This window comes from Arthrobacter sp. B2060 (genome assembly GCF_059090445.1).
In genome coordinates this window covers 1-228,005 of sequence record NZ_JBNHFR010000007.1, presented here as the reverse complement: position 1 = coordinate 228,005, position 228,005 = coordinate 1, and the positions used below count along the sequence as shown (strand labels likewise).

The window sequence follows — 228,005 nt, the reverse complement described above, 5'->3', positions numbered from 1 at the left end:
CGTCCTGGCGGAGTTCAGCGAGAAGTTCGCCAAGAAGATCTCCGAACTGCGGGTCGGCGACGGCGCGCTCGAGGGAACCGAGGTCGGGCCCCTGATCGAGCAAAAGGGCCTGGAGAAGGTCGAAAGCCTGGTCGCCGATGCCGTGTCCAAGGGCGCACGCGTCCTGACCGGCGGACGCCGCCCCGAGGGCCCGGGCTACTTCTACACCCCCACGGTGCTGACGGACGTGCCCCTGAGCGCGGACCTGATGAACACCGAGATCTTCGGACCCGTCGCGGCGATCACGGCGTTCGACAGCGAGGACGAGGTGATCCGCCTGGCCAATGACACCGAATGGGGTCTGGTGGGGTATGTGTTTACTGAGAACATGGAAAAGGCCCTGCGCTTCTCCGCAGAACTGGAAGTGGGAATGGTCGGCGTCAATACCGGCATCGTTTCCAACCCGGCAGCACCCTTTGGCGGGGTCAAGCAGTCGGGGCTGGGACGCGAAGGCGGCAAGGTCGGCATCGAGGAATTCCTCGAGATCAAATACACCGCAATAGCAATCTGAGAACTCCGATTCAGATGAGCGGATCTATAGCAGCCAAAGGCCTGTTCTCCATGGAGGGAAGGCCCACCGCACAGCTGATCGCCGATCAGCTGCGCGAACAAATCATCCAGGGAATCTTTCACCCCGGAGAGCAGATCAACGAATCCATCCTCGCCGTCCAGCTGAACACCTCCAGGAGCCCCGTCCGGGAAGCCGTGCAACGTCTGTGCCAGGAAGGCATCCTCATCAGCCGGCGCAACCGTGGCGTGTTCGTACTCGAAATCTCAGCCCGGGACAGCAAGGAAATCTACGCCGTGCGTGAGGCTGTGGAAACAAACTCCGCAGATTCCCTGCTCAACAGCACACCCAAGCACATCAAGAACACCTGCCAGGCCCTGAAAACAATCCTCAGGAACATGAAAAGACAAGTGGACGCAACCAACTGGCAATCAATTGCCCAACTGGACATGCAATTCCACACCACAATCGTCGCCGCCGCCGGCAACAGCAGAATGACCAGAATCTACGAAACCTTGGCCGCCGAATCGACAATGTGCATTCGCAAGCTGGAGATCTCCTACCCACAAGCACAGATGCTGATCCAGGAGCACGAGGACATCCTCAGCTTCCTCGAAACGGGCAACAGGGAAGAACTCCGGAGAGCCCTCAAACACCACATGCAAAAGGCTGTCGACGACCTCACCACCACAACCCCAAACCAGGAAAACAAGCCCATAGCCAGAACCTTGGCAAACTGAAAACCAGAGAAGGCCAGGTCCACAGGACCTGGCCTTCTCTGGCTTGACCAGTTTTGACGCAGCCGTAATTTCCTCTGGTGGGCAACATAAAGCCAGCAGAAGCGTCGCAATGAGGGCGTGGTCTACTGCCCTACAGTTGACGACGCTGTAGCATGAAGGCATGGCTGAGCAGATTAAGATAGTGCATTCGTCCACCGTGCAACAGGTCGCGGATGGTCTCACAGCCATGATCCTGAGCGGAGGACTCAAGCCAGGTGAACGCCTGAGGGAGAGTCTCCTCGCCGACAACCTGGGGCTTTCCAGGAACACTGTTCGTGAAGCCGTCCGCATAGTTCAAGCGGGCGGCCTCATCCGCCACCGCGCAAATCAGGGCGCTATCGTTTGGGACCCCACCGACGCGGAGATCATGGACGTCTACAACGCGCGTTACCACCTGGAGACCACAGCCGCACGGAGCATCTCCGAAAGCACCTCCATGGACGAGGTTCACGCCGCCATGGAGGAGTTCCGGGCAGTCTTGAAGAGTGGAGATCCATTCAAGATTGTCGAGAAGGACCTTGCGGTTCACAGCGCGATAGTCGGACTCCTCGGAAGCCAGAAGTTGAGGATCTTCTATCAGCAATTGGTGACCGAACTGAGGTACTTCATGTTTGTGCTTTCCATTGAGCATCACGAGTACGAGGACCCGGACACTCTCGAAGCCGAGCACCAAAACATTGTTGACGCGCTTGACTCGCGTGACCCGGTCCTGGCCGAGAAGGTCATCTCAGACACGATCATCCAGTATCGGGAATCGATCCGAGGCATTATCGCCGAGAGGCATACAGAACGCTAAGCGAGCTGCAGGAACCCCTCCCCCGACGATGACGCACCGAAGCTTTTTGGTCCTAGCCCCGTACTTTGAGGGTCGGAAGGCTTAAGCGGATTACTGCTCAGGATGCGGAACCAGAGGTCAAGGCCCCCATCAGCGCTGCGGTATCCACGAGCTCCCCGCGGCCTACGTTGATCAGGCGGGCGGACGGCTTCATGGAGGCCAGGACCTGAGCATTTACCAGTCCCCTGGTTTCGTTCGTCAAGGGCGGGGCAAGTTACCAGGTAGTCGTAGTCATGGACAATCGCGCGTGACGCGCTGCTGCCAGCGCTGGTCCTGCTGCAGCCGGAACGAACCCTGCGCGTCCTTGGCCATGCCCAGGACAAAGCCCAGCGCGAACTCGGCGATGGCGCGGCTGAGGACGCCGCGGGAGTTCGTGTAGACCACGTCGCTCTAGATCAGCTCGTCGAACAGCAGCTGGCTGACGCCGGCCGCTGAGACATAAATCCACTTCAGGGTCGAGGCCGCATCCCAGTTCTCCCGGAGCGTGGGTGAGAAGGAGTGCCACTGGTACAGCACATTCGCGCCGGCGACGACGGGCCGCTTGGACCTGTGGTGACGATCGTCATGCCGTTACTGGGGCGAGTGTGTCGATTGCCGTCAGGACGGCTGCCGTGAATTCCGACGTCGACGAGGTCCCGCCGACATCGCGGGTGCCGTGACCGTCGCGCAGGGCCGATTCGAACGCGGACTGCAGGTGCGCGGCCGCTTCTGGGTGGCCGAGGTGCTCGAGCATCATGGCTCCGGACCAGATCTGTCCTACAGGGTTCGCCAGGCCCTTCCCGGCGATGTCCGGCGCCGAACCGTGGACCGGTTCGAAGAGGGACGGGAAGGCTCCCTCCGGGTTCAGGTTGGCGCTTGGCGCAACGCCGATGGAGCCAGTAACGGCGCTGCCCAGGTCCGAGAGGATGTCACCGAGAAGGTTGGAGGCGACGATGACATCCAGCGTCCAAGGCTTCAGGACCAGGTGCGCAGCCAGGGCGTCCACCAACTCGTGGGTCACGGTTACGCCGGGATGCTGACGGGCGGATTCCTCCACCACCTCGTCCCAGAAGGGCATGGTGTGGATGATGCCGTTGCTCTTTGTCGCGGACGTCAGCCTGCCCTGGCGGGAAGCAGCAAGCGCGGCAGCGAAGTGGGCTGCCCGTGACACTCCAAGTCGGGTGAAGATGGTTTCCTGGACCGCGCTCTCGTGCGGCAGCCCACGGTACATCCGCCCGCCGACCTCGGAGTATTCACCTTCGTTGTTCTCCCGAACGATCAGGATGTCGATCGGCTTGTCCGACGCCAGCGGCGAGGTCACGCCGTCGAGCGTCTTGACGGGGCGGAGGTTGATGTACTGCTGGAACTCCCGGCGGATCGGGATCAGCAGGCCCCACAGGGACTCCACATCGGGAACCTCCGGGGAACCCACGGCGCCCAGGAAGATCGCGTCATGTTTTGCGAGCTGTTCAAGCCCGTCAACCGGCATCATCCGCCCGTGCCGGCCGTAGTAGTCCGATCCCCAGTCGAAATAGGTGAACGCCAGGTTCAGGCCATGGATCGAGGCAATCCGTTGAAGGCATGTGATGGCCGCGGGGACGACTTCTTTGCCGATGCCGTCGCCGGGGATCACGGCGATGCTGTGGGTGCTGCTCATGAGGATGTCCGTTCCGTCAGGCCGCCGAGGATCTGCCAGCGGGCGGTTGACCCGCCAAGGTTGATGATGGTGTTCTTGGGTTCGGTCATCTCGCGGACCGTGTGACGGACGCCTTCGCGTCCCACACCGGATTTCTTGAAGCCGCCAAACGGCATCGAATCGATCCGGACGTCGCTGGTCTCATTGATCACCACAGCGCCGACGTGCAGTTTCTCCGCTACGGCCAGGGCCAGATCAATGGACTGGGTGAAGACCCCGGCCTGGAGGCCGAACTCGGTGTTGTTCGCCGCAAACACCGCGTCCCGGACCTCGATGAACGGCAGGATGCTGACCACCGGACCGAACACCTCATCCCGGATTACCCGGCACTCGGAGGGCACATCGGTCAGGACGGTCGGCTCGTAGTACGCGTTCCGGCGGGCCCCGCCGGCATGGACAGTGGCGCCGGCCGCCTTGGCTTCTTCCACCCATTCCTCAACCCGCCGGGCCTCCGCCTCAGAAATCAACGGGCCGACGTCCGTGCCCCGGTCAAGCTTCGGCCCAGTCCTGAGCGCCCTGGTACGGGCCGTGACCTGCTCCAGGACCTGCTCGAACAAAGAAGTGTGGACGTACACGCGCTGCACGGACAGGCAGTTCTGCCCCGCGACACCAAACGCGCCGGCCACAATGGCCTTCGACGCGGCCTCAGGGTCGGCGTCAGCGCACACAATGGTGGCGTTGTTCCCGCCGAGCTCGGACAGGATCTTCTTCGCCCCGGCGGCTGTGGCAATACGTTCCGCCGTCGCAGGGCCGCCGGTGAAGGAAATCAAGTCCACCCGGGGATCGGTGACAACGGCCTCGGACACTCCGGGTCCGGAGACGATCGCGGCGATCCGCCCTGAGGGGACACCCGCTTCGAGCAGCAGCTGGACAAAGGCCAGCCCGGTCAGCGGGGTGCGGCCGGAAGGCTTGAGCACGACGCCGTTGCCGCCGATGAGGGCAGGGCCCAGTTTGTGCGCCACGAGGTTCAGGGGGTCGTTGAACGGAGTGATTGCCGCGACGATGCCCACCGGCTTCCGGCTGTACCAGCCGATCTTGTTGGCTCCGGCCATGCTGTCCTCGAAACCCAGGGTCTCCCCCGTGAGCTCTGCGGATGCGGCAGCCGAGAGCCGCAGTGTTTCGATGCAGCGGCGCACCTCGCGCTCCGCTTCGGTGATGGTCTTGCTGCTTTCGGACGCGATGATCTTGGCGAACCGCCCGGACTGTTCAGTGAGAAGCTGTCCGGCTTTCTCCAGCGCCTGCCTGCGGGCCCGCACCGGCCAGTCATCTACCTGCAGGTGGCGGTGGATGTGCGCGATCGCCCGCTGGACATCCACCGCCGTCGAACTGCACACCCGCCCCAACAGGAAGCCATCTTCAGGATCCCGTACTTCCACCGTCAGATCGGCGCGCTGCCACTGACCTTCAAAGAAGGCACCGCCGGGAAGGTCGGCGACCTCTGCCCGCCGGTCGGTCGTTCCGGTGGTTCCGGTTGTTTCAGGGCGCGAGTCAAGAGCGTCAATGGATGGAAGCATGGGATTTCCTTTGTGGGCCTAGCTGAAGCGGTCGATGATTTTTGCGGCTCCACCGATGAAGGGCAGGAACCACGGCGGGCCGAAATGGCCCGGCACGGGCGGATTCTTCAGGCCTTCCCACACGTTCGCTGACTTGTCGCCGGCCATGTAGTGGGCCATCCGCTTGCCCATGTGAGCTGCCATCTGCACGCCGTGTCCGCTGTAGGCCAAGGAGTAGTAGAGTCCGTCGTGGATGCCCGCGTGGACCATCTGGTCCATGGAGAGGTCCACGAGTCCGCCCCAGATGTAGTCCACCTTGGCGTTGGAGAGGTAGGGGAAGAGTTCGAGCATGGCCTTGCGCAGGATCTCGGCGCTCTTGACGTCCGAGTCCGGGCTGGACAGGGCAAAGCGGGCACGGCCGCCAAAGAGGAGCCTGTTGTCCGGGGTGATCCGGAAGTAGTAACAGAGCATCTTGCTATCCGAGGCCATGCGCCGGTTCGGCAGGATCCGGTTGACCACGTCTTCGGGCAACGGCTCGGTGCAGATAATGAAGCTGCCCACCGGAATCACGCGGCGCTGCAGCCACGGGGTTACCCCGCCTGTGTAGCCGCTGGTGGCGACCAGGACCTGCTTGGCACGGGTGATGCCGCGGGTGGTGTGCACATCGTGCACCGTACCCGAAACCTTCTTCAGCTCCGTGACACCGGATCCCTCGCAGATATCCGCCCCGGCGGCAACAGCCGCCCCGCCCAACCCATGCACAAACTTCCCCACGTGCAGCCCTGCTCCCAGCGGGTCCAGCATGGCCCCCTGGTAGAAGTCCGTGCCGATTTCACTGTGGATCTGGGACTTCGGGATCACGGTGACATGATGGTCGGCCAGGGCGGCCATCTTCTCCTGCGACCTCAGGAAGCCTTCATAGTGGGACTTGTGGAACGCCAGCGAGAGCTTCCCGAAGCGGTTGTAGTCACACTCGATGCCGTTGTCATGCACCAGCTTCTCGATGCTGTCGATGGCGTCGTTGTATTCACGGAACATCTCCACGGCACGCGCGGCGCCGTAGCGCTTCACCGCCGTGCTGAAACCGATGGCCAACCCGGTCGTCGCCATTCCCCCATTACGGCCCGACGCGCCCCACCCAACAGTGTGGCGTTCGAAAACGGCAACGCTGGCGCCCTGCTTGGCAAATTCCAGGGCCGCGGAGAGTCCGGTGAAGCCGGCGCCGATGATGGCCACATCGACGTTCTCGGGAACCGGAGTGCGCCGGTAGTCCCCGGATGGTTCGGCAGTGTCCAGCCAATAGGGGTTAAGTTTCACGGGTTGACCTTTCGCCTCGACGTCGGTTTAGAGACCGAGGTGCTTGTTGACCTCGTCCAGGGACTTAACGGTGTTGTAGTCGTAGCCCCCGGTGATGGGGTCATAGCCACGGTCCAGCACCCAGAGGTTGCGGAAGCCCATGTCGTGCATTGGATGCATGTCGTACCGTGTGTGAGAGGCGATGTGCAGGAAGTCCTCCGGCTTGGCGTTCAGGGTATCGAGCATGTACTCGAACGCCTGGTAACGCGGCTTGTAGGCCTGGGCCTGCTCAGCAGTCAACACTGCGTGGAACTCAGCGCCGAGCTTGGGAATGCTGATCTCCAGGAAGCTGTCGTCGGCGTTGGACAGAGCCACCAGCTTGTAGTTGTCGCCCATGAGCTTCAGCGGAGCCGGCACGTCATCGTGGGCACCAAAGCTGCGTACAGCGTCAGCGAACTCTGCGCCCGCACCAGGGGTCGGCCCGATGCCAAAGAACTTGCATACCCGGTCAAAGGAATTCTGAAGGATCTCCTCGTAGGGCTTGTAGTCGCCAAGGACCTCGTCGAACCGGTACCCGCGGAACACCTTCTTGAATGCAGGCCACTGCTCTTCAGGCAGACGGCCAGCGAGCAGCCGGCGGGTAGTGGAATCAGTATCCCAGTTGATCAGCGTGCCGTAGACATCAAAAGAGATGTACGTCGGTCGGGAGTTAGTCGTTGCCATGATTCATCCGTTCATAGAGATCTTCGGCCGGACGCCGGAATACCTGGCGCCCGTTTCGGTAAGTCTAGGTCGGGCATGGGGGCGCGTCGACGCATTCCCCGGCCCGTTATTGTCGACTCTAGGCTCCTCATTGTAGATTGTCAACAACTTCTCGTGGACGTTCCTCCGGCCACATTTCGCGGACGTAATGCAGGGAATATTTTCGTCGATTGTTGACAATCCGCAATTCTAGCGGTTGCATAGTGACGGGGCCGAGCGAGATTTCGATCACAGCCGATATGCAGGACGCAAGAAGTCCGCTCCACGTCGCTGCACGGCATTGTCCGACCTGAGCAACAGAGAGAGCGCGGCCTATCAGCCGCAGCCAGACACTCCTCTCTCGTTCGGCGGAATAACTTCACCTGAAACCCATTCGAAGGGAACCACCATGAAGACCATCAACAAAGTTCAGAGCGCAGCCGCAGGCATTGCAGTCCTGTTGGCCCTCACCGCCTGTGGCGGCGCTGCCACCGGCACTTCGGCCGCTGGGGATGCAAAGTCCAAGACGTCGAACACCGCTGACATCTCCGAGGGCATCCAGCCTGACGCGGCCGCGGTGAAGCTGCTGCCGCAGTCCTACAAGGACAAGGGCGAACTGACGGTCGCCATGGACCTGCACTACCCGCCAACGACCTTCCTGGCCGATGACAACGTGACCCCGATCGGCCTGAACCCCGACATCGCCCGGCTGGTGGCCAAGAAGCTCGGCCTGAAGCTGAAGTTCGAGAACACCGCGTTTGACACGATCGTCCCCGGTATCGACGGCGGCCGCTACGACTTCACCGTCACCACCATGTCCCCCACGGAAGAGCGGCTGAAGGTGATGGACATGGTGAGCTACGTCAGCACCGGTGTGTCGGTGGCCGTGGCCCATGGCAACCCGCTGAACATCAGCAATGACGACATGTGCGGCAAGAACATTGCGGTCACCAAGGGATCCAACGCCCAGCTGAAGCACCTGCCGAACGTCTCGAAGTGGACCTGTGAGGAGAAGGGCAAGCCGGCCATCAACGGCGTCACGCTGCCCAACGTCCAGGAGGCCCTGACGCAGCTGGCGTCCAAGCGCGTGGACGGCGTCCTCTATGACACCCCGGCACTGGTCTGGGCCGCGGAGCAGCAGCCCAACACCTTCACCGTTCTGGAGCCGAAGGTGGATACCCGCTCGGAGCACGTCAATGCCATTGGCCTGAAGAAGTCTTCGCCGCTGACGCCGGCCCTGCAGAAGGCCGTGCAGTCGATCCTGGAGAGCCCGGAATACAAGAAGTCCCTTGACACCTGGGGCCTCAGCGGCGCAGCCATCACTACCGCCAACCTCAAGTAGCGGGGCAGGCCATGCAGCAAACAACTATGGAAAGAAGTGGCCCCAGCATGAACGGGAAAGAGTCACATCTCAAACCACGGCTCCGGCGGCGCAGCACTTTTGAATACGTCGCCTGGGTGCTCTGCAGCCTGATCGGCATCGGCATCCTGATCTCGGTCTCGACCAACCCCAACTTCAGGTGGGGCACGGTTGCCCAGTACTTCACCCACGAATCCATCGTCCGTGGCCTGATGCTCACCATCTTCCTCACGATCGCCAGCATGGGCCTCGGAACGCTCCTGGGCCTGGGGCTGGCAATCATGAGGTCCTCGAGCATCAAACCGGTCGCGGCCACGGCCAGCGTCTACATCACCCTGTTCCGTGGCACCCCGGTGCTGGTGCAGCTGATCTTCTGGTTCAACGTTTCCGCGCTGTACCCGAACCTGACCATCGGCATCCCGTTCACCAACATCGGCACCGCCGTCGACGTGAACGCCCTGATGGCCCCCATCACCGCGGCCCTGGTCGGCCTGACGCTGAACGAGGCCGCCTACATGGCCGAGATCATCCGTGGCGGGTTCTCCTCGGTCGGCAAGGGCCAGATCGAGGCCGCCGACTCCCTGGGCATGAGCAGCGCCATGAAGATGCGCAAGGTCATCATCCCCCAGGCCATGCCCTCGATCATCCCGGCGACCGGCAACCAGGTCATCGGCATGTTCAAGGGAACCTCCCTGGTCAGTGTGCTCGGCGTTGCCGAGTTGCTCCAAAGCGCCCAGCTCATCTACGCCCGCACCTACGAGACCATCCCGCTGCTGATCGTCGCCAGCCTCTGGTACCTCGTGATGACCCTGCTGCTGAGCTACCCGCAGTCCAAGCTCGAGCAAAAATACTCCCGCACAACCTCCCGGCTCCCCCGGAAAGCGAAAAAAGTTGTGCTGACCGAACCGGAAGGGACCCTGCGATGAGCAACGACGGCACCATTCACGCCCGCGGAATCCGAAAGTCCTTCGGCCCCAAAACGGTCCTGAAAGACATCAACCTGGACATCGCCAGCGGAGAGATCTGCTGCATCATCGGCCCCAGCGGCTCCGGCAAGTCCACCGTCCTGCGCTGCATCAACGGCCTGGAGACCGTCGACACCGGAGTCCTGAAGGTCAACGGCGAGGACTTCGGCTACTACGAGACCGACAACGCTTACCACGCCCTCCCCCCGAAGAAACTCGCCACCCAGCGCACCAGGGTCGGCATGGTCTTCCAGCAGTTCAACCTCTTCCCCAACATGACCGCTCAGGAAAACGTCATGTCCGGGCCGGTCCTGGTCAAGGGCACCGACAAGAAGGAAGCCGCCAAGCGTGCCCACGAGCTGCTGGCCAGCGTCGGTCTGGCCGGGTTCGGCGACCACTACCCCGCCCAGCTCTCCGGCGGGCAGCAGCAGCGCGTCGCCATCGCACGGTCCCTGGCCATGGATCCCGAGATCATGCTCTTCGACGAGCCCACCTCGGCTCTGGACCCGGAAAAGGTCGGCGAAGTGCTCATGGTCATGCAGGACCTGGCGAAGAAGGGCATGACCATGGTGGTGGTCACCCACGAAATGGGCTTCGCCCGCGAAGTCGCGGACTCCCTGATTTTCATGGATGACGGCTACGTGGTCGAACGCGGCGACGCCCGCGAAGTCCTTCGCAACCCGAAGGAACCCCGTACCCAGGCCTTCCTGGACAAAGTGATCTGAGCATGGACGGAAAACTCGCAGTCATCGGGCTGGGCAGCATCGGCAGCATGGCCCTGTGGCAGGCCTCCCGCCTGTCCGATTCAGTGGTGGGATTCGAAGCCCAGGCACCCGCCCACGCCCGCAGCGCCGTGGGCGGAGACACCCGCCTGTTCCGTATGCTCTACCGCGGCAACCCGGACCTTTACCCCATCCTGGAACGCTCCCGCAGCCTCTGGGGCGACCTCGAAGCCGAAACCGGGCAGAACATCCTCACCCGCTGCGGGGGACTCTCCATCGGAACCAAAGATGGGCCTTACATCCCGAGCCTCCTGGAAACCACCAGGACCAACGGCGCCGAACACGAGATCCTCAGCCGCGAGGAGATGGCCGAACGCTACCCGCAGCACAACCTCCGCCCGGACGACATCGCCGTCTACGACCCCAACGGCGGTGCCCTGCGCACCGACCGTGCGGTCACAGCGGCGGTTGCAGCCGCCCAGGCCAACGGCGCAACGATGCACACCAACACCCCGATCGACAGCATCACCGAAACCGCCGACGGCGTCGTCATCACCTCCGGCGAGAAGTCGTGGACCTTCGAGAACGTCATCGTCTCCTCCGGCGGCTGGTCCCAGAAGCTCATGCCCGACTACCTGAAGGCGGCAACGGAGATCAAACGGTGCTTCCTGTCCTGGTTTGTCGCCCGCGACGCATCCCAGTTCGCTCCCGAGAAGTTTCCCATCTTCATCCGGATCTCCGGGGACCGCTCCATGTACGGCGCTCCCGCCGTCGACGGAGTAACGGTCAAGGCAACCCTTGATGGCCGGGGAGCACCAACACCGCAGGCGGATTCGGTGCCCCGGGACCTAACACCCGCGGAAATCTCCGAAACCATGGACACGGTAACTGAGTTCTTCCCCGGACTGTTCTCCAACATTGTCCGCTCGGATGCCTTTCCGGACCTCTTCACCAAGGACGGCAACCCCCTCCTTGGCCGGCTCACGGAGAACAGCAGGATCTACTGCGCCACCGGCTTCTCCGGCGGCGGCTTTAAGAATGCCACCGCATACGGCGAAATCGCCGCCCACGAAGCCCTCGGCAAGCAGACCTTCGACGGCCTCGAATTCGTGCGGCCGGAGCGTTTCAAAACCAGCTAGTTCAACTGTCAGCAACAGTGATGGACCTGACATCCCAAAATTGTTGACAATCTACAGTTCCTCAGAAAGTATGAAGCCATGGCAACTCTCAGCCCTCTCCTCAAGCAGGCCACTCCTGTCGTCGTTGAATCCGCCCTCGGAAGCTGGATCCACGCGACCGACGGCAAAAAGTACCTCGATTTCACCACCGGTATCGGTGTCACCAGCACCGGCCACTGCCACCCCGACGTCGTAGCGGCAGCACGCGAGCAGGTGGGCAAGATTGTCCATGCCCAGTACACCACCGTGATGCACAAGCCCCTGCTTGAGCTCACCGAAAAACTGGGAGAATTCCTGCCCTCGGGGCTGGACAGCGTTTTCTACGCCACGTCCGGCTCCGAGGCCGTGGAGGCCTCCGTCCGCCTGGCGCGCATGGCCACGGGCCGGCCCAACATCATCTCCTTCCACGGCGGCTTCCACGGCCGGACCGTGGGCGCCGCGTCACTGACCACGGCCGGCACGAAGTTCCGTTCGGGTTTCTCCCCCCTGATGAGCGGCGTGCACATCGCCCCCTTCCCCCACGCCTACCGCTACGGCTGGGATGAGGAAACTGCAGTCAACTTCGCCCTGAAGGAACTGGACCATCTCCTCCTGAGCATCAGCAGCCCCGCAGACACGGCAGGTTTCATCATCGAACCGGTCCTGGGCGACGGCGGGTACATCCCCACCCCCCCGGCCTTCCTGCAGGGACTGCGGGAACGTGCCGACCGCCACGGCATCGTGCTCATCGTGGACGAAGTCCAGGCCGGCGTCGGACGCACCGGCAAGTTCTGGGGCCACGACTGGGCCGGCATCACCCCCGACGTGGTCATCACCGCGAAGGGACTCGCCAGCGGCTTCCCGATCTCGGCGATTGCCGCCTCGGCAGAGCTGATGGGGAAGGCCTGGGCTGGCTCACAGGGCGGCACCTACGGCGGAAACGCCGTCGCCGCGGCCGCCGGCGTCGCCACGCTGGGCGTCATCGAACGCGAGAACCTGGTCGAGAATGCCCTGCTTCGCGGTGATGAACTGCGCGCAGGACTTGACCGGCTCAAGACAGAATTCACCGGCATCGGCAACGTCCGCGGCCGCGGCCTCATGCAGGGTGTCGAATTCACGTCTGCGGACAACACTCCTGATGCCGCTACAGCCCTCGCCGTCCAGCAGGCAGCCATCAAGGAAGAGCTTCTCCTTCTCACCTGCGGTCCGCACGGCAACGTCGTCCGCATCATTCCGGCACTGAACGTCACCAGTGACGAGATCCAGGCCGGTATCTCCAGATTTACCCAGGCGCTTAAGACGGCCACCTCCTAATACAACCCAAGGCATGGATTTCGCCGGCGGCGGACCACACACCGCCCCGGCGAAATCCCTTCCCCAGACACTGAAAGCGTGACATGAGTCTCTCATTTGATCCCACCACTCTTCATACTGACTTGTTCATCGACGGTGCCTGGCGGAAGGCCACCAATGGTGCCACGTTCCCGGTTGAGAACCCTGCCACCCATGAGATCATCGCCCACGTCGCTGACGGCGGTCCCGAAGACGCCGCCCTGGCCATCGAGACCGCCGGCCGTGCCCAGGCGCAGTGGGGAAAGTCCACGCCGCGGGAGCGGGCCGACATCCTGCGCCGGGCCTTTGAGCTGGTCATCGCCAACACGGACCGGCTCGCCGCGATCATGACCGCGGAGATGGGCAAGCCGCTGGCCGAGGCCAAGGGCGAGGTGGCCTACGGCGCCGAAATGCTCCGCTGGTTCTCCGAAGAGGCCGTCCGGATCGGCGGGGACCACACCACCTCGGTGGACGGCAAGACCCAGATCATGATCACCAGGGAACCCGTCGGTCCCTGCGTGCTGGTCACGCCGTGGAACTTCCCGCTGGCCATGGGTGCCCGCAAGATCGCCCCGGCCGTGGCCGCGGGCTGCACCATGGTGTTCAAGCCCGCGGAACTGACACCGCTGACGTCCCTGGCCCTGGTGGACATTTTCCGGCAGGCCGGTCTTCCCGACGGTGTCCTGAACGTCGTGACCACCCTGGACGCAGCCAGCGTCGTGGGGACCTGGACCGGCAGCGGCATCGCGCGCAAGATCAGCTTCACCGGCTCCACCGGGGTCGGCAAAATCCTGCTGCGCCAGGCGGCCGATAACGTCATGCGCTCCTCGATGGAGCTGGGTGGCAACGCCCCGTTCATCGTCCTGGCCGACGCGGACATCGAAAAGGCCGTCGACGGTGCCATGAAGGCCAAGATGCGGAACATGGGCGAGGCCTGCACCGCCGCGAACCGCTTCTTCGTGCACCGCTCCGTCCTGGCGGAGTTCAGCGAGAAGTTCGCCAAGAAGATCTCCGAACTGCGGGTCGGCGACGGCGCCGTGGAAGGAACCGAGGTCGGACCCCTGATCGAGCAAAAGGGCCTGGACAAGGTCGAAAGCCTGGTCGCCGATGCCGTGTCCAAGGGCGCACGCGTCCTGACCGGCGGACACCGCCCCGAGGGCCCCGGCTACTTCTACACCCCCACCGTCCTGACCGACGTGCCCCTGACCGCGGACCTGATGAACACCGAGATCTTCGGACCCGTCGCGGCGATCACGGCCTTCGACAGCGAAGACGAGGTGATCCGCCTGGCCAATGACACCGAATGGGGCCTCGTGGGGTATGTGTTTACTGAGACCATGGACAAGGCCCTGCGCTTCTCCGCAGAACTGGAAGTGGGAATGGTCGGCGTCAACACCGGCATCGTTTCCAACCCGGCAGCACCCTTTGGCGGGGTCAAGCAGTCGGGGCTGGGACGCGAAGGCGGCAAGGTCGGCATCGAGGAATTCCTCGAGATCAAATACACCGCAATAGCGGTCTAACGGGGCATGCAGTAGTCCGAAGAATGAAATGAGGGGGATGTCAATGGCGGTACCGGAGGGCTTACTAGTCCTGGAGGGAAGGCCCACGGCGCAGCTGATCGCCGATCAGCTGCGCGAACAAATCATCCAGGGGACCTTCCGTCCGGGACAACAGATCAATGAATCTGCCGTGGCCAGCCAGCTGCGCACATCAAGGGGCCCGCTCCGGGAAGCGCTGCAGCGCCTATGCCAGGAGGGGCTCCTGGTCAGCCACCGGAACCGTGGCGTCTTCGTCACGGAGCTTTCCACCGCCGACATCAGGGAAATCTATGAGGTCCGGGAATCCGTCGAAACAGCGGCTGCAAACACGCTGCTCGACGGCAGCCAGGAGCAGCTCCAAGACACCTGCGAAGTGCTGAAGGAAGTCATCAGGGACATGGCAAAGCAGGTTGCGGTGTCCGACTGGCAGGAACTTGCACGGCTGGACATGCAATTCCACACCTCCTTCGTCGCAGGCACAGGCAATACCCGCCTCATCCGGATTTACGAAACACTGGCCGCCGAATCACGGATGTGCATCCTCAACCTGGAAGTCTCCTATCCATGGGTAGACGTTCTGGTGGAGGAACACCAGAAGGTCTTGGATCTCCTGGAGGCAGGCGACAGGAAAGGCCTCCTCAAGGCCATCAAACGGCACATGCAAAAAGCCGTTGAGGACCTCACCGCCACACAGCAGGACAAATAACGGCCAGGGGTTCGCGACCCCGTAACTCTGTAGTGACCAGGTCCGGCCCATCCCAGCGGTCGTTGCAACGCCCAGAATTCTTGAGGGTTGCAACGGCCGCTTCGACGTTAAGCGGCGCCATCAGCTGCAAAGGGAGAATTTACCCTAGCAATTGTCAACAATCGACGATAAAGTAGGAGATGGAACTTCACTTTAAGTTTCCAGACACGCCCGGAAGCCTCCTGGGTAAGAGCAGGTCAGGGGCACCGGACGGCAGAAGCTTCTCAGATTTCCTCGTATCGCCTGACACCTGCACCATTGCATTCCGCCCTCAGGCACCCTTCAGCCTCAAACTCCTTGAAAGGTAGACAAAGTGCGACAGAGCAGTCACGCATCCACGTGGAACACACTCGAGCAAGGCGACCTCGTCGTCCTTAGCCAGCAGGGCGTCCCCCGCCATAAGGGCTTGATTGATGATCGGACTGAAGATGGCCGAACCATTTGGGTCACCGACGAACTTGGTCATCGACGGCTTTTCCATATTGAGGACGACTATGACCTCACGATTTCCCACAGCCCATTCCCTAACTAGGCATGCCATGAAAGCACAGCCGCACTTGCTCATTGGAGATGATGGACGGACGATCCGATGCTCAGTCTGATCGTTCTTATCACGGCAGGATTCCTGACCAGCGCAACTGCAATCAGTTACGCAAGCTCCTCCGGCGCCACGCTTGCTCAGCGGAGGGGATCCAGGGCCGGCCTCCTTTCGCAGATCTGCATCGCAGGCTTTGCCCTCGGGGCTATCCTCTTGGCCGTCCATGTTCAGCTGGGAGAGTCACTTTGAGGGAACAAGAAGCCCCGATGCCAAGAGGAATCGAGCTGCTCTTCCACGACCCCTTCTCCGACTCCTTGACCGCCCAACAACCTGCACTTGGTCGCATGCGAACTGGAGCCCTCAACAGTGCGCTTGATCGGAAACCAGCCACGACCCGCCCGGCTTCCCGATCGGATCAGCTCGATGCAGTTGTGCGCGAACTGAAGCTCCTCGCCCGGCGCAACGGGACTTCCCTGGAGTAGCACGGGACGTCATTGCCCTCCCTGCCGCCGCCAGCAGGATCTTCAGAGTTACCCAGCATTTCGAAAGGTCTTGGGACGAAGTGTATAGCTGTTATACAGTTTCATGGTGATAAATGATGCAGTGACAGTTGCGGACGCTGTTCGCACCCGACTGGAACGCAGCCTCCTCGCCGGGGACTACTCAGCGGGGGCAGTGGTCAAGGACAGCCACGTTGCCCAGCAGCTGGGGGTGGCCAGGCCCACTGCCCGCGTCGCCGTGCAGAGCCTCATTGCTGACGGCTTCCTGGAACGTGAAACCGGGCGAAGCGCCAGGGTCCGTCGTTTCTCCGTCCAAGACGTCGCCGACATCTTTCTGGTACGTCGACTCATCGAATTTGAGGCGGTCCGCTCGGTCTGTCACGGTGCCGACATGGGACCAATCCGGGAATCGCTGACAAGGTTTTCGGAGGTCACCGATGACCAGGACTGGGAAACCGCGGCACAGGCTGACATGGGCTTTCACTCGGCAGTCGTGGGAGCTGCCGACTCGCCACGGCTCAGCAGGCTATTTCAGACGATTTCCACAGAGATCCGCCTCCTGATGGCACTCCTTCGCCCCAGGTACTTGCACGTATCCACACTTCACGATGAACACACTGAGCTCCTGAATGCGCTGATCGCCGGCAACGCGGAGAAGGCATTGAAGCTTTGGGCGGCCCATTTGGACGACGCCGAAGCGTTCCTCAGCACGAGAACCCAGGAAGAACTCTCCCGGGAGCACTAGTACGGCAACACAACTCGAAACCGTTCCATGACAATCCAAGTGGAAAGCGCACCATGCATTCAAAGATCACCGCCCCGGAACGTGCACCGATCCTGGCAAAGCTTCAGGCCGCGGGCGTGCCCGTGGAAGCCTCGGGTCACCGGTTGGCCGCATACTCCTATGACGCGTCCAACTACCGGGTCCCGCCTCTCGGTGTTGTGTTCCCGCGCAGCGTCGACGACGTCCGCGCCGTCATGGCGGCATGCCGGGAAACCGGAACTGCCCTGATCAGCCGGGGCGGGGGGACGTCCATGGCTGGAAACGCGATCGGCCCGGGAGTTGTGCTGGACTTCTCGCGCCATATGAACCGGATCATAGCCGTCGATGAGGCGACAGGAACGGCGGACGTCGAGGCCGGCGTCGTGCTTGCCCAGCTCACCCGCGAAACCGAACGGGCAACCGGCGGGAACCTCACTTTCGCTCCCGACCCGTCCTCAAAAAACCGTGCCACCATCGGCGGCGCCATCGGCAACGACGCCTGCGGCAACCACTCGGTGCGTTATGGACGGACCTCCGATCACGTCCACGAGATCGACGTCGTCACCTCCGACGGTGCCCTGCTCACCGCATCGGACAACGGCGTCCGGGCCACCGACCCGTCCGACGCTTACTCCGTATCCCGCGCGTTCCAGCTGGGCGAAGACCTCAAGAAGCTCGCCCAGGACAACCTGTCTGCTTTCCGCCTTGAACTCGGCCGCATCCAGCGCCAGGTTTCCGGCTACCACCTGGCCAATCTCCTGCCGGAAAACGGCCTGAACGTTGCCAGGGCACTGGTCGGCACCGAAGGAACCTGCGCCGTCGTCGTCCGCGCGCGCATGAAACTCGTCCCCAAGCCATCCAGTGCACTGCTGGTGTGCCTCGGCTATGCCGACGTGGTCGATGCCGCAAAGGACATCGAGACCATCCTTGACTTCTCCCCGGCAGCAGTCGAAGGCATCGACGAGGCCATCGTTGACACCATGCGGCTGCGCCGCGGAGACGACTCCGTCCTGGGGCTGCCCCAGGGCAAGGCGTTCCTGTACGTGGACCTCGACGGCGACGACCCCGACGAAGTGGCCCGCCAGGCCGCCCTGCTGCTGGAACGGCTCGCCGCGAACGGCCGCCTGGTCGATGGGTGTGCCGTTCCGGACTCTGCTGAACGCGCTACATTGTGGCGGGTCAGGGAAGACGGCGCCGGCCTGTCATCGAGGCCAGCCAGTGGCGGGGAATCCCAAGCCGGCTGGGAGGACTCCGCCGTCGCCCCGCAGAACCTTGCAGCCTACCTGGCCGACTTCCGGACGCTCCTAGACGACTATGGACTGACCGGAATCATGTACGGGCACTTCGGGGCCGGCTGCATGCACATCCGGATCACCTACGACCTGCGCAGCGAAGAGGGCCGCAGCGTCTTCCGCAAGTTCACGCAGGCCGCCGCCGAACTTGTTGTCCGCCATGGAGGCTCCCTGTCCGGAGAACACGGCGACGGGCGTGCCCGCTCTGCACTGCTCTCGCACATGTATTCCGCCGGCATGCTCGCCGCGTTCGAGGAATACCGCACGATATGGGACGGGGCAGGGATCCTGAATCCGGGGTCGATTACCGATCCGGATCCGTTTGACGCCAACCTGGCCCTCGAGGGCGTCCCCGAGCGTGAGTGGAGGACGCACTTCGAGCTCCGGCCCGTCGAAGCAGCCGCTGCCGGAGCCGACCCCTGGGTGCATGCCGTCCAGGCCTGCATCGGCGTCGGCAGGTGCCGTTCGGACTCCGGCGGAGTGATGTGCCCGAGCTACCGGGCCACAGGGGACGAGAAAGACTCGACGCGCGGACGGTCCAGGGTGCTCCAGGACATGGTCCGGGGTGCCCCGACCGTCGACGAAGGCTGGAAGTCGGAAGATGTCCGCGAGGCGCTGGACCTGTGCCTGTCCTGCAAGGCCTGTTCCAACGACTGTCCCGCCGGCGTGGACATGGCGAGCTACAAGTCGGAGTTCTTCTCCCACTACTACGAGGGCAGGCTCCGGCCGATGTCGCACTTCTCGCTCGGGTGGCTGCCCAGGTGGCTGAAGCTCACGTCCCGCATCAGCCCGCTGGTCAACGCAGTCCTGGCAAGCCCGCTTGGGAAGGTGGTGGCAGCAGCAGGTGGCCTCACCACCAAGCGGGCCATGCCGAAATTCGCCTCCGGAAAGATGCTCAGCGATGCCCTCGCAGATTTCGCACAGACGCCGGCGGCCGCGGACACGGTACTCTTCGTCGACTCCTTCACCAAGGGTTTCCGACCGGAGGTGGCCGGAGCAGCTGCACGGGTTATCGAAGGGACCGGAAGGCAGGTCTCCTGCGAGACAGACGCCTGCTGCGGCCTGACCTGGATCTCAACGGGGCAGCTCGACGCTGCCAAGAAGATGCTGGGCAGGACCGTGGCCAAGCTGGATGACGGCAGCGATGCCCCCATCGTCGTCATCGAACCCAGCTGTGCCGCAGCCCTGAAAAAGGACGGCCCCGAGCTTCTCGGCACCGAAGCCGCCGAACGCGTTTCGCACAGGATCCAGAGCTTCGCCGAAGCCGTGAAGCAATGGGTGGACGGCGGCTGGACGCCCCCGGCCGTGCCGTCCGCGGTAACCGTGCAGACCCATTGCCACGAGTACTCAACCTTTGGGGCGACCGTACAGCGCAAGGCATTGGCGGCCCTGGGAGTAGCCAATGTCGCGGAGGCAACAGGTTGCTGCGGCGTAGCGGGAAACTTCGGGTTCGAAGCCAACCACTACGACATCTCCATGAAGGTGGCACAGCAGGCACTGGCTCCTGCCCTTGAAAGCACTGCGGCAGAGACACCGGTCCTTGCCGACGGCTTCAGCTGTGCAATGCAGGTCAAGCAGCTGGAACCGGAGCGCAAGAGCCTCCATCTGGCCGAACTCCTTGATCCCCGGAACACCATCCCGGAGAACACACCGGAGAACACTCAGGGACCTGAAGGACCCGCCTCACGGCGCGGGCGTCGGCAGGGCTGACCAGGGCTGCGTTACCCATAGACCGCGGACCGTGCCGGCCAACAGGACTCCATGCATGGGCCGGCACGGTCCGCATTTCCCCGGCAGATGAACCGGCAGGCATGGCGGGGTCCGTTCACGTGCACCGAACGCGCCCGGGATGATGCATTGTTTTCCCGCCTGCCCGGTCCTACCGTGAAGGGACGGTAGGGCGAAGCAGGTGCGGGCATGCGAGAAATTTCCTGGTCATCGCGCTGGATTCTGTCATGCTTCCTGGTGGCCGGCGTTCTCTGCGGGTTCACCACGCCGGCCCCTGCCGCCGTCGGCACCCAGCCGCCCACCGCCGTCGAAAAGCCTGCTGCCGGACCTGCCATCCCCGATGAGGCATTTGAGGCAGTGGACGCCTTCCTGCGGGAGCAGATTAACGCGATGGGGCTGCCGGGAGCCGCCATCGTTATCGTCAAGGACGGCGTCCAGGTGCATTCCGCCGCGTTTGGCCGCGCCGACAACTCGGGGCGGCCCATGACGCCCCAGACTCCAGTGCTGCTGGCATCAACCACCAAGTCCCTCACGGCCATTGCCGTGATGCAGCAGGTCGAGGCCGGCAGGCTCCGGCTGGATGAGCCCGTGCGGTCCTACCTGCCCTGGTTCACTCTGCGGGACAGTCGCTCATCGGAGATCACCGTCCGCCATTTGCTCCACCAGGCCAGCGGGATGGCGGCCAAGGACACGGCCTTCGAAGGCTCCGACGCGCAGGGCCCGGAGGCCATCGAAGAAGGTGTGCGCGCCCTGTCAGATTCCCCGCTGGCCGGGGTTCCGGGTGAAGCATTCGGGTACGCCAATGCCAACTTCAATATCCTGGGCGTCCTGGTGCAGACGGTCTCCGGCCAGCCGTTCGGGGACTACGTGCAGCAGCACCTGTTCGAGCCCCTGGAGATGTCCCACAGCCATCCCACCCGCGCCGCCGCCCGCACCGACAGTGCGGCCGCCGGACATTCCCTGTGGTTCGGCACGTTCTGGCAGCAGACCGAGGTGCCCGCACCCACCACCGGCATGCCGTCCACCACCATGTACGCCTCCGCGGAGGACAAGAGCCACGAACTGATCGCCCTGCTGGACAACGGCCTGTACCGTGACCGGCGCATTCTCCGGCCCGACAGCGTGAAGGCCCTGCTCGAGCCCCGGATCCGGGTGGACGAGTCCAAGGGCTACGCCATGGGCTGGTTCACCCGACCGCTCGTGGAATCTGCCGCCCCTGGCGAACCGCCAGCCCCGGATACCTTGCCGCTGCTGGTGGAGCATCAAGGGGAATGGGGGAATTCGCACACTTACCAGGCTCTGGTTCCCAGCTCCGGCCTCGGCGTCGCCATGGTCATCAACGCGAATGACACCTCGGCCCCGTCACGGCTCAAAGCCATCGACACCAACGTCCTGCGGATCCTCCACGGCCAGCCACCGGCGCCGGCGGTGGTGCAGGAGGACTGGCTTCAGCGCTACAGCTGGGCCGTCTCGCTGGCACTGCTGCTCGCGGAACTGCTGAGCCTGTGGCTGGCGCTCTCCGTACTCCGGCGAAGCCCCGCCGCGGCCGAGAAGCCGTGGACGCCATGGGCTGTGGGCCTCACAGGGCTCGCCCTCGACGGATTCGCGCTGTGGCTGTGCCTCATCTACGCCCCCGCCAAGTTCGACACCAACCTGGCCGTCATCGTCCGCCAGTTCCCCGACGTCGGCGTCTTGCTGGTGCCGGTGCTCGCGCTGGCCATCATCTGGCCGGCCCCCCGCACTGTGTGGCTGCTCGTCCGGATGCGGGCACGTCCAGACATCCACCGGTGACTTACGCCGGAAAGCCTTGTAGTGTCGTGGCCACCGGGCGGGAGGCACCGCCACAATGGCCGCTATCAAGGAGAGAACATGGCTGTCGACGACGACGAGGCACAAATCCTGGCGCAGTGGAGCAACCGGCTGGCGCAGGCCCTGCAGCTCCTGGACCTCGAATTCGACCAGGAAATGGTTCTGGACCTCGCCAGGAAATCGGCGCGGTCAGTGACCCACGCCGCCGCGCCGATCACCTCGCTCATGGTGGGCTATGCCGCGGGACTCGCAACCGGCAGCGGCAGTGAAGGCTCCAAGGCCTCAGCCGCGGCGATCGCGCAGGCCGCCGGCGTCGCGGCGCAGCTCTGTGAGGACGGGGCCTACGGCGGTCCGGCCAACCAGGGTTGGGCGGACACCGCCCAGTAAACGACGGCGCTTACGCTGCCTTGTGCCTGGCCCTGCGGCGGAGCCAGAATCCGACGCCGACCAGGACACCAAGAAGGACGGCTCCGCCGGCAACGAAGAAGCTCACTTCGGCTTTGTTGGAGCTGTCCTGAAGGGGCTCAGGTCCCGCCGCCGGTCCCGCCTGTGGCGTGGCCGATCCCGCCTTCACACCGGTTGCTTCCGGCGAGAGGACCGAAACGGAGTTGCCCGCACGGTTTGCCACGTAGACAGTGCCGTCCGGGGTCACAGCGAGACGTCCCGGCTCCTTTCCCACGGGCACGGTCCTTGTGACGTCGGATTCTCCTGGTCCGATCACCGAGACCGTGCGGTCCACATTGTTGGTGACGTAGATGGAGCCGTCGGGGCCGGCTGAGACTTCCTGCGGGGAACGGCCTACAGGAATTCGCCGTGCCACGGCCGCCGTCTTGGGTTCGATGACCACGACTTCGTCCGTGAGGACGTTGGTGACGTACACGGTGCCGTCAGGGGCGGCGGCGATTCCGTGAGGATTCGACTTGCGGCCGACGTCAATCGTTCCGGAGGCACGGCTCGAACCCGCAGGGATGACTGAGACCGTGCCGGAATACTCATTGGTGACGAATGCAGTGCCGTCCTTCGCCACTGCCACGCCACGCGGGCCAGCGCCTACCTTGATGGTCCGAGCAATCGTGGCGGCATTCGGGAGGATGACGGAAACGGTTCCCTCATTGGGGTTGGCAACGAAAATGGAGCCATCCGGTCCGGCGGCAAGCCAATGCTCCCCGGGTGAAACGGGAATGGTCCTGGCCACCTTGTCAGCTGCTTTGGGAACGACAGCGATCTCCCGCTGGTCCGAGCCGCCACTTTGCACGAAGTACAGGGTTCCGTCCGGGGCTGATGCCACCGAAGTCGGAAAGTTGCCGGTGCGGACCGTACGCGCCGGCGCGGTGGCACCGGGCGCCAGGACGAACATGCCGCCCGACCAGTCGTAACGGGTCACATATACTGTGCCGTCAGAACCAGCGGCAACACCGACGGGTGGCCCGTCGAGGCTTATCACCGTGGCTGGGTCAGCGGACGCGGGCGAAACCCCGAACGACATGAAACAGATGGCAGCGGCCGCTGCGGCCAGCTTCAAAAAACCCACGGAAAGAATCCCCCAAATGTTCACGTGTCGGTGCCGGCAGCAAGGGTCCCGACCGTTGAAGTCTACCGGCGGGCGCGTCAGGTGATCGCTGAGGTTGAGATCGCCGGCCGCGTCGACGGGATCGTTGACGCGGCCGGCGAGCGCTCAACTGATCGTGATGGAGAACTCTTTCTCTGAGAAGGCGCCCAAATCGTCGGTCACCCGCACTGTGAAGGTGAATGTGCCGGCTGTGGTCGGCGTTCCGGAGATGGTGTTCTCCCCCTTGGGCAGCTCCAGGCCGGGAGGGAGGGTCCCGGCGACTACCGACCACGTGTAGGGCTGGACGCCACCGCTGGCGAACAGGTTGCCGCAGCAGTAGAACTCGCCGACTGTTCCGCTGGAGAGCGCCTCGGTGGTGATGGTCGGCGCCTCGGGCGCGAGGATCTCGATCGTGAAGGTCTGCGTGTCGGTTGCACGGGTCTCGTCCTTGACCTGGACCGTGAACGTGAACGTACCGGCGGTCGTGGGGACTCCGTTGATCAGCCCGGAGCTGCCAGCGAAGTCAAACAGCTTTGTACCCGCGGGAAGGCGTCCGTCGACGACCTTGAACGCCGGGATCTTGTTCGACGAGGCGCAATCGGTCAAGGTGATGAAGTAACTGAGCTCGGTCCCGACCTGACCGGTCACGGGTTCAGTCGGGGACGGGGCGTCGATGGTGCACGTCGCGGCCTGTGCGGGCGGCACTCCGAGCACCAGGAACGGTAGGACAAGTAGCAATATCATCAATTTTCGCATCAGTGACTCCTTAACGTGGGCGAGGTATCTCCTCGCCTGACGCCGTCCCGGGACCGTGAGGTCACCCATGTCCTGAGGCGGAAGGGGGACACCGGACTTGGCATTGGGGAGGGTGCACTGCCGCGCCCGGCGCACTGACCGGAACCACTTACGGACGTAAACTCCCGGGCAGATAGGACATCCTGACGCCCGCACCTTACGGAAACCCGACAAACCCTATGAAGCTGAAGCGGCGCACACTGGGGGCCTTTCGGCGACGCTGACATTGCGGCAGGCCGCACCTGTTCACCTCCCATCCAACTCCCCGCACACAGCCGTCCATCTGGCCTTCCTACGGTGAACGGGTCGGCGGCTCAGCGCCGACCACCGACCACCCGGGAGGAACCATGACCATGCGCACAGTCCTGACCGCCGCGGCCGCAGCCGCGCTCATCGCCGCAATGGCGAGCCCCGCCGTCGCCGCCCCGACCACGGACGCCGGCACGCCGTCGTCGAACGCCGCCGGAACCTCACCGTCACCAGACACCAACCTGGTTAAGACCCGCGAACGCAACGGTTCCTTTGACCTGCAGTCCCACCGCGGGGGCCGCGGGGAATGGACCGAGGAATCCCTGGCCGCGTTCGCCAAGTCGCTGGAGCTGGGCGTGACGACGCTGGAGCTGGACACCCACCTGACCGAGGACGGCAGCGTCGTCGTCTGGCACGACGACTCCATCCAGGCGAACAAGTGCCGCGACACCAGCCCCGCCATCCCCGGCGACGCCGAATTCCCGTACGTCGGCGACCGCGTCGCGGACCTGACCCTCGACCAGGTCAAAACCCTGGACTGTGGCTTCGTGCAGCTGCCCGGCTACCCGGAGCAGGACGTGATCGACGGCAACAAGATCGCCGAACTCAAGGACGTCTTTGAGCTGGCAGCCAGCTTCAACGCCCGGAAGGTCCGCTTCAACGTCGAAACCAAGGTGGAGGACGGCAAGGCCGGCGGCGAAGGCATGGTGGCGCTCACCAAGGCCGTGGTCACCGAGATCTACAAGGCCGGGGTGTCCCACCGCACCACGCTGCAGTCCTTCGATTGGTCCTCGCTGAACTACACCGGGAAGATCGCCCCGCAACTCCCGCTCGTGGCCCTCTCCAGCGGCGACGCCTGGCTCGAAGTCGGCCAGCCCGGCGCCAGCCCGAACCTCGGCGGCATCGACATCGACGACTACAACGGCTCCCTCGCCAAAGCCGCCAAAGCCAAGGGGTACGACGTCATCTCCCCCGCCTTCCGCTCCGTCACCCCGCAGATGATCACCGAAGCCCACGAGTTCGGCCTGCCCGTCATCCCGTGGACGGTCAACACCACCGCGGACATGGCCCGCCTGATGGACCTTGGCGTGGACGGCATCATCACCGACTACCCCACCCGCCTGCGCACCCTTATGGACCAGCGCGGCCTCAAGCTGCCGAAGCCGTACGCGCTGAACAGCTGACCTCACCTGTAGAAAAGTACGACGGCGGCCGTCCCCATCTTGGGGGCGGCCGCCTCGCTGTGGGGCTACTACAGAAGACGGCGTAGACGATTTCGCCTCATCAACTTCTCCCGAGCCTTCCCGCAGTATTCCCCGAGTACTTCCGCAAGCGCGGTTGGGGCAGCGGAATTAGATGCAGAATTGTTTGAGTTGGGCTGTTTGCCCGGTATTGCATATCAACATCAGATCGTTTTCACGTGCTCACGGTAATAGTGACCAATAGAAATGGAAAAATGGGGGAAATGAAGAAAGCATTGGCCATCGGAGCCTTCCTGTGCCTGGTTCTCGGCGGCTGCGCGGGAGGGAGCGCAACGCAAGCCGCCCCCGCAGCCACGCACACTGTGACGCAGACGGCCACGGCAACGGTGACGGCCACAGCAAATGTGGCAGCGGCACCCATCCCCGCGGCGGCGGTTCCCGGCTCGCCTGCTCCAGTTGCTCCAGCCACCGCTGTTATTCCTGCAAACGTGGAGGGAATGAATGCCGAAGCCCTCGATGACGACCTGACCGCGCTGGGATTCAAGAAGGTCATCTACAACTCCGATACGGGCAGGACCGTTCTGTTGCTCAGAAACTGGACGGTGACTGGGATCGACGCAGCCGGTAGCAAGCAGTCGGTCGAAAAAGCAGTTGTGGTTCATGTGACGAAATAGGCACGCCGCGGGCGCACCTAAGTCCATAATTCCGGGACTGTAGTGGAAGTACGACGGCGGCCGTCCCCTTTTGGGAGCGGCCGCCCTCGATGAACAAACGCCCTGCTACATCGTCATCCCGTCGGTCGCTGCGGGCGACAGGGCAATGGCCAGCGCAATAACGGCCAGCGCCACCGCAATGGACCGATTTGCGAGCCGCTTCCACGGGAGCATCTTCTCGCCGGCGATGAATGCCCCGATCACCGCCATCCAGCCGATGCTCATCACACCGAGCGCGAACAGCGCCGTCATCAGCGCCCAGCAGCACGCAACGCACCACGCACCGTGCTCGACTCCCATCCGCAGCGCGCCGCCGTACCCGTGCCGCATGCGGTGCAGGATGAAATCCATAGGCGTCCGGCATTTCATCAGACTGACGTTCTTGGCCGGCGTCAGCTGGTAAACGGCCGCCACCATAATCACTCCTGCGGCAAGATAGCGCCCTCCCTGGTCAGGGGCGAAGAGCCCCGGAGACTGCGCCGCGACCAGCGCATACAGCGAGTAGGCCACCAGGCCGAAGGCCGTCCACGAGAGCAGGTAACCGGCCACGAAAACAGCGGTACTCCCCGGCGGGTCGTAGCGTCCCATCCGGCGGCGGTGGTGGTGTATCCGGTCGTAGGCAACGACCATCGGCGCGACGGACGGGAACATCATGGCCGCCAGCATCACCACCCAGGTGGAGACGAAGAAGCCCAGCGGGCCAGGGTCGGTCCAGCGGCCCATGTCCATCCCGCTCATCTGTGCTGAATTGAAGACCCAGCTCGCCGCCGCGAGCCCGAGCAGGACCGCGATCAGGCCGGCCTCGCGTGCATCGATCCTGGACGAGGATGGACGCGGAAGAGACGCTGCGCCCGAAGAACCGGACCGGGCGGCAGTCGAAACGGCGGCGCGCACAGGGCCGTGCGTGCCGCCTCTCGTGAAGAGCTTCCTGAGCAGCATGAGCTGCCGGCGCTCAGACCCGGCCCCTGGGGGCGTCCTCGGCCATCTCGCTGGCGAAGGTGAAGTCCGCGGTCTCGCCGTAGAAGCCATCGAACTCGATCCCGAAGAGGTCCGAGTGACCAGGCGCCTTGCCGATCCGGAATTCCGGGGCGAAGCCGAACATCGCGTTCTTAACGGTGGTCGCGCCGCTGCCCCCGATTCCGGGAAGCGGCTCGAAGGTGAAGCTCGCCTTCCCGGCTACTGAGGCGGATGGATTGTCACCGTCCGAGAACGTGACGCTGCCGCGCTCCACGCCCAGCCATTCCCCGTACAGAGCCGCAAAATCCTCGAACGGCCCACCGGCCTCGCCGTGAAGGATGCTTTCCAGGGCCTTGGCCTGCGCATCCGAGGCGCCCACGTCCACGACGACTCCCACCTTCCAGCCGCCTGCGGTGAGGTTCGAAGGGAACCAGTTGCAGAAGGCGAAGTCGACGCCCGACAGATCGGTACTGTCGAGCCGTCCGCTCGCGATGTGGAAGACATTCACGCCGCGGCACTGGCCGTCCCGTCCGGTGGGCACGCCGTCGACCGGGCACGGACAAATCAACTGGCAGTTGCAGTTGCCAACATAGGTTCCGGACATTTCCCAAGACATGAGGACTCCTCGCAGGCGCCCTCGCCAAGCAGAAGCGGCCCAGTGCTGGCGCCGAAATACTTAGAAACGGGGCGGAGAGCCCCGTTAAGGCAGACGCTATTCCCGGGTGATCGGCATGTCAATATGCCGAAATTACGCTTGAAACAGCCCCGTTTCAGCCCCCGCCTTAACGCGCGTCGCTCCGGTAGTCGACGGTGACGATCGCCGGCGGGGGTCCCTGCAACATTTCCGGTGTCAGTCCATGGATCTCTTTGATTTGGTCCCGGAACCACACGTCGTAGGGATCGTCCGACTCGGAGATCACCTGGAAGGCCCTGTCGAGATCCTTTGCCTCTTGAAAGATGCACGCGAAGTCCCCTTCCGGGGTTTGCATCAGTGATACAACTTCCCGAACCACTCCCATGCGCTTTCGGGAGCGGTCATATTCCTCCCCCTTGGTGTTCTCGGCGAGCGCCTTCCACGCCTCCAGCTTGCCGGGCAGAATCGGGAGGGACCAAACGATGCACTCCATGACAGTTCCTTCCGTGCCGTAAGTTACGGCCCGATCCTAGTTCTTTCGGGGGACGCGGTAAATGGCAGGTCTCGGTCCTCCAAAGCTGTGGCAGAAATAGAGCCGAGCAGAGCAATGTACTCGTCTGCCCGTCGCTCATACGACTGGCAGGTTTCCCGGAAGGTCATGTGTCACAGTTTCGGCTAGTTCTGCTCTGCCGGCTGCTCTTGCGCCACCCACTTAGCCACGGCCTCAGTTGGGTCGGGTTCTTGACTCGCGTGTCTGAAGGTCAAGTCGTATCTGCCCCCAGGAAGTTCTATCGGGAACTCCGATAATTCTCGAAGCTCTGACTTACTGTCCTTGTCTCCACCTTGGTAGGTTACGTGCAGCCTCATAGCCGCAACCGTAGAACAACTGCTGACTCTTAGAAAGGCCCCTCGTACTCGACGAGGAACTCTACAAAAGTGTTCAGAAGGAGCAGCGGTTATCAACCGTCGCCTTTGTCCTGGTCTTTCTTCTTCCTTTCGGCGTCCTTCTTCGCCTCCTCCTGCCGCTTCTCGTCCTCCTTCTTCGCGTCTTCTTCCTTATCATTTTGGTTCTTGGTGTCTGAAGGATCAGCCGCAGGAGTTGTTGGGAGCGGTTGGGGCGCCGGTGTCCTGGCTGCTTCAAGGTCGTCCTTGATTGTGCTGATGGCGGCCTCGATCCGGGCTTTTCGCTGCTGTGACACCTTGCCCTGCTCTGCAGCCGTTGTCACGTCCTGGCCAAGCTGTTCAAGCTCAGCCAGCGCTGCGGGGAAGTTCTGCTGCGCGGCGAGTTGTTTCGCTGCAGCCACGCGATCCTGCAGTTTCCCGGCGACTCCGGCGTCCAGCTCGGGCGCAGCGGAGCACGCAGTCATCAGTGAAAGCCCAAGGAAGGCGGCCAGAACGGAGGTAAGCAGCTGGTTCATGGTGTGACGCTTTCTTCCAGTTCTTTGAAGTGTTCGCCCATCTGCCCAGGGATAACGGGCGACGGTGTTTCCACGGGTGCCGGGGCCGGCCGCTGGATGGACGTCAGCAGTACTCCCACGAGGACCACGGCGAAAGCTGCGACGGCAACCAGGACCCAAAGCCGGCGGCTCCGGATGCTACTGAGTTTCTTCCAGGGGCGCTGCCGGGCCGGTTTTGGCTCCCTGGAGGCTGGTGCGCGTGCCGGCATCTCTGGGGCGGGATGCCACGACGTGGCGTTGGTTACCTGGCTGGCCGAGAGGGCAGGCAGCCGGGAATCACCCTGCGGCCCTGCCCTGACTTCGGCTTCAGGAATCCTGGGACCGTCCGCGCTCAGCACCCGCGTTGCCGTGGGAAGTGCTTCCGTTGCGGTTTTCGCCTCAGGTGGATATTTGGCTGGCATTGTCCATTCACCGGCTAGGCCCAGTGTTGTTGCGATACTTGCGGCGTCCGGCCGGTCTCGTGGGTCCCGGGCAGTCATCGCAGCAAGCAGGGATTTCCACTGCGGGCCCAAGGCATCCGGGATGTCCGGAACCCTGGAGAGACGGGCCACCGCGGATTCCATCGGAGGTCCGGGGAATGCCACCGTCCCGGTGAGAGCCTCCAGCAGCACCAGGCCCAGCGAATAGATGTCTGCCGGCGGTCCCACGTTCTCTCCGCTGGCCTGCTCCGGGCTCAGATAGGCCGCTGTCCCGGGAATCATGTTGGTTGCGGTGAGCCTGGCCCCATCGAGCATTCGTGCTATTCCAAAGTCCGCGAGCTTGGGCCTTAGCGGAGAATCCGCCGCATAACGGGTCAGCAGGATGTTGGCCGGCTTTACATCGCGGTGCACCACGCCGCGATCGTGGATGTAGTGCAGAGCTTCAGCCAGCTCGGCTCCCAGCCGGGCCGTTTCGGCCGAAGTCAGCGGCCCGGAGGCGAGGTGGCGGCGAAGATCAGTTCCACTGACAAGTTCCATGACCAGAAAGGGCACTTCCCTTTGGCCGCGGAGCAGAGTCCCGGTGTCGAAGAGCGTGACCAAGGCGTGGTGGTTCAGCCTGGCGAGCGTCCGGGCTTCCGTCTGCTGCCTCGCCAGTTCCTCCGGGTCGGTGATGTCGGCACGGAAGATCTTCAGGGCGACGTCCCGGCTGAGGACCAGGTCCGTTCCCCGATAGACGCTTCCCATGCCGCCATGGCCAAGCACTTCTTCGACCCTGTAACGCTCCCGCAGGACAGTTCCAGCCATCCCGGTTTCCGTGTCTTCGGTCATGGACACCTGCCTTCCACTAGATCCACTCTAGCCATGTCATTGCCGCCCCGCCCGCCCCTGCATGCCGGGACCTACCGCTCAGGCTCCCCGCGCGCAAGACTGGGCATGACCAGCCGCTGGAGAAGGAGCCATTCCGTGAGAACCGCCCCGTCCGTCATCGTCTTCGACGTCAACGAAACCCTGTCCGACATGTCCCCGCTGGCTGACCGTTTCGCGGAGACCGGTGCGCCGGCGTCGCTCGCCAGATTGTGGTTCACCACGCTGCTCCGCGACGGCTTCGCCCTCACAGCGGCCGGGGACAACAGCGCCTTTGCCGAGATCGGGGCGGAGGCACTGCGCGGGCTGCTCTCCGGCCTGGACCTGAGGATGGAGGCGGACGCGGCCGTGGAACACATCATGCAAGGCATGGCCGGGCTGGAACTCCATGCCGACGTGCCGGACGGTGTCTCTTCCCTTAAGGCGGCCGGCTACCGGCTTGCCACGCTGACGAACGGCTCCACCGACGTCGCAGAGAATCTCTTCACCACTGCCGGGATCCGGGACAGCTTTGATCTCCTGCTCTCCGTCGACGACGCCCCGGCCTGGAAGCCCGCCCGCGGGGCCTACGACTTTGCAGCCGCCGCCTGCGGAACCGACCCGGAGCAGATGCTCCTGGTGGCGGTCCACCCCTGGGACATCCACGGCGCCGCGCGTGCGGGACTCGGCACAGCCTGGATCAACCGTTCCGGAGCTCCCTACCCGGCCTATTTCGCGGAACCCGATTACACGGTGCCATCGCTGCCTGAGCTGGCGCACGCGCTTGCGGGCGCCCGACCGGACTGAAGCACGTAAACAGACGGCCCCGCCGGACGCTACGTCCGGCGGGGCCGTCTGTCAGTCAGTGCGGTAGCCACCCCAGGCAACCTCCCACCGAAGGCTCCTACTTCGCGGTCAGCGTCCAGTCACCGTCGGACTTGATCTGCACAAAGCCGGGCGTCAGCTGGACCGTACCGCTGTAGGTGCCCTCCTCGTCGACGGGCAGTTCCGGAATCTCGGACCCGAAGCCCTCCACGAGGAACTGCCCCTCGCCCTTGTTGGTGATGGCAGCCTTGTCGCTCGGAGCATCCCAGTAAATAACGGCGTCGCCATGCCCGCGGGCCTTGCCGGCCGCCGTGGGTACAGCGTCAACATCCTCCACCTTCAGGGTCCACGCCGCATCGGCACTGATGCTGAACTGGGATGTGACAGAACCGGTGCTGGTGTCCACCAGGTGGGAGCCGGCGTAGCCGCCAACGGCGTTGACCAGCATGATCTCTGCACCGTCGGTCTCCAGCACCGTTTCGCCGCTGCACGCCTTGCAGGTGAAGGTCACCAGCGCAGGCAGGCCCTGCAGGTCCACCGATTTGATCGCGTCGCCGGTTCCTGTGAAGGACCGGGTGGCCAGGCGCGGGCGGTCGTCACCGGCTATCGCTTCCTGAGACGCGGCAGGTGACGATTCGGACGGTTCCGAAGCAACGGGCTCCTCCGTGAGCGGTGCGGCCGAGACAATCGGCGACGTGGCCGCGCTTTGGATGGCCAAGGCAGCCGCGGCCCCGGTGACCGCGCCAACAATCATTCCGCCCACCACGAGCACGGCCGAGACCGCTATCGCGAGCACCTTGTGCTGCGCATACCCCGCCAGCGGCCGGCCGCCCTTGTCCGTCTGCTTTCCCGCCAGGGTGATGATCAGATCCACAAGCGCCCAGACGCCGACGCCGCCGAGAGTAAGCAGCTTGGCGATGCCCGTACCGATCTTGCCGAGGTAGAAGCGGTCCACGCCGAGGCTTCCGAGAAACAGTGAGAACAGCCAGGTGGCGAGGAAGGACTTTTGTGGAGCCATGCCGAACTGCCAGCCCGAGTCATATTGCTGGCCTGAGCCATAAGGGCTCGCGCCATATTGCGGGCCTGAGCCATACTGCTGCCCGGGAAACCCTGGCGCGCCGTAGGTGGTGTAGTCGGCCGGCGGGAATGGTGGCGGGGTTTGGCCGGGCTGGCTCATGGCGGTCCTTTCGGGCTGGTGACGGCAGGGGTCACCGAGGAGGGCTGGGATGGCGGGGGTGCATCGATTGACGCGGGTGGGTGCAGGGCCGTTGGGGCGACCAATGGCTCGTCGGGAAGGGCAGGCTACAGGTAGCGCTGGGAAACTGTCCGGTTTCCGGCCTTGAGGGCTGGCGATTCCGGAGGGCACGGTACGTTCACACGAGTGGTCTCACAGAGCGATCCCACATGAGTGATTCATGGCTGATTTCACACAGCTTTTATCGCTTGCACATGCCTGATATCCCCCAGTTTGACGCTGCGGCGTCGCCGCCTCCTGAAGGGATAGTACACGTGCCCGGACAGTCAAAACAGCACTGTCCATCCCGGTGCGGCGAAGGTCACCGCCGGCTAGGATGTGATCTTCGCCACCGTCATCAGAAAGGCCGAATCCTCCTCGGCATCCAGGCTGTGCAGTCCGTCTGGAATGATCAGCAAATCTCCGGATTTGCCCTGCCAGGATTCCCCTCCGGCCCGGAGCCAGAGCGAGCCGCGGAGCACAAAGATGGTTGCCTCCCCCGGGTTTCGGTGCTCGCTGAGACTGGTGCCGGCTTTCAGCGCCATAACTGTTTGGCGCATCACCTTCTCGTGCCCACCGAACACTGTGTCGGCAGCGCGCCCGCTGCCGACCGAACGCGCAGCTTCAAGTTGCTGCGTTGCCAGTGCCTCAATCGAAATCTTCTGCATGTGGTCACCGTACCCATCCGCGGGGCGCAACGAAACGGGGCGGGGAAAACCTCTGTCACCGGACCGGCACCGCGCCTGCCTGGCGGGTGTGGGGCCCTCACGACGACGCCCGATTCCAGCAGCCCGCGAGGCGACCACATCATGGCTGAAAAGGCGCAAAATAGAATTGGGATACATGAGATAACGCATCACGAACGGAGGGATTTGTCATGGCTGGACACTTTGAACTCATCGACGCTGCGGAGGGTGGCTTCCGCGTTCGGCTCCTGGACGGGACGGGACGCCTGGTGGCGACCTCGGTGACCTACCCGACGAAGCAGGCAGCCGTCGCGGGAATTTCCGTCACCAGGGAGATTGCCGGGACCGGCCTCATCCGCGACATGAGCCGTGGAGGCCACGGGGAAGTCATCATCCCCAAGTCCAGGCCCGCCCAGGCCACCATGAGGATTCACACCCCCACGCGGTTCCCGGGCGCAGACCGGGGCCTGCACTCCATCTGACCGGCAGGTAGGGTAGGTTCCACGGCTGAAGACACCCGGCCATCGGACCGCCCCACGGAGCTGCCCCATGACCGAGGCCCTCGCCCCATCAGCCGCCGACAACAGCACAGATCCCGACGCCGGCCTCCGCCGGCTCGCAGCCGGAACCTTGGGGCTCTCTCACCTCCGGGACGGCCAGCTTTCCGGCATGCGGGCCCTGGTGCAGGGCCGCGACGTGTTAGCGGTCATGCCCACGGGCTACGGCAAATCGGCCATCTACCAGGTGGCCGCCCTGTACCTGCACCGGCACGCTGACAGCGCACGGCGCGGTCCCGCCGTCGTCGTTTCCCCGCTGATAGCACTGCAGGAGGACCAGCTCGACGGTCTGCTGGAGGACCTCGGCGGGGAGGCCGCCGTCGCCATCAACTCCGGCCGCAGTGATGCGGATGTGGACGACGCGTGGGAAGCGGCAGAACGCGGTGACGCCGACTTCCTCTTCCTGGCGCCCGAGCAGCTGGCCAAGACCGAGACCGTGGAGCGGCTCGCTGCCTTGGACGTCGCGCTGTTCGTGGTGGATGAAGCCCACTGCGTCTCCTCGTGGGGCCACGACTTCCGCCCTGACTATCTCCGCCTCGGCGAGGTCCGCGGGCAGCTGGGAAACCCGCCGGTCGTCGGCCTCACCGCGACGGCCTCTCCCCCGGTCCGCGATGAAATCCAGCAGCGCCTGCGCATGCGGGACCCGCTGGTCCAGGTCCACGGCTTCGACCGTGCCAACATCCGGCTCGACGTGCTCCGCCACATCGAGGACAGGGACAAGCGCCGCGCCGTGGTGGAGCAGGTGGCCGGGCTCAAAGGCCCCGGCCTGCTCTACGCCGCCACCCGCAAGGACACCGAAACATATGCCGCGGAACTCGCCGAACGCGGCCTGCGGGCCGAGGCGTACCACGCCGGCCGGAAGCAGGCCGAGCGGGACAGCGTCCACGACCGGTTCCTCGACGACGAGCTCGACGTCGTCGTCGCCACCACCGCGTTCGGCATGGGCATCGACAAACCCAACGTCCGCTTCGTCATCCACGCCGACATCCCCGAGTCCCTGGACGCCTACTACCAGGAGATCGGCCGCTCAGGGCGCGACGGCCAGCCTGCCGCAGCCGTGCTCCACTACCGGCCCGAGGACCTTGGGCTGCGCAGGTTCTTCGGCACGCACACCCCGGACGAGGAGTCGCTGCTGGCCGTGCTCACAGCCCTGCGTGCTGCCGAGGGCCCGCTCACGCAGAAAGCGCTCGCCGCGCAGACCGGCATGTCCCCGCGCAGGCTGACCGGGCTGCTGAACCAGCTGCAGGAAACCCGCGCGGTCAAGGCGAGCAAGCGCGGCATCCGGCTGGAAGCCGGCGCAGAACTGCCCGCTGTGGTGGAACGCGCCGTCGAACTCGCCGCAGCACGACAGCGCGTGGACCGCTCCCGCATCGAAATGATGCGCGGCTACGCCGAGACGGACGCCTGCCGCCGGCAGTTCCTGCTCGGCTACTTCGGCGAGGACATGCCCGAGCCGTGCGGCAACTGCGATACCTGCGCCGACGGTTCGGCCCAGGAGGAGGATTACGACGGCGGCGCCGCGGCCGCCGCGGGCGGGGAACCTTTCCCGCTCCAGGCCGCCGTGATGCACAAGGAATGGGGTCCCGGCATCGTGATGCGGCACGAGGAGGACGTGATCACCGTGCTCTTCGAACAGGAGGGCTACAAGACGCTGTCCCGCCAGGCCGTAACCGAGGGAAAGCTGCTTACGCTCGCGACGTGACCGGGCGGCCGGCCAGCCGTAACACGTTGACAGGGCGAGTGACCCATGTCATATTAACTGCATGGACAACCTGTTGGACAGCTGGACAGCTGGACAAGATAAAGTGGTACGGGTCGGCGCCGCCGAAGCCGTTTTCGCGTCCCTTCGGAACGCCATCGAGGCAGGCAAGATCCCCATGGGTGCACGGCTGGATTCGGAGGCATCACTGGCCCAGCAGTACGGCGTCAGCCGGTCCATGGTCCGGGAAGCGCTGAAATCGTGCAACGCCCTTGGCCTGACGGCTACCTTCACCGGCAAGGGAACCTTCGTCATCGCGGACCGTGTTGCCCAGGATCTGAAGCTCGGCAAGTATTCGGCCCGTGACCTGGTGGAGGCGCGGCCGCACATCGAAGTGCCTGCCGCTGCCCTTGCCGCCGAGCGCCGGACTGTTGAAGACGTGGAGGCCCTGCGCGAAATTCTTGAGGCGATGTCCGATGAAGATGACCTCCAGCAGTGGATCCTTCTGAATGCTGAATTCCACGCGACCATCGCCCGGTGCAGCGGCAACGGGGTGTTTGTGGGGGTCCTGACGGACATCCGCGAGGCCATGGGTGATCAGTCGAACACCCTGAACCTCGTAGCTGATCGTCGGAAGGAATCCGATCGGGAGCATGCCCGCATTTTCGCTGCCATTGAACGCGGGTCCGCTCAAGAAGCGTCCAGAGCCATGACACGCCACCTGCACGGGGTGGAGTGTGCCTTGGGCAGCCTCGTGCCAGGAGGAGGGAACTGACCACGGTCCTGCCTCTCTGATACATCCCGGCTGCCCAACCGGATCCCAGCCGTAGCCCCCGGTTCACCATACCCACCAAGGACCGCCCAACTGTCGCCGCCCCCATGCCCGGCCACCCTGCAACGCGAACAATGGTGTTCGCCTCGCCCCCTTGCACACGGCAGGCATCAGGCCGGCCGCCTGACCCACTCCCGTCAACGAGCCGTGAGGACCCCCTTTGACCATCATCAGCACAGACCCGGACGTCCGGTCCGAGCGCCTGGCCCACCTCAGCAAGTAAATCCCACCGCGGGTTGAGCCTGCCCAAACCAGGCCTCTACAACCCGACCGGCACCGCCGCCCTGTCCGCAACGTGTTCAGGGCTGCACCGTCATGCCCCTGGCCGCTCGCCCCAGAGCACCCGCTTCACTAGAGGCTGCCCGGGAGCAGGACGGGCAGGAGGCCAGCGGACCGCCTCATTGCCGTCCCGATTGAAAGGAAACTATTGTGACTGAAGTAGTTAGCCCAAACAGACAAGTGGCGAGCGCCGCCGGTAATCGCCGGCACAAAGTTCGGCCCAACCAGATCAGATCGCGGATCGTTGAGTTTCTGGCGTCCAACGGGGCAAGCAAGGTGGCCGACATCAGCACCGCTCTTGGCTTTTCCAGAGACGTCGTCCGCTACCACCTCACGTCGCTTGAGGCCGCGTCGATCGTCCGGTCCGATATGTCCCCCGGGATGAGGGCCAGGTTCACCCCCTTTTATTCGCTCGTCCCTGCAGACACGCGCCGCATGCAGCTCGTCACGGCTAAGTAGCAGCCCGCCGCGCCCGGAGTCCGTAAACGAGCTCGGTCAGCCCTTGGTCATACGTTGTTGCGCTGAGAAGGTTCAGCACGGTCGGATCCTGCCCTGCGGGAAACACTCCCCGCCCCTCACCCAGGGCGATGGGCATCACGACCAGCCTCACCTGGTCCACCTCGCCCGCGGCCAGGAGCGTCCCGGCCAGGGTGAGGCTGCCCCAGAGCACTATGTCGCCGTCGGTCTCCCGCTTGATCCTCCGGATCGCCTCGGTGGCGTCACCGGCTTCGATGGCCGCCTCCGGCAGGTCTCCCCAGGGTGCCGTCGTGAGGTGGCGGGAGAAAACGACGCGGCGGAGTCCGTTGAGTGCGGGCGCAATAACTTCATCCTTTGATGCCGGCGTTGGCCAGTACTCGACGAACATCCTGTAGGTGTTTGCCCCGAGGACCATCGTGTCGATGGTGTCCAGCCACCTCAACTGGCTGCGGTCGAACTCGGCCGTGCCCCCGTCCAGGAGTTCATAGAAGGTGAATTCGTTGTTGGCGTCCGCCGCGAACCCGTCGGCGCTTACGAACTCCTGGACCACCAGTTGCCCCATGGTGTGCTCCTCGCTCCCTGTGATTTCGAGGACTCGAGGCCCTCCCGCTTACCGAAACTTTCCCACTCAGGACCCTGCAGAACCAGGGCCGCCCGTGGACGCCGTCTCTTCGGCCCGCTGCAGGAAGTCCCGGAGCACCTGCAGGTAGGACTCAGGTTCCTCAAGGTGCGGCACGTGGCTGCTTCCTTCGAAGATCACCAGTTCCGATCCCGGTGTCATGGAGTGGTAGAGCGTGGTTTCCTCGGGCCGCGTTTCGCCGTGGCGGCCGCAGAGGAAGAGCGTCGGAACGTTGATTTCTCCAAGGCGGCCGGTGATGTCGTAGTCCTTGTGGATGCCGGTGATCACGAACTCGTTGGGGCCTTGCATCCGCTCGTAGATGGTCCCATTCAGCTGGCCGAAGGAGCGCATCAGTGGCTCGGGCCACGGGTCCAGGCGGCAGACGTAACGTCTGTAGAACTCCATCGCAGCGTCCTGGTACTCCTCGGAGTCCAAGGTGCCGGCCTCCTCATGGCGATCCAGGAGCTCACGAACCCCTTCGGGAAGTGCGGCGCGCAGGGCGGCGGTGCCAGCGGCGAAGAGTGGCATGCTGAGCAGTGGGTCCGACAGAACGAGGCTGGCCACCCGCCCAGGCGCCCGCAGGGCGAACTCCGCGGCAATCATGGTTCCCCAGGACTGGCCGAGCAGATGGACCCGGTCAAGCCCAGCGGCGTCGAGGACACGTTGCAGCTCGTCGACCAAGCGGTCATTCGTCCAAAGCCCTATGTCATCGGGGGCGTCCGACTTGCCGGCACCGAGCTGGTCGTAAAAGAGGACCGGCCGGTCGGTGGCCAGCGCTTCCAGCGGCTCCAGATAGTCGTGCGTGGCGCCGGGGCCGCCGTGGACGATGGCAAGCGGCATCCCAGGTCCATTGCCGACGGTCCGGTACCAGACCCGCCCGCCAGTGACGTCCGCATGGCCCTCGTTCACTGCTAAATCCGCCATTGCCATCCTTCGGTCTGTTCGTCGAGAGGAGACATCGATGTTCCGATTACACTGCGGGGACCGTGAGGGGTCAATGCCGGTTGAACGCGGCCCCTTCCAGGCCCTTTACATGTGACCAAATGGTCACCTATCCTGAACGTGTGGACGCCGTCTTCAAGGCCCTGGCCGACCCTATCCGCAGGGAACTGCTGGACGGGCTTTTCCGCGAAGACGGCCAGACCCTCAGCGCCCTCGAGGCACGCTTCGACATCACCCGCTTCGGCGTCATGAAGCACCTGAAAATCCTGGAAGAGGCAGGCCTCGTGGTCACACGGCGCCGCGGCCGCGAGAAGCTGCATTTCCTGAATCCGGTGCCCATCAGGCTCGTCCACGACCGCTGGGTGAGCAAATACGCAGAACCATGGGCCGCTGCGCTCAGCGACCTCAAATCCCGATTGGAAAGCCCCATGGAAAAGATCTTCGAAATCTACATCAAGACCACGCCGGAACGGCTCTGGGAAGCCATCACGGACAGCGAGATCCGCAGCAAATACCAGTTCGGCGTGCGCATCACCTCGGACTGGACGCCGGGGTCGCGGTTCGAGATGGCCCCCGACGGCGGGGCTCCCCTCGGCGAAGGCGAGAACCTGGAAGTCGATCCGCCCCGCCGCCTCGTCCAGACCATGCGAGCGCTCTGGGGCGACGACGTCAAGGCCGAGGGCACATCCCGGGTCACGTGGGAGATTGAACCGGTGGCCGATTCCTGCCGGCTGACCATCACGCACGACCAGCTCCGCGAAGGCGCCAACGAGCAGCTCTACGGCGGCTGGCCGATGATCCTCTCCGGCCTGAAGACCTGGCTGGAGACCGGTCAGACCCTCACCACGCCCGGCTCCCTGATGTACACCTGAACGGGCCCCGGTCCCGAGGCTCGGGCTTCATGGTGAGACGGACCCGCACACCCTTCGGTAGGGTGATTCCTAGACCGATGCGGCGTTGCGGGTTCGTCAAACCGGCTGAGCCCTCTCACTGCATGCGACTTCGTTCACTTGGAAAGAGGCACGCAGCATGGAAGTCCCCCTAATCGTCTGGATCGCGACCGTAGCCGGAATCCTGGGCCTGCTGGCCTTCGACTTCTTCTTCCACGTCCGGAAGGCCCACACCCCCAAGCTCAAAGAATCCGCCTTCTGGTCCGCCCTCTATGTCGGCATCGCGCTCCTGTTCGGCGTGGCCGTCTGGATGTTCGGCGGCTCGACCATGGGCACGGAGTACTTCGCCGGCTACGTGACCGAAAAGGCGCTGTCGGTGGACAACCTGTTTGTCTTCCTGATCATCATGGCCAGCTTCAGGGTGCCGCGCAAAGACCAGCAAAAGGTGCTGCTGTTCGGCATCGTTTTCTCGCTCATCGCCCGCACCGGCTTCATCTTCCTCGGCGCTGCCCTCATCAACAGCTTCGCCTGGGTGTTCTACATCTTCGGTCTCATCCTGCTGATCACAGCCGGCAACCTGCTCCGGCCCGATTCGCACGACGAGGAGAGAGAGGGACTGGTGGTCCGGCTGGCCAGGAAGTTCCTGCCGGCCACCGAGCACTACGACGGCGACAAGCTCTTCACGACTGTGGACGGCAAGCGGGTTCTCACCCCGATGCTCCTGGTGATGGTGGCCATCGGCGGCACTGACATCCTGTTCGCCCTCGACTCTATTCCGGCCATCTTCGGCCTGACCCAGAACGTGTACATCGTCTTCACCGCCACGGTCTTCTCACTCCTGGGTCTGCGCCAACTGTTCTTCCTCATCGACGAACTGCTTGACCGCCTCATTTACCTCTCCTTCGGCCTTGCCGCCATTCTGGGCTTCATCGGCGTCAAGCTGATCCTGCACGCCCTGCACGAGAACACCCTGCCGTTCATCAACGACGGCGAGCACGTGAACGTTGTCGAAATCAGCACCGGAACCTCGCTTACGGTCATCCTCGGCGTCCTGCTCGTCACGGTCCTTGGCTCGATCTACAGCCCCAAGGGCAAGGCCAAGAACATGGTCTCCGGCGCCAAGCGCCACGCCACCGAATACGTGGACCTCAACTACGAAACGGACATCGCCGAGCGCGAGGTGATCTTCAACAAGATGCTCCGCGAAGAAGCCGAACTCAGGAAACTGCCGGAAAAGTACAAGCGGCTCATCCGCAATGAAACCGAGTTCATGAACCTCCTCCGGCAGGCCCACGCCGAGCACGACGAGGCTCTCCAGCGGGCCAACGGGCACTGATCCCGGGACGCCGCCCTGCGGGCTGCGCCGTTCCCTATGTGACCCGTTGGGTCAGCTCATTCAGCAGTCTGAACCCCTGCCGGTCCATCATCACCGCTGTTGCGGACAGGAGTACGACGCCGGTCCCCGCCTCCCGGTCCAGGCCCGCCCAGGCGCGGAAACCGCCCGTTGCGCCGTTGTGCCAGGTAATGTCCCGGCCCTTCACGCGGAGGGTCATCCAGGCAGCGCCGATACGCGCCGCAGGTCCCGCGAAGTTCGCGACGGGGTCGAGGGCAGCCATGCCCTGGGCCGAGCCGTCGAGGAGTGCCTGCATGAGGCGGGCCATGTCTCCGATTGCGGACCGGATGCCGCCGGCCGGGGCACGGGCCTCCCCGGTCCACGGCTGGCGGGGCCGTCCGGAGCGGCTCCTGCCGATGACCGCGCGGGGCCCCAGTTCCGCTGCGGTGGCAGGCATGTAGATGGAGTCCAGGCCCAAAGGCAGCGCAAGGCGTTCGCGGACAAGCGTGCGGTAGCTCATCCCTGCCGCGGCCGCGACGGCGTGCCCCAGCAGCTGGAACCCGAAGTTTGAGTACCGCGGGCGCGGCGCGGACAGCCGCACCGTGCGTGCCTGTGCCAGGAGTTCCTCCAGGGTTTCGCCGTAGGGGTTGGTCCCGTGCAGCAGGAAAGCGGCAGTCCGCCGCAGCGGCATGGCTGACCTGGGCAGCCCGGGCAGACCGGAGGTGTGCCTGCTGACAGTGGCCAGGGTAACGCGCGCGGCAGGACAGTCCCCCAAAGGCAGCACGTCGCCGAGCGTTGTGTCCGGGCCCAGTTCGCCGCGGTTGCAGGCGTCCGCATACAGCAGCCCGGTGATCCCTTTCGAGACGGATCCAATCTCATAATCAGCGTCGAGTGGCGCGCCGATGCTGGCCACTGAAAGCTCCCCCGGCAAAAGGGTGGCGGCGGCAACCAATGGTTGCCGCCGCCCTAGACCGCTCTGCAGCAGAGATCCCAGCGCTGCGTCGCCGTGAACCTCCGCGTACAGGTCAGTGCCTCCTGAGCAGGTTGCGGAGCCTGTCACCCAAGTGGGCGCCAGCACCGTGGCTCATGCCGGTTCCTGCTCCAGTAGCCCTCGGACGGGCAGGGCGCGCAGCGCCGCCAGCGGCACCGGTCCGCCCACTAAGACGTTCTGCGGCATTCCTGATCTTGTGTCCCAAATTCATGGTGAACTCCTCAGTTCAGATTGCGGCTATTCAGTCGATGACCGTGGATGGTCCGGTCCTTCTCGACTCTACGCGCGTCTGAGGGCCACGGCTACGGGGTTCTGCGCCATTGCGTTCAAGCAGCGAGCGCGGGTCAGGCAGCGAGCGCTGCCGCTTCCCGTGCAAGCCGGGTGATCTGCGCCCAGTCCCGGTCTTCCACCGCGCTTCGGGGAGTGAGCCAGCTGCCGCCGATGCACGAGACGTTCGGGAGCTTCAGGTAATCCGGGGCTGTTGCGAGGCTGATGCCGCCGGTGGGGCAGAAGTGTACGTTCGGGATGGGGGCGCCGATGGCCGCCAGGTACGCGGGGCCGCCGGCAGGACCTGCAGGGAAGAATTTCATCGCTTCCAGTCCGTTTTCCAGGACCGCCATCACCTCCCCCACGCTAGCCACGCCCGGCAGGACCGGGACGTGGAGCGCCAGCATGTGGCCCAGCAGGGACGGCGTCACGCCGGGGCTGACCAGGAACTGGGCGCCGGCCGTCACGGCGGCATCGGCCTGGCCGGGCGTGAGGACGGTACCGGCGCCCACCAGGATGTCCGGCACCTCGTTGGCGATGAGCTTCAGGGAGGTGAGGGCAGTCTCGGTCCGCAGCGTGAGCTCGATGATCCGGATGCCGCCGTCGGCCAGTGCCTGAGCCACCGGAACCGCATCCTGCGGGTCCTCGATGGTGACCACCGGGATGACCGGGGAAACGTTCAGGACGCTCGTTGCGTCAGCCATGGTTGATCTCTTTTCTCAGGCCGTCCAGCCCGTTGGTGTCGATGATGCGGTACCAGTGCGTGAGCAGCCCGGCAAAGCGGGCGTCCGCCGCCAGCCCGGCGTCGAAGATGCTGCGACAGCCCAGCAGCGCCGGAACCACGGTGTCCGCGGTGCGAGCCGCGGGAAGCGCCGCGTGGAGCTCCCCGGCAAGGGGATCGTTCAGCTCTGCGGCGGGCGTGGAGGCAACGTGGCGCATCCAGGCGGCCACCGCCAGAGAGGCCCAGCGCGGCTCGCGGCCGGCGTCCAGGGTGCTGCGGACCGTGCTCAGCAGCCGCAGCCCGATTTTCTGCGATCCGTCGCTTCCCACCTTGGCCGTGGTGTGGCCCAGTGCGGGATTCGCGAACCGGCTGAGTACCTGGGCGCAATATGCTTCCCCGTCCAGCCCCTCGGGCAGGCTGATGGTGGGCAGGGCGTCCTCGGCCATCATGCGCCGGCACGCGGTGAGGAATGCGCCCTCCCCCACGGCGGCGCTGATGGTCGCCTTGCCCGCGGCCAGCCCCAGATACGCCAGCATGGAGTGGCTCGCGTTGAGCAGGCGCAGCTTGGCAGCCTCCCACGCGGCGACGTCGGTGCTGAACAGCGCCCCGGCCTCCTCCCAGCGCGGCCGGTCCGCGGCGAAATTGTCCTCGATGACCCACTGCATGAACGGTTCGGCCACCACGGCGGCCTCGTCACGCAGCCCCAGCTCACGTTCGACGGCGTCCAGGTCACCTGGCGCGGTGGCCGGCACCATCCGGTCCACCATCGTGTTGGGGAACGTAACATTCGCAGCGAGCCAGGCCAGCAGCGGCTCGGCCTCCCCGGCCGGCAGCGCGGCGGCGAAGGCGCGCACGAGTTCCCCGGTCAGTTCGCCGTTGCCCGGCAGGTTGTCGCACGAAACCACGGTGATGGGCCCGGCGTCGGTTTGTGACCGCTGCTGAAGGCCCCGGGCGATCTGCCCGATCGCCGTCTGCGGCGCCTGCCCGGCAAGGTCGGCCCGCACCTGTTCGTCGCCCATGTTGAGCGACCCGGTGCGCGGATCGATCCGGTACCCCTTCTCCGTGACGGTGAGCGTCACCACCTTGGTCGCGTCTGCTGCGATCCGGTCCACCACCGCCGCGGGGTTGTCCCGTCCCGAGATGGCCTCCACGATGATGGAGACCACACGCAGCGGCGCGGCGCCCTCGCCCCGTTCCGCCACCGTGAACAGGCCGTCCTGGGGCGCGAGCTGCCGGGCTACCGTGTCCGAACGCTGCGTGACTCCGACGATCCCCCAATTTGAATCGCCGGAGGCCAGCATCGCGTTTTCGGTGAACACGGCGGTGTGTGCCCGGGCGAAGGCACCCAGGCCCAGGTGGACAATTCCGGGCTGCAGCCTGCTCCGCTGCAGCAGGGCTTGGTGGTCTCCGCTGGCAGCCAGCGAAGCTTCGTTTAGGCGTGCGATGACACTGCTCCTTCCGGTTCGGCGTGCGCCCGTGTCTGTTCGAAGCTGGGGATGAAGCCGGTCCCGCCTTTACCGCCGACCACCAGCGATGCCGCGGCCGCGCCGTACCGGGCAGCCACAGGAAGGCTGTCACCCAGGACCATCCGGGCGGTCAGCGTCCCGACGAAGGCGTCGCCGGCGCCCGTCTGGTCCACCACCGAGGGCGCCGGGATCGAGTCGATCCAGGCGAGATCCGGGTCCAGCCCTTCTCCGTCGAGCTGGATTCCGTCCGCCCCGCATGTCACGGCGACGTTCACTGCACCGAGGCCGCGTAGCTTCGCGGCGGCTTCCTTGGGAGTCGGGCATCCGAGGAGGGCGGATGTTTCGCCGGGGAAGGATGGGGTGACCAGGAAGGTCTGCGGCGCCAGTTCGGCGAGGACCGCCGTCGCGTACTCCACCGAGGTGAGCCGGGGCCGGAAGTTGGGATCGAATACAAAGCGTCCGGCGAGCGCACCCGCCTTGAGGACGGCGGCCCGGGACGAGTCGGAGACCGCGCAGGCGATCCCGCCGGCAACGACGGCACCGGCCGCCGAGAAGACGGCGGGGTCGACGTCGTCCGGTCCGAGCGTGGAGCCCACGCTGCCGCTGCGGGCGTAGGAAAATTCGCGCTGCCCGTCGGGGTCGCAGTGCACCAGGTAGACGCCCTGCTGCCCGGTCCGGAACTTCAGCAGGTCGGTGGATATGCCGAGTTCCCGGATCCTGGCGGCGATCGCTTTGCCCAGGTCATCGTCAGTCAGGACGGACAGCAGCCCCACGCGGGCACCGGCCGCCGCGGCAGCCGCCGCGACGTTTAGCGCGTCGCCGGAGATCCCCAGCTGGGCCGGCACGCCGTGCCCGAACGCGACGTCGGTGGCCACCTCAACGAGGATCTCCCCCATCACGACGACGTCGAAAGGGGTCTGGTTGTGTTCGGTCGGGTTGCTCACCAGTCATGCACCGATCCGTCGAGCCGCCGGTTGATGGGCAGGTACTTCGGGTCGAACGGGAACGCGGCGGCCGCCTCCTCGTTGAACTCCACGCCGAGGCCGGGGGCATCGCCGGGATGCATGTACCCGTCTGTGAAGGTGTACGACGTCGTGAAGACCTCGCCGGCAGGTTCACGGTGGCCCATGTACTCCTGGACCCCGAAGTTGGGGATGCTCATGTCCACATGCAGCGCCGCCGCGAAGGACACCGGGGAAAGATCACCCGCGCCGTGCGAGCCGGACCGGACCCCGTACAGATCCGCCAGCGAGAAGATGCGGCGCAGGTGCGTGATGCCGCCCGAGTGCGATACGGAGGTGCGGATGTAGTCGATCAGGCGCTCGGTGATCAGCTGCTGGCAGTCCCAGATCGAGTTGAACACCTCCCCCACCGCAATGGGCGTGGTGGTGTGCTGCCGAATCAGGCGGAACGCGGACTGGTCCTCCGCTGGCGTCGGGTCCTCGATCCAGAACGGCCGGAAGGGTTCGAGGGACGCGCCCAGCCGGCCCGCTTCGATCGGGGTCAACCGGTGGTGGACGTCGTGGAGGACGTGAACGCCATAGCCGAACTGTTCGCGCACATGCGACATCATCTTCGGTGCGAAGTCCAGGTAGGACGTGGTCTCCCACATGTCCTCCTGCGGGACGTTGCCGCTGGCCGGCTCATACGTCCGGCCGTCCACCGGCCCGATCCCGTAGGTCTTCTCGAGCCCCGGAACAGCCGCCTGCGCCCGGATGGCCTTGTAGCCGAGGTCCAGGTGGTGCTGGAAGTCTGCGCTGAGGTCCTCGAGAGTGGAGCCGCTCGCGTGGCCGTAGACCATGACGCCCTCTCGGGCTGCGCCGCCCAGGAGCTCGTACACCGGCATGCCGGCCGCCTTGCCTTTAATATCCCAAAGCGCGACGTCGATCGCGGCGATCGCGGTCATCGTCACCGGCCCGCGGCGCCAGTACGCTCCCTTGTAGAAGTACTGCCAGGTGTCCTCGATCCGGCGGGCATCGCGGCCGATCAGCAGCGGGCACAGGTGCTCGGACAGGTAGGACGCCACGGCCAGCTCGCGGCCGTTGAGGGTGGCGTCGCCGATGCCGGTAATGCCGTCCTCGGTTTCAATAACGAGCGTCACGTAATTCCGTCCGGGCGACGAAACCACTACCCGTGCGTCGGTGATCTTCACTGGTGGTCCTTTGGATGTTGAATGTCTTGAAAGGGGGTGCGGGGCTTGGTGGTTTGACGTGCCTCAGCTGAGGCGGAGCATGACCTTGCTGCTGCCGGAGGCGGGATCAGCCGCGACGCTCATGGCTTCCACAGCCTCGTCGATGCCGAACTTGTGGGTGATGACCGGGGAAACGTCAAGGCCTTCGGCCATGGCGCGGAGGGCGTCGGTGATCTCGTCCGCGAACCGGTACGAGCCGATCCACGTAATCTCCCGGGTCACCAGGTCACCCAGCGCTGCCGGAGCCGGAGCGCCGGGCAGGTTCCCCACCTGGACGATGGTTCCGCCGCGTGCCGTCGCCCGCAGGACGCCGCCGAGTACCGCAGGGATGCCGGTGGCTTCAAACACCAGTTCCATGTCCTCCGGGAGGCTGCCGCCGTTGGAGACGTTCACAAGCTCGTCGGCGCCCATGGCCCTGGCGATCCGCAGCGACGCGTCGTTGATGTCCGTGGCGATGACGGTCCTGGCGCCGGCGTACTTTGCCGCCGCGACCACCAGCGAGCCGATAGGACCAGCGCCGTTGACCAGCACGTCCCGGCCGGCGAGCGATCCCGCCCGGCTCACGGCGTGCATGGCGACGGCGAGCGGTTCGGCGAGCGCGCCGTGAAGCGTGTCCACTCCTGCGGGCAGCGGCCGGATCTGCGAGGCTCTGGCGAGCTTGCGCTCGCTGAAGCCGCCGTCCGTGTGGGGATCGAAGGCTGCCGAACCGAAGTACCGGATCTGAGGGTAGAGGTTCGTCCTCCCCTTGAGCCGTTCCGGCATCACGCCGTCCCCCACCAGTTCCGCAGGGTGCACGGTCACCGGCTGGCCGACGTCGAGGTTTTCGACGCCGGCACCCAACTGGGCGATCCGACCGGCAACCTCGTGGCCGAGGACGAGCGGCGACTTCAGCGCCGCCGTCCCCGAGGCGCCGTGGCGCCAGTACGAAAGGTCGGATCCGCAGATGCCGCCCCATTCGACGTCGAGCACTACCTCGCCGGGGCCGGCAACGGGCTCGGGCCGTTCGTCAATGCGCAGGTCGTTGGCGCCATGGACAACTACGGCTTTCATACTGCGTCCTCCAGGCGGACCATGTCGCGGCCACGGACCTCGGGGCCCACAGCGGCAGAGATGAGCGTGATCAGCGAGTAGCCGATGAGCATGGCGGCCAGCGGCCACCAGTGGCCGGTGACTGCCGTGAGCGTCGCGGCGAGGAGCGGGCCGATTGCGGTGGCAAGGATGCCGCCGATTTCCTTGGCCAGGGCCAGTTGGGTGAAGCGGGTACGGGCTCCGAAGAACTCGGCCATGGTGACGCTTTCCATCGAGAAGAGGCTCAGCACGCCCAGGTTTAGGCCGACGACGACGGCGATGGTGACGAGCGTCGGGTTCCCGCTGGTGACCATCAACATCATGGGGATCGCAAACAGGGCCGTCAGGGTGCTCAGCGCGAGGTAAAGGGGCTTGCGGCCGAAGCGGTCACCCAGGATGCCGATGAGCGGGATGGTGACGAAGCCCAGGATGGAGCCGTACATGATAGCCGTGGTGCCAACGGTCTTGTCCATGAGCAGGACCGTGGCCAGGTAACCGACAAGGAAGGTCTGGATGAGTCCGGAGTTTCCGGCCTGTCCGAAGCGCAGGCCAAGGGCGATCAGGAAGGCCTTGCCCTTGCGCTGGTGCAGCGCGGCTTCGATGGTGCTGGTGCCGGCGGCAGCGGCCGCAGCGGCCGCACGCTTGGCGGCGTCCTTCTTGGCAATCTCCTCTTTGGACAGCGCGACGCCGTCAACAACGTCCGCGCGCTGTTCGAAGACAGGGCTTTCCTTGAGCGAGCGGCGGATCCACACGGCGAAGATCATCAGCAGGAAGCTTGCCAGGAACGGAATGCGCCAGCCCCAGCTGAGCAGCTGTTCCTCGGACAGCACGGCCACGAGAATGGCCCACAGCGCCGACGCGGCAAGGGTGCCCGAGTTTGTACCGAGGCAGACAAGCGAGGAGATCAGGCCGCGGCGGCGGGCCGGGGCGTATTCCGCGAGCATGACGGTGGCTCCGGCGATTTCGGCGCCGGCGCCGAACCCCTGGATGAGACGCAGGGCAACGAGCAGGATCGGAGCCCAGATGCCGATCATGGCGTACGTGGGAAGGATGCCGATGAGGGTGGTTGAGGCACCCATCAGGGCGATCGTGATGAAGAGGACCTTCTTGCGGCCGATCCTGTCACCCATGCGGCCAAAGTAGACGGCGCCCACGAGGCGGGCGACGTACCCGACGCCGTAGGTGGCCATGGCGGCGATGAGGCCGATCACCGGGCTGACATCGGGGAAAAAGATCTTGTTGAAGACGATGGCCGCGGCCAGCGAGTAGAGCTGGAAGTCCATGAATTCCATGGCGGTTCCGAGCCAGCCGGACACGGCAACCTTGGCCAGGTCTCGGGTGGTCCGGGACTCCGCCTTGGTGGTGGGCGGCGCGATGCTCTCGGTCATCAGTTGCTCCTTTGCAGGCGATGAAAAAGGGAGGGTGAGGAAAGCGTGCGGTGCGAGGGTGACCGCTCTTTGGATTTAGCAGGCGATGAAGCCGCTAACCATTGGGCTTTCCCGTGGCGTTCTGACTACCATACAAGCACTACCATTCTAGTTTGTCAACGGTGACTACACTGGATGCATGGCAACCGGCAAACCCGTCAAAGTACAGTCACCACGGCTCTCCGTGCGTGACCAGACCCTGGAAACCCTCCGGCGCAGGATCATCTCCCTGCAGCTCCCGCCCGGAGAGCCGCTGTCCGAAAATGAGCTCGCCCAGGAACTGGGAGTCAGCCGAACACCGGTGCGCGAAAGCCTGATCCTGCTCCGCGAGGAGGGCCTGGTTCAGGTATTCCCCCAGATCGGCTCGTTCGTGTCCTTGGTGGACCTGGGCCGGGTGGCGGAGGCGCAGTTCGTCCGGGAGGCCATCGAATGCGCATCCCTCAACGACCTCGCCGTTGATACTGCGGGAATCGCCGGCCTTCGGGACATTCTGGCGAGCCAACAGGATGCGGAAGCCAAGGGGGACGTGGAGGAGTTCTTCCGGCTGGACGAGGATTTCCACCGTGAACTCCTCCGGCTGGCGGGCCACGAATCGGCGTGGACGGCCGTCAACTCAGCCAAGGCGCACCTGGACCGGGCGCGGCGGCTAAGCCTCATCGACACCCGGCCCGTGTCCACGCTGATTGAGCAGCACACGGCCGTGGTGGACGCCCTGGAAGCCCACAATCTCGCCGACGCCGACAACTCCCTGCGCGTCCACCTCCGGGGCGTTTTCGAAGACGTCAAGCGGATCCAGGCGTCGTCGCCGGACCTGTTTTCGGACGGCACGGCTTCCCGCCCCATCAGGCGAAGCATCGCGCGGCTGTCCTAAACCCGCTGGCTCTCCTAAATCCGCTGGTTGCTCTAAATCTGCTGCCCGGAGCGGTGCCCCTAACTAGGGCGCGGCAGTTTCGGTTGCGCCCTGCTGCCCCGGTTCCTGGTGCCCCTGATCCACCTTGACGAGTGCGGCCTCGAGGTTGATTTTCACCTTGTCGCTGACCAGGAACCCGCCGGTCTCCAAGGCAGCGTTCCAGGTGAGCCCGAATTCTTTGCGGCTGATTTCCGTCTCCGCCGAGAATCCGGCGCGGGTGGCACCGAATGGATCCACGGCTACACCGGTGAACTCGACTTCCAGTTCCACCGGCTTGGTGATTCCCCGGATGGTGAGGTCGCCCGTGAGCGTATAGTCGTCGCCCTCGCCCTCCACGCCCGTGGCGCGGAAGGTCATCTCGGGATACTCCGCGACATCGAAGAAGTCGGCTCCTTTCACGTGGGCGTCGCGGTTGGCGTCCCCCGAGTCGAAGCTGGCAGTTTGCACGGTCGCGTGCAGCGAGGACTCGGCGAGGGAGTCCCGGACCCGGGCTTCGGCAGACGCCTCCCGGAACCGGCCCCGGACCTTGCTGATGCCGGCATGCCGGACAGTAAAACCGATCTCGCTGTGGGACATATCCAGGGTCCAGATGCCCGGGGTCAGGCCTGCGGGAAGCGTCATCGCACATCTCCTAAAGGGGGAAAATCCATCTGAAACGGTGCGTTTTCCACACTCGTTCAGCCTGCGGGTGAAGTCAAGAACCCCCGGAGACGTCCTTCCCCTTGGACCGATTTACCGGCCTTTCCGAACCTCCTCTGAGGCACCTCGAAAAAAAATATTAAGGTGTGGCTAAAACTCCTAGCTATTCTTCAAGAATCACCCTTATCGTTGTTCTTAGGCCCGCCGCATCCCCCAGTTGCGGTGGTCCTGCCGCTAGGAGGAGCCCCGCACACCGCAAGGTGGGCGGGGCCCTCTGCGTATTGGGCTGTGTCGCAGCCTTCGCCGAGTATTGGCTCAAGTTCCGCGGGGCGGTCCCCCTTCACCGGTAGGCTCGTTGAACGCACAACCAACGCCACGGGGGCATAAAGAAGTTGAAGAGAGTACGTCCGCTGCCGGGCCGGCAGAACCCAGGATTGCCCGGCATTGTCGACTGGATGGGCCGGGTGGCGCGTGCCAGGTTGATCAGAGGCGGCATCGTCGCCACCATCGTGCTGGCAACCACCGCCTGCGGCGGCACCATCAGCGCAACGCAAGAACCGCCGTCGGACGTTCACCCCAGCGTCTCAGGGGACGTGCGAGAATCCGCACCGCCACCCGCATTGCCAACCGCACCGCCAATTCCCGCGGCCCGGCCTGGGGTGCCGACCACTGCGCAGCCTCCCGCCGCCACCAAAGCCCTGGACCTGCTCGGCACCCTGGCTATCAAGGGGCGCGCCCCGAAGACCGGCTATGACCGGGCCGAGTTCGGCCAGGCCTGGGCCGACACGGACCACAACGGCTGCGACACCCGCAACGACATCCTGTTCAGGGATCTGACGGCAAAATCGCTGAAACCGGGAACCCAGGGCTGCGTGGTCCTCTCCGGAACGCTGGCGGACCCGTACACCGCCACCTCCATCGCGTTCAAGCGCGGAGCCAGCACCAGCAGCGCCGTCCAGATCGACCACGTCGTGGCCCTGAGCGACGCCTGGCAGAAGGGCGCCCAGCAGCTGACCGAGGCGCAGCGCGCCGGTTTCGCCAACGACCCCCTGAACCTCCTCGCCGTTTCCGGCCCGGCCAACCAGCAAAAGAGCGACGGCGACGCCGCCACCTGGCTGCCCGGCAACAAGGCCTATCGCTGTGCCTATGTCGCCCGGCAGATTTCGGTCAAAGCCAAGTACAAGCTCTGGGTCACCCGGGCAGAACATGACGCGATGGCCACTGTCCTTGGCACGTGCGTCGGCACGCCGGCTCCGACGACGCAGAGCGCCCCGGCGACGGCTGCCGCCGCGGCGAGGCAGACCGCTCCGGCGACGGCTGCCGCCGCGGCAGCACCGGCAATGGCCCCCTACGCCAACTGCGCGGAGGTCCGGGCCGCAGGCGCCGCGCCTATCTTCGCGGGCCAGCCCGGCTACAGCGGGAAACTGGACCGCGACGGCGACGGCGTGGGCTGCGAGTAACCAGTCCCGCCGCCCTACTCGGGCACCTCACCCGCGAACGGGTAGTCCTCCTCATCGATTCCGGGGGTTCCCGCCGCCTGCTCTATGGCATCCGCTTCGGCAGCTTCCTCGGCCGAGAGGTCAGGGGCCGTCAGGTCGGCCGGATCCCCGGACACCAGAGGGGTCCGTTGCTCCAACACGTCCGCTTCGGGGGCGTCCTCGGGCAGCGGATCCTCCTCGTGCGTCTCCGAGCCCGGCACGGCCGGCAGCCGCTGCTCAAAGGCGTCGGCTTCCGGGACTTCCATCGGAGTTTCTTCAGGCTGACTGTTCATCATCTACCTCGGCTCCAGGTCAGAGTTCGTCGGTGCAACAATTCTCCCACCTGCCACGGTCGCTCAACAGGAGGCGGGACTAGGAACGCGGGGCCAGGAACGGGGTCTGAACGGCCCGGCCCGCCGGCCTCAGCCGACGGGCCTCAGTGCGCGTTCTGACCCCGCGTTGCTGTTCAGATAATGCGTTCCAGGCATGCGGCTGAGGCAGCCCTCAGCTCAGGTAGCCGTTCGGGTTGAGCACGTACTTGGTGGCCGCGCCGGCGTCGAACTCCGCGTAGCCCGTCGGCGCATCATCCAGCAGAATAGGCTTCGCATTGACGTTCTTGGCGATGTTCACCTTGTCATGCAGGATAGCCATCATCAGTTGCCGGTTGTACTTCATCACCGGGCACTGCCCCGTGGTGAAGGCCAGAGACTTCGCCCATCCGGTACCCAGGCTCAGGCTCAGCGACCCCTTCTTGGCCGCTTCGTCGATCCCACCCGGGTCGCCCGTCACGTACAGCCCGGGAATGCCGAGCGCACCACCCGCAGCGGTGATGTCCATGAGCGAGTTCAGCACGGTGGCCGGTGCTTCCTGGGCGCCCGCGCCGTGGCCCTTCGCCTCAAAGCCCACGGCGTCCACGCCGCAGTCCACCTCCGGGACGCCCAGTAGCTGTTCAATTTGTTCGGCGGGTCCGCCCTTGGTCAGATCCACAGTCTCGCACCCGAAGCTGCGAGCCTGCGCCAGCCGCCCCTCGTTAAGGTCACCGACAATCACGACGGCGGCCCCCAGCAGCTGCGCGCTGGTCGCCGCTGCGAGGCCAACAGGACCGGCGCCGGCGATGTACACAGTCGATCCGACGCCCACCCCTGCACTCACGGCACCGTGGTATCCCGTGGGGAAGATGTCCGACAACATGGCCAGGTCAAGGATCTTCTCCATGGCCCGGTCCTTGTCCGGGAACTTCAGCAGGTTCCAGTCGGCGTACGGCACCAGGACGTAGTTGGCCTGGCCGCCCACCCAGCCGCCCATGTCCACGTAGCCGTAGGCGCTGCCCGGGCGGTCTGGGTTGACGTTAAGGCAAATGCCGGTCTTGCGCTCCTTGCAGTTCCGGCAGCGGCCGCAGGCGATGTTGAACGGCACCGAGCAGACGTCGCCCACCTTGATGAATTCAACGTCCTGGCCCACTTCCACCACCTCGCCGGTGATCTCGTGGCCCAGGACGAGGTCCGGCGGCGCCGTGGTCCGTCCCCGCACCATATGCTGGTCCGACCCGCAGATGTTTGTGGCGACCGTTTTGAGTATTGCGCCGTGGGGAACCTTGCGTCCCACGTTGGCCGGATTGACGCCCGGCCCGTCCTTGAGTTCGAAACTGGGGTAGTCGATATCAATGACTTCCACCTTGCCGGGCCCTTTGTAGGCAACGGCCTTGTTCCCTTCCATCTCTTCCTCCTGGCGTCACCGGCCCTCCCCAAGAAGGGTCGGATTGTGATTCATGAAGCAATCTGATGTGCCCTCCAAGGGCAGGTACGGGCAGGCCGGACGGCGTGGTCCGTGCGTGTGTGGTGGAGGGTGCCGCCAGTCTAAATCCCGCGGGACGGTGAGGTCTATAACGTTCCGTTAGCTGTGCAGGAGGGTTCTGGCTGCGAGAAGCTGGGACCGGGTGCCAGGTAAATACGCAACAGTATTGGGTCTTTTTGATTCGGCCGGACGGGCCTAGGTTTGGAACAAGCGGGCGTCCAGCCGGGACGGCCACGACCATGGAGGAACCTCATATGAGCACGCAAGTCGCAGACTGCAGCGTCACTAATTGCTCCTTCAACGATCACACCCACTGCAACGCCGCGGCCATCACGGTTGGCGGGAGCACGGACCATGCCTCCTGCGCCACGTTCATCGAGACTGGCATCCACGGCGGGCTGCCGAAGGTCCTCGCCAACATTGGTGCCTGCCAGCGCTCCGAGTGCGTCCATAATGACCACCTGATGTGCAACGCCCCGGAAGTCCACGTAGGCCCGGGCGCGGACAACGCCGATTGCCTCACCTACTCCCACACGTAGGAACAGCGGCTTCGCACACGTAGCACGACGGCCGGGCGGCATTGCCGCCCGGCCGTCGTGCCGTCGGCTCCGGGTTCTGACGCTGCATCCGGCTCCCCGCGCTGCGCCGCCCTTCTTTGTCATAGCCTCTTGCTAGATTCGAATCAGCGCACCGGGAGCCCTCCCGGCGCGAGGCTGCCGATGGGGAGGCCCCATGTTCCTGCTCGATCCACTGACGCCGGAAGCGCCCGCCGACCTGGTGTTCTCGGCCAGCGACCTTGTGGCAGCGAGCGAGTGTGAATACCGCACGCTCCGTGCCCTGGACGAGAAGCTCGGCCGATCGCCCAAGGCCGACTTTCCGCCTGACGAGATGCAGGCGCGCGCCGGGAAACTCGGCGACGTCCATGAACACAAGGTCCTCGATAAGCTCATCGCCGAGTACGGTACGTGGGATGCCTCCCGCGGCACAGGCGTCTACAGCGTGGAGCGCGGAACCACAGACCGTGCGGACCTGACCAGCAAGCATCTCGAAACCACCTTGGCCCTCCAGTCCGGTGCGGACGTCGTATTCCAGGCCACCTTTTTCGACGGCGAATTCCTCGGCTATGCGGACTTCCTGGTTAAGGAGGGCGCGTCCGGTGAAGCCCCCGGACGCTACGCGGTGTGGGACACGAAGCTGGCCCGGCACGCCAAGGTTGGCGCTTTGCTGCAGCTCGCTGCGTACGGGGACCAGCTGATCAAACTCGGACTCGATCCTGCGCCCCGCGTCACGCTGGTACTGGGCAACCTCGAACGCAGCATCCACTCCCTCGCCGATCTGCTGCCCGTGTACCGCGAGCGCCGCGACCGTTTCCGCGAACTGACCGCAGCCCACCGGGCTGCCGGTTCGCCTGTCCGGTGGCAGCAGCCCGGCATTGGACACTGCGGGAGGTGCGACTACTGCGCCGAGCAGGTGACCATGCACCGCGATCTGCTGATGGTGGGAGGCATGACCTCCGTCCAGCGGAAAAAGCTGATTGCCGAGGGCATCACCACGATTGATGCCCTGGCGGAACTGCCGCCGGAGAAAGCAACAGGGTCACGGCGCCGCCTGCGCGAGCAGGCCAGGATGCAGACCGGGCGCGAGCGTCCGGACGGATCGCGTACGTTCGTCAAGGAGGGCGAGGACCACACCATCACCTTCAAGGTACTGACGGAGAATGCACTTGCCAGCATCCCGGCCCCCTCTGACGGCGATATCTTTTTCGACTTCGAGGGCGATCCCCTATGGCAGGATCCCGCCACAGGCACGTGGGGGCTGGAATACCTCTTCGGGGTTATCGAGGCGCCGCTGCCCGGGGATCCGCCCGGCGCCGCACCGGTGTTCCGGCCCTTCTGGGCCCATTCCCGCGCGGGTGAGCGGCAGGCATTCCTGGACTTCCTCTCCTATGTCGAGGAACGCCGCAGCCGGTATCCGGACATGCATGTCTACCACTACGCACCGTATGAAAAAACCGCCCTCCGGAACCTCTCCCTGACGCACGTCGCGGGCGAGGATACGGTTGATTCCTGGCTCCGCGAGGGCGTGCTGGTGGATCTCTACGCCACGGTGCGGCATTCCCTCAGGATCTCCGAGCCGTCCTACTCCATCAAGAAACTCGAGCCCCTGTACATGGGCGATAACCTGCGGTCCGGAGACGTCAAGGACGCCGGGGCCTCCGTGGTGGCTTACGCTGCCTACTGCACGGCGCGCGACGGCGGGCCAGAGACCCAGGCCGAGGCCGCTGCCATCCTCGCCTCCATCTCCGACTACAACCAATACGACTGCCTCTCCACCCTGCGACTCCGTGACTGGCTGCTGCAGTTGGGCAACGGTCCCGCGGCTCCAAGGCTGCCCCAGCCGGCCTCCCCGGATGCCCGTGAACCCGAAGACACGACGGCGGGTGCAGAACCGACGGCGGAGGAGAAAACCCTTCGCGGGTTCCTGGATTCCATTCCCGACACCCGGGGGTTCACGCCCGACGAACAGGCCGTGGCCATGGTCGCCGCAGCCACGGGCTACCACCGCCGGGAAGCCAAGCAGTTCTGGTGGGAACATTTCGACCGCCTTGAATCCGAAGTGGACAGCTGGTCGGACCAGCGCAATGTCTTCGTGGTCGACGACGCCTCCGTCGTATCCGACTGGGCACCACCCACCCGCCGCGCCCGCACCGAATCGCGGACCCTGCGCCTCACCGGAACCATGAGCGAAGGCTCGGAGTTCCGTGCCGGCTCCACGTGGTTTCGGATGTTCGAGGACCCCCTCCCGGACGGTCTCGGAGAGGTCGACGGCGGACGCACCCCGCGGCCGCCGCAGACAGGCCAGGCCCCGCACGCGGCCGCAACAGAGTCCGTGTCCCGGGACGGCATCTTCGGCACGCTGGTTGAAGCCGTTGAAGACCACCCCGACCAGCCCGGCAAGACCATCATCACCATCACCGAGAAGTCCACCGGCAAGGTTCCCCCGTACTTTCAGCTGCCGATGGCGCTCACGTCAGACCGTCCCATTCCCACGGCAGGCATCGAGGCATCCCTGACCGAGCTGGCCCGGCTCGTGGCGTCCGCCCTGCCGGATCTGCCGAAGCACCCCGGTCTCGACGTACTGCGCCGTGTGCCTCCACGGCTGGCCACGCGAGAGTCACTTCCTGCGGTCACCCACGACGATTCGGGCGCCGCGGACTACGTTTCCGCCATCGCGGAAGCCATCGAAGACCTGGAGCGGTCGTACATCGCCGTCCAGGGACCCCCGGGTACGGGAAAGACGTACGTCGGCTCCCACGTCATCGCCCGCCTGGTGCAGCGCGGCTGGAAAGTTGGCGTCGTTGCCCAGTCGCACGCCGTCGTAGAGAACATGCTCTGCACGGCCATCTCGAAGGCAGGAGTGGACCCCCGGGTCGTGGCCAAGGACGTCAAAGCTCCCCGCACCGGCTCCGATGTCCCGTGGGCTCTGACCACGGACAATGACGTGGCGCGGGTCCTTGACGCCGAAGGCGGCTGCCTGGTCGGAGGGACGGCCTGGACCATGACCGGAAAGTGTGTGCCACCCGGATCACTCGACCTGCTGGTTATCGATGAGGCAGGGCAGTACTCGCTGGCCAACACCTTGGCCGTCGCCCGCTCCGCAAAGCGTCTGCTGCTGCTCGGCGACCCTCAGCAACTGCCCCAGGTCACCCAAGGGTCCCATCCCCAGCCCGTCGATGAATCAGCCCTCGGCTGGCTGTCCGCCGGACACGCCACCATGCCTGCCGAGCTCGGCTACTTCCTTGCGGATTCCTGGCGCATGCACCCGCAGCTCTGCCAGGCCGTGTCCGTGCTGAGTTACGACGGCAAGCTCGACGCAGCCCCCGCTGCCACGTACCGCCACCTCGACGGCGTTCCCGCCGGAGTACAGACGGTAGCTGTGGAGCACAGCGGCAACACCACGAGCTCCAAAGAGGAAGCGGCAAGGATCGTCCAACTTGCCAACGACCATGTCGGGCTGAAATGGACGCCTGGCCGGGATGAGCCCCTTCGGAGGCTGGAGGCCAACGACATCCTGGTAGTGGCCGCATACAACGCCCAGGTCCAAACCATCCGGCGGGCCCTCGTCCAGGCGGGGCTGTCCGGAGTGCGGGTGGGAACGGTCGACAAGTTCCAGGGCCAGGAGGCCCCTGTGGTGCTCGTATCCATGGCATGCTCAGCCATCTCCGAAGCACCCCGCGGCGCCGAGTTCCTCTTGAACCGCAACCGACTCAACGTCGCCGTATCCCGTGGGCAGTGGCGCGCAGTGATCGTCCGGTCCCCCGAGCTGACCAACTACATGCCCCACAAACCGTCCGCCCTTGAAGAACTGGGGGCATTCATCGGACTCAGTCCGCGCCCTCCCCGCGAAGGATCGACGGCCGAGGATGAGAACCGCCGAGGATAAACGGCCGCCGTCAGACCACCACGTCGAAGCTGCTGAACCCGCCCTCGGCCGGCGAGAGCTTCTCGTCAACGTGGGACACCAGGCCTGGCGCTTCGCCGGATCCCAGCCACCGCCGGAACTCCACGATCACCGGCTGCGGGCCCTCCGCCACAACCGTGACCGAGCCGTCGTCGTCGTTCCTTACCGAGCCGGTGATTCCCAACTCGTCGGCCTTCCGCGCCGTCCAGTAGCGGAACCCGACGCCTTGGACGGCGCCGGTCACGCGGGCAGTGAGGCGTACGCTGTCGGCGTCGGCGGCATTCACGTCAGTCATGAGTCCAATGTAGCGCCGGGGCCGAGTGCCCCGACAGACTCGGCAATCGCGGACACGCCGGCCCGGCACATACCGTCGTGGGGTCAGCGAACCTGTCAGGCCGCCGGGCGGAGGGACGTGATCATCCTGCGGATGTTCTTGTACTCGGCCGTCTCCTTGTACGCCTCGGGCGTATCCACGTGCGGCTCGTTCCCCGGCGATGTGTCGAAGGGGTTGTAGACGCCTCCGAAGGCCGCGCCACTGGGCGGCCAGGTGAAGAAGTGGGCGATGGGGCACGCCTCCGGCCCACTGGGTTCGGGCGCGGATGTGATGCCGTAGGCCAGGACAGTCGCCTTCATCGGGTCTGTTGCTGCCGGGTCTGTCCGGGACTCGAAGGTGAACCGGGGCGTCGTTCCGGCCTGGGCAAGGGCGGGCAGGGGCTGGGAGTCCAGCATTCCATAAGGCTGCTTCTTGGTGCATTCAGCGCCGGTGACCACGTTGGTGCGCAGGGTGGCCATGGACTTACCGTCGGCCTTGGCCACTTCCACGAAGACGCCGCCTCCCGCGGGCACCTGCCCGGCCGGATCCTTGATGGTCCAGTCGGCCGGATAGTCGAATGCAAGCGACCCGTCCTTTGCGGTGAAGGTCTTCCAGCCTTCAGCCGGAGTGGCGGGGACGGTGGTGGCCGGCGATCCTGTTGCCGTGCCGCTGGCCGAAGCTGTCGGGGCGTCGGCCGGGGAACTCGTACTTGGCGAACTCGTGGTTGGCGAACTGGTGACCGGGGCCGAGCCCGGCGACCCACAGGACGCGAGCATCAGTGCCATGACCATTCCCGAGATTACCGTAACTGCTGGTGATGCTGATCGGCGCATCAAGCCCTCCCTCTGCAGGTTAAGAAAAGACGATGGACTAATAGTGCATCGTCGGACCTTGGGAATTCCTTGGGAAGGCTCGAACAGCGAAGCCCCGCTGCCGGGTTGCGGCAGCGGGGCTTCGTAGCTGGATGACTGGCTTATTGGCAGCCGGTACGGCTTAGTTGACGGTGATGTCCCTGGTGCGGTGGTCATAGCGGATGGTGAGCTGGCCGCCGTCGTGGTGCAGTTCGTGGTTGGGGCCGTCGAATGCACCGAAAGCGCCGTAGTTCTCGTCCCACGAGCGGTTCAGCGCGATCTTGAAGGTGTAGTAGCCAGCCGGAATGTCGGCGGTCAGCTTCCACAGCTGGTCGATGGCGTCGAGCTCCATCTGGGCTTCGTCGTACTGCGGCGCCCAGTTCTCCGGAGCGCCCAGCAGGGTGTTGAAATCACCCGCGACGGCCACCGCTCCCGGCTGCGGTACGGATTCGACGGCGGGAGCTTCAGTATCCGCCTTCCTGCTACGCACCGCGTCGACCACCGGGGCCACGGCATCCTCGATCAGCTTTGCGGCTTTGTCCACAACCTTCGCAGCCTTGGATGGAGCCTTTTCCGCCTTGGATGCTGCTTTCTCAGCCTTGGCAGCAGGCGCCTTCTTGGCGGCCGGCTTGGCAGGAGCCGCGACCGGAAGGGGCGTGTCCGCAGGAACGGGAGTTCCGGCGTCGAGCGCTGCCGCGAAGCTCGCAGGATCCGCGAAAGCGACCGTGGCCTTCAGGCCGTCTTCAGTGATGGTCCAGCCGGAGCGGCCCTTGACCAGCCAGCCGGCCTTGACGAGCTTCGCCGTGGCAGTGGTGAGCGACTTGTGGCCGCGCGGAATGCCTCCGCTGAGGAGCTCCGCCTCGTAGGCGTTCAGCGGAACCCGCACGAGAGCCTCGGCCAGCACCTCGCCGGCGTTCTGAGACTCGCCAGTCAACACCCCCTCTGCCAGCACGTCCAGCACGGCCTTAAGCCGGAAGTTGGTGTTTTCTGCGGCAGTCTTGCGCATGGTTCCCCTTTTAGAGCGATTGTTCCCTCAGTAGTTTGCCGTGTGGAGGTTAAATCTGGCCACTTGAAACGGTTAATACTGCGTGTCGTGGCTGACTATGACGGCAATTACACCGGAAGTGAGCCTGGAGTCCCAGATGTAGGCAGCGGGGTTGACTTGAGAACCAGTATGTCCCGCCGTCCATAATAGAAAGTAGGCTTACCATACGCGCCCGAGAATCACGCCGAGAACCAAGGGCGCCCGGCATGTAGTGGAAAGGATGAACCGATGAGCGAACAGAACCTGAGTGAGCAGAATTCCCAGGACGACGGCTTCATAGCTCCGGACCCTTCAAAGCTCCGCGACGACACCCCCGGCGACGCCGGTGACGACGCCAACGCCATCCGCTTCAGCGAAGAACAGGCACTCATCGAGGAGCAGTCCCACGGCATCCGGCCCGAGCGCTACGACGTCCCGTCCGGCGGGCCAACCATGGCCGAAGCCCGCGGAAACATGGACCTTTCCGACGACACCGGCGAGGCAGCCTCGGGCGACAGCAGCGACGACGGACTCCACGGCGGCGCCGAACAGTAGTCCGGCATCCGCAAACCGAGGACCAACAGCCGAACAGCAGCACTGTGACCCTGTCCGTGTTCAAGCCCGATCATCAGGAGGAGCACCATGACCGATCAGTACACCTTCAAGAATCCCGTCACGGCATACGAGCACATCGAGCCGCCAAAGCAGCACCAGCCCGAACCGGGCCTCGACGCGAAGCTGACTCCCAAGGCTGACCTGGGCGAGGACAGTTACCGCGGGACCGGCCGGCTCGACGGGCGCAAAGCCATCGTTACCGGAGCAGACTCAGGGATCGGCGCCGCCACGGCGATCGCGTTCGCACGTGAGGGGGCCGACGTCGTCATGTCCTACCTTCCCGAAGAGGAAGAGGACGCAGCCAGGATCGCCAATCTCATCGAGAAAGCCGGCCGCAAGGCCGTGAAGGTTCCGGGCGACCTCAAGGACTCGGACACCTGCCGCGAGCTTGTGGACACAGCCATCCGCGAGCTGGGTGGCCTGGACATCCTGGTGAACAACGCGGGCAAGCAGGTAGCCCAGGAGGACATCGGGGAAATTAGCGACGAACAGTTCGACCACACCCTGAAGACCAACGTCTACGCCATGTTTTGGCTGACCAGGGCCGCGGTGCCGCATCTGCCGGCTGGTTCCACCATTATCAATACGACGTCGATCCAGGCGTACAACCCGTCGCCCACCTTGCTGGATTACGCCACGACAAAGGCCAGCATCAACAACTTCACGAAGGGGCTCGCCCAGCAACTGGCGCCCAAGGGAATCCGGGTCAATGCCGTGGCGCCCGGGCCCATCTGGACGCCACTGCAGGTCAGCAGCGGCCAGCCGAAGGAAGCCCTCCCCGAGTTCGGCAAGAGCACGCCGCTGGGCCGGGCCGGGCAGCCCGCGGAACTGGCACCGGCTTACGTGTTCCTGGCCTCGGCAGAGTCGAGCTTCGTCGTGGGGGAAACGCTGAACGTCAACGGCGGCAGCCCGACACCGTAGCAACCCACGAACCGGTGCCGCGCGCTCCGGACTACCGGAGCGCGCGTTCTCACGCCGTGCTGGGCTCCAGCCTCACGATCACAGCTTTCGACGCCGGCGTGTTGCTGCCCTCCGCCACGCTTCCCAGCGGTACCAGCACGTTGGCTTCGGGATAGTACGTGGCGGCGCAGCCCGGGGCCGTGGGGTAGGAGACCACGCGCAGCTTGCGCATCACCCGCTCCACGTTGTCCTCATAGACGCCGTGAAGGTCGACGAACTGGCCGTCGCGCAGGCCCAGCTCCGCGATGTCCTGGGGGCTGACGAAGACCACGTCCCGGCCCTTCTTGATGCCGCGGTACCGGTCGTTGTAGCCGTAAATGGTGGTGTTGAACTGGTCGTGGGAGCGCACGGACTGCAGGATCAGGGTTCCCTCCGGCCGTTCCACGTGTTCCAGCCGGTTGACCGTCAGCATGGCCTTGCCCGTTGGCGTGGGGAAGGTGCGCGAGTCCCGTGGGCCGTTCGGGAGGACGAAGCCGCCCTTCTGCCGGATCTTGTCGTTGTAGTTTTCGCATCCGGCCACCACATGGGAGATGTGGTCGCGGATGAGGTCGTAGTTCTTTTCGAAGCCTTCCCAGTCGGCACTCGTCCTTCCAGCCACCGTTTCCCGTGCGAGGCGGCACACGATGGCCACTTCGGACAGCAGGTCCGGCGCCACCGGCTTCACCTGGCCCTCGGAGGCGTGCACGGCGCAGACGGTGTCTTCCACGGACACGAATTGCGGCCCCGAGGCCTGCATGTCGATCTCCGTCCGCCCCATGGTGGGCAGGATGAGTGCCTCCTTGCCGGTCACGGTGTGTGAGCGGTTGAGCTTGGTGGAGATCTGCACCGTGAGATCAGTGTTCTCCATGGCTGCGGCGGCGGCATGGGTGTCTGAGATGGCGCCTACCAGGTTGCCTCCCAGTGCCACGAAAACCTTGATCCCGCCGTCGCGCATTTTTTCGATGGTCTGCACGGCGTCCCCACCGGGCTCGCGGGGCGGATCGAAGTCGAACTCCCTGCCGAGGGCGTCCAGGAAGGCCGGGGGCATCTGCTCCCAAATGCCCATGGTGCGGTCCCCTTGGACGTTGCTGTGGCCGCGGATGGGCGAGGCGCCGGCGCCCGGTTTGCCGATATTGCCGCGCAGCAACAGCAGGTTGATGATCTCCTTGATGGTGGCGACAGCTTTTTTGTGCTGGGTGATGCCCATGGCCCAGGTGATGATGACCTTGTCCGCCTTCAAATAGCGGGCAGCCAGTTCGTCGATCTCATCACTGCGCAGACCCGTTGCTTCGAGGACGGTTTCCTCGTCTAGCTCCGCCAAATGCGCCTTCAATTCCTCCAGCCCCTGGCAGTGTGCCTCCAGGAACTCGTGATCCAGCACTGTTCCGGGGTTCTTGGCCTCGGCTTCGAAGACCCGCTTGGAGATGGCTTGCAGCAGGGCCATGTCCCCGCCGACGCGGATCTGCAGGTACTGGTCCGCCAATTCCGTGCCGTGCCCGATGATTCCCTTGACCTTCTGCGGATTCTTGTACCGCATGAGTCCGGCTTCCGGAAGCGGATTAACCGCCGCGATCGTGCACCCGGCTTCTTTGGCTTCCTCCAGTGCGGTGAGCATCCGCGGATGGTTGGTGCCCGGATTCTGGCCCATGATGATGATCAGCTGCGCCTTGGCGAAATCGTCGTAGGAGATCGTGGCCTTGCCGATGCCGATGGTCTGCCCCATGGCCCATCCCGACGATTCGTGGCACATATTGGAGCAGTCCGGCAGGTTGTTGGTGCCGAACGCCCGCACGAACAGCTGGTAGATGAAGGCGGCTTCATTGGACGTCCGGCCGCTCGTGTAAAAGGCGGCCTCATCCGGGCTCGCCAGGCCGTTCAGCTTGTCGCCGAGGATCCTGAACGCCTCGTCCCAGCTGACCGGCCGGTAGTGGTCCTCGCCCGCCGGCTTGTAGACCGGTTCCGTGAGGCGGCCCTGCATCCCCAGCCAGTACTCGGGCATTTGCCGCAGTTCACTGACAGGATGCTCTGCCCAGAATTCCGAGGCCACGACCACCGGTGTGGCTTCCCAGGTGACCGCCTTGGCTCCGTTCTCACAAAACTCGAAGGTCTTGCGGTGCCCGGGGTCCGGCCAGGCACAGCTCATGCAGTCAAAGCCGTCCTTCTGGTTCAGTGCCAGAAGCGTTTTCTCGGTCCGGCCTACACCCATGTGCTTCAGTGCAGGCTGGATGGAGTGGAGGACGCCGGGAATGCCCGCTGCCCAGTCCTTCGGCTTGCCCACCTCAAGGTCTTTTTCGTCAGCCTCTTCCACCCGCGGGTTCTTGCGCGGCATGCTGCACTCTCCTCGACTCGCTCATTAGTCTGGGTCCTGCTGCTTAGGGCCCGGCACTACACCTTCGTGTTGCCTCTGTCACAGGACTAGCAGGTATGGGAGGTGGCTGCAAGCATTCTGCCGCCGGCCCTCCACGCCGCTGGCGCCCCGGCGGAGAACGGGCAGAAAATGGAGCACCACGCACTATTCGTTTGGAGCCGCCATGCGTCGTTCCAACACCTGGCTCAAGAACCACAGGCTGTCAGCTTTCTTCATCCTGGCCTACGCGATCGCGTGGTCCTCGTGGCCGCTGTACGCGGCGGGCCTGATGGCCCGCGTGGAGTTCCTGGCCGTGGCACCGCTAGCGGCTGCGGTCATTGTGATTGCCCTGACCGAGGGCCGGCAAGGCTTCCGCGTGTGGTCCCGCCGACTCGTCCGGTGGCGCGTCGGCTGGGTCTGGTACGCCGTGGCGCTTCTGCTTCCCGCGCTGCTGGTCCTCGTCACCGGGTACCTCAACATTGCGCTCGGCGCGTCCGCGCCTCGTCTCACGGACCTGTCCTGGAGTGGTCTGCTGGCGGTGTTCGCGGTCCGTCTCGTGAATCCACTGGACGGGCCGCTGGGTGAAGAACCTGGCTTCCGCGGCTACGCCCTTCCCCTGCTGCAGGCCACCCGGCCACCGCTCGTCTCGGCGGCGATCCTGGGCGTCCTGGTGGCGTTGTGGCACCTGCCGCTCGTCCTCTTCAACGGCGTGAGCCCCATGGGACTGCCGACGACGTTCATCATCACCTCCCTCTACGTCTGGCTCTTCAACCGCACGGGCGGCAGCGTCCTGCTGACGTACCTATTCCACAACAGCCAGGGCACCTTCACAGTCGGTTCCTTCGGCTTCACCGGTGCGGCCGCGGGCCGCGCAGAACTGATCTATTTCGCGGTGGTACTGGCAGCGGTCCTAGCCACCGTTTTCTTCGATCGCACAGCCTGGCGCAAGGCACCCCGCTCGGCCACCGCCGTCGGGCGCTTTTCGCGCAAGATCCGCCCCATGTGAGGGTGCCCAACGCCAAGGAGGAAAGATGTCCTCACCACTCGCTTCAGCCGCCGGCCCGATCGCCCTGGTGGCCGGGCTCGCTTTCGCTGCCGTGGACGTGGCCCGGCTGCTCACCGCCGACCGCAGCCTGGAGCGGATCGACATGATGCGCCAGACGCCGTTCGTGGTGGCCAACGCGCTGTATTGGGTGGTCTTCGTCGGGCTCGTCCTCGCCCTCGTGTCCGTCTACCTCCGCTACGCAGCGCACACCGGCGGCCTGGGCGCCGTCGGCTTCTGCTTCGCGCTCGTCGGCACTCTGGACATGGCCGGCAACATGTGGTTCGACGGGTTCGCCGGGCCCTGGATTGCGGACGTCGCGCCCGGCGCAATTCTCGCGGGCGGCTCCGGGATGCTGGCGGTCGGCGGCCTGTCCAGCTACGTGCTGTTTGCCCTCGGCTGGATAGTTTTCGGCATCGCAGGCTGGCGGGCACGCATGTTCCCGGCGTGGGCAGGCATTGCGTTCATCGTGGCCGGCGTTCTGGGCTTCAACGCGGGCCTGCCGCCCTACGGAATCCCGATTGGGCTCGCTATGGCCGCCTGTGGCTGGTGGATCTGGCGCGGAACGGCGCGCCGGCTGCCCTCAGCCCGATAGTTCCGCCAGCAGCTCCGCCTTGCGCTGCTCCGAGGCGCATGAGGAACCGATCAGTTGGCAGTCATCGACGTTCGGCGCTCAAGAAATGCGGAACAGACCTGCCAAAACGGAGCTGGGAACGGTAGGGGTTACCTTCCGCAGATTGGGAACCGTAGGGGTTACCTCCGGCAGATTAGGAACCGTAGGGGTTACCTCCGGCAGATTAGGAACCGTAGGGGTTACCTCCGGCAAATTAGGAACCGTAGGGGTTACCTCCCCCAGCTTCGGAACCGTAGGGGTTACACCCGGCAGCTTCGGAACCGTAGGGGTTACACGCGGAGGCTTCGGAACCGTCACGGGCGCCTTGCCTGCTCCCGGCTTCCTGGCTGCAGCCTCCCCAGCCGCCTTCTTGGCTGCGGCTTTCTTCTTGTCTGCGGCAGCTTTGGCCTTCTCCGCCGCCGCTTGCTTCTTGACTGCGGCAACCTTGGCCTTCTCCGCTGGCGTGCCCTTTCCGGCCGCGTCAACCGTAACCTTCGTCGCCGCAGCTTCCTTAGCCTTGGCGGCAATTTTGGCCTTCTCGGCTGCCGCCCTCTGGGAAACGCCTACCCCCGACGATATGTCGGTGTACGTGGAACCGGAATTGGCCTGCGCGCGGGTGCTGGCCTCGCCCGATGATCGTGAGGATAAGTCTTGAGCATCGGCCCCGGCGCTGCATGCCGGCGTGGCGAGTAGGACCGAGAGCATGCTGATGGCCAGCAGATTTTTCCTAGGCATGGTGATAAAAGCCTCTGTGGGGAGTGCGGAAACGGCAGTCCGATGGGGGACAAAGTCCTGCCGACGTCAGTTACGGTCTGCGGTTACGCCTCGCAATGCCGCCTGGAGACTTACCACACAAGACGGCATTCGGTACGCTCTGAAGGGCGTGCCGCCAACCGGTGACCTAAACGTAACATTGCCCGACGCGGGGAGGCCAATTCAGTGCGGGCTGCTTCAATTGGGGGCGTCATGTGCGGGATTAAGTCCGCTCATGCAGAGACCTCAGCCCGAGAGTTCCGCCAGCAGCTCCGCCTTGCGCTCATCGCTGGCAAACGAAGAACCGATCGAGTTGGCAGCCAGCCGGACACGGTCGAATTCAGAGAGCCCCAGCACCGACTCCAGCTGGGCAAAGTTGTCATCGACATAACCACCGAAATATGCCGGATCATCCGAGTTCACGGACACGTTCAGCCCGGCAGCAAGCATCGCCGGCAGCGGGTGGTCGGCCAGCACGTCCACAGCCCGGAGCCGGACGTTGGACAGCGGGCAGACCGTCAGCGGCACGCGGTCCTCCACCAGCCGCTCCACCAGCTCGGGGTCCTCCATGCACCGGATGCCGTGGTCAACGCGTTCCACGCCCAGGACGTCGAGCGCTTCAATGATGTACGACGGCGGTCCCTCCTCGCCTGCGTGGGCGATCTTCCGCAGGCCTGCTTCGCCGGCCCGCGCAAACAGCCGCGCGAACTTGGCCGGCGGATGGCCCACCTCCGCGGAATCCAGTCCGATGCCGGCAATCGGCGCGTTCATCGCCAACAGCGCTTCGAGAACCTCCAGCGCCGATTCCTCGGACAGGTCCCGGAGGAAGGCCGCGATCAGCAGCGTGGAAATCCCGAACTCGTCCTGAGAGGAGGCGAGGACGGAGGCCACGCCGTTGACGCAGGTCTCCAACGAAACCCCGCGGGACAAATGGGCCTGGGGATCCAGCATGATTTCCGCGTGCCGCACCCCGGCCGCAGCCGCACGGCTCAGGTAGGCACGGGTCATGTCCGCGAAGTCCTCCTCCGTCCGCAACACCGCCATGTTGGCGTAGTACAGGTCCAGGAACGACTGCAGATCCGTAAATTCGTACCGCGCCCGCAGCTCGTCCAGATCTGCATAGGGAAGCTCAATGCCGTTGCGCTCGGCGAGCGCGAAGATCAGTTCAGGTTCCAGGGTCCCCTCAATGTGCAGGTGCAACTCAGCCACGGGGAGGAGCGGCGATGCTGCCTGGACGTCCGGTTCGCTGGAAAGTGGGGCTTGATCGGCCGGTTCGGCGGCGCCGTCGTAAGTGTTCACACCGCCAGAATAGTCCCCGGGCCAGCCATCACCGCTAGAGTCGATTGGATGCGAAGTGACCAGCACGCTGATCCGCTGCCGGATCTGGCGACAGAGCTCATGCCCGACCACCCGACGGACGGCTTTGTCCGGGTACGCGGCGCCCGCGAAAACAACCTGCGCAATGTGGACGTGGACGTGCCGCGCGATGCCATCGTCGCCTTCACCGGCGTTTCCGGCTCCGGCAAGTCCTCACTGGCGTTCGGGACCATTTACGCCGAAGCCCAGCGCCGCTACTTCGAATCCGTGGCGCCGTACGCCCGCCGCCTCATCCAGCAGGGGCACAACCCCAAGGTGGAGATGATCACCGGGCTGCCGCCCGCCGTCGCACTTCAGCAGCGCCGCGGCACTCCCAGCAGCCGTTCGACGGTGGGCACCGTCACGACCCTTTCGAACTCCCTGCGCATGCTGTTCTCCCGCGCCGGGACGTATCCGGCAGGGGCGGCCCAGCTGGACTCGGACGCCTTCTCCCCCAATACGGCCGCTGGCGCCTGCCCCGAATGCCACGGCCTGGGAATCGCCCACACCGTCAGCGAGGCCTCCCTCGTTCCGGACACCTCGCTCAGCATCCGTGACGGCGCTGTCGCCGCGTGGCCCGGAGCGTGGCAGGGCAAGAACCTGCGCGACATCCTCACGCACCTCGGCTATGACGTTGACACGCCCTGGCGGAAACTCCCCAAGAAACACCGCGACTGGATCCTCTTCACCGAGGAACAGCCCGTGGTGGAAGTGACGCCGCAGCGCGACCGCGTGGCCAAGCCGTACAAGGGACGGTTCTGGAGCGCGAGGAGCTACGTCCTGCACACCCTGGCCGATTCCAAGAGCAACACCATGCGCGAACGGGTCCTCGCCTACATGGAAACCGGGCCGTGTCCCCGCTGCGGCGGCACCGGCCTGACCCCGGACGCGCTGGCCGTCACCTTTGCCGGGCACACGATTGCCGACCTGAACGCCGTGCCCATGGCCGAACTCGCGGAAATCATCAGGCCCACCACTGAACTGACAGAGTCAGCCACCGCATCGCGCACGCAGACGTCCGGCGAAAACAATGAGGTGGCGGTCGCGATCACCCGTGACTTGCTGCAGCGAATCACGGTGCTGCTGGACCTCGGCCTCGGCTACCTGGCGCTCGGACGCTCCACGCCAACCCTCTCCCCCGGCGAAATGCAGCGGCTCCGCATCGCGACGCAACTGCGCTCCGGGCTGTTCGGCGTGATCTACGTTCTGGATGAACCTTCCGCCGGACTGCACCCTGCCGACGCCGAACCGTTGCTTGCCGTCCTCGATCAGCTCAAGTCCTCCGGCAACTCGGTGTTCGTGGTGGAGCACAACATGGACGTGGTGCGCCGTGCCGACTGGCTGGTGGATGTGGGCCCGCGCGCCGGCGAGGGCGGCGGCGAAGTGCTTTACAGCGGCCCCGTGGCCGGTCTGGCCGACGTCGAGGAGTCCGTCACCCGGCCCTTCCTGTTCGGCACCGGTTTCGAGGGGGCCCGATCAGTGGGGATGGGGGTCGACGGCGGCACTGACGACGGCGGCCCGCGCGGCGGGGGCACTGCTGACGGCGGGGGCACTGCTGACGGCGGGGCTCGCCGCGAGCCGGAAGGCTGGCTGGAACTGCGCGACATCAGCCGCCATAACCTGCGCGGACTCGACGCCGACTTCCCGCTGGGCGTCTTGACCGCCGTTACTGGGGTCTCCGGCTCGGGCAAGTCGACCTTGGTCAGCCACGTGCTCGCCGAGGTGGTCGGAGCCCGGCTGCACCCGGACACCGCGGCTGCAGCCGGCGCGGGCTCCGGCGCTGCAGCCGTCACCGGTACCGGCTCCGACTCCGGCGCGGGGCGGCCGGACCTGGGTGAAGACGCCGCCGAGCTCACAGGACCGCTGACGGTGGGGCCGGTCTCCGGCCTGGACCAGGTGGACCGGCTGGTGAAGGTGGACCAGAAACCGATCGGCCGCACACCACGCTCCAACCTCGCCACGTACACCGGACTCTTCGACGCGGTCCGCAAGGAGTTCGCCGCGACGGACGAGGCCAAGTCCCGCGGTTTCGGCGCCGGACGATTCTCCTTCAACGTGGCCGGAGGACGCTGCGAAACCTGCCAGGGCGAGGGGTTTGTGGCCGTGGAACTGCTGTTCCTGCCCGGCAGCTACGGCCCCTGCCCGGAATGCCACGGTTCGCGCTACAACCCCGAAACCCTGGAGGTGACGTACCGCGGCAAGAACGTCGCGGAGGTCCTGGGCATGACGGTGAATGCAGCCTCCGAGTTCCTGAACGACGTTCCGGCCGCCGCTCGCAGCCTGCAGACCTTGCGGGAGGTCGGCTTGGGTTACCTCCGGCTCGGCCAGCCGGCCACCGAGCTCTCGGGTGGCGAGGCGCAGCGCATCAAGCTCGCCACCGAACTGCAGCGGGCACGCCGGGGACACACACTCTATGTGCTGGACGAACCCACCACCGGACTGCACCCGGCGGATGTCCAACTGCTCATGGCCCAGCTCCACCGCCTGGTCGATGCGGGCAACACCGTCGTCGTCGTGGAACACGAAATGGACGTCGTGGCAGCCGCCGACTGGGTGATCGATCTGGGCCCGGCCGGAGGCGACGCCGGCGGTGAGATCGTCGCGGCCGGAACGGCGGCCGCCGTCGCGAGCGCACAAGGCAGCCGCACGGCGCCATATCTTGCTTCAGCCCTGAAATCCTGAGCGAGGCGGGACGCATTTGCCCGGCCTCACTTCTGGCGGCTGGACGGTCAAGAATTATCTCGATTTGATAACGGAGCCCGGCTGCCTTACCGTTGAACACATGCCCGCGCCAAGCGGGCCCATGAATGCCCGGTGCCGCCTCCACCAATTACTGCCCGGCCGGCGGACACCGAAATGACCTCTAGTTTGTCAGGGGCGGGTGGTAGCGCGACAACGTCCGGGGACGGACCGAGCGCGGGTGGCCTCAGGAGCATCCCACAATGAAGAAATCCACTTTCGCTACTGCCGCGCGCCGCGGCGCAACTCTTGTGGCCGTTTCCGCTGCTGGCCTGGCTCTTTCCGCCACCGCTGCCAACGCCGCAACCCCCACCGCCACCAGCGGCTCCACCTGGGACGCACTTGCCCAGTGTGAGAGCGGCGGCAACTGGGCCATCAACACCGGCAACGGCTTCTCCGGCGGCCTGCAGTTCACCCCGCAGACCTGGGCCGGCTTCGGCGGCACGGGTGCGCCCGAAAACGCCTCCCGCGCCCAGCAGATCGCTGTAGCCGAGAAGGTCCAGGCCACGCAGGGCTGGGGCGCCTGGCCCGCCTGCGCCGCCAAGTTGGGCCTGACCGGTGGCGGCGGCGCCCCTGCTCCGCAGCTCCAGCCGCAGAGCGCGCCGGTTCAGGCCGCGCCCGTTCAGGCTGCTGCTCCCGTTGCCCAGGCCCCGGTAGCCACCCAGGTCCCGGTCCAGGCCCCTGTGCAGGCACCGGCTCCGGTGGAGACCCAGGCCAAGCACGTGGCTCCCGTCGCCCTGAGCGGCGCGACCTACACGATTCAGGCCGGCGACACCCTGAGCAAGATCGCCGAAAAGCTCGGCGTGAAGGGCGGCTGGCAGAGCCTTGCCGACGCAAACGCCGACTCGATCTCCGATCCCGACCTGGTGTTCGTTGGCCAGGTTCTGCAGCTCCCCGCCTAGTCAGCAGGCCTGCTGACAGCAACTGGCTGTCTGTAGCGCAACGCCGGCGCCCCGTTTATGGGGCGCCGGCGTTGTTCTTTAACTTGTCCTCAAGCAGTACGACGGCGGGGAACTTACCCGTTCGAGGTGGGGTTCCGGCGTCGTCGGTTGATCAGTACCGGTCTACCAGTTGCCGGCTAAATCAGTTTCGTCTAATCAGTTGCCGTCTTCAGAGCCGTCGCGCTAGCGCCAGCGCTTAAAGCAGTACGGACCGCTTAAAGCAGTACGACGCCGGGACGCCCCCTTCGCGGAGGACGTCCCGGCGTCGCTGTATTTAAGTCGGTGTACTTTGAGCCGGCGCTCAGGCGGCCGCCGGCAGTTCGCGGACGATGCGGACCTTCCATGCGGCGTCGTCGCTCGTGTCGAGCAGGGCAACGGTGCCTGAGGCCAGGTGAAGGGCGACGCGCTTGGCGTGGAGCAGTTCGAGGTAGAGGTGCTCGTTCATGCGGGACGGCGTGTCAATGACGAACTTCACGGCGTCGCGGACTTTGCGGTAATTGGTGCTGCGCTCACGGTGCCGGTGGAGTTCCAGTTCGTGGCGCTGCTTCACGCGCGGCTCGTGGCGGTTCAGCCAGTTCACGGCCAAGTGCACTCCGATGACCACCGACAGCGATACAGCGTAGATCCACCAGCCCGTCGACATCAGGAACAGCGGCAGATTAGCGATGGCCACGATGGCGATCACGAGGCGGAGAGCGATCAGCCGGCGCAGGGTCAAGGAGACGGAGGCAAGTGCGGCACGGAAGCCGTGCTGCTCCTTGCGAGCGGCGGCCGGATCCAGCGTGAACTCGTCCAGAACCAGGATGCCGTTCGCTTCGGGGCCGAGCATCTTGCCGTACTTCGGAACGAACGGCTGGGGTGCCTGTGACGCGTGTGATTCAGGTGCTGATGGCGCGGTTTCTAACGGCGCAGGGGAGGTAAGAGTCATGTGAAGGCTTCCAGACGCTATTTGGGTTTCGGCTATCTTAGTGGTCGACCGCCCCGCCTGTATGCATAGGTCCACATTGTGAACATGCTGGGGGGCCATGGCGCGCGAATCGATGTGGGCCGTGACACCGTAATTGGCACATCAGGCGCGGGGCCTCAGACTGAAAGAATGCAGACCTTCCTTCCGTATCCCGATTTCCAGCAAAGCGCCGCTGTGCTGGACCCTGCCAGGCTCGGCAAGCAGCGCGTCGAGGCGCTGCAAACACTCCGTGCGCTGGTGATCCCGGAGTACGGCTGGCAGTCGCATCCGGCCATCCGCATGTGGATGGGCTATGTCCCCGCCCTGACCATGTATGGCCTGGCCATGGCCGATGAATGGGAAAAGCGCGGCTTCGCGGACAACACCCGCGACAACATCCGCGAATTCGCACCGCAGGCCGCCCACCCCGCGTACGCAGCCAAGATCCCCATGCCGCCGTGGCTGGGCGACCCGGAGCTGCACCTGAGTCATCGTTCCAACCTCATCAGGAAAGACCCGCGCTTCTACACGCCGGTTTTCCCCGACACGGAATCCGATCTTGAGTATGTCTGGCCTGAGCCGCGCCACGAGTTCCTTCCCGAGGATCCGGAAGGCGACGTCCTGTGGATCCTGCGCGAACACGTTGGCGACATCGACCCGGAGCGCCTGGACAAAGTCGGGCTGCCGGCCGTGGGCCGTGCAGCCGCAGTCATTGCGGAGAACCCGGAGGACGATTACCAGCCCGTCTACGCGGAGTCAGGCTCCCGCCGGCCGCTGAAGGTCGCCCGCAAGTTGCCTCCCAAGCAGCAAGTCAAAAAGCCGTCGCGGAAACGCCAGCGCCAAGAGGCCGCATTCTCCACACTTCCCGGCAAGTCCCCCGTGGCCGTTCCTCTTGAGGGTGGCAGCAGGTTCGCCGTCGGAATGGTGCTTGGGCGCCCCATCACGCTCGACGACGGCCGCTTCGGCCGGAACTTCAAAGTCACCGAAATCATTGACCGTTCCGCGTTCGACTACCCGGCCCTATTGCAGGACCCGCGGGTGTTCTTCCCGGTCCCTGCGCTCTAAGCCGGCAGCCTGACTGACGTCCGAGGAGGCCTGTCCGTTCACGGCCACCGCGGGTGGACTGGCAGACTGGAGGTATGACTATCCTTGTGGCCGGCTGCGGCGATCTGGGCACCGAAGCCGGTCTGCGGTTCGCCGCAGACGGGCACCGCGTTGTGGGCTGGCGGCGGTCGCCGGAGAAACTCCCGGCACTGATCGAAGGAGTCGCGGCTGACCTGAGCTCCCCTGAACTTCCACCGGTCCCGGCGGACACTACCGCCGTCGTCGTGGCTGTTGCCGCTGATTCGCCCACCGAGGAGGCGTATCGCACCGCATATGTGGACGGACTCTCCCATGTTCTCAACGCCCTCGAACGTGACGGCGTGACGCCGCGCCGCGTTCTGTTCATCTCCTCTACCGCTGTCTACGGCGATGCGGGCGGCGGTTGGATCGACGAAAGCATGACGCCGGTGCCGGGCAGTTTCTCCGGCCGCATCATCCGCGAGGCAGAGGATCTGCTCCATGAGCGCCTGCGCGAAACGCCAACAGCCGCAGTGGTTCTCCGTCTCGGAGGCATCTACGGCCCCGGGCGCACCAGGCTAATCGATCAGGTCCGCAACGGCACGGCCGTAGTCCCGAATGCACCGCGCTATACAAACCGCATCCACCGGGACGATGCGGCCGGCGCCATCGTTCAGTTGTGCACAATGGACGACGCACCCTCTCCCTTCTACGTGGGCGTGGACGACGACCCAGCCGAACTCGGCGACGTGTTGCGTTTCCTGGCGTCAGAGCTGGGGCTGCAGGATCCGCCGTCGGGCAATATCGGCGACGGGCGCGGCGGCAACAAGCGGTGCAGCAACAAACTGCTGCGCGGAACGGGCTACTCCTTTATCTATCCGACGTTCCGCGAGGGATATCGCGCGATCCTGGCGGGTGTTGGCGTGCGCCACCCGTAGGCTGTGCTCAGGCGGCAGGCGGGGGCTGAGCGGGCGGGGCTGAGCGGGGACGGCCGCAACCGTAAGCGCGGACGGATACGACCAAGACATTCGACGGGGGCACGGCGTGGATTTTCAGCACATCATTGAAGCAGTCGGCAAGTTCGTTGACTTCGCGGGCGTGGCCGTGATGGTGGTCGGCGCCGTCGTCTCGATCCCCATGGCATTGCGCGGCTACCAGCCCCGCCGCCTGCCCGCAGACGCCGAGCGGATGTCCGTTTACCGCGCCTACCGCCAACTGCTCGGCCGCTCCATTCTGCTCGGGCTGGAACTCCTCGTCGCGGCAGACATCATCCGTACCGTAGCCGTGGCGCCGACGTATGAAAGCGTCGGCGTGCTGGCGCTCATCGTGCTCATCCGTACCTTCCTGAGTTTCTCACTGGAGCTGGAGATCACTGGTCGCTGGCCTTGGCAGAAAGAACCGTTATCGTCCCGCTCCGGTCCACAGAGCGGCTCCGTGAACCCCGACTCCAGAGTCCCCGAGACGTAAGCAGGCTCCGCGTTTCCATCCCGATTCCTCCTTCCATCCGGGTTTGCCTGCCGCACTAAAATGTCACACCCCTCTGACAAAGTTTTCCTATGGAAGCCTTGGGGGCAACGCAGCGGATCACACCGCAGGCCGGACGGTAACGTCCGGATTCAGCGCGGCTTCCCTGCTGTGGAGCCGCCGGCTCCGCAGCGTTCCCGTTTCCATGCCAGCTTCCGGGCGTGTGGGCGGCGTGGTGTTCGACGGCGGTGCTTCGGTTAATCTGCAGGCCTGCCTCGCGCTGGTGGAATCGGTGGTGGAGTCCGCACCGGGAGACCTAGCCCTGGCCGGTTTCGGGGATGCTGCGGATTTCGCCGACCTGGCGGAGGAGCTGTCCCGCCGGGTCGAGCACCTGCAGCTGCTCGCGGCCGCCGCGGTCGAGCGGACCCGCACGGCAGCGATCAACACTGCTGCGATCAATACCGCCGGCCCGGCCAGCAAAGCCGCGGGCTGGACCACGGGCTGGGGTACCGAACCCGGCACCGAACCCGCGGCAGCGGCTTCCGCTCTCCCGACCGCAGCGGCCGGGCTTGGGGCGGTGGATCCGGCCGATGACGGGTGCCGGAACGCCGCGGAGTTCCTGCGGATCCGGCTCCGGATCAGCATCGGCGAGGCCCGCCGCCGCCTCGCCCTCGCCGGCTCCGTTCTCCCCCGCACCGGCATCGGCGGAACGCCCCTGCCCCCGGCCTGCGAACGCATCGCCACGGTCCTGGCCGCCGGGACCATCGCCTCCCGCGCCGGGACCATCATCACCACGGCCTTGGACAAAGCCCGCCCCATCGCCGAGCCCGCCGTCCTGGAGCACATGGAAACCATCCTGATCCGCACCGCCGTAGAGAACGACCACGACTTCCTGACCCGCATCGCCCACCGCTGGACCGACGCCATCGACCAGGACGGCACCGAACCCACCGAAGAAGAACTCCGCCACCGCCAAGGCGCCTTCCTCCGCCGCCCCCGCCGCGGCCTGCACCACCTCGAAATCTTCGCCACCACAGACCAATACGAACACCTCCTCACCGTCATGAACACCGCCACCAACCCCCGCACCCCCGACGACCACCCCGGGCCGGGGTTCGGGGACGCGGCCGAAACCGCAGCAAACGACGCCCACCTCGAACGCCGCACCCGCCCCCAGCAACTCCTCGACGGCCTCATCGGCGCCTGCAAAACCGCCCTCGCCACCAACACCCTGCCCACCACCGGAGGCCTCCGCCCCCAAGTCATGGTCACCATCAACCACCAAGACCTACTGAACCGCCTCGAAACCACTGCCACCAACGGCCCCCGCTACCCCCACACCACACCAACAAACCAACCCGCCGACTCACGCACAGCCACCGGAACCGGCCCAGCCGGCACCGGGACGTTCACATTCACCGGACCCGTCAACGCCGCCACCATCCGCAAAATCGCCTGCGACGCGGACATCATCCCCATCCTCCTCGGCGCCGAAGGCCGCATCCTCGACGTCGGCCGCACCACCCGGATCTTCCCGCCCCACATCCGCAAAGCCCTCACCGCGCGCGACCAAGGCTGCGCCTTCCCCAACTGCACCATCCCCGCCCCCTGGTGCGAAGCCCACCACACCACCTACTGGTCACACGGCGGACCCACCAACACCGACAACGGCGTCCTCCTCTGCAGTCATCACCACCACCTGATCCACAAAGAACACTGGCAGATCCAGGTCAACACCGGAGTCCCCTGGTTCATCCCCCCACCCCACATCGACCCCCACCAAAAACCCCGCCGCAACCACCACCACCGAACATGAGCTGAGCGTTCGGGGTCTACGCGAGTGTGCAAACTGCAACGCCGCCGAGCCGTGCTGCAGGCCCCACTAAACAGCAGGACGCCCGGACCCTCAGGGAGTCCGGGCGTCCGGTATCTTGTGTTCGTGCTGCTGGCTAGGCGTCCTGCCAGCCGCGACCTTCCACGAATGTGGCAATCAGCGTGCCGATGCCCGACTGGAGCGAGTTGGACGGATCCTCATAGAGAGAAGCCTCCGTGGCCCGGCTGTGGATGATGAGCTGCTCGGCTTCGAGCTTGGCTTCCGGGACGGTTGCACCGACGATGCCGGTCCGTGCAGCAAGCTCGGGCGTGTGCACCATTTCGGCGTCCGTCTCCGAGAGCGGAATGGTGGTCCCCGTCTGGATCTCGTCGTGCGGGAACTCGAATTCGGCGTCGTCAGGGCCAGCAGGAACCGTATATTCCAGGAAGTAAGTCATGGTCCCAGCCTTTCAGAAAGCCCGGATACCGGAAACCCCGACGTGCCGAAGGCAACCAAAGAACCCGCACCGAAGCGGGAAGGCCTTGCGAGGTCCCCTATGCAGCATTACCGCCCCGCAGCGTAACCCTGCGCACCCCGCGGATTGGCGGCCGCCTGCAGGACTCCGGTCACCGGATCACGCACGACGGCGGACAGCCGTCCCAGCGTCCAGTCACCGGCGCGCGTGATGCGGTGGCCTCTTCGCTCGAGGCCCTCAATGACATTGTTCCCCAGCCGATCCTCGACGACGGCACCGCCTGGTTCCCAAGTTCGGGGCCAGAACGAGCCTGGCATCGACGTCGTATGGAAGGCCGGCGCATCGATGGCCTGCTGAGGCGAGTATCCCCCGACAATTGTCCGAAGCAAGTAAAGGAGCTGCCACTGGTCCTGCTGGTCCCCGCCCGGTGAGCCAAGCGCCGAGACTGCGGTGCCGTCGCGCAACACCAGTGTCGGCGTCAGCGTGGTTCGGGGCCGCTTACCGGGAGCCAGCGTCGAAGGGGTTCCCGACTCGAGCCACGTCATCTGCAGCCGGGTCCCCAGGCAAAAGCCCAGTTCCGGAATTGCCGGCGACGACTGCAGCCAGCCCCCTGACGGCGTCGCCGAGATCATGTTCCCCCAGCGGTCCACGACGTCGATGTGGCAGGTGTCGCCGCGGGTCTCCCCCGTCGGTTCGACAGTGGGCTCCCCTACGCCGCCGGCAGCACCCGCGTGTGCCGGCGGAGCATACTCCGTCCGCAGGACCGGAGTGTACGGTACCAGCCCGGGGACCCGGCCAGGACGGAACTCGTGGGACGCCTGCTCGGTGATGAGTTGGCGGCGCTCAGCCGCATAGTCTGCCGACAGCAGGTGGTCCAGAGGCACATCGGCGTCGCCGTAGTACACCTCGCGGTCAGCCAGCGCGAGCTTCTGGGCCTCGAGTATGGTGTGGGCGCCGAGCTCAGTAGACGGATCGAGGTGTTCGTCATCGAAGCCGTCCAGAATGGCAAGGGTCTGCAGCAGCGCCGGACCCTGACCCCACGGTCCGGTCTTGGCAATCGTATAGCCCCGGAATTCCAGAGTGGCGGCCTCTTCATAGCTCGCCCGGAACCCGGCCATGTCGGCCATGGTCAGCACGCCCCGGTGGTCCGTCCCGGACGAGTGGCGGTGTGGCGTCTGCACAGCCTTGGCGACGGCCCGGGCCACGAAGCCCTCACTCCATTCGCGGCGGGCAGCGTCGATCCGCGACTCACGCGTGTGGGCAGCGGCAGCACCCGCAGCCTCCCCTATGCCTGCGCCGGCCTGGACCAGTCGCTGCAAGGTGCGCGCATGGGCGGGATTCCGCATCAGCTCTCCCTCCTGCGGAATCCGTCCGTCCGGCATCCACAGGTCGGCTGACGTCGGCCAGTGATCGCTGAACAACGCCGAAACCGCGGAGATGGTGCTGCCGACGCGTGCAAGAACAGGGTGTCCGTCCCGCGCATACCCGATCGCGAAGTCCAGCACCTCCGCGAGCTCCCAGGTTCCGTGATCCCGCAGGAGCAATAGCCAGGCGTCGACGGCACCAGGCACCGCGGCGGCCAGCGCACCGGAGCCCGGCACCAGATCCAGACCCTCGCCCCGGAGGTGCTGCACGGTAGCTCCGGCCGGCGCCGGGCCCTGCCCCATGAGCACGACGGGCTTACCCGGATCCTCTGCCGTAGTGAACACGCCGGTCATGTCTCCGCCCGGACCGTTGAGGTGGGGTTCCACCACGTGCAGCACGAAGGCAGCGGCGGCGGCCGCGTCGAACGCGTTGCCTCCCCGCTCGAGCACAGACTGCGCCGTTGCCGTTGCCAGCCAGTGCGTCGATGCAGCCATGCCGAACGTGCCCCGCAGGGTGGGACGGGTGGTGAACGGCTTCGGCGGCGTAAAACTCATGCCGCTACTCTAGGCACCCGGTTCTATGCTGTCAGGGGCAACGCGCCCGCGACGCGGACCATGCTCTAATCCCAGACAGAACCTTGCCCAGCGGCTTGGAGTTCGGGAAAGGCTCGATGTCCTGCAGGCTCGCCTACTTCGCGAGGCCGGCCTTCCGCAGCGCTTCTGCCATGGCAGTGTCCGCCGGGGGCGCGGGCTTCTGGGGCGCGGGCTTCTGCGGCGCGGGCTTCTGCTTGCTGCCGCCGGCCGCACGACCGCCACCGCCCGCATTGCCGCCGGCGCCCGCAGCACCAGCACCCGCAGAACCGCCATTGCGCGCAGGACGGCCGCCGCCCGTCTGGCGCCCGGAAGGTTGGCGCCCGGCAGGCTGGCCCCCAGCAGTCTGGCGCCCGCCGGACGACTGTGCCGGTTCGTCGTCGAGCCGCAGGGACAGCGAAATCCTTTTCCGTTCCGGATCGGCTTCGAGCACCTTCACGCGCACCACCTGGCCCGACTTCACCACTTCTCGCGGATCGGACACGAACCGGTTCGCGAGCGCCGACACATGCACCAGCCCGTCCTGGTGCACTCCAACGTCAACGAACGCGCCGAACGCGGCCACGTTGGTGACTGTCCCCTCCAGCACCATCCCGGGCTTGAGGTCGGAAATCTTCTCGATCCCCTCCGAGAACGTGGCGGCCTTGAAAGCCGGCCGGGGGTCGCGGCCCGGCTTCTCGAGCTCGGCGATGATGTCCCGCACCGTCGGCAAACCGAACGTGCCATCCACAAAGTCCTGCGGGTTCAGGGAACTCGCTCCGGCCAGCCCGGTGCTGGGAAGCATCGAGGCCTTGCCTGAAGTGCCGGCACCGGCGGCGGCACCAGTGCCCGCACCGGCGGCTGCCATGATTTTCCGGGCCACAGGATACGACTCCGGGTGGACACTGGACGCGTCCAGCGGCTCGGCTCCCCCGGTGATCCGCAGGAATCCGGCGCACTGCTCGAACGCCTTCGCACCCAGCCGCGGCACCTTCTTCAGCTCGCTGCGTTTGGCGAACGGACCGTGCTCATTGCGGTAGGCCACGATGTTCTCGCTCAGCAGCGGGCCGACGCCGGCCACGCGGCTCAGCAGCGCGGGCGACGCCGTGTTGACGTCCACGCCCACCGCGTTCACACAGTCCTCCACCACGGCATCCAGGCTGCGGTCCAGCTTGGCGGCGGTGACGTCGTGCTGGTACTGCCCGACACCGATCGACTTCGGATCGATCTTCACCAGTTCGGCCAGCGGGTCCTGCAGCCGGCGCGCGATCGAGACCGCGCCGCGGAGGGACACATCCATCCCCGGCAGTTCCGCCGCGGCCAGCGCCGACGCCGAATACACGGACGCACCGGCCTCGGACACCACCAGCTTCTGTGGCGTAGCGGCTCCGCCACCCGCTTCGGCGGACAGCTGCTTGATCAGTTCAGCAGCCAGTTTGTCCGTCTCCCGTGAGGCCGTGCCGTTACCGATCGCCACAAGTTCGACGGCGTGCTGCCGCGCGAGGCGGCCGAGCGTCGCCAGGGCTTCGTTCCACTTGCGGGCCGGCGCATGCGGATACACCGTGTCGGTGGCCACCACCTTGCCGGTCCCGTCCACCACGGCCACCTTCACGCCGGTGCGCAGCCCGGGGTCCAGGCCAAGGGTGGCGCGGTTACCGGCCGGTGCGGCGAGCAGGACATCGCGCAAGTTGGCTGCGAAGACGCGGACAGCCTCGTCCTCAGCAGCAGCGAACATCCGACCGCGCAGATCGGCGGTGAGCCGGGCAAGCACCCGCGAGCGCCATGCCACCTGCGCGGTCTGGAGGAGCCAGGCGTCGGCGGGCCGGCCACGGTCAGCAACCCCCAGGAACCTGGCCACGGCGGATTCGTACCGGGCGCGCGCGGCGGCGAGGGCGTCGTCGTCGGACGGGTCAGCCTCGGCGAGGTCGAGCTCCAGCACGCCGTCCTTCTCGCCGCGCAGCAGCGCAAGGACGCGGTGCGACGGCATTCCGCTGGGAGCCTGCGAGAACTCAAAGTAGTCCGCAAACTTCTGCCCTTCGGCCTCCTTGCCCTTCTTGACGCGCGACACCATCCGGCCCTGCGTCCACAGACGCTCACGCAGCGTTTCTGCAAGATCCGGATCCTGTGCCACGCGTTCCACGAGGATGGAGCGTGCGCCGGCGAGCGCAGCGGCGGCATCGTCAATCGCATGCTCGGCGTTCAGATACTTTGCCGCCTCGCGCTCCGGATCCAGTTCGGGGCGTTTGAGCAGCGCGTCGGCGAGCGGTTCCAGCCCGGCCTCCCGGGCGATCTGCGCCTTGGTGCGGCGCTTGGACTTGAAGGGCAGGTAGATGTCCTCCAGCCTGGATTTTGTATCGGCAGCGACGACGGCGGCCTCGAGTTCCGGGGTCAGCTTGCCTTGCGCAGCAATCGCCTCAAGAACCGCACGACGGCGGTCCTCCAGTTCGCGGAGGTAGCGCAGGCGTTCGTCGAGATCGCGGAGCTGGGTGTCGTCGAGCGTTCCCGTGGCTTCCTTGCGGTAGCGGGCGATGAAGGGGACGGTGGATCCGCCGTCGAGCAGGTCCACGGCTGCCTTCACCTGCCAGGCTTTGACGCCCAGCTCGGCGGCGATCTGGGCGGCGATGCGCTGGGCAAGACCGCCGTCCGTGCCGTTGGCCTCCGGAGTACGTGCCGGGGTTGGATTCGGAGCTGGGGAGGGTGCGGAAGGGGCCTGCGGGAATTGGGTCACCACAACATTTTGCCCTACACAGGGCTGGGCTTAAGTGGTGTAGTGACTGTAGGCAGCAGAAATCCTCCAGGTAGGCGGTGCACCATGCAGGAATTGCTCATCATTCTTCAGGATGGCTTCAACGAGGACGATGTCGCCATCACTGTCAACGGCAAGGAAGCACGGTACGACCGCGACGTCACCACCCGGGAGCTGCTCGGAATGGCAGAGGAAGTGTCTGTGGAGCTGCCCGCTAAGGGCGCCACGGTGGGGGTGGAGGTGGTCAGCCGGAATCTCATGGCCGAGAAGAAACTGCACGGGCGGCCGCGGAGCCTGTTGGTGTCCATCGAGGACGGCCAGCTTGTTCTGAGCGAAGGGACCGGGCGGGAGGCGTTCCTCTAGCCCTGTCCGCTTCCGGGGCCCGGCACCACACCGTGGGTCTGTGCCAAGGCTTCATCCAGCACTTTTCCGAAGTTGGCCGCCTCGTGGGCGAACCGTCCGAGGAAGAGCCCGGAAACGCCGTCGAGCGTGGGCAGCAGTCCCGGCTTGGCCGAGCCGCCGTAGATGACCGGCAGGCCAGCCAGTCCGTGAGCGGCGAGCCGTGCGCGAAGGTGCTTCACGGCGTCGGATACGTAGCCGGCGCTGGCCGGTTCGGCGGCGCCGATGGCCCACACCGGTTCGTAGGCGATCACCAGCCGCGAGGCGAGCTCCCAGTCTCCGCCGGTGGCGGCCTCGATCTGGCCGTAGACGAACGAAGCAGCCGTCTCGGCCGAAGATCCAGCCCCGTTCTCCGTCCCCAAACCCGTGCCGGCGGTCTCCTCGCCGACACACAGCAGAGGTGTGAGGCCGGCGTCGTCTGCTGCCTTGACCTTGAGCGCGATCATGGCGTCATCCTCGCCGAAGTGCCGGCGCCGCTCGGCGTGGCCGATCTCCACGAGGCGTACGCCGAGCTCCGAAAGCAGTGACGGCGACACCTCGCCGGTCCACGGGCCGTCTGCCCAGCCGCAGTCCTGGGCCCCGAGAAGGACCGGCGAGCCGGCCAGGATCTCCGCAGCAGCGGGCAGCATGGGAAAGGACGGAATGACGAACGGGACGACCCGCCCGGCAGCGAGTGCCGGACGGGCGTCCGCTTCGCGGCGCAGCTCGCCCAGCCAGCGCAGGCTGTCCCGGTACCCCAGGTACATCTTGGTGCTGACACCGACATAGATGGTTTCCGGGGTGTTGTTGCCTGCGATGCCGGCCGCGCGGGGCTGCGTCATTCTGGTTTCCTGCCTGTGTTGGATACGGCTGTGCCGGGTTCGGCTGTGCCGGGTACAGCGCCAGTCGGGCGGGTGCTCAGTTGATGGGTGCCGGGCCAAGCTCCTCGATGAGCTTCTGCATGGCCACGTACGCCTTGTTGCGGTAGGCAATCAGCTCCTGTGTGCGCTCGGCGGGGACGTTGAGGAAGCCTGCACCTGTCTTGGTGCCCAGCTTCCCGGCCTCCACGAGGTCCGTGAGGATCTTCGGGGTGGCAAAGCGCTCGGGGAAGTCCGTCTGCAGCGACTTGTAGCAGAAGTTGTAGACGTCCAGACCGGCCATGTCGGCGATTGCGAACGGCCCGAAGAAGGGCAGGCGGAAGCCGAAGGTGGTGCGGACCAGGGTGTCCACGTCCTCCGCCGTCGCGATGCCCTGCTCGACGAGCTGTGCGGCTTCGTGGAACAGCGCGTACTGCAGCCGGTTGAGCACGAACCCGGTGACGTCCTTGACCATCGCGGTCTGCTTGTTGGCAGCGTGCACCAGATCGCGGGCCGCGCCAACCGTTTCGGCCGAGGTCCCGGCGTGGGGAATGATCTCCACGCCCGGGATGAAGGGCGACGGATTGGAGAAGTGGACGCCAAGGAAGCGCTCCGGGTTGGCCACCGGCTCCGACAGCTCCGCGATGGAGATGGTGGAGGTGTTCGAGCCGATGATGGCGTCCGGCCGGGCGGCTGCACTGATGCGGGCCAGCGTCTCGTGCTTGATCGCGATGACTTCGGGAACGGCCTCTTCGATAAAGTCGGCGTCCGCCACGGCCTCCTCGATGTCCTTCGCGGCCCAGAGGTTCTGCTTCAGGATCTCGGTGGAGCCTGCGGGGAACAGGCCGTCAGCCACAAACTGGTCGGACTCCGTCAGAAGGCGCTCGTAGTTCTTCTGCGCCACCTCCGCGGACACATCGGCCAAGGCAACGCGCGCTCCACCCAGCGCCAGCACCTGGGCGATGCCGCCGCCCATGTAGCCGGACCCGACGACGGCAAACTTGCCTGAGCTGTTGGGTATCTCTGTCATGGTTCAGTCAGCCTTCGTGTAGTCGGGTTCGTAGGAGCAGATGGCGTCCACCTTGGCCGCCGAGGACGAGCTCTCGTCGAAGCGGTGGTCCAGCCATTCGCCCACGAGTTTCTTGGCGAGTTCCAGGCCGATCACGCGCTGGCCCATGGTGAGGACCTGGGCGTTGTTGCTCAGGACCGAGCGTTCCACGGAGTAGCTGTCGTGCGCGGTGACGGCACGGATGCCGGGGACTTTGTTGGCCGCGATGGCCACGCCAAGGCCCGTGCCGCAGATGAGGAGGGCACGGTCGGCTTCGCCCTCGGCCACCTTGCGGGCAGCTGTGACGGCCAGGTGCGGGTAAGCCGTGGAGTCGTTGGCAGCCACTCCTATGTCCACCACGGAGGCCACGCGGTTGTCTGCCTCGAGCAATGCCTTCAGCGCTTCCTTATATTCAACGCCAGCCTCATCGTTGCCGATGACAATGCGCCAGGCTGCGGTCGAGGTCATGCTTGTGCTCCGTTTCCGGCCGGTGCGGCCATGCGGGATGAGGCCAGATCAGACGTGGCCAGTTCAAATTGGATGTAGCGGGCGATCCGTTCGGCGATCAGCCCGAAGGAAACTGCACCCGGATCAGGATGGCCGAGGCTCTTCTCAGCCAGCGGGCGGGCCCGGCCTTTGAGGGGGCGCAGGTTCGCGGTCTGCCCGGCCGCTTCCGTGGCCGCGGCAGCAGCTGCGGTGAGGGCGCCGCTAAGGGAGGCGCCGCCGTCGTGCTCTTTGCGGAACGCATTCTGGAACGGCAGGAGCGCGTCCACCATGGTCTTGTCCCCCGGTTCGGCCTTGCCGAGCGCGGTGATCGCGCTGGTGAAAGCCTCCACCGCTGCGGCGGCGTCCTCTGGCCGGTAGGAGTCGCGGTTGCCCAGCGCGATTCCCGCCGCGATGACCGCCGATCCCCAGAGGGCACCGGAGGTTCCGCCGGCCCGCTCGCTCCAGGCCTCCCCCGCGGCGGTGAGCACACGTTCAACGGACGCTCCGGCGGCCGCATTCTGCTCGCCGGCCGCGGCGGCGGCATCCACGCCGCGGCGCATGCCGATGCCGTGGTCGCCGTCTCCGGCGATGGCATCCAGGTTGCCGAGTTCCTCTTCGTGTTCGACGACGACGTCACGCACCTGAGCGAGGACCGCAGCAGCCAGCCTGCCCAGGTCGGCGGATGCCGCGGTTGCCTTTTCCGTCTCTTCAGCGACGGCATCCTCGGTTCCGGCGAGTTCGCGGCGGGCGCGCGGTGCGAGGTTGCCCTTGCGGAAGGCGGGAGTGTCGGCAGGGGCTGCCCAGTACTGCTCGATCTCGTCGTCCAGCCACAGCAGGGTCAGGGAAAGCCCGGACATGTCCAGGCTCGTGACCAGCTCGCCGCACTCCGGCTCCACCACGGTCAGCCCGGCCTTATCGAGCAGCTTTTCGATCTTGCCGAACAGCAGGAACAGTTCGTCGTACTTGATCGTGCCGAGTCCGTTGACGATCGCCACCACGCGGTCGCCGGCGTCGTCGGGCTTGTCCTCGAGGAGCCTGGAGACGAGCAGTTCCGCGAGCTCCGATGCCGTGGGCATGGGGTGCTCGGAGATTCCCGGTTCACCGTGGATGCCGAGGCCCAGCGACATCTGGCCTTCGGGCACTTGGAAGAGGGGCTCGCTCGCGCCGGGCAGGGTGCAGCCGTCGAAGGCCACACCCAGGGAGCGCGTGCGGTAGTTGGTCTTGATGGCCAGCCGTTCCACCTCGTCCAGGTTCAGGCCTGCCTCGGTGGCGGCACCAGCGATCTTGAAGACCGTGAGGTCGCCGGCGATGCCGCGGCGCTTCTCGATCTGGTCCAGCGGCGCGCTGGCAATGTCATCGGTCACCAGCACCGTGCGGGTCTCGATGCCTTCGGCGTTGAGGCGCAGCTGGGCCTGGCCGAAGTGCAGGACGTCGCCGGCGTAGTTGCCGTAGCTGAGGAGCACTCCGCCGCCGGAGTCGGCGGCCTTAGCCACGCGGTAGACCTGGCCGGCGGCGGGCGAGGCGAACATGTTGCCGCACGCTGAGCCTGCTGCAAGGCCCGGTCCCACGAGTCCGGCGAAGGCCGGGTAGTGTCCAGAGCCGCCGCCGATCACGAGGGCCACCTGGCCGGGGGCCATCTCAGTGGAGCGGACAACGCCGCCGTCCACTCGGGCCACATAACCGCGGTTGGCAGCCACGAAGCCGTCCAGCGCCTCATCCGCGAAATCAGCGGGATTGTCGAAGATCTGGGTCATGGTTCCTCATTGAGTCCGTGTTGGGTTGAGCAGTTGTCGTGGACCACGGCCGGTTTGTTCCGGAGGGCCCGGGAAGGCGGCCACCGGAACCGAGCCCGGCAGCCGCCGTCGGACGTTCAGTTCCGGTGGGAACCGAACGTGCGGACCTTTCAGGAAGTGGCGAGTTCGACGGCGGCCGGCCGCTGCCGTCCCTGTGCCACCAGGCTCGTGCCGAGCGCGTAGCCGTCCTTCTTCGGGAGGACGTGGCGGCGCAGGTATTCCTGGTTGCGGGCGGTGACGGACAGGCCGTCGCCGCCGTAGTGCTCGGTGCAGATGATGCCCTGGTACCCGTTCGCGATGGCCACCTTGAACGCCTCGCGGTAGTTGATGAGGCCGCTTTCCATGGGGGCGGGCATGGCGACGTAGCTGTCGCGGGCCACGTCCTCGTCGCGGATGTAGTTCTTCACGTGCCAGTAGTTGGAGTACGGCATGGTTTTGGCCACGATTTCGCGCCAGTCCTCGATGGGGCGGTGCAGGCGGATGAGATTGCCGATGTCCGGGTTGAGGCCGACGTTGGAGAGTCCGATCTCCTGGACCAACTGCACGGAGGAGTCCGCGGTGCCGAGGTAGGTGTCCTCGTACATTTCGAGGGAAAGCAGGACGCCGACGTCTGCCGCGTGCCGGCCCAGTTCGCGGAGCCGCATGACAGCGTTGTTCCAGGACTCCTTGTCCCCTGCCGGGTCCTTGTAGCCTTCGACAGTCCAGAACCAGAGCTGCTTCTGCTGCTCCGGAGTGATCGCCTGGTGCAGACCGAAGGAGACGACCTCGCACCCCAGTTCAGCGGCGGCGTCGATGGTGCGGTGGCTGTACTCGAGATTGGCTTCCCACTTGCCTTCCTCGATCACGCTGCGGCGGATGGCGGAGATGACGGGAATGCCGATGCCCACTTCCTGGGCGGTCTGCTTGAACTCCGCGAGGCGCTGTTTGCTGAGGTCGCCAGGGCGGACCCAGCTGTCGGTGAGGTCGGCGTTGGCGAAGCCGGCTTCCTTGACCTCGGTGAAAACTTCGGCCCAGGCGGACGCGTCGGCGTCGTTGATGTGGGTTCCCTGGGCGTCTGTGCCGGGGAACTGCAGCAGGGCGGCGGTGATGGGCCAGTTCTCGGCTGTATAAGCCACGTATGCACTCCTTCGTGAATCCTGTTTCCTATAGGATCTACTATCGATGGAGAGGTGTCAAGGTTTTCGGGTGGGTGATGGCGCGAAGGAGGCCCGGAAGCCTTGCGGTGCGGAGCAGCCTTGCTGCGCGGGCAGCTAGTTGGCGGGGGCGTCGGCGATGGCCCGCGCCCGGACCTTTTGGATGTGGTCGGCCATAGCGGCCTCTGCCTTTTCGGGGTCCCCCGTGGAGAGCGCATCCAGCACTGCCTGGTGCTCGGCGATGGCGAATTCTGCGTCGGTGATGCCTACGCCGCCGAACAGCCGGAACCGCTGGACCTGCCCGCCAAGGGCGGCGTAGGCGGCAACCATGAACTGGTTCCCGGTCTGCTGGGCGATCAGCTGGTGGAAGTGTTCGTCCGCTTCCAGATAGTCCTTGTATTCAGCAAATGAGGGGCCGCGTGGCGCCGACTTGAGGTCGTCGACGGTCCTTTCGAGTTCCGCAAGCCGTTCGGGCGTGAGCCGGGCGCAGGCCAGACGGGCGTTGACCGGCTCGATAGCCAGCCGCGCCTCCATGAGCTCCGCGAAGTCTTCCCGGGTGAAGACCGGGGCAACGCGGTAGCCTTTCAACGCCACTCGCCGGACCATGCCGGTGTGCTCCAGCCGGGCAAGTGCCTCGCGGACAGGAGTGGGCGAAACATCGAGTTCGCGGGCTGTCCCATCAATACTGACGGCGGCGCCGGGTTCCAGCCGTCCGTCCATGAGTGCGGTCAGCAGTTCCTCATAGACGTGGTCGGCCAGGACCTGGCGATTCACGGTTCGCCCTCCGCGGCGGGCGCCGGTCTGATCGTTGTGCCGGCTGCCGGCGCTGGTGCCGCTGGACGCTTTCTGCATCCTCAAATCCTATAGTCGAGCGAACCGTGGGGATGCATGGGCCCGTGAGGATTGAACCGCGTCGAAGTTGGAGTCGCGAAGGTGCGAGGTCACCACCAACAAACTGCATCCGAGGATGTTCAGGTTGCCCGGCTCATTGCGCTAGTAGGAGACTACGACCAAGTCCCGGCAGGGCCCCCGGGCATGTCGGCGGGAGTCAGGGAGGTCAGTTACCTGCCTGCTCTGGCGCTGGCCGGGCTGACGTCGTACCCTCTGAGCAACCGCGCTATCCAGCGGTGAAAAAGGGGATCACTACAGCAGGACACGGGCCCCGCAGGTCGGCCCTGAGCGACTCAAACATCGCAGGCGTGCGCGGTGTGCTGTGCCCGCAGGCAAGCGGCAGCTGACGGCGCAGTTCCGGAACGAGCCCGCGAAAACCCGCGGGCAGGCCGGCACAGTTGAACGGGATCCAGCCATGAACAGAAGCAACGCTCCAGCCGCCCTCGCCATCGCAGCAGTTCTCACTCTCGCAGGCTGCGGCGGCCCATCCCCGTCGGGTACCACCGCATCCGAGAGCCCGTCCCCTGCATCATCGGAACCGACGCCGACACCGACACCGAAGGCCTACACCAATGAGGAACTCACCGCCATCGTCGCCGGCCTAAAGGATGCCCAGGGACAGCCCCTCACCGTCGTCCCGGCTGCCCAGATCGATCAGGGACTTATAGCAGCACGGGGAATGCTCAAAACCGCCGTCATCACACCAAAAACCTGCGGGGTGCTGATCGATAACAACACCCAGGTTCCCGAGGGCAGCACCTACGCTGCCGGGGCGAGCCTGGCGGCGAAGGCCAAAACGGCGACGGTCATGACGGTGTTCGCGGTCCGGGACCCTTCGGTGATGACTGCCCAGTTCGAGAAGAGCGCAGCTGCTCTGAATGAGTGCTCGAAGTACACCGTTGAGTTGAAGGGGCAGAAGGTCACCAACGAAATGAAACGACTGGAGCCCGCAGTGCAGGCCGATAAGTCGCTGGCTGCGCTCACCGTCCAAACCACCCCCAGCGGGCAGAAACAGGTCTGCAACATTACCGTGTTGGGAGTTAAGGGCACCCTGGCGGTCACTGTGATGAAGAGCGGCGCCGTCGGAGCGGTCACCGCAGCCGATGCACCCGAACTGGCCAAGCTCGTCAACGAGGCCCTCGCGGCAGGCTGACGATGTCCCGGCCGGATGAAGACAGGCGGGTCCGGCCGGGCCTGGATGGCGTGATACTGCTACAAAGTGTTAGGCGTAAAGGCCAGAGGAACCGCCAGGGATTCCGGGCGGTTCCTCTGATTCTCTGTGGTTGCCAGCGACTCTGCGTTTGCCGGTTTGGCTACGCGGGTTGGTAGGCCGGGTAGTCGGTGTAACCCTCGGCGCCTTCCGCGTAGAACGTGCTCGGGTCGAGCTCGTTCAGGGGCAGCCCTTCGCGCCAACGACGAGCGAGGTCGGGATTGGCGATGGCTGGCCGGCCAACCACCACAGCGTCTGCGTGGCCCTCAGAGACCAGGGAAACTGCTTCCTCACGGGTGGTGATGTCGCCGAACCCGGTGTTGACGAGGAAGGTTCCGTTGAACCGGGCGCGCAGGTCCTGGACCAAATCGGATGCCGGCTGGTCATGCAGGATGCTCAGGTAGGCAAGGTTCAAGGGCGCGATCGAGTTCACCAATACTTCATACGTGGCTCGGACATCCTCAACGTCATTTTCGCTGATGCCCTGAACGTTGTGTTCCGGCGAGATGCGGATTCCCACGCGGTTGGCGCCCAGCGCCTCAACCACAGCGTTTACGGTCTCGATGACGAACCGTGCCCGCTTTTCGGGAGAGCCGCCGTAGCTGTCCGTCCGGATGTTGCTGTTCGGCGCAAGGAATTCGTGCAGCAGATAACCATTTGCAGAGTGGAGCTCGACGCCGTCGAAACCGGCCTCGATTGCGTTCCGCGACGCCGTGACGATTTCCTGGATCACCACGGGAACTTCGTCCGTCGTGAGTTCATGAGGCACGGGGTGGGCCTGCTTACCGTTATAGGTCCGGGTCTCAGCGTCGACGGCGATGGCGCTCGGCGCAACGATTCGGTGGCCCCCGGTGATGTCCTCGTGGGAGACGCGCCCGCCGTGCATGATCTGCGCAAACATCCGGCCACCCTCGGTGTGGACTGCATCGGTGACTTTTTTCCAAGCGGCGATCTGCTCGGCCGTAACCAGCCCCGGCTGTCCAGGGTAGGAGCGGCCAGCCGGGCTGGGGTAGATGCCCTCACTCACGATCAAGCCGAGGGACGCCCGCTGGCGATAGTGCTCCACTACGAGGGGCCCTGGTACGCCGTCCTTGCCTGAGCGGAGGCGGGTGAGAGGGGCCATGACCAGCCGGTTGGGGAGTTCAAGCTCGCCGAGGTTCAGACGGGAAAACAGCATGCGCGCGGTTCCTTTCAGAATGCATTTGGGTTCACAGTCTGCAACTGCCACGCGTGTGCAAGTATTCCGAATGCGCTGAGGTTCACACCTCGCGCTCGGTTGCGGTCCGACGACGCAGCTCCAGGTTCATCCGTTTGGACAGCCCTGGCCGCGGGGGTTTGTGATGCAATCGTCCGCGTAGTTCCGGGTGACCGACCGCCAGACACTTACGGATTGAGGGGGCGCACTGAACTGGCCTTGATTGGGTATGGGGAGCGCAGGACCACCGTTGACTGAGTAGGTGCCTTGGAAGTACGTGGTCAGGACGACATTGAAGTCTCCGGTTTGCGCGTAGGCATGGCTCGTCCGGGTCTTCTCACCCCAGCGGTCCTGCGGCAGCGGCCCACCCATGGTGGTCGTCGGTCCGAGTGAAGTGCCATCGCCGTAGTCCCAGCGGTATTGGACCGGTTTGGCGACGATGTGAATTTTCTGCGCCAGTATCGTTATGTCGAACTCCTGCTCCACTGCATCCGCGTAGAAGTTGGTCTCAGCGCCCCGCAGAGTGTGGGGACTCGGCTGCGCCGTTACCTTTCCGGGGGCCACGGGCAGTTTGTCGAACTCTCGCTGAATCAGGGCCGCGATTCGCGGCAGCAGGTCTTCCGGGTTTCTGTCATAAAGGCAAGTGGCACCGCCTCCGTTGCCAGTCCAGTCTGTCCAAGTTGGGTTAACGATGGATCTCGGCGCGACCTTCCAAATGACGGGCACCCCTGGTTTACCGTCAGCACGTGGCGGGCAAGGCCGTTGCCCGGCCAAGCATTCGATCGCTAGGTTTCCATCGTCCACTTGGCACTGAGGAAAGGCATTGTATTGATTTGGATCTTCACTGACGAAACCGGCCGGTGCCGGGACGATCTCGCCGCTGATCTTGTCGAGGACCCAGTTCGCAGCCCCGACCTCAAGGCCGGTGTCCTCAAACCCGATGACGGTCGAAGAGTTATCAGCCGCGACTCCGACAGCTTGGTGGGTGGTAACTATCCCAACCAGGAACAACGAGGCAAATGCTAAGCCGGTGATTTTCATCAGTTAGCGAATTAGGCCAAGGTCCATCATGACCCAACCCGTCGAGTCGAAGGTAGCAATTGCCTGGCTTCCGGTGTTGGACGCCTTAGTTACTGCCTGAGACAAGACGCCTGTCGCTCGATATATCGAGATTTGCTGTTGAACTACTTGAATTGTTGCCTGTTGAGATTTTCCGCCCGGACTGAACTTTGCACGGACGGATGGTGTCTGAATCTTTCCTCCTGCTATCCATTTCTTCCCCTGCCATGCATTATTGATGTTGTCCCGAAGCCCATTACAGAAGCGGCAATTAGGCCCACTAGCAGCCTCCATGAGGGCAGTGTCACCGGTTTCGTAGGCATATGAGAGCGCTTGAAACCAGTACTTACTGAACGCCTCCAGCCCTTCCTTGGAATTCTTGTCTGCCAACGCAGGCTTCACTGGAACCGGCACATTCTGCGCCCTGCCCTTGGCGTCGGCCGGCTTATAGACGGGAGTCGGTTTAGGAGTAGGCGAGGCAGCCGGCGTAATGGACGCAGACGGCGCCCCTGAAGAAGTCGCCCCGGTGCTCGGCTCTCCCGGGGGCGCGTCGCCACTGGTGCAGCCGCTGAGAGCCAGGGCTGAGATGGCGAGGCACGAAGCAGCAGAAAGGCACAGGCGCCCGGAAATAGGCGATCGAGAAGTCATGCGCAGCTAATCCCCCCGGATAGATGGCCCAGACGTCTGTGTCCGAACAATGGTTAAAGGGTAGCCGAGGCTACACTTTCGCGCTCAAAGTTATCCACAGCCTGCGCAGCCCAGGAAGCGGCCGGGCGCTCTATGGCGGATTTACGAGATCGAGAACTGCTGGGAAAATTGCCATACACCCCTATCGCTTTTCTACGTCGCGTAGAAGGATGGAGCCATGATGTTCAATCACGCAGACGGCGACCCCATCCTCATCCTCGACGAAGCGCAGTGCTGGCAGCTTCTGGAGGGCACCAACCACGGCAGGCTCGTTGTTACCGTGGCCGGCGAACCGGACATCTTCCCTGTCAACTATGTGACCAGCCGCCGCAAGCTCTACTTCCGTACGGCTCCCGGTAACAAGCTGGCCGAGCTGACCATCAACGACCGCGTGCTCTTCGAAACGGACGGCATCCTCTCGGACCAGGCGTGGTCGGTCGTCCTCCGCGGTACTGCCCGGGTCTTGGACAAGACGGCCGAGATTGCCGAAGCCGAGGCGCTCGGGCTGGCCTCGTGGGTGCCGACCCTGAAGGATTTCTACGTCGAGATCGAGCCCGGATCCGTCAGCGGCAGGCACTTCGACTTCGGCGAGCAGCCGGAAATCAACGCCTGACAGACCACATGCCGCCGTCTGCCGGCCGCCTAGACTTGAACCATGGCGGACCGGCTGACACCTGAGCAGCGCAGCTGGAACATGTCCCGGATCAGGGGAAAGAACACCAAACCCGAGTTGCTGGTGCGCAGCCTCCTGCATGCCAAGGGCTACCGGTACCGGCTGCACGGCGTATCCCGCGGCACCAAGCTGCCGGGAAATCCCGACCTCGTGTTCTCGGGCCGCAGGAAGGTCATCTTCATCAACGGCTGCTTCTGGCATTTCCACGATTGCCGGGTCGGCCAGCACGCACCCAAGGCCAACGCTGAGTTCTGGGAAACCAAACGAACCAAGACCAGAAACCGCGACGCCGACCAGCGCCGGCAACTCGAAAGCGCAGGCTGGGAAGTGCTCACGCTATGGGAGTGCGAACTAAAGGACCGGTCCGCCCTGGAGGAGCAGCTGGAACGGTTCCTCGCCGCCCGCTGAGAGCGGGCGAGATGCAATCTCAGCCCTGCTCGGGCGCCAGCCTGTAACCGACGCCGCGCACGGTCTGAAGCCAGCGCGGATTTTGGGCGGAATCACCGAGTTTCTTGCGCAGGTTGCCCATGTGCACCTCAACGGCCCTCTCGTCGGCCTCGCTGATGTAACTTCCGACGTCGTAGGGTTCGTCCCGTAGGCGGCGCACCAGATCGGACTTGGTGCGCACCATGCGGTTCGCCTCCAGAAGCGCGTGCAGAAGGTCGAATTCGGTTCGGGTCAGACTGAGTTCCTGGCCGTCCACGGACACGGTCCGGGACTCATAACTCAAATCCAGTCCGTTGTGGCGGTAGGCCTTCGGGTCGCCAGCCCCGGCGGAAGGTGCGCCTGAGTCGTCGGCAAGATCCGACGTCGACCGCGGCCGCCGCATCATGGCGGCAACGCGGGCGCGCAGTTCTCTGGGCCGGAAGGGCTTCGTCAAGTAGTCGTCGGCCCCTGATTCCAGGCCGATCAGGGTATCCAGCTCCTCCGCCCGGGCCGTCAGCATCACGATGTACGCGTCCGAAAACTGGCGGATCTGCCGGGCCACTTCAAAACCGTCGATGTCCGGCAGGCCAAGGTCCAAAGTGATGACCGCCGGATCAAGGTTTTTGGCGGCGAGAACACCTTCTGCCCCGCTGGACGCAGCCGTGACCTCAAAGCCTGCCTGCGTCAGAACAACCCGCACCAGCTCTCGAATGTCGTGGTCGTCCTCGATAACCAAGCCAACGCGTGTGTCGCCCATCGCAGCCCCCTCAGCCCGCTACTTCCCGTCTGAAGTATAGCCCCAGCCGGTTATCCTGCTTCTATGCGTTTACCTGCCAAGTCCTTCCTGACCAGCACGAATGAATAAGCAAGCCTGGAACATCTCCTCGGGCAGGATGCCGCTCTTTCGGCGCCCCTTCCACGAGTATGACCTGCGGGGCCGCGTGACGCTCAGCCAGATGCCGCTGTCCGTCACAGTCGCGTTCACGGCGGTCCTCGTTCTGGCCTTCTTCCCGGAGACGCTGCCGAATCCGCTTTTCATCAGTTTCCTGGTGTCGCAGGTCATCATCCTGGCTCTTTGTTTTGCCGTTCCCTGGGACCGCCTGCCCTACCCGAGTTTCCTCGTCATTCCCCTGCTTGACCTGGTTTCGATCGCCCTCGGCAGGGAAGGCGGCCAGGATAGTCTGACGGGAATCAGCCTGATGGCGGTATTTCCCGTGATCTGGTTATGCGCCTCCGGCGTGTTTCCCAGGACGGCTGTAGCCCTTTCCTTTTTCGGACCGCTCGGCATCATTTGGCTCCCGCTTCTGATCAAAGGAGACGTGTCCGGACAGGACCTGGCCCGCTCCCTCCTGCTTCCGATCATGATGTTGGGGATCGGTGTTTCGATCACCGTGATGACTCTCAGCATGGTGCGCCAGCAACGCGATCTGGAGGACAAAGACTCCCAGTTGCAGGGCGTGTTGGACGGCAGCAAACGTCAGGAAAGGCTGCTCAATACAGTGCTCGATACCGTGCACCTGGGTGTGCTCGCTGTGGACGCCGACGGGAACGACATCCTGATGAACCGGAAGCAACGGGCCCACCATCAACTGGCGTCTCCGCCGGACAACGCAGATCCGAATGAATCGCAGTTGCTGGTCTTCGCGCAGGACCGGACCACTCCCGTTCCCGTGGAGGAGCGCCCGGTTCGCCGTGCCGTGCTCGGTGAGCAGTTCACCGACTACCTCGTCTGGCTGGGGAGCGGCGATGAGCAGCGTGCCATCACAACGAGCGCGAGGCCGATGACCGACCAGGACGGAAACTTTGCAGGTTCAGTCATCGTGTTCAGCGACGTCACGGACTTGGTTGACGCACTGGCAGCCAAGGACGACTTCGTCTCGAACGTCTCACACGAATTCCGCACGCCCCTGACGTCCATCCTCGGTTACGTGGAGCTGCTGCTCGACGACGACGACCTGACCGATTATCAGCGTGGCCCTCTGGAAATCATCCAGCGCAATTCGGAACGCCTGCTTACCCTCGTTTCAGACCTGCTGTCGAGCAGGCGCGGGCAGCTGATTATCAGCCCTCACGCAGTGGACGTAGCTGAGCTGGTCCGTGCAAGCATTAGCGCAGCACGCCCAAGGGCTGCGGAATCCGGTATCCGCCTCCGGTTCGATGCCCCCGAGCAGCTGGAGGCCCACGTCGATTCTGCGCGGATCTCACAGGTCCTGGACAACCTCGTCTCCAATGCCATCAAATACTCCCCCGACGGCGGCGAAGTGACCGTCTCCCTGCGGTCCGAGGACAACCATGTGGTGTGCAGCGTCAGCGACAACGGAATGGGAATGAGCGAACAGGACCAGAAGGAAGCGTTCGCCAAGTTCTTCCGCTCGGAGTCCGTCCGCAATTCCGCCATACCCGGCGTCGGGCTGGGGCTCTCCATCAGCAAGGCCATCGTGGAAGCCCACGGCGGTACCGTTTCGCTGCGCAGCGCAAAGGGTTACGGGACAACGTTCACATTTGCGCTCCCGGCCTGACGTCTGGCACGAACGCCATGCCGGATCAGGTGCGGTGGTGCTCGATGAGCCAGCCGGCGAGCTGGCGGGCGCGCCTGGCCGCCTCCACATCACCTTCAGCAGCGGAAATGATGGACCCCTTCATCAGGATGTGCCATGACCTGGAGAAATCTTCGGTCCGCTGCAGGCCGGCCTCGTCCGCGAGTTGCTTCACATGACCGCGGATCTTTGCGAGGTAGTCGATGCTGGCCCGGCCCAAGGGATGCGAGGAGCCCATCTCGAGAAGCACGTTGATGAAGGAGCAGGCTTCAAAATCGGTGCGGTGGAACCAATCGGAGAACACGTCGAAGATGGCCAGTAACTGCTCTTCCGGGGTGTCTGCCCGGCGTCGCGCCTCCCCCACGATCGCATTGACGGTCCACACGCGGTCGCGCTGTTCGAGGAAGGCGAGCACCACCTGGTCCTTGGAGGCGAAGTGGCGGTAGAAGGTGGCTTTCGCAACGCCCGAACGGCTGATGAGTTCGTTGATGCCGACGTCCCGCACGCCGCGGCGGGTGAAGAGATCGTAGGCGGCATTCACGATACGTTCCCGGATCCCGGCGGCCGCCGCGCCACCGGGCAAGGCTTCAACCTGCGGGCCAGATTGCAAACCGCCGGAAGGAAAGACCCCGGCGCTCGGTAGAGCAGATCTGGATGAATCTTCCATTTGTTAACATCGTAACCCCGGACTCAAGACAGACCTGTCTGTCTTGCGCTAGAGTTTCTACAATGTTCAATTCGCTGGGGTGGCGGACCGACCCCCGCGTTGGCAGACTGGAGACATCAAGGGCCCAAAGCATCGCTCCACTTGCTGTCTGAACCCGAGGGAACCGGAGAGTGACATGTCGCAGAAACTGATGCCGACAGGACCCCGCGCCTACTCCGAACGGCTCTTCGCCTGGCCGGAAGTCAACCAGCCCACCAAGGACCCGGAGCTGGGGCCGATGCGGCGGCAGGTTATGGCGATCATCTCCTCGATTCTCGATGATCCGTGCCCGGAAGGTGCTGAGATCAGAACCCGGCTGCGGGGTCTTCTTGCCCAATATCGCGGCTGCCCGGAGAAGGCCCTCCTCGCTCACCTGCGCTCCCTGTACGGCAACCTGGAGGATCCCGCTGCAGACGAGGACAGGGAAACAGAAACCGTCTAGGCGCGCTCTTAGCGGCCGGACCTGGCCTGACGCACCACTTCTCCCCAGGACTGCCCGGCCAGATCCGAGACGGCGGCCAAGATGTCAGCCGGAGGCTGGGAAAGGTCCAGCGGAAACTCCACGATGTCGATGTCGGTGTTGAGGATGCGCCTCAGCTTCACTTCGCCGGCTCCGGCATAGACCAGCCAGGCCGTGGGCACCTGCAGTGCGGTGCAATAGGCCAGCATCTGGAAATGGTCCCCCGTCAGCGACGCCCCGCGATCCGTGCGTGCCCTGTATTTGGCGTCGTAGACCACCACTGGTCGTCCCCCGAGCAGGTGCACGGCGTCGGGCCGGACGGTCAGCCGGTCCGAGTCCCGGACAGCTTCGTTAAGCATGGCGTTGAACTGCAGCCGCATTTCACCGGGAAAGCCCTTCATGGCGTGGCGGAGGGCCTTGCCCACGAAGTCCTCGAAGACCCGGTCCATGTCCACCACGAATGACGCAGTCTGCTGCGGTCCCTCACCCGCCTCGGCCGAGGCGTTGCGCAGGATTACCTCGGACAGCCGGAGCGCGGCGTGATACCGGACATTCATCCGGCTGGCCCGCCACGGCGGCAGGGGGGCTCCGGACTGCAGCCGGGTGGCGGCGGCGAGCTTTCCCTTGAGCTGGCGCAGCCGGCTCAGCACTTCGGGCCGGACGCCGGGTACGCGGGACATGCGCTCAAGGGCGGCACGCAGGATCCGGTTCTCAGCGATGTCTTCGGTGAACTCGTCGTAGGACACCTCGAGCGGAACCAGCATCCCGGGCCGCCGCGATATCTGGTCGGAGATCCGGATCCGGCCCTTGACCGTCCGCAGCGACTCGTCAACGGTGAGGTAGCCCTGAAGCACGCCGCGCTGCAGGGCCCGTTCGGCGAGCTGCGCGAGGGACGCCGCCAGCGCGCTCCACAGCTCTGTGTCCTCGGTGGCGGCAACAGGATCGTCGCGGAATCCCTGGTCGCCTGCATAGCTCAGCAGGAACAGCAGCCGGTTCAGCCCCAGCCGGTCCTTCGGTCGGACGTCGAGCTGCACGTGGGATGTTCGCACGGAGCCCACCTTGCCCACCGGTTCGATCCGGTACATGCCCATCCCCATGGGTGAGGCCTTCGCGAGCCCGCTGGAGTTGATGAACGCAGCGCTGCCCGGATCCAGTTTCTCCACGACTCCGCGGGACAGCTCGTCCAGCACGACGTGACGAAAGCGCGGTGAGGCGCCAACGCGCGCGGGCCCAGCGGCCACGCTAGCGAGCCGCAAGGCGTCCCATCAGCTGCTCCAGCCCGAAGCGTTCCTCCAGCTGCGCCCGGGTCAGTTGCCCGTGATAGTGCTCCTCGAGCAGCGGCATGAGCTCGTACTTCCAGATCCGGCGCAGCCCCGCGGGACTCTGCGCAGCTTTCTTCATGAAGTAGGACGGACCGATCATCAGGTCGCGGTCCCACTCGTCGATGGAGTCATTGAGCGCATCCAGCAGCAATGCGGGCGTGGTGTCCAGCTGCCGCGCCTCAAGGAAGCGCAGCAGGGACCCCTTCACCGGTTCGGTTTTCGGGTGCAGTTCGATGAAGGCAAAGCGGCGGCGGATGGCGGCATCCATCATGGCGATGGAGCGGTCCGCGGTATTCATGGTGCCGATGATGTAGAGGTTGTCCGGGAGCGTGAACGGCTCGTTGGGGCTGTACTGCAGATAGATGCGGTCGTCGCGGTACTCCAGCAGGAAGTACAGTTCGCCGAAGACCTTGGCCAGGTTGGCGCGGTTCATCTCGTCGATGATCAGGAAATACGGCTTTGACTCGTTGCCCGGCTTGGCGGCCTCTTCGGCGAGCCGGCGGAGCGGCCCTGCCACGAGTTTGAAGGACACCTGGCCCTCGTCCGTCTTGTCCGGCCGGTAGCCCTCGAAGAAGTCCTCATAGGCATACGAGGGGTGGAACTGCACCAGCTTCACCCGCTCGTCCGTGCTGTCCTGCGCGAGCTCGGCCGCGAGGTGCTTGGCGAGGTACGTCTTGCCGGTACCCGGCGGGCCGTACAGCACCAGCTGCCGGTTTTCCTCCAGCAGGTCGGCAATCTCCTGCAGCGGTTCCAGATCCATGTGTAGTGAGTCCGCGAAGTCGGGCGTCAGCGGGCGGAACCCCTCCTGTACGGGAACGGCGACGGCGGCAGGTTCCGCACCGCCGTCGGGCTCTGCTTCCGCTTCAGCGGGCAAAAGCGCCTGCAGCGCCTGCACCACGCGCGTGACGTCGACGATGATCCCCGGAGTGGCGAGCTGGCGTTGCACGTGCCGCGGCAGTTCGGTCATCGCGTGGGCATCGTCAAACCAGCGGACCTTCCGGCGCATCCGGCGGTTGTCGCCATTGTGGTCGGGCTCCCCCAGGACGACGCCGATCCGGACCGACCCCGAGTTGTGGCACAGGGCCAGGTCTCCCGGCTTCATGACGGTCAGGAAGGCGAAAACGGCCGTCTTCGTGTCTTCCCGCTCCACGTAGCCGAGGTGCTTGTAATCCTCGTCCACCGCATGCTGGACCAGCCCGGCGGTCACGCCGGCGTCCAGCAGGCGGAGATGTTCGACGTCGAGCGTCACCTTCTCTTCCTCCTGCCAGGCGGCGAGCAGCTCGGCGTTGTCGTGATGGGTGCGCAGCAGCCAGGCGCGGCGTCCCGGGTCCCCCACCTTGCGCCACTGGCTCACGAGGTGGCGGGAGTACCAGTCGATGCGCTGTCCTGCCTGCTCATCGAGGTGCAGGCGGATGCGCCGGATGTCGGCGGTGATTTCTTCGTCGGTGTCGCCCTTGGCCCCGCCCACCAGGGAGGCGAAGGCATCGCGGATCTCTCGGCGTTCGACGTCTGCCACGACCGGTTCGAAGAAGCTGGGCCAGGCGAGGTACTCGATGCTGCGCCGAATCGCCGGCTGGTCGTCCGGCGTGCCCGCGGCGAGCAGGTGAAAGGCCAGCGGGTCCTTGAGCGCCTTGTTGATGGCGGCCGTGGACTGCTGGTCAACATGGTGCACGAACCGGCAGAGCCATTTGAGGTGGTCCCAGATGGTCCAGTTGAATTCGGCGGTGCGGTCCCGGATGACGCCATGGTCGGTCATGCCCTTGTACAGCGCCTCGGGAAGCTCTAGGGGCGGTTCAATCCACGACGCCGCCTCGGTCACGCGAGCCCGCTTGACCTTCAGCGACTTCACCTCATGGGCCAGCGGCAGCGACTGCAGGAAGAGCAGCTCAACGGCGAGCTGCTTCGCCGGACGGGAGGCGTCCGCGAGGTTGGTCCGCAGGTTGGTCATCATGGGGGCCTTGGCGTCGGCCACTCCCCGGTCCAGCCGCTCCAGCAGCTCACCGGCCGCCTCTGAGGTCCAGGTCTGGGTGCGCCCGTCCAGCGCCGATGGCTTCCCCTGGAGCCCCGCACCGAGCACGAACCAGGCGGCCTCTTCGATCTCCTTGGAAACTCCGAGGGCACGGTGCAGGGCAGGCTTTGGGGCGGGGGTCATGCGTTCAAATTTACAGGCTTAACCTGAACGCCAGCACCACGGCCCCGGAGAAGCTACTTCCCGGTAGGCCGCGGCAGCCCCTTCCGGCCGAAGGCAAAGTAACTGCTTGGACCGATGAAATTGACCAGCGTGACCAGCCGCCAGAACTTCTTGGAGCCGCGGATCTGCTCTGCCGGACGGCGGGAAATGTCGCGCTGGGCGGCCACGAGGTAAGCCAGCTGCCCCGCGCCCACGATCACCGTTCCAAAGCGTGCTGCCGGGGGCATGTCCTTCCAGGATTTCTTCTTCTTTTTCACTGCGGCTCCTTGTGGTTGGTAACAGGCCCGCTGATGACGGTGGGCCTGTCAGGGCTTGTGGTCGGTGAAGGGCTCCAGTCGCTCTTTCTGTTCCGGGGTCAGCCTCAGCACCCGTCCTGTGGCTTCGTCGACGAAGGCGAGATGGCTCGACGCCTTCACACAATCCTCGCGAGTAACCGGATCCTGCACAAGGTAATGGATGTCGAAGCTGGCGCCCTTCACGGCGCCGACCCACACCTGCACCACCGCCGGGACGTTCCGGTACTCCAAGGTCTTCACGTACCGCACGCGGTGGTCCACCACGAGGGCCATGACGCCTTCGGCGATGTCATTGAAGAGCGCGACGTGCGGTTCCACTCCGGGCAGCCCTGCGCCGCGCGGCGGCCCGAACGCGGCAATGCGCGCTTCCTCCAGCATGCGGACAATCTGCACATTGTTGATGTGCCCGTAGGCGTCCATGTCGCCCCAGCGCATCGGCACGAGCACCTCGATGCGCCGGGGGTCCGGGCGGCCTGCGGGGTTCCGCCCGCTCAGCTGTGCACCGCCGTCGAATCGTCCACGGGGGTTTCCTCCACGTCAGAGCCGGCGAACTGGGACATGTACAGACGGTAGTACGCACCCTCTGCCTCGAGCAGGGCCTGGTGGTTGCCCTGTTCCACGATCTTGCCGTTCTCCATTACCAGGATGGTGTCCGCGTCGCGGATGGTGGAGAGGCGGTGGGCGATGACGAAGCTGGTCCGGTCCGTGCGTAGCGCTGCCATGGCCTTCTGGACGAGGAGCTCGGTGCGGGTGTCCACGGAGCTCGTGGCTTCGTCCAGAATCAGCAGTGACGGGTTGGCCACGAAGGCCCGGGCAATGGTGATCAGCTGCTTTTCGCCGGCACTGACGTTGTTGCCCTCCTCGTCGATGACGGTGTCGTAGCCGTCGGGCAGCGCCCGCACGAAGCGGTCCACGAACGTAGCCTTGGCCGCCGCCATGATTTCTTCCTCGGTGGCGTCCAGCTTGCCGTACCTGATGTTGTCGTAGATGGAGCCGCCGAAGAGCCAGGCGTCCTGCAGCACCATGCCCACTTTCGAGCGGAGCTCGGCCCGGCTGAGCTGCGTCACGTCCACCCCATCCAGCGTGATGGCACCCGAGTTGAGCTCGTAGAAGCGCATGACGAGGTTCACCAGGGTGGTCTTGCCGGCACCGGTGGGGCCGACGATCGCCACCGTATGCCCGGGCTCCGCCGTGAACGAGAGGTTCTCGATGAGCCGCTTGTCCTCCGTGTAGCTGAAGGTGACGTCGCGGAATTCCACGTGGCCGTCGGTCTTGGCCGGCAGGTGCTTGGTGGCGGTTTCGGCGTCCTGCTCGTCCGCGTCCAGGAACTCGAACACACGCTCGGCAGAGGCCACGCCTGACTGCAGCATGTTGGCCATGCCTGCCATCTGGCCCAGCGGCTGGGTGAACTCGCGTGAGTACTGGATGAATGCCGTGGCGTCACCCAGACTCATGCTGCCGGACGCCACGCGCAGCCCGCCCACCACGGCAATGCCGACGTAGCTGAGGTAGGACACGAACTGCATGACCGGGAAGATGATGCCTGAGACGAACTGCGCGCCGAAGCTGGCCTTGTACAGGGCGTCGTTGCGCTCCTCGAACCGTTCCAGCATGTCCGCGTCGCGGCCGAAGACCCGCACCAGGTCGTGGCCGGAGAAGGACTCCTCGATCTGGCCGTTCAGCTGGCCGGTGTTCTTCCACTGCGCGGCGAACAGTTTCTGGCTGCGGGTGCCGATCACGCCCGCCGCTACGCCGGACAGCGGGAGGGCGATCAGCGCAATCAGGGCCAGCTGCCACGAGACGATGAACATCATGATCACGATGCCCAGGACCGTCAGGACGGAGCTGATGAGCTGCGCGAACGCCTGCTGCAGCGCCTGCTGGACGTTGTCGACGTCGTTCGTCACGCGGGAGAGGACGTCGCCGCGCTGGCGCGTATCAAAGTAGTTCAGCGGCAGCCGGTTGAGCTTCTTCTCGGTGTCGTCGCGGAGCTGGCGGATCACCTTCATGACGATCCGGTTAAGCACATAACCCTGCAGCCACAGGAAGATGTTCGCCACGAAGTACATAAGGAGGACCGCGGAGATCAGGACCGTCAGCTTCTGGAAGTCGATGCCGGTGCCGGGAACCAGTTCCATCCGGGAGATCATGTCCGCGAAGTTGTCCTGGCCCTGCGCCCGCAGGCCGTCGACGAACTGCTCCTTGCTGACTCCGGCCGGGAGCTGCTTGCCTACGACGCCGCCGAAGATGACGTCCATGGCCTGCCCGAGCACCTTGGGCGCAATGACGTTGAGGACCACGGACACGATGACCATGGCCACCACGATGTAGATGCCGACGGCCTCGGGTTTGAGCAGGCCCAGGAGCCGCTTGGCGGAGGGCCAAAAGTGCTGCGCCTTCTTCGCGGGCATGCCGCCGAACATGTCGCCGTCTGCCTCCGAGGGCTTGTACTCCTCCTCGATGAAGTCGTCGTCCTCAAGCTCTGGGGCTTCCGCGGCTGCGTCCGGACGGACGCCTTCCTCGGTATCCCCGCGCAGGGACTTGTTGTCGGCGCTCATGCCACTTCCTCCACGCTCAGCTGGGATTCAACGATTTCCTGGTAGGTGGGCGACGTCTCCAGCAGTTCATCGTGCGTGCCGCGGTCCACGATCCGGCCGTTGTCCAGCACGAGGATCTGGTCCGCCTCCGTAATGGTCGAGATCCGCTGCGCCACGATGATCACGGTGGCGTCCGCCGTGGTGTGCTTGAGTGCGGCGCGCAGCCTTGCATCGGTGGCGACGTCCAGGGCCGAGAACGAGTCGTCAAAGAGGTAGACCTTGGGCTTCGTCACCAGGGCCCGGGCAATGCACAGGCGCTGGCGCTGCCCGCCGGAGACGTTGGTGCCGCCCTGGGCGATCCGGGACGCCAGCCCGTTCTTCTTCTCTTTCACGAAGCCGTCGCCCTGCGCCACGTGCAGCGCTTCCCACAGTTCTTCATCGGTTGCCTCGGGTTTGCCGAAACGCAGGTTGTGCTCGATCGTTCCGGAGAACAGGTAGGGGCGCTGCGGCACGAGGGCCACGCGCCTGGTGATCTCGGCGCGGTCCAGCCTGCTCACGGAGACGCCGTCAAGCAGCACCTCGCCGTCGGCCACGTCATAGAGGCGGGGCAGCAGCGACAGGAGTGAGGTCTTTCCGGCGCCGGTGGAGCCAATGATCGCCACCGTTTCCCCCGGGCGGGCCGTGAAGCTGATGTTGCTCAGGACGGGGGCTTCCGCACCGGGGTAGGCGAAGGTGACGTTGCGGTATTCCACCACGCCCTCCAGCTTTGCCGGGATCTGCGGCTGCTCTGGATCATGGATGGAGGGCTCGACGTCGAGCACTTCGCCGATGCGGTCGGCGCAGACTGACGCACGCGGAATCATCATCGCCATGAACGTGCCCATCATCACGGCAATGAGGATCTGGAGCAGGTACTGCAGGAAGGCGGTCAGGGCGCCCACCTGCATGTCGCCGGAGTCCACCCGCTGGCCGCCGAACCAGAGCACGGCGGCCGTGGACAGGTGCAGGATCATGCCGATGGCCGGGAACATGAGCACGAAGAGCGCTCCGATTTTCAGGGAAACGTCCGTCAGTTCCTTGTTGGCCTCCCCGAAGCGCCCGGTCTCGTACGGCTCGCGGACGAAGGCGCGGACCACACGGATGCCGATGATCTGTTCGCGCAGCACCTCGTTTATCCGGTCGATCTTCTTCTGCATGGACCGGAAGAGCGGCATGAGACGCACAACAAGGTAGCCCACCACCACAATCAGGACAGGCACCGAGACCCAGACCAGCCAGGACAGGTTGATGTCCTCGCGCAGAGCCATGACGATGCCGCCGATGCACATGATGGGCGTGGAGACCATGAAGTTCAGGCCCATCAGGACCAGCATCTGCACCTGCTGGACGTCGTTGGTGCCGCGGGTGATCAGGGTGGGTGCGCCGAAGGTGTTCACGTCCTTGGCGGAGAAGCTCGTTACTTTCCGGAAGACGCCGCGGCGCAGGTCGCGTCCCATGGCCATCGCCGTCTTGGACCCGAAGTACACGCCGGCGATGGCGGTGCCCACCTGGAGGAAGGCCACCAGGAGCATGACGCCGCCGGTGCGCCAGATGAAGTCGGTGTCGCCGCGGGATACACCTTCGTCGATGATCTGCGCGTTGAGGCTCGGCAGGTACAGCGCGGCGATTGTGGACGCCAGTTGAAAGGCGATGACGGCCAATATGTACGGCATATACGGCTTGGCATAGCGCCGTATGAGGGTGACAAGCATGCCCACGGGTCCTTAGGAAGAGAGCGCGAATTGGTTGGGAGAAGTTGTAGCAGCCGGGGCTGACATCATTAGCCTTCCAACTGTACGAAATCCGTTGCCCATGCGAAACATCGCCGGCGAAGATCATCCCAGCGGAGTACGCCCGCCACCGCATGCCAGAGGACGTGCCACTGCGTGCCAGAAGACGTGGCTGAGGACGTGGCAGGAGCGTACCGGTCAGCTGTTCACGGAGGTGAGTTGCGCCGTCGGGCTTTCCTGCTGTGATTCCCTGGTCCCGCCAGGTGACCCTGCGGCGCCAGCAGGAGCGGGCGGCGCGTCAACGGCCCGTGCTGCCGGCTGTTCGTCCACGGTGCGCCGCAGCGGGCGTTCCGTGATCAGGAGAACTGCAACGAGCGCGATCACGGCGATGCCGGCGGCGATCAGGAAGATTTCCGCAGTGGCGTCGCCATACGCGGCGCGCATGATGTCCCGTACCGGGGCGGGCATGTCGGCCAGGTTGAGGGCTGCTCCGGAACCCCCGGCCCCGGAAAGGCCGGCCGCAGCGAACCCCTGCGCGGCGAGTTCCTGGACCCGGTTGCCCAAGATCGCCCCGAGAACCGAGACACCGATGGCACCGCCGACCGACCGGAAGAATGCCACGGATGCACTCGCGGTGCCGATGTCCCGGGCGCTGACGGTGTTTTGAACTGCCAGGACGAGGTTCTGCATCAGCATGCCCAGCCCCAGTCCCAGAATGGCAGTGAAGAGGCCCGCCTTCCAGAGATCCGTGGTGTGGTCCATGGTGCCGCCCAGGCCCAGGCCTCCGATCAGCAGGATGGCACCGGCAACGAGGTAGCCCTTCCACTTTCCGGTGCGGCTGATGAGCAGCCCTGAAACCACCGAACCGATGAGGTTGCCGGCGATCATGGGCAGGGTCAGGAGCCCTGCCTCCGTGGGAGTGGCGCCGCGGGCCACCTGGAAATACTGGCCAAGGAAGGTCGAAGAGCCGAACATGGCCACGCCCACCGCGACCGATGCCCAGATCGCCAGGGCCGTGGTGCGTTCAGAGATGATCTTCAGCGGGATGATCGGTTCGGCCACCTTGGACTCCACGACCACCAGGAGGGCCAGCAACACCACACCGCCGCCCACCATCAGCGCCGACTGCCAGGACCACCAGCCGTAGTACTCAGGGTTGCCCGCAAACGATACCCAGATCAGGAGAAGGCTGACGCCGGAGGTGAGGAGGATGGAGCCCAACCAGTCGATCCTGGCGGGGCGCCTGACGTGCTGGATTTTCAGGGTGACCTGCAGCAGGATCAGGGCCACGACGGCGAGCGGCACGCACACGAAGAACGTCCAGCGCCAGCCCAGCGGGCTGTCCACGATGAATCCGCCCAACAACGGCCCGCCGGCGGTGCCCACCGCCATGACGGCGCCCATGTAGCCGGAGTACTTTCCGCGGTCGCGCGGCGGAATCATGGACCCAATGATGGCTTGGGCCAGGGCGGTCAGGCCTCCCATGGCCACGCCCTGGATGACGCGGGCGGTGAGCAACAGCGGGATGGTGGCGGACAGACCCGCCATGACCGAGCCGGCCACGAAGACCACAATGCTCAGCTGGACCAGCAGTTTCTTGTTGTACAGGTCCGCAAGCTTGCCCCAGATGGGCGTGGTGGCGGCGTTGGCCAGGAGCGCCGCCGTGATCACCCAGGCGAAATCTGTCTGTGTCCCCTTGAGATCGGACATGATGGTAGGCAGTGCGTTGGCCACGATGGTGCTGCTGAGGATGGCGGTGAAAAACGCGGCAAGGAGGCCGGTGAGGGCCTCCATGATCTGGCGGTGAGTCATCGCCAAGGGTGGTTGGGTGGCAGTGCTCGACACGGGCGTGCTCCTAAAGGGTGGGATTCTCTGTGAGGGGGCCGGCCGCCTTTGCCCGGGCGGAATCCTTGAGGGATCCCGCAAGATTGCGGAGAATTTTTGCCGTCTCCTCGGCGTCATGCTGGCTCCACTCCCGCAGATATTCCTGCAGCGTGGAGGCACGGTGCTCTTCGATATCCCGGAGCTTCGTGCGCCCTGCTTCGGTGAGCGCCACCAGCTGGGCCCGGCCGTCCTCGGGGTCTGGCCTTCTGTGGACGAGACCCAGCTCCTCAAGTTCGGCGATATGGCGGCTGAGGACGGGGGCGCTGACGCCCAGGCGCGCGGCCAAGTGCGTGGCGCGGGACTCCTTCTCCCCCACAAACCGGAGCACGCCCTGCAGGGCCACTCCGGTTTCCATCCCCCGCGAATTGGCAACCGCCACGCACCGGACGGCCCGTTGTAGGTCGAAAATCTCGCGCACCAGTTCGGCTGCGGTGCCGGGCTCAACTGCCATGGCTGAGGCCTCCCTACTTGTTTGCCTGAAGCAACTATATCGCAAGATGGTTGCTTGAGGAAACTAAGCAGGTGCGCCTTCCGCGCCACGCTTTAAACCAGCAGCGCGAACCGGCAGGTAATGCCCTCAAAGTCGTGCCGAGGGGGCATTAGCTGCCAGTTCGCGCTGGGTGGGTTTGTGTTGCCGCTAGGCGTCCAGGTGGGTGGGGGCGAACATCTTGAGCAGGGTTTCGACGACGACGACGTTCGGGCCGTCCGCGGCGAACCCCGCCTTCAGCGCGTCCCCGACATTTTCCGGGGCCACCCGGGTGGCCGGCACGCCGAAGGCCTCGGCGAGCTTCACGAAGTCCGGGCGCGCAAGCTCGGTGGCCGTGGCTTTGCCGAACGCGCCCACCATGTACTCGCGCAGGATGCCGTACCCGCCGTCGTCCACGATCAGCCAGGTGACCGGTACGTTGTGCTGCCTGGCGGTGGCCAGTTCCGAGATCGAGTACATGGCGGAGCCGTCTCCCGAAACCGCCAGGACACGCGCGGAAGCACCGGATTTGCCGACGGTTTCCAGGCCCACCGCTCCCCCGATGGCCGCGGGGAAGCCGTAGCCCAGTCCGCCGGCGCCCTGGGCGGAATGGAACTGGCCCTCGCGGGAATCCCAGCAGCTCCAGCCCCAGTAGGCGGAAATGGTCATGTCCCAGAAGGTCTGCATGTCCGCGGGAACGGCCTCGCGGATATCGGCCATGAACGCCAGTTCCTTGCGGAGGTCCTGGGATTCCAGACGCGCCCGCACCTTGGCCAGGGTCTCGCGCACCAGGTCCTCCGGCGATACCCCGTGCCAGCTGCGGCCGGTTTCGGCGGGCTCAACCACAAGGGCCTCGTCCAAGGCGGCGAGCGCCTGTCCGGCATCAGCGCGGATGCCCAGCCCGGGCCGGTTCGATTCGAGCACGCGGGGTTCGGCGTCGATCTGGATGATGCGGCCACGCGGTTCGAACGTGAAGTAGTTGGACGTGACCTCACCGAGCGATGAGCCGATCACGATCAGCACGTCGGCATCCTCGAGGACGTCGGTCATGTAGCGGTCCTCGATCCAGGACTGCAGCGACAGCTCGTGGTTCCAGGGGAACGCGCCGTTTCCGCCGGGGGTGCAGATCACCGGGGCGCGCAGCTTCTCCGCGATGGACAGGAGCGACTTCTCGGCCCGCCCGCGGCGCGTGCCGCCGCCGGCAATGATGGCCGGACGCTCCGCGGCGGTCAGCCATTTGACGGCTTCGCGGACCAGCTCAACGCGCGGCGGATTGTCGGCGGCTTCGGCGAGCGCGTCCTCCACCGGGGGAACCATGATGGGATCGAGCAGGACATTCTGCGGAATTTCGAGCCAGACGGGGCCCTGCGGCGAGGAGATGGCTTCGGTCCAGGCATCCTGGATGGCCGAAGGAATGCCGGAGGCATGCTGGATCAGGCGCTGGCTCTTGGTGACATTCGCGGCCGAGGCCTTCTGGTCATCGAGCTGGTGCAGCATGCCCTTCCGGCGCGCCCCCAGCCCCTCCAGCGGGATCTGGCTGGCGATGACCACCATCGGCACGCCGGTGGCGTAGGCCTCCTGCAGCCCGGCGAGGGAAGTCAGCGCACCCGGGCCGGTGGACAGGAACAGCACGCCCACCTCGCCGGTGGCCCGCGAATATCCGTCGGCGGCGAAGGCACTGTTGTTCTCCACGCGCGACGACACGAAGTGCAAGTTTCCGCGGCCCATCGCGTCAAACAGGCCCAGCGCGTGCTGGCCCGGGATGCCGAACACGGTCTTCGCGCCCAGCGCCTCGAGGGTTTCGACGACGAGGTCCCCGCCGTTGCGTACGTCCGTCCCCTTCGTGGGGGATGCTGTGCCCGGATCGAAATCGATCACTGCGTCGCCCCCGCAGCCTGGCGGGTGATTCCGGCCTCGACGGGCTCGGCCAGCGGCGAGGACGCCGCGAACCCGGCCGGGCGGCGGGATTCCTGTCCCAGCGCCTGCGCGGCGTAGCCGGTGTCGGCCCCGAACCGGTCCCCTTCGACGGCGTTGTCGGCCATCAGGGTGACGAGTTCGTAGGCAACGTGGCTGGCGGCGACGCCCGTGATTTCGGCATGGTCGTACGCGGGAGCGACTTCGACGACGTCGGCCCCCACCAGGTTCATGCCGCGGAAGCCGCGGATGATCTCGAGCAGTTCCCTGCTGGTGATTCCTCCGGCTTCCGGCGTCCCCGTTCCCGGGGCATGCGCGGGGTCAAGGACGTCGATGTCCACCGAGATGTACAGCGGGCGGTTGCCGATCCGGTCCCGGACCTTGGCCACGGTCTCGAGGACGCCCTGGTAGTAGACGTCAGCCGAGGTGACGATGCCGAAGCCGAAGCGGTGGTCGTCGTCGAGATCCTTCTTGCCGTACAGCGGGCCGCGGGTGCCGATGTGGCTGATGGCCTCGGTGTCGAGGATGCCCTCCTCCACGGCCCGGCGGAACGGCGTGCCGTGGGTGTACTCGGCACCGAAGTATGTGTCCCAGGTGTCCAAGTGGGCGTCGAAGTGCAGCATGGCGATCGGGCCGCCGGCACGTTCCGCGGCGGCGCGAAGCAGCGGCAGGGCGATGGTGTGGTCTCCGCCAAGTGTCATGAGCTTGCTGCCGGACGCTGTCAGGTCCAGGGCGTTTTGCTGGACGGTCTCGATGGCCTCGTTGATGTTGAACGGGTTCACGGCCATGTCGCCGGCGTCTGCCACCTGGCAGTTCTCAAAGGGACTGACATCCCAGGCGGGGTTGTAGGGACGGAGCAGGCGGCTGGCCTCGCGGACGTGGTTGGCGCCAAATCGGGCGCCCGGGCGGTAGGAGACGCCGGAGTCGAAGGGGACGCCTACCACGGTGATGTCCGCCTTGGCCACCTGGTCGAGGCGGGGCAGCCGGGCATAGGTGGCGGCTCCCGCGTAGCGGGGAATTCGGGATGAATCGATGGGGCCAAGGTTGCCGTTGGCTTCGATGCGCAGCTCTTCCAAAGGAACGCCTCTCTTTCGAGGATGAAAGGTGGGTGTGACAGCCATCATACACTCGAAGTTGCCTAATGCGCATCATCTGTTTACAGAAACAGTGAGGGTGCGGACGGGCGCGCCGGAGCGCCGGGCCCGCCTGGGGCGGCCCGATCGGGATCACGGAAAGAAGGGAATGCCTACCGGCTGGCGGCTGGAACCAGCACCCACAGTACCTCGACGGACTGGTCCGTCGGGTTCATCCAGGTGTGCGGCTCGCGCCCCGGAAACGTGACGGTGTCACCGTCGGACAGTTCATATTCCTCGTTGGTGAGGATGAGCTTGATAGTGCCCTTGATAACGTGCAGCACGTCGACGTCGCAGTCCACGGCGTAGAGCTCGGACTCACCTCGCCCCCGCGGCTCGATGACCGCCTGGATGATCTGGACTCGCCGCTCTGAGCGGGCGGTCAGCAGCCGCTCAACGATCCCCTCGCCGCCAAGCGAGATGCGGGGGCCGGCGTCGCGCTTTGTCAGGTGGGTCTCCGGGGCGGCGAACAGATCACCGATGGATATGGACAGCACCTGGCACAGGGTGACCAGCGAGGCAACGGACGGCGAGGTCAGGTCGCGCTCGACGCGGCTCAAAAAGCCCTTGGTCAGCCCGGTGGCATCCGCCACCTGTTCGATCGTGAGCCGCTGCGACTGGCGGGCGGCACGGATTCTTGAACCGATGGCAACCGGAACATTGCTCGGCTCAACTGGAAGTGCCTTCATCTACGAACCTTTCACGGCCGGCCGCTCGGCCCCATCTTTGGAGCCATACTAGCGGCCCGCCACTCATCTGACGCCGCCGAAACCGCGTCACAGAGGATTGCGTCTTGACTGTTACTCGAATCACAGCCTACGCTGGAAAGCAACAACTGTTGCCTACGAAGCAACAGGAGCGAACCCTTCAGTTTCCCCCTCAGAGCAGCGCAATCCGTGCAACCCCCAACTGCTACTCCCCCCGGATTGCCGCAAAGCTGCCAGAGCTCCAAGGAGCCCCAAATCATGGACCCAAATTTCGTCAATATCGCCATCGTGGTGGTGTACCTGGCCGCAATGCTGGCCTTCGGATGGTGGGGCAAGTCCCGCACCCGAAACAACAGCGACTTCCTCGTGGCAGGCCGTCGCCTCGGACCTTTCCTCTACACCGGAACCATGGCCGCCGTCGTCCTTGGCGGGGCTTCAACCGTGGGCGGCGTCGGCCTCGGCTACACCTTCGGCATCTCCGGCATGTGGCTGGTAGTCGCCATCGGCGCCGGCGTGCTGCTGCTGAGCCTGCTCTTTGCCGGCACCATCCAGAAGCTCAAGATCTACACCGTGTCCCAGATGCTGACGCTGCGCTATGGCAGCCACGCCACCAAGACCTCCGGCATTGTGATGCTGGCATACACGTTGATGCTCTGCGCCACCTCCACCGGCGCCTACGCCACCATCTTCGTGGTGCTCTTTGACTGGGACCGGGCGCTGGCCATCGCCGTCGGCGGTGGCATCGTGCTGGTCTACTCAACGATTGGCGGGATGTGGTCCATCACCCTTGCCGACCAGGTCCAGTTCGTCATCAAGACCGTGGGCATCTTTATCCTGATGCTGCCGTTCACCCTCAACGCCGCCGGCGGACTCGACGGGATCCGCAGCCGCGTTGACGCCAGCTTCTTCCAGATCGATGGCATCGGCCTGCAGACCATCATCACCTACTTCGTTGTCTACACCCTGGGCCTGCTCATCGGCCAGGACATCTGGCAGCGTGTGTTTACGGCGAAGACTCCGAAAGTTGCCCGCTGGGGCGGGGCCACGGCCGGCATCTACTGCATCCTCTATGGTGCTGCCGGCGCCCTGATCGGCCTCGGCGCCCGCGTCGCCCTGCCCGACATTGACGTCGCGACCGGAGGCAAAGACGTCGTCTACGCGGAGGTGGCACAGAACCTGCTGCCCATCGGCGTCGGCGGTCTTGTGCTCGCCGCCGCGGTCGCAGCCATGATGTCCACAGCGTCCGGCGCGCTGATCGCCGCCGCCACCGTGGCCCGCGCCGACGTCCTTCCATTCGTGGCCAGCTGGTTCGGCAAGACGATCAACACCGACGACTCGGACAACCCCGAGCACGACGTCAAGGCAAACCGCCTCTGGGTGCTGGGACTCGGCATCGTGGCCATCCTCATCGCCATCATCACCAAGGACGTCGTGGCGGCGCTGACCATCGCCTACGACATCCTGGTGGGCGGCCTGCTCGTCGCCATCCTCGGCGGCCTCGTGTGGAAGCGGGGCACGGGCGTGGCCGCCGCGGCGTCCATGGCAGTGGGTTCCGTCGTCACCCTCGGCACCATGATCTACCTGGAGATTAACGCCGCGGCGCCGCTGGATGGCATTTACGCCAACGAGCCGATCTACTACGGCCTCCTGGCTTCGGCCGTGGTCTACGTGGCAGTGTCACTGTCGACCAGGCCCACCGATCCGGCCGTCATGAAGAACTGGTACCGCCGCGTGGCCGGCCAGGAATCCGAGGAACCAGCGGTTCACGTCCCGGCCGGCTAACCTGGCGCGGCCAAGCAACCGGCTGAGCCTTGGTGCTCGAAGCCAGCCGCTTGAGCCTGGTCGCTTGAGCAACCGAAACGCCCGACGGCGGTGCCTTCCCCTCGTGGGGGAACGCACCGCCGTCGGGCGTTAAGGTCGGGGGTCAAGACAGACTGGTTATGGCTCGTATTCCTCGTCCTCGCGGAACTCGTCCGTGTCCAGCGCGACGACGCGCTCGTCGCTGTCAACCGCTTCCGGCGCTGTGGGAACGACCCTCTCCTCGGAATCAAGGAACTCGTCTTCGGCATCCCAGTCCTCATCCACCGGTACATCCTCGGCGAAGTCGTAGGCGGGATCAGATTCGATGGTGCGGCGGGCAGGCTCGGGGTTTGATCCGGTGGTGTTCATACTGCAGACCTCCGTGTGATTGGACTTCCGTGCCCTCCGTCAACGAGGCACGTTTTCATCAGATCACCACCCATGCAGGGGGTCAAGAGCCGGCCCGGAGGCAGCACAGAGAGCCCCGCCGGGGCGGCAGAATACGGGATCCCTAAAACTTACGCTGAGGAATACCGGCCGAAAAACCGCGGATTTGCGGGGTAAGCTGGGCAAGCAATGGGGCAGAACCATGCCTCATCCAGCCCAGGAGTCCCCGTGTCTCAGCCCGCAAAATCTGACCATCACAGTGCAGCCGCCGCCCGCGCCACCCCGGACGCAGCGGACATCAAACGCTGGCGCCAGTACCTGGCGGACGAACGTGCCGAGGCCGCCGTCTACCGGGACCTCGCCCAGAACCGGTCCGGCGAAGAACGCGCCATCCTCCTCGCCCTGGCAGCGGCCGAAGGCCGCCATGAGGCGCACTGGCTCAAGCTGCTCGGAGAGCATGCGGGCAAGCCCCGCCGCGCTTCCGCCCGTAGCCGGCTGCTGGGTTTCCTTGCCCGGCACTTCGGGTCCGTTTTCGTGCTCGCCCTGGCACAGCGCGCGGAGGGACGCTCCCCCTACACCCGGGAGCCGTCCGCCACACCCGCCATGGCTGCGGATGAACAGATCCATGAGGAAGTGGTGCGCGGTCTTGCCACCCGCGGACGCAACCGGCTGGCAGGGACCTTCCGGGCTGCGGTTTTCGGGGCGAACGACGGGTTGGTCAGCAATCTGGCGCTTGTGATGGGCATGGCCGCAACGGGTGTGGCCAGCTCGGTGGTGCTGCTGAGTGGCATTGCGGGCCTGCTGGCGGGTGCCTTCTCCATGGGCGCCGGCGAATTTGTCTCCGTCCGCTCCCAGCGTGAACTCCTTGCCGCCACCCGTCCCACGCAGGTGACGCTGGCGGCTGCGCCCCAGCTCGATATCGAACACAACGAGCTCCTGCTGGTGTATCTGGCCCGCGGCATGTCCCGCGAGGCCGCCGAACACCGGGTGGCCGAGCGGATGGGGCTCTTCAGCTGCGACTGTGATCCGAGCCTCTCGCTGCGGCCTGAGCTCCCGCAGTCCCAAGATGAGCACGAGGCAGTTGGCACGGCCTGGGGCGCAGCGCTGTCCAGCTTCTGCTTCTTTGCCTCAGGCGCGATCGTCCCCATCGTTCCCTTCCTTTTCGGCATGACAGGCATTGGTGCGCTCGTGACGGCCGCCGTCCTGGTCGGCATGGCACTGCTGGCGACCGGCGGCGTCGTCGGCCTGCTGTCCGGAACGTCGCCCCTGACCCGGGGCCTGCGCCAGCTGGCTATCGGCCTGGGCGCCGCGGGCGTCACCTACATGTTGGGAATGGTCTTCGGCGCGGTGATCGCCTAGTGCCGGAAAACGGGCACCGGAAGCACGCGCGCCATGCGGGGTCGGGCAAGGCCGCCCGCAGCTTCATCCGGAACCTTGTCCTGATATCCGCCATCGGGTGTGGCGCCTTCCTGGCCGCAGGCCTCGCCTATAACGATCCGCGCCTGGCAGGCCTGCTCGAGTTCCGTCTCGGAACCGGGGAGGAGAACCCCGCCGCGGATTCCGGCGAGACCGGCGTTGAGCACGAAGCCGGCCACGCCGGGGAACCGGGAGAACCGGGAACCGACAGCCGCGCGGCGGACGCCCCGCCGCCGGGTACCGAGGAAGCGGACGCGCCGCTCGGCACGCCCCAGGCCCCGCCCGAACCTAGCAATTCGTACGCGTTTTTGGCCACAAACGACGACGGCACTCCCGTGGGATTCTCACCGTGCCGGCCGCTGCACTATGTGGTGAACGACGACCCTGCCCCGGCGGGCGCGGCCGGGCTGGTCCATGAGGCCATCAAGACGGTTTCACGCGCGACGGGCATCCGCTTCATCAACGACGGCTCCACCGACGAACAGCCGTCCGCGCAGCGCGACCCGTACCAGCCCGAGGCTTACGGGGAACGGTGGGCACCGCTGTTGATCAGCTGGACCACGCCGGAGGCAGCCCCCAAGCTCAAGGGCCAGATCATCGGCACTGGGGGCAGCACGCATTACAGCTATGGCGACGGTCCCAAGAGCTTCGTCACCGGAAGCCTGGAGCTGGATGCACCGCAGATCGGCGTTGAACTGAACCGGCCGGACGGGCCCGCTTATGCCACCGCCGTCATCCTGCATGAACTCGCGCACGTCATGGGGCTTGAGCACGTGAATGACCCTGTCCAGCTGATGTACCCGGAAATCGGCACGCCTGACGGTCTGGCCGCCGGGGACCTCAACGGCCTCCATGCACTGAGCCAGGCGCCGTGCCGGAAGGACCTCTAGGAATCGAGGACCGCGAGCGCTTCGTCCACGGTATCCACCAGGAAGATCCGCTCCTCCATCGCCCGCCCGGCGGCGAGGCTCCGCAGCATGGGCCACGTGGGGTAGCGGCGCTCCCAGTGGTCACGGCCCACGAGCACCATTGGTGTCAGGGTTTCGGGTGCACCGTAGTAGTTCTCGCATGCGTCCTGGAAGATCTCCTGGACGGTCCCCGCCGCGCCGGGCAGGAACACGATTCCGCCATTGCACAGCTCCAGCAGAATCGCCTCGCGGACGGCGTTGGCGAAGTACTTGGCGATGTGGGTCGCGAAATAGTTGGGCGGTTCGTGGCCGTAGAACCAGGTGGGGATCCCCACCGATGCCGTTCCGCCCGGATAACGCTCGACGACGGCGGCCGCCGCGCGTGCCCACGCGGACACAGAGGGCCGGAAGCCGGGGACGGATGCCAGTTCAGCCAGGACAGCCCGGAACGCCTTTTCGGGCACTTCACTGAGGTAGGCCCCCAGGTTGGCCGCCTCCATGGCCCCGGGCCCTCCGCCGGTGGCCACCATCCGCCCGCTGCGGGCCAGCAGCCTGCCCAACGCAGCAGCGTCGGCGAAGCCCGCGGTTCCCCGCTGCGCCGCGTGGCCACCCATGACCCCGACGACCGTGCTGCCCCCGTCCTTGGTTGACCGGACCAGCTCGTCGAGGGCGTCGCCGATGGCGTGGTCGTGCAGGGCAGCAGCGAGCGTGGCGTCGAGGCGGTGACGCTGGCCGGGCCGGATGCTCCACTGGTACACCAGGGCGTCCGGTGTTTCCTCATACGGCGTGTCCTGAATTCCGGCGTAGAGCTCCTGCGGCGTGTAGAGCTCCGCGCGGTAGGCATCAAACGGCACTCCGGTCAGCTTCGGAAAGATCAGGGCGCCGCGACGGCGGAGCGCTTCTTCCACCCCCGGGTCGAACGTGCAGCCCAGGAACACCGCGCCTTCGGCGTCCATGGCCGCGAGCGCCGGGGCCCGGCCGCGCAGGTCCAGGGACTGCGCGTGCCAGCCGTGCATGGTCTTCGCTCCGTCGCTGACCAGCCGGTCGAATCCGGAGAGGCTCTCGACCTCGAGGGTCCGCGGGCTCGGGTTCAGGCTGCCGGAGGGGTTCATGATGCCAGCCTAGCGAGCCCGAACGCCGAAGTGCCCCGCAGCTGGGCTGCGGGGCACTTCTTTGTTCTCCATGCTGGTCCGGGTCTAGGAGACTTGGAGGCCTCCGTTGATGTCATACGTGGCGGCGGTGATGTAGCCGGAGTCCTCTCCCAGCAGGAAGGAGATGAGTGCAGCCACTTCCTCCCGGGTGCCGACGCGGCCCATCATGATGCCTTCGGACATCTGGGCTTTGCGCTCCTCGGTCAGCGTTCCGCCCATGATGTCGGTGTCGATCGGGCCGGGGGCGATGGCGTTGACCGTCACGCCGAACTCGCCCACTTCGCGGGCCAGGGCCCGGGTGAACCCGATGATGCCGGCCTTGGAGGCGCTGTAGGCGACCTTGGAGTACGTGCCGCCGCCACGCTGGGCCGAGATCGAGGAGATGCTCACGATGCGGCCCAGCTTGCGCTCGATCATGCCCTTCAGCACGCGCTGGGAGACTACGAAGGTGCCGCGCATGTTGATTGCGAAGACCTTGTCCCATTCCTCCACGGTGGTCTCCATGAAAGGTGTGGGCGAGCTGATGCCTGCCAGGTTCGCCAGAGCCACGATCGGCGGCAGCGTCTCTTCGATCTCGGTGATCGCCCGGTCCACGGACACGGCGTCCGAGACGTCGGCGCCCACGCCGATTGCCTTCACCGCGCGGTTGGAGCCGATTTCGGCTGCGGCCGCCTTCGCATCCTCGGCGTTGATGTCCAGGATGGCGATGGACCAGCCTTCGCTGGCCATGCGGTCGGCAGCTGCGCGACCGATGCCGCGGGCTGAGGCCGCACCGGTCAGGACGACGGTGCGTTCTGCGGGGAAGGACGTGGTTGAGCTCATTGCAGGTATTCCTTTAGCTGGTATTAGCCGGTTCTTGGCGGGTGGTTCTTAGTTGGTGACGGTGACCTTGTTGGCTGCCTCGACTGCGGGATCCAAGGCGGCGTCACCCTCGGGACGCTTGCGGGCGTAGAGGTAGGTGGCCACCGCGGTGACGCAGAGGCAGAAGGAGAGGAACAGCAGGCCGCTCTGGTTGCTGCCGGTGGCGTCGTTGAACAGGCCGACGGCGTAGGGTGCAACGAAGCCGCCGAGGTTACCCAGCGAGTTGACCATGGCCAGGCCGGAGGCTGCTGCTGCGCCGGTGAGTGCCGCGGACGGCATGGACAGGAACGGGGCGATGGCGCCGTAGATGCCCATGGCCGCGGCGGTGAGGGCGATCAGGGCAAGGACGGGGTTGACCTGGAGGAGGTAGCCTGCGGACAGCAGACCCACACCGGCCAGCACCATGCTGACGGAGCTGTGCCAGGCGCGCTTGCCCGTCTTGTCGGCACGCTTGCTCCAGAAATACACGAAGACTGCTGCGATGGAGTACGGAATGAGGACGATGAATCCGACCTGGGCGGTGGAGAACTTGCCGAGGGCGGCCACGATCGTGGGCATCCAGAGTCCGAGGCCGTAGATACCGCAGACCAGGCCGAAGTAGAGGGCCGAGTAGACGAGGGTGCGCTTGTCCTTGAGGCCGGCCAAGAAGTTGTGGCTGACGCCCTTTGACTTGGCGGCGAGTTCGGCGTCCATGGTGGTGGCCAGCCACTCGCGTTCGTCGGCGTTGAGCCACTTGGCGTCCCGCGGGCGGTCCGTCATGAGGATCGGGGTCAGCACGCCCAGCAGGATCGCGGGGATGCCTTCGATGATGTACAGCCACTGCCAGCCGTGCAGGCCCCAGATGCCGTCCATCTGCAGCAGCAGGCCGGAGACCGGGGCGCCGAGGGCGTTGGAGATCGGCTGGGCCAGGATGAAGATGCCGAGCACGGTGACGCGCTGCGCGGCGGGGAACCACAGGGTCAGGTAGAAGAGGATCGCAGGGAAGAAGCCTGCTTCAGCGGCACCCAGCAGGAACCGGATGATGTAGTAGGTGGTTTCGCCGTTCACCAGGGCCATCGCGGTGGCGAAGATGCCCCAGGAGATGAGGATCCGGGCCAGCCATTTGCGGGCGCCGAACCTGTACATCCCAGCGTTGCTGGGCACTTCCAGGAGGGCGTAGCCGAGGAAGAAGATGCCCGCGCCGAGTCCGTAGGCAGCGGCGGTCAGGCCGATGTCCTCGCTCATGGTCAGCTTGGCGAAGCCGACGTTGTTCCGGTCCAGATAGGCAATGAAGTAGAGCAGGACGATCAGGGGCATGACGCGGCGGCGGACTTTGCGGAGCGTGCGGTCGCCAAGCTCACCGAGTCCGGAGTGCTTTGTGGTTAATGAAGTCATCATCGACCTTCTATCTGTCGGTTCCGGACCGGCGGCTTCGCGCGGGGGAATCCGAGGCGTTTATTTGGGCTGTAATCGCTCCAGAGCGGAGCAGCTTTTTGATTGCTGAGGTTCTTGATTATTTGAATCTGATGTCAGACATCTGACGGGAGAACATGAAAAAGATCTTAGAAGGGTGACGCGCATTACGTCAAGGTGGCCCGGGCAGGCTTTAGGATTTGGCGCCGTGGACGTAGCGTTCGTAGTCTTCGAACGTCTGGTCCATGTGCTCGTCCATGGCGCGCCGTGCCAATTCGGCGTCACCGGTGAGGATGCTGTCCAGCACGCGCTGATGGAAGGCGATGGCGTGGCGCTGGATCTCCGGGATGGCGGACGTCTCCCGGCGCGCGCGGTAGAGCGACTGGCCCAGTTGCGCGAGCAGGGCGCGCACGAAAGGGTTCCCCGAGGCCTTCAGCACGACGTCGTGGAAGGCGATGTCGGCCGTCACGAACCCGTCTAGGTCTCCGGATTCATGGAACCGCTTCATGTCGGCGATTGCCTGCCGCATCTCCTCGGCGTGTTCCGGCGAATGGCGCCTGGCGGCTAGCGCCGCCGCGCCTGTTTCCACCATGCGGCGCACCTCGATCAGGCCGATGGACACCTGGTCCGCCGCGTTGCCGTACGAGGCGGCCTTGATGATCGCATCCAGCCCCGTCCAGTTTTCCGTGGGATTAACGAACGTTCCCCGGCCCGCCTTGACGTACAGAATGTTCTGCGCCCGCAGTGCCTTGAGCGCCTCCCGCACGGTCAGGCGGCTGACGTCATAAACCTTGGCAATGTCGGCTTCCGGTGGCAGGGCCTCATGCGGCTTGAGCCTGCCGTCAAGGATGTCGTCCAGCAGGCCGTCGACGAGACCGTCAACCAGTGTCCTGCGACCCATGGGAACGACCTACTTTCGCCTTGCCTGCTGCCCTCGATGCGCCTAACACTACAGAAGCGGGGCGCGGCCGGGGTAAAGCACGGGAAACCTGCACGGACTCAAGCGGCCCGGGCCGGTCAAAAGTGGTGCAGAATTTGAGAATGCAGAATTCAGCCCCTGCCACCCCGCCGCGCCCGCGCATCGGCATCCCAGTCCGGCTCAGCAGCTCGGCCGATCCCGACCCCCGCGTGGCCAAGGCCAACGGCCTCTTCGATGACATCGTTGGCCTCGTGCGCGACGGCGGCGGTGAACCCGTGCTATTAACCCCCGAACTGCTCGGCGACGGCCTGTTCGACGGCGGCCGGCGGGCCGGCGCAGGCGGGACGCTTGACGGCGCCGTCCTTCCCGGCGGCGGTGACGTCGACCCGCGGCTGTACGGTGAGGAGCCGGGCGCCACCCTTTACGACGTCAACCCGGAGCAGGACCGCCTGGATATCGCGGTGGCACGTCGGACGATCGACGCCGGACTCCCCCTCCTGGGAATCTGCCGGGGCCACCAGCTGCTCAACGTCCTGTACGGCGGAACGCTGATCCAGGACATGACACCGGGAACCGTGGCCCACCGCGACGGCGGCGGCTTGTGGGCCTGGCACGAGGTGGCGATCATGCCAGGCTCCAGGGTGGCGCACTTGTACGGTGCCATCGCGGATCCGGAATCCGGGACCCCAGGTGCCTTCGGGGTGAAGATCGCTTCCGGACACCACCAGGCCGTGGCGAAGGTGGCTCCCGGCCTGGTGGTGTCCGCCGTGGCAGATGACGGCACCGTCGAGGCGCTGGAAGATCCCGAGCGGTGGGTGGCCTCGGTCCAGTGGCACCCCGAGGTCCGCAGGCTATCGGAAGCCGAGCGGCGGGCACCGTTCCGCGCATTCGTGGAAGCCTGCAGCCGCTGACTCCGACGGCCGCGATTACCGCGGCAGTATGGGCAATCGCGGCAGTACAGGCCGCGGCTAGATGGTGACGGCGGCCGCGACTCGCACGGGCACCCCGGTTTCGAGCGACTCCTGGGCGGCGTCGGACACCCGGGATGCCGCGACGGCGTCTTCGGGCGTACAGGGGTTCTCCCGCTGTCCAAGCACGAGCTCGGCAAAGGCGGCCATCTCGGACCGGTAGGCCTGGTCGAAACGCTCAGCGAATGTCCTGTGGGAATCTCCCGACGGAAATCCGACACCGGCTTCCGCCGAGGCCAGCGCGGCCTTCTCGTCAAGGCCCACCATGAGGGAGCCTTCCGAACCTTGGATTTCCAGCCGGACATCGTGCCCGGCCCCGTTGTAGCGCGAGGCGCCCACGGAACCCAGCGTGCCGTCGTCGAACGTGACCACCGCCAGCGCCGTGTCCACGTCCCCCACTCGGCCTATGGCCGGGTCGCCCTTATTGGAGCCTTTGGCGTAGACCTCCACGATTTCCCGGCCGGTGAGCCAGCGCAGGATGTCGAAGTCATGCACGGAGCAATCGCGGAACAGCCCTCCCGACGTCGCCAGGAACTCCAGAGGCGGCGGCATCATGTCACAGGTAACGGCCCTCAGCGAGTGGATCCAGCCGAGCTCCCCGTCCTCGTAGGCGCGCTTTGCCTCGACGTATCCGGCGTCGAACCTCCGCTGATGGCCGATCTGGACCACTCCCCCTTTGGCCCGGATGTACTCCAGGACCGGCAGGGAATCAGCCACGCTCAAGGCCACCGGCTTCTCACAGAACACCGGAATGCCGGCATCCACGCCCGTCCTGATCAGTTCCGGGTGTGTGCCGGTTCCGGTGGCAATGACCAGGCCGTCGATTCCCGAGCCGAGCAGCGCCTTGACGGAAGGCAGGAACTCGGCGCCCAGGCTCTGTGCGACGGCACGCGCGTGCTCCGCGGCAACATCCGTGAGCCTGAGCCGGACGTTGATCCCCTGCGGGTGGAGCACGCCGTTCAGTGCCGCAATGTTGTTCGCATGCATCACGCCGATGCGGCCGACGCCGACAAGTCCGAGCGTTAGGTCCTTCATACAGTTCCTTTTGCAGTGGAGTGAATGCAGTCAGGTGGATGGCCGGTTTCGCGGACTCAGGTTCCCGCGTGCCTTGGCGTGCCGGCGCTGGAGGCTCCGGCGACTTCGGCCTGGACTTCCTTGACGATGTCGCCGTGCCCGCCGAGCTGCTCGAGTTCGTGGGCGAGTTCGGCCAGTTCGGCGCCGCCGGCCATCTGGGCAGTGAGCTCGTCCAGGGTGATGTCCTTCTTGTCGTAGTAGCCGATCGACTTGCCGCGCTTGAGCAGCAGGAACCGGTCGCCCACAGGGAAGGCGTGGTGGGGGTTGTGGGTGATGAAGATGACGCCCAGTCCCCGGTCGCGTGCCTGCAGGATGTAGCGGAGCACGACGCCGGACTGCTTCACACCCAGCGCGGCTGTGGGTTCGTCCAGGATCAGGACCTTGGCGCCGAAGTAGACGGCGCGGGCGATCGCGACGCACTGGCGTTCACCACCGGAGAGCTGGCCGATGGGCTGCTCGACATCGCGGAGGTCGATGCCCATGTCGGCGAGTTCCTTTTTGGTGATGTCCTTCATCTTCTGGACGTCCAAGCTCTTGAACGGTCCTACGCCGGTGGTCAGCTCGGAGCCGAGGAAGAAGTTGCGCCAGATGGGCATCAGCGGAACCACGGCGAGGTCCTGGTAGACGGTGGCGATGCCGACGTCCAGGGCGTCCCTGGGGGAACTGAACTTGCGCTCCTCCCCCATGACATTCAGAACGCCTTCGTCGTGCTGGTGCAGCCCGGCGATGATCTTGATCAGGGTGGACTTGCCGGCGCCGTTGTCGCCGAGGACGCAGGTAACGCGGCCGTTGTCCACTGCCATCGTGACGTCGGTGAGGGCGACGATGTTGCCGTAGTGCTTGCCGACGCTCTCCAGCGAGAGCAGGTGCACGGGGGTGTGGGTCAGCGGATCCTTCTCATCCTTGAGGAGCTGCTGCTGGTCGATCTGCTTGGCGTTCATGGTTTCAGCCCTTACTTGCTTGCGTCTGCGCGGCGCTTGACGATCAGGTTCACGATGGTGGCCAAGAGAAGCATCAGGCCGAGGAAGAACTTGAACCAGTCCGGATTCCACTGCGCGTAGACGATGCCCTTGTTGGCCATGCCGAAGATGAAGGCGCCGATGGCGCCGCCCACGGCCGAGCCATAGCCGCCGGTCAGGAGGCAGCCGCCGATCACCGCAGCGATGATGTAGAGGAACTCGTTGCCCACGCCCTCACCTGACTGGACGGCGTCAAAGGCGAAGAGGTTGTGCATGCCCAGGATCCAGCCGCAAAAACCGACCGCCATGAACAGGCCGATCTTGGTGGCCTTGACCGGAACGCCCACGGCGCGGGCAGCGTTCGCGTCGCCGCCGACGGCGAAGATCCAGTTGCCCACCTTGGTGCGCAGCAGCACCCAGGACGCCACGGCAACCAGGGCGATCCAGATGAAGACCGTGTTATTGACGTCCACCCCGGCGATGTTAACCGAGGAGGCAAAGATGGCCCGGGCTGCCTGGTAGCCGTCCATGTCGGAAATGGACGGGGAGGACACGCCGCCGCCGATCATGCGGGTCAGGCCCAGGTTGAGGCCGGTCAGCATCAGGAAGGTTGCGAGGGTAACGATGAAGCTCGGCAGCTTGGTCTTCATCAGAATCCAGCCGTTGATGTACCCGATGCCGAGCGAGACCACGAGGGCCAGGATCACGCCGACCCAGACGTTCATGCTGAAGTACCAGCTGAACATTGACGCGGTGAGGGCGGAACTGATGACTGCGACGCCGGTGGAGAGGTCGAACTCGCCGCCGATCATCAGCAGCGACACTCCAACGGCCATGATGCCGATGGTGGAGCTGCCGTAGAGGACGGTGGCGAAGGCGTTCGGCTGGATGAACGTCTGGGAAACCGAGGCGAAGAAGACGAAGAGGACGATTGCGCCCACGAGGGCGCCGACTTCAGGACGTGCCAGGAGTTTCTGAAAGGGGTTGCGCTTGGCCACGCGCTCATCGCGCAGCGCCGGGGGTTTCGACACACTCTGGGTGATGGTCATGATGATGCTCCTACCTAGGGCCGGGTCCGCTGCCTGGAGCCGCGGACCCGGCGGGAGGGGCGTCCTTAGCGGACGCCGTCCTTGGCGAACTTGAGGACGTCGGTGGCTGCAGCCTTGTCGACGATGGACGGGCCGGTCAGCACGGGCTGCCCGCCGCCGATCTTGAAGCCACCGCGCTTGGCCTGCCACAGCGAATCAATTGAGCCGTAGCCCTGCAGCCACGGCTGCTGGTCAACAGTAAATATGACATCTCCGTCGGCAATCTTCTGGGCGAGCTCAGGGTTCATGTCGAACGAGGCCACCTTGGCCTTGCTGCCGGCGCCGGTCACGGCCTTCAGGATGGTCAATGTGTAGGGCGCACCCAAGCCAATGATGGCATCGGCATCAGCAGTGGCCTGCAGTTTGGCGGTAACAGTGGAGGAAACCTGGGCCATGTCCGTTCCGGGAACGTACAGGATCTCCGTTCCGGCCACCTTTTCCTTGACCCCTGCGCAGCGGGCTTCCAGACCCACGTGCCCCTGCTCTTGGATAACACAGATGGGGTGCTTGAGCCCCAGTTCGCTGAGCTTCGTTCCGACTGCGGCGCCAGCGAGCTTTTCGTTGGACCCGAAGTGGGTGAAAGCACCCAGTTGTGCAGAGACCGATTCGCCGGCATTGAGGCTGACTACAGGTATGCCGGCGTCTGTGGCCTTCTTGAGGGAGTCCTTCAGCGCATCCGGCTTAGCCAGTGTTACGGCAATGCCGTCCACCTTCTGATCAATTGCCTGCTGGATAAGCTGTGCCTGGCGTCCACCTTCAGGGTCCGATGTGTAGAGCAGTTCCACATTATCCTTCGCGGCGGCCTCCTCCGCTCCCTTGCGGACGATATCCCAGAAGGTGTCTCCCGGGGCCGCATGGGTGATCAATGCGACTTTCATCCGGGGAGTGCTGACCACCTGCCCGCCGCCTCCGGCGTTGCCCGCATCGGCGGGCTTGCCACCAGTGCTGGAGCACGCGGTCAGGGCCAACATGGGCACAACGGCCGCCACCAAGGCCGTCTTCCGCCACGAAAACTTAGTCACGATGAATCTCCTTTGATTTGGGGGCTGGGACCGTCGCCCCGATGCGGGGTCACCAAAGCCTTCTACACCGATCATGGTGATTCGGCTCACAGATGTCAATAGTTTGTCCTGACATTAGGATGTTTTAACGAGATTACTTTCCTCAGACACAGGGAAACGCTCGGACGCTTGCGGGAGCAGCCAAACCTGGAGAGAGGCCTTGACCCGAAAGCACCCGCTGCTAATATCAGGTAAGGCAGTATGTCCTATCAAGCGAACATGCCGCTGACATATGGGTACCTGGACGCAGGATCCCGCAGCATAAAAGGGAGCACTCATGGCGAACCAACTTCACCTCAGCATCGACAGGTCGTCGCCGGTGCCGTTGTACCACCAGGTGGTGCAAGGCATCGAGGCCGCGATCCACACGGGGCTGCTGGAGCCGGGCAGCCGGCTGGAGAATGAAATTGACCTCGCCGCCCAGCTGAACCTTTCCCGGCCCACCATGCGCAAGGCCATGGACGAACTGGTTCGCTCGGGACTGCTGGTCCGCAAACGCGGCGTGGGCACCCAGGTGGTCTCAAGCCAGGTCCGCCGCCCCCTGGAACTCTCCAGCCTGTATGACGACCTCGCCAACAACGGCAGCAAGCCCACCACCGACGTCCTGACGTTCGCGCACGTCGAAGCCGACGATGCCACGCGAAAGGCACTGCACCTGCCGGCAGGGGCGAAGGTCTATCACTTCACCAGGCTCCGCAAGGTCGGCGGGAAACCGCTGGCCCTGATGGAAAACTGGGTCCGCGATGACATCACGCACATCGACGAGGAGCTGCTGGGCTCGCAGGGGCTCTACGGCATTCTTCGTGGCGGCGGGGTCAACTTCCGTCTGGCCACACAGCGGATTGGCGCCATGGTGGCCAACGAGTACCAGGCCCCGCTCCTCGAAACGGAGCCCGGCTCGGCGCTGGTGACCATGGAGCGCACCGCCGTCGACGACACCGGCCGGAACGTCGAGACCGGACACCACGTGTACCGCGCCGATTCCTACAGCTTTGAAATGACCCTCGTACAGCGGTAACCACCCCCGTGCCACGAGCTCCGCCGTGGAACCGCTTCAGCACTGGACCGTGAAAAGCGGACTCTGAAAATAGCCGGACCCTGACCACTTACGACCCGAAAGAGAACAATTTATGGCCGACTGGGTATATCCGCTGGGCAGCGCAGCCGAAGGATGCTGGGACGTTTCGCTGGGAACAGCGGACTCCGCGATCACCGTCGAGGGGTGGGCACATACCGGACTGAAGGTGGCCACGCTGGCCCCGGGCGCCGTCGTCGAACTCCCCGCAGCGGGCGAGGAACGCATCGTGATTCCGTTGAGCGGCGCCTTCACGGCGGCCGTGGACGGTGAGAAGTATCAGCTGGCCGGCCGCGCCAGCGTCTTCAGCGGCCCCACGGATGTGCTGTACTCCGGCACCGGGAAGGCGGTCACGGTCAGCTCGTCCGACGGCGGCCGGGTTGCCGTCGCCACGGCGCCCGCCAACGTCCAGTACCCCACCCGTCTGGTCACGGCGGCGGAGACCCCGGTGGAACTGCGCGGCGCCGGGAACTGCTCGCGCCAGGTCCACAACTTCGGCACCCCCGCGGCGCTGGAGGCTGACCGCTTCATCGTGTGCGAAGTCATCACGCCCGCAGGCAACTGGTCCTCCTACCCTCCCCACAAGCACGATGAGGAGAAGGAGGGCGAGACCTCCCTGGAGGAGATCTACTACTTCGAGACCCGGGTGGCGGTTGTTCCCGGCATCGCAGGCCCGGGCGGTGACGCGGATGCCATCGGCTACCAGCGGGTCTACGCCTCCGACGAGCGCCCCATCGACGTCGCCGCCGAGGTCCGCACCGGCGACGTGGTCCTGGTCCCCTACGGCTGGCACGGCCCCGCCATGGCCGCACCCGGCTACGACATGTACTACCTGAATGTCATGGCCGGGCCCGGACGGGTCCGTGACTGGCTCATCAGCGACGACCCCCACCACGGCTGGGTCCGCCAGAGCTGGGAGGGCCAGGACGTGGATCCGCGCCTGCCGTTCCGCGCCTAGCTGCCGTTGAATTCAGCGGGATGGGGCCCCGTGCGCCCGTTCCGCTCCAAGGCATCGATGGCCGCCAGTTCGGAGTCTGCCAGGTCAAAGCCGAAGAGGTCCAGGTTCTCCCGGATCCGCGACGGCGTGACCGACTTGGGGATGATGATGCGGCCCTGCTGCAGGTGCCAGCGCAGGATCGCCTGGGCCGGCGAGACTCCGTGGTCCGCGGCCATCCGGGTGACGGCAGGATCCCGCAGCACGGCGCCCTGCGCCAGCGGGCTCCAGGCTTCTGTGGCAATGCCGTGTGCCGCGTTGGACCGGGCGACGGCGCGCTGCTGCAGCGCCGGATGCAGTTCCACCTGGTTGACGGCCGGCACGGTTCCACCCAGTCCGACAATTTTTTCCAGGTGCTCCGGAAGAAAGTTGGAGACGCCGATGGCCCGTACCCGCCCGTCCGCCAGCAGTTTCTCCAGGGCGCGCCAGGACTCGAGGTAGCTGTCGGTGGCAGGCGCCGGCCAGTGGATGAGGTAGAGGTCAAGGTAGTCGAGGCCCAACTTTCCCAGGCTCGCCTCGTAGGCGGCGAGCGTGGCCTCGTAGCCGAGGTCGGCCACCCACACCTTGGACGTGATGAAGAGTTCCTGGCGGGCTATGCCCGACGCGGCCAGCGCGCGGCCCGTTCCGGACTCGTTTCCGTAGATGGCAGCAGTATCGATGCTGCGGTAACCGGCCGCGAGAGCTGCGCTCACGGCGACAGCGGTCTCGTCGTCGGGCACTTGGAAGACGCCGAAACCGAGTTGCGGCATCTGGACGCCGTTGTTGAGCGTGACACAGGGAATCTGAGTGGTGGTCTGGTTGGTGTTCATGGAGTTCTCTCGCGTTCTGGTCTTGAGCAGGTTCAACGGACGACGAAATCTGCAGGAGCGTAGGTGGCAGACCCGGCAGAATGTGCAGGAGCGTTGTTGGGGGCTTGGGCCTTGGCCGCGGCGAAGGCCATCACGGCAAGGCCCAGCAGGGTGATGCCGGCGCCTGCCCAGATGGGGGACGTGTAGCCGAGTCCCGCCGAGATGGTCACGCCGCCCAGCCAGGCCCCTAGGGCGTTGCCCACATTGAACGCGCCGATGTTGGCGCCGGACGCGAGGGTGGGGGCGCCGTCGGCGTATTGCATGACGCGCATCTGCAGGCCTGGCACCGTGGCGAAACCGAAGCCGCCCATCAGCACCATGGAAGCAATGGTCAGGGGCTGGTTGCCGGCCGTCAGCGCGAAGGCAACGAGCACCACCACAAGGACTGACAGGACCACGAGCAGGGTACGGTCCACATTGCGGTCTGCAGCCTTGCCGCCGAGCGTGTTACCCATGAAGAGGCCCACACCAAAGACGATCAGGAGCCACGGGACGGTGGAGGCGGAGAATCCGGAGATCTCAGTGAGGGTGAAGGCGATGTAGGTGAAGGCGCCGAACATGCCGCCGTAGCCCAGGATTGTCACCAGGATGGAGAGCCAGACCTGGCCGGAGCGGAAGGCCCGCAGCTCGCTGAGCAAGCCGCCTTGGGAAGCGTCACCGTGTCCTGTTTTCGGCACGAGGGCAAGAATGCCCGCGAGGGCAAGCACTCCGATTCCGGTGATGGCCCAGAACGTGGAGCGCCAGCCGGCAGCCTGGCCCAGCATCGTGCCGAAGGGAACGCCGAGGACATTGGCCGCAGTGAGCCCGGTGAACATGATGGCGATGGCGCCGGCCTTCTTGGTGGGGGCCACCATGCTGGCGGCGACCACCGCCCCGATGCCGAAGAAGGCTCCGTGCGAGAGGGCGGCCACGATGCGGCCGGCCATCATCATCCAGTAGTCGGGGGCCGTGGCGGAGATCAGGTTTCCGGCGATGAACAGTACGAGCAGGACGGCGAGCACGGGTTTGCGGTCGAACCGGGTCACTGCGGCGGTCAGCCCCAGCGCACCGACCACGACGGCGAGGGCGTAGCCGGAGATGAGCCAGCCGGCCGAGGCCTCGCTGACGTGAAAGTCTGCGGCCACCTCGGGCAGCAGGCCCATGATGACGAATTCGGTGAGTCCGATGCCGAACCCGCCGAGGGCGAGGGCAAGCAGGCCAATGGGCATGGAAGTGCTCCTAGGGAACTGTACGGAAGAGGGTGGGGCGCGTAGGCTAATAGTTGCAGACGCGGTATTTATTGTTGCACAAGCGGATACCGCGCGCAAGCAACTATTTATTTGAGTCGCCCCTTCCCGCAGGCGGCGACTGGAGGAGGAAGAACGATGGGCATCAAGGACGACGCCGTGGAAGTGCGCGCCCAGGGCTGGCGGACCCTCGCGGCGCTGCACGGCCTGATCGAAGCCGAACTCGAACGCTCACTGCAGGCCCACGCGCAGCTGTCCGTCGTGGAGTACACGGTCCTGGATGCGCTCAGCCGGCAGGACGGCTGGCATATGCGCATGCAGCAGCTGGCCCGGGCCTCCGCCCTCAGTGCCAGCGCCACGACGCGCCTGGTCAACCGGCTGGAGGACCGCGGGCTGCTGACGCGCATCCTGTGTGCCGACGACCGGCGCGGTATCTACACGGAGCTGACAACCAACGGCATCAAGCTCCTGGAGGACGCCCGGCCAGTGCACGACGCCGCGCTGGAGCGGAGCCTGGCCCAGGCGCAGGAGGTCCCGGAACTGGCCCCGCTTGTAGACGCCCTCCCCCGGCTGCACGCCCACGCCTAGGCTCACGCCACTGCCGATACCGCAGTGGCGGCCTGGAGGTTGGCGCACAAAAGCCCCTTTGAACCATTCAAAGGGGCTTTCTGCACAAGGCGTGCGATGTCACCAGGCCTTCAGTTAATGGCGTGAGGCCGAGATCCTCCTGCATATAGGGAAGGGCACCATTGATGACGCTGGTGTCCTAGCCGAAGAGCAGGCCACCGAACATTGAGATGATGGTGACTGTCCGCAGCGCCCGTTTATGGTTGACGGGCGCCTTCTGTGTTGCCTTCTCCGACTGGAGACTCGACGTCATGCGTTGACCTTCTGGACATACTGCTTCATGGTCTCCAGCTGGTACCGCGACACGTCCGCGGCGTTGTCGTCTTCGGCGAAGACGCTTGAGACCATCACTGTATCGTCGCGGTCCAGGAAGCCGATTTCCTTCAGGCCGCCGAAGAACTCATCCCAGTTGACGTCGCCGTCGCCGATTTTCAGGTGCTGGTGGACACGGACCGGGTTCCCGGGCGGGTTGGTGATGTAGCGAAGGCCGTGCGAGGCGTGGTGGTCCATGGTGTCTGCGACGTGCACCAGGCGCAGCTTGTCGCCAGCGGCGCGCATGATGTCCAGGGGCGCGTCCTTCATGTGGAAGCTGTGCGAGGCCACGTAGACCAGGCCGACGTTCTTGGAGTTGAGGCCGCGGATGACCCGAATGGCCGCCAGGCCCTCTTCCACGAAGTCGTCCGGATGCGGATCGATCAGCAGGTCGATACCTTCGCGTTCAATGATGGGCAGCAGTTCTTCCATGGAGCGGTAGAAGGCACGTTCTGATTCTTCAGCTTTCTCGGGCCTGCCGCTGAATTCGGTGTTCATGGTACTGACGCCCAGGTCCACGGTGATCTGGATGGCGCGCTTCCAGTAGCGGACGGCGGCTTCGCGGGCGTCTTCGTCCGGCCCGGACCAGCGGAGCACGGGAAGGACCGAGGCGATCTCGATTCCGGCGTCCTTGCTGGCCTTCTTCAGCTGGCCCACGAGTTCGTCGTCTGCCTTGGGGTGGTTGTAGAAGGGGATGAAGTCGGCGTGCGGGGTCATCTGCATGTACTTGTAGCCGAGGTCCGCCACCACGCGTGGAAATTCGAGCAGGCTGTGCGAGTGGTGGAACGGCGTGGGATCAAGTGCGATTTTCACGTGGAATACTCCATTGTGGATCTGTCAGTTGCGCGTCGGACCGGGAACGAACAGAAGGGGCCGGCAGAGCCGGCCCCTTCTGTTTTTCCTAGCTGTAGAGGGCTGGCTTGGCGTTCAGCTTCACGGCGACCTTTTCGCCGTTCTTTTGTGCTTCGACACCGGCTTCGCAGCATGCTGCGGTGGCGTAGCCGTCCCAGGCGGTGGGGCCGCCGATTTCGCCGCGGAGTGCTGCGTCCACCCAGGACTGAATTTCGACGTCGTACGCGGCGCCGAAGCGCTCTTCGAAACCAGGGGTGACCTTGCCGCCCCAGCGGCCGGCACTGCGGGTGTAGGGGCCCTTGTCTCCGCCGATGCTGACGATGCCCTCTTCGAAGGAGGCCTGCGTGGCCACTTCGTAGCCGAACTTGGCGTTGACGTAGATTTCGACGTCGGCCAGGACGCCGGACTCGGTCTCGATCAGGACGTGCTGGGGATCGTGCTGCCCGGCCGGGGCGTTTTTCGTGGCCTTGCCCAGGCGGACCTGAACGCTGGTGATTTCCTCTCCGGTGAAGAAGCGGATGGCGTCAAACTCGTGCACTACCGAATCGTTGATCAGCATCTCGTTGGTAAAGCCCGCTGGGGTGCTGGGGTTGCGGTGCTGGTGGTGCAGCATCAGCAGTTCACCGAGTTCGCCGTCGCGGATCACGGAGCCCAGGGCGGCGTATTCGGCGTCGAAGCGGCGCATGAACCCCACTTGGATACGCTTACGGCCCAGCTTTTCCTCCGCCTGGACGATCTTCCAGGCGGACCCGGCGTCCGGGGTCAGCGGCTTTTCGCAGAGGATGGGGATGTCCTTGGCGATGGCCTTGAGCAGGATGTCCTCGTGCAGGAAGCCAGGCGTGGCGATCAGGACGGCGTTGATGTCGCCGTTGTTGAGCGCCTCTTCAGCATCTGCCAAGGCGACGGCGCCCGGGATGCCTTGGATGGCGGCCTGTGCGCGGCCCAGGTCGACGTCGACGACAGCAGCGACTTCAGCGCCGTGAATGCGCTTGCTGAGGCGCTGGATGTGGTCCGCGCCCATGCGGCCGGCGCCGATGACGGCGACGCGAAGGGTTTCAGTCATTGTTCTTTCCTTTACGTTTCGGGTGCCTGGGCGGCCGCTAGTTGACGGCGGTGCGGGAGCCGCAGGACAGCAGGTAGTTGCGGGTGCGCTTGGCGATCGGCATGGGGACGTCGAAGGCCACGGGGTACATGTCCTGCTCCACGATGCCGAAGATGGGGCGGTTCAGGGCTTCCACGGCTTCGATGACGGCGCGCAGGTCCGGCAGCCCGTTCGGCGGCTCGGTCATGACGCCAGCCAGGTTGGCCGCGGCCCAGGTCATGTTTTCCTCGTTGACCTTCTTCAGGACCTCCGGGTTGATCTGCTTCAGGTGCAGGTAGCCGATGCGGTCCGGATGGTTCTTGATGAGCTCAAGGCTGGAGGCTCCGCAGTATTCGGCGTGGCCGGTGTCCAGGCACAGGTTCAGGTACTTCGGATCCGTGGCACCCAGGAGCGCCTCGATGTCTTCCTGCGCCCCGACGTGGGAATCGGCGTGAGAGTGGAACTGCTGCTTCAGACCAAAGTCCTCCAGCAGCGTCTTGCCCAGGCGGTTGTGCCCGGCAAAGAGGTCACTCCAGGCCTTCTCTGTGAGCTGGCCGCTCTCCACCGCCACGCCGGTGACGTCGTCGCGCCACATCGCCGGGATGACCACGATGTGCTCGCCGCCCATGGCGGCCGTGAGCTCGGCCACCTTGCGTGCCGGTTCCCATGCAGTCTCCCACTGGTCCAGCCCGCGGTGGAACGCGGTGAAAACCGTTCCCGCGGTGACCTTCAGGTCGCGCTGCGCGAGCTCCTCCGCCAGCCGCGTGGGGTCGTTCGGCAGGTAGCCGTACGGACCCAGCTCGATCCACTTGTAGCCGGACTCTGCCACTTCATCCAGGAACCGCTCCCACGGGGTCTGCTTCGGGTCGTCTGCGAACCACACGCCCCAGGAGTCCGGCGCCGTGCCGATGATCAGTTTGTTCTCAGTCATGACAGCGTTGTCTCTCTTCTCGGGAACCGAGATCAGTTGGAGGGGAAGTTGTAGGAGGCGCCGGAGGCGTGCGTGGGTTCGGGCCAGCGGGAGGTGATGACCTTGCCGCGGGTGTAGAAGGAGACGCCTTCGGGGCCGTAGATGTGCTTGTCGCCAAAGAGCGAGGCCTTCCAGCCGCCGAAGGAGTGGTAGGCCACCGGCACGGGCAGGGGCACGTTGATGCCGACCATGCCGACCGTTACCGAGCGCTGGAACTTGCGGGCGTGCGCGCCGGAGGAGGTGAAGATGGCGGTGCCGTTGCCGTAGGGGTTGGAGTTGATCAGCTTGATGCCGGCGTCCAGGTCATCGACGCGGACCACCACGAGGACCGGTCCGAAGATTTCCTCGGTGTAGGCGGTCATTTCGGTCTTGACGTGGTCCAGGACGGTGGGGCCCACCCAGAAGCCGTCTTCGTGGCCGGGGACCACGAGGTCGCGGCCATCGACGACCATGGCGGCGCCGGCCTGTTCGGCTTCGGTGACGATCCGGACGATGCGTTCCTTGGAGGCCGGGGTGATGACCGGGCCCATTTCGGCGCCGGGGGCGGTGCCGTTGTTGACCTTGACGGCGAGGGCGCGCTCTTCGACTTTCTTGACCAGGAGCTCTGCGGCGTCACCAACGGCAACGGCCACGGAGATGGCCATGCAGCGCTCCCCGGCGGAGCCGAAGGCTGCGGCGGCGAGGTGGTCGGCAGCGTTGTCCAGGTCGGCGTCGGGGAGGATGATGGCGTGGTTCTTCGCCCCGCCCAGGGCCTGGACGCGCTTGCCGTGCGCCGTGGCGGTCTCGTGGACGTACTTGGCGATCGGGGTAGAGCCGACAAAGGAGATGCCGTCCACGTCCGGGTGGGTCAGCAGTCCGTCGACGGTTTCCTTGTCGCCGTGCAGGACCTGGAACACGCCGTCGGGCAGGCCCGCGGCTTTCCACAGCTTGGCCAGCAGCATCGAGGCGGAGGGGTCGCGCTCGGAGGGCTTGAGGATGAAGGCGTTGCCGGTGGCGATCGCCATGGGTGCCATCCACAGCGGCACCATGACAGGGAAGTTGAACGGCGTGATGCCCGCGACGACGCCGAGCGGCTCGCGGAAGGAGAAGACGTCGATGCCGGTGGAGACCTGGTCCGAGTAGTCGCCCTTGAGCAGCTGCGGGATGCCGCAGGCGAACTCGATGACCTCCAGGCCGCGGCCGATCTCGCCCTTCGCGTCGGAGAGGACCTTGCCGTGCTCGGCCGTGATCAGTTCGGCAAGTTCGTCAATGTGGGAGGCGACGAGCTCGCGGAACTTGAACAGCACCGCGGTGCGCTTGGCCAGGGAGATGTCGCCCCAGCTGTCGGCGGCGGCACGGGCCGCGGCGACCGTGGTGTCCAGGTCGGCGCGGTTTGCCAGACGCAGCTCGCCGCTTACGGCGCCGGTGGCGGGGTTGTAGACGGGCTGGGTGCGGTCGCCTTCACCGGCGGTTTCAACACCGTTGATGAAATGGTTGATGGTGGTGGTGACGGTCGTCGTTGACATAGAGATGACTTCCTTGTCTGTGGCTTGAGGGAGAGGCTTGGGGGCTAGCCGAGCAGCTTGCGCTGGCGGCTCTTGTGGTCGATGTAGGTCTGGAAGGCCTGTTTCGTGGATTCGAGGTCCGAGACCTGGGAGACGGGGACATCCCACCAGGATTCGGAGCTCGGGGCATCCAGCAGCGGGTCGGATTCGACGTGGATGAGGATCGGTCCTCCACGTTCCGGTGCTGCCTTGGCGTCGCGGATGGCCTGCTCGAGCTCGGCGATGACCTTCTCCCCCGGTTCAATCCGGATCACCTTCACGCCCAGGCTCTCAGCGTTGGTGGCCAGATCCACGGGAAGGGTTTCGCCGTCGTCAAAGCTGTGCCGTTCCTCGTCCAGCGCGCGGTACTGGGTGCCGAAGCGCTGCGACCCGAGCATTTCGGAGAGGGAACCGATGGAGGCGTAGCCGTGGTTCTGGATCAGGACCACAATCAGCTTGATCCGTTCAGCGACGGCGGTGACCAACTCAGTGTGCATCATCAGGTACGAGCCGTCCCCCACCATCACGACGACGTCGCGCCGGGTTCCCCCGGCAGCGGCTTCCGCCAGCGCTGCACGCTTCACGCCAAGGCCGCCGGGGATCTCGTAGCCCATGCAGGAGTAGGCATATTCCACGTGGTAGCCGAACGGATCGCGCACCCGCCACATCTTGTGCAGGTCACCGGGCAGCGAACCCGCGGCGCAGATCACGACGTCCTGGGCGTCCATGGCCCGGCTCGTGGCTCCGATGATCTCGTTCTGCGCGGGCAGCGGCGTGTACCGGGTCCCGAAGGCCTCGTCCACGGTGGCGTCCCAGCGCTGTTTCTCGGCCGCGACCCGCTGTTCCAGGTCCGCGCCCACGCGGTAGCCGCCGAGGGCCTGGTTCAACTTGACCAAGGCCTTCCGGGCGTCCGCGACGATCGGCAGCGAGGTGCCGTGCTTGTACGCGTCGATGGCGGCGACGTTGATGTTGATGAACTTCACGTCCGGGTTCTGGAACGCGGTCCGGGACGCGGTGGTGAAGTCCTCGTAGCGCGTACCGATCCCGATGATCAGGTCCGCCTCGGCAGCGATGGCGTTGGCCGCCGTCGTGCCCGTGGAGCCGATGGCTCCCAAGGAGAACTTGTGATCCCATGGCAGGACGCCGACGCCGGCCTGGGTGTTGCCCACCGGGATTCCGGTCAGCTCCACGAACCTGGCCAGTTCATCGTTGGCGTAGGCGTACAGGACGCCGCCGCCGGCGATGATCAGCGGGCGCTTCGCGGCGCGGATCGCTTCGGCGGCGCGGCGAATGTCCTCGTCGTCGGCGTCCGGGCGGCGGATCCGCCACTCGCGTTCGGCGAGGAATTCCTCCGGCACGTCGAAGGCTTCTGCCTGGACGTCCTGCGGCAGCGAAATGGTCACCGCGCCGGTCTCGGCCGGGTCGGTCAGGACACGCAGGCCGTGGTGGAACGCGGAAAACAGCTGCTCGGGACGGGTGACGCGGTCGAAAAACTTGGACAGCGGCCGGAACGCATCGTTCACCGTGATGTCGTAGGCGTGGGGCTGCTCGAGCTGCTGCAGCACGGGGTCCGCGGCGCGGGTGGCGAAAGTGTCGCTGGGCAGCAGCAGCACCGGCAGCCGGTTGGTGGTGGCGAGCGCCGCGCCCGTGAGCAGGTTCGAGGAGCCCGGGCCGATGGAGGTACTGATGGCGAACGTCTGGCGGCGGCGGGTATGCCGGGCGTAGCCCACTGCCTGGTGCGCCTGTGCCTGTTCGTTGCGGCCCTGGTAGTACGGCATGACCGAGGGATCCGCGGCCTGGTACTGCTTCAGGGCCTGGCCCACGCCGGCAACATTGCCGTGGCCAAAGATGCCGAACGTACCCGGGATCAGCCGCTCCCGGAAGTCGACCCCGCCCACGGAATCAACGGTGTACTGCCTGGAGAGGTACTCGACCACGGCCTGCGCCACGGTCATGCGGCGGGTACCTGTTGCTGTTCTCGTCTCCATGGGAGGTTACTCCGATACTTCTGTGGTGTGGTTGAGGAGGGAGGCCGCCGCGGCGACAGCACCGGCAACATCGCCGTCCTGCGGGTACAGCAGGGCCCGTCCGACCGTAAGTCCCTGCACCCCGGGGAGCGCGAGGGCTGCTTCCCAGGTGGCGAAGACTTCCTCCTGCGTGCCCTCCGGATCCCCGCCCAGCAGCACCGTGGGCATGGTGGTCGCGGCCATGACGCGCTCCATCTCGGCCACCACCGGCAGCTTCATCCAGGTGTACGCGCTCGTGGAGCCAAGTCCCTCGGCGATCGCGATCGACTTGATCACGGCATCCGTGGAGAGGTCGTTGCGGACCCTGCCGTTCTCCCGCACAGACAGGAACGGCTCCACCATCGCGATCAGCTTGCGCTCGGCGAGGGAATCAATGGCCTTGGCCGTCGCCTCCAGCAGCGAGACCGTGTCCGGGTCGCCCAGGCAGATCCGCGTGAGCATCTTGCCGCCGTCGGCGCCGAGGGCCTCAAGGGCAGCAGCCGTGTGGCCGGTAAAGCGGTCATCGAATTCATTGACCAGGCCGGTGAGGCCGCCGCGGTTCATCGACCCGAAGAGCAGCTTGCCCTCCAGCGCACCGAGCAGCAGCAGGTCATCCATGATGTCCGGCGAGGCAAGAACACCGTCCACGGCCGGGTTGGCCAGCGCGATCTGCAGCCGGTCCAGCAGCTGGCGGCGGTCCGCCATGGCCACCGGATCGCTGCCCACCGCGAGGGCCCCGCGGGCCGGGTGGTCGGCAGCGACAATGAAGTTCTGCCTGCCGGACTTAGGGCCGGGATGGCGGCGGCGCGCCTTGGCGGCGCGGGCAACCGCTCCCGGATCCTCCAGGCGGATGGTGCTCAGATGCGCGTAGCGGCGGGGATCGTCATCCACCGTAAGGGTGGCGGCGCCAGGGGTGAGGCTCACAGGGCCGCTCCTTCGGGGGTGAGTTGGTTAGAACCCGGTCCGGGAACAGCATCCGGGACCAGGCGTCCGCGCTCGGCCAGCAGCGAGCGGACCTCGTCCGGCGTCGGCATGGCATCGGCACAGGACACGCGGGAGGCGACGATCGCGCCGGCGGCGTTGGCGTAGTCAAGGACCTGGGCAAGGGGCCAGCCGGAGAGCAGCCCGTGGCAGAAGGCCCCGCCGAAGGAGTCGCCGGCGCCGAGGCCGTTGACTGTCTCCACGGGAACCGGCGCGGAGACCACGCGTTCGGTGCGGGTCTTCGCCATCACACCTTCGGGGCCAAGCTTGACGACGGCGATCTCGACGCCCGCGGCCAGCAGTCGGTCAGCCTGTTCATCAGGAGTGCCCTCGCCGACGGCAACGGCGCATTCCTTGTCGTTGCCGATCGCCACTGTGACGTGCCGCAGAACCTTCGCCACCTCGGCACGGGCCTCTTCCTCCGAGTCCCAGAACATGGGCCGGTAGTCCAGGTCCAAAATGGTGTACTGGCCCTCCTTCAGCTCGGCGCGGGGCCGGGCCTCATGGGCTTTGATGTGGGCTTCGCGGCTGGGTTCCTGGCACAGGCCCGTCACGGTAGACCAGAAGATTCGCGCGTTTTTGATGGCGCCGAGATCCAATTCGCCGGCCTTGATCTGCAGGTCCGGCGCCGTGGGAACGCGCCCGTAAAAGTACAGCGGAAAGTCCTCCGGCGGCTTGATCGCACAGAAGGTCACCGCAGTGGGCCATTCCCTCACCGGGCTGACGAAGGAGTCGTCCACGTTGAACTTGCGCAGCTCGCGGTGCAGGTAGTTTCCGAAGGCGTCATCGCCGGTCCGGGTGATCACTGCGGTTCGGCGGCCGTGGCGGGCGGCGGCAACAGCCACATTGGACGGGGAGCCACCGAGGTACTTGCCGAAGGACGTGACGTCCTCCAGGTCCACCCCAATGTCGTTCGGGTAGATATCAACGCTGATGCGCCCGATCGTGAGCAGTTCGTGGGTCACGGTAATCGCGGACCTTTCTATTTGAACTCTGTACCTAAGCAGCTGAACAGCCTGGGCTCCGGTGCTTGTCGACCCCCGTGAGCGGGGCCACACCCCTACTTTGCCCTAGTTTGAATGTCCTGTCAAAGGTTTGTACTGACATATTTACAACTTGCATTTGATGGCACGGCGCGGTCGGCGGAAGGTGCCTGAGGCGGCGCTCGGCACGCCCCGGCATGCCTCTACTTCTCAGGTACCACAAGCTCTCCGGTGACGTACTGGGCCCGGCCAAATCCGAAGGACCAGTCCCCTGCGGTGTTTTCCACGTATCCGATGAACACATTCTCGCCACGGATTCCGAGATCCCCCAGCCTGGCCGCCACGGCCGCGAACAGGGACTGTTTGGCCTCCTGGCTGCGCCCGCCCTAAGTGAAGATCTGGATCATGACGACGTCCGGCGTGCGTTCAAAGCCGAGGCCGGCATCCTGCGCGAAGATCTGCCCCGCCGGATGCTCGGTGACGATGTGAAAGTAGTCCCGCTCCGGGATCTTGTATTCAGCCAGGATGGCGTCGTGGATTCCCCGGCTGAGCTGCTGCAGCTCCTGAGGGGTGCGGCCTTCATTGACGTCGATTCGAACGAGTGGCAACGGTGCTCCTTTGGTAGTTTGTCCTGTCATACTATCAAAGTGCTTTCGGCAGGTACAAGACCTCCCGGGGGAGCCAAAAAGCACGACGCCGGGCGGTGACCTTCTGCGAGAAGGCGACCGCCCGGCGTCGTACGTGGGGCGTCTGCCGGGATCTGTCTTGGGACGTTGAAGACGGACTTATTTTGCGAGCAGTTCCTCCAGCCGCTCGTAGCCGTCGCTCATGCCGCCTTCCATTCCGGATTGTGCCATACCGTCCCGGGCCTCCTGCGTCGGATAGACGGAGTGCCCCCGCAGCCGGCAGCGGCCGTTTCCGAGGTCCTCGAAATTCATGAATTCGATGCTGACGACGTCCGGATAGCCGCTGAATTCGAAGGTCTGGATGGCGAACTCGTTCTCGCGGACAGTGTGGAAGATGCCGCTGAAGGCATACTTCGCGCCGTCCGGGCCGGTGTGGTTATAGAGGTAGCTGCCGCCGGAGCGGAAGTCGTAGTGATCGATTTCCACGTTGGTGCCGCGCGGCCCAAGCCACTGCGTGATGAGGTCCGGCTCCTTGTGTGCACGGAACACATCGGCAACGGGGAAATCAAACTCCCGCTCGAAGTCTATGAACGGGAGGCCGTCAGGAACGGTGAGTTTAAGCTCATTGCTCATTTTCTCTCCTTGGAGCTGCTGCCGCCTGGGGCGGTTTGGGAGCGGAGCACGGCGTCGAGGCTGCGGAATTGCGCCTCGCGGACCAGCCGGTACTGGTCGATCCACGCGGTCAGCGCTTCGAGCCGTGCAGGGTTCAGGTGGACGGGCCGGCGCTGGGCATCGCGGGTGCGGGTGACCAGCTGTGCCTGCTCGAGTACCTGGATGTGCTTCGAGACCGCCTGCTTGGTGATCGCGAAGGGTTCGGCCAGTTCGTTGACGGTGGCGGGTCCCCTGCTAAGCCGGGAGATGAGGCGGCGGCGGACGGGATCGGACAGGGCCAGGAAGGCCAAGTCGAGAAGGTCGTCATCGTCCGTCGTGTCCACTGCCACTGCCTTAGAACTGGTGCAGATGTTCCTACTATTCAACCGTCTTATTGATCAAGCCTATGATTGATCAACCTTTAGGTTGTTAATAGGTTAAGCCTCGCTGCGCCTTGGGACAAGGGGTTAAATGCAAAAACGCGGGGCCACTCTTGGACAACCCAGTTGGGATTGTCAGAGGTGGCCCCGCGTTGCTTTCGGGACTTATGTCCCGCGGGACTACAGGGCTGCGTAAACTTCGCGCAGCAGCTTTGCGGTCTCGGACGGCGTCTTGCCGACCTTGACGCCGGCGGCCTCGAGGGCTTCCTTCTTAGCCTGGGCGGTCCCGGCGGAACCGGAGACGATGGCGCCTGCGTGGCCCATGGTTTTGCCTTCAGGCGCGGTGAAGCCTGCCACGTAGCCGACAACCGGCTTGGTGACGTTGGCCTTGATGAAGTCCGCTGCGCGCTCTTCTGCGTCGCCGCCGATTTCGCCGATCATGACGATCGCCTTGGTCTCCGGGTCAGCTTCGAAAGCGGCCAGCGCATCGATGTGCGTGGTGCCGATGATGGGGTCGCCGCCGATGCCGATCGCGGTCGAGAAGCCAAGGTCGCGCAGTTCGTACATCATCTGGTAGGTCAGGGTGCCCGACTTGGAAACCAGGCCGATGGGGCCCTTGCCCGTGATGTTCGCCGGGGTGATGCCGACCAGCGCTTCACCCGGGGTGATGATGCCGGGGCAGTTCGGCCCGATGATGCGGGTGATCTGGTTGCCGTCGGCGTCCACCTTGGACTGGGCCAGTGCCCAGAATTCGGCGGAGTCCTGGACCGGAACGCCTTCGGTGATGACCACGACCAGGCCGATGCCTGCCTCGATGGCTTCAACGACGGCGTTCTTGGTGAATGCCGGCGGAACGAAGACGATGGAGACGTCGGCGCCGGTCTCTGCCATGGCTTCCTTGACGGTGCCAAAAACGGTGATCTCGTTCTCGCCGTGCAGAACCGTGGTGCCGGCCTTGCGGGCGTTGACACCGCCAACGATGTTGGTGCCGGCCTTGAGCATGAGGGCGGTGTGCTTGGTGCCTTCGCCGCCCGTGATGCCCTGGACGATGACCTTGGAGTCCTTGTTCAGATAAATAGACATAGTGCGTCCCTTTACTTAGCTGCGTTGGCGAGCTCGGCGGCCTTGTCGGCGCCCTCGTCCATAGTGGCGGCCAGGGTAACCAGCGGGTGGTTGGCCTCGGCCAGGATGCGGCGGCCTTCTTCAACGTTGTTGCCGTCGAGACGGACAACCAGGGGCTTGTTGGCGGAGTGGCCAAGCTCGGCCAGCGCACCCACGATGCCCTTGGCAACAGCGTCACACGCGGTGATGCCGCCGAAGACGTTCACGAACACAGACTTGACCTGCTCGTCGCCCAGGATGACGTCGAGGCCAGCGGCCATAACCTCGGCGGAAGCTCCACCGCCGATGTCCAGGAAGTTGGCAGGCTTGACGTTGCCGTGGCTCTCGCCGGCGTAGGCGACGACGTCCAGGGTGGACATCACGAGGCCTGCACCGTTGCCGATGATGCCAACTTCGCCGTCGAGCTTGACGTAGTTGAGGTCCTGCGCCTTGGCCTTGGCCTCGAGCGGATCGGCAGCGTCTTTGTCTTCCAGGAGCGCGTGCTTAGCGTGGCGGAAGTCGGCGTTCTCGTCCAGGGTCACCTTGCCGTCGAGGGCAACGATCTCTCCGGCACCGGTCTTGACCAGCGGGTTGACCTCGACGAGGGTGGCGTCTTCCTTCTTGAAGACGTCCCAGAGCTTGAGGATGACGGCGGCGACTTTGCCGCGCAGCTCCTCAGCGAAACCGGCCTCGGCGACGATTTCGTCGGCCTTGGCCTGGTCGATGCCCACGGCGGGGTCGATGGCAACCTTGGCCAGCGCCTCGGGACGTTCGACGGCAAGCTGCTCGATTTCCATGCCGCCTTCAACCGAGCACATGGCCAGGTAGTTGCGGTTGGCCCGGTCCAGCAGAACGGAGAAGTAGTATTCCTCGGCGATATCCGCACCCTGGGCGATCATCACCTTGTTAACGGTGTGGCCCTTGATGTCCATGCCCAGGATGTTGGTGGAGTGCTCAAGCGCTTCGTCAGCGGACTTGGCAACCTTGACGCCGCCGGCTTTGCCGCGGCCACCGACCTTAACCTGCGCCTTTACGACAGTTACGCCGCCGATCTTCTCGGCAGCTGCCTTTGCTTCTTCAGGGGTGTGCGCCACGATGCCAGCAAGCACGGGTACACCGTGCGCCTCGAACATATCGCGCGCCTGATATTCAAACAGGTCCACGGTTTAGTGTCCTTCTACGTCGAAGTAGTTTCTGTACAGCCGGAAAGCACCACAGTTGTGGACCGGACTGCGGAATAAACGCGCCCTGCGGCAGGTCCGGAGACGAGCCACGCAGCGCAATGCTCCTCTGGGAACTCTAGTCCTTAATGGGGACCAGGCCTTTCCAGACTACCTGTTATGTGAGTAAGGACACTATTCTATGGACCGTAGAAAAACCGCATGATTACGGGGTTTTTGGGGCCTCAGGCGGTGCCGTGGAGGCCTTTTTGCCCCCACCCGAGATGATTTCGTAATGGTCCCGGCTGACGACGAACGCAACGCCGCCGGTGACGTTGCCGCAGGCCACCCCGGCGTCGTACGCAGAACACCTCAGGCCGTTGCGTTCGAGGTTGCCGCCCTCGGGGAGGACGGGAAGCGCGGCGATCACACCGTCCCTTGGTCCCTGGGGCCCAAAGGCGGATTCCATCGCGGTGACGCCGGACCGGCATTCCCCGTACCTGGCCCGGTCCGGTGTGAGCAGGGCGGCTCCGCCGAGGTAGCCCAGGCCCGTTCCGGTGCAGTTGTCCCTGATGTCCGCGGCGTCGGGCGCCGGATACACCGCCAACTCACAGTGCGCCACGGGAACAGTGTCCAGCTTCCTGTTGGCGGAATCACCGAAGTTATTCGGTTCGTAGGGCAGGTTCACGTGTGCGCCGCGGGCGGAGGTCAGGGCGCAGACGACGTTCCGGTCTGCCGTGACAAAGGCCAGCACATCATCAGCGGTCCGGAAAGCGGCGGGGTCGGTCAGCGGAGCCTGCCTGAGCTGTTCAAGTGCTGGCAACGGCGGCGGCGGGGTGTACCCGGGATCCGGCAGGGTGACGGAACAGCCCGTACCGGCCAGCACGGCCAGGACCGCAACCGCGGCAGCCACCAGCGGCCTGCGCACCGCCATGGTCAGGCGTCGAGCTTGGTCAGCGGCGCGTAGCGCAGCAGCAGTCGCTTCTCGCCGACGTCGAACTTCACCTTTGCCACCGTTTTGTCCCCCGCACCTTCCACCGCCAGCACCGTGCCGTTGCCGAAGCTGGTGTGATTGACCTTGTCCCCCACACTGACCGCAATGACCTCTTTTTGCGGCTGCACCCGGTTTTTCGCGACGGCGGCGGGAACGTCAGCGTTGAAGCCCGCCGAGGAGTCCGCCTTCCCGCCCCGAGCCGACCCTGCACCCCAGAAGGATCCGCCGTAGCGGCTGGAGCCGATCGAGGCGCCGCTCCCCCAGCCGCCCGCCTGCCTGCTGGTGCCCTCGCGCTTCCATTCGACGAGGTCGGAGGGGATTTCCTCGAGGAACTGGCTGGCGGGGTTGTACTGGCTCTGGCCCCACATGCTGCGGACTTCGGAGCGGGTGACATACAGCCGCTTCCGGGCACGGGTCAGCCCCACATAGGCAAGGCGTCGTTCCTCTGCCAGTTCCTTCGGGTCCGTGGCGGAGCGCTGATGCGGAAAGAGCCCGTGCTCCATGCCGGTGAGGAACACCACGGGGAACTCGAGGCCCTTGGCAGTGTGCAGCGTCATGAGCGTGACAACGCCCAGGCGCTTGGCCTCGGCCACGGCGGCGTCGATATCCGCCCCCGGCGCGTCCGGAATCTGGTCCGCGTCCGCCACGAGGGATACCTGTTCCAGGAAGGCTTCGAGGGACCCTTCGGGGTTGTCCTGTTCGTACTCACGCACGACGGCGACGAGCTCTGCCAGGTTCTCCACCCGGGACTCGTCCTGCGGGTCGCTGCTGGACCGCAGGGTTGCCAGGTAACCGGTCTGTTCCAGCACTGCCTCCAGGGCGGCTGCTGCGCCGGACCCGGCAGCGACCTCGGCCAGATCATCGAGGAGCTTCACGAAGCCCAGCACCGCGTTGACCGAGCGCGTGGCCATGCCCGGGGCTTGGTCGGCGCGGCGGGCTGCGGCCATGAACGACGTGCGTTCACGTTCAGCCAAGGCGGCCACGGCGCCCTCGGCGCGGTCGCCGATGCCGCGTTTGGGTTCATTCAGGACGCGGCGGAGGTTGACGTCGTCATCAGGGTTGACCAGCACGCGCAGGTAGGCCAGCGCGTCCTTGATTTCCTTGCGCTCGTAGAACCGCGTGCCGCCCACCACCTTGTACGGCAGCCCGACCCGCACCAGGACGTCCTCGATGGAACGTGACTGCGCGTTGGTCCGGTAGAAGATGGCGACGTCACCGGGACGGAGGTTGTCCTCGTCCTGCAGCCGGTCGATTTCCTTGGCGATGAACTGCGCTTCGTCGTGTTCGTTTTCGCCGACGTAGCCGATGATCTTGTGGCCCTCGCCCTCCGCGGTCCACAGCCGCTTCTCCGGCCGGTTCGGGTTGCGTGAAATGACGGAGTTGGCCGCAGTCAGGATGTTCTGGGTGGAGCGGTAGTTCTGTTCGAGTTTGATGGTGCGGGCGTCCGGATAGTCCTTTTCGAACTCCACGATGTTGCGGATGTCCGCGCCGCGGAAGGCGTAGATGGACTGGTCGGAATCGCCCACGACAGTGAGTTCTGCGGCGTCCGGTCCCTCGCCCACGATTTCCCGGACCAGGGCGTACTGGGCGTGGTTGGTGTCCTGGTACTCGTCCACGAGGACGTGCCGGAACCGCCGCCTGTAGGAATCGGCGAGTGCCGGGAAGGCACGGAACATGTAGACGGTCTCGGCGATGAGGTCGTCGAAGTCCATGGCATTCGCCTGGCGCAGGCGCTGGGTGTAGCCCTTGAAGACCTCGGCAACGGCCTGTTCGAAGGGATCGTTGTAGTTCGCCGACGACGCGTAGGAATCAGCGTCGATCAATTCATTCTTGAGCGCTGAGATCTTGTGCTGGATGGCCTTGGGCGCGAACTTCTTGGGATCCAGGTCCAGGTTCTTGGCCACGAGCGTAATGAGCCTGAGGGAATCCGCGGAATCGTAGATGGAGAAGTTGGATTTCAGGCCGACGTTGGCTGCCTCGCGGCGCAGGATCCGGACGCAGGACGAGTGGAACGTGGAGATCCACATGGTCTTGGCCCGGCCGCCGACGAGCGCCTCGATGCGTTCCCGCATTTCTGCGGCGGCCTTGTTGGTGAACGTGATGGCCAGGATCTCGCCGTGGTGGGCGCGGCGGGTGGCGATCAGGTAGGCGATCCGGTTACTGAGAACGCGCGTCTTGCCCGAGCCCGCACCGGCCACAATCAGCAGCGCGCTGCCGGCGTGTTTGACAGCCTCTTCCTGCTGCGGGTTCAGCCCCTGCAGCAAGGCGCCGGCGTCCGGCAGCTTGGGCCGGGTCCAGGTGCTGGTCTCAGCACCCCCGGCCGCTTCAGGCTGATGCGGTTCCTTCGGGCCATGGCCCCCGCCGCCAAATTCGGCCGGCGCCAGACCGGGTTCGGGGCGCGACTTGGTCAGGGCGGCCGCGTGGGTGCCGGCTTTGAAAGGTCCGTCAGCGTACGGGTCAAACAACATATCCATGGTGACTACAAGTCTAGGCGGTGGGGCTGACACTGGATTCCGCCCCTGTGGATAACTCCGGACTTCCCTCCCGGAGACGCAACTTCCCTACCGGAGAGCAGTGACAAAGGCTAGTCCACGGAGCCTGACTCGAGGGCCGCACGCAACTGATGCACCGCCGTCGTGCCCCCTGCCATGAACCATTCCAGGCCGTTCACGTAGACGCTTCCGACGGCGCCGCCGGCGGCAAGGACGATCGCTTTCCCGGGAAGCCAGTCCCACTCGGGGCAGCTGTGCTGGAACCAGCAGCCGAGCTCGCCGTCGGCCACACGTCCCAGGTCGCAGGAGCCGGAGCCGAGCATGCGCAGCGTGGCGGCCGACGTGGCCGCCGCATGCCAGGGCATGGCGCACATGGGGTCCGCGAGCCAGCGGGGATGGATGTAGGTGGCGGCGCCAATGTCGGCGAGAGGGGACGCGCCGCGGTCTGCGCCGTCGGCCTTGAAAGTGGTGACAACGTCGCCGTTGAGGGTGGCCGGGCGGTTCGCGCCGCCCAGCCAGAGCTTGTCCTCTTCCGGCTGGAAGATGGCCCCGAGCAGCACATCCGATTCGTCCTTGAGGGCAATCGCGGAGCACCAGTATGTGGAACCGTGCAGGAAGTTGTAGGTTCCGTCCACGGGATCGATGACCCAGGTGCGGCCGCTGCTTCCGCGGACGGCCGCGCCCTCCTCGCCCAGGACCCCGTCCTCGGGGCGGCAGCGCTGGAGCTGTTCCAGCACATAGGCCTCGGCCGCATGGTCTGCCGCTGTGACGATGTCCGAAACCGAGGTCTTGCGCTGGGAGTCCAGACCGCCCTGCCGCATCATCAGGGCCAGCATCCCGGCTTCACGGACCAGCGCGGACGCCAGCTCAAAGTCGTCGAGGCCGGGGCTCAGGTTGGCCGCGCTGTGTTTACCCAATTTGTGTCTTCCAAGTTCGGTCACGCCCCCAGCCTATCGGCGGGCGGCCCCAGGACGACAACGGCCCCAGTACGACAACGGACTCAGGCGATAATGGACGCATGGCCAAGACACCTGCACAGCGGATCAAGAAGCACGGCGCGAAGGCGGTGGTCCCGCAGCACGACCTGCCGCCGGTGATCAATCCCACCACAGACCGCACTCCGCAGAAGGCCCAGAGCAACGGCAACCTCATCATCATTGCGGGTGTCGTGGCCAGCCTTTTCCTGTTCTGGTACCTCCATTTGCTGACGCTGAACCAGCTCACCCAGCTTTCCCGGGGCCTGCCGATGCCCGATTCCCTCATCGGCGGCTTTGATCCGGGCTTCGTGGGGGAACTGCGCCGCGTTCTGAGCGGCGACGCCATCGGCCAGCTCAACTACCTCCATAAGACCGCAGGCACGCTCTTCCCGCTGATCTTCGGCTTCACCTGGCTCATCCTGATTGGCACCAACGTGGCGAGGAAACCGCTGCGCTGGGCGCTGTGGTCCCTGCCGCTGCTGTTCGTGGTTACGCGGCTGTGGGGGAACGTGGCCATCGACGCCATGGTGTCTGCTCCCACGCTCGACGCCGGACAGGTCGCCCTGGCGTCCTTCCTCACCGTTGCGGGCTGGGTGTTGCTGGTGCTGAGCCTGCTTGCCGGCGCGGCCGCAGTCTTTTTGGGGCGCCGCCGGTCGAAGCGGGCTCCGCAGGCCAGTCCCCCGGCTAGCCCGTAAAGGCAGCCCAAAGCGGCCGGGGACTAGGCCGCGCGCGCCCTGGTTGCCTTGCGGACGGCGCGTTCGTGGTGGACGCGCTGGGCAACGACGAGGCCGGCTGCAGCCAGGCCGACCGTAATCGGATAGCCCATCAGCCGCTCCAATGTCCCGGGTTCCGGCACCTTCATGCCCGTCACCCCGCCCGTGACCAGGGCGCTGAGGGACACGATGCCGCACGCGAGGATGAACCGGCCCAGCGGTGTCTGCCCCAGCCACAGGCCGCCCAGCAGCAGCAACGCGAAGGACCCGGCGGTGAAGTACATGACGGCACCCGCAAAGTGCCAGCCCGAGCCCACGTCTTCGGGCACCAGCCCCACGATGGTGGTTCCGGCGCCCGCCGTTCCGGTGAAGACGCGCGTGCCAACGGCCGCGAACCACGGCACCTCGCCGCTGTGGCTCGCCGCCACCGGCGCGCCCGGCCGGGCGGCGATCCGCAGCAGCGCCGAGCTCAGCAGCAGGGCACCGAGCAGCATTCCCAGGCCCTGGACAACAAAAGAGGCATTCATCAGCGGGTGCAGCGGCGAGCAGACGCTGCGTCCGTCAAAAACGCCGCAGTGAACGGCGCCGAGGTCGCTGATGAACCCGGTCCGGCGGTCGTAGGGTTCGGGGCCGGCCCAGGCCCCGATCACGGCCGCCTCCGCCACGAAATACTGCACCACGCTGAGTATGGCCCAGGCCCCGATGTACTGTCTCGTGGAGGCGGTATCGGGCAGGAATGTTGCCCGGGCGGAAGGTGCTTGTGCTGCGGCGGCCATGCCAAGAGCGTAGTACGCGCCGACACCTTGTATGCTTGTAAGCGTGTCCGAACGGGCCGGCCCAGGCTGGCCGCGGCGGACGCCCGCCCTCGTAGCTCAGTGGATAGAGCACGGCTCTCCTAAAGCCGGTGTCGTTGGTTCGATTCCAATCGAGGGCACTTGAATCTGCAGCCGTATTCCGGGCTCCGCGCCTACCTGCTGGGCATCTCCCAGGCAGGGGCGTCCGGTGGACGCTGGTCCGTGGAACGGACCCTTTTTGATCGCACGGCGGGCACCCGCGGAACCTTTGCCGGCGTCGTAATTTTTACCGAAACGGACGACGACGGCGGGCTGCGCTTCCAGGAGGAAGGCACCGTATGCTGGCCTGCTTCGGGGGGCGGGACCTTTACCGGCCCGGCGACGCGGGAATACCTCCTTAGGCCCACGGGCTCGGCCGATGCCCTGGATATGACCTTTCCCGACGGCCGCCCGTTCCACCGAATGAGCTTCGCCGCAGACGCCAGCCAGGACCACCACTGGTGCGATCCCGACACCTACCGCGTCAGATACTCCCTGCTCGACCCGGACGCATTCAGCTATGTCTGGGACGTCACGGGCCCCCACAAGGACCTGCTGCTGGAATCCGCGCTCCGCCGCGAGCCTGCGTCGCATGCTGCTAAACAGCTAGGCTCGTAGGCGTGAATCCCCGCATCATTGTCTCCGCCGTCTGCGTCTATGACGCCGCCGGACGGCTCCTGACCGTCCGCAAGCGCGGCACGGACAAGTTCATGCATCCCGGAGGGAAACCCGAACCCGGCGAAACCGCCGTGCAGGCCGCAGCCCGGGAGCTCGAGGAAGAAGTGGGGATCGTTGTTGACCCGCGGGAGCTGGAGCTGATGGGCGTGTGGCTCGCGGACGCGGCCAATGAGGAAGCAACGGAAATCGAGGCAACGGTGTTCAGGGCGCCCGGCACCTGGATTGCCCATCCCTCGGCCGAGATTGCAGAAATCCGCTGGCTGGACCTGGCGGCCGCGGAGCTGCCCGCCGACCTCGCGCCCCTCCTCACGGACCACATCCTGCCGGCGCTGGCCGCAACGGACGCCCGGGGCACCGCCCGCACCTGACCTCCTCCGCCTGATATCCGGTCCTGGCTTCGCGGGCTCATCCATCACGCGTGCCGTCAACCTTTCAGTGCCTGTACCTGCCGCCCAAGGTTTTCCCAACCTGCCCGGCCTAGCCTTCGTGTTGTCGTGGGGGGCTGAAGCCAGACGGAGGCGCACATGTTTCGAGTTGTATCCGCAGTTACGGCCGCATTCCTGCTGATCACGGGCTACGTAGCGGTGGTTCCGCACGACGACGCCTCCAGCGCGCCGCCCGGGCCACATGAGCACATCCCCGTGCTGTCTGCCGACGGGATGGAGCCACCTCCGCCTTCAATGCAACGGGCCGGGTGGACGGTGTCGGCCAGCGACGAAGAGGCTTCCGGCGGGAACGGTGTGGCCGCCAACGTTCTGGACGGGAACGCCGACACATTCTGGCACAGCAAGGGAACTGCCGCGCCTGCAGTCCCGTTGCCTCACGCCATCACAATCGACACCAAGGTGACCCAAAACATCACGGGGTTGCGCTATCTGCCGCGTCCTGACGTCGAGAACGGGCGGATCGGCAGCTTTGAGATTCTGGTGAGCACCAACGGCACAACATGGGGTACGCCCGTGGCCCACGGGACCTGGGCGGACAGCAGTGCCGAAAAAAGCGTGACGTTCGCGGCAGCGACGGCACGTTATGTCCAGCTACGGGCCATCAGCGAGGCCGGCAACCGCGGATCGTGGAGCAGCGCCGCCGAGATCAACCTGATTGGCCAAAGCGACGGCGGCATGATGACCACCATGGCCGTGAACGGGGCGCAGGGAACCTGGGGTCCCACCATCAACTTCCCGATTGTCCCGGTCGCAGCAGCGCTGCTGCCTGGCAACAAACTGCTCACCTGGTCCGCCTACTCCCCCACGACATTCGGTGGCACCAACGGCTACACCCAGACATCCACCATGAACCTCACCACCGGCGCGGTGACCCAGACCGCCGTGGCCAACACCGCCCACGACATGTTCTGCCCCGGGACCTCGATGCTGCCGGACGGGCGGATCATGATCAGCGGCGGCAGCAACAGCACGAAGACCACCCTGTACAACCCTGTGTCGAACACCTGGACCAGAGGACCGGCCATGACGATCGGCCGCGGATACCAGTCCAACGTGACCACGTCCACCGGTGAGGTGTTCAGCATCGGCGGGTCTTGGTCCGGCGGCGCTGTGGGCAACAGGCACGGCGAGGTATGGTCCGAAGCCGGCGGCTGGCGCGCGCTGACAAATGTGCCGGTAGACCCCATCCTGACCGACGATCCCGATGGGGAATTCCGTTCCGACAATCACGCCTGGTTGTTCGCCGCCCCTGGCGGCCGGGTGTTCCACGCCGGGCCGAGCCGCCAGATGAACTGGATCTCCACCACAGGCACCGGCGGCATCACCTCTGCCGGACTCCGGTCCGACAGCCCGGACGCGATGAACGGCGACGCCGTGATGTACGACATCGGCAAGATCCTCACCGTGGGCGGGGCGACTGCGTACTCGGGCGCCCCTGCCACCGCGCGGGCTTACACCATCGACATCAACAACGGAGCCACCGTAGCCCGGACCGCGGACATGGCGGTCAGCCGGTCCTTCGCGAACGGGGTCGCGCTGCCTGACGGCAAGGTGCTTGTGGTCGGCGGTCAGGCCACTCCCGCTCCATGGACCGACACCAACGCCAGGATGTCTCCGGAAATCTGGAACCCGGCGACCGGACTGTGGACCACGATGGCTCCGATGGCCATTCCCCGGACGTATCACAGCGTTGCCCTGCTGCTCCCGGATGCCCGGGTGTTCGTCGGCGGCGGCGGGCTGTGCGAGGGGGACTGCACCACCAACCACCTGGACGGAGAGATCTTCACCCCGCCCTACCTGCTGAACGCCGACGGCAGCGCCCGCGTCCGGCCGAGGATTGTGACTGCACCAACGTTCGCCGCACCCGGCAGCACGATTGCCGTGACCACCGGGGCGCCGACCACCAAGTTCTCCCTGATGCGGATGAGCACGGTGACCCACACCGTGAACACCGACCAGCGGCGGATACCGCTGACCGCAACTGCGGTCTCGGGTAACACCGCGTCGCTGAGGTTGCCGTCGGATCGCGGCGTGCTGGTGCCGGGCAACTACATGCTCTTTGCACTGGACGCCAACGGGGTGCCCAGCGTCGCCTCGACCATCAACATCGGTACCACGCCACCTGCCCCCTCCGGGCCGAGCATCGCCACCGCCGCTGATACCGTGGCGGCCGGAGCGGACGGCGTGCTGTGGAACTACCGGGCCACCGGCGCTGGCGGTATCCAGCCGCGGCAAATGATTGGCAGCGGCTGGGCCGGCCTGGCCAAGGGGTACGTGATCGACTGGAACAGCGATGGTGTTTACGACATCGTCGCCCAGTGGAAGGACGGGCGGCTGAATTACTACCTTGGAAAGCACGGTGGCGGATTCGCTCCGGCCCAGTCCCTCGGCGGAGGATGGGGCAGTTACCACGTGACGGTCGGCCGCTGGCGCACAGCCGACAAATACCCTGGCATCCTGGCCTACGACGCGGCCGGAAGTCTCTATTACTACGGCAACAGCGCAGGAAAAACGTTGTCGCCGCGCACCTACCGCGGAGGCGGATGGCGTGGCCTCTACCTCACCATGGCTGACTTCGACCAGAACGGGACACAGGACCTCCTCGCCAAACGCAGTGACGGCAGCCTCCTGCTGTACCGCTCCAACGGAACCGGTGGCTTCGTCAACCAAACCAGGCCTGTGGTTGGCACGGGGTGGAACAGCATCAACAGCATCACCAACGTGGCTGGATTCACTCCCGGAAGTAACGGACTCATCGCCCGGCTCACCGACGGCAGGCTAGCCCACTACCCCTACAGCAAGGGGACCTGGGGTACCCGAACCTTCATCAGCGGGGGCTGGGGTCCCTACAACATCTTCCGGTAACGGATGGCGGCCGTCAGCCGCAGCCTAACAACCGGGCAGGGCCCTGGAGACATTTCTCCGGGGCCCTGCCCATTTGTCTGCAACCGGCGATGCCTAGAGCTCCGGGACGGCTTCCTCTGCTACTGCGGTGGCCTCGGCGAACTGCGTCCGGTACAGCTCGGCGTAGCGGCCCTCGGCGGCGAGCAGTTCTGTATGGGTTCCGCGCTCCACTATTGAGCCGTCCTCCACCACCAGGATGACATCGGCGGCGCGGATCGTGGAGAGCCTGTGCGCAATCACGACGGCGGTGCGCCCCTCAAGTGCCGCACCGAGAGCCGCCTGCACGGCGGCTTCGTTGGTGGAGTCCAGTGCCGCTGTGGCCTCGTCCAGGATGACGACGCGGGGCTGGGCGATCAGCAGCCGGGCGATGGTGAGGCGCTGGCGCTCCCCGCCGGAGAGCCGGTAGCCGCGCTCCCCCACCACGGTGTCCAGGCCGTCCGGAAGCGACCGGATCATGTACTCGAGCCGCGCCTGGCGCAGCACGTCCCACATCTCCTCCTCGGTGGCGTCCGGACGGGCCAGCCGCAGGTTGGAGGCGATGGATTCGTGGAACAGGTGACCGTCCTGCGTGACCATGCCGAGGGTGGCGCGCATGGAGCCGAAGGTCAGGTCGCGGACGTCCAGCCCTGTGCCGGAACCGCGACCGCCGAGGCGCACGGCGCCGGAGTCGACGTCGTAAAGCCGTGACAGCAGCTGGGCGATGGTGGACTTGCCCGCTCCCGAGGAGCCGACGAGCGCCACGGTCTGTCCGGGTTCCACCCGGAAGCTGATGCCGTGCAGCACCTCTTCGCCGCCGCGCGTATCGAGCGTGGCGACCTCCTCCAGCGACGCCAGGGACACCTTGTCCGCCGAGGGGTAGGCGAACCGTACGTCGTCGAATTCTACGGCGACCGGCCCCGGCGGGACCTCCACGGCGTCGGGCTTTTCCTGGATGAGCGGCTTGAGGTCGAGGATCTCGAAGACGCGTTCAAAGCTGACCAGGGCGCTCATGATCTCCACGCGGGCGTTGGACAGGGCGGTGAGCGGGGCGTAAAGGCGGGTGAGCAGCAGTGCCAGCACCACGACGTCGCCCGGTGCGAGCTGGCCTTCGATGGCTAGCCAGCCGCCCAGGCCGTACACCAGGGCCAGGGCAAGCGCCGATACCAGCGTCAGCGCGGTCACGAACGTGAACTGCAGCATCGCGGTCCGCACACCGATGTCGCGGACGCGGCCCGCACGCAGCGCAAACTCTCGCGATTCGTCCTCCGGGCGGCCGAAGAGCTTGACCAGCGTGGCACCCGGGGCCGAGAAACGCTCCGTCATCTGCGTGCCCATGGCCGCGTTGTGCTCGGCGGCTTCACGGCGCAGGTCTGCCAGCTTGGAGCCCATCCGCCGGGCGGGGATGAGGAAGATCGGCAGCAGGACCATGGCCAGCACGGTGACCAGCCACGAGGTGTTGAGCATGACCACGAGGGTCAGAATGAGCGCCACCACGTTGCTCACCACGCCGGACAGTGTTCCCGCGAACGCCGACTGGGCGCCGATGACGTCGTTGTTCAGCCTGCTGACGAGGGCGCCGGTGCGGGTCCTTGTGAAGAAGGCGATGGGCATTTTCTGCACATGGTCGAACACCCGGGTGCGGAGATCAACGATCACCCCTTCGCCGATGGTGGAGGAGAGCCAGCGGCTCACCAAGCCCAGCGCGGCCTCGGCAACGGCCACCCCGGCGATCAGCGCGGCCAGGCGGATCACCTCGCCGGTTCCGGCAGCGGCCACGATGGCGTCCACCACCTGGCCGGCAAGCACCGGCGTTGCCACGGCAAGGAAGGCCATGGCAATGGACACCACCACGAAGGCAATCAGCTTGCCCCGGTGCGGGCGCGCAAAACCCAGGACGCGTTTCAGCGTCTCCCGGGAAAACGGTTTGGAGCCGCTCTTGGCCCGGGTGATGTTGTGCAGCGAGCGCCAGGCGACGCCGTCCATGCTCATTGTCTCTGCTCCATTTTTCCGGTCATAGCCTCAGTGACGATGCCGTTGTCCACGTTCCAGCGAGCGTCGAGCCGCACATTCTCCAGAAGGCGCCGGTCGTGGGTCACCAGCAGCAGTGCGCCCTCGTAGCTCTCCAGGGCTTCCTCCAACTGCTCGATCGCCGGCAGGTCCAGGTGGTTGGTTGGCTCGTCCAGGACCAGCAGGTTGACACCGCGGGCCTGTAAGAGGGCCAGGGCGGCGCGGGTGCGTTCGCCCGGCGAGAGGGAATCCACGGTGCGGGAGGTGTGGTCCGCCTTGAGTCCGAATTTGGCCAGCAGGGTGCGGACCTCCGCCGGCGTCTGGTCGGCCAGAACCGCTCCGACGGCGTCGCCCAGCTTCAGGTGTCCGGCCAGCAGCCCGCGTGCCTGGTCGATTTCGCCCACGGCCACGGACGCCCCTCTGGTGGAATTCCCGGAAGCCGGTTCCTGAAGGCCGAGAAGCAGGCGCAGCAGTGTGGACTTGCCCGCACCATTGGGGCCGGTGATGCCGATCCGTTCACCGGCGTTGAGCTGCAGGTTGACCGGTCCCAGCGTGAAGTCCCCCTGATGGACCACAGCGTCCCGGAGCGTCGCTACGACGGAGCTCGAGCGCGGTGCCTGACCGATGCTGAACTGCAGCTGCCATTCCTTCCGGGGCTCTTCCACGACGTCAAGGCGGGCGATGCGCGACTCCATTTGACGGACCTTTTGCGCCTGCTTTTCCGACGATTCAGTGCTGGCCGCGCGCCGGATCTTGTCGTTGTCAGGGTTTTTCTTCATGGCGTTACGGACGCCCTGCGAGCTCCACTCGCGCTGGGTGCGTGCACGAGACACCAGATCCGCCTTCGTGGCGGCGAACTCCTCGTACCGTTCGCGGGCATGCCGGCGGGCGACGGCGCGCTCCTCGAGGAAGGCCTCGTAGCCGCCGTCGTAGACTGCCACTGAATTCTGCGCGAGGTCCAACTCAACGATCGTGGTCACGCAGCGGGCCAGGAACTCGCGGTCATGCGAGACCAGCACGGCGCCTCCGCGGAGACCCTGGACGAAGGCCTCCAGCCGGGCAAGGCCGTCCAGGTCGAGGTCATTTGTCGGCTCATCCAACAGCACGATGTCAAAGCGGCTCAGCAGCAGGGCGGCGAGCGCTACGCGTGCTGCCTGGCCGCCCGACAGCCCGGTCATGTCAGCGTCCGCCCCGACGTCCAGGCCCAGATCGGCGAGCACAGGGGGAATCCGCTCGTCCAGGTCGGCGGCGCCCGAGGCCATCCAGCGGTCGAAGGCCAGGGAGTACGCATCGTCCGCGCCGGCGGCTCCTCCGCCGAGCGCTTCGGCGGTTGCCTCCATGTCGGCAGTGGCACTGGCGCAGCCCGTGCGGCGTGCAATGTAGGCGCCCACTGTCTCGCCAGGGACCCGCTCGTGTTCCTGCGGAAGCCAGCCTACGAAGGCATCCGCGGGAGCCAGGCTTACGGTACCCTCCTGCGGTTCATCCACGCCGGCAAGGAGCCGGAGCAGGGTGGACTTGCCGGCCCCGTTCGCCCCGACGACGCCGACGACCTCCCCGGGCGCCACGGTAAGGGAAAGCTTTGAGAAGAGGGTGCGGTGATCATGACCGCCCGCCAGGTCCTTCGCAACAAGGGTTGCCGTCATTTGTCCATCCTCTCACCGCTGCCCGGATCGGCCCGAAAAATTCCGGCGGGCATGAAAGAACCCGCTGGTCCGGACTTGGGGGGTGTACGGACCAGCGGGTTCGAGAAACTAGCATAGTGGAAGCGGCGGCCCCCGTAAAATCTACAGCGACGGCAGCTGCCATAGTGCCAATCATTCGTTCAGCAGAGAGCGTTCCATGCCACTCCCCGCCAAAGCGTTCCAGCGCTGGCTGCACGGCATTGCACCCGACACCAGTATGGCCGACGTTTGCAGGCTGTCGAAGGTCAAGCGGACCACCCTGGCCCAGCAGCTCGTCCGCGGCAAGGTCGCCGAGGCAACCGTGGTCAGCATCAGCCGGGCTTTCAATATTAATCCCGTAACGTCCCTTGCCTACTTTGAGGTCTACCGCGACCTCGCCGGCCCCCTCGTCCCGCCCACCCGGCAGGAGCTCGTCAGCCAAATCGCCACCGTGGACCTGCTGCGTGCTGTCATCGCCCGCACCGCACCCGAAGAGGAAGCCGGCGGGGATTGGGAACTCAGCCCGGCTCCGCACCCGACCTCCGTGAAGAACTGGGTGGACGCAATCGACGACGGGGAACTCCGGCACCGGGTCTCCGCCGCCACCGGAATCGCCCCGCAGAACTACTCCGCGCAGCTGACCGCGAACCGGCTTGCCCCCGAGGTGGCGATAGCCACTTCCCGGGCTGCCGGCGTCGGGCTGACCGGCGGCCTGGTGGCCACGGGTCTGATCACGGAAGCCGAAGCAGGCTGGGCGCCCGGCGCCCGCAAGGCCGCCCTGGACCGGCTGTCCGACGGCGAACTCGCCGCACTGGCGGGAGACCGCCTCCAGACGCTCGGGAAGACATTGCGCCGCCAAGAACAAGACCAAGAACAAACCGAAAAAATCTGGGAGAATCTGGGATGATCGAGATCCTGCAGTGGACCACTCTGGTGGCGTGCGCTGCCGCCGCACTGTCCCGGATACCGAACCTGGTCCGGAAGAAAAACAGGTCGCTCTTCTATATCTTTGCGTTTTTGACCGTGGCCACGCTCCTAAGCATCAAGGGCCCCTATCTGGCGATCGATGACCTGCTCGGAAACACGAATGTGGCTAACCTCCTCCTGCGCTTCATCATCTTTGGTGCCATCTACTTCCTCGGCATCCGGATCGCGAAGGGGTTCGGAGACGCCCGCGGCGTGCGGCTCATCAGGGGGCGTGCCGGAACCATAGTGTTGGGGCTGATCTCTGCCGCAGTGCTGGTTCTCTTCGCCCTCATTGACACCGAAGGCTCGTCGGCGGGGATGATGGACGTCTATGCCAAGGACGAACGGAACAGGCTCTTGGTGGAATACTACGGTGCGGCCGGCCGCGCCTACCCTGCCTTTGTGTGCCTGGCCATCCTGCCTGCCATGGTGCGCGCGGTGGGCAGCACGCTGCCGGCGATGATCCGGATCAGTGCCCTCCTGCTGGCCATCGGAGGAATAAACGTCACGCTCAGCCTCCTCTTTCCGTTGATTCCGCCGTCGTGGGGCTACCTGCCCTTCATCATCAACTACACCGCCATCCTGTGCTTCGTCTCCGGCTTGGCGCTGATCTGGCTGGCCAAGGCGAGGGCGCACCGGAAGGCCCCGACGCCCGCAGGCACCCAGTAGCCAACCAGCTGCAACGGGACCGGGAACGTCATTTACCGAAAGGTGGCCGCGAGGGATTCACAAAATCATTAGAGCGTGAGAGAATCATGAATGTGTGAAAGCAGCTGCTGCCTGGTGCTCCGCTGATCCGGAGAACTGTGGCGCCTGCTGGAGCATGCATTGGGGGGATGAGTGGTGGCGGCCGTTGGGGACCGCCCCCACTCAGCCTGTTTAAGGCCTCGTTCCGGCCCCCGTATGATGGCGAAATAAAAGGACGTCACCCGGGCGTTGCCGGTACAAAGCCCTCAGCAGCCAGCAGAAGAAGGAACCCCCATGAACCGCCTCCATACCCGCCGCAGTGCAATCGTCGCCACTCTCGCCGGCCTGGCCCTGGCACTGTCTGGCTGCGGCGGCTCCCAGACACCGTCGGCAACCACCGGCTCGGATACTTCCCTCAGCGATGTGAAGTCCAAGGGCGAGATCGTGATCGCGACAGAGGGTACGTACAAGCCGTTTTCCTTCCACGCCGAAGGAGCCGGTGAGCTCACCGGCTTCGACGTCGAGATCGCCAAGGCGGTAGCGGACAAGCTGGGGGTAAAGGCCAAGTTCGAGGAAACCCAGTTCGACGGCATCTTCGCAGGCCTCGACGCCAAGCGCTTCGACACCATCGCGAACCAGATCTCCATCAACCCGGAACGCAAGGCTAAGTACGACCTCTCCACCCCGTACACCGTCTCCACGGGTGTGATCGTGACCAAAGAGGACAACAGCAGCATCACGAGCTTCGAGAGCCTCAAGGGCAAGACCACCGCCCAGTCGCTGACGAGCAACTTCTACAAGATGGCCGTGGACGCCGGCGCAAACGTCCAGTCCGTTGAAGGCTGGGCACAGGGCGTCACGCTGGTCCGCCAGGGCCGTGTAGACGCGATCGTCAACGACAAGCTCACCTATCTTGATTACGCCAAGACCAATCCGGACTCCGGCCTGAAGATCGCCGCAGAAACCACGGAAAAGTCGGAGAGCGCGTTTGTGTTCCGCAAGGGTTCCACGGAACTCACCGCGGCCGTGGACAAGGCCCTGGCCGATCTTCGGGCGGACGGCACCCTCGCGAAAATCTCGGAGACGTACTTCGGCGCGGACGTCACGAAGTAAATGCCGTTCAACTGGGACCTCGTCTGGAGCTCCTTCGGCCCGATCGTCGCCGGTGCCGTCACGGGAACGATCCCGCTGACCTTGGCCTCGTTCGCCTTCGGCCTGGCTCTGGCGCTGCTGGTGGCGCTCATGCGGCTCAGCCGGAACGCTGTGATCTCCGGGGCGGCACGGTTCTACGTCTCCGTGATCCGCGGAACGCCTCTGCTGGTGCAGCTCTTCGTGATCTTCTATGGGCTGCCCAGCCTGGGCGTAAAGCTGGATCCCTGGCCCAGCGCCATCATCGCTTTTTCCCTGAACGTCGGCGGCTATGCGGCGGAGGTGATCCGGGCAGCCATCCTCTCGGTCCCCAAGGGGCAGTGGGAGGCCGGACACACGATCGGCATGTCGCGGGGACTGTCACTGCGCCGCATCATCCTTCCGCAGGCGGCCAGGGTATCCGTGCCGCCGCTGTCCAACACGTTCATCTCCCTGGTCAAGGACACATCGCTGGCCTCCCTGATCCTGGTCACCGAGCTCTTCCGGAATGCCCAGCAGATCGCCGCCTTCAGCCAGGAGTTCATGGTGCTGTACCTTGAAGCCGCGCTGGTCTACTGGGTCATCTGCCTCGCGCTGTCCGCTGGACAATCCGCCCTCGAAAAGAGATTGGACCGCTATGTCGCCCACTAGCCCGCCCGCCGGCGCTCCCTCGGGCAACCCTGAGCACGCCGGTGCGCCCCAGGCGAGGCCGGTGCTTTCCGTCCGCGGCCTGGCCAAGGCATTCGGCAGCAACGTGGTGCTCCGGGACATCGACCTGGACGTGCGCCGCGGCAACGTGGTTGCCCTCATCGGGCCTTCGGGCTCCGGAAAGACCACAGTGCTCCGTTCGCTGAACGGGCTGGAAACGCCCGACGCCGGCACCGTCACCTTTGCAGACACCGGCACCGGCAAAGACCTGTCGCTCGACTTTTCGGGCAAGGTGGCCAAGAAGGACATCTCGGACCTGCGCGACCGCAGTGCCATGGTCTTCCAGCACTACAACCTGTTTCCCCATATGACGGTGGTGCAGAACGTCATCGAAGGCCCGGTGCAGGTGCAGAAGCGCAATCGCACCGAAGCCGTCGACGAGGCGGAGAAGCTGCTGGCCCGGGTTGGCCTGGCGGACAAACGCGACGCCTACCCCTTCGAGCTCTCCGGCGGGCAGCAGCAGCGCGTGGGCATTGTGCGGGCCCTCGCCCTGAAGCCCCAGCTTCTGCTGTTCGACGAACCCACGTCAGCCCTGGACCCCGAACTGGTTGGCGATGTTTTGGCCGTCATCCAGGAACTGGCCGAAGAGAACTGGACCATGGTGATCGTCACGCACGAGCTCGCCTTCGCCCGGCAGGTGGCCGACGAGGTCATCTTCATGGACGGCGGCGTGGTGGTTGAGCGCGGACCGGCGGCAGAGGTCCTCCGGGCGCCGCGCCAGGAACGTACCCGGCAGTTCGTCAAGCGGCTGCTCCACGAGTTCTAGCGCACGAACCTCAGGGTGACCAGCTGGAACGGACGCAGGGTGAGGTCTGCCGCGTTCTTTCCGGCCACGACGCCCGGCGCCTCGGCCTTCCGCTCCAGGAGATCCACGGTGTGGATGTTCCTGACGGGGAAGTTCGCCGTGACCCGTCCTGCCGACCGTTCGCCCAGGGACTCGTACAGCCGCACGATGACATCTCCCGACCCGTCCTCCGCCAGCTTCACGGCTTCAACCACGAGCGCCCCGTTATCCACGGCGACCAGCGGCTCCACGGAATGCGCGCCCAGCACGGTCCGCGGTGCGAGGTTGGCGCGGTAGCCCTCCTCGACGGCGTCCCCGATGCCGGCACCGGGCCGGATCCAGATGTCCAGTACGTGGCGCCCGCGGTCTGCCTGCGGGTCGGGGAACTTCGCTGCACGCAGCAGTGAGAGCCGGACGGTCGTGGTGGTTCCGCCGTCGTCCCTGATGCTCCGGGCCACATCGTGCCCGTAGGTGGAGGCGTTGGCGATGGCGACCCCATAGCCGGGTTCGGCCACATGGATCCAGCGGTGCGCGCAGATCTCGAACTTCGCGGCCTCCCAGGAGGTGTTGACGTGGGTGGGCCGGAAGACATGGCCGAACTGGGTTTCGGCGGCCGAGCGGTCGGCCCTGAGATCAAGCGGGAACCCCAGCTTGAGGAGCTTCTCACGCTCCTGCCAGTCGACCTCCGTGGAGATGCCCAGCGAACTGCCGCCGGGCGCCAGCGTGAGGCGCTGGACGATCCGCGAGGCCCCGAAAAGCCGTTCAACGACGACGACGGCGTCACCACCGTGACGTTCCAGCGTCACGGAGGCTGCGTCGGTCAGTGACGTGACGTTCCGCCGGTAGAACTGGTCAATGTCCCATGCGTCCCATTCGTTGGGGGTGTCGCGGTGCAGTTCCAGGTGGTTTCCGAAGTTGCCCGGGGCTATGGCCTCCCTGCCGCTGGCGTGGTCGCGCAGTGAGGTCAGCAGTCCGTTGGCATCCAGCACGGCACGGACGATGCCGTTGTCGAGCACGAAGCCGCCGTCCCGGGCGGTGACCTGCACCGGCCCGTCTGCCTGGACGGGCCGGGCAGCAGCGAGTGCCGGGACGCCGTCGCGTTCGCGGGGACCTGCGTTGAGCAGGAACTCCTCGCTGCCCTCGCCCAGCGCAGCGGCCGCGGCCTGGCTGATGAGCCCTTCGAGTCCCTTGGCCACGGCGGCGTAGTTCCGTTCGGCGTCCTGGTGTACCCATGCAATGGAACTGCCGGGCAGGATGTCGTGGAACTGCTGCAGGAGCACCAGCCGCCACAGCCGTTTCAACTCGGCTGCCGGGTAGGCGTAGGAACCTCCGGTGCGCACCGCTGCTGTGGCGCACCACAGCTCGGCTTCACGGAGGAGGTGCTCGCTGCGCCTGTTTCCCTGCTTTGTGCGGGCCTGGCTGGTGTAGGTGCCGCGGTGGAGTTCGAGGTACATCTCCCCCACCCAGACCGGCAGGGCGGTGTATTCGGCCTGGGCCTGCTCGAAGAAGCTGTGTGCCGTCCCGATCCGGACTTTGGGCGAGCCTTCAAGGTTCGCTGTGCGGTGGGCGGCGGCCAGCATTTCCCGGGTGGGGCCGCCTCCGCCGTCGCCGTAGCCAAAGGGGACCAGCGAGATCGTGCCGTGCCCGTGGTCCCGGTAATTGCGTTCGGCATGGGCAAGATCACGGGCGGTGAGTTCCGAGTTGTAGGTGTCCACGGGCGGGAAGTGGGTAAAGAGCCGCGTGCCGTCGATCCCCTCCCAGTTGAAGGTGTGGTGCGGCATCCGGTTGATCTGGTTCCAGGAGATTTTCTGCGTAAGGAACCACTTGCTGCCGGCTGACTTGACGATCTGCGGCAGCGCCGCGGAATATCCGAACGAGTCCGGAAGCCACGCTTCCTGGCACTCGATGCCGAACTCGTCAAGGAAGAAGCTCTTGCCTTCCAGGAACTGCCGGGCCATGGCTTCCCCGCCGGGCATGTTGGTGTCCGATTCCACCCACATGCCGCCCACGGGAACGAACTGTCCGGCCTTCACCTTCTCCCGGATCCGCCCGAACAGTTCGGGATAGAACTCCTTGATCCAGGCCAGCTGCTGCGCTGACGAGCAGGAAAACACGAAATCGGGATCATCGTCCATGAGGGCGACCACGTTCGAAAACGTCCGCGCGCATTTCCTCATGGTCTCCCGCACCGGCCACAGCCAGGCCGAATCAATGTGAGCATGACCGGTGGCCAGCAGTTCGTGGGCCGAGGCGTAGGCGGGGCTGGCCAAAACGCCGGCGAGCGCTGCCCTGCCCGCGGCCGCAGTGCCGGGGACGTCGTCCGGATCCATGACGTCCAGCATGCGCTCCAGGGCACGCAGGATCTCGTGGCGGCGCGGCAGTTCCATGGGCAGCTCGTGCATCAGGCCCCGGAGCGCAGCGATGTCCTGCTGTAGCTCCCACACATGCCGGTTCAGTTCGGCAATGGCAATGCTGCCGAGCCGGTACTGCGGCTGGTCACCGGCGGTGGCCTTATCACCGTAAGGCGTGGCCGCAAAGGTCCAGCCCTGCGCAACATCGGGGTTGGCCGCAGCTTCGACATAGAAGTCCACAGCCATCCCGCTGCCCAGCAGTTTGAGCGGGATGTACTGGTTGCGCGGAGAAATCGCCTTGATAATGCTGCCGTCGGGCCGCCACGCGGTGCCTTCACACTGGAAGCCGGGAATTTCGGTGGTGAACCCGATGTCCACCACCATCTCCACTTCGGTGTCCGGCGCGGTCCCCCACGAGTCGGGTACCTCGCCCTGGAGACGAAGCCACATGGTTCCCCACGGCCGGCCCCACGCAGCGCCGTGTTCCTGCGGCCGGAAATCCTGGCGCAGTGCCTCCATGACCGGGACAGGCTCGTCCGGGACCTCCCAGCTGCTCAGGGTCAGGGGTACGCTTCGCGAGTAGATCGCGGGGGTGATCCGCTCCCGCAGGAAGCGGTCGAGACGGACTTCCGTGATCCGGCGGTCGTCGTGCAATGTGTTCCTCTTTAATGCGTGAGGCCGGCGCCGCCCGTTCCGGCCGTTTCGCCGGCCTGGGCGTCATCCAGCTGGTGTCCGGGGCAGGTTCGCTGCCCTGAAAGAGCGGATCAACGTGTCCATTCGATGGATAAAATCTACTGCGTCGCGCCTGATTAGCCAAGCATTCGCGGCTCCTGGCGGGGCAGGTCCGCCAGGGAAATGCGGTGTCCGCCAGTATAGACGTTCAGGCTGCTTCCCCTGCTGAAGCCGGCCACGGTAACCCCGCTGGACTCCGCGAGTTCGACGGCGAGACTGGAGGGAGCGCTGACGGCAGCCAGCACCGGGATCCCCGCCAGCGCAGCCTTCTGCACAAGTTCAAAGGATGCACGGCCTGATACCTGCAGCACCGTACGGGACAGCGGCAGGCGCCGCTCACGCAACGCCCAGCCAACCACCTTGTCCACGGCATTGTGCCGGCCAACGTCCTCGCGGAGGCACAATAGCCGGGCGGCGCCGTCGTCATCGATGCTGAAGAGACCGGCGGCGTGCACGCCACCGGTGGCTTCGAAGACCGTCTGCGCTTCCCTGAGCAGGTCCGGCAGGGCAGCGAGGGTTCTTACCGGGACTGTGAGCGTGTCGTCAGCCGGACTGAAGTGCGACGACTTGCGGACGGCGTCAATCGAATCCGTGCCGCAAATCCCGCAGGAACTTGATGTGTAGACGTGGCGTCCGGTGTCCGGGAGCACGACGTCGGGCCGCAGCTGGGCTTCTACCACGTTGAAGGTCTGGACGCCGTTTTCATCTTCCCCGGCACAGAACCTCAGGGAGATGAGCTGGTCGGGGTCCCATATGACACCCTCGGAGACCAGGAATCCCGCCACCAGGTCAAAGTCGTCCCCTGGCGTGCGCATGGTCACCGAGAAGGAGAGACTGCCGAGCCGGATCTCCAGCGGCTCCTCCACGGCCAGCACGTCCTCACGGTGCCGGACGGGAAATTCGAGGGCGGAGGGTGAGCCGTCCAAGACGTATCGGTGAATCTTGCGTCGTTGCGTCACGCGTCCCATCGGGTCACCCCTGGTGCCAGCCTGTTCATGCCTCCATCATTGCAAGCGGGGTGCCAGTACACCAACGGGCTGTGGTTTTCAGTCCAGGAGCGCACTCCAGTCCACTGGCCCGCTGTCCGCAGCCGGCTTGCCGGCCGGCCGGTTCCCCGCCCTGCGGGGTGACGCCTTCACTTTGGAGTCTGCTTTCTTGGGCTCGGGAATGGCCGGCCCCCACGGCAGTGCAAAGGCCGGAACGGTCTCGCCAAGCTGCACACCGTGCGGCGGGACCACCATCACGCCGTCAGCGGCGGCCAGTCCCCTCATCATCCCGGGTCCGGTGTGCTGGGAGGGCGAGGCCATGCCGTAGAGGAGCCGGAACGGCATGAGTCTGGTCCGGCCGGGGTCGGGATCGATCATGGTTCCGCACGGCACCTCCTGCACGGCAGGCATGGCCCCGTGTCCCAGCGCCGCGAGGAGCGGGCCGCCGACAGTGGACAGCGCCATCATTGCCGCAAGCGGATTGCCGGGCAATCCCAGCACGAAGCGCCCGTCCGGCAGTTCCGCAAGGACCGCCGGGTGGCCGGGGCGCATCGCCACGCCGTCGATCACCAGCCGCCCGCCGAGATCCGCCACGGCGCGCCTGAAGTGATCGGTACCGGACACACCGGTACCCCCGGTGGTGATAACGACGTCGGGAGGCAGCACTGCCGCTGAGGCCTCCGCCAGGCGGTCGTCCGGCTCCGCCTCCGGCCCTTCGTCCTCCAGTGCTTCCAGCCACTCGCCGTAGCTGTCCCCTATCCTGACCTGTCCGGTGCAGATACCGCCCATCATTTCCACGACGGAAGCCAGTTGCGGGCCGAAGGTGTCCCGGACCTTGCCCGCTTCGGGGAGGCCGTGTTCGATGACCTCGGAGCCCGTGAGCAGCAGCTTTACCACCGGTTTGCCAACCACCGACACATCGTCGTGGCCGGCCAGGGCGGCGAGTGCCAGATGCGCAGGATTCAGAGTGGTGCCGGCTTTGACCAGCACCTCGCCGGCAACGGCTTCTTCGGCCGCTTTGCGGATGTGCTGGCCGTTTCGCGGTTCACCCGGGCGGGCGCTGCCGCCGAGGGTCAGTACCGGCAGGCCATCCTCGTCCTTGGACATGACGCCGCTTTCACGGCGCAGCACCGCCTTCGCGCCCGGCGGAATGAGACCGCCGGTCACGATGACGCTGGCCTGGTGCGGCGCGAGCCGTTGCCCGGGTTCAGCAAGGATCCAGGGCCCGCTGCCGTTGACGGCCCAGCCGTCCATCGCGGACGAAGCGTAGTGCGGAATGTCCTGCAGCGCGGTGATGTCCGCCGCCAATGTCCGGCCCAGGGCTTCCTTCAGAGGAACCCGGCCGGCAGGGATCGGAGCAGCGCAGTCAAAGGCGGCCTGCCGCGCTTCTTCCCAAGTGTGTGCCGCATGCGTGGCAGGCGGGTCCGCGGCCTCGATTCCACTATCTGCGGGTCCGCTGTCCGCGGGCAGTGCGTCTGTGTCGTCCTCGGCTGCTGGATGTCCGGGGGCGGCGGTCATTCCCCCGGTGTCCCGCTGGGAGCCGCTACGCTGCTGGAACTGCCTGCGGCCGGCGGAACGGAGTCATCCCCTGCCTCATCGGCCGAGTAGGCCTTGGACACGGAACGGGCCACGTCCATGGCCGCTTTCATCGATGTGGAGTCAGGCGCCTGGCCCGAACCTGAGGCGAGCCCGGCGGCAAATCCGGCGATGAAGGTGGTCAGCGGCGCTGCGGGCCGGACCACCGAGTGCGCGGCTACCCCGGCAAGGGACAGCACCTCATTGACATCCACTTGCACGTCTTCGAGCTCGAAGGCCCGCAGCAGTAGACGGCACCACTCCTCAAGCGTTTCGTCCTGGCTTTTCATGCCTGCCTCCAATCTCAACTGCGGCTGCGACGTTCAGCCCGGATGATTGCTGGCGTCCACTCCCAATGCGGCGGCATCGTCCCAGGTATCCACATCGTCTGTGGAGCCGGCGGGCACGGTGACAGCCTGTACGTCAAGCCTAGCAAGGAGAGCGAAAACTGACCCATGGTTCAAAGCGTTCCGCGCCGCGGCTTCTTCCACGGCGCGTTCTAGCACAGCCGTGCGGTAAAAGCCTGCCAACGGCTGGCGCCGCCCGTCGCCGGAAACTGCCATGACGCCGTCGCCGCCCTGCAGCGCTTCCAGAAGGGCATGCACGGCATCCGCCACGCGGGGCATGTCACATGCCAGAACCAGAACATAGGCATCATCCCCGGGACGGGCCGGGGACTCCAGTAGGGCCAGGCCGGCCGCAATCGCGGCGGCAGGCCCGGCGAACGGCGGATCCTCCCGGCAGCTCAAAACACCGGGCGGAAGGTCGTGGCCTTCCGGGCCCACGACTACGATGCGGCGGGCACCTCGGGCGGCCGCAATCGACCGCTGCAGAAGGGTCTCACCCTCATAGGTCAGTTCGGCCTTCGGCGAACCGCCGAGCCTCGAAGAACGGCCGCCGGCCAGAATGACTGCATCGAAGTACACATACCAAGCCTAGTGCCACAGGTCAGGCGGCCGTCTCCGGAAGCAGGAAGGGATCCCACGCGGGGGTCGGCTTCTCCAGTTCCTTGATTTGCCAGATGGTGCCAACGGGAGGCGCCGGGACGAACCGCAGCTTCCAACCCATTTCCGCCGGAGTGTGATCCCCCTTGACGTTATTGCACCGGAGGCAGGCCGCCACGAGGTTTTCCCAGGTATCCGCACCGCCCCGAGATTTCGGCTGGACGTGGTCTATGGTGTGGGCTGCCTTGCCGCAGTACGCGCATCGGTGGCCGTCCCTGCGCAGCACCCCGCGCCGGCTCACTGCGGTGACCATGTTATAGCGCGGCCGGATATAACGGTTCAGGAGAATCACGGAGGGGCGGCCCATGATGTCCTTCGGCCCCACGACGGGATCGTCACCTTCGGCAACCACGCTGGCTTTTCCTGTGAGCACAAGAACCAGCGCCCGGCGGAAGGTCACAACCGCCAAGGGTTCATATCCAGCATTAAGTACGAGCGTGCGCATGCGCATACCTCTTCACGGCCGCACCCGGCAGAGGCGCGAGGGCCGGCTGCCCTCTGCATGTCCGGGCTATGGATCGACACCACAAGAGTAAACACTCTTAGCGCATATCGACGAATCGGCCTAACATTCGGCCACGGCGTGTCGGCGTTCAGCCCGGGAAGTTTTAAGACAAAAGGACCCCCGCCGCAGGGGCAGGGGTCCTTTTAAGCCTTTGCTCGTGGCTTAGCCGCCGACGCGGATGAAGACCGGGCCGGAGCCGACGTTCACGCTGAACAGCGCGGTGGTTCCGCCGTTCCAGCCACCGTGAACAGCCTGGCCGTTGCCGACGTAGACAGCGATGTGGGCCAGGCCCATGCCGCCGTTTTGGTAGTAGGCGAGGTCGCCCGGCTTGGCTTCGGCAGCGCTGACAGTGCGGCCGAGGGACAGGTAACCTGCCGGCCAGCCGTGGTAGTTGATGCCCACAGCGGCCAGCGAGTTGGTGGCCAGCATGGTGCAGTCCTGCGAGACGCCCAGCTGGGCGTATGCGGCAGCAGCGATGGCAGCTCCCTTGCCGCTTGCCGAGGACGTGTTGGCAGCAGGTGCAGCTTCCACCTTCGCGGTGGCCTGAACTGCCGGAGCAGCCTTGACGGCCGGGGCTTCCACGGCCGGCGCGGCTTCCTGGACGTTGACGACCGGCTTGGGAGCCTCAACGACGGGGGCCGGGGTGGTGGTGATCGCCGGCTTCTCGTAGGAGATGGCGATGCTGGATGCGGCCGAAATCGGTGCCGACGCCAGGGACTGCACTTCCAGGGTGGACGTGGAAGCCGAGTCGCGCTGAACGTTGGTCTCAGCAGCGTTGGCGGCGATGCCGCTGGTCAGAACGAGTCCGGAGGCGGCAGCGATAACAGCAGCCTGACGGCCTACTCCGCCGGCGTTGTCGCCGACAGCCTTGGCAATGACGGACAGCGAGTTGGTCTTGGTGACCTCGGCGCGGTGGCGTGCAATGGTCGCACGTGTAGTCATGATTTCTCTCTTTCGTGTTCCACGGCCCGCTGTAGCAGGCCGCGGTTTAGCGACGCGCCGGCGTCTTGGGGGTACGCCGAATCGTCTCGAATGGGGGGTTTTAGCGAAGGGTGTAGAACGAGGACGTGCCCGTGGCGGACACTGCATGCAGGATGGTGCCCTGCGAGGGGTTCAGCGCGCTGATCATCATGCCGTTGCCAACGTAGATGCCAACGTGGGCACCGCCGTTCTGCATGACCAGGTCGCCGGGAGCGGGAGTCGACGTGGGCTTCATGGCTGTCCACGCATTGACGCGCGGAATGCTGATGCCCGCCTGTGCGTAGACCCACTGGGTGAAGCCGGAGCAGTCCCAGCCGCTGGGAGTGGTGCCACCCCAGACGTACGGGCTGCCGATACCGGTGTAGGCGATGCCCGCGAGACCTGACGTTGCACCCGAGCCTGCGGCGTCAACCAGTTTCCCGGCCTTGGCCGCGATGGTTTCCACGGCAGCTTCGGGGCTGGCCGTGTCGTCGCTGGACTGGGGCGCGACTGTCTCAATGACGGGGGCTGCCTCGGTGGTAACGGCAGGACGCTCGAAGGAGACGGTTGCGGTGGGCGCGGCGGTCACAGCAAGCTGTGCCGCCTGGGATCCGGACTCAGCGGAGGCGGAAACACCGATGTTGGCGTCGGACGCGTTGGCTGGCATGCCGGCGCTCAGGACGAGACCTGAAGCGGCCGCAATGACTGCTGCCTGACGACCTACTGTGCCTGCATTGGCGCTTACTGCCTTGGACACGGAGTCCAGCGGGTTCTTACGAACCGTTTGCGCACGGTGGCGCGCAAGATTGTGGCGTGAAGACACGAAGGTAGCCTCTCCCAATGCCTACGAGGTGAGCTGTCGGATTCGGATGGGAGTCACCCGGCCGCGCCGCTTCCTGGGAAGCTTTGCGACTTAACCCCAAGGCCTTCTTGCGAAGACCAAAATTGGTTCCCCCGCCCCTGCCAGACGATGTAATGCGAACGGACCTTGAGCGGTGGCAGAGTTAGGCAATCCACTCAAGGGCGTCAACTTCGGAAAAGTTGACGCGGTTTAGACGGTACAACAGTTCGGAGGGAATGTCACATTCAGGTCACGGCGTGTCACGAGAATCTGAGAGCTCTCCATCGGCTTTGCTTACAGCCAGCCTTCGGGATCAACGACTTCTCCGTTGACCATCACCTCAAAGTGGAGGTGGCAGCCGGTGGATGCGCCGGTGGTCCCGCTGAGTGCCACCGTGTCGCCCCGGCTGACCTTCTGGCCGACCTGAACGCTCGATGACGACAAATGGTTATACGTGGTTTCGAGGCCGTTGCCATGGTCGATGACAACCCTGTTGCCGCCGCCAAACTCGTGCCAGCCCGCAAACGTGACCGTGCCGCTGGCCGCTGCGTACACCTCTGTTCCACACTGGGCCGCGAAGTCCTGGCCACGGTGGAACTCTCCGGCGCCGCCAGTGATGGGGCTCACGCGGTATCCGAAGGGCGAGGACTTCACCATGGTGGCCAAGGGCATGCCAAGGCTGCCGACGGAGGCTGCGCGGCTGATACTGCCGGCGGACTGTGCGCTCAGGAGCTGCTTGAGCTTGCCATCCGGGTCACCGGCTGTCGCAACGGAGGTGCGGCTGAAGTCAATCTTGGCTGCCGCCTCGGCGGAGACCTCTGGCTGCGCCGTGGCGGCACCTGCGGCGGCCGGGGCGCTGTGGTCGGCCGTGGCCAGGACCGGGCTCGTGGCGGGCACTGTGACGGTCAGCAGGAGGCCCGAGGCGGCAAGGGCCACGCCGACCTTCTGCCCGACTCCGCTGGCAGCGGCGAAGTCAGCGACCTGACGGAAAGGACTGCGTTGCTTCCGCGCTTGACGCTGCGCATCGCGGGGTCGCTCAGCGGCGACCGCTACGGGCGTGCGGGGCTCGGCAGCGGAGCCGGTAGCGCGGCGGCGGCCCCGGGCATTCTGCATGGTCAAGAACGGTTCCTCTCTGGGTAGCCTGCGAAGTTAGCTGTCGGATTCGGGTCAGAGAGTTGATCGACCCGGTCCGCAATGACAAGCCTTTTTGGCACAGAGGTATCCGGGGATTCCGTCTGTGGAAGGTGGCTTGCTGCTGCGGACTTCACCCCAAGGCCGTTTTAAACGGCCAGTTGTGGTTCCTCCGCCTCTGCCAGAAGGTGTTTCGAGCGACTGATCCGCTGGCAGAGTTCGGCTCCGGATCAGGTAACGCTTTGGTATCGGCGCTGCGACTTAACTATAGGCGATTAAAGCTTGCGGTAATAATTCCGTTATCTTGCTTGTGCAAAAGTGGTGGGTCATCCTGCCAGCTGATGTCGGACAACCTGCACCGGGGTGACTCAGGCCACCCGGACAAACACGTGCGCAGCAACTTCGGGCGGCAACTCGAGGGCGCCGTCGATGCCAGGGACACGCACGGAAATGTACTCCCCGACCCGTTCCAGCGACACGGTCGCTCCCGGGCGGATCCCGCCCTCGTCCAGCTGCTGCAGGAGTTCGGGCTCGACCTGAATCGGTTCGGCGAGCCTGCTGACGGTCACCCGCGAGTCCGGGCCATAACTGCCCATGGCGTCCAGCAGGTTCAGGTCGACGTCGGCAAAGGTGCGTGTCGGCTCGCCGCCCAGCGCAGCCAGCCCGGGAATGGGGTTGCCATAGGGCGATTCCGTGGGGTGATTCAGCATCTCGTAGATCCTGCGTTCCACGCGTTCGCTCATCACGTGTTCCCACCGACACGCTTCGTCATGAACATACGCCCAGTCCAGGCCAATGACGTCGGCAAGCAGGCGCTCGGCCAGCCGGTGCTTGCGCATCACCTCGGTGGCGCGTTTGCGCCCTACTTCGGTCAACTCCAGGTGCCGGTCGCCGGTAACCACAACCAGCCCGTCCCGCTCCATCCGTCCGACGGTCTGGGAGACGGTAGGACCCGAATGGCGGAGGCGCTCGGCGATGCGGGCACGCAGTGCCACGATGTTCTCTTCTTCCAGCTCCAAAATGGTCCGAAGATACATCTCCGTGGTGTCGATCAGATCCGTCATTCAGCTCAGCTCCTCGAGCACAGTACTTGCGTTCTCCCACGGTACCGCGGGCCCCTCGTCTGGCGGCTCGGCATCCAGCCGCCGCGGCCCCAATCCGGCGGCGGTGCAACGCCGACTGTCCGCCTGTTCGTCCACCAAAAGCTTAGCCTATTTTGAATTACTCCGGATAAACCGCGGCGTCTCAATGACTGGACTGTGACGGGCACGGTTCCCGGGATTTCCGCGTCTCAGGCAGAATAAAGGGGGCCTTCGCGGGCAGCCATACCTGACCGCCGGTCACCAACTGTCCCCGCCGATCCGCATGTCCATGCCGAAAATTGGAGCCCCTGTGAGCGAGACCAGCATCACCATCCCAGCAAACCTCCTGCCCAAGGATGGACGGTTCGGCGCCGGACCTTCCAAGGTCAGGCCGGAGCAGGTCGAGGCGCTGTCCGCAGCCGCCACCACGCTCCTGGGCACGTCCCACCGCCAGGCGCCGGTGAAGAACCTTGTCGGATCGGTTCGTGAGGGCCTCAGCACGTTCTTCCGCGCCCCCGAGGGCTATGAAGTTATCCTCGGCGTGGGTGGCTCGACGGCGTTCTGGGACGTGGCGAGTTTTGGCCTCGTGGAGCAGAAGGCCCAGCACCTCTCCTTCGGTGAGTTCGGTTCGAAGTTTGCCGCGGCCACCAACAAGGCCCCGTTCCTTGCGGATTCGTCCATCATCAAGTCGGAGCCGGGAACCTGCCCCGAGCCCCGGGCAGAGGCAGGCGTTGACGTCTACGCCTGGCCGCAGAACGAGACCTCCACCGGTGTTGCCGCCCCGGTCAAGCGCGTGAGCGGCGCGGATGCAGGTTCCCTCGTCCTGGTGGACGCTACGTCCGCTGCCGGAGGACTGGACGTAGACGTCGCCGAGACCGACGTTTACTACTTCGCACCGCAGAAGAACTTCGCTTCCGACGGCGGCCTGTGGCTGGGTCTCTTCTCCCCCGCCGCGCTGGAGCGTGCCGCGCGGATCAAGGCCGGCGGCCGCTGGATCCCGGACTTCCTGGACCTGCAGACGGCCATCGACAACTCGAAGCTGAACCAGACCTACAACACCCCGGCGCTGGCCACCTTGGTGACCCTCGACGCGCAGGTGCAATGGCTCAACTCCAACGGCGGCCTCGACTTCGCCGCCGGCCGAACCGCCGACTCCGCGGGCCGCATCTACAAGTGGGCCGAGGCCTCCGAGTTCGCTACGCCGTTCGTCGCCAACGCCGCGGAACGCTCCAACGTCATCGCCACGATCGACTTTGATGACTCAATCGATGCCGCGGCCATCGCCAAGGTACTGCGCGCCAACGGCATTGTGGACACGGAACCGTACCGCAAGCTGGGACGTAACCAGCTCCGTATCGCGACTTTCGTGGCGATCGACCCTGCGGACGTTTCGGCGCTGCTGGAGTGCATCGACTACGTGGTGGGCGAGCTGAAGAAGTAGCCTCCCCGCGCCGCTGCCACAGGCAGCATCAGCGTTCGACGGCGCCGTCCGGGCTCGTGTCCCGGCCGGCGCCGTTCGCCGTTCAGCCTTCCTCGCCGGCCGGGTCCTTTGCGGTTTCCTTTACGGCTGCCTCCGGGGAAACCTCCGGCTCCTCCGCGGCTCCGGCACCGGGAGCGCCCGCCTCTGACACCCCTGCCCCAGCGGCCTGCGGTGCGTCTTCGTCCGCCAATGCATCGTCCTGGGCATCCTCCGGCCGGACACGCTCCGCCCAGGGAACCCACTCCGGGGCGAGGATCGAGTCCTCGGAGGGCAGCAGGCCCAGCTCGTTCACGGTGATCACCTTGGACCGCGAATTTCGTGTGAGCACGGCGTACCACTGCCATCCGACGTAACCGGGCAGCTTGGATTCGAACAGGTGGGTCACCAGGCGGTCACCCTCCGTGCGCGCGGCCAGGTGTTCGCCGATTTCCGATGCCTTGGCGATGCCTTCGATGGCGGTCCGGGCCACGTCTACGGCAGCCGCGAGGACGGCGTCGGGTTTTCCGGTGCGCCAGACCGGGACACCGGCACGCTTCCCGGGCGTCTTTGGTGCCGCCTTTGATTCGGCCTGTTCAGGTTCCGGGTTCATGGGGACCTAGGCGTCCAGCTCGTCGGCAACCTTACGCAGGGCGGCGGCGATGGCCTTGCCCTTGTTACCCTCCGGGTATTTGCCGGCGGACAGGGTGCCGGAGAGGTTGTCCAGCACCGTGACGAGGTCCTGCACCACAGGCGCGAGGTCCCTGGCATTGGGCCGCTTGGCCTTGGCGATGGATGGGGTCTTGTCCAGTACCCGCACGCCCAGGGCCTGGGCGCCCTTGCGGCCGTCGGCCACACCGAACTCGACCCGCGTGCCGGCTTTCAGTTCGGTGACGCCCCCGGGAAGCGCCGACTTGGGCAGGAACACTTCCTGGCCGTCCTCGCCCGCGAGGAATCCGAATCCCTTGTCCTTGTCATACCACTTGACTTTGCCGGTAGGCACGTAATCAACCTTCTTCGTTCTGACTGTCTAGACATGTCCGGCCATCACCGCATCCGCACCGGTGTACGGGTTCAGGGTATGACTGCCTGGTTCATGTTGGTCTGCTACTTCAAGGTTATCCTGACTGGCTTGGGATTCCTGCTTTGAGGCGCAGCCGCGGCGGGACTGTTAGCGTTACGGCATGATACCCACGCGTTTCCGGCGTCCTTTGACGGTCGCCGCAGCGGTTCTGGCAGTGCTTTCCCTGGCGTCCGTGGGAACGGTGATGGCGATGGCATACGGCGGCCAGGCCGCTCCGGCCGCGATCACGTCCGCTGCCCTCTACGGGCTTCCGCTCGCTTTCATCCTGGTATTCGTGCTGGTGATCGACAGCATTGCAGCACGGCGCCGGGCAGGAAACGGCGGCGGGCGGTAACGTTGGACTGATGTCCCTTATTCGTGCGCTCAGCAAGGAACTGGAGGCACGCAGCGACGCGTCGTTGCGTGCCCTGTTCGCTGCGCGGCCGGATCTCATTTCGCCGGGCGTACCCGATTTCGCGGCGCTGGCGGCCCGTGCCAGCGCCCGGGTCAGCGTGCAGCGGGCACTGGAGCGCCTCAACCGGCCCCAAATGCAGGTGCTGGAGACGCTTCACCTGTGCACGAACACCGATACCGGGCACAGTGCGTCGGCAGCAGGCGTCAAGAAACTGATCGCAGGCTCTTCGCTGGCCGCCGTTGAGCGTATCCTGCTGTCGCTACAGGAGCTGGCGCTGGTCCACCGTGCAGAGCCCCCTCACACCGCGAGCCCATCCGCCCACCGACAGCGTTTCTACCTGCCGGTGGGCAGCCTGAAGGATGTCGTGGGGATTTATCCCGCCGGGCTGGGTCGCAGCTACACAGAATTGGTCCGGCTGCAGCCGGCCTTCGCCCAGCGCGTCGTCCAGCTGGTCGGCGAACTGCACCGCAGCGGCGCCGCCATCCAGCCCGCCACCACCCCGATGGAAGCGGCGCTGGCCCTGCAGCACTGGACCTCCTCGCCCGAGGCCCTGCGTGCCATCCTCGCCACGGCTCCGGAACGCACGACGGCGCTGCTGGCCCGGTTTAGCAACTGGGCCATGGGGGCCGTCCCGCAGGCACAGCGGAAAGCGTCGGTCATCGGCGAGGGGCACGACGTCGGACCGGTGGACTGGCTGCTGGCCCGTGGCCTGCTCGTGCCGCTGGACGCGGCGCACGTCGAACTCCCCCACAGCGTGGGGATATCCCTCCGGGGCGGCGCAGTAATCGATAACTTCTCCCTCACCCCTCCCAAGCCCACCTTGGGAACCACCACCGCTTCCCTCCGCCGCAACGCCGCCTTGGGCGCAATCGCCGAAACGCTGCGGCTCACCGGCGAGCTGCTCCACGCCGTCCGGGAGCAGCCATTGGGAACGCTGCGCAGCGGCGGAGTGGGCATCCGTGAAATGCGCCGACTGGCCGACGCCCTGCGGGTGGACCAGCATGCGGCCGCCGTCCTCCTGGAGTTCTGCGCCCTTTCGGGACTGGTCCGGCTGGATGTGGACAGCTCCTGCTGGGTGCAGCCGCCCGAACTCGAGTGGCTGGGCCTGCCCCGACAGGAACAGTGGTTGTGGCTTGTCAATGCCTGGCTGGCCAGCGAGCGCGCCCCGTCACTGGTGGGGCAGCCCATCAACGGCCAGCCCGGCGGGCAGCCGAACCACCGGACGGCTGCCGGAACCGCCGTCGTCAACGCCTTGTCTGCAGAGGCTCAGCGGTCCGATGCGCCGGTGGTCCGCAAAAGGATCCTCGAGATCCTCCGGGAGCTGACGCTCGAAGCCGAGGCTCCGGATGGCACCGCTCCCGTCCTCGACGCCAATGCTGTGCTGCAACGCGCCGAATGGCAGCAGCCGCGCATGGCCCGGCGCTTCAGCTCACTGATCCGCGGAGTCCTGGCGGAGGCCGAGATGCTTGGTCTGATCGGATCCGGCGCCCTCAGCCAGGTGGGCGCGGCCATCGCGGCCGACGCGCCTGACGAGGCGATGGACATCCTAGGCGAACACCTGCCGGCAGCCCTGAACCATGTCCTGCTCCAGGCGGACCTTACGGCTGTTGCCCCGGGGTACTTGAGTCCGGAACTGAGCCAACAGCTCCAGCGGGTTGCAGACGCCGAAGGGCAGGGCCCGGCCACGATTTACAGGTTCTCCGTGCAGTCGATCCGGCGGGCCCTGGACGCGGGACAGGACGCCGCCACCATCCTGGACTTCCTCCGAAGGCACTCGGCCACCGCCGTTCCGCAGCCCCTGGAGTACCTCATCGAGGACACCGCCCAGAGACACGGAAAGCTGCGCGTCGGCGCCGCGGGCTGCTTCATCCAGAGCGACGACGAAGCAGCCCTCATGGAGCTGGCAGGCGAAGCCGCGGCAGCCTCCCTGAACCTGGTCAGGATCGCCCCCACGGTCCTGATCTCGCATGCGCCGCCACGGCAGACGGCGCTGGTGCTGCGCGGGCTGGGACTGTCACCCGCTGTCGAAGAACCGGAGTCCGCCGTCGTGCGGCTGAACCGCACCGCGCCGGTTGCCGGGGCAGGCGCGCGGCCTGTGTACAGCGCGCCGCGGACAGCCCCGCCGGACGCCGACATCGCCGCCCAGCTCGCGGTGCTGCGCAGCCATGCGGCTGCGGCCGGCTCCAACGGCCACCGGTCCGGCGCCGCAGTCAACGGCAGCGAGGAAGCCACGCAGCTCGGGCTGGAGACCCTGCGGAAGGCCATTCGGCTTAAACAGCGGGTCACCATGAACGTCGTGGACAGCCTCGGGAATGCCAGGCTGGAAACCGTTGTTCCGGTCTCGGTAAGCGGCGGACGCGTCCGGGTGTTCGACCCCGCCAAGGACACCGAGCGGGTGCTGTCCATCCACCGGATCATCGATATCGAAGCAGCAGGGGAAATACACCCGTGAAGGATTGCACCGCGTGAACGACGGACCGCTGATTGTCCAAAGCGACAAGACCATCCTCCTGGAAGTCGACCACGAGCAGGCCACCGAAGCCAGGCACGCCATAGCGGCCTTCGCCGAACTGGAGCGCGCACCGGAGCACATGCACAGCTACCGGCTGACTCCCCTGGGCCTCTGGAACGCGCGGGCCGCGGGCCTCGATGCCGAGAAGGTCCTGGACACCCTGCTCAAGTACTCCCGCTTCCCGGTGCCGCACTCGCTGCTGATCGACGTTGAAGAGACCATGTCCCGCTATGGGCGGCTGCGGCTGGAAAAGGATCCGCAGCACGGGCTCGTCATGCGGACCAGCGACTATCCGGTGCTCGAGGAGGTCAGCCGTGCCAAGAAGATCCAGCCGCTGCTGGGACCGCGCATTGACGGTGAGACCGTGGTGGTCCACTCGTCCCAGCGCGGCCAGCTGAAGCAGCTGCTGCTCAAGCTCGGCTGGCCCGCGGAGGACCTGGCCGGGTATGTCGACGGCACACCCCATCCGATCATGCTGGACGAGTCCGGCTGGAAACTGCGGCCTTACCAGCAGCTGGCTGCCGAGAACTTCTGGGCCGGAGGCAGCGGAGTGGTGGTGCTCCCGTGCGGCGCGGGTAAAACCCTGGTGGGGGCCGCAGCCATGGCCACCAGTTCCACCACCACGCTCATCCTCGTCACCAACACCGTTGCGGCACGCCAGTGGAAAGACGAGCTGCTCAAACGGACCTCACTTACGGAAGCCGAAATTGGCGAATACTCCGGCGCCGTCAAGGAGGTCCGGCCTGTCACCATCGCCACGTACCAGGTGCTCACCACAAAGCGCGGCGGACTGTATCCGCACCTCGAGCTGGTTGACGGTCACGACTGGGGCCTGATCATCTACGACGAGGTCCACCTCCTGCCTGCGCCCATCTTCCGGATGACGGCAGACCTGCAGGCCCGGCGCCGCCTGGGCCTCACGGCCACCCTGGTCCGGGAAGACGGCCGCGAGGGCGAAGTGTTCAGCCTCATCGGCCCTAAGCGTTACGACGCGCCGTGGAAGGACATCGAGGCCCAGGGCTACATCGCGCCCGCGGACTGCGTGGAGGTGCGGGTGGATCTGCCCCGCGACGAACGCGTCGCCTACGCGATGGCCGAGGACGCCGACAAGTACCGGCTGTGCGCCACGTCGGAAACCAAGACTTTGGTGGCGGAGCAGTTGGTGGAAAAGCACCAGGGCGAACAGGTGCTGGTGATCGGCCAGTACATCGACCAGCTCGATGAGCTTGGCGGACGACTGAACGCACCCGTGATCAAGGGTGACACCTCCGTGAAGGAGCGCCAGCGGCTCTTTGATGCCTTCCGGGCCGGCGAGGTCCAGACGCTGGTCGTCTCCAAGGTGGCGAATTTCTCCATCGACCTTCCTGAAGCATCCGTGGCCATCCAGGTCTCCGGGTCCTTCGGCTCCCGGCAGGAAGAGGCCCAGCGGCTCGGCCGGCTGCTGCGCCCCAAGCAGGACGGCAGGGCGGCACGCTTCTATTCACTGGTGGCCCGCGACACCCTCGATCAGGATTTCGCCGCCAAACGCCAGCGGTTCCTGGCCGAACAGGGCTATGCCTACAGGATCATGGACGCCAAGGACGCCGGGGCCGTGGGATAGGGCCCACTGAACACACAACATTCATCCAGAAAACTCCCAGACTCTGGGAGCATCATGGAACTATGAAAAAGAACGGTGCCGAAGCGAAGCTTCTCGTGGTCGATGACGAACCCAACATTCGCGAGCTGTTGTCCACGTCGCTGCGCTTCGCCGGATTTGAGGTCATCTCCGCAGGCAACGGGCGTGACGCCCTGGCCGCCGCCGAAGCCGATGCGCCGGACCTGGCCGTACTGGATGTCATGCTTCCGGACATGGACGGCTTCACCGTCACGCGCCGGCTGCGCGCCGCCGGCAAGCATTTCCCTGTCCTGTTCCTGACGGCCAAGGACGACACCGAGGACAAGGTCACCGGGCTCACAGTGGGCGGCGATGACTACGTCACCAAGCCGTTCAGCCTCGACGAGGTGGTGGCCAGGATCCGCGCGGTGCTTCGCCGCACCCAGCCCATGCTGGACGATGACGAGGCGGTCATCCGCGTGGACGACCTCGAGCTCGACGACGACGCCCACGAGGTGCGGCGCGGTGGCACCGTGATCGAGCTGTCTCCTACCGAGTTCAAGCTCCTGCGGTACCTCATGCTCAATCCGAACCGTGTCCTGTCCAAGGCGCAGATCCTGGACCACGTCTGGGAATACGACTTCAACGGCGACGCTTCGATCGTCGAATCCTACATTTCCTACCTCCGCCGCAAGGTGGACATCGATCCTGACGCTCCGGCCCTTATCCAGACCAAGCGCGGCGTGGGCTACGTGCTCCGGACAGCAGAAAAGCGCTGACCTTGCTCGAACGTTGGAAGTCCGCCACACTCCGGTCACAGCTGGTGGCCATCATGATGGCGCTTATGCTCGTGGCCTTGGCGGTGACGGGGGCGGGTACGCTGACGCTGCTGCGCAGCTATCTTGAAGGCCAGGTGGACGACAAACTCCGGGCCGCGGTCCAGTCCGCGGAGCGGCAGCGGTCCTTCAACCAGTTGATTGTGCCGAACCCTGTGGTGCCAACGGACTACACCGTCACCATCTATTACCCGGACTCTGCGCCAACTAATCTGGACGGCAAGTCCGACCGCCCGGACATCGACTCAATCTCGGTGGATGACGCCCGTCAACGCGGGTTGAAGCCCTTCCAGGTCCGGGGCAGCGACGGCAAGAACTGGCGCGTGGTCGCGGTCAGCGTGGTCGACAGCGACCAGCAGCGGGCCGTCGTCGTTGTCGGGCTGCCGCTCTCTCCGGTGGACGAAGTACTTCGCCACGCCACGCTCGTGGTCGTGGGCGTGGGTCTGCTCACCATGATCCTGGCCTCCTTTATCGCGTCCTGGACCGTGACGAGGTCCTTCAGGCCCCTGGCCAGGGTCGAAAAGACGGCGGCAGCCATTGCGGCCGGGGATCTGTCGCGCCGAGTGGCGGTGGAAAACCCGTCCACCGAAGTGGGCCGCCTGGGGCGCTCGCTCAATGCCATGCTCGCCCACATCGAGGCGGCCTTCGCTGCCCGGATGGCCTCGGAGGGCCGGATGCGGCGCTTCGCGGCGGACGCCTCCCATGAACTGCGGACCCCACTGGTGACCATCAGGGGCTACTCGGAGCTTTACCGCCATGGGGCCCTGCAATCCGAGGAGGACATTGCCAGTGCCATGGGCCGGATCGAGAGCGAGGCCAAGCGCATGGGCTCCATGGTGGAGGACCTGCTGCTGCTTGCCCGGCTGGACGAGCAGCGCCCGCTGCAGCGGAAACCCGTTGACCTGCAACTGCTCGCCCACGACGCCGTCGTGGATACCCAGGCCAGCGACCGGGGACGCACCATCACACTGATGGGACTCGACGGCGGACATGCCGCGCCTGCCCCCGTTCTCGGCGATGAGGCAAAGCTCCGCCAAGTCGTGGGAAACCTCGTGGGCAACGCCCTCAGGTATACACCGGAGGGGACCCCGATCGAACTCGCCGTCGGCGTGAGGACCGGTGTGGAGGGGGAACCGCGGGCTGTGCTCGAAGTCCGCGATCATGGACCCGGAATTCCGGACAGTGAAGCGCCGAAGATCTTCGAACGCTTCTACCGGTCGGATACCTCCCGCACGCGCGACACCGGCGGCAGCGGCTTGGGCCTGGCGATCGTGGCCGCCATCGTCGGTTCGCACGGCGGCTCCGTCCGGGTCAACGCCACCGAGGGCGGCGGTGCCACCCTGGTGGTCAGCCTTCCCCTCCGGGACGACTCACAGGAGGCTTCCCACGGGGACGGCGTAAGCGAGGACGAGGTAAGCGAGGATCTCGGGACCAGGGACGACGGACCGGAGCGGGGAGGCTCCGGCGGCGGCCAGGTTATCCACATATAGGGATTTCCTGTGGTGGGCGCTGCGGGCGGGTTCGTAGGCTCGACCCAGTGGGTCGGAAAACCGGCCCTCCGCCGGTCACTCCAGTGCCGGTCCACCGCGCGTCGAGAGGCCACAGCCATGAGCATCATTTCCGTCGATACCGAACTCCTCCAGGTGAAGTCAGCCAACGTCAGGGCCACCGTTGACCGCATCAGCGCCGACGTGCAGGCGATGAAGCACGGCTTGGACGAGCTCCAGGCCACGTGGCGGGGTTCTGCCGCCACGAACTTCCAAGCACTCATCACGGAGTGGACGCTGACGCAGGGGAAGGTGGAAGCCTCCCTGGCCTCCATCAACCTCGCCCTGCAGTCCGCGGCCACCACGTACGCGCAGGCGGAGCAAGGCAACGCCCAGCGGTTCAGCTGAGGGCCCGTCAGGCCTCCGGGGTGCCCTGGTGGAAGCGGAGGCGCCACTGTCCGCCGTGGAGGACCCAGATGGAGCTCCGCAGGGCCGCACCGTCGCGTGAGCGGCTGCGGTACGTCAGCAGGATGGTGTCGGCGCCGATCCGGTCGGCAGAGATCAGCTCCAGCTCCATCGGACCGCCGGGGCTTTCCTCCAGCGACATCATCATGGCGTCCCGGGTCCAGATCCTTCCGGAGCTGCCGATCTCCATGAACTCCGGATGCAGGAGCACTCCCGTCCGGCCGATATCGCTGCGTACATCCGGGCGAAGGAGCTCGCGTTCCAGCGCCTCGACGGTTTCTTCCGGGCTCGGGCCGCGGCCCGGCGCCACGGGGAAGGCATCCGCGTCGAGTTCGCTGAAAAGGTCCGGCTCCGGTTCACTGAAAAGGTCCGGCTCCGGTTCACTGAAGAGGCCGGGTTCTTCGGTTTGGTAGGAGCCCGTGCCGCCCTGCTTCCGGACGTCGGCAACGGCGGAACCCGGGCGGGATGCCACAGCTACGGAGCCTGCGCCGGCAGCCGGTGCGCCGGAACCCTGTGCGCTGACATCTGGTGCGCTGACATCCTGTGCGCTGACATCCGGTGCGCCCAGCGCGGCCGCTCCGCGGAAACCCGGCCCGGACCGTGCCGCAATTCCCTGCTGGTAGGCCAGGGCAACGGCCCGGGCCCGCTCGTCCGCTGCCTCGTTGAGGTCGTGACCGGCGTGGCCCCTGACCCATTCGAATCGGTACCTGCGCCCCACCAGTTCCCTGTCGATGTCCTTGAGGAGGTCCACGTTCAGCACCGGTTTGCCGTCGGCCTTGCGCCAGCCCTTCCGCTTCCAGCCCGGCATCCATTTGGTGATGCAGTTGATGACGTATTGGCTGTCGCAGAGGATGTGCAGGTCCTCCTGTGGGACGTGTGCCGTGGCGCGGAAGAGATCCAGCACAGCCATAAGCTCACCCTGGTTGTTCGTTCCGTGCGGCCACCCTCCGGCGCGCCAGCAATCGTCGTTCACATACCAGGCCCATCCGGCCGGACCGGGATTTCCTAAGGCCGAACCGTCGGCCGCTGCTGTAATCGTCACGAATCCATCCTGCCAGACACTGCCGACACTGAAACTCAGCCTCATGGACCGACGGGGCCGGACGTGTAGAGCAGCAACGCCAGGCCGTAAACATCGGGCCGTTAAAAAGCCGGGCCGTTAAAGACCAGCAGCGACCCCACCCGAAGGTGGGGCCGCTGCTGCTCTTACGCCTTTGAGCGACCAGGAGCCAGGGGGTTAGAAACCGCCCATGCCGCCCATCTCGTCGCCGCCGCCCATGGCCGGAGCGTTCTTCTCCGGCTTGTCGGCGACTACTGCCTCGGTGGTGAGGAACAGTCCGGCAATGGAAGCCGCGTTCTGCAGGGCAGAGCGGGTTACCTTGACCGGGTCGTTGATGCCGGCAGCCAGCAGGTCGACGTACTCGCCGGTTGCGGCGTTCAGGCCGTGGCCCGCGGGCAGGCCGCGGACCTTGTCGACCACAACGCCGGGCTCGAGGCCTGCGTTGAAGGCGATCTGCTTCAGCGGAGCGTCGATGGCAACGCGGACGATGTTCGCACCGGTTGCTTCGTCGCCGGACAGGTTCAGGTTGGCGAATGCCTTGAGGCCAGCCTGGATGAGGGCAACGCCACCACCGGCGACGATGCCTTCCTCAACGGCAGCCTTCGCGTTGCGGACTGCGTCCTCAATGCGGTGCTTGCGTTCCTTGAGCTCAACTTCGGTAGCGGCACCGGCCTTGATGACTGCCACGCCGCCGGCCAGCTTGGCCAGGCGCTCCTGCAGCTTCTCGCGGTCGTAGTCGGAGTCGGAGTTTTCGATCTCGGCGCGGATCTGGGAAACGCGGCCGGCGATCTGGTCGGCGTCGCCGGCACCTTCGACGATGGTGGTCTCGTCCTTGGTGACAACCACCTTGCGGGCGCGGCCCAGGAGTTCGAGGCCAGCGGTCTCGAGCTTCAGGCCAACTTCCTCGGCGATGACCTGGCCACCGGTGAGGATGGCGATGTCGGCGAGCTGGGCCTTGCGGCGGTCACCGAAGCCCGGAGCCTTGACGGCGACGGACTTGAAGGTGCCGCGGATCTTGTTGACGATCAGGGTGGCCAGGGCCTCGCCCTCGATGTCTTCGGCAATGATCAGCAGCGGCTTGTTGGACTGCATGACCTTTTCGAGGACAGCAACCAGTTCCTTGACGTTGGAGATCTTGGAGTTGACGATCAGGATGTACGGGTCCTCGAGGACCGTTTCCTGGCGCTCCGTGTCCGTGACGAAGTATGCGGAGATGTAGCCCTTGTCGAAGCGCATGCCTTCGGTGAGCTCAAGCTCCAGGCCGAAGGTGTTGGACTCCTCGACGGTGATGACACCTTCCTTGCCGACCTTGTCCAGGGCTTCGGCAATGAGGGCGCCGATTTCGTCGTCACCGGCGGAGATGGACGCCGTGGCGGCGATCTCTTCCTTGGTTTCGATTTCCTTGGCGTTGTCCAGCAGTTCGCGGGTTACCGCTTCAACTGCCTTCTCGATGCCGCGCTTGAGGGACAGCGGGTCAGCGCCGGCCGCAACGTTGCGCAGGCCTTCCTTGACGAGGGCCTGTGCCAGCACGGTAGCCGTGGTGGTGCCGTCGCCAGCGACGTCATCCGTCTTCTTGGCAACTTCCTTGACCAGCTCGGCGCCGATCTTCTCGTAAGGATCGTCCAGCTCGATCTCCTTGGCGATGGAAACACCATCGTTGGTGATCGTGGGGGCGCCCCACTTCTTTTCGAGGACGACGTTGCGTCCACGCGGGCCGAGGGTGACCTTGACGGCGTCGGCGAGGGTGTTCAGGCCCCGCTCAAGACCGCGGCGTGCCTCTTCATCAAATGCAATGATCTTGGCCATAACGGCAGTAGTCCTTTCGGGACAGTCGTTAAGAATGAACCTTGCTGCGGTGCCCGCGACGGACGATCGTTCCTGCAGGCCTCTGTACGCCGGCAGTCCGGATCTCACCCCAACCAGGTATTTCTTCGCTCCCTCACACGTCCGCCAACCGCGCTGCGGCCTGGGCCGGGCGAGGCATTAGCAGTCGATGCTCAGGAGTGCTAATCAATAATTAGCACTCCCCCGGGGAGAGTGCAAGCAGTGGCCGTGAAATCCGGGACGAATCCGGGGCCGCTTCGCTCCCGGCGATCAGCCCGCCGCCCGGCTGGCTGTTTCGCTGCCGGTGAGTTTCGCCCTGTTGTCCGCGCCGAAGGTGAACACCATGTAGTTGGCCACCGTCACGTCGCCGTTCGCGTCAAACCGGACGGGGCCTGACTCGCCGTCATAATCCACAGCCGTTCCGGCCCGGACGGCGGCAAGGCACTCCTTGTACGTCCGGCAAACAGCCGGCTTGCCTGCAGACTGGGAGCCGGCGCCGGCGGACCCGCCGGAGACGGCGATCAGCTTCGCGGCAACGGACGCGCCGGCGTCGTCGTCCGCCGCGGCAGCCGCCAGTGCTGCCAGGTTGACCGCATCGTAGGTCTCCGCGGCGAACGTCATGTCCTTGAGGTTCTTGTCCACGGCCACGAGTTCGCCCTGCAGATGGGCCGAGGGGAACACGCCGGGGACGATTCCGCGGGCGCCGTCCAGCGCCCGGGAGGCGAGGTCGGAGCCGTACTGCCGGAAGGCTCCGTCCGCAAGGATCAGCTGCTTCCCCGACAGTCCCGCATTGTGGAGTTCTGCGATGGCACCCTGTGCCCCGCCGCGGGCAATGAGGACGACGGCGTCCGGTGACGCGCCCGCGGCAGTGGCCGCCGCTTTCTGCGCCTCGCCCGACTTGAAGGCCGCCACTGTCACGGGCTCCAGTCCGGCACCCTTCGCGGAGGCGGAGACGGCCGCCGACACTTCGGTGCCATAGGCACCCTCCTCGTGGACGACGGCCAGGCTCTTGGCGCCGCCGTCCTTGGCCAGCTTCACCAGCACGGCGGCCTGGGCGGCGTCGGCCGCCGCGGTGCGGAAGTAGTATCCGCCGCTCCTGTACTCGCTCAACTCCCCTGCCGTGTTGGCCGGCGAGATGAGCGCGACTTTGGCCTTGGACAGCACATCGATGACGGCGGGAGCGCGGCTGGAATCCGTGGGTCCGATCACCACATCGGCTTTGGCATCCACGAGTTCCCGCGCCTGTGCGCCGGCGTCGCCGCCGGGCTTTTCCGGCAACAGCTCCACGGGCCTGCCTTTGTGGCCGCCGGCCGCGTTGATCTCCTGCACGGCAAGTTTGGCGGCTGCCAGCTGGGCACTGTTCAGGAACGCCTGCGCGCCGGTGCTGTCCAGGATCAGGCCGATCCGCAAGGTGCCGTCGCCGCTGGCCTCCACGGACGCAGTCCGGGCGTTTTCGCCTGAGCCGGAGCACGCACCCAGCGCCAGGACGGCGGCAGCACCCCAGGCAGCGGCGCGGGCAGCTCTCACGGTTCCGGTCCGCCGTCGGGCGTTCACCGTGGCAGGTCTCCGGGCGGCGCGGGCAGCCACTAGGCGGGCCGGACGTTTTCGGCTTGCGGGCCCTTTTCGCCTTCGCCGACCTCGAGCTCCACGCGCTGACCCTCGTCCAAGGCGCGGTAGCCGTCCACCTGGATGGCGGACCAGTGCACGAAGACGTCGTCGCCCGTGCCGTCGACGGTGATGAAGCCGTAGCCCTTTTCAGCGTTGAACCACTTCACGGTTCCCAATGCCATGATCTCCACACTTTCAGATTGCTTCCGTAAGGCCCACCTCAGTGTGTGCCGTGAATTACGCGCCGAAGACTCGAAATCACTCTATCCACTGCGCCGCGGCGGGAGGCAGGCTGACAGCCGGGCCCGGACTCAATAGTTATTCAGGCGTAACCCAAAAGGTCACTGGAATCCGGGGCCCAGCACCACGGCAACAGATGTCTCAAATCCCGGGCTCTCCACGAGCGTGGCGATGTTCAGCAGCTCCCCGAGAGCCTCTGCGCTGGCCCTGCGCTCGGCACCCGAGTAGAAGATGACGGACTCCTGCTGGGGCGCGCCCTGCCAGTTCGCAACCTGGCCCAGAGTCCAGCCGTCGGCCTCGAGGGTGGCGCCGACGCGGCCGGCCAGCCCGGAAGTCTGCGTGCCGTTGTAGACCGAAACAGGAAGTGACTTGTCCGCGGCCGAGGCGAGCGCTTCGACGGAGGCCGGAGGGGATGCCGGGTCTGATGGTGAGGCTGCAGCCGACGACGAGTCGGCACTCGGGGTGCCGGACGGCGCCGCTGCCTCGGACGGCGTGGGCGAGGGCGAGGGATCCGCGGACGGCGAGACCGCAACGTCCTGGGCTGCTGAAGGCCCGGCAGCGGCGTCGAAGCCGAGCTGCGGGAGGAAGGCAAACGCGGCCACACCAACGGCGAGAGCGCCGCTGCCCACAGTCAGGACGGGCCACAGACGGGGGCGCCTGGGTGCCGGTACGGAGCGGTGTACGCCCTGCCGGGAAGTGACCTCTGGGACCCTGTCGAATTCGTCTCGGGCATAGTTGGTCATGGTAAAAGTGACGTCCTTGTTGGTCTTCTGCCGGCAGTTCGGCACTGGCGATTACGCGTCAGACCCCAAGCGGCGCGCGGTGCGGGCCCTCTGACGTGACGTACGTAGTCTACGCAATCTCTTTACCAACATGGGATCGTGGGCCAACGCATGCTCGGTATCAATGAGCGCATTCAGGATCTGGTAGTAGTGCGTGGCCGACAGGTCGAACAGTTCCCGGATGGCCTGTTCCTTCGCGCCGGCATACTTCCACCACTGCCGCTCCAGCGCCAGGATCTGCTGCTCACGCTCGCTCAGCGGCGAGTCCCTCAGCTGGAAGTCATCCAGCAGGGATCCGCGCCGCGGCCCGGCGCCCGCCTCTGCGGACTGCGCAGCGGACTGCTCTGCGAGATGGTCCTGCAACGGCTCAGCCACTGCGCACTCCTTCGCTGATTCCGGTAAAAACTCCAGCCTCCATGTTACGGAGGAATAACAGCATTGTCATTTACGCCGCGTTACGCCATGCGACTGCCGCTGGGAGAATGATCGGTGTGACTGAACAGCCTGAACCCTTGTTCGACCTGCTGCCGCCCGAGGCCGCGGGACCTGGCTTCGCCGAGATGGCAGGGATGCCGCTGCCGGAGCTGGTAGCCGCTGACTGGGCCGGGGCGCTGGCCGGGGTGGAGGGCGAGCTGAGATCGGCCCTTTCCTTCCTGGCAGGTGAAGTAGCGGCGGGTCACCGGGTGCTGCCCTCGCCGTCGAACGTTCTGAGGGCGTTCCGGCAGCCCCTGGCGGAGGTGCGGGTGCTGATCGTCGGCCAGGATCCGTACCCGACTCCGGGCCACGCTGTAGGTCTGGCCTTTTCGGTTGACGGCAGGACGCGGCCCATCCCCCGCAGCCTCGCGAACATCTACAAGGAACTGGAATCGGATCTGGGGTACCCGGCCAGGGTCCACGGCGATCTCGGTGCCTGGGCGGACCAGGGCGTGCTCCTGCTCAACAGGGTCCTGAGCGTCCGCGAGGGCGCCGCCGGCTCGCACCGCGGCAAAGGCTGGGAAACCATCACGACGGCGGCGGTTTCCGCCGTCGCTGCCCGCCGGGCGCCCGATGGACGCCAGCTCCCGCTCGTGGCGGTCCTGTGGGGAAAGGACGCCGAGGGGATGCGCCCGCTGCTGGGCGAGACTCCGGTGGTGGCCAGCGTCCACCCCAGCCCGCTGTCTGCCTCCCGGGGTTTCTTTGGTTCGCGTCCGTTCAGCCGCGCCAACGCCCTACTGCAAGAGCAAGGCGCCGGCGCGGTGGACTGGGAACTTCCGGCAATGGCACCGGCAGCGCACCGGCCGTAATCTAACGAACCCGCGAGGCGGCCGGGTCCGAACTTAGCTTAGGCTTACCTTCATGACTATCACTGTTCCTGCAGCCACCTCCGCGACGCGGACATCCCGTCCCCAGATCAACCTGACCGTGCTGCGCCGGGAACAGCTTTCGGCGCACATGGTCCGGATTGTCGCCGGCGGCGAGGGGTTCGCGAACTACGTTAACAACGATTTCGTGGACAGGTACGTCAAGATCGCCTTTCCGCAGCCTGGCATCGCCTACCCCGAGCCCCTCGACCTGTGGACGGTCCGCGAAACGCTGCCGCGGGAGCAGTGGCCGTTCACGCGGACCTACACGATCCGCTGGGTGGACGTGGCCGCGCGTGAACTGGCCATCGACTTTGTCATCCACGGGGACGAGGGCCTGGCGGGTCCGTGGGCCGCGTCCGCCCAGCCCGGCGACAGCCTGACCTTCACCGGCCCCGGAGGCGGCTACAACCCCGATCCCTCGGCGGACTGGATTCTGCTGGCCGGCGACGAGGCGGCGATCCCGGCGATCGCAGCTGTGCTCGAGTCGCTGCCCGCGGACGCCCGGGGGCTGGCGTTCCTCGAGGTGGACGGCGTCGCCGATATCCAGCCTATTGCCGCCCCCGCCGGCATCGAAATGGTCTGGCTCCAGCGCAGGGGCGTTGCGGCGGGCGACAGCGACCTGCTGGTCAACGCTCTGCGGGAGACACCGTGGCCGGAAGGCAGGGTGGACGTCTTTGCACACGGCGAACGGGGCTACATGAAGGGCCTGCGCGAAGTGCTCTTCCGCGAGCGCGGCCTGGACCGCAAGCAGGTATCGCTCTCGGGCTACTGGGCCAAGGGCCGGGTGGAGGACGACTTCCAGGCCGAGAAGAAGCTGCCGATAGGCAAGATCTAGCCGAGCAAGATCTAACTAGGCAAAGCCCTGGCCCCCTAGCGGCGCCTCGCCCGCCGTCGTTCGTTGCTCGCCAGGCCCTTGGTGAAGGGCCGCGCCAGCGTGTCACCGAGCACAATCCCGCCGGCCACGCCAAACACGATGGCCCCTGCGCTGAGCATCCCGCCGGCACCCAGCAGGATCTCGGACTCCTCGATGGTCAGGACGTACATCGACCGGAAAATGGTGAGCCCGGGCAGGAGAATCAGGCCGGCAGGCACGGCGACCACCAGCTGAGGGGCACCCATCTTCAGCGCCACTATCCGGGCGAGCAGGCCGATCACGACGGCGGCGAGCGCCGGTGAAAAGCGCGGGCCGATGGCGAGGGCTTCTGCACTGATGAGCACCAGGTGCCCGATCACGCCGACACCCGCCGTCGGAAGCAGCAGCTTCCAGTTCGTCTGTTCCGTGATACCGATGGCGACGACGGCAATGGCCACCATGATGACTTGTGCCCACAGGGGATACGCGGGCGGGAACGTCTCCGTGACGTCGATGGGTTCCATGCCGATCCTGTCCCCCACCACGAACGCGACCGCGATCCCCGCAACGAGCGCCCCGAACGTCAGCAGGGTGGACAGGAACCGGCCTGCCGCCGTCACGGGGAAGCCGTTGATGGCGTCTTGCACGGAGGACACGAGCCGTCCCGTGGGAAGAAGCAGCAGGATGCCGCCCACCACCACGATGGCCGGGGCAATCTGGACACCCACGGGGCTGCCGAACCTCCACAGGAGCAGCGCGATGATCGTCACGACGAAGGAGCAGGCCGCCGTGATGAAGAAGTCAGGCGTCCGCCAGCGGCCCAGCTTCCGGGCCAGCAGGCTGATCAGGAGGTTGGAGGCGAAGGCGACCGCCGACGCCCCCAAGCCGCCGCCGATCACGCCAACGAACATCGCCGAGAAGACAGCGAAGGCCACCGTGACCATCCAGCGCGGGAAAGGCTTGGGGCTGCGGACGATCTCGTCCAAGCGCCGGGCAGCCTCGTCCCTGCCGACGCCGCCCGCCACAATGTCGGTCACGAGCTGGTGGACTTTTGCCAGGCCTGCGTAGTTGTTGGTCCAGGAACGCACCACGCGAAGCAGCGAAATGGGCGTCTGGTCCTGCGGCGCGTAATTGATGTTCACCGACTGGTTGGTGATGTCCACCTCGATGTTGCTCAGGCCGAGCGCCGCGGTGACAGCGATGATGCTGGTTTCCACCTCGAGCGCGCCGGCGCCGTAACGGAACATCGATTCGGCGAGCCGCAGGGCGAAGTCCATGGTCTTCCGCGCAGACGTGTCCACGCCGGGCACCTGGATCATGGGGTTGGCGTAGGGGCTACCGGTAAGTCGGTCCACTATGCTCAGCGGCGCCGTCGGCGGGTTGTCGCCCTGCACAAGGCGGCGCAGCATGCGCTTGGCGGCGGCGTTCTGGCGCAGCTGCGAAGCGGTCAGCGGCTCCGTCTTGGGCAGGCCGTCACTGATGGGGCGATCGGCTCCCCCGGGTTTCTTCTCCATTCCGGCCTCCCTCCGTACGTTGCCTCTGGTCTGTCCGCGACGGCGGCTCTATCCGTTACCGCAGCCTTAGTAGAACTGCTTTCCCGTCCGGCGTGTGTATAGCTGCCGCGCCACCCGTTCGCCGGCGGCCATCCAGGCCTTGTATTTCAGCGGGCTGATGACCTGGTCGTAGCAGCCCACGAAGTCGGTGACGGTCTTGCTGAAGCTTGTCTTGAAGAGGCCCAGCCCGTGGAACGGGTTGGACGTGTCCTTCAGTTGGTCGCTGGGTGGAGTGCCACAGAAGTCGTATTCCGTGCAGCCAAGTTCCTTGACCTGGTTGATCGCCGTCCACTGGACGAGGTGCGAGTCGCCGTACTGGCTGCGTTTCTGCAGAGACCCGCCGTCCTTGTAGGTGCCCTTGCGGCCGTAGTTGATCACGAAGGCCCCCACCGAGGGGACGTCGTTCTCGTACACGAACAGAAGCCGTCCTTGGCCGCGCTTGATGAAGTTGGTCCAGAACTGGCGGTAGTACTCGTACTCCCGGACCCGGACCTGCGACTTCGCCTCCACCGTGGTGGTCATGAGCCCGTACATGGCACGGTAATTCTCTTCGCTCGGTTCCACATTGTGCACCTCGACGCCTTCGCGGATGGCACGGCGGACCGCGTTCCGGCCCCGCGAGTGCAGGTTGCGGAGCAGCTGGTTCTCGTCCGGGGAAATGTCCAGAAGCGCCGTGGAGTCATTGGGCTGAAGGTTGTGGGTCTTCACCAGCCCGGCCCCTTCAATGATCTTCCGGGCCTCGTCGCTGAGCACGATGTCCGGTTCGATCTTGATGGCGAAGACGCCCAGCCGCGCCCTCTTGACGAAGTCCGCGTTGGCTTTGGCGATGCCGGGAATGTCTTCGACGTCGGCGACATCCGGCCCCTTGATCATGTACCAGAGCTTGCCCAGCACGGGAAAGCTCTTCTCCAGGACGAGGTTGTAGCTGAGGTAGTCGGCCGTTTCGTAGACCAGGTGGAGGGGTTTCCAGCCGAAGTGCTGTTTGACGTCAGCGAAAGCCTCTGACTGAAGGAGGTTTCCGCCGTTCGGATTCGCGGTGACGTGGGAATCCCAGTTGGCGACCTCCTCGGAGGTGGCAAAGCGGGCAGTGAATTCTCGCAAGTGTGCCGTGTCCAATCTTCGCGTACGTGTCTGCAGCCGGTGCCCGTTGAGGCAGCCTCAAGTCTATCCGCCCTGCACGCGCCCCCGCCGAATGCCCGCCCGTGTGGAGAGGCAGCCGGTCAGCACTCCACCACGTTGACGGCGAGCCCGCCCATGGCCGTTTCCTTGTACTTCGAGCTCATATCCCTGCCGGTCTCCCGCATGGTGACGATCACTTCATCGAGGGAAACCCGGTGCGAGCCGTCCCCCCACAGCGCCATCTTCGCGGCGTTGATGGCCTTGGCGGCGGCGATCGCGTTGCGTTCGATGCAGGGCACCTGGACCAGCCCGCCGATGGGGTCGCAGGTCAGGCCCAGATTGTGCTCCATGGCGATCTCCGCGGCGTTCTCCACCTGGGACGGCGTGCCGCCCATCACCTCGGCCAGGCCAGCGGCAGCCATGGACGACGCCGAGCCCACCTCGCCCTGGCAGCCCACCTCTGCGCCGGAGATGGACGCCTGTTCCTTGTACAGGACACCAATCGCGCCGGCGGTCAGCAGGAACTTCACCACGACGTCGTCCCGGTCCTTCTGGCTCGCGGTGTCCATGCCGGGGGCGAAGTGCAGGGCGTAGTACAGCACCGCCGGGATGATGCCCGCGGCGCCGTTGGTGGGGGCAGTCACGACGCGCCCGCCGGAGGCGTTCTCCTCGTTGACGGCGAGGGCGATGAGATTCACCCATTCCTGCCAGTACTTGGGGTCCCGGTCCTTGTCCTCCTTCAGGAGCCGTTCGTGCCAGTCGGGCGCCCGACGGCGGACCTTCAGTCCGCCGGGAAGCAGCCCCTCGCGCTTGAGGCTGACCTCCACGCAGCTTTCCATGACCGAGTAGATGTGGAGCAGGCCTTCGCGGATTTCCTCTTCGGAGCGGGAGGCGCGTTCGTTGACGAACATGATCTCGCCGATGGACAGGCCCTTGGACTGGCAGCGGCCGAGAAGTTCCGCGGCGGTGCGGAACGGCAGCGGCAGTTCCTTCTTGGATTCCTCAAGTTCCTGCTGTGCCGTGTCCTCTTCGCCCTCGCGCACGATGAAACCGCCTCCCACGGAGAAGAACGTTGCTTCGTGGAGGACTTCGCCGGCGGCATCAGAGACCGTGAAGGTCATGCCGTTGGTGTGCCGGGGCAGAATGGTCAGGGGGCGCAGCACCATGTCCTTGACGCCGTAGGGCAGCGGAACGGTCCCCGCAAGCTGCAGCATGCCGGTCTCTTCGATCGCGGCCAGCCGGCCCTCCACCTCATCGGGCAGGATCAGCTCGGGGTGGAAGCCTTCGAGCCCCAGGAGGATGGCGGTCATGGTCCCGTGGCCGTGGCCTGTGGCGGCCAGGGACCCGTACAGGTCCACCCGCAGGGACGCCACCTGGTCCACTTTGCCGGAAGACTTCAGCTCCTCGGCGAAGACCGCGGCGGCCCGCATCGGGCCCACGGTGTGTGAACTGGACGGTCCTATTCCGATGGAAAAAAGGTCAAAGACTCCAACGGCCATGTCGGTTCCTCACTTGGTCATGCTTCGGTCCGGCAGATGGTCCTGCCGGGGACTGCCTGGCCGCGGGTCGCGGCGCACAGTCGGCCAGTACGACGGCGGGCGGCAGCTTGTGGCGGCCGCCCGCCGTCGTGCTGTTTAATTCCACGCTACGCGGTTTTTACCGCTGCGAGGTCTGCCACCGCCGGGTAAAGCGGGTGGGCTGAGGCGAGCGCTTCCACACGGGAGCGCAGGCCGGAAAGGTCGCTGCCGGCGTCGGCAGTCAGGGCCGCGGCGATGATGTCCGCAACCTCCGCGAAGGCCGCTTCGCCAAAACCGCGGGTCGCCAGGGCCGGGGTGCCGATGCGCAGACCGGAGGTGACCATGGGCGGGCGCGGGTCGAACGGCACGGCATTGCGGTTGACGGTGATGTCGATTTCCGCGAGGCGGTCCTCTGCCTGCCGGCCGTCGAGTTCGCAGTTGCGCAGGTCCACCAGGACCAGGTGCACGTCCGTGCCGCCGGAGATCACGTTGATTCCCTTGGCGGTGACGTCCGGCTGGACCAGTCGCTCGGCCAGGATCCGGGCGCCGGCCAGCACGCGTTCCTGGCGTTCCCTGAACTCGGCCGAGGCCGCGATCTTGAAGGCCACTGCCTTGCCGGCGATGACGTGCTCGAGGGGGCCGCCCTGCTGGCCGGGGAACACCGCCGAGTTGATCTTCTTGGCGATGTCGGCGTCGTTGGTCAGGATGATGCCGCCGCGCGGACCGGCGAGGGTCTTGTGCGTGGTGGATGTGGTCACGTGCGCGTGCGGGACCGGGGAGGGGTGCAGGCCCGCGGCCACAAGCCCGGCGAAGTGCGCCATATCCACCATCAGGTACGCACCCACAGAGTCGGCTATCCGGCGGAACTCGGCAAAATCCAGCTGCCGGGCGTAGGCGGACCAGCCGGCGACGATCAGTGCCGGCTTGTGCTCCTGGGCCAGGCGCTCCACCTCGGCCATGTCGATCCGGTGGTCCTCTTCACGGACCTGGTACGGGATCACGTTGTACAGGCGGCCGGAGAAGTTGATCCGCATGCCGTGCGTCAGGTGCCCGCCGTGGGCCAGGTTCAGGCCCATGATGGTGTCGCCCGGCTTGATCAGGGCGTGCATCACCGAGGCGTTGGCCTGCGCGCCGGAGTGCGGCTGGACGTTCGCGTATTCCGCGCCGAAGAGCGCCTTTACCCGGTCGATCGCGAGCTGCTCGATCACGTCCACGTGCTCGCAGCCGCCGTAGTACCGCTTGCCCGGGTAGCCCTCGGCGTACTTGTTGGTCAGCACCGAGCCCTGCGCCTGCATCACGGCCACGGCGGTGTGGTTCTCGGAGGCGATCATCTCCAGCCCACCGCGCTGGCGGGTGAGTTCGTCGTCGATCTTGGCGGCGATCTCCGGGTCAAGGGCCGACAGGTCGGCGTCCAGGCTCGGTGAGACTACCTGCTCGAAGGCCACTGTTTCTGTGCTTGCGGCATCGGCGGCGCTCACAGCTCACCGCCGTTCTTGGCTGCGTAGTCCTCGGCGGAGAGCAGCGGGCCGTCAGATTCCGCGGCCACCTTGAAGAGCCAGCCGGCGCCGTACGGGTCGCTGTTGATCAGCGCCGGGTCCTCGACGACGGCGGGGTTGGTTTCCAGGACTTCGCCGGTAACCGGGGAGTACAGGTCCGAGACGGACTTCGTGGACTCGACCTCGCCGCAGGTCTCCCCCGCCGTCACGGCCGAGCCGACCTCGGGCAGGTCCACATAGACGATGTCGCCGAGCGCGTCGGTGGCCACGGCGGAAATCCCGATGGAAACGACGTTCGATCCGGCGTCGCGGGCGATCCATTCGTGTTCGTCGGAGTACTGCAGTTCAGGGGCAACTTTTGCCATGTTTTTTCCTTACGTTTGAAATCTTTTGTCGGGGTCGGCGGCGGGCTTCAACAGGCTCGACCCCCAATGATCGAGCTTGTCGAGATCCCCGGTTTCGACAAGCTCAACCAGCGGCGCGGCTACTTCTGGCGCTTGTAGAAAGGCAGTGCCACGACTTCGAAGGGCTCGCTCTTGCCGCGCAGATCGATGTCCAGGGCTGTGCCGGGCTCGGTGTATTCCACGTCGACGTACGCCATGGCCACGGGATATCCCAGGCTCGGGCTGGGCTGGCCGGAGGTGACCTCGCCTACGACGTTGCCGTCCTTGAGCACCGGGTAGTGCCCGCGTCCGGCGCGGCGTCCCAAGCCCTTGAGGCCCACGAGCCTGCGGCCGCTCGTGGAGCCGGCGCCTGCTTCCTTCTTGGCGGCCAGGGCGGCCTTTCCAACGAAATCGCCCTCCTTGGACAGCGCGACGACGGGCCCCAGGCCGGCAGCGAACGGGTCGCCTTCCAGGGACAGTTCGTTGCCGTACAGCGGCATGCCCGCTTCGAGGCGGAGCGAATCGCGGGAAGCCAGACCGGCAGGCGTCAGCTCCCCCTCGTCCGCAATGGCAACGATCGCCTGCCAGAGGGCTGCGGCGTCGTCGTTGTCCACGAAGATCTCAAACCCGTCCTCCCCGGTGTAGCCGGTGCGGGCCAGTAACAGTTCCTGCCCGGCTCCGGCCACCAGGAACGGGACCTCGACGGCGGCGTAGTACTTCAGGCCGGTGACGAGCCCGTGCTGTGCGGCGGGAACCAGGCGGAGGAGGATTTCCTCTGCCTTGGGTCCCTGGACGGCGATCAGCGAGACCTCGGTGGAGACGTCATTCACGGTGACGTCAAAGTTGGCGGCCCTGTCGGCCAGGGCCTCGGCAACCACCTTGGCATTCCCGGCGTTGGGCACCACCAGGAACCTGTCGGTACTGTCTTTTGCGGCATCCGCTGGTGCGGCATCCGCGGCCGCCGGGCGCCTGTAGATGATGAGGTCGTCGATGATGCCGCCGTCCTCATTACAGATCAGCGAGTATTTGGCTTTGCCGACGGCCATCGCCGAAATCTTGCCCACGAGGGCATAGTCGAGGAAGGCAGCCGCATCGGGCCCGGTCACCCAGACTTCGCCCATGTGGGAGAGGTCGAAGATGCCCGCGGCCTTGCGGACGGCGTGGTGTTCGGCCAGCTCGGAGCTGTATTTGAGCGGCATCTGCCAGCCACCGAAGTCGGTGAAGGAGGCGCCGAGTTTCTTGTGCTCTTCGTAAAGGGCGGTGTACTTCTCAGGCAAGGGAAAGTCCTTTCATGTCCGGCGGTCGAGCCTGTCGAAATCCAGCGTTTCGCCAGGCTCAACCATCGGGGCGGCCGAAATCAGTTTTCGAAAGATTCTGTGTTTTCCTCGAAGGCTTCGAGAGGTGGGCAGGAGCAGATCAGGTTGCGGTCGCCCAGGGCGCCGTCGATCCGGCCGACGGGCGGGAAGTACTTGTCCTGCTTGAGGGAGTGCACGGGGAACACGGCCTGCTCGCGGGGGTAGGCGCGGTCCCAGCCGGAGCTGATGGCCGCGGCTGCGGTGTGCGGGGCGTTGCGCAGCGGGCTGTTCTCCACGGTGAAGTCACCGTTGGCCACCTGGTCGATCTCGTGGCGGATGGAGATCATCGCCTCGATGAACCGGTCGATCTCGGCCAGGTCCTCGGACTCGGTCGGCTCCACCATCAGGGTGCCTGCCACCGGGAAGGCCAGGGTGGGGGCGTGGAAGCCGTAGTCGATCAGGCGTTTGGCCACGTCCTCGGCCGTGACACCGGTCTTGGCCGTGAGGTCGCGCAGGTCCAGGATGCACTCGTGCGCCACAAGGCCGCCCTCCCCGGAGTACAGCACCGGGAAGAACTCGTTGAGCTGGGCGGCCACATAGTTGGCGGCGAGCAGCGCAGACTTGGTGGCCTGCGTCAGGCCGTCCCCGCCCATGAGCTTCACATACGCCCACGAGATCGGCAGGACACCGGCGGAACCGAAGCGCGAAGCCGAGATCGGCACGTCATCGCCCTCGGTCCAGGACGCGGCGTTGCCGGGCATGAACGGGGCCAGGTGGGCCTTCGCCGCGACGGGTCCGACGCCGGGTCCGCCGCCGCCGTGAGGGATGCAGAAGGTCTTGTGCAGGTTCAGGTGGGACACGTCCCCGCCGAACTTGCCCGGCTGGGCCAGTCCGACCAGGGCGTTGAGGTTCGCGCCGTCGATGTAGACCTGGCCGCCGGCCGCGTGCACGGCGTCGCAGACTTCGCGGACGTCGGCGTCATACACCCCGTGGGTGGAGGGATAGGTGATCATGATGCAGGACAGAGCGTCCTTGTGGGCGTCGATCTTGGCGTACAGGTCCGCGTGGTCGATCGTGCCGTCGGCGGCGGTGGCCACCACGACGACCTTCATGCCCGCCAGCACAGCCGAGGCGGCATTCGTGCCGTGGGCCGAGGCCGGGATCAGGCAGATGTTCCGCTGCCCCTCCCCGCGGGAACGGTGGTAGCCGCGGATCGCCAGGAGGCCCGCGAGTTCACCCTGGGACCCGGCGTTGGGCTGGATCGAAACCTGGTCATAGCCGGTGATCTCGGTCAGCTGCGCCTCCAGGTCGGCGATCAGCTCACGCCAGCCCTCGGTCTGCGAATCCGGTGCGAAGGGGTGGATTGAGGCGAATTCCGGCCACGATATCGCTTCCATCTCCGCCGTGGCGTTCAGCTTCATGGTGCACGAACCCAGCGGGATCATGGTGCGGTCCAGCGCCAGGTCACGGTCCGAAAGCCTGCGGATGTAGCGCAGCAGCTGCGTCTCGGAGCGGTGCGTGTTGAACACCGGATGCTGCAGGTACGAGGAGGAACGCTCGACGGCGGCGTCAAGAGCGAAACTGCCCGGGGCTCCCACTGCCTCGGCGCCGAAGGCGGCAAGAACGTCCGCCACGATGGCCGGCGTCGTTGTTTCATCGGTGGAGATGCCGACGGTATCGGCGTCGATCACCCGGAGGTTGATGCCCCTCTCTTCGGCTGCGGCGATGATGCCGGCAGCCTTGCCCGGAACGGATACGGTCACGGTATCGAAGAAGCTGGTGTGCAGGACGTCCAGCCCTGCAGCTTTGAGTGAGGCCGCAAGAACCTTGGCGTGGCTGTGCGCGGTCTCGGCGATTGCCTTCAGGCCCTCCGGCCCGTGGTAAACGGCGTACATCGAGGCGACAATGGCCAGCAGCGCCTGTGCCGTGCAGATGTTGGAGGTCGCCTTTTCACGGCGGATGTGCTGCTCGCGGGTCTGCAGCGCGAGGCGGTATGCGGGCACTCCGGCAGAGTCCTTGGAGACACCCACCAGGCGGCCGGGCAGTGAGCGCTCAAGGCCCTTCTGCACTGCCATGTAGGCGGCGTGGGGTCCGCCGTAGAACAGCGGCACACCCAGGCGCTGCGCGGAGCCGACGGCAATGTCCGCGCCCTGCTCGCCGGGAGGGGTGATGAGGGTCAGCGCCAGCAGATCAGCTGAGACCGTGACCAGGGCGCCACGTTCCTTCGCGGCGGCAATGATGCCGGAGTGGTCGAACACGTGGCCGGAGACGCCGGGCTGCTGGAGCACGACACCGTTGATGTCGCCGTCGGGAAGTCCCTTGGACAGGTCTGCGACCTCGACTTCGAATCCAAGCGCCTCGGCGCGGCCCTTGACGATGGCAATGGTCTGCGGCAGGCAGTCGGCGTCCAGGACAGTCTTGCCGTCATGGGCCTGCTTGTTCTTGTTGGCACGGCGCATGAGCAGCACGGCTTCAGCCACGGCCGTTGCTTCATCCAGCAGCGAGGCGTTGGCGATGGGCAGGCCAACGAGATCCTGGACCATGGTCTGGAAGTTCAGCAGCGCCTCAAGGCGGCCCTGCGAGATCTCGGGCTGGTATGGCGTGTAGGCGGTGTACCAGGCCGGGGATTCAAGGACGTTGCGGCGGATCACCGGCGGCGTCACGGTGTCGTAATAGCCCTGGCCGATCATCTGCACAGCGGTCTTGTTCTTGGCGGCCAGCTTGCGGAGTTCGGCGAGCGCCTCAACCTCGCTCAGCGCAGCAGAGAGTTCCAGCGCAGAGTCCTGCCGGATGTCCTTGGGAACGGCGGTATCAACCATCGCATCAATGGTGTCGAAGCCGACAGCCCTGAGCATGGCGTCAACGTCGGCTTCTCGGCGGGCTCCGATATGCCGGTCTACGAAGGAGGCGGAGGCTGAATGTACGGTCAAAGGAACTCCATAACTAAGGCGGCGCAAGGTGCGCCACAGTGATTCGGGTTCCTCCCCGCTCTGTATTGGACCTGAGAGATTCCGCGTAAGCCGTGCATCGCACACAGCCCCGCTTGCACCGTCGGTGAGCAAAGCGCGTCCTGATGATCCGGGTGATCCCGGGACTCCAGGGTGCCTGCTACTTTCCAGAGTTGCCTTGCCGCGGCGGTACATGGGCCTGAGAGATTCCTGGGGAGGATTTGCTCCTACGGCGCCTGCTTGTACCTACTTGCAGGACTCTCCCGCCGCAGATCAAAGGCTTATTCAGTTAGCGGTGACAACAGCCACAAGGGTTATTGTCCTATGTCCGGAGCGAGTTTACAAACTGCCTCACCACCGCCCGCTAGCCCCGGAGCCGTTCGAGCGCAGCCAGCAGGCTCTCGACGTCGGCGGCGGTCTCGGCAGCTGTCGCGGCCGGACCGATCGACAGCATCGCGTTGAAGTACAGCCCGTCGCCCATGTAGAGAACCGCCTTGGCCAGGCCCGGGCCCACGTCCTTGGCGATCTCGTCGAGCCAGCGCTGCTGGATGTGGGCGAACCGGCGCCGGGTTTCCTCATGGGCGACCTCCGCCAGGCGGGTTGCTGCCACGATGGCGCGGTCCAGCGGTGTATCTGCCCACACCGAGGACCTGATGAAGTACGCTGCGGCCCCTTCGGGAGCCGAGGCCATGGCCCGGGCATCCGCCTCGGCATATTCCTCCAGGCGGTCCAGCAGGACGCCGATCAGGGCTTCCTTGTTGGGGAAGTGGTAGAGCAGCCCGCCCTTGGAGACACCTGCACGCCCGGCGACGGCGTCGAGGGTGGCGGCCCGCTCCCCGACTTCGATGAGGAGCGATTCGAAGGCGTCGAGAACAGCACCGCGCGCGACTGGTTTTCTGGGCATGGCTTCAATCATGCCTGTTTGGCGAAGGTGTCTATAACTGTACCGTCTGGACGGTATAGTTAAATCATGACCAAGTCCGCAGCCATCGAGTCCCTCAACCCAGCCGCCGGCACAGCAGCAAGGCAGCCGTCTCCCGCCAACGGCGGGATGCGTGACTGGCTTGCCCTGGGCCTGCTGATGTTCCCCGTTCTGCTTGTGGCCGTGGACAATACGGCCCTGACGTTCGCGCTCCCGGCGATCACGCGCAGCCTGGACCCCTCCGGGGTCCAGCTGCTGTGGATCGTGGATGCCTACGCCCTCGTCCTGGCGGGGCTCCTGGTGGCCATGGGAAGCCTGGGCGACAGGATCGGCCGCCGCCGGCTGCTGCTGATCGGCACCACGGGATTTGCGGCCGTCTCGGCCGCCACAGCGTATGCCCCCACTGCAGAATGGCTGATTGCCGGGCGTGCCGGACTGGGCCTTTTTGGCGCCATGCTGATGCCGTCCACGCTGTCGCTGATCCGGAACATCTTCCCGGAGCCCAACCGGCGCCGCCTGGCCGTCGCGATCTGGGCTGCAGGCTTCTCCGGCGGTGCGGCCCTTGGACCGATCTTCGGCGGCTGGCTCGTGGAGCACTTCTGGTGGGGCGCGGTGCTTCTGGTGGCGGTGCCGATCATGCTGCCACTGCTTGTCTTCGGCCCCTTCTTCATTCCTGAGTCCAGGGATCCGAACCCGGGCCGGGTGGATGCGGCCAGCATCCTGCTCTCCATGCTGACCATGGTGCCGGTGGTTTATGGGATCAAGGAACTGGCCACAGAAGGCCCCGGGGTGTTTCCGCTTGCCGTCATCGCTTTCGGCACGCTCATGGGCTGGGCCTTTGTGCGGCGCCAGCACCGGCTGGCGTCTCCCCTGCTGGACCTGTCCCTGTTTCGGAACCGGGTGTTCAGCACGGCAATCACCGCCAACGTCTTGGCGCTGTTCTCCTTCAACGGCTTCATCCTGTTCCTGGCCCAGCACCTGCAATTGCTGGAGGGAATGTCCCCCTCGGCCTCGGGGACGGCCATGCTCCCGGCACTGGCGGCCACCGTGGTGGCCGGCCTTCTCGTGGTGCCGCTGGTGCGGAGGATCCGGCCCGGGTTCGTGGTGGCCGGCGGCCTGTCCCTGAGCGCGGCCGGCTATTGCCTGGTCACCCTTGGCGACCACTCGGCCGGGCCATCCCTGCTGCTTGGAGCGCTGCTCCTGCTGGCCCTGGGGGTCGGGGCCGCGGAGACCATCTCCAACGACCTGATCCTGGGCACGGTGCCGCCGGCCAGGTCCGGGGCGGCGGCGGCCATTTCCGAAACAGGCTACGAGGTGGGCTCGCTGCTGGGAACGGCCGTGCTGGGGTCGATCCTGACAGCTTCATACCAAGGACAGTTCGTCCTGCCGCGGGCCGTGGCCGAGGCGGCACCGGGCGAGTCCGCGGACCGGGCCAGGGAAACGCTCGCCGGAGCGATGGAGCTGGCCGAGACCCTGCCCGCCCCGCTGTCCGAGGCCCTCGCAGCGGCAGCCCGCCTGGCCTTTGACTCGGGCGTGCACATTACCGCCGCCATTGCGCTGGTGCTGATGGCAGCAGCGGCAGTCCTTTCCGCCGTCGTACTCCGCCGGGTGCCGAGGGCTAGCTAAGCGGCACGCAAACAGCCCCGGAGTGACTCCGGGGCTGTTTGCGTGGTTCTGCCAGGCGGCTCCTCCGCCGGCCTGGCGCGGGCGGCTACTTGCTGTCGGGGCGGGTGACGCCGGCCGAGGCCTTCATGTTTTCGGCGCCCACCATCCAGGCGTACTGCTCCAGCTTCTCAATGAAGGCGTGCAGCAGGTCAGCTGTGGTGGGGTCCTCTTCATCCACCTCGTCATGGACCTTGCGCATAGTGCCGACAGCGGCTTCCAGCGCGGCAACGATCCTGTCGATCGCGTCCTTGGTGTTGATGAGGCCTTCCGGGAACTGGGCCAGGCTCGTGGACTTTGCCACGGTCTCGCTGCGGCCGTCCGGAAGGGCGTGGAGTGCGCGCATCCGCTCGGCCATGTCGTCAGCGAAGGCCCGTGCGGCGTTGACGATCTCGTCCAGCTGCAGGTGAAGGTCACGGAAGTTGGTCCCCACGATGTTCCAGTGCGCCTGCTTGCCCTGGATGTGCAGTTCAATCAGGTCCGCCAGGACGGCCTGCATGTTGTTGGTCAGGGTCGGTGAAGCTTTCATTCGTCCTCCTCGAGTGGTCCAGTAGCCCCGACGCTACCGCAGCCCGGGTCAGGGGCGGCAGGTGGAAAGCAGGGATTTCACCATCAGCTTACTTACTATCCCGGTCATAAATGAATGGCCCTCAAATAACCCCTTGTCAGTACGCCTCGCGCCGTGCATACTAAATGAACGTCATTCATTTAGTGACGGTCGTCTCACTGGAGTAGTCATCATCATGATTGAAATCACCTGCCTCGCTTCGCCCGCCTCCCTCGCCCGGACAGCGCCGTCTGTGCGTCCCGCGCTGCGGATCGGCGTCGTCCAGCACCGCTGGCACAGCAACATTGCGGTCCTTCGTGCCGAGCTGAACGACGGCATCGAACGGGCGGCCCGCCTCGGCGCCACCGTCGTCTTCCTTCCCGAACTCACGCTCTCCCGCTATCCGGCCGACGAGATTCCCGAGAACGACCTGTCCCTGCCTGGACGGGTCCGCCCCCGCCCCTCGGACGCCGCCGAGGACCTGCTCACCGGCCCCACCTTCCGCTTCGCCGCGGATGCAGCCCGCCGGCACGGCATCTGTGTGCACGCCTCGCTCTACCAGCGGGCAGACGCCCCGGACGGCAGCGACGACGGCCTGGGCCTGAACACCTCCATCCTCGTCTCCCCCTCGGGCGAGCTGCTGGCGCGCACCCACAAACTGCACATCCCCGTCACCGCCGGCTACTACGAGGACCGCTTCTTCCGGCAGGGCCCGGCGGCGGAAGACGCCTACGAAGTCCACGCCCCTGCTGAACTTGGCGGCGCACGGCTAGGCATGCCCACCTGCTGGGACGAGTGGTTTCCCGAGCTGGCGCGGATGTATTCGCTCGGCGGCGCGGAGCTGCTGGTGTATCCGACGGCGATCGGTTCAGAGCCCCTGTTCCCGGAGTTCGACACGCAGCCCCTGTGGCAGCAGGTCATCGTCGGCAACGGCATCGCCAACGGGCTGTTCATGGTGGTTCCCAACCGCTGGGGCCGGGAGGGCAGCCTCAACTTCTACGGGTCCTCCTTCATCTCCGATCCCTACGGCCGCATCCTGGCACAGGCGCCGCGGGACGAGTCGGCTGTCCTCGTGGCGGATCTGGACCTGGACCAGCGCCGCGACTGGCTCACCCTCTTCCCGTTCCTGACCACCCGCCGCCCTGACACCTATGCGCGGCTGACCGAACCCGTGCGGCATGACGAGCCGTTCGGCACGGTTTCGGCAGACTCAACCAGCGACTACGTTCCCGCAGAGGTGACAGCATGAGCACGTGGCGCATGCCCGCCGAGACGGCGCCCCAGGAACGCCTCTGGATGGCGTTCCCCACCGGGGGCTACACGCTGGGCGGAACCGCCGAAGAGGCCCATGCGGCAAGGTCGGTCTGGGCCGCCGTCGCGAACGCCGCTGTTGAATTTGAGCCGGTCACCGTGGTGGTGGCGCCCGACGACGTCGAGACAGCCGCACGCTATCTTTCACCCGCCGTCGAGGTGCTTCCGGCGGAGTTGAACGACGCCTGGATGCGGGACATCGGTCCTACATTCGTACTGGACGACAGCGGCCAGCTGGGTGCCGTGGACTGGGTCTTCAACGGCTGGGGCGCCCAGGACTGGGCGCAATGGGACAAGGACTCGCTCATCGCGGCCGAGGTGGCCGGCCGGACCGGCGCCCACCACCTGGTGTCCGGGCTGGTCAACGAAGGCGGCGGCATTCAGGTGGACGGCGAGGGCACAGTGCTGGTCACCGAAACAGTGCAGCTGGATCCGGGCCGCAATCCCGGGCTCACCAAGGCAGATGTTGAAGCGGAGCTGGCCAGGACCATCGGCGCCAGCCACGTGATCTGGCTTCCGCGCGGCCTGACCCGCGATTCGGAGCGCTACGGTACCCGCGGGCACGTGGACATCGTGGCCGCCATCCCGTCGCCGGGTGTTCTCCTGGTCCATTCGCAGCAGAATCCGGAGCATCCCGACTTTGCGGTCAGCCGCGAGGTCATCAGCTTCCTGTCCACTACCCGGGACGCGGCCGGACGGGAGTGGAGCATTGTCGAGGTTCCGGCCCCCACTGCCCTCACCGACGAGGAGGGCTTCGTGGACTACAGCTACATCAACCACGTGGTGGTCAACGGCGGCGTCATCGCCTGCACCTTCTCCGATCCCAACGATGAGAAGGCCCTCCGCATCCTCGCTGACGCCTATCCCGGACGGCGGGTGGTGGGCATCGACGCCCGCGAACTCTTCGCCCGCGGCGGGGGAATCCACTGCATCACCCAGCAGCAGCCCGCCGGTTTCCGGAACGGACTGCCTGCCAGAAAGGGACAGTCATGAGTCAAACCACCCGCGCCGCCGCACCGGCCGCCGGCCCCTCCCACGGCATTACCGGAAAAGGACTGCAGGGCGGGCAGCTGGGCCTGCTCGCCGTCGTCGTCCTTGGCATTTCCACCATCGCGCCTGCGTACACACTGACCAGCGCGCTCGGCCCCACAGTCGCCGAGGCAGGGCTGCAGCTTCCCGTCATCTTCCTCATCGGCTTCATCCCGATGATCCTGGTGTCCCTGGCCTACCGGGAGCTGAACGCCGATTCACCGGACAGCGGCACCACCTTCACGTGGGTGACCAAGGCCTTCGGCCCGTGGGTCGGCTGGATGGGCGGCTGGGGTTTGCTCGCCGCCAACATCATCGTGCTGTCCAACCTGGCCGCGGTGGCAGTGGACTTCTTCTACCTGTTCATCGCGCAGCTGACGGGTGCACCGGAACTGGCTGATCTCGCCGCGAACAAGCCCCTCAACGTGGCGACCTGCTTCGTCTTCGTGGCGCTGGCGGTCTGGGTGAGCTACCGCGGGCTGCACACCACAAAGATTGTGCAATACGGGCTCGTGGGCTTCCAGCTGCTGGTGCTGGGCCTCTTCGTGGCCCTGGCCTTCGCCAACTGGTCCGCGTCCGAAACCTCCATCCCCTTCAGCTGGGAATGGTTCGACGTGACCAAGATCGAGACGTTCGGCCAGGTCGCCGCCGGCATCTCACTGTCCATCTTCGTGTACTGGGGCTGGGACGTCTGCCTCACGGTGAACGAGGAAACCTCCAACGGCAAGAAAACCGCCGGCCTCGCAGGCACGGTGACCGCCGTCGTCGTTCTTGGCATCTACCTGCTGATCACCATCGCGACGATGATGTTCGCCGGCGTCGGGGACACGGGCATCGGCCTGAACAACGAGGAAAACCACGCAAACATCTTCACCGCGCTGGCTTCCCCCATCATGGGCCCCCTCGCCATCCTCATGTCGCTGGCGGTCCTCTCCAGCTCGGCGGCCTCGCTCCAGTCCACGTTCACATCCCCCTCACGCAGCCTTCTGGCGATGGCGCACTACGGCGCCCTGCCGGAGCCGTTCAGCCGCCTGAGCAAGAAGTTCGCGACGCCGGGCTTCGCCACCGTCGCTGCCGGTGTCCTCTCGGCGGGGTTCTATGCCGTGATGCATGTGGTCAGCGAGAACGTCCTCAATGACACCATCCTCGCCCTGGGCCTGATGATCTGCTTCTACTACGGGCTGACTGCCTTCGCCTGCGTCTGGTACTTCCGCAACAGCGTGTTCGGCAGCTTCCGGAACTTCATGCTGAGGCTGCTCTGCCCGCTGCTGGGCGGCCTGGGGCTCCTGGTGGTGTTCCTGCAGACGGCCGCGGACAGCTGGGCTCCGGAGTTCGGCAGCGGCTCGGAGTTCTTCGGTGTGGGCCTGGTGTTTGTGCTCGGCGTCGGCATCCTCGCCATGGGAGTCATCTTCATGCTGGTCATGTCACGGCTCCGGCCAGGTTTTTTCCGCGGCGAGACCATCCGCCGGGACACTCCCGCCCTGGTGCTGCCGGAGTAGCAGCCGGCCGGCCCCGCCGAACACACAAGCGAAAGCCCCGCCTCCCGGCTGTGAACTGGTTCACTGTCCCGGAGGCGGGGCTTTTACGTTGGAAGGTGCTTATCTGCGAAAGGTGGTCAGGACTTCATCGGCCTGGACGGCGCCGCGTGTCACCAGTGATGGGCGACATCAATGACAAGCCTGGATCCCGAGCCCGGACCGTCAAGCGTGAACACCTTGAACGGCAGCCGTGCGCGGACACCGAGGCCCAGGGTGGTGTAACCCTCGAAGCTGCCTGCCCAGGCCAGTTGCCTGAACGTCTGGTACTTGGAAACGTTGGTCACCTCTGACCTGTTGGCCGGAGTGAAGGTGGCCTTGCCCGTGTTGCTGTCATAGCTCGGCGAGTGGGCCGTGACCTGGAGGAACGCGCCACCCCTCAGCTTGATGGGGAGTCCGGAACCGTCCTGGACGACTTTGGAAACGTAGCGGACGTTGTAGCCGCCTGCTTTTCCTTTGAGATCGATCACCAGCCGGTCGAAGCAGTAATGCTGCCCCGTCCGCACATTGGTTACTGATGCGGCGCTCATGGCCTGGTTGGACTTTGCCAACGAGCCCCAGACGAGTCCGCAATATGAGGCTGCGGAGGCAGACCCCGGAGCCAGAAGGCCCAGCCCGACAGCCATCACCATAGCTGTGAGCCAGGCGCTTAGTTTTTTCATTTGGCCACCCCTTTCGAGTGAGTGATTGGATAGCTCCAGCGTAGGAGCGCCAATAGCCCGAAACGAGGGATGTGTCCGGTTCGGAGCGCAACCGTTAGGCGCCTCCGAAACCGATTACGGGACTGTAATTCGGAGGCGCTTTTTGAGGGCGCCGAAAGACGTTTGTGGCCGTTTCTCCATATGCCCGTTACCGCTCATAACGGCCGATATCGGCCGTATTTGCGGTTGGGCACAAAAAAGCGAGGCGCCAGCTTCCCTGCGGGGCCGCCGGCGTCTCGCATTGCCTTGCCAAAGGGCGCGCGTCTGGGGCTGTGTCAGCCTTCGCAGTCGCGACAGTACTTCATGCCGTTCTTTTCGCGTGCAACCTGGGAGCGGTGGCGGACCAGGAAGCAGGAGGAGCAGGTGAATTCGTCGGACTGCTCGGGAACGACAATGACCGTGAGTTCTTCGCCGGAAAGATCTGCCCCCGGAAGGTCGATGCCCTCGGCGGTGTCGTTCTCATCGACGTCGATTACAGCGGTCTGCGCGCCACCGCCGCGGGACGCCTGAAGGGCCTCCAGCGATTCGGAGGGATTCTCTTCTTCTGTCTTGCGTGGGGCGTCGTAATCGGTAGCCATATCGTGGTTCACTTTCGTTGCTGCGCAGCGCCATTTCAGGCACCTCAGTGAAGCAGTTTAGGTCATAAAGCAGCAAAGTGAAGACTACTGTGGCCAACGCGACAACGCCGGCCCTATGGCGGCTGAACTGGCTCCCGGCCGGCGGCTGTTTCGTGGGCTCCGCGGGCATGCTCCGCTGCTAGGGCGACCCCGCTCAGGGCGGGCAGCCAGGCCCAGCGGGTGACCTGCTGCAGGGCATCCGAGGCCTCCTCCGGCGGGCCGGGAAAATGACCGGAGAACAGGGCGTCGGCGAGGGTGCGGCGGAGTCTTCCCAGCAGCTCTTTGGCCGGGAGGTACGTCGTGGTCATGGTGCAAACGTAGGCGCCCCGTGTTGTGGGCACGTTTCGGCCGCGTCTCTGCACGGTTAAGCCGGGTTGGTCCGGGGCTGGCGGCCGGGCACGGACCGGGGCTGGCGGCCGGGCAGCGTCCGTCTTAGCCTGAACATGAGATTGGCACCCGCATCCCCCAGGAGGCACCCCATGGCCACCAAGCTCAACCGCAAAGCATTGGATCATGCACGCGCGCTCGTGAAAAAGGGAAAGGTCGAGCGGGATATCCGCGATGACTGGAGTGAGCACGCCCCGTCCACGGACGATGAGAATTCGTTCATTGACAAGCACGGCTTTGACGAGTTCTCAAAGTGGCACCTGGGCATTGACCGCGAACAGTCGGAGGGCACCAAAGGCAGCGTGAGTTTCCCTTTCGGCGACTTCAAGAAGGTCCACCGTTGCGCTGTCATCTCGCTGGAAAGCCGGGCAGCGCAGTACGACCACGACGACATCGCCAAGGCGGCCAAAGACCTACTGGAGGAGATCGACGCCGATTGAAGGCTGATCCGATAAACCGCCCGTTTCAGGGGTGATCGGCCCAGCCAATGGCCGCGGGCGCATCGAGGAACGTGATCACGACGTCGCGCACGAGGTCGGTCCGCGCGAGCCCGAAGAAATGCGTCGTGCCGGGGAACACCGCGAGCTGCGACGCGGGCACACCCTCGAAGTCGCCGTTCACGTCTCCCCCGCGCAGTTGGAGGAATTTCACGGCGTGGTCGAGCTTGACCATGTCGCAGTCACCGACCGTGAGGAGCGTCGGCGCAGCGATTCCACGGATCTCGTCGTCGCTCCATCCGGTTTCGCCCGCACCGTAGCGTGAGAGCTTGTCGAGCAGGCCCTGCAGATGCTCACGATCGGGATGCGGCGAAACGGCGAGGTAGCGTTCCTCCATCGGGGTACCCGCGATCAAGTCCACCGTCATCTCCGCGACCGCTTCGGCGTTGCCGCCACGGTCGCCCTCTGGCCGGAACGACACCGACGAAACGATGAGCTTGCGCACGAGTTCTGGATGGTGGATCGCGAGATCAAGCGCGACCGCACCGCCGACGCTGAACCCGAACACGTCGACGTTGTCGACACCGAGGTGCTCGAGAAGCCCGATGACATCGGATGCCAGGTCGGGAGTGCCCAGCGGCCGATCGATGTCGTTTGTGCGTCCGTGCCCTTGGAAGTCCGTCGCGATCACGCGGCGCCCGGCCGACAGGCTCGGGATCAGCGCCCCGAACTGCTGCTCGATGTCGAAGAGCCCGCCGTGCAGGAGCAACAGCGGAGTGCCGCCGTCGCTATCATCCCCGTGCAGCTCGTAGTACATCTGGAGCCCGTTTACTGACGCGTATCCAGATTGGGGTGCGACTGTCGTTCCGTCGGTCATCCACGAGCCTCCTCTGGCCTACGCGTGCATCGTGCCTTCCATCCTGACACTGCACACAATGGGCTGGCCAGTGCTTGGAGGAGATCGCGGGCGACGAGGCTCCGCACGGCGGGTTCGTCCCCTACTCAGCGATGTCCTCTGCCCACAGGTCCGGGTTTTCCTCCTGGAACATGCGCATCATGTCCACACAGCGCTGATCGTCCAGGACCACCACCTCAACGCCACGTGACCGCAGAAGCTCGAACTCGCCGTCGAACGTACGTGCTTCACCCACCACCACACGGGGGATTTTGAACTGGATGATGGTCCCGGTGCACATGGCGCAGGGAGCGAGAGTGGTATAAAGCGTGGTGTCCCGGTAGCTCTTCTGCCGGCCGGCTGCGCGAAGTGCGGACATTTCGCCGTGCGCGATCGGATCGCCGTGTTGGACTCGTTTGTTGTGTCCGCTCGCGATGACCACGCCCTCACGGGCAAGCGCTGCTCCGATGGGGATACCGCCTTCACTGAGACTCTTTTGCGCCGCTTCATAGGCGGCTTCGAAGGCGGGGTCGAGGCCCGTTTGTGGTTCCCGGGGTGCGGTTTCGCGCTGTTCGTGGGTCATGCGGTCATTTTTGCATGCGGGTAAGCCGACCGTTGCCGGCCTCGCAGCGCCCCCCCGAAAATTGGGAAACTATCTAAGGGACGATTTCCCACTACTTGATGGGAAGTTGAGTAGCTGCGTTTCAGTGGAGCCATCTCTGTAGGTCACGTGAACGGGCACTCCCTGATCCGAAGCATTTTGCAATTCGTTGCCCGGTAGCCAGAAAGCGAAATGACCTTTCGCTACGGTTGCGATCACCTCTGTGCCGGCAGAGTTGGTGTAGGAAATCGCTGCTACATCGGCTCCCACGCGCCCAGACGCGATCGAGAGGGGCTTGTCTGCGTTTGTTCCAGTTCCGAGTTGGGTCGCAGCAATACCTCGTGCCGGCAGTGCCGCCATCCCGGGTTTTCCGACGGAGCCGAACGTTCCCTTGTGGTACCAGGGCGCCGTGGCGTCCGTGGTACATGACGCTTCAAAACCGTCCGGGCCGATGAGGATGACAGTCACCCAGGCTCCCCGCCGCTCAGCAATGGCTACTTCCGCTGCTGAAAGTTCGGTCGTGTAAATTCCGCTGCCTACGCGTTGTGTTGACCTGCGGCAGTCTGAGACGGCGTTGTCACGTTCGGAGCCGATGAGTGTCCCGGGTGCTGCTGTCCAGGTGGCGAAGGCCGGGTCACCTTCTCCTGAGAAAGCCGGAATGATGAGTAACCCGGCCGTGACTGCTGCTGCCAGGCCTCCAAGCGTGACTACCCGTCGTCGGCGGTTGGCCTTGGGTTTGGCCGGCCCGCGGCCGACCCCCACTTTGCTGTTGGAGGCAGCGGAAACTGGTTGGGAGCTGAGTATGCGGTTCAGGTCGGCTTGCGCCCTGGCAGGGTTCGGCGGTGAGCATTTCTCTGCTGCGTCCATGGAGCGCAGAAGTGTGTCGAGGTTCTGATCACTTTTCATAGCGTTGACGCCTTTTCAGGTGATGCCGCCGAAAGATCGGAAGCATGATGAGGGAGGTGGTCAAGGAGGAGCCGCAAGGCCCGTCTGGCGCGGGTCAACCTCAACCGGAAAGCCACGGGTGAGATTCCTAAAACTTTGGCAGCCTGCGGCGCGGCCAGGTCCTCAAAGACGGCGAGTCCCAGGGCTTCTTGATGGACTTCAGAAAGAAGCGTCCAGGCGCGGCCTAAATCGATGCGACTACTGACCAGATCAGCATGAGAGGTGCTGAAATCATCGGATATTGTTTCAGCGAGCCGCACGCCTAGCGCTTGACGTCGCTGTTCTCCACGCTGAGCGTTCAACATCAGATTCCGCGTGATCCCGAAAACCCAGGCCCGGGCATCACTCTCTTGCGCCGGCGCTTCGGAGAAGCGCCTCCAGACGACAAGAAATGCCTCAGCGACCATGTCCTCAGCATTTGCTGAATCCGTGCGGCGCTGAACGAACTTCAGCAGGTCGGCGTATGAGGATTCGTATAGCGACCGGAAGGCGCCGGCCCTGTCAGGGGCCCCCGATAAATGACTCATACCCTATACCTGTCCGCCACCTGCCTAAGTGTGTCGCAAATGGTCCAGCAATTCTGACAAGCACCTACCAGGGGCGAGCCAAGGCACGCTACGAAGGGTCTTAGCAGACTCTCTCTCGGGTTAGCCGCCGTCGGCGCAGGTGACTTGGGCGCATTGTCTTCAATCGGCGAGGTTCTTGAAATAGCGTGCTACAGGCCATCGCTCGAATCCAGCGGCTTCATATGCGCGCCGGGCAGGCGCGTGGCCAGGATCATCACCGGTCTCCACAAGCACCATGCTCATGCCAGCCTTTCGGCCTGCATCGAAAGAATGATCCATGAGGGCTCGGCCAACTCCCTTCCGCTGGTGAACGGGATCCACGGCGAGAACATACACCTCGCTCATGCTGTCCTCCGGGTGCAGCCGGGTACATACCCAACCCACCAACTGGTTCCCCTCAAGAGCGATCGCTACGTTCTCCGGCTCACCATCAAGAACAGCTGCCAAGTCGCGGTACTGACGTTCCTCCCACCCCATTGGGTAAAAGGCCTCGTACACAAACCCAGGCACTGCATCGCGAACCAATGGAAACACCGGCTCCCAGGCTCTTAGGGAAAGCGCGAGCACCTCTTCCCGGTATTCCGGCGTGTAATCGACGATCCGCACCATCCAATGATGCTAGCCCGATGTACCTGGCGCTGTGCCCGCCCTCGGGACGCCGGTAGCCGAAGTCCACCCGAAGGCCCGTCGATCACTACGCGCCCCCAGCACCTCGAGGCTTTCTGTGACGATGCTGGAGCTGACATGCCGAATACCCCGCCCGATTAGATGCCCGGGAAGGTGCGCCAACTACGACATTGGCCGTCTCACAACCCTAGGGTTTTGAGGCGCAGAGGTTTCGAGACGCCGAGTTGGATGGGGACGTGATGGTGGACGTCAGGCTATCCGGCAAGGTATCCACCCGCCTCCAGGATGCCTCGTGCCATGATCCACTGGCCGATGACGCATGCGCCGATGAGCCCGCCACACAGGATGTACGCCCCGACGCGTGAGCCCTTGCGCATGTGATGCGCGTCCGGCTTCCTTCCGTCCCACCAGATGCGGATGAGGAGCAGCAAGCAGGGAAGCATCGCGATCTGTATGGGAAGCCCCTTGCCGCTGCGGTCGTATTTCCCGTCGTAGGGCATTCGGGTGTCCCACGGGACATTGAGAAAGACGAAGCCAGCGATTGCAACACAGGCTACAAAAGCAGCCACGCAGAGGATGCTGATATTGTGAGAGGCCTTTCTGCCCAGTCGGAGGTCCTCCGCGGTGAATCCCTCTGGCACGACCTCATCCCCGACGCCAGGGTTCGCGACTTCGCTCACCATTCCCCTCCATCGCCTCGTCCGGGCCCAGCGCACGTGGCCACCTCGGGCCGAAGATCCGAATCGGGCCTCAGTGTTTCGATGACGGCATAGAGAACGATTTCTTCTTCGCTGAGCCTTCCGGTCCGGCGAAGATGATCAACGGCAACGAAGATCCCTACGGGGACACCTGTCCGCCCCACGTAGCCTGCATGAAATCGCTGAAAGACCCCCATAGTCTTATGCTCCCACAGCGGTGTCATTAGCGCGCTCGATGAAGGTTTCCCACTAAAGCGCTAGGCCGTCTCGTAACCCTTGAGATACGAGGCGTCTCACAGACCAAGTGACCGCTGCACGGTGGTGCTCTAGTTTTCGCAGGTACCGTCCGATTTCAAGGTGCGGGCCATTCAGGGGAACCCTCGAGTTCTCCAACTCGCGGCAAGCGCGCAGTTCTCAGCCTGCGCAGTCCACGGTCAAGGTCCGGTGGGGCTGCTGAGCGAACGAACGAACGTCCTCACCTCGAAATTGAAGGCGTCGGCGGCCTCCACGTTGCTCAGGTGCCCGACGCCGGGGAGTACGACGAGCTTCGACGCGGGGATTTTCGTGTGCAGTTCCTTCCCGACCGCCAGCGGCGATCGCGCGTCGAGTTCGCCATGCAGCACCAGCGTCGGGACGTCGATGTCAGGGAGGATGCCGCGAAGATCGGCATTCGCCATCGCTCGGAGCATCGTCAAACTGGCTCGCGGGTGGATACCGGACATCAGCGCGAGTGTTTGTAGGGCCATTTCTCGCGGTGCAGACTCGGTGAGCATGCCTGGCAGGTACTGAGGCAGCCAGTCGTCGGGAGGCTGTGTGACTTCCTCGCTGATCCGCTGAACGCGCCGCTGCACCTCGTCGGCTGGCAGGGAGCCGGCCCAGCCGGCGTACCCCCCGGCCAGGATCAGACTCCTGGGCAGACTCGGATGTCGTGCATAGAGCGCCAGGGCGAGCGCGCCACCGAACGACAGGCCAACGATATGCGGGCGGGTCAGGCCGAGCGCTCTCACAAACTCGGCCAGGCTGTCGGCGTAGTCTTCCATGCAGAAGGATTCGGGCGGATCGTCGGATCCTCCGCAGCCCGGAGCGTCCCAGGCGACGACAGTGAACTCGTCGTCGAGGGCGTCGAGCTGCGGACCCCAGGATCGGCTATCGAATCCAAAGCCGCCATGGAGAAGGACGAGGGGATCGCCCGATCCCGCAACCCCGTAGTTGATTTTGAGGCCGGACACCGCAACTGCGCCCACTTACGTATCTTGGCAGCCGGTGACCAAGCCTGGCAACGCTGCGCTGGCAGTCAAGGTCGGAACCGTGCGGTTGAACTGATGAAAAACCCCTCCCATCCGGGCAAAATCGCCGGAAAAGAGGGGTAAATGGAGCCCCCTGTCGGATTCGAACCGACGACCCCCGCTTTACAAGAGCGGTGCTCTGGCCAACTGAGCTAAGGAGGCGCACCCGTCAGGGTGGGCGCCATACGGCGCTAAACAAGATTAGCCCACGGACTGCCCGCAGGTAAAAACGGCGGCGGCCCGCCACTCGAACAAAATCCGGGTGGCGGGCCGCCGCTGATAAAGCTTGCGCGGAAGACTAAGCCTTGGCCTTGATGGCCGCGTCGACGAAGGCCGGGAATTCGGTCTGTGCGCTGTCGCCCTTGCCCCACTGCTTGCCGTCCACCAGGACGGTCGGCGTGCCGGCGACACCAATGGCGGCGGCTTCCTGGGTGGTGTACTTCACCCACGGACGGTACCGCTTTTCCTCGACACAGGTGTCGATGCTCTTGGCACCGATGTCCGTTGCCAGCTTCTTCAGCTCGTCGTCGGAAAGCCCGGCGCCGCCTTCGGCCGGCTGGTTGGCGAACAGGGTGTCCACAAACTCCGCGTACTTCTCCGGGGATTCATTCACCACACAGGCAGCAGCGTTCGCTGCACGGGAGGAGTAATTCGTGGTGGAGCGGCTGTCCAGGAAGCCCAGGGCCCGGTACTCCACGGTGACCTTGCCTTCGTTGCGGAGGGACGTAAGCGTGTCGTTGAACTGCGCCTCGAAGTTCTTGCAGGCGGGGCAGATGAAGTCGATGTAGAGGACCACCTTGACCGGCTTGCCGGCCTCAGCATCCGCACCGGGCGCCTTAATAGTCGCAGGAGCCGACGCGGGCGCGTCCGGCAGGTCTGCCACGTTGACGGTCGCGGGCTCGGACTTGGCAACCTCGGTGCCCTTGAGCAGGGTGACGCCGCCGTGGACGTTTCCGTTGGCTGGGGTGGGGCCTTGGTCCGCCACCGGCGCGTTGTTCTGCAGGCTCGTGCTGACGACAAGGGCCACAACGGCAAGGATGGCAACCACCGCGGCAACGATGCCCCAGCCGATCAGCAGCTTGTTCCGCTTGTCCTTCTTCAGCTTTGCTTCACGGATCTGGCGGGCTTTCTCGCGGGCCTCCGCCGTGCGCTCGGCTTTGGACATGCGGGGTTCGTTTGCGGGGCTCATTAGTTCCTCGTGTCGATCGGACAGGTGCGGACCACCCAGGGGCAACCCTCCCATTTTAGGGGGATACCCCGGAGCTTGCGCTTTCAAGTATTCCTTCAGCGTGCCCAACGGACGAATAGCACGTATGATTCCCGCCCGCTAGGGTTGACAGAGATCCACAAGCAACCCCAGGGAGCGCAATGCAAGGACCTGAAAGCGACAAACCGGAGACAAAAACGGAGAGCTGGGCTGCGTCTGAGGACAGCTCCGCCACCGCCACGTATGACTTCATGGTGGTGTCCAACCGCCTTCCGGTGGACCGCTGCGCTCCGGGCGAACAGGGCGACGACGGCTCCGGCTGGCGCCGCTCGCCCGGCGGCCTGGTGACCGCCCTCGCCCCTATGATGACCAAGACCGACGGCGCCTGGGTTGGCTGGCATGGAGCCCCCGACGAGACTGTCACCCCCTTCAGCCACGGCAGCATGGACCTCGTCCCCGTGCAGTTGAGCACCGACGACGTCGAGCTGTACTACGAAGGCTTTTCCAACGCCACCCTCTGGCCGCTGTACCACGATGTCATTGCGCCGCCGGAGTTCCACAGGACCTGGTGGGACTCATACCGCAAGGTCAACAAGAGGTTCGCCGACGCCGTCGTCCGCCATGCCAACCGCGGCGCTACCGTGTGGGTGCAGGACTACCAGCTCCAGCTCGTGCCCCGGATGCTGCGCGAGGCGCGGCCGGACCTGCGGATCGGCTTCTTCAACCACATCCCGTTCCCTCCGCCGGAGATCTTTGCCCAGCTTCCGTGGCGCCAGTCGATCATCGACGGATTGCTGGGCGCGGACCTCGTGGGCTTCCAGCGCAGCAGCGACGCCGGCAACTTCATGCGTTCGGCCCGCCGCTTCCTCGGCGCGAGCGTCAAGCAGCAGCAGGTCCACGTCAAGGGCCAGAACGGCGAGATCACGCACATCGCCCGCGCCCAGGCCTTTCCCATCTCCATCGATGTCCGGCACATCACGGAACTGGCGAACAAGCCCGAAATCATCGAACGGTCCCGTCAGATCCGGCAGGATCTTGGCAACCCCAAGACCATCCTGCTCGGCGTCGACCGCCTCGATTACACCAAGGGCATCAGGCACCGGCTCAAGGCCTACGAGGAGCTCCTCAACGAGGAAAAGCTCACGGTGGGCGACGCGACACTGATCCAGGTGGCCAGCCCGAGCCGGGAACGCGTGGAACAGTACCGCCTCCTCCGCGAAGAGGTGGAGGGAACCGTGGGCCATATCAACGGAACCTACGACACCATCGAGAACACGGCCGTGCGGTACCTGCACCACAGCTACCCCATCGAGGAGATGGTGGCGCTGTACCTGGCCGCCGACGTCATGCTCGTCACCGCTCTCCGTGACGGCATGAACCTCGTGGCCAAGGAATACGTCACGGCCCGGACAGGAAACGACGGCGCACTGGTCCTCAGCGAATTCGCGGGGGCAGCCGACCAGCTGAAGCAGGCGCTCCTGATGAACCCGCACGACATTGACGGCCTCAAGGACACTGTCATGAGGGCCGTCAGAATGTCCCCGAAGGAGTCGGCGCGCCGTATGCGCGCCATGCGCAAGCAGATCCTGGACCACGACGTCGACCACTGGTCCGCCGACTTCCTGCACGCCCTCAACGAAAAGGTGGTCCGCGATGACTCCTGAGGCAGACCCCGCCCCGTCCCGCGACAGGGCCCCGCTGACACTGCCGCCGGAGCTCCTTGATGCCGTGAGGCGGGTCGCCGGCACCGAGCACCTGCTGGTCGCTATGGACTTCGACGGCACCATCTCACCCCTCGTGGACCATGCAGGCGATGCCCGCCCGCTGCCGCGGTCCGCGGCCGCCTTCGCTGAGCTGGCCACCCTTCCACGCACGACGACGGCCCTCATCTCTGGCAGGGCGCTCGACAGCCTCCGCGCGGTCGCTTCGCCCCCCGCGGAGACGCTGCTCATCGGCAGCCACGGGGCGGAGGCCTGGCTGGGCCCCGGATCGGCCCCTCTCGTCCTGGATGCCGCCCAGCTGGAGCTGCTGGCGGAGGTCCGCAGCATCCTGGAAGGCATCGTGGAGCTCGCCCCGGGCACGCTCCTGGAAGAGAAGCCCGCGGGCGTCGTGCTCCACACCCGGCTTGCCGAGGATGACGTAGCGGAGGACGCCGTGTCCGCGGCGCGCGCAGCTCTTCAGGACCGCGAGGGCGTCCACCTGAAGAACGGCAAGAGGGTCCTGGAAACGTCCGTGGTCCACGCGTCAAAGGGCGAGGGCGTGGACTTCCTAAGGCAGGCGTCCGGCGCGACGGCCGTCATCTTTGCCGGCGACGACACCACAGACGAGGACGCACTGGGCCGTCTCGGACCCGACGACGTGGGCGTGAAGGTGGGCCTGGACTTCACCCAGGCGCAGTACCGCGTAGAGGCCCCCGTGCACATCGCCGAGCTGCTGGAAGCCCTGCTCCGGGAACGCCGGAGGGCCGTGGAATCACCTTCGTAACACCCGCATGTGCGGGATCTCACCTGTGATGCCCGTAACATTTGCGTCCATTAGGGATAAATCTGACATACTCTGGGGTGTGATGTGGCGCACAGGAACCGTGCGGCGTCACGCGATGCTCCTCGGCTTCGGCCGGGGAGTGCATATTGCAGTACATAACTGAATTACATGAACCATTCACTACGGATCGTCCGGCACGTACCTGCCGGTGAAGGGATTGATAACTGTGGCAACAGTTACTTTTGATAACGCTACGCGTCTGTACCCGGGCACAGAGAAGCCCGCTGTTGACAAGCTCAACATCGAAATCGCCGACGGCGAATTTCTGGTCCTCGTTGGACCCTCCGGTTGCGGTAAGTCCACCTCCCTGCGCATGCTCGCAGGCCTGGAAGATGTGAACGCCGGCCGTATCCTCATTGGCGACCGCGATGTCACCGACGTTCCGCCGAAGGACCGCGACATCGCCATGGTTTTCCAGAACTACGCCCTGTACCCCCACATGACAGTGGCGGACAACATGGGCTTCGCCCTGAAGATCGCAGGCGTCAGCAAGGAAGAGCGCGCCGAGCGTGTCCGTGAAGCTGCCAAGCTCCTGGATCTCGAGCCGTACCTGGACCGCAAGCCGAAGGCACTTTCCGGCGGTCAGCGCCAGCGTGTTGCCATGGGCCGCGCAATCGTGCGTAACCCGCAGGTCTTCCTCATGGACGAGCCGCTGTCCAACCTGGACGCCAAGCTCCGTGTCCAGACCCGCACCCAGATTGCATCCCTTACCCGCCGCCTGGGCGTCACCACCGTTTACGTGACGCACGACCAGGTCGAGGCCATGACCATGGGCGACCGCGTCGCAGTGCTCAAGGACGGCCTCCTGATGCAGGTGGACACCCCCCGCAACCTGTACGACCGCCCGAAGAACGTCTTCGTCGCCGGCTTCATCGGCTCCCCCGCCATGAACCTCCTCGAACTTCCGGTCGTCGACGGCGGCGTGCAGTTCGGCGGCACCGTCTACCCCGTGCCGCGCAACGTCCTCGAAGAGGCGCACGGCAGCACCGTCACGCTCGGCACCCGCCCCGAGGACCTGGAGACCGCGCCGCAGGGCGACGGCCTGCAGGTTGAGGTCGACGTCGTCGAAGAGCTCGGCGCCGACGCCTACGTCTACGGACACACCACGTTGGACGGCAAGAGCCACGACATCGTGGCACGCGTCGACGGCCGCCGCCCCCCGATGAAGGGCGAGTCCATCTGGGTCCGCCCGCAGTCCGGCCACGTGCACCTGTTCGACACGAAGACCGGCGAGCGCCTGGGCGACTAGTCCCCCTGGCGCCGGTGGTTGAGCTTTTCGAAACCGCCTGATCAGAACGGTAAACAGACCGACGGCGGCCCTCCCCTTAACGGAAGGGCCGCCGTCGGGCGTTAAGCGCGCACCCCACCCTGTTGAACATGCGGGGTTTAGGCATGCGGACACTACGTACGGAAGAATTGATCCATGACCGAGGAATACAGCGCACAGTGGCACGACGAACCCACAGACTACGGGCAGATCGGCAAACTGCCCAGGTTCGAAGCCGCCAGCGCCAACGATGCCAAGGCATCCTCGGTCGCCAGCAACCTCAACATCACGGCAGCCGCCGCCGATCCTGAACTGCTGGACCTCCCCTGGCATATCGCCCTTGAAGACTGGCCCGCTGAATACCTCGCGGCCCTCCCCCGCGGCATCTCGCGGCACATCGTCCGCTTCGCCCACCTTGGCGGGTCGGTCATCGCCATCAAAGAAACGTCCGAGCACGTGGCCCGGCACGAGTACCACATGCTCCGCAAGCTGGCCCGGCTGGATGTTCCCTGCGTGGAACCCGTTGCCGTCATCACCGGCCGCACCACCCTCGACGGCAAGCCCCTGAACCCGGTGCTGGTCACCCGCCACCTAAAGTTCTCCATGCCTTACCGGGCGCTCTTCTCCCAGATGCTCCGCAAGGACACCCTGACCCGCCTCATCGACGCGCAGGCCCTGCTGATGGTGCGGCTCCACCTCATCGGGTTCTATTGGGGTGACGTATCGCTCTCCAACACACTGTTCCGCCGCGACGCCGGAGCCTTTGCCGCCTACCTCGTGGACGCGGAGACCGGCGAACTCTACCCCGACCTTTCGACCGGCCAGCGCGAGTACGACCTTGAGATTGCCCGCGTCAACATCGCCGGTGAGCTCATGGACCTCCTTGACGGCGGCCTGATCGAGGAGAAGGTGGATCCCGTGGCCACCAGCGAGCTCATCATGGAAAGCTACCGTCGCCTGTGGACCGAACTGACCGAAAAGGAATCGTTCGAACTCGGTGAGCGCTGGCGCGTGGGGGCCCGCATCCGGCGGCTGAATGAACTGGGCTTCGACGTCGAAGAGTATGCGATCAAGACCACCCAGAACGGCACGACCATCCAGCTTCAGCCCAAAGTCGTGGACGCCGGCCACCACCAGCGGCGCCTCCTCCGCCTGACCGGCCTCGACGCCCAGGAGAACCAGGCCCGGCGCCTGCTCAACGACATGGACTCGTTCCGCGCTGACAACAATCCGGAAATGGATGAGGAATACAGTGCCCACCTCTGGGTAAGCCAGATCTTCGAACCGATCGTGCGCTCGATCCCCCGCGACCTCTCCGGCAAGCTGGAGCCGGCGGAGGCCGTGCACGAGGTGCTTGAGCACCGCTGGTACATGTCCGAAAAGCAGGAGCGCCACATTCCGCTGGCGGAGGCCGTGCAGTCCTACATCGATTCCATCCTGCGCCACCGCCGCGACGAGGCGGCCATCATGCTCAACCCTGATACCGAGCTGCTGAAGATCCTGGAAGTGGAGACCGAGGAGTCCCGGTACGGCGCCGAGGAGTCGATCGACGAGTATCCGGACTCCGACGACTGACCCACAGGCGACTGTACGCTGGGGGCGACTGGACGTTGGGAAGTCCTGAAGTGGCACGCGTGTGTTAAATAGCCTTGCCAGGGTTGAGGATCCCGGCCGGGTCGAGGAGTTCCTTCAGGCGCCGCTGCAGCTCACGGATGGGCTCCGGCTGCTCCAGGCCCAGCCACCGCAGCTTGTATTGCCCGATGCCGTGCTCCCCCGTGATGGTGCCGCCCATGTCCAGCGCCACGGCGATCGACGCGTCGAGTGCTTTGTTCAGGCGCCGCATCGCATCGGCATCCACCACATCGTTCACGCGGTCCACCCAGAACGTGGGGTGCAGGTTTCCGTCGCCGGCGTGCGCCACGACCTTGAGCTTCACGTCATGGACCTCGGCCAGCGATTCAAGAGCCGCCACGTAGTCCACCAGCCGGGAGCGGGGCACCGCCACGTCCTCGCCCACCCGGTACTGATCGTCCACCTCGACGCCGCGGCTGTTGCGCCGCAGTTCCACCAGGAGCTCGGCTTCCGCATTCGCTTCGGTGGTCACCACGGCACCGCCTGCTGCCAGGACCTCACGGACCACGTCCGCCTCCGCTGCGGCACCGAACCCGTCGGTCTGGATCAGCAGGAGGGACCCGCCCCTCGCTGCGAGGTCCGAGCCATGAATCTCATCCAGCTGCGCGAGAGTCCCGCCGTCGAGCAGTTCCATGATGGCTGGCTGCACACGGGCCTTGCCCACCGCCAAAACACCTGCCGCGGCCTGCCGGAAATCGGGATAGAACGCCGCGATTGTGTGCACCTCGCGGGGCAGGTACTTGAGCCGCACCGTGGCGCCAACGACGATGCCCAGCGTGCCCTCTGAACCGACAAACAATCCGGTCAGGTCATAGCCCGCCACGCCCTTGAAGGTCTGGTGGCCGGTGTGGATGAGGGAGCCGTCCGCGAGCACCACGTTCAGAGCCAGCACCGAGTCGCGGGTGACACCGTACTTGGCACACCTGAGCCCGCCCGCGTTCGTCGCCACGTTGCCGCCGATCGTCGATACCCTGAAGCTCGCCGGATCCGGAGCGAACATCAGGCCGTGCCGGGCGGCGGCGTCGTTCAGGTCTGCGTTGACCACCCCCGGCTCAACGACGGCGGTCTCGTCGTCCGGGTTGAGGTCCAGAATCCGGTTCATCCGCTCCAGGCTGAGAACCACCGAACCCTCGGTCGCATGCGCACCGCCGGAAACACCCGTTCCGGCGCCCCGTGCCACGAGCGGAACGCCATGTGCAGCGCAGCTCTTGACAGCGGCCTGGACGTCGGGCACCGATTCCGCAAAAACAACCGCGAGGGGCTGCTGGTAGTCCAGAACAGGCGCCTGGTCAACGGCATAGGCAGCCAGCACTGCAGGATCCTGGACGACTTTGCCGGTTCCCAGGGTAGAAGTGAGCTCGTCAGCGATGCTGCTCATAGGGTCTCCCGATTCGGTCGCACGTGCTTTCAAGTCTAGGTGGCTGCCCGCGCGCGTAAGTGCCCTCCGGTGAAAACGCTTCCAATTTGATGCCAAACCTTACCGATACGGGCGGATGATTGACGGAAACTGTCAAGGAATATCAGTTGGAAACGCTTTCAATGCCAGCCAGCCCCGCTCTAAGCTGGCCCAATGTCTGTTGACTCGTTGCTGCAAGCGGTTTCACCTCTGGCCCGGTCCCTTACCCCGGTCCATGCCCCGGATAAGGCCCATGGCTGGTGGCGCTCGGCCGTCATCTACCAGGTCTACCCGCGCTCCTTCCGGGATATGAACGGGGACGGAGTCGGTGACCTCGCCGGCATCACCGCGGAAATGCCCCAGCTGGCCGAGCTCGACATCGACGCCATATGGCTTTCCCCCTTCTACCGTTCCCCCCAGCGCGATGCCGGCTACGACGTAAGCGACTACTGTGACGTGGATCCGCTGTTCGGCACGCTGGGCGACTTCGACGGCATGATCGCCGAGGCCAACAGGCTGGGAATCAGGGTGATCGTGGATCTGGTGCCCAACCACTGTTCGGATCAGCACCGCGCTTTTCAGGCCGCACTTGCCGCAGGGCCGGGAAGCACCGAACGGGACATGTTCATCTTCCGTGACGGCGCGGGCCCCGCCGGCGAAGAACCGCCCAACAACTGGCAGTCACACTTCGGCGGCTCCGCCTGGACGCGCATCACCGAAGCTGACGGAGCGCCCGGCCAGTGGTACCTGCACCTCTTCGATTCCTCCCAGCCTGACTTCAATTGGGACAACCAGGCCGTACACGACGAGTTCGAGCGCGTGCTCCGCTTCTGGCTGGACCGCGGCGTCTCCGGCTTCCGTGTGGACGTGGCGCACGCCCTGGTCAAGGCGCCCGGGCTTCCCGCTTGGGGCGGACGCGCAGACGGCAGCACCACCGACGGCTTTCCCGGACACGAAGCCCCGATGTTCGGCCAGCCCCGCCTGCACGACATCTTCCGGAACTGGCGCCGCATTCTCGAGGATTACGGACACGACCGCATTATGTGCGCCGAGGCTAACGTGGATCCGCTGCCCCGGCTTGCGGAATGGGTTCGGCCGGATGAAATGCACCAGGCGTTCAATTTCCCCTACCTGCACGCTGGGCTGAACATTCCCCGGCTGCGGCACGTCATCACCGAATCACTGACCTCCCTGGACGCCGTCGGCGCACCCAGCACCTGGGTGCTGTCCAACCACGACGTCGTCCGGCACGCCACACGCTTCGGGTACTACTGGTCCGGTCCCCGTGACGGCGACGGAATCGGCCCCGCGGACCCGCAGCCGGACCATCACCTCGGCCGGACCCGCGCCGCCGCCGCGTCCCTTTTCATGCTCGGTCTGCCCGGCGGCGCCTACCTGTACCAGGGCGAGGAACTCGGGCTTCCGGACGGCATCGACATCGCGGACCATCAGCGGCAGGATCCCACGTTCGCGCGCACCGGAGGCGGGCGTCTGGGCCGTGACGGCTGCCGCGTCCCGTTGCCGTGGCGTGCCTCGGAGCCTCACCACGGTTTCGGGGCCGGCCAGGATCCCTGGCTCCCGCAACCCGCGAGCTTCGCCGAACTGGCCAGGGACGCCCAAGCCGGGGACCCGTCGTCGCACCTGAACCTGTACCGCCGGATGCTGGCGCTGCGCCGCGAGCTGGGACTCGGGCGCGGATCGCTCTCCTGGGCCGAACAGTGGTGCACGGACTCGGCACTCGCGTTCCTGAACGGCAACATCCTGGTGATCATGAACGTGGGCCAGGACATCCTTGAGCTGCCTGCGGGTGAGGTGCTGCTGCGCAGCTCCGGGGAAAACCCCGGCAACGCCGAAGACTGGCATGGACTAGGCTCTGGAGAGACCGTCTGGATGAGGGTTTCACTAGACACGGAGAGCTAAAAAGCACATGGCCGGCATCAAGGAAGTCGCAGAGCGTGCCGGCTTGTCCATAGCCACCGTTTCACGGGCCTTGAGCGGCAAGGGCAACGTATCTGCCAAGAGCAAGGCGCGGGCGAAGGCCGCTGCCGCCGACCTGGGATTCGTGCCGTCCTACCAGGCCTCGAGCCTGGCCTCCGGGCGCAACTACAACATTGGAATCGTGGTCCCTTCCATCCACCGCTGGTACTTCTCATCGGTCGTGGAAGGGGTGTCTGCGGCGCTGCTGGACGCAGGCTATGACCTCACCCTATACAACGTCACAGAGGCCCCAGGGCGCCGGCAGAGCGTGCTCAAGGACTTCCTGCTGCGCAAGCGCGTGGACGCCGTCATTGCCGTGGCCCTGGCCCTCACGGAGTCGGAGCTCCGGCAAATGCTGGCGGTGCACCGGCCCATCGTCAGCATCGGCGGGCCGCTTAGCGGCGCGTCGACCATCGTCATCGACGACTATGGCCTGTCCGGGGCTGCAACGAACCATCTCATTCAGCTCGGCCACTCCAACATCGCGCACCTGACGGGCGACTCTGTCTATGAACTGGACTTCAAGATCCCGCGCACTCGCCTCACAGGGTTCAAGAGCGCGATGAAGGCTGCAGGTCTCCGGATCCGGCCCGAGTGGATCGTCAGGGCGGACTTCACCATCCAGGGCGGCTACGCAACAGCCAGGCAGCTGCTCGGCACACCCTCGGAACGCCCCACGGCTGTATTCGCAGCCTCCGATGAGATGGCTATCGGCACCATCCTGGCCGCCCGCGACTTCGGGCTCAGGATCCCGGAGGATCTGTCCGTAGTGGGGATAGACGGGCACGATCTCAGCGAACTCTTCGGGCTCACCACCGTTGACCAGGATCCACGCGGCCAGGGAGGACTGGCAGTGCGCCGCCTGCTGGAGGGGCTCGACGGCGGTGCGGAGCGGGCAACCGTCGATACCACCTACCCGACGAAGTTCGTCATCCGGTCCAGCACGGCGGTCCCGCCGGAGTTCAGCCGGCCTCAGCGCCCATGAAACGCGCGAACCGTCCCAGTACATCCGGCCACGCCTTGTCGTAGGCTGCACGCGCAGCGGCGGGATCCTCGGCGCCTTCCCAGCCGTCGTGGACGACGCGGACCTCAGTGCCGCCCTCCACGGCCCGGAACGCCACCCTGAGCTCCGTCGACCACAGCGCGGTGGTCCCCGGGTACCAGGATGCATGGAAGGACAACGGGGGCTGCCAGTCGTCGATGGTGCCCCATGCCGTGGTCCTGCCGTCGTCAGCCGTTTCGAGGACCAGGTTCTCTTCAAACTCGACGTACGAGCCGGGACCGAAAACGCTGTTGGTCTCCATGGGCCACCAAAGATGCGTGTGCTCCGTGAAGCCCATGAAGGCCCGGGCTACCGCGCCGGGAACGACCACCGTGCAGACGACCGGCTCCAAGGCCACGGACGGATCGGGCTCATTGGCACCGGGAGCGGCGGCGTGACTGAAGAGGTTTTCCATGGGCATCAACTCTACAACGTGGGCCCCTTGTTTGAGCCCCCGGGAAAACCGGCTGAGAGAGGGCTGCGTTCAGACCCGCGCCGGGCTCTACCGTCTTCACAGTTGAGGGTGTAATCGCTGGCTGGATGTTGGCTGGTACGTCGATCCCGGGGCAGCGATGCGCAAACGCAGCCGGAGGCCCGATCTTGTGTCACCGTTCGCAGTGGACTTCTTCGCGTACCCGCTCAGATCAGTCAACGGCGCACCCGATAGCGCAGGTGAAGCACCCGGTTGCCCTGAATCACCACGTCGGGATCCTCCAACAGGTGCTGTGCGTGGACCGACCCGAAGTAGCGCTTGCCGGACCCGAACACGACGGGTACGACATCCATGCGCACCTCGTCGACCAGGCCCGCGGCAAGCATCTGGCCACCGACGTCACCAGCGGCGACCTCGACGATGCGGTCACCCGCAAGCTCTTGCGCCTTGGCCATGGCTGCCTCGACGCCGTCGACGAAGTGAAACGGCGCCTCGGGGTCCCAGCCCTCGGGCTGCGGCCGGTGCGTTACGAGGACCACGTGGTCGATCCCGCTCGGAGGCTTCCCGTCCCAACCGTCCGTCATGTCGAAGACGTGGCGGCCGGCGATTGTCACCCCGATCTGGTCCCAGTACGGCCGGGTGTAGTCGTAGGACGTCTGAGACACCTTCAACTCGCCGCTCCCGTCCAACGGGACGTCACCGTTGGACAACCAGTCGAACAGCGGACCGGGCTGGTCATTCTCGTCCGCGATGAAGCCGTCCACCGACACCGAGCTGTACATGACCACCTTGCCCACGGGGCTCTCCTCTGCTTGGGGTGCCCCCACATTAGCGTGTCGTGAGCTGTCGCTCTAGTAAGAAATCAATCGGCCGGCAGCGGCCAGCCGTCCAGCGCGGGGCCGGGATGTTCTCGCAGGAACCGCCGCCGGACTTCGACGTACCGGCTCGGCGTGAGCCTGGTGAACGCCCGGGACTCGTGGCCGAAGTGGGCCTGGTCGAAGTAGCTTGCGCCACCGGCGAGGTCGCCCCAGTCGACCGGTCCGGCGGGGGTTGACGAAGAGCCGCTTTACCGAAGGCTGGTGGGCAGTTAAACAGCGAAGGCCCCGACATTCAGTGTCGGGGCCTTCACCTCAATTAGTGTCCGGCGGTGACCTACTCTCCCACACCCTCCCGGGTGCAGTACCATCGGCGCTGTGGGTCTTAGCTTCCGGGTTCGGAATGGGACCGGGCGTTTC

208 protein-coding genes, 2 tRNA genes, 1 rRNA gene, 1 pseudogene and 3 riboswitches (1 of these 215 running past the window's edge) are annotated in these 228,005 nt (G+C 65.4%); of the genes and pseudogenes, 80 read left to right on the top strand and 132 right to left on the bottom strand.

Going from position 1 to position 228,005, the window contains the following annotated elements; genetic code table 11:
* The 3 genes from AC5RUM_RS14295 to AC5RUM_RS14285 form a co-directional block, all read left to right on the top strand.
* Positions 1-550, top strand: partial view of an NAD-dependent succinate-semialdehyde dehydrogenase gene (locus AC5RUM_RS14295; protein WP_494035532.1) — the 3' portion only. It extends 905 nt beyond the left edge of the window; the window shows 550 of its 1,455 coding nt (coding positions 906-1,455); its start codon lies off the left edge, out of view; its stop codon occupies positions 548-550.
* Between the two features lie 14 nt (positions 551-564).
* On the top strand, positions 565-1,287 hold the full coding sequence (locus tag AC5RUM_RS14290; protein WP_494035531.1) for a GntR family transcriptional regulator: 723 nt from the start codon (positions 565-567) through the stop codon (positions 1,285-1,287).
* A gap of 160 nt (positions 1,288-1,447) precedes the next feature.
* Positions 1,448-2,122, top strand: coding sequence for a GntR family transcriptional regulator (locus AC5RUM_RS14285; RefSeq protein ID WP_400581246.1), 675 nt, complete (start codon positions 1,448-1,450; stop codon positions 2,120-2,122).
* A gap of 97 nt (positions 2,123-2,219) precedes the next feature.
* Here AC5RUM_RS14285 and AC5RUM_RS14280 read toward each other — a convergent pair whose 3' ends face one another.
* The 7 genes from AC5RUM_RS14280 to AC5RUM_RS14250 form a co-directional block, all read right to left on the bottom strand.
* Complete coding sequence (locus AC5RUM_RS14280) at positions 2,220-2,315, bottom strand: NAD(P)-dependent oxidoreductase (RefSeq protein WP_494035544.1); 96 nt, start codon at positions 2,313-2,315, stop codon at positions 2,220-2,222.
* A gap of 77 nt (positions 2,316-2,392) precedes the next feature.
* A complete protein-coding gene (locus AC5RUM_RS14275) occupies positions 2,393-2,545 on the bottom strand; it encodes a hypothetical protein (protein ID WP_494035530.1) in 153 nt (50 codons plus the stop codon).
* Between the two features lie 6 nt (positions 2,546-2,551).
* Positions 2,552-2,677 (bottom strand): hypothetical protein, encoded by a 126-nt coding sequence (locus tag AC5RUM_RS14270; protein ID WP_494035529.1) that lies wholly within the window; start codon positions 2,675-2,677, stop codon positions 2,552-2,554.
* Between the two features lie 46 nt (positions 2,678-2,723).
* Positions 2,724-3,797: a tartrate dehydrogenase gene (locus tag AC5RUM_RS14265; protein WP_494035528.1), complete on the bottom strand. Its 1,074-nt coding sequence runs from the start codon at positions 3,795-3,797 to the stop codon at positions 2,724-2,726.
* The gene (locus AC5RUM_RS14260) at positions 3,794-5,350 is read right to left on the bottom strand and encodes an aldehyde dehydrogenase family protein (protein ID WP_494035527.1); all 1,557 of its coding nucleotides are present in this window, start codon (positions 5,348-5,350) and stop codon (positions 3,794-3,796) included. Before AC5RUM_RS14260 ends, AC5RUM_RS14265 begins: the two co-directional genes overlap by 4 nt.
* Before the next feature lie 18 nt (positions 5,351-5,368).
* Positions 5,369-6,646 carry an NAD(P)/FAD-dependent oxidoreductase gene (locus AC5RUM_RS14255; protein ID WP_494035526.1) on the bottom strand — a complete coding sequence of 426 codons (1,278 nt, stop codon included), beginning with the start codon at positions 6,644-6,646 and terminating at the stop codon, positions 5,369-5,371.
* A gap of 27 nt (positions 6,647-6,673) precedes the next feature.
* Positions 6,674-7,348 carry a haloacid dehalogenase type II gene (locus AC5RUM_RS14250; RefSeq protein WP_494035525.1) on the bottom strand — a complete coding sequence of 225 codons (675 nt, stop codon included), beginning with the start codon at positions 7,346-7,348 and terminating at the stop codon, positions 6,674-6,676.
* Positions 7,349-7,775: 427 nt separating this feature from the next.
* Between AC5RUM_RS14250 and AC5RUM_RS14245 the strand changes: the two genes are divergently transcribed.
* The 7 genes from AC5RUM_RS14245 (at position 7,776) to AC5RUM_RS14215 (ending at position 15,146) form a co-directional block, all read left to right on the top strand.
* On the top strand, positions 7,776-8,708 hold the full coding sequence (locus AC5RUM_RS14245; protein ID WP_494035524.1) for an ABC transporter substrate-binding protein: 933 nt from the start codon (positions 7,776-7,778) through the stop codon (positions 8,706-8,708).
* Between the two features lie 47 nt (positions 8,709-8,755).
* Positions 8,756-9,652, top strand: coding sequence for an amino acid ABC transporter permease (locus AC5RUM_RS14240; RefSeq protein WP_494035523.1), 897 nt, complete (start codon positions 8,756-8,758; stop codon positions 9,650-9,652).
* Positions 9,649-10,416, top strand: a complete 768-nt coding sequence (locus AC5RUM_RS14235) for an amino acid ABC transporter ATP-binding protein (protein ID WP_494035522.1) — start codon at positions 9,649-9,651, stop codon at positions 10,414-10,416. The genes AC5RUM_RS14240 and AC5RUM_RS14235 overlap by 4 nt, the downstream gene beginning before the upstream one ends.
* A 2-nt stretch (positions 10,417-10,418) precedes the next feature.
* On the top strand, positions 10,419-11,552 hold the full coding sequence (gene solA, locus AC5RUM_RS14230; RefSeq protein WP_494035521.1) for an N-methyl-L-tryptophan oxidase: 1,134 nt from the start codon (positions 10,419-10,421) through the stop codon (positions 11,550-11,552).
* A 78-nt stretch (positions 11,553-11,630) separates the two neighbouring features.
* On the top strand, positions 11,631-12,884 hold the full coding sequence (locus tag AC5RUM_RS14225) for an aspartate aminotransferase family protein (RefSeq protein WP_494035520.1): 1,254 nt from the start codon (positions 11,631-11,633) through the stop codon (positions 12,882-12,884).
* Between the two features lie 83 nt (positions 12,885-12,967).
* The gene (locus tag AC5RUM_RS14220) at positions 12,968-14,422 is read left to right on the top strand and encodes an NAD-dependent succinate-semialdehyde dehydrogenase (RefSeq protein WP_494035519.1); all 1,455 of its coding nucleotides are present in this window, start codon (positions 12,968-12,970) and stop codon (positions 14,420-14,422) included.
* Between the two features lie 43 nt (positions 14,423-14,465).
* The gene (locus AC5RUM_RS14215) at positions 14,466-15,146 is read left to right on the top strand and encodes a GntR family transcriptional regulator (RefSeq protein WP_494035518.1); all 681 of its coding nucleotides are present in this window, start codon (positions 14,466-14,468) and stop codon (positions 15,144-15,146) included.
* A 310-nt stretch (positions 15,147-15,456) separates the two neighbouring features.
* On the opposite strand, the gene AC5RUM_RS14210 is transcribed toward AC5RUM_RS14215, so the two are convergent.
* On the bottom strand, positions 15,457-15,699 hold the full coding sequence (locus AC5RUM_RS14210) for a hypothetical protein (RefSeq protein WP_494035517.1): 243 nt from the start codon (positions 15,697-15,699) through the stop codon (positions 15,457-15,459).
* A 612-nt stretch (positions 15,700-16,311) separates the two neighbouring features.
* Between AC5RUM_RS14210 and AC5RUM_RS14205 the strand changes: the two genes are divergently transcribed.
* The 4 genes from AC5RUM_RS14205 to AC5RUM_RS14190 all read left to right on the top strand — a co-directional run bounded on the left by AC5RUM_RS14205 (position 16,312) and on the right by AC5RUM_RS14190 (position 22,202).
* Positions 16,312-16,968, top strand: coding sequence for a GntR family transcriptional regulator (locus tag AC5RUM_RS14205; protein ID WP_494035516.1), 657 nt, complete (start codon positions 16,312-16,314; stop codon positions 16,966-16,968).
* Between the two features lie 53 nt (positions 16,969-17,021).
* Entirely contained in the window at positions 17,022-19,988 is a 2,967-nt protein-coding gene (locus AC5RUM_RS14200; RefSeq protein WP_494035515.1) for an FAD-binding and (Fe-S)-binding domain-containing protein, read from the top strand.
* Between the two features lie 207 nt (positions 19,989-20,195).
* Complete coding sequence (locus AC5RUM_RS14195; RefSeq protein WP_494035514.1) at positions 20,196-21,797, top strand: serine hydrolase domain-containing protein; 1,602 nt, start codon at positions 20,196-20,198, stop codon at positions 21,795-21,797.
* A 78-nt stretch (positions 21,798-21,875) separates the two neighbouring features.
* Complete coding sequence (locus AC5RUM_RS14190) at positions 21,876-22,202, top strand: DUF6457 domain-containing protein (RefSeq protein ID WP_400580787.1); 327 nt, start codon at positions 21,876-21,878, stop codon at positions 22,200-22,202.
* Between the two features lie 10 nt (positions 22,203-22,212).
* Here AC5RUM_RS14190 and AC5RUM_RS14185 read toward each other — a convergent pair whose 3' ends face one another.
* Entirely contained in the window at positions 22,213-23,346 is a 1,134-nt protein-coding gene (locus AC5RUM_RS14185; protein WP_494035513.1) for a Vgb family protein, read from the bottom strand.
* A gap of 144 nt (positions 23,347-23,490) precedes the next feature.
* Positions 23,491-24,120, bottom strand: a complete 630-nt coding sequence (locus AC5RUM_RS14180; RefSeq protein WP_494035512.1) for an Ig domain-containing protein — start codon at positions 24,118-24,120, stop codon at positions 23,491-23,493.
* Positions 24,121-24,506: 386 nt separating this feature from the next.
* On the opposite strand from AC5RUM_RS14180, the gene AC5RUM_RS14175 reads away from it, so the two are divergent.
* On the top strand, positions 24,507-25,592 hold the full coding sequence (locus tag AC5RUM_RS14175) for a glycerophosphodiester phosphodiesterase family protein (protein WP_494035511.1): 1,086 nt from the start codon (positions 24,507-24,509) through the stop codon (positions 25,590-25,592).
* Between the two features lie 281 nt (positions 25,593-25,873).
* Positions 25,874-26,284, top strand: coding sequence for a hypothetical protein (locus tag AC5RUM_RS14170; protein ID WP_494035510.1), 411 nt, complete (start codon positions 25,874-25,876; stop codon positions 26,282-26,284).
* Between the two features lie 105 nt (positions 26,285-26,389).
* Here the strand turns inward: AC5RUM_RS14170 and AC5RUM_RS14165 are convergent, their stop codons facing one another.
* The 5 genes from AC5RUM_RS14165 to AC5RUM_RS14145 form a co-directional block, all read right to left on the bottom strand.
* Positions 26,390-27,262, bottom strand: coding sequence for a DUF2182 domain-containing protein (locus AC5RUM_RS14165; RefSeq protein ID WP_494035509.1), 873 nt, complete (start codon positions 27,260-27,262; stop codon positions 26,390-26,392).
* Between the two features lie 13 nt (positions 27,263-27,275).
* Positions 27,276-27,896: a DUF1326 domain-containing protein gene (locus tag AC5RUM_RS14160; protein ID WP_494035508.1), complete on the bottom strand. Its 621-nt coding sequence runs from the start codon at positions 27,894-27,896 to the stop codon at positions 27,276-27,278.
* A gap of 166 nt (positions 27,897-28,062) precedes the next feature.
* On the bottom strand, positions 28,063-28,407 hold the full coding sequence (locus AC5RUM_RS14155) for a DUF6176 family protein (protein ID WP_494035507.1): 345 nt from the start codon (positions 28,405-28,407) through the stop codon (positions 28,063-28,065).
* Positions 28,408-28,873: 466 nt separating this feature from the next.
* Entirely contained in the window at positions 28,874-29,332 is a 459-nt protein-coding gene (locus tag AC5RUM_RS14150; RefSeq protein WP_494035506.1) for a hypothetical protein, read from the bottom strand.
* Positions 29,329-30,618 carry a serine/threonine-protein kinase gene (locus AC5RUM_RS14145; RefSeq protein WP_494035505.1) on the bottom strand — a complete coding sequence of 430 codons (1,290 nt, stop codon included), beginning with the start codon at positions 30,616-30,618 and terminating at the stop codon, positions 29,329-29,331. Before AC5RUM_RS14145 ends, AC5RUM_RS14150 begins: the two co-directional genes overlap by 4 nt.
* A 135-nt stretch (positions 30,619-30,753) precedes the next feature.
* Between AC5RUM_RS14145 and AC5RUM_RS14140 the strand changes: the two genes are divergently transcribed.
* Complete coding sequence (locus AC5RUM_RS14140) at positions 30,754-31,440, top strand: haloacid dehalogenase type II (protein WP_494035504.1); 687 nt, start codon at positions 30,754-30,756, stop codon at positions 31,438-31,440.
* Between the two features lie 97 nt (positions 31,441-31,537).
* On the opposite strand, the gene AC5RUM_RS14135 is transcribed toward AC5RUM_RS14140, so the two are convergent.
* Both AC5RUM_RS14135 and AC5RUM_RS14130 read right to left on the bottom strand, forming a co-directional pair.
* A complete protein-coding gene (locus AC5RUM_RS14135; protein WP_494035503.1) occupies positions 31,538-32,635 on the bottom strand; it encodes a TM2 domain-containing protein in 1,098 nt (365 codons plus the stop codon).
* A 389-nt stretch (positions 32,636-33,024) separates the two neighbouring features.
* Complete coding sequence (locus AC5RUM_RS14130) at positions 33,025-33,360, bottom strand: cupin domain-containing protein (RefSeq protein ID WP_400580796.1); 336 nt, start codon at positions 33,358-33,360, stop codon at positions 33,025-33,027.
* Positions 33,361-33,569: 209 nt separating this feature from the next.
* On the opposite strand from AC5RUM_RS14130, the gene AC5RUM_RS14125 reads away from it, so the two are divergent.
* From AC5RUM_RS14125 to AC5RUM_RS14110, 4 genes are all read left to right on the top strand, one after another.
* Positions 33,570-33,860, top strand: a complete 291-nt coding sequence (locus AC5RUM_RS14125; protein WP_494035502.1) for a YegP family protein — start codon at positions 33,570-33,572, stop codon at positions 33,858-33,860.
* A gap of 67 nt (positions 33,861-33,927) precedes the next feature.
* Positions 33,928-35,637, top strand: coding sequence for a RecQ family ATP-dependent DNA helicase (locus AC5RUM_RS14120; protein ID WP_494035501.1), 1,710 nt, complete (start codon positions 33,928-33,930; stop codon positions 35,635-35,637).
* Between the two features lie 61 nt (positions 35,638-35,698).
* Positions 35,699-36,409, top strand: a complete 711-nt coding sequence (locus AC5RUM_RS14115; RefSeq protein ID WP_494035500.1) for a FadR/GntR family transcriptional regulator — start codon at positions 35,699-35,701, stop codon at positions 36,407-36,409.
* Between the two features lie 486 nt (positions 36,410-36,895).
* Entirely contained in the window at positions 36,896-37,204 is a 309-nt protein-coding gene (locus AC5RUM_RS14110) for an ArsR family transcriptional regulator (RefSeq protein ID WP_494035499.1), read from the top strand.
* On the opposite strand, the gene AC5RUM_RS14105 is transcribed toward AC5RUM_RS14110, so the two are convergent.
* Both AC5RUM_RS14105 and AC5RUM_RS14100 read right to left on the bottom strand, forming a co-directional pair.
* Positions 37,197-37,784, bottom strand: a complete 588-nt coding sequence (locus AC5RUM_RS14105; RefSeq protein ID WP_494035498.1) for a dihydrofolate reductase family protein — start codon at positions 37,782-37,784, stop codon at positions 37,197-37,199. The two genes, AC5RUM_RS14110 and AC5RUM_RS14105, sit on opposite strands and share 8 nt — an antisense overlap.
* A 66-nt stretch (positions 37,785-37,850) precedes the next feature.
* Positions 37,851-38,765, bottom strand: coding sequence for a proline iminopeptidase-family hydrolase (locus AC5RUM_RS14100; RefSeq protein ID WP_494035497.1), 915 nt, complete (start codon positions 38,763-38,765; stop codon positions 37,851-37,853).
* A 140-nt stretch (positions 38,766-38,905) separates the two neighbouring features.
* On the opposite strand from AC5RUM_RS14100, the gene AC5RUM_RS14095 reads away from it, so the two are divergent.
* Positions 38,906-39,655, top strand: coding sequence for an ArsR/SmtB family transcription factor (locus tag AC5RUM_RS14095; protein ID WP_494035543.1), 750 nt, complete (start codon positions 38,906-38,908; stop codon positions 39,653-39,655).
* A gap of 157 nt (positions 39,656-39,812) precedes the next feature.
* Positions 39,813-41,009 carry a TerC family protein gene (locus tag AC5RUM_RS14090; RefSeq protein WP_494035496.1) on the top strand — a complete coding sequence of 399 codons (1,197 nt, stop codon included), beginning with the start codon at positions 39,813-39,815 and terminating at the stop codon, positions 41,007-41,009.
* A gap of 34 nt (positions 41,010-41,043) precedes the next feature.
* Here AC5RUM_RS14090 and AC5RUM_RS14085 read toward each other — a convergent pair whose 3' ends face one another.
* From AC5RUM_RS14085 to AC5RUM_RS14055, 7 genes are all read right to left on the bottom strand, one after another.
* Positions 41,044-41,919: a serine hydrolase domain-containing protein gene (locus tag AC5RUM_RS14085; RefSeq protein WP_494035495.1), complete on the bottom strand. Its 876-nt coding sequence runs from the start codon at positions 41,917-41,919 to the stop codon at positions 41,044-41,046.
* Between the two features lie 422 nt (positions 41,920-42,341).
* Positions 42,342-42,968, bottom strand: a complete 627-nt coding sequence (gene eda, locus AC5RUM_RS14080) for a bifunctional 4-hydroxy-2-oxoglutarate aldolase/2-dehydro-3-deoxy-phosphogluconate aldolase (protein WP_494035494.1) — start codon at positions 42,966-42,968, stop codon at positions 42,342-42,344.
* Positions 42,961-44,340 carry a mannitol dehydrogenase family protein gene (locus AC5RUM_RS14075; protein ID WP_494035542.1) on the bottom strand — a complete coding sequence of 460 codons (1,380 nt, stop codon included), beginning with the start codon at positions 44,338-44,340 and terminating at the stop codon, positions 42,961-42,963. Before AC5RUM_RS14075 ends, eda begins: the two co-directional genes overlap by 8 nt.
* A gap of 77 nt (positions 44,341-44,417) precedes the next feature.
* Positions 44,418-45,347, bottom strand: a complete 930-nt coding sequence (locus tag AC5RUM_RS14070; RefSeq protein ID WP_494035541.1) for a PfkB family carbohydrate kinase — start codon at positions 45,345-45,347, stop codon at positions 44,418-44,420.
* A gap of 44 nt (positions 45,348-45,391) precedes the next feature.
* Positions 45,392-46,603 carry a D-mannonate dehydratase ManD gene (gene manD / locus AC5RUM_RS14065; RefSeq protein ID WP_494035493.1) on the bottom strand — a complete coding sequence of 404 codons (1,212 nt, stop codon included), beginning with the start codon at positions 46,601-46,603 and terminating at the stop codon, positions 45,392-45,394.
* Between the two features lie 63 nt (positions 46,604-46,666).
* Positions 46,667-47,692 carry an L-idonate 5-dehydrogenase gene (locus AC5RUM_RS14060; RefSeq protein ID WP_494035492.1) on the bottom strand — a complete coding sequence of 342 codons (1,026 nt, stop codon included), beginning with the start codon at positions 47,690-47,692 and terminating at the stop codon, positions 46,667-46,669.
* Positions 47,689-49,098, bottom strand: coding sequence for an MFS transporter (locus tag AC5RUM_RS14055; protein ID WP_494035491.1), 1,410 nt, complete (start codon positions 49,096-49,098; stop codon positions 47,689-47,691). Before AC5RUM_RS14055 ends, AC5RUM_RS14060 begins: the two co-directional genes overlap by 4 nt.
* A gap of 178 nt (positions 49,099-49,276) precedes the next feature.
* Here AC5RUM_RS14055 and AC5RUM_RS14050 point away from each other — a divergent pair, with 178 nt between their 5' ends.
* Entirely contained in the window at positions 49,277-50,008 is a 732-nt protein-coding gene (locus AC5RUM_RS14050; RefSeq protein ID WP_494035490.1) for a GntR family transcriptional regulator, read from the top strand.
* Positions 50,009-50,071: 63 nt separating this feature from the next.
* On the opposite strand, the gene AC5RUM_RS14045 is transcribed toward AC5RUM_RS14050, so the two are convergent.
* Positions 50,072-50,668: a YceI family protein gene (locus tag AC5RUM_RS14045; protein ID WP_494035489.1), complete on the bottom strand. Its 597-nt coding sequence runs from the start codon at positions 50,666-50,668 to the stop codon at positions 50,072-50,074.
* Between the two features lie 452 nt (positions 50,669-51,120).
* Here AC5RUM_RS14045 and AC5RUM_RS14040 point away from each other — a divergent pair, with 452 nt between their 5' ends.
* Complete coding sequence (locus AC5RUM_RS14040; RefSeq protein WP_494035488.1) at positions 51,121-52,146, top strand: GmrSD restriction endonuclease domain-containing protein; 1,026 nt, start codon at positions 51,121-51,123, stop codon at positions 52,144-52,146.
* Between the two features lie 14 nt (positions 52,147-52,160).
* Here AC5RUM_RS14040 and AC5RUM_RS14035 read toward each other — a convergent pair whose 3' ends face one another.
* Positions 52,161-52,430: an Rv3202a family protein gene (locus AC5RUM_RS14035; protein ID WP_494035487.1), complete on the bottom strand. Its 270-nt coding sequence runs from the start codon at positions 52,428-52,430 to the stop codon at positions 52,161-52,163.
* A 238-nt stretch (positions 52,431-52,668) separates the two neighbouring features.
* Positions 52,669-53,880 carry a formaldehyde dehydrogenase, glutathione-independent gene (gene fdhA, locus AC5RUM_RS14030; protein ID WP_400580814.1) on the bottom strand — a complete coding sequence of 404 codons (1,212 nt, stop codon included), beginning with the start codon at positions 53,878-53,880 and terminating at the stop codon, positions 52,669-52,671.
* 332 nt (positions 53,881-54,212) lie between these two features.
* Between fdhA and AC5RUM_RS14025 the strand changes: the two genes are divergently transcribed.
* Both AC5RUM_RS14025 and AC5RUM_RS14020 read left to right on the top strand, forming a co-directional pair.
* Entirely contained in the window at positions 54,213-54,497 is a 285-nt protein-coding gene (locus AC5RUM_RS14025; RefSeq protein WP_400580815.1) for a DUF1540 domain-containing protein, read from the top strand.
* 193 nt (positions 54,498-54,690) lie between these two features.
* The gene (locus AC5RUM_RS14020) at positions 54,691-58,401 is read left to right on the top strand and encodes a TM0106 family RecB-like putative nuclease (RefSeq protein ID WP_494035486.1); all 3,711 of its coding nucleotides are present in this window, start codon (positions 54,691-54,693) and stop codon (positions 58,399-58,401) included.
* 10 nt (positions 58,402-58,411) lie between these two features.
* Here AC5RUM_RS14020 and AC5RUM_RS14015 read toward each other — a convergent pair whose 3' ends face one another.
* The 3 genes from AC5RUM_RS14015 to AC5RUM_RS14005 all read right to left on the bottom strand — a co-directional run bounded on the left by AC5RUM_RS14015 (position 58,412) and on the right by AC5RUM_RS14005 (position 60,589).
* Complete coding sequence (locus tag AC5RUM_RS14015; RefSeq protein ID WP_494035485.1) at positions 58,412-58,714, bottom strand: acylphosphatase; 303 nt, start codon at positions 58,712-58,714, stop codon at positions 58,412-58,414.
* A gap of 95 nt (positions 58,715-58,809) precedes the next feature.
* On the bottom strand, positions 58,810-59,565 hold the full coding sequence (locus AC5RUM_RS14010) for a hypothetical protein (protein ID WP_494035484.1): 756 nt from the start codon (positions 59,563-59,565) through the stop codon (positions 58,810-58,812).
* Between the two features lie 160 nt (positions 59,566-59,725).
* Positions 59,726-60,589, bottom strand: a complete 864-nt coding sequence (locus AC5RUM_RS14005) for a pullulanase X25 domain-containing protein (RefSeq protein WP_494035483.1) — start codon at positions 60,587-60,589, stop codon at positions 59,726-59,728.
* Between the two features lie 267 nt (positions 60,590-60,856).
* On the opposite strand from AC5RUM_RS14005, the gene AC5RUM_RS14000 reads away from it, so the two are divergent.
* Positions 60,857-61,162 (top strand): hypothetical protein, encoded by a 306-nt coding sequence (locus tag AC5RUM_RS14000; protein WP_494035482.1) that lies wholly within the window; start codon positions 60,857-60,859, stop codon positions 61,160-61,162.
* 87 nt (positions 61,163-61,249) lie between these two features.
* Complete coding sequence (locus tag AC5RUM_RS13995; protein ID WP_494035481.1) at positions 61,250-62,143, top strand: glucose 1-dehydrogenase; 894 nt, start codon at positions 61,250-61,252, stop codon at positions 62,141-62,143.
* A gap of 49 nt (positions 62,144-62,192) precedes the next feature.
* On the opposite strand, the gene AC5RUM_RS13990 is transcribed toward AC5RUM_RS13995, so the two are convergent.
* Positions 62,193-64,490 (bottom strand): FdhF/YdeP family oxidoreductase, encoded by a 2,298-nt coding sequence (locus tag AC5RUM_RS13990; protein ID WP_494035480.1) that lies wholly within the window; start codon positions 64,488-64,490, stop codon positions 62,193-62,195.
* Positions 64,491-64,692: 202 nt separating this feature from the next.
* On the opposite strand from AC5RUM_RS13990, the gene AC5RUM_RS13985 reads away from it, so the two are divergent.
* Positions 64,693-65,514, top strand: coding sequence for a CPBP family intramembrane glutamic endopeptidase (locus AC5RUM_RS13985; RefSeq protein WP_494035479.1), 822 nt, complete (start codon positions 64,693-64,695; stop codon positions 65,512-65,514).
* Between the two features lie 25 nt (positions 65,515-65,539).
* Positions 65,540-66,145 carry a hypothetical protein gene (locus AC5RUM_RS13980; RefSeq protein ID WP_494035478.1) on the top strand — a complete coding sequence of 202 codons (606 nt, stop codon included), beginning with the start codon at positions 65,540-65,542 and terminating at the stop codon, positions 66,143-66,145.
* A gap of 1,017 nt (positions 66,146-67,162) precedes the next feature.
* Here the strand turns inward: AC5RUM_RS13980 and AC5RUM_RS13975 are convergent.
* Entirely contained in the window at positions 67,163-68,125 is a 963-nt protein-coding gene (locus AC5RUM_RS13975; protein ID WP_494035540.1) for an adenosine deaminase, read from the bottom strand.
* 189 nt (positions 68,126-68,314) lie between these two features.
* Between AC5RUM_RS13975 and AC5RUM_RS13970 the strand changes: the two genes are divergently transcribed.
* Positions 68,315-70,954, top strand: a complete 2,640-nt coding sequence (locus AC5RUM_RS13970) for an excinuclease ABC subunit UvrA (RefSeq protein ID WP_494035539.1) — start codon at positions 68,315-68,317, stop codon at positions 70,952-70,954.
* A 260-nt stretch (positions 70,955-71,214) separates the two neighbouring features.
* Positions 71,215-71,913, top strand: a complete 699-nt coding sequence (locus AC5RUM_RS13965) for a transglycosylase family protein (RefSeq protein WP_494035477.1) — start codon at positions 71,215-71,217, stop codon at positions 71,911-71,913.
* A gap of 340 nt (positions 71,914-72,253) precedes the next feature.
* Here the strand turns inward: AC5RUM_RS13965 and AC5RUM_RS13960 are convergent, their stop codons facing one another.
* Positions 72,254-72,781, bottom strand: coding sequence for a hypothetical protein (locus tag AC5RUM_RS13960; RefSeq protein ID WP_494035538.1), 528 nt, complete (start codon positions 72,779-72,781; stop codon positions 72,254-72,256).
* Positions 72,782-73,048: 267 nt separating this feature from the next.
* On the opposite strand from AC5RUM_RS13960, the gene AC5RUM_RS13955 reads away from it, so the two are divergent.
* From AC5RUM_RS13955 to AC5RUM_RS13940, 4 genes are all read left to right on the top strand, one after another.
* Positions 73,049-73,963, top strand: a complete 915-nt coding sequence (locus tag AC5RUM_RS13955) for an MSMEG_6728 family protein (protein WP_494035476.1) — start codon at positions 73,049-73,051, stop codon at positions 73,961-73,963.
* Positions 73,964-74,037: 74 nt separating this feature from the next.
* Positions 74,038-74,898 carry an NAD-dependent epimerase/dehydratase family protein gene (locus AC5RUM_RS13950; RefSeq protein ID WP_494035475.1) on the top strand — a complete coding sequence of 287 codons (861 nt, stop codon included), beginning with the start codon at positions 74,038-74,040 and terminating at the stop codon, positions 74,896-74,898.
* A 106-nt stretch (positions 74,899-75,004) separates the two neighbouring features.
* Positions 75,005-75,427 carry a DUF1622 domain-containing protein gene (locus tag AC5RUM_RS13945; RefSeq protein WP_494035474.1) on the top strand — a complete coding sequence of 141 codons (423 nt, stop codon included), beginning with the start codon at positions 75,005-75,007 and terminating at the stop codon, positions 75,425-75,427.
* Positions 75,428-75,629: 202 nt separating this feature from the next.
* Complete coding sequence (locus AC5RUM_RS13940; protein ID WP_494035473.1) at positions 75,630-77,240, top strand: HNH endonuclease signature motif containing protein; 1,611 nt, start codon at positions 75,630-75,632, stop codon at positions 77,238-77,240.
* 133 nt (positions 77,241-77,373) lie between these two features.
* Here AC5RUM_RS13940 and AC5RUM_RS13935 read toward each other — a convergent pair whose 3' ends face one another.
* From AC5RUM_RS13935 to AC5RUM_RS13925, 3 genes are all read right to left on the bottom strand, one after another.
* Positions 77,374-77,694 (bottom strand): hypothetical protein, encoded by a 321-nt coding sequence (locus AC5RUM_RS13935; RefSeq protein WP_494035472.1) that lies wholly within the window; start codon positions 77,692-77,694, stop codon positions 77,374-77,376.
* A 107-nt stretch (positions 77,695-77,801) separates the two neighbouring features.
* Positions 77,802-79,631 (bottom strand): gamma-glutamyltransferase family protein, encoded by a 1,830-nt coding sequence (locus AC5RUM_RS13930; RefSeq protein ID WP_494035471.1) that lies wholly within the window; start codon positions 79,629-79,631, stop codon positions 77,802-77,804.
* Positions 79,632-79,764: 133 nt separating this feature from the next.
* Complete coding sequence (locus tag AC5RUM_RS13925) at positions 79,765-82,374, bottom strand: Tex family protein (protein ID WP_494035470.1); 2,610 nt, start codon at positions 82,372-82,374, stop codon at positions 79,765-79,767.
* An 84-nt stretch (positions 82,375-82,458) separates the two neighbouring features.
* Here AC5RUM_RS13925 and AC5RUM_RS13920 point away from each other — a divergent pair, with 84 nt between their 5' ends.
* On the top strand, positions 82,459-82,755 hold the full coding sequence (locus AC5RUM_RS13920) for a hypothetical protein (protein ID WP_494035469.1): 297 nt from the start codon (positions 82,459-82,461) through the stop codon (positions 82,753-82,755).
* Here the strand turns inward: AC5RUM_RS13920 and AC5RUM_RS13915 are convergent.
* The 6 genes from AC5RUM_RS13915 to AC5RUM_RS13890 all read right to left on the bottom strand — a co-directional run bounded on the left by AC5RUM_RS13915 (position 82,752) and on the right by AC5RUM_RS13890 (position 88,939).
* Entirely contained in the window at positions 82,752-83,612 is an 861-nt protein-coding gene (locus AC5RUM_RS13915; RefSeq protein ID WP_494035468.1) for a triose-phosphate isomerase family protein, read from the bottom strand. The genes AC5RUM_RS13920 and AC5RUM_RS13915 overlap by 4 nt on opposite strands.
* A 76-nt stretch (positions 83,613-83,688) precedes the next feature.
* The gene (locus AC5RUM_RS13910; RefSeq protein WP_494035467.1) at positions 83,689-84,657 is read right to left on the bottom strand and encodes a 3-hydroxyacyl-CoA dehydrogenase family protein; all 969 of its coding nucleotides are present in this window, start codon (positions 84,655-84,657) and stop codon (positions 83,689-83,691) included.
* A 3-nt stretch (positions 84,658-84,660) separates the two neighbouring features.
* On the bottom strand, positions 84,661-85,143 hold the full coding sequence (locus AC5RUM_RS13905) for a ribose-5-phosphate isomerase (RefSeq protein ID WP_494035466.1): 483 nt from the start codon (positions 85,141-85,143) through the stop codon (positions 84,661-84,663).
* Positions 85,140-86,915 carry a dihydroxyacetone kinase subunit DhaL gene (dhaL, locus tag AC5RUM_RS13900; RefSeq protein WP_494035465.1) on the bottom strand — a complete coding sequence of 592 codons (1,776 nt, stop codon included), beginning with the start codon at positions 86,913-86,915 and terminating at the stop codon, positions 85,140-85,142. Before dhaL ends, AC5RUM_RS13905 begins: the two co-directional genes overlap by 4 nt.
* 149 nt (positions 86,916-87,064) lie before the next feature.
* Positions 87,065-88,069 carry a sugar phosphate isomerase/epimerase family protein gene (locus AC5RUM_RS13895; protein WP_494035464.1) on the bottom strand — a complete coding sequence of 335 codons (1,005 nt, stop codon included), beginning with the start codon at positions 88,067-88,069 and terminating at the stop codon, positions 87,065-87,067.
* Positions 88,070-88,204: 135 nt separating this feature from the next.
* Entirely contained in the window at positions 88,205-88,939 is a 735-nt protein-coding gene (locus AC5RUM_RS13890) for a GntR family transcriptional regulator (protein ID WP_494035463.1), read from the bottom strand.
* Positions 88,940-89,393: 454 nt separating this feature from the next.
* On the opposite strand from AC5RUM_RS13890, the gene AC5RUM_RS13885 reads away from it, so the two are divergent.
* The gene (locus AC5RUM_RS13885) at positions 89,394-90,131 is read left to right on the top strand and encodes a hypothetical protein (RefSeq protein ID WP_494035462.1); all 738 of its coding nucleotides are present in this window, start codon (positions 89,394-89,396) and stop codon (positions 90,129-90,131) included.
* A gap of 160 nt (positions 90,132-90,291) precedes the next feature.
* On the opposite strand, the gene AC5RUM_RS13880 is transcribed toward AC5RUM_RS13885, so the two are convergent.
* The 3 genes from AC5RUM_RS13880 to AC5RUM_RS13870 all read right to left on the bottom strand — a co-directional run bounded on the left by AC5RUM_RS13880 (position 90,292) and on the right by AC5RUM_RS13870 (position 93,090).
* Positions 90,292-91,365 carry an alkene reductase gene (locus AC5RUM_RS13880; RefSeq protein WP_494035461.1) on the bottom strand — a complete coding sequence of 358 codons (1,074 nt, stop codon included), beginning with the start codon at positions 91,363-91,365 and terminating at the stop codon, positions 90,292-90,294.
* A gap of 126 nt (positions 91,366-91,491) precedes the next feature.
* Positions 91,492-92,424, bottom strand: coding sequence for a hypothetical protein (locus tag AC5RUM_RS13875; protein ID WP_494035460.1), 933 nt, complete (start codon positions 92,422-92,424; stop codon positions 91,492-91,494).
* Positions 92,425-92,427: 3 nt separating this feature from the next.
* Positions 92,428-93,090, bottom strand: coding sequence for a DUF6318 family protein (locus AC5RUM_RS13870; protein WP_494035459.1), 663 nt, complete (start codon positions 93,088-93,090; stop codon positions 92,428-92,430).
* Positions 93,091-93,307: 217 nt separating this feature from the next.
* Here AC5RUM_RS13870 and AC5RUM_RS13865 point away from each other — a divergent pair, with 217 nt between their 5' ends.
* Positions 93,308-93,742 (top strand): pyridoxamine 5'-phosphate oxidase family protein, encoded by a 435-nt coding sequence (locus AC5RUM_RS13865; RefSeq protein ID WP_494035458.1) that lies wholly within the window; start codon positions 93,308-93,310, stop codon positions 93,740-93,742.
* Between the two features lie 42 nt (positions 93,743-93,784).
* On the top strand, positions 93,785-94,210 hold the full coding sequence (locus AC5RUM_RS13860; protein ID WP_494035457.1) for a very short patch repair endonuclease: 426 nt from the start codon (positions 93,785-93,787) through the stop codon (positions 94,208-94,210).
* Between the two features lie 19 nt (positions 94,211-94,229).
* Here AC5RUM_RS13860 and AC5RUM_RS13855 read toward each other — a convergent pair whose 3' ends face one another.
* Positions 94,230-94,985, bottom strand: a complete 756-nt coding sequence (locus AC5RUM_RS13855; protein WP_400580848.1) for a response regulator transcription factor — start codon at positions 94,983-94,985, stop codon at positions 94,230-94,232.
* Positions 94,986-95,085: 100 nt separating this feature from the next.
* Between AC5RUM_RS13855 and AC5RUM_RS13850 the strand changes: the two genes are divergently transcribed.
* Positions 95,086-96,747, top strand: coding sequence for an ATP-binding protein (locus AC5RUM_RS13850; RefSeq protein WP_494035456.1), 1,662 nt, complete (start codon positions 95,086-95,088; stop codon positions 96,745-96,747).
* Positions 96,748-96,772: 25 nt separating this feature from the next.
* Here AC5RUM_RS13850 and AC5RUM_RS13845 read toward each other — a convergent pair whose 3' ends face one another.
* Positions 96,773-97,432, bottom strand: coding sequence for a TetR/AcrR family transcriptional regulator (locus AC5RUM_RS13845; protein WP_494035455.1), 660 nt, complete (start codon positions 97,430-97,432; stop codon positions 96,773-96,775).
* A gap of 175 nt (positions 97,433-97,607) precedes the next feature.
* On the opposite strand from AC5RUM_RS13845, the gene AC5RUM_RS13840 reads away from it, so the two are divergent.
* A complete protein-coding gene (locus tag AC5RUM_RS13840; RefSeq protein ID WP_494035454.1) occupies positions 97,608-97,913 on the top strand; it encodes a hypothetical protein in 306 nt (101 codons plus the stop codon).
* Between the two features lie 8 nt (positions 97,914-97,921).
* Here AC5RUM_RS13840 and AC5RUM_RS13835 read toward each other — a convergent pair whose 3' ends face one another.
* The 11 genes from AC5RUM_RS13835 to AC5RUM_RS13785 all read right to left on the bottom strand — a co-directional run bounded on the left by AC5RUM_RS13835 (position 97,922) and on the right by AC5RUM_RS13785 (position 112,132).
* Complete coding sequence (locus tag AC5RUM_RS13835; RefSeq protein WP_494035453.1) at positions 97,922-99,172, bottom strand: 5-methylcytosine restriction system specificity protein McrC; 1,251 nt, start codon at positions 99,170-99,172, stop codon at positions 97,922-97,924.
* 1 nt (position 99,173) lies between these two features.
* Positions 99,174-101,405 carry an McrB family protein gene (locus AC5RUM_RS13830; protein WP_494035452.1) on the bottom strand — a complete coding sequence of 744 codons (2,232 nt, stop codon included), beginning with the start codon at positions 101,403-101,405 and terminating at the stop codon, positions 99,174-99,176.
* Positions 101,406-101,458: 53 nt separating this feature from the next.
* Positions 101,459-101,701, bottom strand: coding sequence for a hypothetical protein (locus AC5RUM_RS13825; RefSeq protein WP_494035451.1), 243 nt, complete (start codon positions 101,699-101,701; stop codon positions 101,459-101,461).
* A gap of 48 nt (positions 101,702-101,749) precedes the next feature.
* Positions 101,750-102,175, bottom strand: coding sequence for an acyl-CoA thioesterase (locus tag AC5RUM_RS13820; protein WP_400580855.1), 426 nt, complete (start codon positions 102,173-102,175; stop codon positions 101,750-101,752).
* A gap of 56 nt (positions 102,176-102,231) precedes the next feature.
* Positions 102,232-104,163 carry an ABC transporter ATP-binding protein gene (locus tag AC5RUM_RS13815; RefSeq protein WP_494035537.1) on the bottom strand — a complete coding sequence of 644 codons (1,932 nt, stop codon included), beginning with the start codon at positions 104,161-104,163 and terminating at the stop codon, positions 102,232-102,234.
* 131 nt (positions 104,164-104,294) lie between these two features.
* Complete coding sequence (locus AC5RUM_RS13810) at positions 104,295-106,028, bottom strand: ABC transporter ATP-binding protein (RefSeq protein WP_494035450.1); 1,734 nt, start codon at positions 106,026-106,028, stop codon at positions 104,295-104,297.
* A gap of 216 nt (positions 106,029-106,244) precedes the next feature.
* On the bottom strand, positions 106,245-107,858 hold the full coding sequence (locus AC5RUM_RS13805; protein WP_494035536.1) for an MFS transporter: 1,614 nt from the start codon (positions 107,856-107,858) through the stop codon (positions 106,245-106,247).
* A gap of 43 nt (positions 107,859-107,901) precedes the next feature.
* Positions 107,902-108,381 carry a MarR family winged helix-turn-helix transcriptional regulator gene (locus AC5RUM_RS13800; RefSeq protein WP_494035449.1) on the bottom strand — a complete coding sequence of 160 codons (480 nt, stop codon included), beginning with the start codon at positions 108,379-108,381 and terminating at the stop codon, positions 107,902-107,904.
* A gap of 186 nt (positions 108,382-108,567) precedes the next feature.
* A complete protein-coding gene (locus tag AC5RUM_RS13795; protein WP_494035448.1) occupies positions 108,568-110,274 on the bottom strand; it encodes a thiamine pyrophosphate-binding protein in 1,707 nt (568 codons plus the stop codon).
* The gene (gene speB, locus AC5RUM_RS13790) at positions 110,271-111,386 is read right to left on the bottom strand and encodes an agmatinase (RefSeq protein WP_494035447.1); all 1,116 of its coding nucleotides are present in this window, start codon (positions 111,384-111,386) and stop codon (positions 110,271-110,273) included. Before speB ends, AC5RUM_RS13795 begins: the two co-directional genes overlap by 4 nt.
* A 170-nt stretch (positions 111,387-111,556) precedes the next feature.
* Positions 111,557-112,132 (bottom strand): helix-turn-helix domain-containing protein, encoded by a 576-nt coding sequence (locus AC5RUM_RS13785; RefSeq protein ID WP_494035446.1) that lies wholly within the window; start codon positions 112,130-112,132, stop codon positions 111,557-111,559.
* A 276-nt stretch (positions 112,133-112,408) separates the two neighbouring features.
* On the opposite strand from AC5RUM_RS13785, the gene AC5RUM_RS13780 reads away from it, so the two are divergent.
* Complete coding sequence (locus AC5RUM_RS13780) at positions 112,409-113,932, top strand: sodium:solute symporter family protein (RefSeq protein ID WP_494035445.1); 1,524 nt, start codon at positions 112,409-112,411, stop codon at positions 113,930-113,932.
* Positions 113,933-114,088: 156 nt separating this feature from the next.
* Here AC5RUM_RS13780 and AC5RUM_RS13775 read toward each other — a convergent pair whose 3' ends face one another.
* Positions 114,089-114,319, bottom strand: coding sequence for a hypothetical protein (locus AC5RUM_RS13775; protein ID WP_494035444.1), 231 nt, complete (start codon positions 114,317-114,319; stop codon positions 114,089-114,091).
* Between the two features lie 246 nt (positions 114,320-114,565).
* Here AC5RUM_RS13775 and AC5RUM_RS13770 point away from each other — a divergent pair, with 246 nt between their 5' ends.
* A complete protein-coding gene (locus AC5RUM_RS13770; protein ID WP_494035443.1) occupies positions 114,566-115,696 on the top strand; it encodes a VIT1/CCC1 transporter family protein in 1,131 nt (376 codons plus the stop codon).
* Positions 115,696-116,643 carry a matrixin family metalloprotease gene (locus tag AC5RUM_RS13765; protein WP_494035442.1) on the top strand — a complete coding sequence of 316 codons (948 nt, stop codon included), beginning with the start codon at positions 115,696-115,698 and terminating at the stop codon, positions 116,641-116,643. Before AC5RUM_RS13770 ends, AC5RUM_RS13765 begins: the two co-directional genes overlap by 1 nt.
* On the opposite strand, the gene AC5RUM_RS13760 is transcribed toward AC5RUM_RS13765, so the two are convergent.
* The 4 genes from AC5RUM_RS13760 to AC5RUM_RS13745 form a co-directional block, all read right to left on the bottom strand.
* Complete coding sequence (locus AC5RUM_RS13760) at positions 116,640-117,773, bottom strand: LOG family protein (RefSeq protein WP_494035441.1); 1,134 nt, start codon at positions 117,771-117,773, stop codon at positions 116,640-116,642. The genes AC5RUM_RS13765 and AC5RUM_RS13760 overlap by 4 nt on opposite strands.
* An 84-nt stretch (positions 117,774-117,857) precedes the next feature.
* Positions 117,858-118,634: an SDR family NAD(P)-dependent oxidoreductase gene (locus tag AC5RUM_RS13755; RefSeq protein ID WP_494035440.1), complete on the bottom strand. Its 777-nt coding sequence runs from the start codon at positions 118,632-118,634 to the stop codon at positions 117,858-117,860.
* Between the two features lie 48 nt (positions 118,635-118,682).
* Positions 118,683-120,050, bottom strand: a complete 1,368-nt coding sequence (locus AC5RUM_RS13750; RefSeq protein ID WP_494035439.1) for an MFS transporter — start codon at positions 120,048-120,050, stop codon at positions 118,683-118,685.
* A gap of 208 nt (positions 120,051-120,258) precedes the next feature.
* Entirely contained in the window at positions 120,259-120,966 is a 708-nt protein-coding gene (locus AC5RUM_RS13745; protein ID WP_494035438.1) for a FadR/GntR family transcriptional regulator, read from the bottom strand.
* A 140-nt stretch (positions 120,967-121,106) separates the two neighbouring features.
* Between AC5RUM_RS13745 and AC5RUM_RS13740 the strand changes: the two genes are divergently transcribed.
* Positions 121,107-121,895 (top strand): gamma-glutamyl-gamma-aminobutyrate hydrolase family protein, encoded by a 789-nt coding sequence (locus tag AC5RUM_RS13740; protein ID WP_494035437.1) that lies wholly within the window; start codon positions 121,107-121,109, stop codon positions 121,893-121,895.
* 57 nt (positions 121,896-121,952) lie between these two features.
* On the opposite strand, the gene AC5RUM_RS13735 is transcribed toward AC5RUM_RS13740, so the two are convergent.
* The 4 genes from AC5RUM_RS13735 to AC5RUM_RS13720 form a co-directional block, all read right to left on the bottom strand.
* Positions 121,953-122,987, bottom strand: a complete 1,035-nt coding sequence (locus AC5RUM_RS13735) for a Gfo/Idh/MocA family protein (protein ID WP_494035436.1) — start codon at positions 122,985-122,987, stop codon at positions 121,953-121,955.
* A gap of 56 nt (positions 122,988-123,043) precedes the next feature.
* Positions 123,044-123,967 (bottom strand): ATP-binding cassette domain-containing protein, encoded by a 924-nt coding sequence (locus AC5RUM_RS13730; RefSeq protein WP_494035435.1) that lies wholly within the window; start codon positions 123,965-123,967, stop codon positions 123,044-123,046.
* An 11-nt stretch (positions 123,968-123,978) separates the two neighbouring features.
* Positions 123,979-125,034, bottom strand: a complete 1,056-nt coding sequence (locus AC5RUM_RS13725; RefSeq protein ID WP_494035434.1) for an ABC transporter permease — start codon at positions 125,032-125,034, stop codon at positions 123,979-123,981.
* A 65-nt stretch (positions 125,035-125,099) separates the two neighbouring features.
* On the bottom strand, positions 125,100-126,095 hold the full coding sequence (locus AC5RUM_RS13720) for a substrate-binding domain-containing protein (RefSeq protein ID WP_494035433.1): 996 nt from the start codon (positions 126,093-126,095) through the stop codon (positions 125,100-125,102).
* Between the two features lie 316 nt (positions 126,096-126,411).
* Between AC5RUM_RS13720 and AC5RUM_RS13715 the strand changes: the two genes are divergently transcribed.
* Together AC5RUM_RS13715 and iolB are read left to right on the top strand one after the other, a co-directional pair.
* On the top strand, positions 126,412-127,152 hold the full coding sequence (locus AC5RUM_RS13715; protein ID WP_494035432.1) for a GntR family transcriptional regulator: 741 nt from the start codon (positions 126,412-126,414) through the stop codon (positions 127,150-127,152).
* Between the two features lie 112 nt (positions 127,153-127,264).
* A complete protein-coding gene (iolB, locus tag AC5RUM_RS13710) occupies positions 127,265-128,167 on the top strand; it encodes a 5-deoxy-glucuronate isomerase (RefSeq protein ID WP_494035431.1) in 903 nt (300 codons plus the stop codon).
* On the opposite strand, the gene AC5RUM_RS13705 is transcribed toward iolB, so the two are convergent.
* On the bottom strand, positions 128,164-129,012 hold the full coding sequence (locus AC5RUM_RS13705) for an aldo/keto reductase (RefSeq protein WP_494035430.1): 849 nt from the start codon (positions 129,010-129,012) through the stop codon (positions 128,164-128,166). The genes iolB and AC5RUM_RS13705 overlap by 4 nt on opposite strands.
* 32 nt (positions 129,013-129,044) lie before the next feature.
* Positions 129,045-130,259: an MFS transporter gene (locus AC5RUM_RS13700; protein WP_494035429.1), complete on the bottom strand. Its 1,215-nt coding sequence runs from the start codon at positions 130,257-130,259 to the stop codon at positions 129,045-129,047.
* Positions 130,260-130,415: 156 nt separating this feature from the next.
* Between AC5RUM_RS13700 and AC5RUM_RS13695 the strand changes: the two genes are divergently transcribed.
* The gene (locus tag AC5RUM_RS13695) at positions 130,416-130,865 is read left to right on the top strand and encodes a MarR family winged helix-turn-helix transcriptional regulator (RefSeq protein ID WP_494035428.1); all 450 of its coding nucleotides are present in this window, start codon (positions 130,416-130,418) and stop codon (positions 130,863-130,865) included.
* Between the two features lie 288 nt (positions 130,866-131,153).
* Here the strand turns inward: AC5RUM_RS13695 and AC5RUM_RS13690 are convergent, their stop codons facing one another.
* From AC5RUM_RS13690 to AC5RUM_RS13620, 15 genes and pseudogenes are all read right to left on the bottom strand, one after another.
* A complete protein-coding gene (locus AC5RUM_RS13690; protein WP_494035427.1) occupies positions 131,154-132,029 on the bottom strand; it encodes a sugar phosphate isomerase/epimerase family protein in 876 nt (291 codons plus the stop codon).
* A gap of 88 nt (positions 132,030-132,117) precedes the next feature.
* Positions 132,118-133,131, bottom strand: coding sequence for a Gfo/Idh/MocA family protein (locus AC5RUM_RS13685; protein WP_494035426.1), 1,014 nt, complete (start codon positions 133,129-133,131; stop codon positions 132,118-132,120).
* Positions 133,132-133,168: 37 nt separating this feature from the next.
* A complete protein-coding gene (locus tag AC5RUM_RS13680; protein WP_494035425.1) occupies positions 133,169-134,080 on the bottom strand; it encodes a sugar phosphate isomerase/epimerase family protein in 912 nt (303 codons plus the stop codon).
* 32 nt (positions 134,081-134,112) lie between these two features.
* Positions 134,113-135,624 (bottom strand): CoA-acylating methylmalonate-semialdehyde dehydrogenase, encoded by a 1,512-nt coding sequence (locus tag AC5RUM_RS13675; RefSeq protein WP_494035424.1) that lies wholly within the window; start codon positions 135,622-135,624, stop codon positions 134,113-134,115.
* A 44-nt stretch (positions 135,625-135,668) separates the two neighbouring features.
* Positions 135,669-137,597, bottom strand: a complete 1,929-nt coding sequence (gene iolD, locus AC5RUM_RS13670; RefSeq protein ID WP_494035535.1) for a 3D-(3,5/4)-trihydroxycyclohexane-1,2-dione acylhydrolase (decyclizing) — start codon at positions 137,595-137,597, stop codon at positions 135,669-135,671.
* Between the two features lie 39 nt (positions 137,598-137,636).
* On the bottom strand, positions 137,637-138,572 hold the full coding sequence (locus AC5RUM_RS13665) for a Cgl0159 family (beta/alpha)8-fold protein (RefSeq protein WP_494035423.1): 936 nt from the start codon (positions 138,570-138,572) through the stop codon (positions 137,637-137,639).
* Complete coding sequence (iolC, locus tag AC5RUM_RS13660) at positions 138,569-139,594, bottom strand: 5-dehydro-2-deoxygluconokinase (protein WP_494035422.1); 1,026 nt, start codon at positions 139,592-139,594, stop codon at positions 138,569-138,571. Before iolC ends, AC5RUM_RS13665 begins: the two co-directional genes overlap by 4 nt.
* Before the next feature lie 221 nt (positions 139,595-139,815).
* Positions 139,816-140,220: pseudogene (locus tag AC5RUM_RS13655) on the bottom strand (tautomerase family protein).
* 177 nt (positions 140,221-140,397) lie between these two features.
* Positions 140,398-140,871 carry an SRPBCC family protein gene (locus AC5RUM_RS13650; RefSeq protein ID WP_494035421.1) on the bottom strand — a complete coding sequence of 158 codons (474 nt, stop codon included), beginning with the start codon at positions 140,869-140,871 and terminating at the stop codon, positions 140,398-140,400.
* Complete coding sequence (locus tag AC5RUM_RS13645) at positions 140,868-141,233, bottom strand: ArsR/SmtB family transcription factor (protein WP_494035420.1); 366 nt, start codon at positions 141,231-141,233, stop codon at positions 140,868-140,870. The genes AC5RUM_RS13650 and AC5RUM_RS13645 overlap by 4 nt, the downstream gene beginning before the upstream one ends.
* 216 nt (positions 141,234-141,449) lie before the next feature.
* On the bottom strand, positions 141,450-142,352 hold the full coding sequence (sucD, locus tag AC5RUM_RS13640) for a succinate--CoA ligase subunit alpha (protein ID WP_400581231.1): 903 nt from the start codon (positions 142,350-142,352) through the stop codon (positions 141,450-141,452).
* Positions 142,353-142,363: 11 nt separating this feature from the next.
* Positions 142,364-143,533 carry an ADP-forming succinate--CoA ligase subunit beta gene (gene sucC, locus AC5RUM_RS13635; protein WP_494035419.1) on the bottom strand — a complete coding sequence of 390 codons (1,170 nt, stop codon included), beginning with the start codon at positions 143,531-143,533 and terminating at the stop codon, positions 142,364-142,366.
* Positions 143,534-143,756: 223 nt separating this feature from the next.
* The gene (locus AC5RUM_RS13630) at positions 143,757-144,464 is read right to left on the bottom strand and encodes a hypothetical protein (RefSeq protein WP_494035418.1); all 708 of its coding nucleotides are present in this window, start codon (positions 144,462-144,464) and stop codon (positions 143,757-143,759) included.
* 2 nt (positions 144,465-144,466) lie between these two features.
* Entirely contained in the window at positions 144,467-146,998 is a 2,532-nt protein-coding gene (gene pcrA, locus AC5RUM_RS13625; RefSeq protein ID WP_494035417.1) for a DNA helicase PcrA, read from the bottom strand.
* A 110-nt stretch (positions 146,999-147,108) separates the two neighbouring features.
* Complete coding sequence (locus AC5RUM_RS13620; RefSeq protein ID WP_494035416.1) at positions 147,109-147,957, bottom strand: inositol monophosphatase family protein; 849 nt, start codon at positions 147,955-147,957, stop codon at positions 147,109-147,111.
* Between the two features lie 77 nt (positions 147,958-148,034).
* Here AC5RUM_RS13620 and AC5RUM_RS13615 point away from each other — a divergent pair, with 77 nt between their 5' ends.
* Entirely contained in the window at positions 148,035-148,688 is a 654-nt protein-coding gene (locus tag AC5RUM_RS13615) for a hypothetical protein (RefSeq protein ID WP_494035415.1), read from the top strand.
* Between the two features lie 23 nt (positions 148,689-148,711).
* Here the strand turns inward: AC5RUM_RS13615 and AC5RUM_RS13610 are convergent, their stop codons facing one another.
* A complete protein-coding gene (locus AC5RUM_RS13610) occupies positions 148,712-149,482 on the bottom strand; it encodes a DUF998 domain-containing protein (protein ID WP_494035414.1) in 771 nt (256 codons plus the stop codon).
* An 85-nt stretch (positions 149,483-149,567) separates the two neighbouring features.
* Between AC5RUM_RS13610 and AC5RUM_RS13605 the strand changes: the two genes are divergently transcribed.
* The 4 genes from AC5RUM_RS13605 (at position 149,568) to AC5RUM_RS13590 (ending at position 153,528) form a co-directional block, all read left to right on the top strand.
* A tRNA-Arg gene (locus AC5RUM_RS13605) sits at positions 149,568-149,640 on the top strand.
* A 1-nt stretch (position 149,641) separates the two neighbouring features.
* A complete protein-coding gene (locus tag AC5RUM_RS13600) occupies positions 149,642-150,157 on the top strand; it encodes a DUF6314 family protein (protein ID WP_494035413.1) in 516 nt (171 codons plus the stop codon).
* A 2-nt stretch (positions 150,158-150,159) separates the two neighbouring features.
* Positions 150,160-150,585 (top strand): NUDIX hydrolase, encoded by a 426-nt coding sequence (locus AC5RUM_RS13595; RefSeq protein WP_494035412.1) that lies wholly within the window; start codon positions 150,160-150,162, stop codon positions 150,583-150,585.
* Between the two features lie 156 nt (positions 150,586-150,741).
* Positions 150,742-153,528 carry a galactose oxidase family protein gene (locus tag AC5RUM_RS13590; RefSeq protein ID WP_494035411.1) on the top strand — a complete coding sequence of 929 codons (2,787 nt, stop codon included), beginning with the start codon at positions 150,742-150,744 and terminating at the stop codon, positions 153,526-153,528.
* A gap of 93 nt (positions 153,529-153,621) precedes the next feature.
* On the opposite strand, the gene AC5RUM_RS13585 is transcribed toward AC5RUM_RS13590, so the two are convergent.
* Together AC5RUM_RS13585 and AC5RUM_RS13580 are read right to left on the bottom strand one after the other, a co-directional pair.
* Entirely contained in the window at positions 153,622-155,535 is a 1,914-nt protein-coding gene (locus AC5RUM_RS13585; protein ID WP_494035410.1) for an ABC transporter ATP-binding protein, read from the bottom strand.
* Positions 155,532-157,196: an ABC-F family ATP-binding cassette domain-containing protein gene (locus AC5RUM_RS13580; protein ID WP_494035409.1), complete on the bottom strand. Its 1,665-nt coding sequence runs from the start codon at positions 157,194-157,196 to the stop codon at positions 155,532-155,534. The genes AC5RUM_RS13585 and AC5RUM_RS13580 overlap by 4 nt, the downstream gene beginning before the upstream one ends.
* Before the next feature lie 196 nt (positions 157,197-157,392).
* On the opposite strand from AC5RUM_RS13580, the gene AC5RUM_RS13575 reads away from it, so the two are divergent.
* The 5 genes from AC5RUM_RS13575 to AC5RUM_RS13555 all read left to right on the top strand — a co-directional run bounded on the left by AC5RUM_RS13575 (position 157,393) and on the right by AC5RUM_RS13555 (position 161,469).
* Complete coding sequence (locus tag AC5RUM_RS13575) at positions 157,393-158,121, top strand: hypothetical protein (protein WP_494035408.1); 729 nt, start codon at positions 157,393-157,395, stop codon at positions 158,119-158,121.
* Positions 158,118-158,849: a hypothetical protein gene (locus AC5RUM_RS13570; RefSeq protein ID WP_494035407.1), complete on the top strand. Its 732-nt coding sequence runs from the start codon at positions 158,118-158,120 to the stop codon at positions 158,847-158,849. The genes AC5RUM_RS13575 and AC5RUM_RS13570 overlap by 4 nt, the downstream gene beginning before the upstream one ends.
* A gap of 312 nt (positions 158,850-159,161) precedes the next feature.
* Positions 159,162-159,980: an amino acid ABC transporter substrate-binding protein gene (locus AC5RUM_RS13565; protein ID WP_494035406.1), complete on the top strand. Its 819-nt coding sequence runs from the start codon at positions 159,162-159,164 to the stop codon at positions 159,978-159,980.
* Positions 159,981-160,646, top strand: coding sequence for an amino acid ABC transporter permease (locus AC5RUM_RS13560; protein WP_494035405.1), 666 nt, complete (start codon positions 159,981-159,983; stop codon positions 160,644-160,646).
* Complete coding sequence (locus tag AC5RUM_RS13555) at positions 160,633-161,469, top strand: amino acid ABC transporter ATP-binding protein (protein WP_494035404.1); 837 nt, start codon at positions 160,633-160,635, stop codon at positions 161,467-161,469. The genes AC5RUM_RS13560 and AC5RUM_RS13555 overlap by 14 nt, the downstream gene beginning before the upstream one ends.
* Here the strand turns inward: AC5RUM_RS13555 and AC5RUM_RS13550 are convergent.
* From AC5RUM_RS13550 to AC5RUM_RS13505, 10 genes are all read right to left on the bottom strand, one after another.
* Positions 161,466-164,492, bottom strand: a complete 3,027-nt coding sequence (locus tag AC5RUM_RS13550) for an alpha-mannosidase (RefSeq protein ID WP_494035403.1) — start codon at positions 164,490-164,492, stop codon at positions 161,466-161,468. The genes AC5RUM_RS13555 and AC5RUM_RS13550 overlap by 4 nt on opposite strands.
* A gap of 155 nt (positions 164,493-164,647) precedes the next feature.
* Positions 164,648-165,538: a formate dehydrogenase accessory sulfurtransferase FdhD gene (gene fdhD / locus AC5RUM_RS13545; protein ID WP_494035402.1), complete on the bottom strand. Its 891-nt coding sequence runs from the start codon at positions 165,536-165,538 to the stop codon at positions 164,648-164,650.
* A gap of 78 nt (positions 165,539-165,616) precedes the next feature.
* Complete coding sequence (locus tag AC5RUM_RS13540) at positions 165,617-167,074, bottom strand: molybdopterin molybdotransferase MoeA (RefSeq protein ID WP_494035401.1); 1,458 nt, start codon at positions 167,072-167,074, stop codon at positions 165,617-165,619.
* Positions 167,071-167,421, bottom strand: a complete 351-nt coding sequence (locus AC5RUM_RS13535) for a DUF6457 domain-containing protein (protein ID WP_494035400.1) — start codon at positions 167,419-167,421, stop codon at positions 167,071-167,073. Before AC5RUM_RS13535 ends, AC5RUM_RS13540 begins: the two co-directional genes overlap by 4 nt.
* Before the next feature lie 33 nt (positions 167,422-167,454).
* A complete protein-coding gene (mobA, locus tag AC5RUM_RS13530) occupies positions 167,455-168,057 on the bottom strand; it encodes a molybdenum cofactor guanylyltransferase (protein WP_494035399.1) in 603 nt (200 codons plus the stop codon).
* A gap of 22 nt (positions 168,058-168,079) precedes the next feature.
* Complete coding sequence (locus tag AC5RUM_RS13525) at positions 168,080-168,580, bottom strand: HNH endonuclease (protein WP_400581195.1); 501 nt, start codon at positions 168,578-168,580, stop codon at positions 168,080-168,082.
* Between the two features lie 222 nt (positions 168,581-168,802).
* Positions 168,803-169,582 carry an NlpC/P60 family protein gene (locus tag AC5RUM_RS13520; protein WP_494035398.1) on the bottom strand — a complete coding sequence of 260 codons (780 nt, stop codon included), beginning with the start codon at positions 169,580-169,582 and terminating at the stop codon, positions 168,803-168,805.
* Positions 169,583-169,682: 100 nt separating this feature from the next.
* Complete coding sequence (locus tag AC5RUM_RS13515; protein ID WP_400581243.1) at positions 169,683-170,357, bottom strand: C40 family peptidase; 675 nt, start codon at positions 170,355-170,357, stop codon at positions 169,683-169,685.
* A gap of 70 nt (positions 170,358-170,427) precedes the next feature.
* Positions 170,428-170,597, bottom strand: a riboswitch (cyclic di-AMP (ydaO/yuaA leader).
* Between the two features lie 138 nt (positions 170,598-170,735).
* Complete coding sequence (locus tag AC5RUM_RS13510; RefSeq protein WP_494035397.1) at positions 170,736-171,560, bottom strand: M23 family metallopeptidase; 825 nt, start codon at positions 171,558-171,560, stop codon at positions 170,736-170,738.
* A 4-nt stretch (positions 171,561-171,564) separates the two neighbouring features.
* Positions 171,565-171,773: riboswitch (cyclic di-AMP (ydaO/yuaA leader) on the bottom strand.
* Between the two features lie 167 nt (positions 171,774-171,940).
* Positions 171,941-172,636, bottom strand: coding sequence for an iron-dependent transcriptional repressor DtxR (locus AC5RUM_RS13505; protein ID WP_494035396.1), 696 nt, complete (start codon positions 172,634-172,636; stop codon positions 171,941-171,943).
* Positions 172,637-172,964: 328 nt separating this feature from the next.
* Here AC5RUM_RS13505 and serC point away from each other — a divergent pair, with 328 nt between their 5' ends.
* Entirely contained in the window at positions 172,965-174,095 is a 1,131-nt protein-coding gene (serC, locus tag AC5RUM_RS13500; protein ID WP_400581189.1) for a phosphoserine transaminase, read from the top strand.
* Between the two features lie 82 nt (positions 174,096-174,177).
* On the opposite strand, the gene AC5RUM_RS13495 is transcribed toward serC, so the two are convergent.
* Positions 174,178-174,723, bottom strand: coding sequence for a DUF3027 domain-containing protein (locus tag AC5RUM_RS13495; protein ID WP_494035395.1), 546 nt, complete (start codon positions 174,721-174,723; stop codon positions 174,178-174,180).
* Positions 174,724-174,729: 6 nt separating this feature from the next.
* Positions 174,730-175,113, bottom strand: a complete 384-nt coding sequence (locus AC5RUM_RS13490; RefSeq protein ID WP_400581186.1) for a cold-shock protein — start codon at positions 175,111-175,113, stop codon at positions 174,730-174,732.
* A gap of 181 nt (positions 175,114-175,294) precedes the next feature.
* Here AC5RUM_RS13490 and AC5RUM_RS13485 point away from each other — a divergent pair, with 181 nt between their 5' ends.
* The 6 genes from AC5RUM_RS13485 to AC5RUM_RS13460 all read left to right on the top strand — a co-directional run bounded on the left by AC5RUM_RS13485 (position 175,295) and on the right by AC5RUM_RS13460 (position 182,428).
* On the top strand, positions 175,295-175,528 hold the full coding sequence (locus AC5RUM_RS13485; RefSeq protein ID WP_494035394.1) for a hypothetical protein: 234 nt from the start codon (positions 175,295-175,297) through the stop codon (positions 175,526-175,528).
* Positions 175,529-175,538: 10 nt separating this feature from the next.
* Entirely contained in the window at positions 175,539-178,040 is a 2,502-nt protein-coding gene (locus AC5RUM_RS13480) for a helicase-associated domain-containing protein (protein ID WP_494035393.1), read from the top strand.
* A gap of 13 nt (positions 178,041-178,053) precedes the next feature.
* The gene (locus AC5RUM_RS13475; protein WP_494035392.1) at positions 178,054-179,700 is read left to right on the top strand and encodes a DNA repair helicase XPB; all 1,647 of its coding nucleotides are present in this window, start codon (positions 178,054-178,056) and stop codon (positions 179,698-179,700) included.
* A gap of 62 nt (positions 179,701-179,762) precedes the next feature.
* Positions 179,763-180,476: a response regulator transcription factor gene (locus AC5RUM_RS13470; RefSeq protein ID WP_494035391.1), complete on the top strand. Its 714-nt coding sequence runs from the start codon at positions 179,763-179,765 to the stop codon at positions 180,474-180,476.
* Positions 180,477-180,478: 2 nt separating this feature from the next.
* Positions 180,479-182,023, top strand: coding sequence for a sensor histidine kinase (locus AC5RUM_RS13465; RefSeq protein WP_494035390.1), 1,545 nt, complete (start codon positions 180,479-180,481; stop codon positions 182,021-182,023).
* 117 nt (positions 182,024-182,140) lie between these two features.
* Positions 182,141-182,428 carry a WXG100 family type VII secretion target gene (locus AC5RUM_RS13460; RefSeq protein WP_494035389.1) on the top strand — a complete coding sequence of 96 codons (288 nt, stop codon included), beginning with the start codon at positions 182,141-182,143 and terminating at the stop codon, positions 182,426-182,428.
* 7 nt (positions 182,429-182,435) lie between these two features.
* Here the strand turns inward: AC5RUM_RS13460 and AC5RUM_RS13455 are convergent, their stop codons facing one another.
* From AC5RUM_RS13455 to AC5RUM_RS13430, 6 genes are all read right to left on the bottom strand, one after another.
* Positions 182,436-183,527 carry an RNase H family protein gene (locus AC5RUM_RS13455; protein WP_494035388.1) on the bottom strand — a complete coding sequence of 364 codons (1,092 nt, stop codon included), beginning with the start codon at positions 183,525-183,527 and terminating at the stop codon, positions 182,436-182,438.
* A gap of 195 nt (positions 183,528-183,722) precedes the next feature.
* Positions 183,723-185,351, bottom strand: coding sequence for a chaperonin GroEL (gene groL / locus AC5RUM_RS13450; protein WP_494035387.1), 1,629 nt, complete (start codon positions 185,349-185,351; stop codon positions 183,723-183,725).
* 288 nt (positions 185,352-185,639) lie between these two features.
* Positions 185,640-186,896 (bottom strand): ABC transporter substrate-binding protein, encoded by a 1,257-nt coding sequence (locus AC5RUM_RS13445; RefSeq protein WP_494035386.1) that lies wholly within the window; start codon positions 186,894-186,896, stop codon positions 185,640-185,642.
* A 59-nt stretch (positions 186,897-186,955) separates the two neighbouring features.
* Positions 186,956-187,159: a cold-shock protein gene (locus AC5RUM_RS13440; protein ID WP_400581172.1), complete on the bottom strand. Its 204-nt coding sequence runs from the start codon at positions 187,157-187,159 to the stop codon at positions 186,956-186,958.
* A 159-nt stretch (positions 187,160-187,318) separates the two neighbouring features.
* On the bottom strand, positions 187,319-187,960 hold the full coding sequence (locus AC5RUM_RS13435; RefSeq protein WP_494035385.1) for a LytR C-terminal domain-containing protein: 642 nt from the start codon (positions 187,958-187,960) through the stop codon (positions 187,319-187,321).
* A 51-nt stretch (positions 187,961-188,011) separates the two neighbouring features.
* Entirely contained in the window at positions 188,012-188,374 is a 363-nt protein-coding gene (locus AC5RUM_RS13430) for a DUF3263 domain-containing protein (RefSeq protein WP_494035384.1), read from the bottom strand.
* A 107-nt stretch (positions 188,375-188,481) separates the two neighbouring features.
* On the opposite strand from AC5RUM_RS13430, the gene AC5RUM_RS13425 reads away from it, so the two are divergent.
* Together AC5RUM_RS13425 and AC5RUM_RS13420 are read left to right on the top strand one after the other, a co-directional pair.
* Positions 188,482-189,282 carry a uracil-DNA glycosylase gene (locus tag AC5RUM_RS13425; RefSeq protein WP_494035383.1) on the top strand — a complete coding sequence of 267 codons (801 nt, stop codon included), beginning with the start codon at positions 188,482-188,484 and terminating at the stop codon, positions 189,280-189,282.
* Between the two features lie 52 nt (positions 189,283-189,334).
* A complete protein-coding gene (locus AC5RUM_RS13420; RefSeq protein ID WP_494035382.1) occupies positions 189,335-190,177 on the top strand; it encodes a siderophore-interacting protein in 843 nt (280 codons plus the stop codon).
* Positions 190,178-190,212: 35 nt separating this feature from the next.
* Here AC5RUM_RS13420 and AC5RUM_RS13415 read toward each other — a convergent pair whose 3' ends face one another.
* The 8 genes from AC5RUM_RS13415 to AC5RUM_RS13380 form a co-directional block, all read right to left on the bottom strand.
* Positions 190,213-191,709, bottom strand: a complete 1,497-nt coding sequence (locus AC5RUM_RS13415) for a threonine/serine exporter family protein (protein ID WP_494035381.1) — start codon at positions 191,707-191,709, stop codon at positions 190,213-190,215.
* Between the two features lie 66 nt (positions 191,710-191,775).
* Complete coding sequence (locus tag AC5RUM_RS13410; RefSeq protein ID WP_494035380.1) at positions 191,776-192,849, bottom strand: lipid II:glycine glycyltransferase FemX; 1,074 nt, start codon at positions 192,847-192,849, stop codon at positions 191,776-191,778.
* A gap of 119 nt (positions 192,850-192,968) precedes the next feature.
* Entirely contained in the window at positions 192,969-194,366 is a 1,398-nt protein-coding gene (locus tag AC5RUM_RS13405; protein ID WP_494035379.1) for an L-serine ammonia-lyase, read from the bottom strand.
* A gap of 146 nt (positions 194,367-194,512) precedes the next feature.
* Positions 194,513-195,862, bottom strand: a complete 1,350-nt coding sequence (glyA, locus tag AC5RUM_RS13400) for a serine hydroxymethyltransferase (RefSeq protein ID WP_494035378.1) — start codon at positions 195,860-195,862, stop codon at positions 194,513-194,515.
* Positions 195,859-196,245: a glycine cleavage system protein GcvH gene (gene gcvH, locus AC5RUM_RS13395; RefSeq protein ID WP_494035377.1), complete on the bottom strand. Its 387-nt coding sequence runs from the start codon at positions 196,243-196,245 to the stop codon at positions 195,859-195,861. The genes glyA and gcvH overlap by 4 nt, the downstream gene beginning before the upstream one ends.
* A 119-nt stretch (positions 196,246-196,364) precedes the next feature.
* On the bottom strand, positions 196,365-197,540 hold the full coding sequence (gene gcvT, locus AC5RUM_RS13390; protein ID WP_494035376.1) for a glycine cleavage system aminomethyltransferase GcvT: 1,176 nt from the start codon (positions 197,538-197,540) through the stop codon (positions 196,365-196,367).
* Positions 197,541-197,620: 80 nt separating this feature from the next.
* Positions 197,621-200,488, bottom strand: a complete 2,868-nt coding sequence (gene gcvP, locus AC5RUM_RS13385; protein ID WP_494035375.1) for an aminomethyl-transferring glycine dehydrogenase — start codon at positions 200,486-200,488, stop codon at positions 197,621-197,623.
* 195 nt (positions 200,489-200,683) lie between these two features.
* Positions 200,684-200,782, bottom strand: a riboswitch (glycine riboswitch).
* 88 nt (positions 200,783-200,870) lie between these two features.
* A complete protein-coding gene (locus AC5RUM_RS13380; RefSeq protein WP_494035374.1) occupies positions 200,871-201,410 on the bottom strand; it encodes a TetR/AcrR family transcriptional regulator in 540 nt (179 codons plus the stop codon).
* Positions 201,411-201,557: 147 nt separating this feature from the next.
* Between AC5RUM_RS13380 and AC5RUM_RS13375 the strand changes: the two genes are divergently transcribed.
* Positions 201,558-203,054: an MFS transporter gene (locus AC5RUM_RS13375; RefSeq protein ID WP_494035534.1), complete on the top strand. Its 1,497-nt coding sequence runs from the start codon at positions 201,558-201,560 to the stop codon at positions 203,052-203,054.
* Between the two features lie 85 nt (positions 203,055-203,139).
* On the opposite strand, the gene AC5RUM_RS13370 is transcribed toward AC5RUM_RS13375, so the two are convergent.
* Positions 203,140-203,619 carry a Dps family protein gene (locus AC5RUM_RS13370; protein ID WP_494035373.1) on the bottom strand — a complete coding sequence of 160 codons (480 nt, stop codon included), beginning with the start codon at positions 203,617-203,619 and terminating at the stop codon, positions 203,140-203,142.
* Positions 203,620-203,833: 214 nt separating this feature from the next.
* Here AC5RUM_RS13370 and AC5RUM_RS13365 point away from each other — a divergent pair, with 214 nt between their 5' ends.
* The 3 genes from AC5RUM_RS13365 to AC5RUM_RS13355 are packed head-to-tail and all read left to right on the top strand — an operon-like array spanning position 203,834 to position 207,476.
* Complete coding sequence (locus AC5RUM_RS13365) at positions 203,834-204,886, top strand: nitrilase-related carbon-nitrogen hydrolase (RefSeq protein WP_494035372.1); 1,053 nt, start codon at positions 203,834-203,836, stop codon at positions 204,884-204,886.
* Entirely contained in the window at positions 204,883-205,941 is a 1,059-nt protein-coding gene (locus AC5RUM_RS13360; protein WP_494035371.1) for an agmatine deiminase family protein, read from the top strand. Before AC5RUM_RS13365 ends, AC5RUM_RS13360 begins: the two co-directional genes overlap by 4 nt.
* Positions 205,938-207,476 carry an APC family permease gene (locus AC5RUM_RS13355; RefSeq protein WP_494035370.1) on the top strand — a complete coding sequence of 513 codons (1,539 nt, stop codon included), beginning with the start codon at positions 205,938-205,940 and terminating at the stop codon, positions 207,474-207,476. The genes AC5RUM_RS13360 and AC5RUM_RS13355 overlap by 4 nt, the downstream gene beginning before the upstream one ends.
* A gap of 149 nt (positions 207,477-207,625) precedes the next feature.
* Here AC5RUM_RS13355 and AC5RUM_RS13350 read toward each other — a convergent pair whose 3' ends face one another.
* The 3 genes from AC5RUM_RS13350 to AC5RUM_RS13340 all read right to left on the bottom strand — a co-directional run bounded on the left by AC5RUM_RS13350 (position 207,626) and on the right by AC5RUM_RS13340 (position 209,138).
* Positions 207,626-208,174, bottom strand: coding sequence for an AMIN-like domain-containing (lipo)protein (locus AC5RUM_RS13350; RefSeq protein ID WP_494035369.1), 549 nt, complete (start codon positions 208,172-208,174; stop codon positions 207,626-207,628).
* A gap of 314 nt (positions 208,175-208,488) precedes the next feature.
* On the bottom strand, positions 208,489-208,791 hold the full coding sequence (locus tag AC5RUM_RS13345; protein WP_494035368.1) for a DUF4193 domain-containing protein: 303 nt from the start codon (positions 208,789-208,791) through the stop codon (positions 208,489-208,491).
* Between the two features lie 113 nt (positions 208,792-208,904).
* Complete coding sequence (locus AC5RUM_RS13340; protein WP_494035367.1) at positions 208,905-209,138, bottom strand: hypothetical protein; 234 nt, start codon at positions 209,136-209,138, stop codon at positions 208,905-208,907.
* Between the two features lie 171 nt (positions 209,139-209,309).
* Here AC5RUM_RS13340 and AC5RUM_RS13335 point away from each other — a divergent pair, with 171 nt between their 5' ends.
* Positions 209,310-209,657: a hypothetical protein gene (locus AC5RUM_RS13335; RefSeq protein ID WP_494035366.1), complete on the top strand. Its 348-nt coding sequence runs from the start codon at positions 209,310-209,312 to the stop codon at positions 209,655-209,657.
* A gap of 25 nt (positions 209,658-209,682) precedes the next feature.
* Here the strand turns inward: AC5RUM_RS13335 and AC5RUM_RS13330 are convergent, their stop codons facing one another.
* The 9 genes from AC5RUM_RS13330 to AC5RUM_RS13290 all read right to left on the bottom strand — a co-directional run bounded on the left by AC5RUM_RS13330 (position 209,683) and on the right by AC5RUM_RS13290 (position 216,461).
* Positions 209,683-210,471, bottom strand: coding sequence for an alpha/beta fold hydrolase (locus AC5RUM_RS13330; RefSeq protein ID WP_494035365.1), 789 nt, complete (start codon positions 210,469-210,471; stop codon positions 209,683-209,685).
* 181 nt (positions 210,472-210,652) lie between these two features.
* On the bottom strand, positions 210,653-211,132 hold the full coding sequence (locus AC5RUM_RS13325; protein WP_494035364.1) for a nucleoside deaminase: 480 nt from the start codon (positions 211,130-211,132) through the stop codon (positions 210,653-210,655).
* Positions 211,133-211,201: 69 nt separating this feature from the next.
* The gene (locus tag AC5RUM_RS13320; RefSeq protein ID WP_494035363.1) at positions 211,202-212,056 is read right to left on the bottom strand and encodes a hypothetical protein; all 855 of its coding nucleotides are present in this window, start codon (positions 212,054-212,056) and stop codon (positions 211,202-211,204) included.
* Positions 212,053-212,622, bottom strand: a complete 570-nt coding sequence (locus AC5RUM_RS13315; RefSeq protein WP_494035362.1) for an RNA polymerase sigma factor — start codon at positions 212,620-212,622, stop codon at positions 212,053-212,055. The genes AC5RUM_RS13320 and AC5RUM_RS13315 overlap by 4 nt, the downstream gene beginning before the upstream one ends.
* A 159-nt stretch (positions 212,623-212,781) precedes the next feature.
* Positions 212,782-213,270: a GNAT family N-acetyltransferase gene (locus AC5RUM_RS13310; RefSeq protein ID WP_494035361.1), complete on the bottom strand. Its 489-nt coding sequence runs from the start codon at positions 213,268-213,270 to the stop codon at positions 212,782-212,784.
* Positions 213,271-213,542: 272 nt separating this feature from the next.
* The gene (locus AC5RUM_RS13305; RefSeq protein ID WP_494035360.1) at positions 213,543-213,971 is read right to left on the bottom strand and encodes a hypothetical protein; all 429 of its coding nucleotides are present in this window, start codon (positions 213,969-213,971) and stop codon (positions 213,543-213,545) included.
* A gap of 449 nt (positions 213,972-214,420) precedes the next feature.
* Positions 214,421-215,230, bottom strand: a complete 810-nt coding sequence (locus AC5RUM_RS13300; protein ID WP_494035359.1) for an alpha/beta fold hydrolase — start codon at positions 215,228-215,230, stop codon at positions 214,421-214,423.
* A gap of 127 nt (positions 215,231-215,357) precedes the next feature.
* Positions 215,358-215,434 (bottom strand) — tRNA-Thr (locus AC5RUM_RS13295).
* Between the two features lie 136 nt (positions 215,435-215,570).
* The gene (locus tag AC5RUM_RS13290) at positions 215,571-216,461 is read right to left on the bottom strand and encodes a DsbA family protein (protein ID WP_494035358.1); all 891 of its coding nucleotides are present in this window, start codon (positions 216,459-216,461) and stop codon (positions 215,571-215,573) included.
* Between the two features lie 179 nt (positions 216,462-216,640).
* Here AC5RUM_RS13290 and AC5RUM_RS13285 point away from each other — a divergent pair, with 179 nt between their 5' ends.
* The 4 genes from AC5RUM_RS13285 to AC5RUM_RS13270 all read left to right on the top strand — a co-directional run bounded on the left by AC5RUM_RS13285 (position 216,641) and on the right by AC5RUM_RS13270 (position 221,865).
* Complete coding sequence (locus tag AC5RUM_RS13285; protein ID WP_494035357.1) at positions 216,641-218,143, top strand: alpha,alpha-trehalose-phosphate synthase (UDP-forming); 1,503 nt, start codon at positions 216,641-216,643, stop codon at positions 218,141-218,143.
* On the top strand, positions 218,133-218,963 hold the full coding sequence (gene otsB / locus AC5RUM_RS13280; RefSeq protein ID WP_494035356.1) for a trehalose-phosphatase: 831 nt from the start codon (positions 218,133-218,135) through the stop codon (positions 218,961-218,963). Before AC5RUM_RS13285 ends, otsB begins: the two co-directional genes overlap by 11 nt.
* A 226-nt stretch (positions 218,964-219,189) precedes the next feature.
* Positions 219,190-220,272, top strand: coding sequence for an ABC transporter ATP-binding protein (locus AC5RUM_RS13275; protein WP_400581120.1), 1,083 nt, complete (start codon positions 219,190-219,192; stop codon positions 220,270-220,272).
* A 174-nt stretch (positions 220,273-220,446) separates the two neighbouring features.
* Entirely contained in the window at positions 220,447-221,865 is a 1,419-nt protein-coding gene (locus AC5RUM_RS13270; protein ID WP_494035355.1) for a DUF4032 domain-containing protein, read from the top strand.
* Between the two features lie 64 nt (positions 221,866-221,929).
* Here AC5RUM_RS13270 and AC5RUM_RS13265 read toward each other — a convergent pair whose 3' ends face one another.
* Positions 221,930-223,300, bottom strand: a complete 1,371-nt coding sequence (locus AC5RUM_RS13265; protein ID WP_494035354.1) for an FAD-binding oxidoreductase — start codon at positions 223,298-223,300, stop codon at positions 221,930-221,932.
* A gap of 192 nt (positions 223,301-223,492) precedes the next feature.
* On the opposite strand from AC5RUM_RS13265, the gene AC5RUM_RS13260 reads away from it, so the two are divergent.
* Positions 223,493-225,238 (top strand): glycoside hydrolase family 13 protein, encoded by a 1,746-nt coding sequence (locus AC5RUM_RS13260; protein WP_494035353.1) that lies wholly within the window; start codon positions 223,493-223,495, stop codon positions 225,236-225,238.
* Between the two features lie 7 nt (positions 225,239-225,245).
* Complete coding sequence (locus AC5RUM_RS13255; RefSeq protein ID WP_494035352.1) at positions 225,246-226,280, top strand: LacI family DNA-binding transcriptional regulator; 1,035 nt, start codon at positions 225,246-225,248, stop codon at positions 226,278-226,280.
* Here the strand turns inward: AC5RUM_RS13255 and AC5RUM_RS13250 are convergent.
* The 3 genes from AC5RUM_RS13250 to rrf all read right to left on the bottom strand — a co-directional run.
* A complete protein-coding gene (locus tag AC5RUM_RS13250; protein WP_494035351.1) occupies positions 226,258-226,752 on the bottom strand; it encodes an SRPBCC family protein in 495 nt (164 codons plus the stop codon). The genes AC5RUM_RS13255 and AC5RUM_RS13250 overlap by 23 nt on opposite strands.
* Positions 226,753-226,985: 233 nt before the next feature.
* Positions 226,986-227,567 (bottom strand): dihydrofolate reductase family protein, encoded by a 582-nt coding sequence (locus AC5RUM_RS13245; RefSeq protein ID WP_494035350.1) that lies wholly within the window; start codon positions 227,565-227,567, stop codon positions 226,986-226,988.
* A 342-nt stretch (positions 227,568-227,909) separates the two neighbouring features.
* Positions 227,910-228,005 (bottom strand): 5S ribosomal RNA (gene rrf, locus AC5RUM_RS13240); the annotation flags it as partial.

Excerpts from the sequence above, each read along its gene's own strand:
- AC5RUM_RS13580 (WP_494035409.1), bottom strand. The coding sequence starts at position 157,196 with ATGACGGCAACCCTTGTTGCGAAGGACCTGGCGGGCGGTCATGATCAC.
- AC5RUM_RS14125 (WP_494035502.1), top strand. The coding sequence starts at position 33,570 with ATGGCTGGACACTTTGAACTCATCGACGCTGCGGAGGGTGGCTTCCGC.
- AC5RUM_RS13380 (WP_494035374.1), bottom strand. The coding sequence starts at position 201,410 with ATGCCCAGAAAACCAGTCGCGCGCGGTGCTGTTCTCGACGCCTTCGAA.
- AC5RUM_RS13570 (WP_494035407.1), top strand. The coding sequence starts at position 158,118 with ATGATCGAGATCCTGCAGTGGACCACTCTGGTGGCGTGCGCTGCCGCC.
- AC5RUM_RS13370 (WP_494035373.1), bottom strand. The coding sequence starts at position 203,619 with ATGAAAGCTTCACCGACCCTGACCAACAACATGCAGGCCGTCCTGGCG.
- AC5RUM_RS14015 (WP_494035485.1), bottom strand. The coding sequence starts at position 58,714 with ATGACTGACGTGAATGCCGCCGACGCCGACAGCGTACGCCTCACTGCC.
- AC5RUM_RS14180 (WP_494035512.1), bottom strand. The coding sequence starts at position 24,120 with ATGCGAAAATTGATGATATTGCTACTTGTCCTACCGTTCCTGGTGCTC.
- AC5RUM_RS14060 (WP_494035492.1), bottom strand. The coding sequence starts at position 47,692 with ATGAAAGCCGTAGTTGTCCATGGCGCCAACGACCTGCGCATTGACGAA.
- AC5RUM_RS14160 (WP_494035508.1), bottom strand. The coding sequence starts at position 27,896 with ATGTCTTGGGAAATGTCCGGAACCTATGTTGGCAACTGCAACTGCCAG.
- AC5RUM_RS14025 (WP_400580815.1), top strand. The coding sequence starts at position 54,213 with ATGAGCACGCAAGTCGCAGACTGCAGCGTCACTAATTGCTCCTTCAAC.
- AC5RUM_RS13405 (WP_494035379.1), bottom strand. The coding sequence starts at position 194,366 with ATGGCCGTTGGAGTCTTTGACCTTTTTTCCATCGGAATAGGACCGTCC.
- AC5RUM_RS14150 (WP_494035506.1), bottom strand. The coding sequence starts at position 29,332 with ATGAACCAGCTGCTTACCTCCGTTCTGGCCGCCTTCCTTGGGCTTTCA.
- AC5RUM_RS13365 (WP_494035372.1), top strand. The coding sequence starts at position 203,834 with ATGATTGAAATCACCTGCCTCGCTTCGCCCGCCTCCCTCGCCCGGACA.
- AC5RUM_RS13265 (WP_494035354.1), bottom strand. The coding sequence starts at position 223,300 with ATGAGCAGCATCGCTGACGAGCTCACTTCTACCCTGGGAACCGGCAAA.
- AC5RUM_RS14235 (WP_494035522.1), top strand. The coding sequence starts at position 9,649 with ATGAGCAACGACGGCACCATTCACGCCCGCGGAATCCGAAAGTCCTTC.
- AC5RUM_RS13340 (WP_494035367.1), bottom strand. The coding sequence starts at position 209,138 with ATGACCACGACGTACCTCCCGGCCAAAGAGCTGCTGGGAAGACTCCGC.
- AC5RUM_RS13905 (WP_494035466.1), bottom strand. The coding sequence starts at position 85,143 with ATGACCTCGACCGCAGCCTGGCGCATTGTCATCGGCAACGATGAGGCT.
- fdhA (WP_400580814.1), bottom strand. The coding sequence starts at position 53,880 with ATGGAAGGGAACAAGGCCGTTGCCTACAAAGGGCCCGGCAAGGTGGAA.
- AC5RUM_RS13325 (WP_494035364.1), bottom strand. The coding sequence starts at position 211,132 with ATGACCCACGAACAGCGCGAAACCGCACCCCGGGAACCACAAACGGGC.
- iolD (WP_494035535.1), bottom strand. The coding sequence starts at position 137,597 with ATGACCGTGGCGCAGGCCGTGGTCGAGTACCTCTCCAGGCAGTACACC.
- AC5RUM_RS13740 (WP_494035437.1), top strand. The coding sequence starts at position 121,107 with ATGCAGAATTCAGCCCCTGCCACCCCGCCGCGCCCGCGCATCGGCATC.
- AC5RUM_RS13535 (WP_494035400.1), bottom strand. The coding sequence starts at position 167,421 with ATGAAAAGCCAGGACGAAACGCTTGAGGAGTGGTGCCGTCTACTGCTG.
- AC5RUM_RS14115 (WP_494035500.1), top strand. The coding sequence starts at position 35,699 with ATGGACAACCTGTTGGACAGCTGGACAGCTGGACAAGATAAAGTGGTA.
- AC5RUM_RS13815 (WP_494035537.1), bottom strand. The coding sequence starts at position 104,163 with ATGTTCGGCGGCATGCCCGCGAAGAAGGCGCAGCACTTTTGGCCCTCC.
- AC5RUM_RS13885 (WP_494035462.1), top strand. The coding sequence starts at position 89,394 with ATGAACAGAAGCAACGCTCCAGCCGCCCTCGCCATCGCAGCAGTTCTC.
- AC5RUM_RS13775 (WP_494035444.1), bottom strand. The coding sequence starts at position 114,319 with ATGAACACCACCGGATCAAACCCCGAGCCTGCCCGCCGCACCATCGAA.
- AC5RUM_RS13840 (WP_494035454.1), top strand. The coding sequence starts at position 97,608 with ATGTCGCAGAAACTGATGCCGACAGGACCCCGCGCCTACTCCGAACGG.
- AC5RUM_RS14170 (WP_494035510.1), top strand. The coding sequence starts at position 25,874 with ATGAAGAAAGCATTGGCCATCGGAGCCTTCCTGTGCCTGGTTCTCGGC.
- AC5RUM_RS14035 (WP_494035487.1), bottom strand. The coding sequence starts at position 52,430 with ATGGAAGTCCCGGAAGCCGACGCCTTTGAGCAGCGGCTGCCGGCCGTG.
- AC5RUM_RS13940 (WP_494035473.1), top strand. The coding sequence starts at position 75,630 with ATGCCAGCTTCCGGGCGTGTGGGCGGCGTGGTGTTCGACGGCGGTGCT.
- AC5RUM_RS13725 (WP_494035434.1), bottom strand. The coding sequence starts at position 125,034 with ATGACCATCACCCAGAGTGTGTCGAAACCCCCGGCGCTGCGCGATGAG.
- AC5RUM_RS13470 (WP_494035391.1), top strand. The coding sequence starts at position 179,763 with ATGAAAAAGAACGGTGCCGAAGCGAAGCTTCTCGTGGTCGATGACGAA.
- dhaL (WP_494035465.1), bottom strand. The coding sequence starts at position 86,915 with ATGACCCAGATCTTCGACAATCCCGCTGATTTCGCGGATGAGGCGCTG.
- AC5RUM_RS13935 (WP_494035472.1), bottom strand. The coding sequence starts at position 77,694 with ATGACTTACTTCCTGGAATATACGGTTCCTGCTGGCCCTGACGACGCC.
- AC5RUM_RS13700 (WP_494035429.1), bottom strand. The coding sequence starts at position 130,259 with ATGCCCATTGGCCTGCTTGCCCTCGCCCTCGGCGGGTTCGGCATCGGA.
- iolB (WP_494035431.1), top strand. The coding sequence starts at position 127,265 with ATGGCCGACTGGGTATATCCGCTGGGCAGCGCAGCCGAAGGATGCTGG.
- gcvH (WP_494035377.1), bottom strand. The coding sequence starts at position 196,245 with ATGGCAAAAGTTGCCCCTGAACTGCAGTACTCCGACGAACACGAATGG.
- AC5RUM_RS13970 (WP_494035539.1), top strand. The coding sequence starts at position 68,315 with ATGCCCGACCACCCGACGGACGGCTTTGTCCGGGTACGCGGCGCCCGC.
- AC5RUM_RS13415 (WP_494035381.1), bottom strand. The coding sequence starts at position 191,709 with ATGGAGAAGAAACCCGGGGGAGCCGATCGCCCCATCAGTGACGGCCTG.
- AC5RUM_RS14165 (WP_494035509.1), bottom strand. The coding sequence starts at position 27,262 with ATGCTGCTCAGGAAGCTCTTCACGAGAGGCGGCACGCACGGCCCTGTG.
- AC5RUM_RS13305 (WP_494035360.1), bottom strand. The coding sequence starts at position 213,971 with ATGGTGAGCGAAGTCGCGAACCCTGGCGTCGGGGATGAGGTCGTGCCA.
- AC5RUM_RS13320 (WP_494035363.1), bottom strand. The coding sequence starts at position 212,056 with ATGAAAAGTGATCAGAACCTCGACACACTTCTGCGCTCCATGGACGCA.
- AC5RUM_RS13560 (WP_494035405.1), top strand. The coding sequence starts at position 159,981 with ATGCCGTTCAACTGGGACCTCGTCTGGAGCTCCTTCGGCCCGATCGTC.
- AC5RUM_RS13915 (WP_494035468.1), bottom strand. The coding sequence starts at position 83,612 with ATGACGCAGCCCCGCGCGGCCGGCATCGCAGGCAACAACACCCCGGAA.
- AC5RUM_RS14000 (WP_494035482.1), top strand. The coding sequence starts at position 60,857 with ATGAGCGAACAGAACCTGAGTGAGCAGAATTCCCAGGACGACGGCTTC.
- AC5RUM_RS13270 (WP_494035355.1), top strand. The coding sequence starts at position 220,447 with ATGACCGAGGAATACAGCGCACAGTGGCACGACGAACCCACAGACTAC.
- AC5RUM_RS13460 (WP_494035389.1), top strand. The coding sequence starts at position 182,141 with ATGAGCATCATTTCCGTCGATACCGAACTCCTCCAGGTGAAGTCAGCC.
- AC5RUM_RS13480 (WP_494035393.1), top strand. The coding sequence starts at position 175,539 with ATGTCCCTTATTCGTGCGCTCAGCAAGGAACTGGAGGCACGCAGCGAC.
- AC5RUM_RS14120 (WP_494035501.1), top strand. The coding sequence starts at position 33,928 with ATGACCGAGGCCCTCGCCCCATCAGCCGCCGACAACAGCACAGATCCC.
- AC5RUM_RS14195 (WP_494035514.1), top strand. The coding sequence starts at position 20,196 with ATGCGAGAAATTTCCTGGTCATCGCGCTGGATTCTGTCATGCTTCCTG.
- AC5RUM_RS13420 (WP_494035382.1), top strand. The coding sequence starts at position 189,335 with ATGACTATCACTGTTCCTGCAGCCACCTCCGCGACGCGGACATCCCGT.
- AC5RUM_RS14245 (WP_494035524.1), top strand. The coding sequence starts at position 7,776 with ATGAAGACCATCAACAAAGTTCAGAGCGCAGCCGCAGGCATTGCAGTC.
- fdhD (WP_494035402.1), bottom strand. The coding sequence starts at position 165,538 with ATGGGACGCGTGACGCAACGACGCAAGATTCACCGATACGTCTTGGAC.
- AC5RUM_RS13335 (WP_494035366.1), top strand. The coding sequence starts at position 209,310 with ATGGCCACCAAGCTCAACCGCAAAGCATTGGATCATGCACGCGCGCTC.
- AC5RUM_RS13540 (WP_494035401.1), bottom strand. The coding sequence starts at position 167,074 with ATGACCGCCGCCCCCGGACATCCAGCAGCCGAGGACGACACAGACGCA.
- AC5RUM_RS14190 (WP_400580787.1), top strand. The coding sequence starts at position 21,876 with ATGGCTGTCGACGACGACGAGGCACAAATCCTGGCGCAGTGGAGCAAC.
- AC5RUM_RS14020 (WP_494035486.1), top strand. The coding sequence starts at position 54,691 with ATGTTCCTGCTCGATCCACTGACGCCGGAAGCGCCCGCCGACCTGGTG.
- AC5RUM_RS13375 (WP_494035534.1), top strand. The coding sequence starts at position 201,558 with ATGCGTGACTGGCTTGCCCTGGGCCTGCTGATGTTCCCCGTTCTGCTT.
- AC5RUM_RS13505 (WP_494035396.1), bottom strand. The coding sequence starts at position 172,636 with ATGACGGATCTGATCGACACCACGGAGATGTATCTTCGGACCATTTTG.
- AC5RUM_RS13520 (WP_494035398.1), bottom strand. The coding sequence starts at position 169,582 with ATGACTACACGTGCGACCATTGCACGCCACCGCGCCGAGGTCACCAAG.
- AC5RUM_RS13875 (WP_494035460.1), bottom strand. The coding sequence starts at position 92,424 with ATGAAAATCACCGGCTTAGCATTTGCCTCGTTGTTCCTGGTTGGGATA.
- AC5RUM_RS13780 (WP_494035445.1), top strand. The coding sequence starts at position 112,409 with ATGGACCCAAATTTCGTCAATATCGCCATCGTGGTGGTGTACCTGGCC.
- AC5RUM_RS13910 (WP_494035467.1), bottom strand. The coding sequence starts at position 84,657 with ATGACAGAGATACCCAACAGCTCAGGCAAGTTTGCCGTCGTCGGGTCC.
- AC5RUM_RS13730 (WP_494035435.1), bottom strand. The coding sequence starts at position 123,967 with ATGAACGCCAAGCAGATCGACCAGCAGCAGCTCCTCAAGGATGAGAAG.
- AC5RUM_RS13960 (WP_494035538.1), bottom strand. The coding sequence starts at position 72,781 with ATGCTCGGCCCCGAAGCGAACGGCATCCTGGTTCTGGACGAGTTCACG.
- AC5RUM_RS13285 (WP_494035357.1), top strand. The coding sequence starts at position 216,641 with ATGCAAGGACCTGAAAGCGACAAACCGGAGACAAAAACGGAGAGCTGG.
- AC5RUM_RS13990 (WP_494035480.1), bottom strand. The coding sequence starts at position 64,490 with ATGCCGCGCAAGAACCCGCGGGTGGAAGAGGCTGACGAAAAAGACCTT.
- AC5RUM_RS14220 (WP_494035519.1), top strand. The coding sequence starts at position 12,968 with ATGAGTCTCTCATTTGATCCCACCACTCTTCATACTGACTTGTTCATC.
- AC5RUM_RS13695 (WP_494035428.1), top strand. The coding sequence starts at position 130,416 with ATGGGCATCAAGGACGACGCCGTGGAAGTGCGCGCCCAGGGCTGGCGG.
- AC5RUM_RS14175 (WP_494035511.1), top strand. The coding sequence starts at position 24,507 with ATGACCATGCGCACAGTCCTGACCGCCGCGGCCGCAGCCGCGCTCATC.
- AC5RUM_RS14010 (WP_494035484.1), bottom strand. The coding sequence starts at position 59,565 with ATGCGCCGATCAGCATCACCAGCAGTTACGGTAATCTCGGGAATGGTC.
- AC5RUM_RS13810 (WP_494035450.1), bottom strand. The coding sequence starts at position 106,028 with ATGCTTGTCACCCTCATACGGCGCTATGCCAAGCCGTATATGCCGTAC.
- pcrA (WP_494035417.1), bottom strand. The coding sequence starts at position 146,998 with ATGGATATGTTGTTTGACCCGTACGCTGACGGACCTTTCAAAGCCGGC.
- AC5RUM_RS13950 (WP_494035475.1), top strand. The coding sequence starts at position 74,038 with ATGACTATCCTTGTGGCCGGCTGCGGCGATCTGGGCACCGAAGCCGGT.
- AC5RUM_RS14265 (WP_494035528.1), bottom strand. The coding sequence starts at position 3,797 with ATGAGCAGCACCCACAGCATCGCCGTGATCCCCGGCGACGGCATCGGC.
- AC5RUM_RS13255 (WP_494035352.1), top strand. The coding sequence starts at position 225,246 with ATGGCCGGCATCAAGGAAGTCGCAGAGCGTGCCGGCTTGTCCATAGCC.
- AC5RUM_RS13290 (WP_494035358.1), bottom strand. The coding sequence starts at position 216,461 with ATGAGCCCCGCAAACGAACCCCGCATGTCCAAAGCCGAGCGCACGGCG.
- AC5RUM_RS14240 (WP_494035523.1), top strand. The coding sequence starts at position 8,756 with ATGAACGGGAAAGAGTCACATCTCAAACCACGGCTCCGGCGGCGCAGC.
- AC5RUM_RS14155 (WP_494035507.1), bottom strand. The coding sequence starts at position 28,407 with ATGGAGTGCATCGTTTGGTCCCTCCCGATTCTGCCCGGCAAGCTGGAG.
- AC5RUM_RS13440 (WP_400581172.1), bottom strand. The coding sequence starts at position 187,159 with ATGGCATTGGGAACCGTGAAGTGGTTCAACGCTGAAAAGGGCTACGGC.
- AC5RUM_RS13755 (WP_494035440.1), bottom strand. The coding sequence starts at position 118,634 with ATGAGCTCAACCACGTCCTTCCCCGCAGAACGCACCGTCGTCCTGACC.
- AC5RUM_RS13930 (WP_494035471.1), bottom strand. The coding sequence starts at position 79,631 with ATGAGTTTTACGCCGCCGAAGCCGTTCACCACCCGTCCCACCCTGCGG.
- AC5RUM_RS13435 (WP_494035385.1), bottom strand. The coding sequence starts at position 187,960 with ATGACCAACTATGCCCGAGACGAATTCGACAGGGTCCCAGAGGTCACT.
- AC5RUM_RS14285 (WP_400581246.1), top strand. The coding sequence starts at position 1,448 with ATGGCTGAGCAGATTAAGATAGTGCATTCGTCCACCGTGCAACAGGTC.
- AC5RUM_RS14200 (WP_494035515.1), top strand. The coding sequence starts at position 17,022 with ATGCATTCAAAGATCACCGCCCCGGAACGTGCACCGATCCTGGCAAAG.
- AC5RUM_RS13585 (WP_494035410.1), bottom strand. The coding sequence starts at position 155,535 with ATGAGCATGGACGGCGTCGCCTGGCGCTCGCTGCACAACATCACCCGG.
- eda (WP_494035494.1), bottom strand. The coding sequence starts at position 42,968 with ATGGCTGACGCAACGAGCGTCCTGAACGTTTCCCCGGTCATCCCGGTG.
- AC5RUM_RS13315 (WP_494035362.1), bottom strand. The coding sequence starts at position 212,622 with ATGAGTCATTTATCGGGGGCCCCTGACAGGGCCGGCGCCTTCCGGTCG.
- AC5RUM_RS14100 (WP_494035497.1), bottom strand. The coding sequence starts at position 38,765 with ATGGCGGATTTAGCAGTGAACGAGGGCCATGCGGACGTCACTGGCGGG.
- AC5RUM_RS13785 (WP_494035446.1), bottom strand. The coding sequence starts at position 112,132 with ATGAAGGCACTTCCAGTTGAGCCGAGCAATGTTCCGGTTGCCATCGGT.
- AC5RUM_RS13330 (WP_494035365.1), bottom strand. The coding sequence starts at position 210,471 with ATGTACTACGAGCTGCACGGGGATGATAGCGACGGCGGCACTCCGCTG.
- AC5RUM_RS13735 (WP_494035436.1), bottom strand. The coding sequence starts at position 122,987 with ATGAAGGACCTAACGCTCGGACTTGTCGGCGTCGGCCGCATCGGCGTG.
- AC5RUM_RS13355 (WP_494035370.1), top strand. The coding sequence starts at position 205,938 with ATGAGTCAAACCACCCGCGCCGCCGCACCGGCCGCCGGCCCCTCCCAC.
- AC5RUM_RS13250 (WP_494035351.1), bottom strand. The coding sequence starts at position 226,752 with ATGGAAAACCTCTTCAGTCACGCCGCCGCTCCCGGTGCCAATGAGCCC.
- AC5RUM_RS13590 (WP_494035411.1), top strand. The coding sequence starts at position 150,742 with ATGTTTCGAGTTGTATCCGCAGTTACGGCCGCATTCCTGCTGATCACG.
- AC5RUM_RS13820 (WP_400580855.1), bottom strand. The coding sequence starts at position 102,175 with ATGCGCTGGGGCGACATGGACGCCTACGGGCACATCAACAATGTGCAG.
- AC5RUM_RS14055 (WP_494035491.1), bottom strand. The coding sequence starts at position 49,098 with ATGACCGAGAGCATCGCGCCGCCCACCACCAAGGCGGAGTCCCGGACC.
- AC5RUM_RS13485 (WP_494035394.1), top strand. The coding sequence starts at position 175,295 with ATGATACCCACGCGTTTCCGGCGTCCTTTGACGGTCGCCGCAGCGGTT.
- AC5RUM_RS13890 (WP_494035463.1), bottom strand. The coding sequence starts at position 88,939 with ATGCAGAAAGCGTCCAGCGGCACCAGCGCCGGCAGCCGGCACAACGAT.
- AC5RUM_RS13260 (WP_494035353.1), top strand. The coding sequence starts at position 223,493 with ATGTCTGTTGACTCGTTGCTGCAAGCGGTTTCACCTCTGGCCCGGTCC.
- AC5RUM_RS13860 (WP_494035457.1), top strand. The coding sequence starts at position 93,785 with ATGGCGGACCGGCTGACACCTGAGCAGCGCAGCTGGAACATGTCCCGG.
- AC5RUM_RS14225 (WP_494035520.1), top strand. The coding sequence starts at position 11,631 with ATGGCAACTCTCAGCCCTCTCCTCAAGCAGGCCACTCCTGTCGTCGTT.
- AC5RUM_RS13555 (WP_494035404.1), top strand. The coding sequence starts at position 160,633 with ATGTCGCCCACTAGCCCGCCCGCCGGCGCTCCCTCGGGCAACCCTGAG.
- AC5RUM_RS13350 (WP_494035369.1), bottom strand. The coding sequence starts at position 208,174 with ATGAAAAAACTAAGCGCCTGGCTCACAGCTATGGTGATGGCTGTCGGG.
- AC5RUM_RS13805 (WP_494035536.1), bottom strand. The coding sequence starts at position 107,858 with ATGACTCACCGCCAGATCATGGAGGCCCTCACCGGCCTCCTTGCCGCG.
- AC5RUM_RS14105 (WP_494035498.1), bottom strand. The coding sequence starts at position 37,784 with ATGGGGCAACTGGTGGTCCAGGAGTTCGTAAGCGCCGACGGGTTCGCG.
- AC5RUM_RS14045 (WP_494035489.1), bottom strand. The coding sequence starts at position 50,668 with ATGACGCTTCCCGCAGGCCTGACCCCGGGCATCTGGACCCTGGATATG.
- AC5RUM_RS14290 (WP_494035531.1), top strand. The coding sequence starts at position 565 with ATGAGCGGATCTATAGCAGCCAAAGGCCTGTTCTCCATGGAGGGAAGG.
- AC5RUM_RS13995 (WP_494035481.1), top strand. The coding sequence starts at position 61,250 with ATGACCGATCAGTACACCTTCAAGAATCCCGTCACGGCATACGAGCAC.
- AC5RUM_RS13615 (WP_494035415.1), top strand. The coding sequence starts at position 148,035 with ATGGCCAAGACACCTGCACAGCGGATCAAGAAGCACGGCGCGAAGGCG.
- AC5RUM_RS14130 (WP_400580796.1), bottom strand. The coding sequence starts at position 33,360 with ATGCAGAAGATTTCGATTGAGGCACTGGCAACGCAGCAACTTGAAGCT.
- sucD (WP_400581231.1), bottom strand. The coding sequence starts at position 142,352 with ATGTCTATTTATCTGAACAAGGACTCCAAGGTCATCGTCCAGGGCATC.
- AC5RUM_RS13630 (WP_494035418.1), bottom strand. The coding sequence starts at position 144,464 with ATGGCGGTGCGCAGGCCGCTGGTGGCTGCCGCGGTTGCGGTCCTGGCC.
- AC5RUM_RS14050 (WP_494035490.1), top strand. The coding sequence starts at position 49,277 with ATGGCAACCGGCAAACCCGTCAAAGTACAGTCACCACGGCTCTCCGTG.
- AC5RUM_RS14215 (WP_494035518.1), top strand. The coding sequence starts at position 14,466 with ATGGCGGTACCGGAGGGCTTACTAGTCCTGGAGGGAAGGCCCACGGCG.
- AC5RUM_RS13800 (WP_494035449.1), bottom strand. The coding sequence starts at position 108,381 with ATGGCAGTTGAGCCCGGCACCGCAGCCGAACTGGTGCGCGAGATTTTC.
- AC5RUM_RS13965 (WP_494035477.1), top strand. The coding sequence starts at position 71,215 with ATGAAGAAATCCACTTTCGCTACTGCCGCGCGCCGCGGCGCAACTCTT.
- AC5RUM_RS13680 (WP_494035425.1), bottom strand. The coding sequence starts at position 134,080 with ATGACTGAGAACAAACTGATCATCGGCACGGCGCCGGACTCCTGGGGC.
- AC5RUM_RS13850 (WP_494035456.1), top strand. The coding sequence starts at position 95,086 with ATGAATAAGCAAGCCTGGAACATCTCCTCGGGCAGGATGCCGCTCTTT.
- AC5RUM_RS13345 (WP_494035368.1), bottom strand. The coding sequence starts at position 208,791 with ATGGCTACCGATTACGACGCCCCACGCAAGACAGAAGAAGAGAATCCC.
- AC5RUM_RS13675 (WP_494035424.1), bottom strand. The coding sequence starts at position 135,624 with ATGTCAACGACGACCGTCACCACCACCATCAACCATTTCATCAACGGT.
- AC5RUM_RS14070 (WP_494035541.1), bottom strand. The coding sequence starts at position 45,347 with ATGGGGGAGATCCTCGTTGAGGTGGCCACCGACGTCGCGTTCGGGCAC.
- AC5RUM_RS13685 (WP_494035426.1), bottom strand. The coding sequence starts at position 133,131 with ATGACTGAAACCCTTCGCGTCGCCGTCATCGGCGCCGGCCGCATGGGC.
- AC5RUM_RS13750 (WP_494035439.1), bottom strand. The coding sequence starts at position 120,050 with ATGATGACTTCATTAACCACAAAGCACTCCGGACTCGGTGAGCTTGGC.
- AC5RUM_RS14250 (WP_494035525.1), bottom strand. The coding sequence starts at position 7,348 with ATGGCAACGACTAACTCCCGACCGACGTACATCTCTTTTGATGTCTAC.
- AC5RUM_RS13705 (WP_494035430.1), bottom strand. The coding sequence starts at position 129,012 with ATGAACACCAACCAGACCACCACTCAGATTCCCTGTGTCACGCTCAAC.
- AC5RUM_RS13855 (WP_400580848.1), bottom strand. The coding sequence starts at position 94,985 with ATGGGCGACACACGCGTTGGCTTGGTTATCGAGGACGACCACGACATT.
- AC5RUM_RS13310 (WP_494035361.1), bottom strand. The coding sequence starts at position 213,270 with ATGGTGCGGATCGTCGATTACACGCCGGAATACCGGGAAGAGGTGCTC.
- AC5RUM_RS14135 (WP_494035503.1), bottom strand. The coding sequence starts at position 32,635 with ATGAGCCAGCCCGGCCAAACCCCGCCACCATTCCCGCCGGCCGACTAC.
- AC5RUM_RS13565 (WP_494035406.1), top strand. The coding sequence starts at position 159,162 with ATGAACCGCCTCCATACCCGCCGCAGTGCAATCGTCGCCACTCTCGCC.
- AC5RUM_RS13865 (WP_494035458.1), top strand. The coding sequence starts at position 93,308 with ATGATGTTCAATCACGCAGACGGCGACCCCATCCTCATCCTCGACGAA.
- AC5RUM_RS13360 (WP_494035371.1), top strand. The coding sequence starts at position 204,883 with ATGAGCACGTGGCGCATGCCCGCCGAGACGGCGCCCCAGGAACGCCTC.
- AC5RUM_RS14260 (WP_494035527.1), bottom strand. The coding sequence starts at position 5,350 with ATGCTTCCATCCATTGACGCTCTTGACTCGCGCCCTGAAACAACCGGA.
- AC5RUM_RS13575 (WP_494035408.1), top strand. The coding sequence starts at position 157,393 with ATGCCACTCCCCGCCAAAGCGTTCCAGCGCTGGCTGCACGGCATTGCA.
- AC5RUM_RS13425 (WP_494035383.1), top strand. The coding sequence starts at position 188,482 with ATGATCGGTGTGACTGAACAGCCTGAACCCTTGTTCGACCTGCTGCCG.
- AC5RUM_RS13955 (WP_494035476.1), top strand. The coding sequence starts at position 73,049 with ATGCAGACCTTCCTTCCGTATCCCGATTTCCAGCAAAGCGCCGCTGTG.
- AC5RUM_RS13715 (WP_494035432.1), top strand. The coding sequence starts at position 126,412 with ATGGCGAACCAACTTCACCTCAGCATCGACAGGTCGTCGCCGGTGCCG.
- AC5RUM_RS13760 (WP_494035441.1), bottom strand. The coding sequence starts at position 117,773 with ATGAACCCCTCCGGCAGCCTGAACCCGAGCCCGCGGACCCTCGAGGTC.
- AC5RUM_RS13845 (WP_494035455.1), bottom strand. The coding sequence starts at position 97,432 with ATGGAAGATTCATCCAGATCTGCTCTACCGAGCGCCGGGGTCTTTCCT.
- AC5RUM_RS13985 (WP_494035479.1), top strand. The coding sequence starts at position 64,693 with ATGCGTCGTTCCAACACCTGGCTCAAGAACCACAGGCTGTCAGCTTTC.
- AC5RUM_RS13745 (WP_494035438.1), bottom strand. The coding sequence starts at position 120,966 with ATGGGTCGCAGGACACTGGTTGACGGTCTCGTCGACGGCCTGCTGGAC.
- AC5RUM_RS14280 (WP_494035544.1), bottom strand. The coding sequence starts at position 2,315 with ATGAAGCCGTCCGCCCGCCTGATCAACGTAGGCCGCGGGGAGCTCGTG.
- AC5RUM_RS14090 (WP_494035496.1), top strand. The coding sequence starts at position 39,813 with ATGGAAGTCCCCCTAATCGTCTGGATCGCGACCGTAGCCGGAATCCTG.
- AC5RUM_RS13650 (WP_494035421.1), bottom strand. The coding sequence starts at position 140,871 with ATGAGCAATGAGCTTAAACTCACCGTTCCTGACGGCCTCCCGTTCATA.
- AC5RUM_RS13525 (WP_400581195.1), bottom strand. The coding sequence starts at position 168,580 with ATGCGCACGCTCGTACTTAATGCTGGATATGAACCCTTGGCGGTTGTG.
- AC5RUM_RS13830 (WP_494035452.1), bottom strand. The coding sequence starts at position 101,405 with ATGACCCCCGCCCCAAAGCCTGCCCTGCACCGTGCCCTCGGAGTTTCC.
- AC5RUM_RS14005 (WP_494035483.1), bottom strand. The coding sequence starts at position 60,589 with ATGCGCAAGACTGCCGCAGAAAACACCAACTTCCGGCTTAAGGCCGTG.
- AC5RUM_RS13610 (WP_494035414.1), bottom strand. The coding sequence starts at position 149,482 with ATGGCCGCCGCAGCACAAGCACCTTCCGCCCGGGCAACATTCCTGCCC.
- AC5RUM_RS14145 (WP_494035505.1), bottom strand. The coding sequence starts at position 30,618 with ATGACCGAAGACACGGAAACCGGGATGGCTGGAACTGTCCTGCGGGAG.
- AC5RUM_RS13920 (WP_494035469.1), top strand. The coding sequence starts at position 82,459 with ATGCAGGAATTGCTCATCATTCTTCAGGATGGCTTCAACGAGGACGAT.
- groL (WP_494035387.1), bottom strand. The coding sequence starts at position 185,351 with ATGGCCAAGATCATTGCATTTGATGAAGAGGCACGCCGCGGTCTTGAG.
- AC5RUM_RS13980 (WP_494035478.1), top strand. The coding sequence starts at position 65,540 with ATGTCCTCACCACTCGCTTCAGCCGCCGGCCCGATCGCCCTGGTGGCC.
- AC5RUM_RS13880 (WP_494035461.1), bottom strand. The coding sequence starts at position 91,365 with ATGCTGTTTTCCCGTCTGAACCTCGGCGAGCTTGAACTCCCCAACCGG.
- AC5RUM_RS13870 (WP_494035459.1), bottom strand. The coding sequence starts at position 93,090 with ATGACTTCTCGATCGCCTATTTCCGGGCGCCTGTGCCTTTCTGCTGCT.
- AC5RUM_RS13495 (WP_494035395.1), bottom strand. The coding sequence starts at position 174,723 with ATGAACCCGGAACCTGAACAGGCCGAATCAAAGGCGGCACCAAAGACG.
- otsB (WP_494035356.1), top strand. The coding sequence starts at position 218,133 with ATGACTCCTGAGGCAGACCCCGCCCCGTCCCGCGACAGGGCCCCGCTG.
- solA (WP_494035521.1), top strand. The coding sequence starts at position 10,419 with ATGGACGGAAAACTCGCAGTCATCGGGCTGGGCAGCATCGGCAGCATG.